The 230,686-nt window shown below is 48.3% G+C and carries 207 protein-coding genes, 4 tRNA genes, 1 pseudogene and 1 riboswitch (2 of these 213 cut by a window edge); of the genes and pseudogenes, 153 read left to right on the top strand and 59 right to left on the bottom strand.

The window, feature by feature from the left end:
* On the bottom strand, positions 1-330 hold the 5' end (the start) of the coding sequence (locus I2I11_RS00765; RefSeq protein ID WP_230679817.1) for a lipase family protein. The gene continues 789 nt to the left of window position 1, outside the view; the window shows 330 of its 1,119 coding nt (coding positions 1-330); its start codon is at positions 328-330; its stop codon lies off the left edge, out of view.
* A 319-nt stretch (positions 331-649) separates the two neighbouring features.
* Between I2I11_RS00765 and I2I11_RS00770 the strand changes: the two genes are divergently transcribed.
* A complete protein-coding gene (locus tag I2I11_RS00770) occupies positions 650-1,915 on the top strand; it encodes a DEAD/DEAH box helicase (RefSeq protein WP_196265759.1) in 1,266 nt (421 codons plus the stop codon).
* A gap of 563 nt (positions 1,916-2,478) precedes the next feature.
* On the opposite strand, the gene I2I11_RS00775 is transcribed toward I2I11_RS00770, so the two are convergent.
* On the bottom strand, positions 2,479-2,949 hold the full coding sequence (locus I2I11_RS00775; RefSeq protein WP_196265760.1) for a hypothetical protein: 471 nt from the start codon (positions 2,947-2,949) through the stop codon (positions 2,479-2,481).
* Between the two features lie 151 nt (positions 2,950-3,100).
* On the bottom strand, positions 3,101-3,469 hold the full coding sequence (locus tag I2I11_RS00780; protein ID WP_196265761.1) for a thiol-disulfide oxidoreductase DCC family protein: 369 nt from the start codon (positions 3,467-3,469) through the stop codon (positions 3,101-3,103).
* A gap of 218 nt (positions 3,470-3,687) precedes the next feature.
* Here I2I11_RS00780 and I2I11_RS00785 point away from each other — a divergent pair, with 218 nt between their 5' ends.
* Positions 3,688-4,041, top strand: a complete 354-nt coding sequence (locus I2I11_RS00785) for a DUF2752 domain-containing protein (RefSeq protein WP_230679818.1) — start codon at positions 3,688-3,690, stop codon at positions 4,039-4,041.
* Positions 4,034-4,387 (top strand): TM2 domain-containing protein, encoded by a 354-nt coding sequence (locus I2I11_RS00790; RefSeq protein WP_196265762.1) that lies wholly within the window; start codon positions 4,034-4,036, stop codon positions 4,385-4,387. The genes I2I11_RS00785 and I2I11_RS00790 overlap by 8 nt, the downstream gene beginning before the upstream one ends.
* 241 nt (positions 4,388-4,628) lie before the next feature.
* Here the strand turns inward: I2I11_RS00790 and I2I11_RS00795 are convergent, their stop codons facing one another.
* The gene (locus I2I11_RS00795) at positions 4,629-6,581 is read right to left on the bottom strand and encodes a M1 family metallopeptidase (protein WP_196265763.1); all 1,953 of its coding nucleotides are present in this window, start codon (positions 6,579-6,581) and stop codon (positions 4,629-4,631) included.
* 416 nt (positions 6,582-6,997) lie between these two features.
* Here I2I11_RS00795 and I2I11_RS00800 point away from each other — a divergent pair, with 416 nt between their 5' ends.
* From I2I11_RS00800 to I2I11_RS00855, 12 genes are all read left to right on the top strand, one after another.
* Positions 6,998-10,126, top strand: coding sequence for a SusC/RagA family TonB-linked outer membrane protein (locus tag I2I11_RS00800; RefSeq protein ID WP_196265764.1), 3,129 nt, complete (start codon positions 6,998-7,000; stop codon positions 10,124-10,126).
* Between the two features lie 30 nt (positions 10,127-10,156).
* Complete coding sequence (locus tag I2I11_RS00805; RefSeq protein WP_196265765.1) at positions 10,157-11,725, top strand: SusD/RagB family nutrient-binding outer membrane lipoprotein; 1,569 nt, start codon at positions 10,157-10,159, stop codon at positions 11,723-11,725.
* A gap of 22 nt (positions 11,726-11,747) precedes the next feature.
* A complete protein-coding gene (locus I2I11_RS00810; protein WP_196265766.1) occupies positions 11,748-12,617 on the top strand; it encodes a DUF1735 domain-containing protein in 870 nt (289 codons plus the stop codon).
* 361 nt (positions 12,618-12,978) lie between these two features.
* Positions 12,979-15,984: a SusC/RagA family TonB-linked outer membrane protein gene (locus tag I2I11_RS00815; RefSeq protein ID WP_196265767.1), complete on the top strand. Its 3,006-nt coding sequence runs from the start codon at positions 12,979-12,981 to the stop codon at positions 15,982-15,984.
* 46 nt (positions 15,985-16,030) lie between these two features.
* A complete protein-coding gene (locus I2I11_RS00820) occupies positions 16,031-17,416 on the top strand; it encodes a RagB/SusD family nutrient uptake outer membrane protein (protein ID WP_196265768.1) in 1,386 nt (461 codons plus the stop codon).
* Positions 17,417-18,147: 731 nt separating this feature from the next.
* On the top strand, positions 18,148-18,381 hold the full coding sequence (locus I2I11_RS00825) for a carboxypeptidase-like regulatory domain-containing protein (protein ID WP_196265769.1): 234 nt from the start codon (positions 18,148-18,150) through the stop codon (positions 18,379-18,381).
* A gap of 20 nt (positions 18,382-18,401) precedes the next feature.
* Positions 18,402-19,892: a hypothetical protein gene (locus I2I11_RS00830; RefSeq protein ID WP_196265770.1), complete on the top strand. Its 1,491-nt coding sequence runs from the start codon at positions 18,402-18,404 to the stop codon at positions 19,890-19,892.
* A gap of 144 nt (positions 19,893-20,036) precedes the next feature.
* Entirely contained in the window at positions 20,037-20,234 is a 198-nt protein-coding gene (locus I2I11_RS00835; RefSeq protein ID WP_196265771.1) for a hypothetical protein, read from the top strand.
* Positions 20,198-20,587 carry a hypothetical protein gene (locus tag I2I11_RS00840; RefSeq protein WP_196265772.1) on the top strand — a complete coding sequence of 130 codons (390 nt, stop codon included), beginning with the start codon at positions 20,198-20,200 and terminating at the stop codon, positions 20,585-20,587. Before I2I11_RS00835 ends, I2I11_RS00840 begins: the two co-directional genes overlap by 37 nt.
* A gap of 19 nt (positions 20,588-20,606) precedes the next feature.
* Entirely contained in the window at positions 20,607-22,049 is a 1,443-nt protein-coding gene (locus I2I11_RS00845; RefSeq protein WP_196265773.1) for a RagB/SusD family nutrient uptake outer membrane protein, read from the top strand.
* 95 nt (positions 22,050-22,144) lie between these two features.
* Positions 22,145-23,824 (top strand): amidase, encoded by a 1,680-nt coding sequence (locus tag I2I11_RS00850; protein ID WP_196265774.1) that lies wholly within the window; start codon positions 22,145-22,147, stop codon positions 23,822-23,824.
* 136 nt (positions 23,825-23,960) lie between these two features.
* On the top strand, positions 23,961-26,357 hold the full coding sequence (locus I2I11_RS00855) for a prolyl oligopeptidase family serine peptidase (protein ID WP_196265775.1): 2,397 nt from the start codon (positions 23,961-23,963) through the stop codon (positions 26,355-26,357).
* 78 nt (positions 26,358-26,435) lie between these two features.
* Here I2I11_RS00855 and I2I11_RS00860 read toward each other — a convergent pair whose 3' ends face one another.
* Positions 26,436-27,239, bottom strand: a complete 804-nt coding sequence (locus I2I11_RS00860; protein WP_196265776.1) for a phosphatase PAP2 family protein — start codon at positions 27,237-27,239, stop codon at positions 26,436-26,438.
* A gap of 274 nt (positions 27,240-27,513) precedes the next feature.
* Here I2I11_RS00860 and metK point away from each other — a divergent pair, with 274 nt between their 5' ends.
* A complete protein-coding gene (gene metK, locus I2I11_RS00865; protein ID WP_196265777.1) occupies positions 27,514-28,818 on the top strand; it encodes a methionine adenosyltransferase in 1,305 nt (434 codons plus the stop codon).
* Between the two features lie 145 nt (positions 28,819-28,963).
* Here the strand turns inward: metK and I2I11_RS00870 are convergent, their stop codons facing one another.
* The 6 genes from I2I11_RS00870 to I2I11_RS00895 form a co-directional block, all read right to left on the bottom strand.
* The gene (locus tag I2I11_RS00870) at positions 28,964-29,203 is read right to left on the bottom strand and encodes a type II toxin-antitoxin system RelE/ParE family toxin (RefSeq protein WP_196265778.1); all 240 of its coding nucleotides are present in this window, start codon (positions 29,201-29,203) and stop codon (positions 28,964-28,966) included.
* Positions 29,191-29,373 carry a hypothetical protein gene (locus I2I11_RS00875; RefSeq protein WP_196265779.1) on the bottom strand — a complete coding sequence of 61 codons (183 nt, stop codon included), beginning with the start codon at positions 29,371-29,373 and terminating at the stop codon, positions 29,191-29,193. Before I2I11_RS00875 ends, I2I11_RS00870 begins: the two co-directional genes overlap by 13 nt.
* Before the next feature lie 213 nt (positions 29,374-29,586).
* Positions 29,587-29,886, bottom strand: coding sequence for a ribosome hibernation-promoting factor, HPF/YfiA family (gene hpf / locus I2I11_RS00880; protein WP_196265780.1), 300 nt, complete (start codon positions 29,884-29,886; stop codon positions 29,587-29,589).
* A gap of 24 nt (positions 29,887-29,910) precedes the next feature.
* A complete protein-coding gene (locus tag I2I11_RS00885; protein WP_196265781.1) occupies positions 29,911-30,789 on the bottom strand; it encodes a tyrosine-type recombinase/integrase in 879 nt (292 codons plus the stop codon).
* Positions 30,790-30,859: 70 nt separating this feature from the next.
* Positions 30,860-31,054, bottom strand: coding sequence for a 30S ribosomal protein S21 (gene rpsU, locus I2I11_RS00890; RefSeq protein ID WP_196265782.1), 195 nt, complete (start codon positions 31,052-31,054; stop codon positions 30,860-30,862).
* Positions 31,055-31,296: 242 nt separating this feature from the next.
* Entirely contained in the window at positions 31,297-32,436 is a 1,140-nt protein-coding gene (locus tag I2I11_RS00895; RefSeq protein ID WP_196265783.1) for an acyl-CoA dehydrogenase family protein, read from the bottom strand.
* 249 nt (positions 32,437-32,685) lie between these two features.
* Here I2I11_RS00895 and I2I11_RS00900 point away from each other — a divergent pair, with 249 nt between their 5' ends.
* From I2I11_RS00900 to I2I11_RS00930, 7 genes are all read left to right on the top strand, one after another.
* Positions 32,686-33,432, top strand: coding sequence for a tyrosine-protein phosphatase (locus tag I2I11_RS00900; protein WP_196265784.1), 747 nt, complete (start codon positions 32,686-32,688; stop codon positions 33,430-33,432).
* Positions 33,433-33,460: 28 nt separating this feature from the next.
* The gene (locus I2I11_RS00905; RefSeq protein ID WP_196265785.1) at positions 33,461-34,462 is read left to right on the top strand and encodes an NAD-dependent epimerase/dehydratase family protein; all 1,002 of its coding nucleotides are present in this window, start codon (positions 33,461-33,463) and stop codon (positions 34,460-34,462) included.
* 65 nt (positions 34,463-34,527) lie between these two features.
* The gene (locus tag I2I11_RS00910; RefSeq protein ID WP_196265786.1) at positions 34,528-35,925 is read left to right on the top strand and encodes a tetratricopeptide repeat protein; all 1,398 of its coding nucleotides are present in this window, start codon (positions 34,528-34,530) and stop codon (positions 35,923-35,925) included.
* Positions 35,926-35,930: 5 nt separating this feature from the next.
* Positions 35,931-36,716 carry a phosphosulfolactate synthase gene (locus tag I2I11_RS00915; protein WP_196265787.1) on the top strand — a complete coding sequence of 262 codons (786 nt, stop codon included), beginning with the start codon at positions 35,931-35,933 and terminating at the stop codon, positions 36,714-36,716.
* Between the two features lie 314 nt (positions 36,717-37,030).
* Positions 37,031-37,771 (top strand): shikimate dehydrogenase family protein, encoded by a 741-nt coding sequence (locus I2I11_RS00920; protein ID WP_196265788.1) that lies wholly within the window; start codon positions 37,031-37,033, stop codon positions 37,769-37,771.
* A 421-nt stretch (positions 37,772-38,192) separates the two neighbouring features.
* The gene (locus tag I2I11_RS00925; protein WP_196265789.1) at positions 38,193-38,771 is read left to right on the top strand and encodes an RNA polymerase sigma factor; all 579 of its coding nucleotides are present in this window, start codon (positions 38,193-38,195) and stop codon (positions 38,769-38,771) included.
* Complete coding sequence (locus tag I2I11_RS00930; RefSeq protein ID WP_196265790.1) at positions 38,755-40,464, top strand: outer membrane beta-barrel protein; 1,710 nt, start codon at positions 38,755-38,757, stop codon at positions 40,462-40,464. Before I2I11_RS00925 ends, I2I11_RS00930 begins: the two co-directional genes overlap by 17 nt.
* Positions 40,465-40,776: 312 nt before the next feature.
* On the opposite strand, the gene I2I11_RS00935 is transcribed toward I2I11_RS00930, so the two are convergent.
* Complete coding sequence (locus I2I11_RS00935) at positions 40,777-41,076, bottom strand: hypothetical protein (RefSeq protein ID WP_196265791.1); 300 nt, start codon at positions 41,074-41,076, stop codon at positions 40,777-40,779.
* A 9-nt stretch (positions 41,077-41,085) separates the two neighbouring features.
* Between I2I11_RS00935 and I2I11_RS00940 the strand changes: the two genes are divergently transcribed.
* The 4 genes from I2I11_RS00940 to I2I11_RS00955 all read left to right on the top strand — a co-directional run bounded on the left by I2I11_RS00940 (position 41,086) and on the right by I2I11_RS00955 (position 45,723).
* Positions 41,086-41,460 carry a hypothetical protein gene (locus I2I11_RS00940; protein WP_196265792.1) on the top strand — a complete coding sequence of 125 codons (375 nt, stop codon included), beginning with the start codon at positions 41,086-41,088 and terminating at the stop codon, positions 41,458-41,460.
* Positions 41,461-41,675: 215 nt separating this feature from the next.
* Positions 41,676-43,703: an excinuclease ABC subunit UvrB gene (uvrB, locus tag I2I11_RS00945; RefSeq protein ID WP_196265793.1), complete on the top strand. Its 2,028-nt coding sequence runs from the start codon at positions 41,676-41,678 to the stop codon at positions 43,701-43,703.
* Between the two features lie 300 nt (positions 43,704-44,003).
* Complete coding sequence (locus tag I2I11_RS00950; RefSeq protein WP_196265794.1) at positions 44,004-44,537, top strand: GNAT family N-acetyltransferase; 534 nt, start codon at positions 44,004-44,006, stop codon at positions 44,535-44,537.
* 214 nt (positions 44,538-44,751) lie between these two features.
* Positions 44,752-45,723 (top strand): hypothetical protein, encoded by a 972-nt coding sequence (locus tag I2I11_RS00955; protein WP_196265795.1) that lies wholly within the window; start codon positions 44,752-44,754, stop codon positions 45,721-45,723.
* A gap of 92 nt (positions 45,724-45,815) precedes the next feature.
* Here I2I11_RS00955 and I2I11_RS00960 read toward each other — a convergent pair whose 3' ends face one another.
* Positions 45,816-48,020: a B12-binding domain-containing radical SAM protein gene (locus I2I11_RS00960; RefSeq protein WP_196265796.1), complete on the bottom strand. Its 2,205-nt coding sequence runs from the start codon at positions 48,018-48,020 to the stop codon at positions 45,816-45,818.
* A 335-nt stretch (positions 48,021-48,355) separates the two neighbouring features.
* On the opposite strand from I2I11_RS00960, the gene I2I11_RS00965 reads away from it, so the two are divergent.
* On the top strand, positions 48,356-48,871 hold the full coding sequence (locus I2I11_RS00965) for a hypothetical protein (protein ID WP_196265797.1): 516 nt from the start codon (positions 48,356-48,358) through the stop codon (positions 48,869-48,871).
* Positions 48,872-48,961: 90 nt separating this feature from the next.
* On the opposite strand, the gene I2I11_RS00970 is transcribed toward I2I11_RS00965, so the two are convergent.
* Positions 48,962-49,192, bottom strand: coding sequence for a DUF2798 domain-containing protein (locus I2I11_RS00970; protein WP_230679819.1), 231 nt, complete (start codon positions 49,190-49,192; stop codon positions 48,962-48,964).
* Between the two features lie 50 nt (positions 49,193-49,242).
* Positions 49,243-49,413: a hypothetical protein gene (locus tag I2I11_RS00975; RefSeq protein WP_196265798.1), complete on the bottom strand. Its 171-nt coding sequence runs from the start codon at positions 49,411-49,413 to the stop codon at positions 49,243-49,245.
* A gap of 142 nt (positions 49,414-49,555) precedes the next feature.
* On the opposite strand from I2I11_RS00975, the gene I2I11_RS00980 reads away from it, so the two are divergent.
* A complete protein-coding gene (locus I2I11_RS00980) occupies positions 49,556-49,837 on the top strand; it encodes a hypothetical protein (RefSeq protein WP_196265799.1) in 282 nt (93 codons plus the stop codon).
* Between the two features lie 127 nt (positions 49,838-49,964).
* Here the strand turns inward: I2I11_RS00980 and I2I11_RS00985 are convergent, their stop codons facing one another.
* The gene (locus I2I11_RS00985) at positions 49,965-52,136 is read right to left on the bottom strand and encodes a TonB-dependent receptor plug domain-containing protein (RefSeq protein WP_196265800.1); all 2,172 of its coding nucleotides are present in this window, start codon (positions 52,134-52,136) and stop codon (positions 49,965-49,967) included.
* A gap of 112 nt (positions 52,137-52,248) precedes the next feature.
* A riboswitch (cobalamin riboswitch) is annotated at positions 52,249-52,452 on the bottom strand.
* A 99-nt stretch (positions 52,453-52,551) separates the two neighbouring features.
* Here I2I11_RS00985 and I2I11_RS00990 point away from each other — a divergent pair.
* Positions 52,552-53,154 (top strand): DNA-3-methyladenine glycosylase, encoded by a 603-nt coding sequence (locus tag I2I11_RS00990; protein WP_196265801.1) that lies wholly within the window; start codon positions 52,552-52,554, stop codon positions 53,152-53,154.
* 58 nt (positions 53,155-53,212) lie between these two features.
* Here I2I11_RS00990 and I2I11_RS00995 read toward each other — a convergent pair whose 3' ends face one another.
* The 7 genes from I2I11_RS00995 to I2I11_RS01025 all read right to left on the bottom strand — a co-directional run bounded on the left by I2I11_RS00995 (position 53,213) and on the right by I2I11_RS01025 (position 59,079).
* Positions 53,213-53,557 carry a DUF5615 family PIN-like protein gene (locus I2I11_RS00995; protein ID WP_196265802.1) on the bottom strand — a complete coding sequence of 115 codons (345 nt, stop codon included), beginning with the start codon at positions 53,555-53,557 and terminating at the stop codon, positions 53,213-53,215.
* Positions 53,554-53,775, bottom strand: coding sequence for a DUF433 domain-containing protein (locus I2I11_RS01000; protein WP_196265803.1), 222 nt, complete (start codon positions 53,773-53,775; stop codon positions 53,554-53,556). The genes I2I11_RS00995 and I2I11_RS01000 overlap by 4 nt, the downstream gene beginning before the upstream one ends.
* Positions 53,776-53,954: 179 nt before the next feature.
* Entirely contained in the window at positions 53,955-54,332 is a 378-nt protein-coding gene (locus tag I2I11_RS01005; RefSeq protein ID WP_196265804.1) for an ASCH domain-containing protein, read from the bottom strand.
* Positions 54,329-55,870 (bottom strand): PIN domain-containing protein, encoded by a 1,542-nt coding sequence (locus tag I2I11_RS01010; RefSeq protein WP_196265805.1) that lies wholly within the window; start codon positions 55,868-55,870, stop codon positions 54,329-54,331. Before I2I11_RS01010 ends, I2I11_RS01005 begins: the two co-directional genes overlap by 4 nt.
* Before the next feature lie 254 nt (positions 55,871-56,124).
* A complete protein-coding gene (locus I2I11_RS01015; RefSeq protein WP_196265806.1) occupies positions 56,125-57,255 on the bottom strand; it encodes an alpha/beta hydrolase-fold protein in 1,131 nt (376 codons plus the stop codon).
* 201 nt (positions 57,256-57,456) lie between these two features.
* Positions 57,457-57,636, bottom strand: coding sequence for a hypothetical protein (locus I2I11_RS01020; RefSeq protein WP_196265807.1), 180 nt, complete (start codon positions 57,634-57,636; stop codon positions 57,457-57,459).
* Positions 57,637-57,891: 255 nt separating this feature from the next.
* Positions 57,892-59,079, bottom strand: a complete 1,188-nt coding sequence (locus tag I2I11_RS01025) for a THUMP-like domain-containing protein (protein ID WP_196265808.1) — start codon at positions 59,077-59,079, stop codon at positions 57,892-57,894.
* Between the two features lie 272 nt (positions 59,080-59,351).
* Here I2I11_RS01025 and ahcY point away from each other — a divergent pair, with 272 nt between their 5' ends.
* On the top strand, positions 59,352-60,659 hold the full coding sequence (gene ahcY, locus I2I11_RS01030; protein ID WP_196265809.1) for an adenosylhomocysteinase: 1,308 nt from the start codon (positions 59,352-59,354) through the stop codon (positions 60,657-60,659).
* Between the two features lie 240 nt (positions 60,660-60,899).
* On the opposite strand, the gene I2I11_RS01035 is transcribed toward ahcY, so the two are convergent.
* Complete coding sequence (locus tag I2I11_RS01035) at positions 60,900-61,640, bottom strand: LytR/AlgR family response regulator transcription factor (protein ID WP_196265810.1); 741 nt, start codon at positions 61,638-61,640, stop codon at positions 60,900-60,902.
* Between the two features lie 28 nt (positions 61,641-61,668).
* Entirely contained in the window at positions 61,669-64,623 is a 2,955-nt protein-coding gene (locus tag I2I11_RS01040) for a ligand-binding sensor domain-containing protein (protein ID WP_196265811.1), read from the bottom strand.
* A 486-nt stretch (positions 64,624-65,109) separates the two neighbouring features.
* Between I2I11_RS01040 and I2I11_RS01045 the strand changes: the two genes are divergently transcribed.
* From I2I11_RS01045 to nadD, 6 genes are all read left to right on the top strand, one after another.
* A complete protein-coding gene (locus I2I11_RS01045) occupies positions 65,110-65,871 on the top strand; it encodes a glycosyltransferase family 2 protein (protein WP_196265812.1) in 762 nt (253 codons plus the stop codon).
* Positions 65,872-65,876: 5 nt separating this feature from the next.
* Positions 65,877-66,905 (top strand): glycosyltransferase family 9 protein, encoded by a 1,029-nt coding sequence (locus tag I2I11_RS01050; RefSeq protein WP_196265813.1) that lies wholly within the window; start codon positions 65,877-65,879, stop codon positions 66,903-66,905.
* 149 nt (positions 66,906-67,054) lie between these two features.
* Positions 67,055-67,648, top strand: coding sequence for a sigma-70 family RNA polymerase sigma factor (locus tag I2I11_RS01055; RefSeq protein ID WP_196265814.1), 594 nt, complete (start codon positions 67,055-67,057; stop codon positions 67,646-67,648).
* A gap of 22 nt (positions 67,649-67,670) precedes the next feature.
* Entirely contained in the window at positions 67,671-67,958 is a 288-nt protein-coding gene (locus I2I11_RS01060; RefSeq protein ID WP_196265815.1) for a zf-HC2 domain-containing protein, read from the top strand.
* Between the two features lie 6 nt (positions 67,959-67,964).
* A complete protein-coding gene (gene gmk, locus I2I11_RS01065) occupies positions 67,965-68,549 on the top strand; it encodes a guanylate kinase (RefSeq protein WP_196265816.1) in 585 nt (194 codons plus the stop codon).
* The gene (nadD, locus tag I2I11_RS01070) at positions 68,546-69,118 is read left to right on the top strand and encodes a nicotinate (nicotinamide) nucleotide adenylyltransferase (protein WP_196265817.1); all 573 of its coding nucleotides are present in this window, start codon (positions 68,546-68,548) and stop codon (positions 69,116-69,118) included. Before gmk ends, nadD begins: the two co-directional genes overlap by 4 nt.
* A gap of 194 nt (positions 69,119-69,312) precedes the next feature.
* On the opposite strand, the gene I2I11_RS01075 is transcribed toward nadD, so the two are convergent.
* Complete coding sequence (locus I2I11_RS01075; RefSeq protein WP_196265818.1) at positions 69,313-70,377, bottom strand: glycosyltransferase family 2 protein; 1,065 nt, start codon at positions 70,375-70,377, stop codon at positions 69,313-69,315.
* Between the two features lie 409 nt (positions 70,378-70,786).
* On the opposite strand from I2I11_RS01075, the gene I2I11_RS01080 reads away from it, so the two are divergent.
* Both I2I11_RS01080 and I2I11_RS01085 read left to right on the top strand, forming a co-directional pair.
* The gene (locus I2I11_RS01080; protein ID WP_196265819.1) at positions 70,787-71,923 is read left to right on the top strand and encodes a glycoside hydrolase family 26 protein; all 1,137 of its coding nucleotides are present in this window, start codon (positions 70,787-70,789) and stop codon (positions 71,921-71,923) included.
* A 146-nt stretch (positions 71,924-72,069) separates the two neighbouring features.
* A complete protein-coding gene (locus tag I2I11_RS01085) occupies positions 72,070-72,969 on the top strand; it encodes a 3-keto-disaccharide hydrolase (protein WP_196265820.1) in 900 nt (299 codons plus the stop codon).
* A gap of 412 nt (positions 72,970-73,381) precedes the next feature.
* Here I2I11_RS01085 and frr read toward each other — a convergent pair whose 3' ends face one another.
* The 3 genes from frr to I2I11_RS01100 all read right to left on the bottom strand — a co-directional run bounded on the left by frr (position 73,382) and on the right by I2I11_RS01100 (position 75,492).
* The gene (gene frr / locus I2I11_RS01090; RefSeq protein WP_196265821.1) at positions 73,382-73,945 is read right to left on the bottom strand and encodes a ribosome recycling factor; all 564 of its coding nucleotides are present in this window, start codon (positions 73,943-73,945) and stop codon (positions 73,382-73,384) included.
* A gap of 184 nt (positions 73,946-74,129) precedes the next feature.
* A complete protein-coding gene (gene pyrH / locus I2I11_RS01095) occupies positions 74,130-74,915 on the bottom strand; it encodes a UMP kinase (RefSeq protein ID WP_370582896.1) in 786 nt (261 codons plus the stop codon).
* 79 nt (positions 74,916-74,994) lie between these two features.
* A complete protein-coding gene (locus I2I11_RS01100; protein WP_196265822.1) occupies positions 74,995-75,492 on the bottom strand; it encodes an acyl-CoA carboxylase biotin carboxyl carrier protein subunit in 498 nt (165 codons plus the stop codon).
* A gap of 87 nt (positions 75,493-75,579) precedes the next feature.
* Between I2I11_RS01100 and I2I11_RS01105 the strand changes: the two genes are divergently transcribed.
* From I2I11_RS01105 to hscA, 52 genes are all read left to right on the top strand, one after another.
* Positions 75,580-78,123 (top strand): M1 family metallopeptidase, encoded by a 2,544-nt coding sequence (locus I2I11_RS01105; RefSeq protein WP_196265823.1) that lies wholly within the window; start codon positions 75,580-75,582, stop codon positions 78,121-78,123.
* Between the two features lie 163 nt (positions 78,124-78,286).
* Positions 78,287-78,369, top strand: a tRNA-Tyr gene (locus I2I11_RS01110).
* A 79-nt stretch (positions 78,370-78,448) separates the two neighbouring features.
* Positions 78,449-78,521 (top strand) — tRNA-Gly (locus I2I11_RS01115).
* Positions 78,522-78,634: 113 nt separating this feature from the next.
* Positions 78,635-78,706 (top strand) — tRNA-Thr (locus I2I11_RS01120).
* A 70-nt stretch (positions 78,707-78,776) separates the two neighbouring features.
* Positions 78,777-79,964 carry an elongation factor Tu gene (gene tuf, locus I2I11_RS01125; RefSeq protein WP_196265824.1) on the top strand — a complete coding sequence of 396 codons (1,188 nt, stop codon included), beginning with the start codon at positions 78,777-78,779 and terminating at the stop codon, positions 79,962-79,964.
* A gap of 109 nt (positions 79,965-80,073) precedes the next feature.
* A tRNA-Trp gene (locus I2I11_RS01130) sits at positions 80,074-80,146 on the top strand.
* Between the two features lie 29 nt (positions 80,147-80,175).
* Positions 80,176-80,367 carry a preprotein translocase subunit SecE gene (gene secE / locus I2I11_RS01135; RefSeq protein WP_196265825.1) on the top strand — a complete coding sequence of 64 codons (192 nt, stop codon included), beginning with the start codon at positions 80,176-80,178 and terminating at the stop codon, positions 80,365-80,367.
* A 9-nt stretch (positions 80,368-80,376) separates the two neighbouring features.
* Positions 80,377-80,934, top strand: a complete 558-nt coding sequence (gene nusG, locus I2I11_RS01140; protein ID WP_196265826.1) for a transcription termination/antitermination protein NusG — start codon at positions 80,377-80,379, stop codon at positions 80,932-80,934.
* A 12-nt stretch (positions 80,935-80,946) separates the two neighbouring features.
* Entirely contained in the window at positions 80,947-81,390 is a 444-nt protein-coding gene (rplK, locus tag I2I11_RS01145; protein WP_196265827.1) for a 50S ribosomal protein L11, read from the top strand.
* A 12-nt stretch (positions 81,391-81,402) separates the two neighbouring features.
* Positions 81,403-82,095 carry a 50S ribosomal protein L1 gene (gene rplA, locus I2I11_RS01150; protein ID WP_196265828.1) on the top strand — a complete coding sequence of 231 codons (693 nt, stop codon included), beginning with the start codon at positions 81,403-81,405 and terminating at the stop codon, positions 82,093-82,095.
* A gap of 4 nt (positions 82,096-82,099) precedes the next feature.
* Positions 82,100-82,624: a 50S ribosomal protein L10 gene (gene rplJ, locus I2I11_RS01155; protein WP_196265829.1), complete on the top strand. Its 525-nt coding sequence runs from the start codon at positions 82,100-82,102 to the stop codon at positions 82,622-82,624.
* Positions 82,625-82,666: 42 nt separating this feature from the next.
* Entirely contained in the window at positions 82,667-83,047 is a 381-nt protein-coding gene (gene rplL, locus I2I11_RS01160; RefSeq protein ID WP_196265830.1) for a 50S ribosomal protein L7/L12, read from the top strand.
* 153 nt (positions 83,048-83,200) lie between these two features.
* The gene (gene rpoB / locus I2I11_RS01165) at positions 83,201-87,079 is read left to right on the top strand and encodes a DNA-directed RNA polymerase subunit beta (RefSeq protein ID WP_370582897.1); all 3,879 of its coding nucleotides are present in this window, start codon (positions 83,201-83,203) and stop codon (positions 87,077-87,079) included.
* Between the two features lie 106 nt (positions 87,080-87,185).
* The gene (gene rpoC / locus I2I11_RS01170; RefSeq protein WP_196265832.1) at positions 87,186-91,502 is read left to right on the top strand and encodes a DNA-directed RNA polymerase subunit beta'; all 4,317 of its coding nucleotides are present in this window, start codon (positions 87,186-87,188) and stop codon (positions 91,500-91,502) included.
* 12 nt (positions 91,503-91,514) lie between these two features.
* Entirely contained in the window at positions 91,515-91,832 is a 318-nt protein-coding gene (locus I2I11_RS01175; protein WP_196265833.1) for a DUF3467 domain-containing protein, read from the top strand.
* 104 nt (positions 91,833-91,936) lie between these two features.
* The gene (gene rpsL, locus I2I11_RS01180) at positions 91,937-92,359 is read left to right on the top strand and encodes a 30S ribosomal protein S12 (protein ID WP_196265834.1); all 423 of its coding nucleotides are present in this window, start codon (positions 91,937-91,939) and stop codon (positions 92,357-92,359) included.
* A gap of 18 nt (positions 92,360-92,377) precedes the next feature.
* Positions 92,378-92,845, top strand: a complete 468-nt coding sequence (gene rpsG, locus I2I11_RS01185; protein ID WP_196265835.1) for a 30S ribosomal protein S7 — start codon at positions 92,378-92,380, stop codon at positions 92,843-92,845.
* Between the two features lie 2 nt (positions 92,846-92,847).
* Positions 92,848-94,950 (top strand): elongation factor G, encoded by a 2,103-nt coding sequence (gene fusA, locus I2I11_RS01190; RefSeq protein WP_196265836.1) that lies wholly within the window; start codon positions 92,848-92,850, stop codon positions 94,948-94,950.
* A 9-nt stretch (positions 94,951-94,959) separates the two neighbouring features.
* A complete protein-coding gene (rpsJ, locus tag I2I11_RS01195) occupies positions 94,960-95,265 on the top strand; it encodes a 30S ribosomal protein S10 (protein ID WP_007654312.1) in 306 nt (101 codons plus the stop codon).
* Positions 95,266-95,449: 184 nt separating this feature from the next.
* A complete protein-coding gene (gene rplC / locus I2I11_RS01200; protein ID WP_196265837.1) occupies positions 95,450-96,067 on the top strand; it encodes a 50S ribosomal protein L3 in 618 nt (205 codons plus the stop codon).
* Position 96,068: 1 nt separating this feature from the next.
* Positions 96,069-96,698 (top strand): 50S ribosomal protein L4, encoded by a 630-nt coding sequence (rplD, locus tag I2I11_RS01205; RefSeq protein ID WP_196265838.1) that lies wholly within the window; start codon positions 96,069-96,071, stop codon positions 96,696-96,698.
* Positions 96,698-96,985, top strand: coding sequence for a 50S ribosomal protein L23 (gene rplW, locus I2I11_RS01210; RefSeq protein ID WP_196265839.1), 288 nt, complete (start codon positions 96,698-96,700; stop codon positions 96,983-96,985). Before rplD ends, rplW begins: the two co-directional genes overlap by 1 nt.
* 9 nt (positions 96,986-96,994) lie before the next feature.
* Entirely contained in the window at positions 96,995-97,822 is an 828-nt protein-coding gene (rplB, locus tag I2I11_RS01215) for a 50S ribosomal protein L2 (RefSeq protein ID WP_196265840.1), read from the top strand.
* Entirely contained in the window at positions 97,823-98,101 is a 279-nt protein-coding gene (gene rpsS, locus I2I11_RS01220; protein WP_196265841.1) for a 30S ribosomal protein S19, read from the top strand.
* Positions 98,102-98,104: 3 nt separating this feature from the next.
* Entirely contained in the window at positions 98,105-98,497 is a 393-nt protein-coding gene (gene rplV, locus I2I11_RS01225) for a 50S ribosomal protein L22 (protein ID WP_196265842.1), read from the top strand.
* 5 nt (positions 98,498-98,502) lie between these two features.
* Positions 98,503-99,276, top strand: coding sequence for a 30S ribosomal protein S3 (rpsC, locus tag I2I11_RS01230; RefSeq protein ID WP_196265843.1), 774 nt, complete (start codon positions 98,503-98,505; stop codon positions 99,274-99,276).
* Between the two features lie 30 nt (positions 99,277-99,306).
* Entirely contained in the window at positions 99,307-99,729 is a 423-nt protein-coding gene (rplP, locus tag I2I11_RS01235) for a 50S ribosomal protein L16 (RefSeq protein ID WP_196265844.1), read from the top strand.
* Positions 99,730-99,731: 2 nt separating this feature from the next.
* Positions 99,732-99,932 (top strand): 50S ribosomal protein L29, encoded by a 201-nt coding sequence (rpmC, locus tag I2I11_RS01240; protein ID WP_196265845.1) that lies wholly within the window; start codon positions 99,732-99,734, stop codon positions 99,930-99,932.
* 13 nt (positions 99,933-99,945) lie between these two features.
* Positions 99,946-100,209 carry a 30S ribosomal protein S17 gene (gene rpsQ / locus I2I11_RS01245; RefSeq protein ID WP_196265846.1) on the top strand — a complete coding sequence of 88 codons (264 nt, stop codon included), beginning with the start codon at positions 99,946-99,948 and terminating at the stop codon, positions 100,207-100,209.
* A gap of 1 nt (position 100,210) precedes the next feature.
* On the top strand, positions 100,211-100,579 hold the full coding sequence (rplN, locus tag I2I11_RS01250) for a 50S ribosomal protein L14 (RefSeq protein WP_196265847.1): 369 nt from the start codon (positions 100,211-100,213) through the stop codon (positions 100,577-100,579).
* Positions 100,580-100,597: 18 nt separating this feature from the next.
* Positions 100,598-100,921 (top strand): 50S ribosomal protein L24, encoded by a 324-nt coding sequence (gene rplX, locus I2I11_RS01255; RefSeq protein ID WP_196265848.1) that lies wholly within the window; start codon positions 100,598-100,600, stop codon positions 100,919-100,921.
* A 1-nt stretch (position 100,922) separates the two neighbouring features.
* Positions 100,923-101,480 carry a 50S ribosomal protein L5 gene (rplE, locus tag I2I11_RS01260; protein ID WP_196265849.1) on the top strand — a complete coding sequence of 186 codons (558 nt, stop codon included), beginning with the start codon at positions 100,923-100,925 and terminating at the stop codon, positions 101,478-101,480.
* A gap of 1 nt (position 101,481) precedes the next feature.
* Positions 101,482-101,751: a 30S ribosomal protein S14 gene (gene rpsN / locus I2I11_RS01265; RefSeq protein WP_196265850.1), complete on the top strand. Its 270-nt coding sequence runs from the start codon at positions 101,482-101,484 to the stop codon at positions 101,749-101,751.
* 91 nt (positions 101,752-101,842) lie between these two features.
* Entirely contained in the window at positions 101,843-102,244 is a 402-nt protein-coding gene (gene rpsH / locus I2I11_RS01270; RefSeq protein WP_196265851.1) for a 30S ribosomal protein S8, read from the top strand.
* A gap of 14 nt (positions 102,245-102,258) precedes the next feature.
* Positions 102,259-102,813 (top strand): 50S ribosomal protein L6, encoded by a 555-nt coding sequence (rplF, locus tag I2I11_RS01275; RefSeq protein WP_196265852.1) that lies wholly within the window; start codon positions 102,259-102,261, stop codon positions 102,811-102,813.
* 8 nt (positions 102,814-102,821) lie between these two features.
* Positions 102,822-103,172, top strand: coding sequence for a 50S ribosomal protein L18 (gene rplR, locus I2I11_RS01280; protein WP_196265853.1), 351 nt, complete (start codon positions 102,822-102,824; stop codon positions 103,170-103,172).
* Positions 103,173-103,177: 5 nt separating this feature from the next.
* Entirely contained in the window at positions 103,178-103,696 is a 519-nt protein-coding gene (gene rpsE / locus I2I11_RS01285; protein WP_196265854.1) for a 30S ribosomal protein S5, read from the top strand.
* Positions 103,697-103,701: 5 nt separating this feature from the next.
* A complete protein-coding gene (gene rpmD, locus I2I11_RS01290; protein ID WP_196265855.1) occupies positions 103,702-103,881 on the top strand; it encodes a 50S ribosomal protein L30 in 180 nt (59 codons plus the stop codon).
* Between the two features lies 1 nt (position 103,882).
* Positions 103,883-104,329, top strand: coding sequence for a 50S ribosomal protein L15 (gene rplO, locus I2I11_RS01295; RefSeq protein WP_196265856.1), 447 nt, complete (start codon positions 103,883-103,885; stop codon positions 104,327-104,329).
* A 5-nt stretch (positions 104,330-104,334) separates the two neighbouring features.
* A complete protein-coding gene (gene secY, locus I2I11_RS01300; RefSeq protein WP_196265857.1) occupies positions 104,335-105,654 on the top strand; it encodes a preprotein translocase subunit SecY in 1,320 nt (439 codons plus the stop codon).
* Positions 105,655-106,428, top strand: coding sequence for a type I methionyl aminopeptidase (gene map, locus I2I11_RS01305; protein ID WP_196265858.1), 774 nt, complete (start codon positions 105,655-105,657; stop codon positions 106,426-106,428).
* Positions 106,429-106,647 carry a translation initiation factor IF-1 gene (gene infA / locus I2I11_RS01310; RefSeq protein WP_115565614.1) on the top strand — a complete coding sequence of 73 codons (219 nt, stop codon included), beginning with the start codon at positions 106,429-106,431 and terminating at the stop codon, positions 106,645-106,647.
* Between the two features lie 5 nt (positions 106,648-106,652).
* Positions 106,653-106,769 (top strand): 50S ribosomal protein L36, encoded by a 117-nt coding sequence (gene rpmJ / locus I2I11_RS01315; RefSeq protein WP_007654264.1) that lies wholly within the window; start codon positions 106,653-106,655, stop codon positions 106,767-106,769.
* Positions 106,770-106,778: 9 nt separating this feature from the next.
* Entirely contained in the window at positions 106,779-107,156 is a 378-nt protein-coding gene (rpsM, locus tag I2I11_RS01320; protein ID WP_196265859.1) for a 30S ribosomal protein S13, read from the top strand.
* A gap of 9 nt (positions 107,157-107,165) precedes the next feature.
* Positions 107,166-107,558, top strand: a complete 393-nt coding sequence (gene rpsK, locus I2I11_RS01325; protein ID WP_196265860.1) for a 30S ribosomal protein S11 — start codon at positions 107,166-107,168, stop codon at positions 107,556-107,558.
* A 25-nt stretch (positions 107,559-107,583) separates the two neighbouring features.
* Positions 107,584-108,189, top strand: coding sequence for a 30S ribosomal protein S4 (gene rpsD / locus I2I11_RS01330; protein WP_196265861.1), 606 nt, complete (start codon positions 107,584-107,586; stop codon positions 108,187-108,189).
* 37 nt (positions 108,190-108,226) lie between these two features.
* The gene (locus tag I2I11_RS01335) at positions 108,227-109,216 is read left to right on the top strand and encodes a DNA-directed RNA polymerase subunit alpha (protein ID WP_196265862.1); all 990 of its coding nucleotides are present in this window, start codon (positions 108,227-108,229) and stop codon (positions 109,214-109,216) included.
* Between the two features lie 71 nt (positions 109,217-109,287).
* Positions 109,288-109,848, top strand: a complete 561-nt coding sequence (rplQ, locus tag I2I11_RS01340; RefSeq protein WP_196265863.1) for a 50S ribosomal protein L17 — start codon at positions 109,288-109,290, stop codon at positions 109,846-109,848.
* A gap of 306 nt (positions 109,849-110,154) precedes the next feature.
* Positions 110,155-111,261: a glutamine-hydrolyzing carbamoyl-phosphate synthase small subunit gene (gene carA, locus I2I11_RS01345; protein WP_196265864.1), complete on the top strand. Its 1,107-nt coding sequence runs from the start codon at positions 110,155-110,157 to the stop codon at positions 111,259-111,261.
* Positions 111,262-111,280: 19 nt separating this feature from the next.
* A complete protein-coding gene (gene eno / locus I2I11_RS01350) occupies positions 111,281-112,558 on the top strand; it encodes a phosphopyruvate hydratase (protein ID WP_196265865.1) in 1,278 nt (425 codons plus the stop codon).
* A 90-nt stretch (positions 112,559-112,648) separates the two neighbouring features.
* A complete protein-coding gene (locus I2I11_RS01355; RefSeq protein WP_196265866.1) occupies positions 112,649-112,948 on the top strand; it encodes an FtsB family cell division protein in 300 nt (99 codons plus the stop codon).
* A 288-nt stretch (positions 112,949-113,236) separates the two neighbouring features.
* Positions 113,237-115,102, top strand: coding sequence for a Fe-S protein assembly chaperone HscA (hscA, locus tag I2I11_RS01360; protein WP_196265867.1), 1,866 nt, complete (start codon positions 113,237-113,239; stop codon positions 115,100-115,102).
* A 248-nt stretch (positions 115,103-115,350) separates the two neighbouring features.
* Here the strand turns inward: hscA and I2I11_RS01365 are convergent, their stop codons facing one another.
* From I2I11_RS01365 to I2I11_RS01385, 5 genes are all read right to left on the bottom strand, one after another.
* A complete protein-coding gene (locus tag I2I11_RS01365) occupies positions 115,351-116,421 on the bottom strand; it encodes an Ldh family oxidoreductase (RefSeq protein WP_196265868.1) in 1,071 nt (356 codons plus the stop codon).
* 106 nt (positions 116,422-116,527) lie between these two features.
* On the bottom strand, positions 116,528-117,313 hold the full coding sequence (locus I2I11_RS01370) for a DUF5602 domain-containing protein (RefSeq protein WP_196265869.1): 786 nt from the start codon (positions 117,311-117,313) through the stop codon (positions 116,528-116,530).
* A 373-nt stretch (positions 117,314-117,686) separates the two neighbouring features.
* Positions 117,687-118,631, bottom strand: coding sequence for a Ppx/GppA phosphatase family protein (locus I2I11_RS01375; RefSeq protein ID WP_196265870.1), 945 nt, complete (start codon positions 118,629-118,631; stop codon positions 117,687-117,689).
* Positions 118,632-118,914: 283 nt separating this feature from the next.
* Positions 118,915-119,730, bottom strand: coding sequence for a DUF1206 domain-containing protein (locus I2I11_RS01380; RefSeq protein ID WP_196265871.1), 816 nt, complete (start codon positions 119,728-119,730; stop codon positions 118,915-118,917).
* 102 nt (positions 119,731-119,832) lie between these two features.
* Positions 119,833-120,726, bottom strand: coding sequence for a class I SAM-dependent methyltransferase (locus tag I2I11_RS01385; RefSeq protein ID WP_196265872.1), 894 nt, complete (start codon positions 120,724-120,726; stop codon positions 119,833-119,835).
* Between the two features lie 105 nt (positions 120,727-120,831).
* Between I2I11_RS01385 and dapF the strand changes: the two genes are divergently transcribed.
* The 26 genes from dapF (at position 120,832) to I2I11_RS01515 (ending at position 156,133) form a co-directional block, all read left to right on the top strand.
* Positions 120,832-121,632 carry a diaminopimelate epimerase gene (gene dapF / locus I2I11_RS01390; protein WP_196265873.1) on the top strand — a complete coding sequence of 267 codons (801 nt, stop codon included), beginning with the start codon at positions 120,832-120,834 and terminating at the stop codon, positions 121,630-121,632.
* Between the two features lie 72 nt (positions 121,633-121,704).
* Positions 121,705-122,220, top strand: a complete 516-nt coding sequence (locus tag I2I11_RS01395) for a GNAT family N-acetyltransferase (protein ID WP_196265874.1) — start codon at positions 121,705-121,707, stop codon at positions 122,218-122,220.
* A 268-nt stretch (positions 122,221-122,488) separates the two neighbouring features.
* A complete protein-coding gene (gene secA / locus I2I11_RS01400) occupies positions 122,489-125,863 on the top strand; it encodes a preprotein translocase subunit SecA (RefSeq protein ID WP_196265875.1) in 3,375 nt (1,124 codons plus the stop codon).
* Between the two features lie 123 nt (positions 125,864-125,986).
* Positions 125,987-126,652, top strand: a complete 666-nt coding sequence (gene deoC / locus I2I11_RS01405) for a deoxyribose-phosphate aldolase (protein WP_196265876.1) — start codon at positions 125,987-125,989, stop codon at positions 126,650-126,652.
* Positions 126,642-127,163, top strand: a complete 522-nt coding sequence (locus I2I11_RS01410; protein ID WP_196265877.1) for a sporulation protein — start codon at positions 126,642-126,644, stop codon at positions 127,161-127,163. The genes deoC and I2I11_RS01410 overlap by 11 nt, the downstream gene beginning before the upstream one ends.
* 400 nt (positions 127,164-127,563) lie before the next feature.
* A complete protein-coding gene (locus tag I2I11_RS01415) occupies positions 127,564-127,788 on the top strand; it encodes a hypothetical protein (protein WP_196265878.1) in 225 nt (74 codons plus the stop codon).
* Positions 127,781-128,071: a type II toxin-antitoxin system RelE/ParE family toxin gene (locus I2I11_RS21495; RefSeq protein WP_196265879.1), complete on the top strand. Its 291-nt coding sequence runs from the start codon at positions 127,781-127,783 to the stop codon at positions 128,069-128,071. The genes I2I11_RS01415 and I2I11_RS21495 overlap by 8 nt, the downstream gene beginning before the upstream one ends.
* A 344-nt stretch (positions 128,072-128,415) precedes the next feature.
* The gene (locus I2I11_RS01425) at positions 128,416-129,039 is read left to right on the top strand and encodes a hypothetical protein (protein ID WP_196265880.1); all 624 of its coding nucleotides are present in this window, start codon (positions 128,416-128,418) and stop codon (positions 129,037-129,039) included.
* Positions 129,040-129,106: 67 nt separating this feature from the next.
* Positions 129,107-129,355, top strand: a complete 249-nt coding sequence (locus I2I11_RS01430; protein WP_230679882.1) for a winged helix-turn-helix domain-containing protein — start codon at positions 129,107-129,109, stop codon at positions 129,353-129,355.
* 77 nt (positions 129,356-129,432) lie between these two features.
* Positions 129,433-129,771, top strand: a complete 339-nt coding sequence (locus I2I11_RS01435) for a potassium transporter KefB (protein ID WP_196265882.1) — start codon at positions 129,433-129,435, stop codon at positions 129,769-129,771.
* Between the two features lie 56 nt (positions 129,772-129,827).
* Positions 129,828-131,069, top strand: coding sequence for a hypothetical protein (locus I2I11_RS01440; RefSeq protein WP_196265883.1), 1,242 nt, complete (start codon positions 129,828-129,830; stop codon positions 131,067-131,069).
* 99 nt (positions 131,070-131,168) lie between these two features.
* Positions 131,169-131,435: a hypothetical protein gene (locus I2I11_RS01445; RefSeq protein ID WP_196265884.1), complete on the top strand. Its 267-nt coding sequence runs from the start codon at positions 131,169-131,171 to the stop codon at positions 131,433-131,435.
* A gap of 441 nt (positions 131,436-131,876) precedes the next feature.
* Positions 131,877-133,202, top strand: a complete 1,326-nt coding sequence (gene creD, locus I2I11_RS01450) for a cell envelope integrity protein CreD (RefSeq protein WP_196265885.1) — start codon at positions 131,877-131,879, stop codon at positions 133,200-133,202.
* A 278-nt stretch (positions 133,203-133,480) separates the two neighbouring features.
* A complete protein-coding gene (locus I2I11_RS01455) occupies positions 133,481-133,915 on the top strand; it encodes an RrF2 family transcriptional regulator (protein WP_196265886.1) in 435 nt (144 codons plus the stop codon).
* Positions 133,916-134,021: 106 nt separating this feature from the next.
* Entirely contained in the window at positions 134,022-135,359 is a 1,338-nt protein-coding gene (locus tag I2I11_RS01460) for a sugar porter family MFS transporter (RefSeq protein WP_196265887.1), read from the top strand.
* Positions 135,360-135,371: 12 nt separating this feature from the next.
* The gene (locus tag I2I11_RS01465; protein ID WP_196265888.1) at positions 135,372-136,259 is read left to right on the top strand and encodes a carbohydrate kinase family protein; all 888 of its coding nucleotides are present in this window, start codon (positions 135,372-135,374) and stop codon (positions 136,257-136,259) included.
* 230 nt (positions 136,260-136,489) lie between these two features.
* Complete coding sequence (locus I2I11_RS01470) at positions 136,490-138,145, top strand: glycoside hydrolase family 32 protein (protein ID WP_196265889.1); 1,656 nt, start codon at positions 136,490-136,492, stop codon at positions 138,143-138,145.
* A 168-nt stretch (positions 138,146-138,313) separates the two neighbouring features.
* Complete coding sequence (locus tag I2I11_RS01475; RefSeq protein ID WP_196265890.1) at positions 138,314-140,740, top strand: glycoside hydrolase family 95 protein; 2,427 nt, start codon at positions 138,314-138,316, stop codon at positions 140,738-140,740.
* A gap of 616 nt (positions 140,741-141,356) precedes the next feature.
* The gene (locus I2I11_RS01480) at positions 141,357-142,634 is read left to right on the top strand and encodes an exo-beta-N-acetylmuramidase NamZ family protein (protein WP_196265891.1); all 1,278 of its coding nucleotides are present in this window, start codon (positions 141,357-141,359) and stop codon (positions 142,632-142,634) included.
* Between the two features lie 48 nt (positions 142,635-142,682).
* Positions 142,683-145,937, top strand: coding sequence for a SusC/RagA family TonB-linked outer membrane protein (locus I2I11_RS01485; protein WP_196265892.1), 3,255 nt, complete (start codon positions 142,683-142,685; stop codon positions 145,935-145,937).
* A gap of 19 nt (positions 145,938-145,956) precedes the next feature.
* Positions 145,957-147,660, top strand: coding sequence for a RagB/SusD family nutrient uptake outer membrane protein (locus I2I11_RS01490; RefSeq protein WP_196265893.1), 1,704 nt, complete (start codon positions 145,957-145,959; stop codon positions 147,658-147,660).
* 80 nt (positions 147,661-147,740) lie between these two features.
* On the top strand, positions 147,741-149,285 hold the full coding sequence (locus tag I2I11_RS01495; RefSeq protein ID WP_196265894.1) for a glycoside hydrolase family 10-like protein: 1,545 nt from the start codon (positions 147,741-147,743) through the stop codon (positions 149,283-149,285).
* A 52-nt stretch (positions 149,286-149,337) separates the two neighbouring features.
* Positions 149,338-151,179 (top strand): glycoside hydrolase family 9 protein, encoded by a 1,842-nt coding sequence (locus tag I2I11_RS01500; protein ID WP_230679820.1) that lies wholly within the window; start codon positions 149,338-149,340, stop codon positions 151,177-151,179.
* Between the two features lie 400 nt (positions 151,180-151,579).
* Positions 151,580-153,451: an outer membrane protein assembly factor BamB family protein gene (locus I2I11_RS01505; RefSeq protein WP_230679821.1), complete on the top strand. Its 1,872-nt coding sequence runs from the start codon at positions 151,580-151,582 to the stop codon at positions 153,449-153,451.
* A gap of 41 nt (positions 153,452-153,492) precedes the next feature.
* Positions 153,493-154,338 (top strand): N-acetylmuramic acid 6-phosphate etherase, encoded by an 846-nt coding sequence (gene murQ / locus I2I11_RS01510; RefSeq protein WP_196265895.1) that lies wholly within the window; start codon positions 153,493-153,495, stop codon positions 154,336-154,338.
* 280 nt (positions 154,339-154,618) lie between these two features.
* Positions 154,619-156,133, top strand: a complete 1,515-nt coding sequence (locus tag I2I11_RS01515) for a sodium:solute symporter (protein WP_196265896.1) — start codon at positions 154,619-154,621, stop codon at positions 156,131-156,133.
* Positions 156,134-156,387: 254 nt separating this feature from the next.
* On the opposite strand, the gene I2I11_RS01520 is transcribed toward I2I11_RS01515, so the two are convergent.
* Complete coding sequence (locus I2I11_RS01520) at positions 156,388-157,131, bottom strand: DeoR/GlpR family DNA-binding transcription regulator (protein WP_196265897.1); 744 nt, start codon at positions 157,129-157,131, stop codon at positions 156,388-156,390.
* A 193-nt stretch (positions 157,132-157,324) separates the two neighbouring features.
* Positions 157,325-158,512, bottom strand: a complete 1,188-nt coding sequence (locus I2I11_RS01525; RefSeq protein ID WP_196265898.1) for a dipeptidase — start codon at positions 158,510-158,512, stop codon at positions 157,325-157,327.
* A gap of 69 nt (positions 158,513-158,581) precedes the next feature.
* Here I2I11_RS01525 and I2I11_RS21390 point away from each other — a divergent pair, with 69 nt between their 5' ends.
* Entirely contained in the window at positions 158,582-158,704 is a 123-nt protein-coding gene (locus tag I2I11_RS21390) for a hypothetical protein (protein ID WP_255531331.1), read from the top strand.
* 98 nt (positions 158,705-158,802) lie between these two features.
* Complete coding sequence (locus I2I11_RS01530) at positions 158,803-160,047, top strand: serine hydrolase (protein ID WP_196265899.1); 1,245 nt, start codon at positions 158,803-158,805, stop codon at positions 160,045-160,047.
* Positions 160,048-160,305: 258 nt separating this feature from the next.
* Here the strand turns inward: I2I11_RS01530 and I2I11_RS01535 are convergent, their stop codons facing one another.
* Positions 160,306-161,733 (bottom strand): SusD/RagB family nutrient-binding outer membrane lipoprotein, encoded by a 1,428-nt coding sequence (locus I2I11_RS01535; RefSeq protein WP_196265900.1) that lies wholly within the window; start codon positions 161,731-161,733, stop codon positions 160,306-160,308.
* Positions 161,734-161,745: 12 nt separating this feature from the next.
* Complete coding sequence (locus tag I2I11_RS01540) at positions 161,746-164,865, bottom strand: SusC/RagA family TonB-linked outer membrane protein (protein WP_230679823.1); 3,120 nt, start codon at positions 164,863-164,865, stop codon at positions 161,746-161,748.
* A 287-nt stretch (positions 164,866-165,152) separates the two neighbouring features.
* Between I2I11_RS01540 and I2I11_RS01545 the strand changes: the two genes are divergently transcribed.
* A complete protein-coding gene (locus I2I11_RS01545) occupies positions 165,153-167,279 on the top strand; it encodes a S9 family peptidase (protein ID WP_230679824.1) in 2,127 nt (708 codons plus the stop codon).
* Between the two features lie 308 nt (positions 167,280-167,587).
* On the opposite strand, the gene I2I11_RS01550 is transcribed toward I2I11_RS01545, so the two are convergent.
* The gene (locus I2I11_RS01550; RefSeq protein ID WP_370582900.1) at positions 167,588-170,638 is read right to left on the bottom strand and encodes a serine hydrolase domain-containing protein; all 3,051 of its coding nucleotides are present in this window, start codon (positions 170,636-170,638) and stop codon (positions 167,588-167,590) included.
* A gap of 244 nt (positions 170,639-170,882) precedes the next feature.
* On the opposite strand from I2I11_RS01550, the gene I2I11_RS01555 reads away from it, so the two are divergent.
* The 7 genes from I2I11_RS01555 to I2I11_RS01585 all read left to right on the top strand — a co-directional run bounded on the left by I2I11_RS01555 (position 170,883) and on the right by I2I11_RS01585 (position 180,094).
* A complete protein-coding gene (locus I2I11_RS01555; protein WP_196265901.1) occupies positions 170,883-171,872 on the top strand; it encodes an N-acetylmuramoyl-L-alanine amidase in 990 nt (329 codons plus the stop codon).
* 406 nt (positions 171,873-172,278) lie between these two features.
* Entirely contained in the window at positions 172,279-173,625 is a 1,347-nt protein-coding gene (locus I2I11_RS01560) for a D-alanyl-D-alanine carboxypeptidase (protein WP_196265902.1), read from the top strand.
* Positions 173,626-173,782: 157 nt separating this feature from the next.
* The gene (locus I2I11_RS01565) at positions 173,783-174,796 is read left to right on the top strand and encodes a dipeptide epimerase (RefSeq protein WP_196265903.1); all 1,014 of its coding nucleotides are present in this window, start codon (positions 173,783-173,785) and stop codon (positions 174,794-174,796) included.
* Complete coding sequence (locus I2I11_RS01570; RefSeq protein WP_196265904.1) at positions 174,796-175,896, top strand: aminotransferase class I/II-fold pyridoxal phosphate-dependent enzyme; 1,101 nt, start codon at positions 174,796-174,798, stop codon at positions 175,894-175,896. The genes I2I11_RS01565 and I2I11_RS01570 overlap by 1 nt, the downstream gene beginning before the upstream one ends.
* Positions 175,897-176,211: 315 nt before the next feature.
* Positions 176,212-177,474 carry a DUF819 family protein gene (locus I2I11_RS01575; RefSeq protein WP_196265905.1) on the top strand — a complete coding sequence of 421 codons (1,263 nt, stop codon included), beginning with the start codon at positions 176,212-176,214 and terminating at the stop codon, positions 177,472-177,474.
* A 175-nt stretch (positions 177,475-177,649) separates the two neighbouring features.
* Complete coding sequence (locus I2I11_RS01580; RefSeq protein WP_196265906.1) at positions 177,650-178,831, top strand: C40 family peptidase; 1,182 nt, start codon at positions 177,650-177,652, stop codon at positions 178,829-178,831.
* 312 nt (positions 178,832-179,143) lie between these two features.
* Positions 179,144-180,094: a mechanosensitive ion channel family protein gene (locus I2I11_RS01585; protein ID WP_196265907.1), complete on the top strand. Its 951-nt coding sequence runs from the start codon at positions 179,144-179,146 to the stop codon at positions 180,092-180,094.
* Between the two features lie 43 nt (positions 180,095-180,137).
* Here the strand turns inward: I2I11_RS01585 and I2I11_RS01590 are convergent, their stop codons facing one another.
* Positions 180,138-180,623, bottom strand: a complete 486-nt coding sequence (locus tag I2I11_RS01590; protein ID WP_196265908.1) for a hypothetical protein — start codon at positions 180,621-180,623, stop codon at positions 180,138-180,140.
* 153 nt (positions 180,624-180,776) lie between these two features.
* Between I2I11_RS01590 and I2I11_RS01595 the strand changes: the two genes are divergently transcribed.
* Positions 180,777-181,274 carry a DUF4112 domain-containing protein gene (locus I2I11_RS01595; RefSeq protein ID WP_196265909.1) on the top strand — a complete coding sequence of 166 codons (498 nt, stop codon included), beginning with the start codon at positions 180,777-180,779 and terminating at the stop codon, positions 181,272-181,274.
* On the opposite strand, the gene uvsE is transcribed toward I2I11_RS01595, so the two are convergent.
* The 4 genes from uvsE to I2I11_RS01615 form a co-directional block, all read right to left on the bottom strand.
* Positions 181,263-182,162, bottom strand: coding sequence for a UV DNA damage repair endonuclease UvsE (uvsE, locus tag I2I11_RS01600; RefSeq protein WP_196265910.1), 900 nt, complete (start codon positions 182,160-182,162; stop codon positions 181,263-181,265). The two genes, I2I11_RS01595 and uvsE, sit on opposite strands and share 12 nt — an antisense overlap.
* Before the next feature lie 58 nt (positions 182,163-182,220).
* Complete coding sequence (locus I2I11_RS01605; protein WP_196265911.1) at positions 182,221-182,856, bottom strand: carboxypeptidase-like regulatory domain-containing protein; 636 nt, start codon at positions 182,854-182,856, stop codon at positions 182,221-182,223.
* A gap of 245 nt (positions 182,857-183,101) precedes the next feature.
* Entirely contained in the window at positions 183,102-183,737 is a 636-nt protein-coding gene (locus I2I11_RS01610; RefSeq protein ID WP_196265912.1) for a hypothetical protein, read from the bottom strand.
* A 365-nt stretch (positions 183,738-184,102) separates the two neighbouring features.
* Positions 184,103-185,347, bottom strand: a complete 1,245-nt coding sequence (locus I2I11_RS01615; protein WP_196265913.1) for a metallophosphoesterase — start codon at positions 185,345-185,347, stop codon at positions 184,103-184,105.
* 156 nt (positions 185,348-185,503) lie between these two features.
* Here I2I11_RS01615 and radC point away from each other — a divergent pair, with 156 nt between their 5' ends.
* Positions 185,504-186,229, top strand: a complete 726-nt coding sequence (gene radC / locus I2I11_RS01620) for a RadC family protein (protein ID WP_370582901.1) — start codon at positions 185,504-185,506, stop codon at positions 186,227-186,229.
* Positions 186,230-186,547: 318 nt separating this feature from the next.
* On the opposite strand, the gene I2I11_RS01625 is transcribed toward radC, so the two are convergent.
* The 6 genes from I2I11_RS01625 to I2I11_RS01650 all read right to left on the bottom strand — a co-directional run bounded on the left by I2I11_RS01625 (position 186,548) and on the right by I2I11_RS01650 (position 192,330).
* Positions 186,548-186,748 carry a YwbE family protein gene (locus I2I11_RS01625; protein WP_196265914.1) on the bottom strand — a complete coding sequence of 67 codons (201 nt, stop codon included), beginning with the start codon at positions 186,746-186,748 and terminating at the stop codon, positions 186,548-186,550.
* A 166-nt stretch (positions 186,749-186,914) separates the two neighbouring features.
* Complete coding sequence (locus I2I11_RS01630; RefSeq protein WP_196265915.1) at positions 186,915-187,427, bottom strand: hypothetical protein; 513 nt, start codon at positions 187,425-187,427, stop codon at positions 186,915-186,917.
* Positions 187,428-187,432: 5 nt separating this feature from the next.
* Positions 187,433-187,666, bottom strand: coding sequence for a hypothetical protein (locus tag I2I11_RS01635; protein WP_196265916.1), 234 nt, complete (start codon positions 187,664-187,666; stop codon positions 187,433-187,435).
* Positions 187,667-187,839: 173 nt separating this feature from the next.
* Complete coding sequence (locus tag I2I11_RS01640; protein ID WP_196265917.1) at positions 187,840-189,687, bottom strand: pyruvate kinase; 1,848 nt, start codon at positions 189,685-189,687, stop codon at positions 187,840-187,842.
* Between the two features lie 243 nt (positions 189,688-189,930).
* On the bottom strand, positions 189,931-190,476 hold the full coding sequence (locus I2I11_RS01645; protein WP_196265918.1) for a DUF1697 domain-containing protein: 546 nt from the start codon (positions 190,474-190,476) through the stop codon (positions 189,931-189,933).
* A 417-nt stretch (positions 190,477-190,893) separates the two neighbouring features.
* The gene (locus I2I11_RS01650) at positions 190,894-192,330 is read right to left on the bottom strand and encodes an ApeA N-terminal domain 1-containing protein (RefSeq protein ID WP_196265919.1); all 1,437 of its coding nucleotides are present in this window, start codon (positions 192,328-192,330) and stop codon (positions 190,894-190,896) included.
* Positions 192,331-192,543: 213 nt separating this feature from the next.
* Here I2I11_RS01650 and I2I11_RS01655 point away from each other — a divergent pair, with 213 nt between their 5' ends.
* From I2I11_RS01655 to I2I11_RS01685, 7 genes are all read left to right on the top strand, one after another.
* Positions 192,544-193,176 carry a DUF1684 domain-containing protein gene (locus tag I2I11_RS01655; protein WP_196265920.1) on the top strand — a complete coding sequence of 211 codons (633 nt, stop codon included), beginning with the start codon at positions 192,544-192,546 and terminating at the stop codon, positions 193,174-193,176.
* A 195-nt stretch (positions 193,177-193,371) separates the two neighbouring features.
* Complete coding sequence (pheT, locus tag I2I11_RS01660) at positions 193,372-195,783, top strand: phenylalanine--tRNA ligase subunit beta (protein ID WP_196265921.1); 2,412 nt, start codon at positions 193,372-193,374, stop codon at positions 195,781-195,783.
* A 4-nt stretch (positions 195,784-195,787) separates the two neighbouring features.
* Positions 195,788-196,084: a hypothetical protein gene (locus tag I2I11_RS01665; RefSeq protein WP_196265922.1), complete on the top strand. Its 297-nt coding sequence runs from the start codon at positions 195,788-195,790 to the stop codon at positions 196,082-196,084.
* A 74-nt stretch (positions 196,085-196,158) separates the two neighbouring features.
* Positions 196,159-196,446, top strand: a complete 288-nt coding sequence (locus I2I11_RS01670) for a cell division protein ZapA (RefSeq protein ID WP_196265923.1) — start codon at positions 196,159-196,161, stop codon at positions 196,444-196,446.
* 117 nt (positions 196,447-196,563) lie between these two features.
* Entirely contained in the window at positions 196,564-198,195 is a 1,632-nt protein-coding gene (gene rny, locus I2I11_RS01675) for a ribonuclease Y (RefSeq protein ID WP_196265924.1), read from the top strand.
* A gap of 305 nt (positions 198,196-198,500) precedes the next feature.
* A complete protein-coding gene (gene proB, locus I2I11_RS01680) occupies positions 198,501-199,604 on the top strand; it encodes a glutamate 5-kinase (protein WP_196265925.1) in 1,104 nt (367 codons plus the stop codon).
* A complete protein-coding gene (locus I2I11_RS01685) occupies positions 199,591-200,841 on the top strand; it encodes a glutamate-5-semialdehyde dehydrogenase (protein ID WP_196265926.1) in 1,251 nt (416 codons plus the stop codon). The genes proB and I2I11_RS01685 overlap by 14 nt, the downstream gene beginning before the upstream one ends.
* A 171-nt stretch (positions 200,842-201,012) precedes the next feature.
* On the opposite strand, the gene I2I11_RS01690 is transcribed toward I2I11_RS01685, so the two are convergent.
* Entirely contained in the window at positions 201,013-201,486 is a 474-nt protein-coding gene (locus I2I11_RS01690) for a Dps family protein (RefSeq protein ID WP_196265927.1), read from the bottom strand.
* 200 nt (positions 201,487-201,686) lie between these two features.
* Here I2I11_RS01690 and I2I11_RS01695 point away from each other — a divergent pair, with 200 nt between their 5' ends.
* Positions 201,687-202,631, top strand: coding sequence for a hydrogen peroxide-inducible genes activator (locus tag I2I11_RS01695; protein ID WP_196265928.1), 945 nt, complete (start codon positions 201,687-201,689; stop codon positions 202,629-202,631).
* A gap of 240 nt (positions 202,632-202,871) precedes the next feature.
* Here the strand turns inward: I2I11_RS01695 and sucD are convergent, their stop codons facing one another.
* Positions 202,872-203,762: a succinate--CoA ligase subunit alpha gene (sucD, locus tag I2I11_RS01700; RefSeq protein ID WP_196265929.1), complete on the bottom strand. Its 891-nt coding sequence runs from the start codon at positions 203,760-203,762 to the stop codon at positions 202,872-202,874.
* A 533-nt stretch (positions 203,763-204,295) separates the two neighbouring features.
* On the opposite strand from sucD, the pseudogene I2I11_RS01705 reads away from it, so the two are divergent.
* Positions 204,296-205,276, top strand: a pseudogene (locus I2I11_RS01705) (PLP-dependent cysteine synthase family protein); the annotation flags it as partial.
* A gap of 407 nt (positions 205,277-205,683) precedes the next feature.
* Positions 205,684-206,121 carry a response regulator gene (locus I2I11_RS01710; RefSeq protein WP_196265931.1) on the top strand — a complete coding sequence of 146 codons (438 nt, stop codon included), beginning with the start codon at positions 205,684-205,686 and terminating at the stop codon, positions 206,119-206,121.
* Positions 206,122-206,175: 54 nt separating this feature from the next.
* Here the strand turns inward: I2I11_RS01710 and ade are convergent, their stop codons facing one another.
* Entirely contained in the window at positions 206,176-207,813 is a 1,638-nt protein-coding gene (ade, locus tag I2I11_RS01715; RefSeq protein WP_196265932.1) for an adenine deaminase, read from the bottom strand.
* Between the two features lie 127 nt (positions 207,814-207,940).
* On the opposite strand from ade, the gene I2I11_RS01720 reads away from it, so the two are divergent.
* From I2I11_RS01720 to I2I11_RS01740, 5 genes are all read left to right on the top strand, one after another.
* The gene (locus I2I11_RS01720; RefSeq protein WP_196265933.1) at positions 207,941-208,096 is read left to right on the top strand and encodes a hypothetical protein; all 156 of its coding nucleotides are present in this window, start codon (positions 207,941-207,943) and stop codon (positions 208,094-208,096) included.
* 21 nt (positions 208,097-208,117) lie between these two features.
* Positions 208,118-208,828 carry a (d)CMP kinase gene (cmk, locus tag I2I11_RS01725; protein ID WP_196266447.1) on the top strand — a complete coding sequence of 237 codons (711 nt, stop codon included), beginning with the start codon at positions 208,118-208,120 and terminating at the stop codon, positions 208,826-208,828.
* 3 nt (positions 208,829-208,831) lie between these two features.
* Complete coding sequence (locus tag I2I11_RS01730) at positions 208,832-209,731, top strand: 4-hydroxy-3-methylbut-2-enyl diphosphate reductase (protein WP_196265934.1); 900 nt, start codon at positions 208,832-208,834, stop codon at positions 209,729-209,731.
* A 72-nt stretch (positions 209,732-209,803) separates the two neighbouring features.
* Complete coding sequence (locus I2I11_RS01735) at positions 209,804-210,346, top strand: DUF502 domain-containing protein (RefSeq protein WP_196265935.1); 543 nt, start codon at positions 209,804-209,806, stop codon at positions 210,344-210,346.
* Positions 210,347-210,412: 66 nt separating this feature from the next.
* Positions 210,413-211,225: an alpha/beta fold hydrolase gene (locus tag I2I11_RS01740; RefSeq protein WP_196265936.1), complete on the top strand. Its 813-nt coding sequence runs from the start codon at positions 210,413-210,415 to the stop codon at positions 211,223-211,225.
* Positions 211,226-211,284: 59 nt separating this feature from the next.
* Here I2I11_RS01740 and I2I11_RS01745 read toward each other — a convergent pair whose 3' ends face one another.
* Positions 211,285-211,497 (bottom strand): hypothetical protein, encoded by a 213-nt coding sequence (locus I2I11_RS01745; RefSeq protein WP_196265937.1) that lies wholly within the window; start codon positions 211,495-211,497, stop codon positions 211,285-211,287.
* Between the two features lie 604 nt (positions 211,498-212,101).
* Between I2I11_RS01745 and I2I11_RS01750 the strand changes: the two genes are divergently transcribed.
* The 9 genes from I2I11_RS01750 to I2I11_RS01790 all read left to right on the top strand — a co-directional run bounded on the left by I2I11_RS01750 (position 212,102) and on the right by I2I11_RS01790 (position 226,142).
* Positions 212,102-215,323: a SusC/RagA family TonB-linked outer membrane protein gene (locus I2I11_RS01750; RefSeq protein ID WP_196265938.1), complete on the top strand. Its 3,222-nt coding sequence runs from the start codon at positions 212,102-212,104 to the stop codon at positions 215,321-215,323.
* A gap of 123 nt (positions 215,324-215,446) precedes the next feature.
* Positions 215,447-216,886, top strand: a complete 1,440-nt coding sequence (locus I2I11_RS01755; protein WP_196265939.1) for a RagB/SusD family nutrient uptake outer membrane protein — start codon at positions 215,447-215,449, stop codon at positions 216,884-216,886.
* A gap of 105 nt (positions 216,887-216,991) precedes the next feature.
* Entirely contained in the window at positions 216,992-218,428 is a 1,437-nt protein-coding gene (locus tag I2I11_RS01760; protein ID WP_196265940.1) for a M28 family metallopeptidase, read from the top strand.
* A 289-nt stretch (positions 218,429-218,717) separates the two neighbouring features.
* Positions 218,718-219,932 (top strand): PQQ-dependent sugar dehydrogenase, encoded by a 1,215-nt coding sequence (locus I2I11_RS01765; protein ID WP_230679826.1) that lies wholly within the window; start codon positions 218,718-218,720, stop codon positions 219,930-219,932.
* Between the two features lie 113 nt (positions 219,933-220,045).
* The gene (locus I2I11_RS01770) at positions 220,046-220,528 is read left to right on the top strand and encodes an ATP-dependent zinc protease family protein (RefSeq protein WP_196265941.1); all 483 of its coding nucleotides are present in this window, start codon (positions 220,046-220,048) and stop codon (positions 220,526-220,528) included.
* A 108-nt stretch (positions 220,529-220,636) separates the two neighbouring features.
* Positions 220,637-221,539, top strand: coding sequence for a 30S ribosomal protein S6--L-glutamate ligase (gene rimK, locus I2I11_RS01775; RefSeq protein WP_196265942.1), 903 nt, complete (start codon positions 220,637-220,639; stop codon positions 221,537-221,539).
* 1 nt (position 221,540) lies between these two features.
* Entirely contained in the window at positions 221,541-222,482 is a 942-nt protein-coding gene (locus I2I11_RS01780) for a succinylglutamate desuccinylase/aspartoacylase family protein (RefSeq protein ID WP_196265943.1), read from the top strand.
* 301 nt (positions 222,483-222,783) lie between these two features.
* A complete protein-coding gene (locus tag I2I11_RS01785; RefSeq protein ID WP_196265944.1) occupies positions 222,784-225,153 on the top strand; it encodes a TonB-dependent receptor in 2,370 nt (789 codons plus the stop codon).
* Positions 225,154-225,155: 2 nt separating this feature from the next.
* The gene (locus tag I2I11_RS01790) at positions 225,156-226,142 is read left to right on the top strand and encodes a DUF4249 domain-containing protein (RefSeq protein WP_196265945.1); all 987 of its coding nucleotides are present in this window, start codon (positions 225,156-225,158) and stop codon (positions 226,140-226,142) included.
* A 137-nt stretch (positions 226,143-226,279) separates the two neighbouring features.
* Here the strand turns inward: I2I11_RS01790 and I2I11_RS01795 are convergent, their stop codons facing one another.
* The 5 genes from I2I11_RS01795 to I2I11_RS01815 form a co-directional block, all read right to left on the bottom strand.
* Positions 226,280-226,774: a hypothetical protein gene (locus tag I2I11_RS01795; protein WP_196265946.1), complete on the bottom strand. Its 495-nt coding sequence runs from the start codon at positions 226,772-226,774 to the stop codon at positions 226,280-226,282.
* Positions 226,775-226,999: 225 nt separating this feature from the next.
* A complete protein-coding gene (locus I2I11_RS01800; protein ID WP_196265947.1) occupies positions 227,000-227,785 on the bottom strand; it encodes an SAM-dependent methyltransferase in 786 nt (261 codons plus the stop codon).
* A 269-nt stretch (positions 227,786-228,054) separates the two neighbouring features.
* Entirely contained in the window at positions 228,055-228,726 is a 672-nt protein-coding gene (locus I2I11_RS01805) for an oxidoreductase (RefSeq protein WP_196265948.1), read from the bottom strand.
* A 179-nt stretch (positions 228,727-228,905) separates the two neighbouring features.
* Entirely contained in the window at positions 228,906-229,748 is an 843-nt protein-coding gene (locus I2I11_RS01810; RefSeq protein ID WP_196265949.1) for a CvfB family protein, read from the bottom strand.
* 210 nt (positions 229,749-229,958) lie between these two features.
* Positions 229,959-230,686 carry the final stretch of a BamA/TamA family outer membrane protein gene (locus I2I11_RS01815; protein ID WP_196265950.1) on the bottom strand. Its footprint extends 1,177 nt past the window's final position, so 728 of the gene's 1,905 nt are visible here — the last part of the coding sequence; its start codon lies off the right edge, out of view; it ends in the stop codon at positions 229,959-229,961.

Below are 230,686 nucleotides of genomic sequence, written 5' to 3' on the forward strand. Positions count from 1 at the left end.
GGAAGAAGCAAACAGCTCGAACCCGGAAAGATCGGTGAAATTGGTAGGCGCCTCTTGCTGGTTAAAAATGGTGCCGTGCTGGGCGCTGAGCACAGGCGCCGGTTCGCTGATTCCCTGGGGCACGCAAACCAGGCCCGAGGCTTTTATTTCCCTGTCCTGGTAGGTGGTATAATAGACGATTTTATAAACATCTACGCCATACTTTATTTCGTTGCTGTAGGCGCCAAAGCCTTCTGAAGCAGCAATCGAGCGCAGCATGCTTTGCGGTACGCTGGCAACAAGCTCCGACGACACCAAGTGTTCTTTGTCCTGCGCTATCTCTACTCCCATAGGCGCTACAGCTTCTGGCTGGCAGCCGAATCCGGAAAGAAGGATACTAAGAAAAAGGCAAATGGTTAACATTTGTTTTATCACGATGGGGTGTTGTGTTATTTTGCATTTTAACAATAGGAGTGGCCGAGAAGTGCCATGCTGCCCGGAAAAATAAATTAGGGACAAAACACGTTTCTTATGTTGTTGCAGCCGCCCCTCTTGGGTAAACTTTAGTGTTCTGAAGCGGCGGCGCAACTGTCCCATAAATCCTGTACCTTTGCATCCTGCCGCTGGCTTACGTATAGTATAACAGCAGTTAAGTATAAACGCCATCGCCATGAAGTTCGACGATTACCGCATCTCTGACGAGATCAAGAGAAGCCTCAGCAAGCTTAATTTCATAAAGCCCACCGACATTCAGTTTAAGGCCATTCCGCCCATTATGAAAGGGGAGGATGTGCTGGCCATTGCCCAGACTGGCACCGGAAAAACAGCTGCTTTCGCTATTCCGGTGCTCGACAAGCTGCAGTTCGGCAAAAACCGGCGGCGCGAGGACGGCATCAAGTGCGTGGTGATGGTGCCCACACGCGAACTGGCGCTGCAGATTACGGGGGTATTCGAGCAGATTGGCCGTGGCACCCGCGTAAAAACGTTTTGCGTGTCCGGAGGTGTGGAGCAGGGGCCGCAGATAGCGCAACTGGAAGCCGGCATAGATATACTGGTAGCTACGCCCGGCCGCCTCTTTGACCTGGTAAGCCAAGGCTATATCCGGCTGGAGCGCGTGGAAATCCTGGTGCTCGACGAGGCCGACCACATGCTGGATCTGGGCTTTATACACGATATCCGGCAACTGATTACGCGCCTGCCGCGCCAGCGCCAGACACTGTTCTTCTCGGCCACCATCAACGAAACTATCAAAGAACTGGCCTATTCGCTGGTAAACAAGCCGGTGCGCATCCAGATTTCGCCGAAAGACCCCGTGGCCAAAAATGTAGATCACTCGGTGATGTATGTGGGCATGGACGACAAGCGCTACTTCCTGGAGCGCGTGGTTAAAGAGAACCCCGATAAAAAGATACTGGTATTTGTGCGCACCAAAGTACGCGCCGAGCGGGTGCAGAAGGCCATGGAGCGCGTGGGTATCGAGAGCATTACCATACACGGCGACAAAGACCAGAAGGATCGCAACGAGGCCATGAAAAAGTTCAGGAGTGGTGCCGTAAAGCTGATGATTGCCACCGACGTAAGCGCCCGCGGCATAGACATACCGGGTGTGGACTACGTGGTGAACTATGACCTGCCCGAGCAGCCTGAGAACTACGTGCACCGTGTGGGCCGCACCGGCCGGGGCAAAGAGCATGGCATTGCTGTATCTTTCTGCAGCCCCGAAGAGCAACCGATACTGGATGAAATACAAGAGTACCTCACCAAAGACATTAAGGTGCTGGCTGTTGACAAAGACGACTACGAAGCCACCATCGACTTCTCGCCCGAAGCCAACCACGACTGGCGCGCCCTGCTAAAAGAAGCCGAAGAAACCGAGGCGAAAGACAAAATTGACAGGAACAAACGCGCTAAGAAGAAAGCGAAGAAAAAGAAGTAGCGGTTTATACTTGATGGCACAAGTATAAACCGCTGCTAATGATAGGCGAAGTATGAATTCGCTTGAATGCAGAAGAATGCAACTTATGCAAGTTCTCGCAATAAACATGCTTTCGGGTTGCAGATTCCTAAAGAGCAGGATACATAGAAATCCGGCAAAACACCTCCTTAACAGTGCAAGTGTTTAGCAATGTGCTACCTGTGCTATCACATAGAATGCAACCTAATAACATAGCTGGCGCAAGTGTTAGACGAAGTGGCACTTGTGCCTTTCCATGCCGGCAAGTCTTCAGACTTGTGTGAACCATTTTTTGAATTCTGGCGAATCTATCCTTTGGATGTTAACCCAAAGCAAGCTTATACTTGCCTTACCCGCAGTCATACTTCCGCAAGTCTGGAGACTTGCTATCACGTATAAGCACAAGTGGCGCTGCGCTGAACACTTGCGCTAGCTCAATAACTACAAACTAAGCACAACGAAGAAAATCACGTTCATTACGATTAATCATATAAATCGAAGATTTATACAAAGGGTGTTGCAAGTATAAATGCGATACCTATACTTCACTCCTTTATTTTCTCCAGCATACTTTCCATCCAGAAAATCAGGAACAAAGCTACCAGGTTAAGGCCGATGAATTTCTGGCCGGTGTCGGTGCCGAAATCAAACTGGAAAGAAGAGAGGGCCACGCGAAACTTGAAAGTCCAGGAGCCAACCATATCGAAGCCGAAGCCGATGCGCAGGCCCGACACGTACTGAAAGCCATAGCTCCCGAAAGTAAAGTATACCACCTGCAGTATTTGGTTTACGATGGAGAATGAGAGGCCGCGGCGGGCATTCCGGAACAGCAGGCGGCCGCAGAGTATGGAGAAGATGTACAGCCCTGCCGCAAAAATAGAAGCACGTAAAATGGGTTGCGTGATAGATATTCCGCCGCTGAAGAGTATCCACAGCATAAGCGTTATACCCAGCAGGCCGCCCATTATCTGGTAAATGGCCAGTGCTTTTAGTTGCTTCTTTGTTTTGTTATCCACTGCTTGTATTGTCGGGCTTGAGGAAGAAATGAGGATTCCTCGTTTATAATCTTGGAGGGGCAAAGGTAGGTAAATTAATAAAGTTTGATGAAATACATCGCGCCAGGAGCAGACGCAGTAAGTATCAGGCGGGAGGTTACGAATTTACACGTCATACATCCCTGAAAAACAACTTGGTCAGTTTATAAAACAGATTGCGGTTGTTGGCTATCAGGCGGTAACCCAGTTCAAACACTTTACCGGCCAGAGGCACACGGTGATAAATTTGATTCCAGGTGCCGGTACCGCCAATACGCAGTAACTCAAACACGGCTGCTGCCGCTTTCAGTCGCCGCCCATCTGCCGTAATCAGCCAGACGGAGCGCTGAAACTGTGCCTTGCTTATTCCCTCGAAATTATCCGGTACTTCCTGGTAAGGCACGTAATTTACCTTGCCGGCTGTTTTCCGCTTCCATCTGTTAACCCAGTATTTGCAGAAGCTGCAGTCGCCATCAAAAATCAAAATCGGAGGATTGGCCATGGTAGCAGAAGTATAGGTTTGTTAAAGGTAAATACCGCTGATAGCTGGTTTTGTTTTGCCGGTTTATCCTTCAGGCAATATGCTGCAGGCTGCTAAGCCCCAGCGCCCGCAGCACAGGCAGAAGAAAGCGTTGCGGGAGTAATTTTTGATTGTAAGAATTTTATCATATCTTAATCGTAATTATCTCATTATGCCAGGTATAGCTTTACGTTAAGGCCATGACGATGCGGTTAAAACAGCAGTTGCTGCAGTTTATGAAGCGGAACATTTACCTGACGGAGGCCGTGCTGTGGGTAGCCGGAATAGTGGCGCTGGCGCTGATGCAGCCGGAGGGAGATCATCTCTTCAGCCTGTGTCCGCTTAGTTGGATGGGGTTTGACTTTTGCCCTGGTTGCGGATTAGGGCATGCTGTGAGTTTTTTGCTGCACGGGCAGTGGCAGGCTTCGTGGCAGGCGCACCCGCTGGGCTTGCCGGCGCTGGTGCTGTTGCTGCGCCGAAGTATAAACCTGGTGCGCTGGCACTTTGCTTTTCATCTGAAACCAACTTCAAAACAAACCTATACCCATGGCTAACATTTTATACCTGATGCCCGACCTGGAGCCCGACGAAATGGCCTTTGTGCAATCGTTGGTGCAAGACATGCCCGATGCGGAGGCCCAGCAATTTGCCAACATTTACCGCGCCCGCCGCAAAGAACCACAGTTGGTGCTCGTCACGGCAGCCATCGGCCTGGTGGGTTTTGCCGGTATTCACCGGTTTCTGCTGGGGCAGATTGGCATGGGCGTGTTATACTTCTTCACGGGCGGCCTTTGCTTTATCGGCACCATCGTCGACCTGATAAACCACAAGCGCCTGGCCTACGAGTACAATGTAAAAGAGGCACAACAAGTTGTAGTGATGATGCACGGCTATAGATGACAATAAGTATAAATGACCTCGGTCCTGGCAGCGTGCGCAGCTCCTGCGATTGTCTGGACTAGGATTTACAGGATTTCAGGATGAACAAGATGTATAAAGTATAAATTTTGGAAACAAGGCCAGAATTGTTTTTAAGCAAAGCCTGTTAATCCAAAATCCTTTAATCCTGAGAATCATAGTGCTGACAATAATGCTGCTAGCTAACAAGACACTTGCAGGAGCTGCGCACGCTGCGAGGTCTTTAATCGAGCTTTATAAAACTGCTGCGGTAGTGTTGGGTGCTATTGTAGAGGTGTACTACATAAAGCCCGGCCGGCAATTCTGTTACTTTTATACTGAGCGTTGTTGCCTGCTGCGGCAGCCGGGTTTGCTTTACCAGGCGGCCGGCAGTATCGTAAATGTTGGCGGTGGCCGGGGTAAAATCCAGCTGCGCGATGTTCAGCATGTCGGAGGTGGGGTTTGGATAAAGTATAGCTGGCTCCTGTTGCGGTACTTCCAAAATCGGATTCTGCTGATTTTGCAGCACCTTCAGCAATAACCAGTGATTTGGATCTACTTCAATGCTGGTTACTTGCGCTTCCAGGCGTATCAGGTAAGTTTCGTCAGGTTGGTTTTGCGCCACGCGGATGGTGGTGTCGCCGGCGATGGTATGAATGAGGTATTCCACATCAGTTTTAAAGAAAGGCGTTGTACTGCTGCCGGTTTGCTTTGCCGAGAGCAGCACAGAGTTGCCTTGCTGGTTCCACTCCACGGACAGCAGCGGATGCCCGTAGCCCGCATACCACTGGTTAAAAAAGTAGCCCAAATCCATGCCTGTTGTTTCCTCGAACACGCGCTGCAAATCCGGCGTTGTGGCGGTGCCGCCGCCAAACTGCTGCTGATACGTGCGGAGCGCCTGAAAGAACAGCGCATCGTTGTTGATGGTAAAGCGCAGCATGTGTATCACGGAAGCTGCTTTTTTATAGGTGAGTCCATAATAGAAAATACGGCTGACATTGGTGGTGTCGGACACCTGCACCGAACTGTTTATGCCTCCAAAAGCATACACATGTGCATTTTCCATCCAGTTAACTGCCTGATCGGGCCTGAATTTTTGCAGCGACAGGTATTCTCCATAAGAAGCAAAGCCTTCGTTCAGCCAGATGTCCTCCCAGGAGCCGCAGGTTACGTTGTCGCCAAACCACTGGTGTGCCAGTTCGTGTGCCGTGAGGGTAAACTCGAAGGTGCTTTGCGTCGTCATGGTCTGGTGCTCCATGCCGCCGCCGATGGGCGCCATGCTGTGGCCATACTTTTCGGCATCGAAGGGGTACAGCGTAAACAACTCGGAATAATACTCGATAAAAGGCCCCGTCATGTCCATTTCCTCCTTAAACTTATCTATGGCGCCTCCCTTGTATACATAGTTAACAATGGGAATGGGCGCTGTCGCACCTGCCGGATTGGCATAGGTAACATACTCATCGTAATCAGAAACCGCCACAGAGATAAGGTAATAAGCAATCGGGTAGCGCGATTTCCATTCGTAGCGCTTTTTGCCGTCCGGCAAATCCACGGTACGCGCCAGCAGGCCATTAGAGCCAACCCTGTTCTCAGCACTGGTTGTTACAAACACATGTACTGAGTCCGCTTTATCGGTAAGCACCTGTTTGGAGGGCCACCACTCGTAAGCCGCATAGGGTTCGCTCAGGCTCCAGGTTACCTGGTTGCCCCAGGTAGGTTCGGTGTCGCTGCTGAACCCGTTGCCGATAGCAGCACTGGCTCCGTTGGGCGCAGTGCCTTTGTAAGTAATTGCCACAGAAATTTTATTGCCATCAGGTATAGCCGGCGCAAGCGCAACAGCCACTTCGCTACCCTTACGGGTAAAAGGCTGCTGGCTTTGGCCATTTACGCTTACATCTTCAATGGTAAAGTTGGGGTGCAGTTCAAACGCAAAAGCGCTGAGGCCACCAGCCTTTGCTGTGGCATTGATTGTTACGGTGCCGGCAATATGGGTGCTGTTGCGCTCCAGTGCCAGATCCAGTTTATAGAAAGTAACATCGTACTGGTTCATCAGGCGCTGGTGCTCCGGCGACACCACGGCCGTGCGACGGGCAGCGCTGAGGCGGCTCAGCGCGCAGGAGTTTATACTTTGGGCATGTGCAGCAACAGTGTGCAGGCTGCAGAGCAGTAACAGGCAATAGTATAAATTTTTCATAGATGTATAAAGTAAGGCATTATGCCGGCAGCCCACACACAAGATACCGGTTTTTACAGTTTAAGTATAAGGTTGGGTCAGGTAAAAAAAGCTGTGTAAGTACAGGGAAGTATGAACGGGTATGATATTGCATACCAGATAAGGTTTTTAGAACAGCACAGATATAATTATTTTAAAATGTGGTTCCTCCTTGCAGAATATCAGGTGCATGCAGTTGGTGCTGTGGTACTTTGAACTATAGCTGCTATATCGTGCAGGGGTATCATTTGGGGCTTTTTGTTGCACTATAGGATTATACTATAGTAATATGAAAAGTATCTAACTAAATATATTTTTATTTAAATGTTATTGGTGCCGATAATCTAATTATATTTGGACAGACAACAATTAACAACTAACCAAAACAAGTATTTAGTATGAAAAGAAGTCTACTAATTTGTTTTGCCTTGATGTTTGCCCTGCTGCAACAGGCGCTGGCACAAAGCAAAACAGTGTCGGGTACAGTAACCGACCAAGCCACCGGACAGGGATTGCCGGGTGTTTCCGTTATTGTGAAAGGTACCACTGTGGGTACGGCTACAGGCGGCAATGGATCTTATACCGTTAATGTGCCGGAGAGTGCCTCCACACTGGTGTTCAAGTACATCGGCTATGCTACAAAAGAAGTTCCTGTCGGAAACCAGAGTGTCGTAAATGTTGCACTGGGTGTAGATGCAGAGCAACTCGGCGAAGTAGTAATTGTAGGTGCGGGTGGTATCGAGCGCCAGGCGAAAGAGCAGGGCTATACTACCACCACCATCGCTACCGAGGAATTGACGCAGGGTAAAACACCAAACATTGCTTCAGGACTTACCGGCAAAGTAGCCGGCTTGCAGATTAATGCAGTAAGCAGCGGCGTGAACCCCAACGTGCGTGTTACGCTGAGAGGTAACCGCTCTTTAACAGGTAACAACGAAGCCCTGATAGTGCTGGATAACGTAATTGTTCCGAACACAGTATTGGGTAACCTGAACCCGGAGGATGTTGAAACCATTACCGTGCTGAACGGTGGTAATGCCGCCGCCCTTTATGGTTCTGACGCATCTAATGGGGCCGTGCTGATTACGACCAAAAAAGGTATAAAAGGCGTAACCAGGATCAACCTGTCGCACACCACTACTTTTGAGGAAATCAGCTTCTTCCCTGATTTACAGAACCAGTTTGGTTCCGGTTCTTCTACCGGCGAACAGGTGTACATTCCTTTCGAAAACCAGCAGTATGGCCCTGCTTTCGACGGCTCTATGGTTGAAATTGGCAAGCCGCTGGCCGACGGTTCTATCCAGACGGTGCCTTACACTGCCAGAGACGACAAGTATGATTTCTGGGAAACAGGTTTAAGCAACCAGACAGACTTCTCTATTTCATCAGGCAGCGATAAATCCACGTTTTATGCATCCGGCCAGCGCCTGGATGTGAGCGGTACCACACCGGAAGATAAGTACAACCGTACGTCTGTGCGTATCAACGGCACGCATGAGTTAAGTGATAAATTTAATTTTTCGTTTAATACAAATTACACGCAAAACTTCTATGATATCACCAACCAGACAGCCAGCATTTATGATGCCCTGCTGCAAACGCCGGCGCATATTCCGCTTTTAGATTACAAAGACTGGCGAAACAACCCTTTCGCAAACCCGAATGGTTATTACAATGAGTATTATGATAACCCGTATTTCCTGATTGATAACAACCGCCAGGAAACGCGCAATAATTATATCATAGGTAATTTTGAACTGAAGTTTGCGCCGGTCGAGTGGCTGGAGTTTACAGGCCGGGCGGGTGTAACAAGCAGAAACACTACTGAAAAAACAACAGCAGGCAAGTTTACGCTGACTGACTATACAAAAGAAATTTCGTCCAGTAAAACGGATATTGCCGGTGGCGTTGGCGACTACAGCCTGGCTACCACACAGCTTAACTCCGACTTCCTGGCACAGATTAGAAAGGATTTCAACGATTTCTCTTTGAATCTGATTTTGGGAACCAGCATCCGGAACAACTATAGCAAGTTTATCTCTATTTCAGGAAACGGTCTGGTAAACCCCGGTTTATACAACATCAGCAACCGCGTTGGCGAGCCAGGTGCTTCTGAAGCAAGTTATCAGGCACGCCAGGTAGGTGTATATGCCGATATGACCATCGGGTTCAGGGACTATCTGTTCCTGCACGCAACAGGCCGAAACGACTGGGTTTCTATTCTGGCACCGGAGAACAGATCTTTCTTCTACCCGGCTATAGATATTGCTTTTACCGCCACAGACGCCATCCCTGCATTGCAGAACAGCAGTGTTATCTCGCTCTTAAAAATCAGGGGCGGTGTGTCTAAAGTAGGACAGGTAAACCTGGGTTCCAGAACCAACTTTGGGGCTTATTCGCTCGAGCCCACGTTCCTGCCAACAGGTGGTTTTCCTTATGGCAGCTTAACCGGCTATTCGTTGAGCAATTTACTCGTGTCTGCTGACCTGAAGCCTGAAATTACCACTGGCTATGAATTTGGTTTTGATGCGGTGTTCTTGAACGATGTTATCTCAACTAAATTTACTTATTACAAGACAAATACCACTGACCAGACGGTTACGACAGGTGTATCAAAAGCAACAGGTTTCTCGGCTTACCTCGTAAACTCCGGCGAAACCGAAAACCAGGGTGTAGAAACAGCCTTGCACATAAGCCCGATAAGCACCGAAACATGGAGTGTTACAATAGGCGGAAACTATACTTACCAGGATGGCAAGGTTCTTTCTATCTCTTCAGACCTGGATCGCCTTCAGTTATCTTTCGGCGGTGATGCGCAGGTATATGCCGTAGCAGGCGAGGCCTTCCCGGTATTACTCGGCACAGATTACGTGCGTGATGATCAGGGAAGGATTATTGTAGACAGGATTTCCGGCTACCCTACACAAAATCCTGAATTGCAGATTCTGGGCTCTACTGAACCCAAGCACCGTTTAGGTCTGGACATGGAAGTGCGTTACAAGAATTTCCGCCTTACTTCTTTGTTTGAGTACAGAGGAGACTATGTAAGATATCATGATGGTGGTGGCTCGTTCGATTTTTCCGGATCTTCTGCCAGAAGCGCGCAATATAACCGCGACCGTTTTGTGATACCTAATTCATCTTACCTCGATCCGGAAACAGGCGAATATGTGGCAAACACAAACATTACTGTTGCAGATGGCGGCGCCGGTTTCTTCGCCAACGGCGACAGGAACCTGAACGTAGCCAGCAACTTTGTAACCAGCGGCGAATACTGGAGATGGCGCGAGGCTTCGCTGGAGTATGAGTTGCCACAGGCATGGCTGGCAAGCACCGTTAAGTTTGTAAAAGCAGCTTCTGTCAGCATCCAGGCCCGTAACCTTAAACTGTGGCTGCCTGATTCTAACCAGTACTCTGATCCGGACTACAGCTTTGCAGGAAGCGAAAGTAATGCCATCGGTATAACAACGCTGAGCCAGACACCGCCAACACGTTATTATGGCGCTACGGTTTCAGTATCATTCTAATTAGTAAACAATCATTGTTAAAATATAATCATGAAGAGAATATTAAGAACGCTTATACTAAGCACTCTGGCTCTTTCTGTGTTTTCGTGTGAACAGTTCCTGGACATTAATGAAAACCCGAATCAGGCTACAACATCTTCGCCCCAGCAGGTGCTGCCCAATGCCCTCACCAACACTGCTCAAACTGTAGTTGTTTATAATGATTACGGCTCCTGGCATGTAGGCTATATCGTAAACGCCGGCGGCTTCGGCGGCTGGGGTTCTACCCTGACCTATAACTATACCTCAGGGGACTATGCTAGCCTGTGGGATAACTCCTTTGATAACCTGAATGATTACAAGTATATAGAGACCAGCTCGCAGAGCGACCCTACGCTGGCCTTTTATAATGCAATCGCTAAGATTATGATAGCTTACAACTATCAGATGCTGGTTGATACCTACGGCGATGTGCCTTATACTACTGCCCTGCAGGGCAGTAGCATGATTACGCCTACTTATGACAAAGCAGAGGACATTTACAAGGATCTGATTGACAACAAACTGGATTCTGCGCTTGTTATCATCAACACCGCCCTGACTGCTGAGCCACGTGTAGCAAATGCTATTACAGCAGGAGACGTGATGTTTGACGGCAAAATGAGCCAGTGGGTACAATTTGCAAATACCCTGAAACTCAGAATGCTGCTTCGCATATCAGGTGTTCCTTCCTTAAGCGCTTATGCGAGCGAGAAATTTGCCAATTTTGATGTCAGCGGCGGTTTTTTAACAGAGGATGCTCTGGTAAACCCCGGCTATACCGAAAGTGCAGGAAAGCAGAACCCCTACTGGGATCGTTACAAAACAACGGCTGCCGGAACCGCAAGCGGAGCAGGCCGGTCACGTATACCAAGCAACTATACTTATAGCTTTTACGATGGTGGCAAAGTGCTGGACGAAGCCAGAGGCGATGTGACGTACCGTAATTTTCCTCAGACGCCAACCAACGATTTAGGAGACGAAAGCGCTGATGTGCCTACGGCGCCATCAGGAAACAATGCATGGTTTGTAGGCGGCGGAATCGGTTTGTTTAAAGGTCCGGGCATGGGGCAGCCAATAATACTGGCATCCGAAAGTGATTTTCTGCAGGCCGAGGCATACTTAAAAGGCTACCTGGTAGGCGATGCGCAGACAGCTTACCACAATGGGATAGAGAATTCGTTCAGATACCTTTACAAGAACGTTACCAACAGCGTAGAGCCCGGGTATGATCCGGTAAATGATGCGATTGCTTATACCGACACTGTGAATGTGGAAAATCCGCTGGTTAATTTCGAATTAGCAGCATCACAGGAGCAAAAGCTGGAGGCGATTATTACACAGAAGTATATCGCGCTGAACTTTATTCATGGTTTTGAGGCCTGGAACGAATACCGCAGAACAGGTTATCCGAGCGTATCAGCCGGTTCAACTTTTGCTTCCATCAGATCATCTTCGCCACTACCCGATAAGCTGCCTTTACGAATATTGTATCCGGCTTCGGAGCAGCAGGTAAACCCGGCCAACGTACCGCAGGGCATCGATGTATTCGGCACAAGGTTATTCTACGATGTTGACTAGTTCACGATTTAAATTTCTTAAGATGAAAAAGATAAAAAATATACTGATGTTAGCCCTGGCTGTATCCGGGCTATCGTCGTGCCTTGACGAAGATCCTATCTTCAACCCTGATGATTCTCCTAATATTATAGAGATCAAGAGTGCGGGCGGCGCAATACAATCACCGGTAGATGCTGTTTATCCGCTATATGTTAATTCTTTCGACATTGTGCCGGAAGCGGAGTTCCCATTGATTATCAGCTACTCCGGTGCAGGTACAGCTCCCCAGGACATTACTGTAAACCTGGAAGTAGATCCGGAAGCTATGGCGGAGTATAATGCCTGGTTTAATGAAGATGAGGACCCGCTGGATGAAGAAGAAGATCATGATGCTTATAAATTGTTGTCCGAGTCCATTTACGAGTTCCCGACAACAACCGTAACTATACCTGCCGGCAAGCGCGAAGCTGTAATTATGGTAAAAGTTAAGCCAGATATGCTGGATTTCGATAACAGCTATGCCATACCTGTTTCGATAACGGAGTCGAGTGCCGGCATAATCAGCGGTAACAACAGCACAGCAATTATTGCAATTGGCGCCAAGAATGAATACGACGGTACTTACACCAATACCTATACTTCCACTTTAGGTAACGGCACCAATACCGTAGATCTCGTTACCACAGGCCAGTATTCGGTTAAGATGCTGCCCGGCCTGATTGGGGTTTACAGCAATGCGTTCTCTATAACAGTAGACCCGGCAACTAACCTGGCAACTGTAAGTATGACATCGCTTCTGCCGATAGCAACAGATCCGTCCAGCCACTGGGATCCGGCTACCAAAACCTTCTACCTCAAGTGGACTTCCAATGCAGGCGCAAGGCAATTTGAGCAGACGCTTAAGATGAAGTAATAATCAGAATTATCAGTACAAATAAAAAGGAGCTGCTTCTAATGAAGCAGCTCCTTTTTATTTTGTTTATCATACAATGTAAATGTGATTGCTATTATACTTTATACCTATATAATGATAATATATCACAATTGAATAGCAGGTCGTTTAAGAAGACGGCTGTTGCTCGATAACCATATAACACAAGATATTCTGGCTACCGATTGGGCCGGAGCCTTAAATTATTGTCTTCCAGCATAGTATTTTACGCAAAGTTGGGGTGCACCCGGCAAAATTATTTTGGGCATGCAATATTCTGAGTATATTTGGAGAAAAAATAACACTAATTATAACCAACAATCAACCAAAACGAGTATTTAGTATGAAAAGAAGTCTACTAATCTGTTTTGCCTTGATGTTTGCCTTGTTACAACAAGCGCTGGCACAAAGCAAAACAGTGTCGGGTATAGTAACCGACCAGGCCACCGGGCAGGGATTGCCGGGTGTTTCCGTTATCGTGAAAGGTACCACTGTGGGAGCGGCAACCAGTGCAGATGGATCCTATGCCGTGAATGTACCGGCTAACGCCAATACTTTGGTATTCAGGTACATTGGATATGAGACAAAAGAAGTTCCTGTTGGCGGACAGAGTGTAATCAATGTTACGCTGGCGATTGATAACGAGCAGTTAAGCGAAGTTGTAATTACCGGTTACGGTTCTACGGTTGAAAAGGAACTGACAGGTTCTGTAGCCTCCGTTGGCGCAGAAGAACTGGAAGACAGACCGGTGGCTTCAGTTGACCAGTTGTTGCAAGGCCAGGTAGCTGGTTTGCAGTCAGTTGGTGCTTCAGGCCAGCCTGGTGCCAGCCAGGAGATCCGTATCAGAGGTATTGGTTCTATCAACGCCGGCTCTAATCCGCTTTATGTAGTAGATGGTGTTATCATTAACACAGGCGATGTTTCGAGATTAACAACTACATCAAACCAGCTGGCAGGTATAAACCCGAACGATATCGAAAGTATATCAGTTCTGAAAGATGCTGCTTCTACTTCTATTTATGGTTCAAGAGGTGCTAATGGTGTAATCCTGATTACAACGAAGAAGGGTAGAGCGGGTAAAACCAAATTCAACTTCTCTACCGAGCAAGGCTACACTGAGGTTGCCAAAGTGCCGGATGCCGGTGAGTTTTTAACTGCTGAGCAGTGGCTGGAACTTACAGGAGAAGGCCTTGCAAATGCGGGCGCAGATCAGGCAACGGTGGATGAGTACTTAGGCCTTTTCGGCCAGGGTAACGGCATCGATACAGACTGGAGAGATCTGGTAACCAGAAGAGGTACACAGCAGACGTATAACCTTTCAGCGTCTGGCGGTAACGAAAAAACAAGGTTCTATGCTTCGGCCGGCCTGTTTGATCAGGAAGCGCCCGTTATCGGATCAGAATTGCGCAGAATTTCCGGTTCCCTGAACCTGAACCATACTGTAAATGATAAAATCGACTTCTTCACGACTTTAACAGCCTCTAACATAGGGCAGAATACGCCTTCTAACGGTGGCGCCTTTGCTAACCCGGTGGGTGCTATCGGCTTCCTGTTGCCAACACAAAGTCCTTACAATGCGGATGGCTCCTATAACATCAGCCAGGAGGGCATTCTGGATTTTGGCGGTAACTATAACCCCTTATACCTGGTAGAAAACGATAAAAGAGACTTGTCAAATACTAAAATACTGGGCTCTGCTGGCGCTGGCTGGAACATTATAAAAGGCCTGCGTTTCTCTACCCAGGTAGGTGTTGACTATATCAACCTGGAAGAAAGAATGTACTGGAACCCTTTCCATGGTGATGGTACAAACTACGGTGGTTATGGTTTCGACTACTATACCCGTATTTTTAACTGGACTGCTACAAACCTGTTGAACTATCGTTTTACAGTGCCGGGCGTAGAAAAACTTACTGCCGATGTAACTGTTGGTTATGAAGCGCAGGAATCCAACGAGTACAGAATTACCAGCAGTGCTACGAACTTTCCGCCAACAACAGCTTTGACAGGAACTGTAGTAGCGGCAAGCCCTTCAGAGGCAAGCGCATCAGGTAACGACTATTCTTTCTCGTCTGTTCTGTCAAGAGCTAATATCACCTATGCTGATAAGTATGTGTTGAGTGGCAGCTTCCGTCGTGATGGTTCTTCCCGATTCGGCTCAGAAAACAGGTATGGTAACTTCTGGTCAATCGGTGCCTCATGGAACGTTGACGAAGAAGCATTTATGCAGGCTGTAGAGGCTGTGTCTACCCTGAAGCTGCGCACTTCTTACGGTGTAAATGGTAACGGTGATATTGCGAACTATGCCTGGAGACCATTGTACGGCTATGGTATTAACTACAACCAGCAGCCTGGTGGCGCTTTTACTGAAATCGGTAACACAGCCTTAACCTGGGAGCAAAACAAGCCCTTTAACGTTGGTATTGACTTAGGCTTCTTATCAGATCGGATAACACTGACAGCTGATTACTATGTAAGAACTACAAGTGATCTCCTGTTTGAGCGGCCAATCTCCAGAACAACAGGTTTTATTGAAATACTGGAAAATGTGGGCGAGATGAAAAACAGAGGACTTGAACTCGCAATTACCGGCTATCCGATAGATGGCGCATTTAAGTGGAGAACAAGCTTCAATTTCGCGACCAATGAGAATGAGATTACAGAATTGCCGGAAGGAGAGGATATTATTGATGGCTCTTTCATCTTAAGAGAAGGCCTGGACTATAGAACTTTCTATGTGCGTCAGTGGGCTGGTGTAGATGAGCAGACAGGCGACCCTCTGTGGTGGAAAGATGCTGATAAAACAGAAACAACATCAGTATATAGCCAGGCTGCACGTGTTCCATACGAGAGCGCATCCCCTAAATTCTTTGGAGGCTTTAACAACACCTTCTCTTACAAGGGCTTTACTTTAGATGCCCTAATCGTGTATAACTTTGGCAACTATGTAAGAGATTCATGGGAATATTATATGATGGATGGTGGTTATCCGTTATCTAATAAATATGCTAAAGAGCTGGACAGATGGCAGCAACCAGGCGACGTCACTGATGTGCCCCGTTATGAGTATCAGCTGGTAAACAACTCCAGTAGCTTCTCAACCAGGTTCCTGTACAAAGGAGATTTTATACGCCTCAGAAACCTTCAGTTAGGCTATGACCTGCCAAGCTCTCTGTTAGACAGGATAAAACTGACCGGCGTTAATGTTTATGTTCGTGGCACAAACCTGTTGACAAAAGTGTATGACGAAGATCTTCCCATAGATCCGGAAGCAGGTGTTAATGGCCTCCAGAATGCGAACATTCCTATTAACAAAGCAGTCACTTTTGGATTGAACGTCAGCTTTTAATCTTTAAATGTTAATTAAATTCTTTATGAACAAGAAACTAATATATATGTCTTTGCTCTCGGCAACTATGTTGTTGGGCTCATGCAAAGATGAATTTCTGGAAAAGGAGCCTTATGCTTCTGTTCCGATTGGCAGTGCCATCACTACTGAGGCAGAATTGCAGGCCGCGATGAATGGCGTTTATGCATCAATGCGCACTTATGAAACCTGGGGCAGAAATATTCCGCTGCTCGGAGACTTACTGGCTGATAATACTTACATATCAGCTGATAATGCCGGCCGTTATCTGAACCAGAATGCTTTCTCCCTTACGGCTTCAAGTACCGAACCTACGGAGATGTGGACCAACCTGTATGAAACCATCCTCAGGGCAAACACCGTGATCAACGCAGAACTCCCTGATGCTGATGCGGAAGTTGTTAACCAGGTGAAAGGTGAGGCTTATGCCGTAAGAGGGCTTGCTTATCATGAGTTGGTGAAGTTCTTTGCCAAGCCGTATACTGCAGATCCAACTGCTCCCGGTGTGCCTATTGTAACTGAATTTGACCAGGATGCAGAACCAGCCCGTAGCACTGTGGCAGAAGTCTACAATCAGATTATGTCTGATTATACAAAGGCATATGAGATGATGGGTGCCGATGCGCAGGATGCCTCTTACATGAGCAAATATGCAGCAAGAGCCTTGCAGGCGCGTGCTTACCTGTTTATGGGAGATTACGAGAAGGCCAAAGAAGCGGCGTTGGATGTAATAAATAATGGCGGTTACAAGCTTGTTGCGGCAGCAGATTATGTGGATTACTGGCATAACCCGGTACCAGTTAGCAATAAAGTAGAAACCATATTCGAAATTTCGCTGGATGCTATCGACAACAACTTCTCTAATGCGCTTGCTAATATGTATGATCAGGAGGGTTATGGTGATATTGTAGCCACTCCGGAGTTGGTGAACCTGTATGGCGAGGGCGATGTTCGCCGCGACGTGATTATAGAAGGTGAAAAAGCCAATGAGCACGTATACATTGTTAACAAGTATACCAACAGAGCGAACCCTGCCGATAAGGATGATATCAAGGTTGTCCGTTATTCTGAAGTGCTGTTAACGCTTGCTGAAGCATACGCCAGAACAGGCCAGGATGCGGAAGCGTTAGCTGTACTGAACGAACTGATGGCAGCCAGAGGTGTTGATGCTTATACTTCATCAGGTGATCAGCTTATACAGGATATTATCACAGAAAGACGCAAAGAGCTTGCTTTTGAAGGCCATCGCTACTGGACGTTGATGCGTTTGGGATTACCGATAGAGCGTACTGTGCATCATCCTGCGTCAGCCAGGTTGATACCGGCCGGTGACCCAAGACTCATCCAGCCAATTCCGCAAGCCGAGATAGATGCAAATCCGAATGTTACACAAAATGAGGGTTATGGAGGGTAAGTAAATTTAACTTCATCCTAATAAAAAAGACTCCCAGATCGTGCAAACGGCCTGGGAGCTTTTTATTAGGTGGAGCCGTATATTCGGTAGGGAGGCATGATATTGCAACGGGCAAAGCGCATCAGTCCAGAACCCGTTTCAGAGCCGTATAAACAATTGGCCGGAGCTACCCATCGGGAGCAAAGACCAGTATAACTGCATGGAACCGGAGCACGTGGATTATATAAGAATGCTGTGATAAGATAGTTGTTATAACATTAGGTAAAAGTATCAAATTATTTATGGATAAATATAACTTTCATTATTTGGCAGGTACACTATTGCTGTCTTCTTTATAACATTTGCTGTTGAAGTAGTGCAACTTTAGAGAGCTTCTGTCTCGGATATATGCGTGTTGCTTCAGGCAATACACTTCATCCAAAGCTCCGGAACATGCTGGTGTAGTTTAGGTATGCAGATTGTATGAGATACAATGGCTATATGACTATAGTTGCTTAATTAAATAATAGATACATTTTTCTTTTAATATATCTCGGGCCTGCAGGCCTGGGATATATTTTTAGCTTCCTTTTTAAAATGTGGATATACTATATTATGCATGAGGTAGATGCATAAGGTATAATGATAGGGAAGGTTTTATTGTAGTAAATTCTGGAATTGCTGGTATTTGTAATATTCTAATTATATTTGGGCAAACAACAATTAACAACTAACCAAAACAAGTATTTAGTATGAAAAGAAGTCTACTAATTTGTTTTGCCTTGATGTTTGCCTTGTTACAACAGGCACTGGCACAAAGCAAAACAGTGTCGGGTACAGTAACCGACCAGGCCACCGGGCAGGGATTGCCGGGTGTTTCCGTTATAGTGAAGGGTACGACTGTGGGAACAGCCACCGGTGCTAACGGGTCTTATACTGTGAATGTGCCGGAGAGTGCGAAAAATGCTAAACAGGTTCTATGTTAAACTTAAATTAATTGACACTTATGAAAAAGATTTACCAATTAATGATCTGTTTGCTCTTAATGTATGGAGCGACGAGTTGTAAGGAAGAGGAGGTGCTTGCGCCGGATCAAGGGAAAAATCCATTGAAGGCCTCATCCGTTTATAATGTATCGTATCCTCTTGACTGGGAGAACGTGAAGTACATGCCTGTGGCTCCTGGCCAGAAAGAGCCAGAAGCACCATGGGAAACTGGTGCTAGCACTGGCATTGATTTCGACATGCTCTACGACTACAAGAGAGCGGATGGTTGGGAACTGCTTTACAATATATTTAATAACCAGCGCACCGAAACGAATGGGTACTTTATCCTCTACAACAAATACAGGGGGATTATACGGCTCTACTACTTTACGGGACAGTATCCGAAAGAAAGCAAGCATATGGTACATAATCTCAGTCTGGCTGGCTCTGGTACAACTAGTTCACCTTTGCTTGACTTTGCAGACCAGGAGGTAGTAGACTTCAACATGCGGTCTCGTATAGCGTCTACTGTTGAAAAGGACTTATACAGGGCTAACACTTGGTACGCCTTTGAGTATGAACTTGCCTATGATTCAAAGATCCCTGCATACAACAAATCGTCCTATAGCATTATATGGGATATGAAAGCCTTGAACATTCAGGATTTCAAAGCTAATGGATCTGGCACAATCACCGGAAACATGCCAACTTTCTCTGCGCCGGGTATTAACTTAACTCTCTCTCCAAATTACACTAACAAGTCAAATACCGGCATACAAATTACCAGCACAAATCAAGTAAACGACACGCCAACAGGATCATCATCTTGGCTGACAACTGCTATCAAGGCTGGGTTGAGCAAAGCCATTACCAGTGGAGTGTCTGGAATTGCGACAAATATTCTAAGTGGGATATTCACGAAGAAGAAAGATAACTCAGGCAACTCAATGGCACTTAAGCTCAAGTCTACCACATCGCTGACGGGTACTATTGAATCTAACTTTGGTCTGCCACGTCTCACTTTGCCTGTGCCAGGTTATGGAGATCCTGATTATGCGTATGGATATAACAAGGTTCCAGGCATATTCTATATTTCATCGCGGCCTACTGTGCAACAGAAGGTTATTCATTATGCAAAACAGACTGAGTTTGGCGGTGGTTATGACCTTGATGGTAGTTACTATACAAACACTTACAATAGTCCAAGTAACTTTCAGTTAGTTTTCAATCCGGAGGTACTTAAAATCGCATCCATTCAAAACATCAAATACGAAATGGTATTATTGAATGATGGTGAAATAACCTCCGGAAGGATAGAAACGATAGGAGACAAGCAGTATGCTGTTGGTGCGGTTGCAGGATATAAAACGAGTGCGGAACCTTCAACAGAAGGGTTTGTAGGCTTGAGAGTGTCCTTTAAAGTGGTGCCTAATGATGGAACTCCTGCAGTGTTGATTGTGAAGACATTCAAATGTAACATCGTTACAACTAACCAGTTTATAACTTACTAATAGTTTTGCCTACGTTTAGAAGTCATCTTGAACAAAACAGCCGCTCTAACTTAGGGCGGCTGTTTTGTGCGTTTGGCAGCTTACTTTTAGCTACTACAGAATCAATCACCCATATATAACGAGATACTATTTAGAAAGAGAGCCATGGCCTTGCTGGCTTATATGATACTTGGCGCTGGCACACTGCTGGCGCAGGACAAGAAGGTGGTGCTCAGCGTGGAGAAGATCATGCGCGACCCTGTCTGTATTGGCACTTCTCTTATGGCAACAAAGTCCTTATCGATGGCTTGCGATTTACAGAGAACATGGCCAGCGCTTATAATAAGAGTACGGACCTATTAGATTATTGGACTCCTGAAAACCGCGATGCGTTTGCGCCGGCATTAAGTAGCCCCACTGCGCCTAACTTTCCTCAGCTTTCTACCCTGCAGTTGCAGAATGGTTCCTACCTGAGATTGAAGACTGTGTCGTTAGGGTATAACATTCCAAGTACCGTACTCAGCAAAACAAATGTTTTCACCTCTGCACGCGTGTATGTGCTGGCACAGAACTTGTTAACCTTCAAGGACAAAGATTTCAGAGGACCGGATCCGGAAGTTTCTGCAGATGCAGGAAACAATCAGGTTGTTGGAGAGTCATTCTTTGCTTTGCCTCAGCCGAAAACAATTACTGCTGGTGTTAACCTTACTTTCTAAAGCACTAAAATTAAAAAGAATGAATAAGAAATATATTATTGCAGCCTTGGGCTTGTCTTTATCGGTGGGGCTATTCTCCTGCGAGAAACAGCTCGACGAGTTAAAGCCGGAGCAGGACCTGACCGGAGAAGCTGCTTTCGCAACAGAAGCTACCACCATGAGTACCCTGTATGGTGTTTACAGTACCTTGCAGAACTACGAGATTTATGGCGGCTTAACGCAGGTTATAGGCGATTTTCAGGCAGATAATGTGGAATTTGTAGGCTCCTTTCCTACACTCCAGGAAATTGCTAATTACAATGTAGTAGGCTCTAACAGTAGTATACAAACCTTATGGCAGGTGTATTACCGGGCCATTTTAAGAGCCAACAAAGTTATAGCTAAAACGCCTGCAGTTACAGATCCGGGCTTTACAGAAGAAGAAAAAGTGCAGGTTGTTGCAGAAGCAAAATTCCTGAGAGCGCTGTTATACCTCAATTTGTCTAATTTGTTTTCACAGCCTTATCAGGTATCTGATGGCACAAACCTTTCTGTACCCCTGGTTCTGGAGTCTTTTGAAGGGGAGATAGATTTCCCGGAAAGAGCTACACTGAATGAGGTGCATGCGCAGATAGAGCAGGATCTGATGGAAGCAATTCCGAACCTTAATACGGCTGCTGAGTTTGGAGATCCGTCGGAAATGCGTGGCAGGGCTACTGTAGGAGCCGCTCAGGCTTTACTGGCAAGATTATACCTGTACAGAGAGAACTGGGCACAGGCCGAAGAATACGCCAGAAAGGTTTTAGAGGCGCCGTCGTATGAGCTGGCCGGTGATTATGGTTTTTACAACGCCAATTCATCGGAAGATGTGTTTACAATCCAGAACTCTGCTATAGATAATGGCCGCACAGGAAGCGGGGGCCTCGCATCCTACTACCGTCCGGCATCAGATGGCGGAAGAGGAGATGCTCCTTTTTCTGACGATCTGATAGCTGCCTATCAGGAGGAACCCGGCGACCTGCGCTTTACTTCGCTAAGCTCCGAAGGAGTTGCTGCTGATGCGGAAACCCACCTGTTCACTTTAAAATATCCTGATGCAGCCAATAACTCAGATAATTCGCCTGTTATACGGGTAACAGAAGTTGTATTGACTTTAGCAGAAGCTATAGCTCAGCAGGAAGGTGTAACACAGGAAGCAATTGACCTGATGAACCAGTTGCGGGCAAGAGCAGGATTGCCTTTATGGACCACAGCTACGTTTAGCTCTAAAGAAGCGTTCATTGATGCTATTCTGAATGAGCGCAGAAAGGAACTTGCGTTTGAAGGCTTCCGCAGAATGGATTTGCTCCGCTATGAGAAACCATTAAGAACCAGTGGAGAAGGTGCTGATAAAGCTGTTTTTGGAGGTAATTATACTATATTGCCTATTCCGCAGCGTGAGTTGGATATTAACCCGTCTCTTGAGCCGAATCCGGGATATTAAGTTAATTGAATTCTAAAATTAAAAGGGAGGCTAATGCCTCCCTTTTTTTATCAACAAATCCGGTATATTGTATGATGTTCTAATTATAGAAGGAAATGAATAAAAAACTTAATACAGCTATGCTATGCAGCATCTGCTTCATCTCAGGTGCTTTCATCACTAAAATAGCCGATGATAAAATAACGGTGAACATACTGCAAAGCGCACAGCAATTGATGGGCCTCCATTTTACAGACGCTCAACTTGATTCGGCCACTACAGAGCTGGAAAGTTTGCGGGAGAATTACGAAGCCATACGCGAGGTGCCGCTGCCGAACAGTGTAGCGCCCGCACTGGTGTTCAACCCTATTCCGGTGGGTTATACTTTCGAGCAGCAGCGTGTGCCCTTTGAAGTGGCGCGGCCGGAGAAGGTAAAGCTTCCGAAGAACAGAAACGAACTGGCGTTCTATACCATTCCGCAACTGGCAGAACTTATCCGTACCAGGCAAATCTCCTCCGAAGAGCTCACTAAATTCTTTCTGGCCCGCTTAAAGAAGTATGGCCCCACGCTGGAATGCGTAACCACGCTCACAGAAGAACTAGCACTGAAACAGGCGCGGCAGGCAGATCAGGAAATAAAGGCCGGCAAGTATAAAGGCCTGCTTCATGGCATACCGTTCGGCGTGAAAGATCTGCTTTCGACACGCACCTATAAAACCACATGGGGTGCCATGCCCTACAAAAACCAGCTGCTTGATGAAGATGCTACTGTTGTGAAGCGCCTGGAAGATGCCGGGGCAGTGCTGGTAGCCAAAACTACCTTGGGTGCCCTGGCCATGGGGGATGTATGGTACGGCGGCAAAACCAGAACCCCTTGGGATATTACCAAAGGCTCCAGCGGCTCTTCCGCCGGTTCGGCCTCTGCAGTGGCAGCAGGTCTGCTGCCTTTTGCCATCGGCACCGAAACGCTCGGTTCTATCGTGTCACCTTCCACAGCGTGTGGCACTACCGGTTTGCGGCCAACGTTTGGCCGCGTGAGCCGCCACGGAGCCATGGCGCTCAGCTGGTCGATGGACAAGATTGGACCGATAACGCGTGCTGCCGAAGACTGTGCCATCGTGTTTAACGCCATCTATGGCCCGGATGGCCTGGACCCGTCTGTGTACGACGCGCCGTTTAACTATAACACAAGTATAAATCCGAAGAAATTACGAGTTGGATATCTAAAGAAAGACTTTGAGCAGAAGTATGGCTTCAAGGAAAACGATCAGGCCACGCTGGAAACGCTGCGCAAAGCAGGTATAGAACTGGTGCCGATAGCGCTTCCGGATCTGCCCGCGGGAGATTTGACATTTACCATCTCGGTAGAAGGGGCAGCTGCTTTTGACGAACTAACCCGTAGTGGGCGCGACAGCCTGATGGTGCAGCAGCAAAAAGGTGCCTGGCCGAACCAGTTCAGGGCGGCGCGGTTTGTGCCGGCTGTAGAATACCTGCAGGCGCAGCGGGTGCGTACTTTACTGGTGCAGCAGATGCAGGAGAAGCTGAAAGATATTGATGTATACATCAGCCCTTCTTTCGCCAGCAATAACTTAGTGGTCACCAACCTGATGGGACATCCGTGCGTGGTGGTGCCGAACGGCTTCCGCGAAAACGGCCTGCCCACGACCATCACCTTTATGGGCAAGCTATTCGGTGAAGCGCAGTTGCTGGCCTTTGCCAAATTCTACCAGGGACTGACTCCTTTCGAAGATCAGCACCCGAAGCTGGCCTTTGCCAACACAAAAGCAGGTAAGTAGGAGGTTAACCTGGCTCTGTCCGGCAGTAGCACTTGTGGTTTATAATCACTGCCTTTCCAGATCCCATGTTAGTATTAGGCGGAAAATTCAGGGATTTTTAAATTAACTTTACTCATCAACCAAACACAAAATCAATATGCTCTTAAAGAAGCGAGCCATGGCTCTGGTAGCCTGGCTGTTGCTATGCGGCGGCGCATTGCAGGCACAAGATGGTAAAATGGTGCTTAGCGTGGAAAAAATCATGCGCGACCCTGTCTGGATGGGAACCTCTCCAAGTAATGTTTTCTGGTCTGAGGATGGCCGCAAAGTATACTTTGATTGGAACCCCGAAGGAAACAAACACGATTCGCTTTACAGCGCTTCCGAAGATGGCACAAACATCAAAAAGGTAAGTCCGCAGGAGCGGCGCAGCCTGCCATCTCCGTACGGCAACTATAACCGCGCCGAAACAAAGAAGGTTTACGAGCAAAATGGCGACGTTTTTCTATATGATATTAAATCCGGAAAGGCACGGCAGGTAACGGGTACCGTAGAGCGGGAGAGCAACCCCAGCTTTAGCCACGACGAACAAAAAGTGGTTTACCTGAAAGACAACAACCTGTATGCCTGGAACATCAGCAGCGGACAAACACAGCAGTTAACTGACTTCAGGAAAGGCAACAAACCAACCAATGCAGAGAGCAAAGATCCGCAGCGTGTCTGGCTGCGTGAGCAGCAATTGGCCCTGCTGCAGGTGGTGCGGGAACGTGAGGAAGCCGAGGCAGCGCAGGAAAAGCAGCAGAAGCGTGATGCTCCCGACCGGCCAAAGGAAATATATATCGGCGACAAGGTCGTGGGCAGTGTTATACTTAGTCCGGACGAACGTTTTGTTACCTACCAACTGATTAGCCGCCCTAAAAATGCGAAAGTTGCGGATGTGCCAAACTATGTAACCACCTCCGGCTATACAGAGGACATCAGCACCCGCACCAAGGTAGGCGATGCGCAAAACAAGTATGAGTTCTTTGTGTATGATGCCCAGCGTGATACTGCTTATGCTGTGTCGATGAAGGGGATAGAAGGGATTTACGAGCAGCCGGCTTACCTAAAAGGAAAAGAGGCTAAGAAAGATACTGCCGAAAGCAAAACCCAAAAGCAGGAGATGCGGGAAGTGGCTATTTATGGCCCGTACTGGTCTGATAATGGGAAGAATGCCGTAGTCGTAGCGCGCTCAGAGGACAACAAAGACCGCTGGATTATGACGCTGGAGCCGGCAACGGGAAAGCTGACCGTGATAGACCGCCAGCACGACGATGCCTGGATCAGCGGCCCGGGTGTAGACTATGGTCCCGGCGATATCGGCTGGCTACCGGATAATGAGCATATCTGGTTTGAATCGGAGGAGAGCGGCTATGCCCATCTTTATACTGAGAATATCCACACCGGGAAAAAGAAAGCCCTGACCAGCGGCAAGTATGAAGTATCGGATGTGCGCCTGTCAGATAATAAAAAGAACTTCTACTTTACGGCAAACAAAGTACACCCGGGCGAGCATCATTTCTACCGTCTGCCGGTGCAGGGCGGCGAGCCCGTGCAACTCACTACCATGCCAGGTGCATCAGAAGTAACAATGTCGCCGGACGAGAAAACGCTGGCTATCCTGTACTCCTACACCAACAAGCCCTGGGAGCTGTTTGTGATGGACAATAAAAAGGGTGCTAAGCCAAAGCAGGTTACCCACTCCACTACGGCAGAGTTCGAGTCTTATGACTGGCGCGATCCGGAGGTTATCTCCTTCAAAGCACGTGATGGGGCCGATGTATACGCAAGGGTTTATCGTCCGGCCAAACCGCAGAAAAATGGACCGGCCGTGCTGTTTGTGCATGGCGCAGGCTACCTGCAGAACGCACACAAGTGGTGGAGCAGCTACTTCCGTGAATACATGTTCAACAACTTCCTGGCTGATCAGGGATATACCGTGATGGACATCGATTACAGGGGCAGCGCAGGGTATGGCCGCGATGTGCGTACCGGTATTTACCGTTTTATGGGCGGAAAAGACCTGGATGATAACGTAGACGGCGCCAAATACCTGGCAGAGAAGTATGACGTAGATCCAAAGCGGATTGGCTTGTATGGCGGCTCTTATGGAGGTTTTATCACCTTAATGGGCATGTTTACGCAGCCTGATGTATTTGCCGCCGGAGCCGCATTGCGCTCCGTAACGGACTGGGCGCATTACAACCATGGTTATACTTCCAACATCCTCAACACGCCTTATACCGACAGCCTGGCTTATGCCAAAAGCTCGCCCATCTATTATGCCGACGGCCTGAAAGGCGCTTTGCTGATGTGCCACGGCATGGTAGACACTAATGTGCATTTCCAGGATATTGTGCGCCTGACGCAACGGCTGATTGAACTCGGGAAAGAGAACTGGGAGCTGGCCGTATACCCTGTCGAAAGCCACGGCTTCGTGGAACCCTCCAGCTGGACAGACGAGTATAAACGGGTTTACAAGCTGTTCGAGGAGAACCTGAAGCCGGAGAAATAAGCAGCAGTGGAATGAACAAACAGAAAGCGCTGGAACGGTAAATTCCTGCGCTTTCTGTTTGTTAGATGTGGAGACAATCTAAAATGTATACGTCAGCACGGCGCCGTTGTACTCCGGCGAAGATACAGGTATCAGGCTGATGTCAGTTTCGTTTGATTTTTTGTGCAGTTGCGGTACCAGAATTCCTGAAGCGGCGCCAACAGCATAGCCGATCAGGTTATCGCTTAAGAAGTGTTTGCCGGCCCGGAGGCGCAGGTATCCTACTGTGGCAGGTACCGCAGCAGCGGCGGCCCATACATAGGGCCGGGCTCTGGAATCGGGATTAAAGTCATTGAAAATCTTAGCTGCAAAGAAAGAGGCGCTAGCGGCGGCGGCAGTGTGGCCCGCAAAAAAGGCGCTCCGTGCATTAGCCGTTGTCTTGTCAGATATTGCAACATCGGGGCTGTAAGCCAAAGGGCGTGTGCGCGGATAGTTTCCGTTGGCCATGGTAAAAAGAGCGCCCGTCACCGCCATGGTCTCCACATAAAGTACGAATACCTGCCCCGCCTTGCTGCGTACGTTGTCGTTGAGCAACAGTAAGACAGGCGCTGCAAAAGACCCATAAAAAGGAAAGTCGCTGGTATTCTTTGCAGACAATGAATGCCAGCCGGCCGAAAAGCGATCAAAACTGTTTACATCACTTTTTTGAAGGGCCATAGCTTCTGCAGCAGTTAGCCCTTCTTTATCCTGCATCAGGGTTAAACCATAGTAACTAAGACCCATACCTGCCACAATTACAGGTCCATCCACTTTCAGGCTTGTGTTATAAGGGGAGTCACTCTGGCAAATTGCCGGCCTGGCAAAGAGCGTAAGTATAGCAAGGATGGCTAAAATTTGTTTCATACAGGTATTATAATGGGGTTGATTAATGTAATAAGGTTAAGTACCTTAATGAGGTTAATTAACGTTTTTGAAACGCTACAGCCGATAAAAAGTTTTACATGCCGGCAGTTGTGTATAAGGGGCTGGGGCAAGGCGGGGCTTTGGTATGATGGCTGGGCCGCGCCACTTTGCAATACTTAGATTTACATTATTTTAAGTGTGGCAGAATTGTCTTAGCTTTGCACGCGCTGCTGAAAGGTAGCAGGTTTATACTTTGTACCTAAACCCATAATAAATGCCTTATTTATTTACTTCTGAGTCTGTTTCAGAAGGACATCCTGATAAAGTAGCGGATCAGATATCTGACGCACTGCTCGATGCTTTTTTAGAGCAGGACCCGCAATCGAAAGTGGCTTGCGAAACGCTGGTAACTACCGGCCTGGTAGTACTGAGTGGCGAGGTGAAGACCAAGGCCTATGTAGATGTACAGAAAGTAGCGCGTGAGGTGATCAAGCGCATCGGCTATACCAAATCAGAATACATGTTTGATGGGGATGCCTGTGGCGTTATCTCTGCCATACACGACCAATCAAGCGACATAAACCAGGGTGTAGAGCGTGCCAATCCGGAAGATCAGGGTGCCGGCGACCAGGGAATGATGTTTGGTTACGCTACCAACGAAACAGATAATTATATGCCGCTGGCGCTGAGCATCTCACATCTGCTGCTGCAAGAGTTATCTGCAATTCGCAAAGAAGGCAGGGAAATGACTTACCTGCGCCCCGATGCTAAATCGCAGGTGACCATCCGGTACAGCGACAACCACGTGCCGGAGAAAATAGATACCATTGTTATTTCTACACAGCACGACGAGTTTGTGCTGCCGGAAAATGACAGTACAGAAGCCAAGAATACAGCTGAAGTGCAAATGCTGCAGCAGATAGAGGAGGATGTAGCCAATATACTTATTCCGCGTGTGCTGAACTTATTGCCGGAACGTACGCAAAAGCTGTTTAACGGTGATATCATACACCACATCAATCCAACCGGTAAATTCGTAATCGGCGGTCCGCATGGAGATACCGGTCTCACCGGCCGTAAAATCATCGTGGATACGTATGGCGGCAAAGGTGCGCATGGCGGCGGTGCTTTCTCCGGTAAAGACTCTTCTAAAGTAGACCGATCCGCGGCATATGCCACACGCCATATTGCCAAAAACCTGGTAGCTGCCGGCGTAGCAGATCAGGTGCTGGTGCAGGTGGCTTATGCCATTGGCGTAGCCAAGCCGGTAGGCCTGTATGTAACTACCTATGGCTCTACCAAAGTGAAGGATGCGCAGGGGAACACCATGAGCGACGGCGAAATTGCTGAGAAAGTAAGCAAGCTGTTCGACCTGCGGCCTTATGCCATTATCCAGCGCTTTGGCCTGCAAAACCCTATTTTCTCCGAAACAGCCGCTTATGGCCACATGGGCAGAACACCAGGTATAAAAAAGGTGGAAGTAGGCAGGAACGGACAGAAAGAAGAAAAGGAATTTGAGACTTTCACATGGGAGAAGCTCGACTATGTGGATAAAATAAAACAGGAGTTTGGTCTGTAATTCTGGATAAGAATATAAAACAAAACAGCCTGCTATAGTTAGCAGGCTGTTTTGTTTTATAGAAAATAAGCGTTGGAGCCAGTAATATCATTCAAAAATGGATTACTCAGTCAGGGGCCGGAGCCCATTATAAACAGCTAAAATATCAATTTGGTTGCTTGCTACGATACATAATCCTGTAATTTCTAAAAATTAATTCTCTGATTTCCGGCCTTTCTATTTCTGGAACAACTCTGCCTACTTGAGGGTATTTTTCTAAAATTTGCGCTTTATCAAAAAACTTGTCAGTTACTCTGTCAGCAAACTGTTTGGATTGACGGTTAAAGTATTCTCTTATTTCATATATGTTTTCAATTGCGTGGCGAGTCCAGGTTATTTTGACCATTGCTTTAGCATTTCTCTCGCTTCCTGAGTAGAGTAAATTTCGCCCCGATTAGATTGTTCCAGTCCTGTTTCTATTTTCTGCAACAGCATCAATTTATCCATCAACTCGTCGATCGAAAATTTATCAGGCATATCTTTTAGACTGTTAATTACCTTTTCTTTTGTTATCATATCTCCATCTCTTTAAAAACTACAAGTTTCGGATACTTAGCATAAAATCTCTGTTTTTAAGCTTAAAGGGGCGTCGCTGCTATACAGCGACGCCCTATATAAAAGAAAGCATTTGGGACTGAATATCGCTAAAGACAACACGTGTGATTTCTTAAAACAGGTAAAATTAATAATTTGTGATTCGGGAATCATACCTGCAATAGCCCGTTTGCCTTAATGTGCGGTTTGCTTCTGTTTAAACCGTTTCAGTTGGCGGCGCATGGCATCTACGGCAGCATCTGCAGCAGCTTCAAAAGAAGGAGCATCTTCCTGTGAAAAAAGCGTGGTGCCCGGCACAAATAACCGAATCTCCACTGTTTTATTATCTATACCGTCTTTGTTATTATTCTTCAGGAATACCTCCCCGTTTACGACCCTATCATAGAACGTCTCCAGTTTATTCACCTTCTGCTGAACAAAGTTATTCAGCTGCTCATCTGCCTCGAAGTTGATGGAATACATTTGTAACTTCATAGTCTTAACATTTAATGGTTTAACTTATGCTTTGGGATGTGCTTTCTCGAAAACCGATTTCAGCTTTTCGATAGAATTATGCGTGTATACCTGCGTTGCCGCCAGGCTGGCATGCCCCAGTAAATCCTTAATGGCGTTCAGGTTCGCTCCTTTGTTGAGCAGGTGTGTGGCAAACGAATGCCGCAGCACATGTGGGCTGTTATGTTGGGAGGTAGTAACCAAGCTGATATACTTTTTTACAACACGGTAAACGAACTTAGGATATAACGGGCGTGCCTTATTGGTAACGAGCAGTTTTCCGGAATTGTTATCGCCAAATTCGCTTTTCTTGCGCGCCAGGTAAGCTGCTATACTATGCAGCAGGGAGTCGTTAACAGGTATGATACGCTCTTTGTTACCCTTGCCCAGTACACGTACTGTTTTTGCATGTTGGTCTATATCAGCATGTTCTATGTTGAGGAGTTCGGCCAGGCGGATGCCGGTGCCATACAGGAACTCCAGTATAAGCCGGTCGCGCTGGCCTTCAAAATTATCTTCAAAAGAGAAGCTGTCCAGGAAAGTATTGAATGGCTCTTCGGGCACAAAGGCGGGTAGTTTTTTGGAAGCCTTTGGCGCTTTGATGCGCAGCATCGGGTTAAACGGCACGCGCTGTTGTGCCAGCAGGAACCTATAATAGGAGCGGAGGCAGGCTATTTTCCGGTTGATGGACCGCGGCTTGATGTTCTGTTGCACCAGCGTTAGCAGCCAGGAACGGATAATGGTATGGTCGGCCTCTGCCGCATCCGTAATCTGGTATACCTCCGACAAGTACTGGGCGAACTGCCCTAAATCGGTGTGGTATGAGGTAAGGGTATGCGGGCTGTACCGCTTTTCGTACTGAAGGTACTTAAAAAATAAATCCATACATTAGTATACCTGAAGATTGGAACAGGTATACTAATGTATGGAAAAATAAGATATGTTGGAAGAAAGACTAGTAGTTATCCTGCGCGTACATTTTCTGCTTGTAGGCAGCGCGCTCTTTCTGCTTTCTTTTAGACACTGATGGTTTCTCGAAAAAAGTTCTGGAGCGTAGCTCTTTCAGTACACCCGTTCTCTCGAACTTCTTCTTAAATCTTTTTAATGCGCGGTCTACAGACTCGTTATCTTTTACGTTTACAATGATCATATTATCTCTCGCTTCTCTTTGGATTTAGGGTTGCAAATTTACACAAGGTTTTACTTATAAATCAATAGTTTGGCCGATTATTTATTCCAAACAGGCTGCTTTTTATTTGCAGCAGCATAAAATATGTAGCAAAATGAACCAGGATGATGTGCTTATACTTGGTAAATCGATGAATTTAATACTTCATCTTCAAATTTATACATCCCCAAATTTTTAAACCTACTTATACTTGCGGCTGCGGACTATTTAAGTATAGCTCTGGATATAACAAGTTTCTGTATCTCACTTGTTCCCTCGCCGATGGTGCACAGCTTGGCATCGCGGTAATACTTTTCGGCGGGATAGTCTTTGGTATAGCCATAACCGCCAAAAATCTGCACGCCTTCGGTGGCGGTGCGCACTGCCACCTCAGAGGCATAATACTTGGCCATGGCCGACTCTTTGTTCACGTCTAGTCCGCGGTTTTTCATATCGGCGGCTTGGTAAGTCAGTAGCGCGGCAGCCTCAATCTCTGTGGACATATCGGCCAGCTTAAAGGCAATGCCCTGGAAATCGGAAATCGGTTTGTTGAACTGGTGCCGCTCCTGCGAGTATGCCAGTGCCGCGGCAAATGCGCCCTGTGCGATGCCCAGCGACAGCGCAGCAATAGAAATGCGGCCGCCATCCAGCACTTTCATGGCCTGTATAAAGCCTTCGCCCACATTGCCTATCATCTGGCTGCTGTGCACGCGGCAATCCTCAAAGATAAGCTCTGTTGTTTCAGAGGCGCGCATGCCTAATTTGTCTTCCTTGCGGCCTGCACTAAAGCCCGGTGTGCCTTTTTCGATGATAAAAGCGCTCATGCCATGCGAATCGCCCACTTCACCAGTACGCACAATCACCACGGCCACATTGCCCGATTTGCCATGCGTGATAAAGTTCTTGGCGCCGTTAATTACCCAATAGTCGCCGTCCTGTACCGCCACAGTGCGCATGTTGCCGGCATCGGAGCCTGTGTTCGGCTCAGTCAGGCCCCAGGCGCCAAGCCACTCGGCCGTAGCCAGTTTGGGCAGATATTTTTGTTTCTGCTCCTCGCTGCCGAACTGCAGAATATGGCCGGTGCACAGCGAGTTGTGGGCCGCCACCGACAAACCAATCGAGCCGTCTATCTTAGAAATTTCCGCAATGGCCGTGACATACTCCAGGTAACCAAAACCGGAACCGCCGTACTGGGTTGGCACCAGCACGCCCATCAGTCCCAGCTCGCCTAATTTCTTGAAAACCTCCACCGGAAACTCCTGGCTATCATCCCACGCACGCATGTAGGGCTTGATGTGCCTGGCCCCGAAATCGCGAATCATATCGGCAATCATGCGCTGGTTTTCAGTTTGTTTAAATTCCATGTATAATATAGTTGTAGTAATTATAGTTGCGTATATAACGGCACCGCCAAACGGATGTTTACAAAGCTATGTAATTGCGGTAATACGGCCAATCGGCAGATAAAAATAGCCAGCCGGGCCGGCAGCAGGCATTAGCTTCAGTACCATGTCAGGTACGTATTTTGACGGCGCGTATTAATTCTGTTATTTTGAGTTTAGTTTGCCTCCGCTTGTCCGTGGCAGCAACTAAAAGAGGTTGAGAACCAGGAAATGATAAAGTTTTTGCAGGACTTGTTTGGTGGTAATACGGTGCAGGAAGAATCTTTCAGCGCCATTGGGGTAGATATGCACTCCCACGTCCTGCCTGGCCTTGATGACGGGGCCGACAACGTAGATCGTTCCCTGGAACTGGTGCAGGCGCTGCAGGCCATGGGCTACCGCAAACTGATCATGACCCCGCACATTATGAGCGATTTCTACAGAAATACGCCTGAAGGCATACGGGAGCGGCTGCAGTTGCTGCGGGGCGCGGTAAAAGACGCCGGCATAGACATGGAACTTGATTGCGCCGCAGAGTATTACCTGGACGAGGGGCTGACGGAGAAACTGGCAAAGGGAGAAGAACTGCTTACCTTTGGCGACAATTACCTGCTGTTCGAAACGTCGTTTCTGAACGAACCGCTGAACCTGCGGGATGCCATCTTCCAGATGTGCGGACAGGGATACAAGCCGGTGCTGGCACACCCCGAGCGTTATACTTACTTTTATGGCAAGTTTGCCGAACTGGCAGCGCTACGCGATTTGGGAGTGCTGTTTCAGCCTAACCTCAATTCGCTGACAGGCTATTACTCGCCGGGCGCTAAAGATATGGCTGAGCAACTGATAGATGCCGGCCTGGTTGATTTTCTGGGTTCTGACACGCACAGCCTCCGGCACACGGATTCTCTCAGGAAAGTGCTTTCCAGCAGATATCTCACCAGGGCACTGGCACTGCCTATTCGCAACAGCCAGTTATAACAATCTCTCCACACAAACAGCGCTATACATGGTTTTTGTTACAGGCGGCAGCGGGCTTATCGGCAGCTTCTTAATTGCATCGCTTCTGGAGCAGGGCTATGCTGTAAAGGCCAGCTACCGGGGGCAGGTACCGGCCATACCTGGTGCAGATAAAGTGCAGTGGCTGGAGGGAGATATACTGGACTCGGATTTCCTGCGCCAGGCCTTGCAGGATGTACGGTATGTATTTCATTGTGCCGGACTGGTATCGTATGCGCCGCAGGATGAGATGTTGCTGCGGCAGGTGAATATAGAAGGCACTGCCAATGTGGTGGATGCCTGTCTGGAGCAGCAGCAAAGTATAAAGCTGTGTCACGTGAGCTCCATTGCGGCAATAGGGAAGCCCAAAAACACTACTATACTTACCGAGGGCAGTAAATGGGACGTTGCCGCAGAGCACCCCGCCTATGCCAGTTCCAAATACCTGGGGGAACTGGAAGTATGGCGCGCCGTGGCAGAAGGGTTGAAAGCCGTTATCGTGAATCCGTCGGTGGTGCTGGGGCCGGCCGACTGGCACCGCAGCAGCACACAGCTGTTTAAGTATGTATACAACCAGAACAGGTTTTATACTAACGGAAGCGCTAATTTTGTAGATGTGCGCGATGTGGTGGAGGCCATGTTGCAGTTAACTTTTTCGGATATTTCCGGAGAAAGGTTTATCTTAAACGCAGGGGTAATGACGTATAAAGATTTCTTTGCAGAAGCTGCCGCCTGCATGGGCCGGAAAGCGCCTTCCCTGCGCGTGCCGCCGCCTTTGGCGGAGGTGGTGTGGCGCCTGGAACATGTCCGGGCATGGTTTACGGGGGGGCGGCCGCTGATTACAAAAGACACAGCGCGAGCGTCCGGCAAAAGCTACCTGTATAGCAACGAAAAAGTACAGAAAGCCATCAGCATCGCCTTTCGGCCGCTCTCACAAACCATCGCCTGGAGCTGCAGCCGGTTGCTGAAATCTGTACCGGCAAACAAGGCATTTCAGGGCCGCACAAACTAAACTATTTGCCGCATAATAATGTAATATGACAAAAGCTGTAACAAGCAGCTGGTTGGACATTGGAGATGAAAGAAAACTTTGAAGACCACAGCGAAGAGCTGGAATTAATACAACGTTTCGAGCAGATGCTCGGCAACAGGGAAACCGTTTTTTTTGACCTGACAGATTTTGAATTTATTATAGATCATTACACGGCTAACTTTGAGTATACCAAAGCGCTGGCCGCCTGCGATTCTGCCATCGCACAATACCCTTTTTCTACGGAGCTGCAGATAGACAAGGCGCAGCTGCTGGCGATGTCCGGCAGTTTTGAGGAAGCCATGTCTATGATAGACAAAGTGGCGGAGGTAGAACCGGCCAACCCCGACGTGCAGCTCACGCGCGGCATCATCTATACCCAGCGCGGCGACTACCGCGATGCCATCGATCATTTTAAAAAAGCGATGGCTTACGATGAGGAGCGGGATGATATCTACTTCAACATTGGCCTGACGTACCAGAGTTGGGGGAAATTTAACTCCGCCATCAAATACTATAAAAAGTGCATCAGCCTGAACGTGGAAAACGAGGCAGCCATGCAGGAAATCGTGTACTGTATGGAGCTTACCGGCACGCTGCAGGAGCACCTGCCTTTTTTCCAGGAGTTTGTAGATACTGACCCGTACTCATACGTGGCGTGGTTTAACCTGGGCAATGTGCTGAATAAAATTGGCTCTTACGACAAAGCCATTGCTGCCTACGAGTATGCCACGCTCATCAAGCCTGATTTTATCACTGCCTACAACAACATGGCCAACGCTTATGTGTTCCTGGGCGAGTATACCAAAGCCATCGAGAGTTTTAATGCCATGCTGGAGCACGGCGAACCTTCGGCAGAAGTATACTGCAACATCGGCGAGTGCTACGAAAAGCTGATGCAATGGGATCTGGCCCGCCGGTATTACCAGAAATCCGTGGATTTGGACCCGGAGATGGATGAGGCCTGGTTTGGCATTGGCGTGATACTGGATGCGCAGAATAAATGGTATGAGGCGGTTCACTTCTTCAAAAAAGCTGTGGAACTCTACGACGACAGCCCCGAATACTGGGTTGCCCTGGCTGCGGCGGAGTACCAGGTTGGCCATGTGGTATCGGCGCTAGAGAGTTACGAGCGTGCCGCTGAAATCCAGCCTAACGACAAAAATATCTATCTTAACTGGTCTGTAATTCTGTTCGAACAGGGCAATTTTGAAGATGCGACCGATATTATTCTCAACGCCATAGAACTGCAGCCAGACGAAGCCGAGCTATACTACAGGGCTTGTGCTTACATGCTTTCCGCAGGAAAATACCGCGAAGCTTACAATTATTTGGAAAATGCGTTAATTTTGAACTTCGAAAAGCACAGGCTGCTGTTTGAGTTCTTTCCGGAACTGGAGTCGCAGCGCGCATTATCTAGGTTAATTGATCAGTACCGCAAATAAAAAACATGAACTACACCCTGAATAACCTGCCGGAGCGTGATACAAAGCCACGCGACCGCGGTTTTACCATGGCCATGGACAAAGGCCTGAGCATACGCGAGGTAGAGGATTTTATAGATGTTGCCGGAGAGTATGTAGATATTGTAAAGCTGGGCTGGGCTACTTCTTTTGTGACGCCTAACCTGAAGAAGAAGCTGGATGTATACCGGTCGGCCGGCATTCCCACTTACTTTGGGGGTACTTTGTTCGAGGCTTTTATTGTGCGGAACCAGTTTGATGATTATCGCCGTGTGTTGGATCAGTACGAGATGACGTTTGCCGAAGTGTCGGATGGCTCTATTGAGCTGGACCACGGTAAAAAATGCGAATACATCCAGACGCTTTCCGAGCAGGTAACGGTGCTGTCGGAGGTAGGTTCCAAGGATGCCGAGAAAATCATTCCGCCATACATGTGGATCAAGCTGATGCAGGACGAACTGGAAGCCGGCGCCTGGAAAGTAATCGGCGAAGCACGCGAAGGCGGCAATGTGGGTTTGTTCCGATCGACCGGCGAAGTGCGCAGCGGCCTGGTAGAAGAAATCCTGACCAAAATTCCGTTCGAGAAAATCATCTGGGAGGCGCCGATTAAAGCGCAGCAGGTATGGTTCATCAAACTGCTCGGGGCAAACGTAAACCTGGGCAACATTGCGCCAAGTGAGATGATCCCGCTGGAAACGATTCGCCTGGGCCTGCGCGGCGATACCTTCTGGCATTTCCTGAACGTGGAAACTCCTGCAAAGAAGGATTGCTGAAGTATAAAAGCAAAAGCTTATATTGCCCGTAGGCCAATGCCGGACGGGCAATTTTTATTAGCTGCCGTTGCAACAGCCAGCCGTAAATAATAAGGCAAAAGAAAGCAGGACAGAGGTTGAGGACTTCAGGTATAAATGAATTATTTTATACTTGTAAGTAAATAGGTATAAACAAGTATAACCTAGCGCAAGCATCCGCTTGTGTCAGGCAGGAGCATTTATTCGTACTTATAGGTTACCGGCCATACATTATACTTCCTTTTGTACGATTATTACCACATCGATATATTTATAAACCAGCACATTAACCTATTATGCGCAAGTTCGGACTTATCGGCAAAAAGCTGGGGCACTCTTTTTCGAAGCGGTATTTTACAGAGAAGTTTGCCCGCGAAGGTATAAACGATGCGCAATACGAATTGTATGAACTGGCTGCGGCAACTGAACTGAAAACGCTGCTGGCCAGTGAACCGGAATTGCTGGGGCTGAACGTAACGGTGCCTTACAAAGAGCAGGTGCTACCGCTGCTGGACGCGGTGGATGAAGCCGCCGCCCGCATTGGCGCCGTGAACACCATTAAAATAGCGCAGGGCACTACCAAAGGCTTTAATACCGATTATGTCGGTTTTAAGAGTACGCTGCAGGAACTTTACCCGGAGACGGAACATGGGCAGGCACTGGTGCTGGGTACCGGCGGCGCTGCCAAAGCCGTTTGGGCTGCACTCGACGATTTAAGTATAAAGTATACTTCTGTTTCGCGGCAGCCGGCCACAAATGCCCTGACATATGCGGATCTGACGCCAGAACTGCTTCAGAAGTATAATTTACTCATCAATACTACTCCTTTAGGGATGCACCCGCACCCGGATTCCTGTCCGCTGCTTCCCTATGACAGCCTGACCAAAGGACATTATGCTTACGACCTGGTGTATAACCCCGAGCAGACGCTTTTCCTGCAAAAATGTGCCGCTGCCGGCGCTAAAACCATGAACGGCCTGGACATGCTGTACCGCCAGGCAGCAGCAGCCTGGCAAATCTGGACGGCGGAAGCTTAAAGGAGCAAAACACACACTGCTTACTTCAGGTTTATAGTATAAATTATTCCTCCGGCCTTATGTTGCAATGCAACGTTTTGCGTCTAAGCAATGCAATAACGGCACTGGCTTCTATTAGCTACAAGCTATCGGGCAACACAAATGATACATTTCAAACACTTCATCATTAAAATATAAGCGCTGATTATCAGGTATAAATTAATCAAAGCTTTGTGTCTGATGTTGCCGGTGATCGGGATATTCCACATAATACCCGTGTGTTTTTCGCTGCAACATTTTCTTATATTTACATAACGGAAACGAACCAATGTAGCACCACTGCAGGTCTTTGGATGGTGTGTTCCGAAAATAATTACAGGCACTTGCAACCATTTGGTTTTATCAGGAATCATATGGGTGTGTAAGGCATAAACAGGCACATTTGAAGCTCTTTACAAACCCCAGGTCGGACGAGGATAAGCTCATAGAAGGATGCATCGCGGGCAAGCGCGACATGCAGCGGCGCCTCTATGACCTGTATGCAAAAAAGATGATGGCCGTTTGCCTGCGCTACGCCCCTACTACCTTCGAAGCGGAAGACATCATGCAGGATGCTTTTATAAAAGTATACGCCAACCTGCAGAATTTTAAAAAAGACTGCCCACTGGAGTTCTGGGTACGGAAAATTATGGTGAATACCGCCCTGAAGCACCTGCGCAGCAAGCAGTTGCTCACCGTATCGCATGAGGCGGAAGAAGTTGCTAGCGTCTCTTCCGACAGCTTCAGCCTGTCAGGCTATAGTATGGAAGAGTTGCTGGGTATGATCCAGAGCCTTGCGCCCCGCTACCGCATGGTGTTTAACCTGTACGCCATCGAAGGATATAACCACAAGGAAATCGGTGAGATGCTGGATATCTCCGAAGGAACATCAAAATCACAATATTCACGGGCGCGCGCTATACTTCAGGGTATAATTACGCGCCAGGAAGAAAATTATAAGAAACATGTCATCAGCAGCTAACGATAAGCGAGAACAACTCGAGGAAGAGTTCCGGCGCCGGATGCACGACGCTGAGGCTACCCCGTCTGCAGACCTGTGGGCGCGCATAGATCATACGCTTACTATGCAGGAAAACAGTGTATACAAAAGCCGCATGGTGCTGTACCGGCAACTGGCAGCGGCTTGTTTTGTGCTGTTTGTGCTGGCAGGTGCGCTCTTTATGTACCAGTTCAGCAAAGATACAAACCAGGGTTCGCTGGCTACAACGGGGCAGTTGCCAACTGCAGCAGCGCCGGAAACGACGAAAGCAGCACCCGAAGCACTGGCTGCTGCGGCTACCAAAATACCGGCAGCGCAGGTGCCGGGAGAGGCGATGCCGCAAGCTGCCGCAGCCGGAAGTACCAGGAAAAATAATGCCACTGCACCTGTACTTGCTTCAGTGCCGTCTGTGAGCGCGGCAGGCGTCGGGGCCCGAACTGCAAATGCTTCTCAGCCCGCGGACAAGGCTTATACTTATATGGCGGGTTTGCCGGAAAATGCAGCACAGTCAGGAAGTATAACTGCCGGCATCGCGCGCAGCCTCACAGACAGCAAACTCAGGCTAAGCGCCGGGGAAGCTGGCAGGCATAGGACTGCTTTTGCATCGCTGCAGCCTTTTTACCAGACCGCCCGCCAATCCATTGCCGCAACGCCCTTCCTCCAGGGCAGCCATCATACTTCGCGGGCCCCGCTGGGGGCGCAGCAGCTACTGCGTAACCCTGTGGCCGGGCTCGTAGCGGCAAACGTGATACAGGAGCCGGGTACAACGTCTTCCACAGAAGGCGCGGCTTATAAGCAGCAACAGGAACTGGCGCTGGTGCTGAACGGCAAAAAAGAAAGCGAAAGCAGCAGCGATAGCCGCTGGACAGTAGGGATGGCTTACGCGCCAAGTTATTTTGAACAAAACATCGGAATGCCCGACCCAATGGCAGGAACGGCAAGTATGTTTAGCCTGGCAGCGGGAGCTCCTGCCATCAGTACGTTTGATGCTCAGCAAAAGGAAAAAAAACAGGAGGAGTATGCCGACAACACAGATCCCGGCTTCTCTTTTTCGTTTGATGCCAGACTTGGCTTTAAGCTCGCGAAAAGGCTGAAGTTGCTGACCGGCGTGGGTTATGCACAGAATACGGCACGTACCAAATCCAACTACATCATCAGGCCGCTTCTAGGTGAGCCGCAGCGCAGTGAGCGGGTGGTGCTGGAGCCGGCTACAGCTTTTCTGCCCACATTCAGCAATGGCTTCAGCCCGGATTCTATGAGCATTGCCAGCACAGATGTTTATAATGTGCAATACCGTTACCGCCATCTCACGCTACCCGTTGGTCTGCAGTATGAAGGCCGCCTGTCGAAGGACTGGTACTGGTATGCGGGCAGCGGTGTGGCGGCCAATTTTCTGATTCAGAGCACCATTATGGCTTCCAACGATGAGGTAAGCGACGTAAACTTCAACAGCGGCGACGATTCTCCTTTCCGGAAAGTGCAGCTATCGGGCAATGTATCGATGGGTGTGGGCAAGCGGCTTTCCAATGCTGTTTCGGTGTCGGTAGGGCCGGAGTTCAGGGGCTACTTTAATACCTTACTGGCCGAGCCGGACAATGCCCTGGCGCCACAAGGCAAACCTTATACCATTGGCCTGAACATGGCTTTAAACTACGATTTAGGCAGCAGCCGGTAAGCCCCGGAATAAAGCACAAGCAGTACGGTATAAAACGCGCAACTTCTAACCGCGATGCACGCCGGTTTTAAGCTTGCTAAGTACAAAAGCCGCAATCAGGATACAATTATTTCTTTTGCCATCCTGGAAGGATCCTGGTGGCGAATGACAGCAGCAGGTAATCAATGCTTCCCTGGTTTGCCCACAACATCTTTTCAGAATAATAAAGTGTATGTCTTAATTTGTCTACCTGCTTCTACCCCAAGCCTTTTACTTGTCTTATCAGGAGAAGAGAACAGGATATCCGGTTGCGAATAACGAGGCTTTATACCTTCATCTGAATCTGTTTATACCTGAAATTCTGCCGGATTTTTTAGAAATTTTAAGCATCGCCTGCAACCATTGCCCCTGAAAAGGAATCATCAAAGTATAGAAGGAGCCAGCGTTTTTACGACCAATCACGCTTATACTATGAAAACAATGCTGAGTGTGCTGGCAACTATAGCCAGCGCCGATCTGATAGGTTGGTTTGCTATGTTGGCCCTTCTCTTTTTTACCGTATTTTTTTCCGGATGAAATAAGAACAAATTGACCATATACAATCCTGATTCCGCTGCCTGTACCTTTAGCCAAAATAAAACTATGAAAAGCATTTTTTACATCACGCTGCTATACCTGTGCCTTTCGGTGCTGATAGTAAGTTGTGCTGAAAAGGCGCCGGAGCCCACCTGTCTGCAGGCAGAGGTGGTGGGCCCGGACCCCTGCCAGACCGGCTGGTATGTGCTGCAGGTGCTGGAGGAAAATGATCAGGCCATGCATACCGGAGACTTTGTGGGCCAACTGCAATCGGGCTATGTAACCACCGATAACCTGCCCGAAGCATACCGGCAGCCCGGAAAGCGGCTGGAGGTATCGCTGGAACTGAACGGGGAATACAGTCCGCTGTGCGCCGCCGTGCACATGATGTACCCTGCTGTGCGCATTAAGCGTGTGTGCGGCAGCAAAGGCAGTAATTAAGTTATTATACCTTATTGGTTTAGTGTTTAGTTAAATGTTGTTTTTTGATTAGGGAACACAAGTTCTCCTAAAGCCTGCCGGTTTCCGGCAGGCTTTTTCATGCAGGTTTCGCCGTTCCCGCACAAGCAGCAGCACAACTATAATAAGCATAAAAGGTAAACTTACTGCCTGTTTCAGATGTTATAGTTTACCTTTACTAATCTGTAAAAGAGACGATGGATTATCAGCTGACTTCAGAATTTCAACCAACCGGCGACCAGCCGAAAGCCATAGAACAACTAACCAAGGGCATCCGTAACGGGGAGCCGGTGCAGGTACTTTTAGGAGCCACCGGCACGGGCAAAACCTTTACCATGGCCAACGTTATCAAAAATACCGGCAAGCCTACGCTGGTGCTGTGCCATAACAAAACGCTGGCCGCGCAGCTTTACGGTGAGTTTAAGCAGTTCTTCCCTAACAATGCCGTAGAATACTTCATCTCCTACTACGACTACTACCAGCCCGAAGCTTATATCGCTTCCTCGGACGTATTCATCGAGAAGGACCTGGCTATTAACGAGGAGATTGAAAAGCTGCGGCTGCATACTACCTCAGCCCTGCTCTCGGGCCGCCGCGATGTGATTGTGGTGGCATCAGTGTCGTGTATTTATGGTATAGGCAACCCCGAAGAGTTCGGCAAAAATGTGCTGCACCTGGCGCCGGGCCAGAAGTTTAGCCGCAACAACCTGCTTTATACTTTTGTGCAGATTCTGTACAGCCGCACCGAAGCCGAATTCACACGTGGAACATTCCGTGTGAAAGGCGACACCGTAGACATTTACCCGGCTTATGCAGACTTTGCGTACCGTTTATACTTCTTCGGCGAGGAGTTGGAGGCGATTCACCGCATCGATCCGGCTTCGGGCAAAAAGCTTTCAGAAGAGAACGCTATTACGCTATATCCGGCCAACCTGTTCGTAACAGGCAAAGACACGCTGCACCAGGCCATCAACGAGATCCAGTTCGACATGGTGGCGCAGCACGAGTATTTCCTGAAAGAGGACAGGCCCGCCGAAGCGAAGCGCATCAAGGAACGCACCGAATTTGACCTGGAAATGATCCGCGAGCTGGGCTATTGCTCCGGCATCGAGAACTACTCCCGCTACTTCGACCGCCGTGCGCCGGGCGCGCGTCCGTTCTGCCTGCTCGATTATTTTCCGGATGATTTCCTGATGATGGTGGATGAGAGCCACGCTACCCTGCCGCAGGTGCGCGCCATGTGGGGCGGCGACCGCTCCCGCAAAGTAGCGCTGGTAGAGTATGGCTTCCGGCTGCCCGCCGCGATGGACAACCGCCCGCTCACCTTCAACGAATTTGAAAGTATGATGCACCAGGTGGTATTCGTAAGCGCTACGCCCGGCGACTATGAGATACAGAAATCCGAAGGTATTATTGTAGAGCAAATTATCCGTCCGACAGGTCTGCTCGATCCGGAAATTGAAATCAGGCCAAGTTCCAACCAGGTAGATGATCTGCTGGAGGAAATTGACGAACGCGTAAAATCAGGCGCACGGGTACTGGTAACCACGCTCACCAAGCGCATGTCGGAAGAACTGACCAAGTATATGGAGCGCCTCCACATCAAAGTAAAATATTTACATTCCGAAGTGAAAACGCTGGACCGCGTGGAGATTTTACGGGAACTGCGCCTCGGGGAGATTGATGTGCTGGTAGGCGTAAACCTGCTGCGCGAAGGTCTGGACTTGCCGGAAGTAAGCCTGGTGGCGATACTGGATGCCGACAAAGAAGGTTTCCTGCGCGATCAGCGCTCACTGATTCAGACGATGGGCCGCGCCGCCCGTAACGAACGGGGAAAGGTAATTATGTATGCCGACCGCATTACGGGTTCCATGCAGCGCGCCATCGATGAAACCAACCGCCGCCGCGCCACGCAGATGGCCTATAACGAGGAGCACGGCATCACGCCGCGTACGATATTGAAGTCAAGCGAAGAAGTGTTTGAGCAAACCGCTGTAGCCGATGCTAAAAAGAAAGAAGTAAAAATGTATGCCGGTGCGGGAGAAGTTTCGCTGGCAGCCGAGCCGATCATCCAGCTTATGAAGCGCGATGAACTGGAGAAACTCATCAAAAAAACCGAAAAGCAAATGGAGGCTGCCGCCAAAGACCTCGACTTCCTGCAGGCCGCCAAGTATCGGGATGAACTCTCGGAGCTGCGCCAGCTGCTGAAATCGAAGCGTGATTAAGTTTAAAACAGAAGCGCCTGAAGTATAAACTTGCAGGCGCTTTTTTTATAAGAGCATAGCAGCCAAAGCTATCTTTTATGAATAATTCGAAACGCCGGACCTGAATGTATGACACAGCACGGACGCACCTCCTGTTTTAAACGATTATCCGTAATCTGAATCTGCGGATAAGCAGAATGGAGAAGAAACGGCCTTATACCTGCTAAACATCGTTTTATACTTCAGGCTGAAATGTTCAAAATCTATGGGCTTACTTTGTCTGCTTATTAGAAAACGTTTCGGCCGGCTTTATTTATAGTTATGACAATACCCGAAAATAATAATTTCCACTTCAGAAAGGGAACGCTGGCGGATGCGGAGCTTTTGGCTGACCTTGGCTGGCGCACCTTCGAAGAGACTTTTGCCGCCTTTAACAGGCCTGAGGATATGGCAGCCTTTAAACCAACCATGTATACGCCGGAACTGCAAACCGAAGAGTTGTGTGACAGTGATACTGAATTCGTGATTGCGGAGGTGCAGGAGCAGGCCGTGGCATACGTAAAGCTAAATACAGCGGAAGCTCCTGAAGCTATTACAGGCCGGAACCCGCTACAGATAAGCCGGCTATACCTGCTTCAGAAGTGGACGGGGCGGGGCCTGGGTGATAAGCTGATGCAGCTTTGCCTGGAAAAAGCGCGCAGAAACGGGCACGATGTGGTATGGCTGACCGTGTGGGAGCACAACGAACGGGCAAAGCGCTTCTACCGCAAGTATGGCTTTAAAGAAGCAGGCGAACTGACTTTTATACTTGGCAGCGATGTGCAGCGGGACCTGTACATGCAGCGGGAAGTATAAAGTTTGCTTTTGTTTTGAATGTATAGCTGGAAGCTTCGCAGTGCACGGGTTGAATTGATATATTTTCATATATTAGTTGTAAGATAAATCGCAAGTTGCTTGGTAAGTATAGAGCAACAGGAAAATAGTCAAAGGAGAGACTAAAACACCTACGCACATAGTGCATACAAGCGTATGTTTGCGTATATTCTCAAGTTAGCAAAAATTTATTTTGATGAATTGGAAAAAAGGATTGTTGAGAACTGGACTACCTCTTGAATATGTAACGTCTGGTATTCTTAATAATAAAGGACATGAAATATTCGGTGATTATCCATATATAAGACCAAATGAAAACAAGGAACTGAAAGAATTCTCAGTAGATATTAGGACACATAAGTGCCTTGCATCAAATGAGCGATTATTTACATTGTCAATGCTGATAGAATGTAAGTATAGACAGCCAGGAACATCTTGGATTTTCTCCCCATACCCAAGTTCAATTGTGCCAATTGGCTTAGTACAATCTAGTGAAGACTTGGTACCTGTTAGACTTAATGGTAGTTCTGTATATGAATTTGAAGAAAGCATTGGTTATTGTATAAGTGGAGTAGAATTAGACAGCAATGGTAATGGTAAAACTGATGGAGCAAAACATGGAGCTTTTCAATTAAGATTTGCAATGCCTGTATTACTAAAAAGTTCTTTTGAGCACGTCTTAAAATACGATTGGTATGAAGGTAGAACTATAGAATTATTGTGCCCAATTTTAGTTACAACATCAGAAATTAGAGTTATCAAACCAAACTTGGCTTTAAGTGACTTTGATATTGCTAAAGAATTAGATGATGTTACTGAGCTTCGAGAAGCGGTAATCCTTAATGAAGGTACAGGCCCACAATTGAAAGAGTTTGCAGATTCACTAGCAGATGAGTTTGTCAAGAATCATCCTGAACTTCAAAATAGATTATCAGAGTTGGATACTGTTTTAGTTGGTGAAGAGTGGGAAAAAAGGTATTCACCAGATATTGATACAATTAAGCGTATTTTTTCTTCTAGTGCAGAACGCGTTCTTATTGTTAACTATGAATATTTAGATATTATCATAGAAAGATTGGAATCAGCAATCATGAAAGATATTGAAAATGAAGAAGTGTACGGGAAAATCATAAAATTTAAAGATGGCTTACAAATAATAAAAAATTAAAATCATGAATAAATAAGACCCTTGCTAACACAGCACAAGCATTATGTTCGGCTGACGCCTCACCCGTTTGTACTAACCGTTACCATCCCTCCCTACAACAGCAACAGCCCCTTCTCTCTTAACTCAAACCATACCGGCGAAGCCAGGAACTCTGAAAAATTCAGGTGTGCCTCTGCCGGGAAGCTTTCTTCCAGTTGCTTCAGCGTAAGCGTTTCTCCGCTCTCCGGCATTAGTTTCGGAAGCACCTCCAGCAGCCATTGGCCAATGGTGGCTGTGGTTTTTACCTGGAAGTCCTCGGCTTTCTCGAAGAATGTGAGTTGGCAGCGCTCCAGTGTTTCGCCTTTCCGGGCATACATCGTAAACTCAATTTCCGGTATGGTTCCCAGCCACAGCACGCGGGCGTTGGGGCGGGTACTGTCGGGGCGGTGCGGTTGTTCGATGGCGCTGCCGATAAGGTTGGATTTGAGCGTAGTGCGCGGCACCTTAAAATCGAACCAGAACGAAAGCAGCTCCTCCAGTCCCACGCCGTGCATGTAGTTATAGATGGCTTTGGCCAGTCCCTCGCCAAACAGACTATGGTCGGCGCCCTGCGGGTCGTCGTGCCAGAGGTCGTTGTTGGCAAAATCGCCTTCGCCCGGCCCTACTTTCACAACGCCATACTTTTCCGGGTTCTTGCCGATGGGGCTGTGGGCCGTCATGCTGAAGCGATGCCAGTAGCCGGACTGGATGACATTATTTAAAAACAGCTGCCGCACCACTTCCAGCGAGTCTATCGTTTCCTGGGCGGTTTCGGTCGGGAAGCCATACATGAGGTAAGCGTGTACCATAATGCCGGCCTGCGTAAAGCTGTCGGTAACGCGGACTACCTGGGCAATGGTTACGCCTTTTTCCATCAGCGCCAGCAGCCTGTCCGAGGCCACCTCCAAACCACCCGACACAGCAATACAACCTGAAGCAGCCAGCAGGCGGCACAAATCAGGCGTAAAAGTTTTTTCGAAGCGGATGTTGCCCCACCACGATATCTTCACGCCGCGGCGGATAAGCTCAATAGCCATGTCGCGGAGCGGTGCAGGCGGAGCAGCCTCATCCACAAAGTGAAAGCCCGTCTGGCCGGTCTGGGCAATCAGCTGCTCAATGCGGTCTACCAGCAGGGTCGCCGGAGCCACCTCGTAGCGGTTGATGTAATCGAGGGTGATGTCGCAGAAAGAGCAGCGTTTCCAGTAGCAGCCGTGCGCCACGGTTAGTTTGTTCCAGCGGCCATCGCTCCAGAGGCGGTGCATCGGGTTAATCACGTCAATCACCGATAAATAATCAGCCAGGGGCAAATCACTGTAATCGGGTGTGCCTGCTTCCGTATGCGGAATATCTGCATCAGTGCTGCCGTTGATGAATTCTACTTTGCCATTGGCAAGCATAAAAGTGCGTTGCAACTGGTTTTGTGGTCGCTGGCCCTGCAGGTAATCGAGCAGTTTCAACCACGGGCCTTCGCCATCGTCCAGCGTTACAAAGTCGATATACCTGAAAAGGCGCGGCTCGCGCAGGCTGCGCAGTTCCGTGTTGGGGTAGCCGCCGCCCATCGCGATTTTTATACCTGGGTAGTGTTGTTTGATGTATTGCGCCAGCCGCAGCCCGCCGTACAAATTACCCGGAAACGGTATTGACAAGCCCACTATACCTGGTTGCACCGCTTGCAGGCGTTCTTCCAGCAGTTCCAATAGCATATCGTCTACCAGGTTGGGCGCTTGCTGCAGGGCTTCCTCCAGCGGGTCAAATGAGGTAGCGGAAAGCGCCAGTTTTTCGGCGTAGCGGCTGAAAGCGAAGTAGGGGCAGATGGTTTCCTTTATTAGGTCGCCGAGGTCTTCTAAGTATAAAGTAGCCAGATAACGCGCCCTGTCGGAGATGCCCATACTGCCGAAAGCCCAGTCCACGTCCTCCACCTGGTCGAAGCGCGAAGCCTCCGGCAGAAAACGGCTATAGCTGATCTGCTGGGCCAGCGTTAAGTCTTTGTTTTGCAGAAAGCGGATAACGGGCTCAATCGTGCTCAGGTATTCGCGCTTAAGCCGCAGCATTCGCAGGCTGTTGTCCGACAGCTCATAATTACCCAGCTCAATGGCATCAAAAATCCGGGTAAGCCCTGCTTTGGAGAACATCCGTAACACCAGGTCAATGCCGAAATCAACCTGCGTAACTACAAAGCCGCGCCCGGCCAGGAAGCCTTTCAGGTAAGCGGTGGCCGGATAAGGTGTATTAAGCTGCGTAAGCGGCGGGGTGATTAACAGGATGGTCGGCTTCTTCAAAGTATAAACAGCTTTAATAAAGACACAAAAATATGGATTTTGGCGCTCTGTTCACAGAGATATCCTTCTTCAACAACAGCATTTACTTACTGGTTCAGCGGTTATACTTAATGCTAATCAAGCATTTGTAACTCTATATATAACGTAAAAAAAATATTTATTGTGAATTAGTTTATATGTATTAAGTTTCCTTTATATTTGCAGTGTATAAAAGAATATATCTATGTTTATGTTCTAACGCTCTGGTAGCATAAAGAACATCTTTTAAAGGCGCTGATAAACTTTTACCATTTTATTCTTTACCATTTATTATGAGTACCCGGCAAAACCTTCAGATGATAGTTACAGTAGCCCTGCTAGTGATGGCGGCCGCTTGCTCTCTGTTCAGAACAGACATCAGGGTTCCGCAGTCATTATCGCTGCGGATGGACCGCCCCGAGAATGCCCCGCTGCAGTTTGCCGTGCTGAAAGATATGGACACTGCCGCCGAGGAGGTAACCAAACATGCTGATGCAATGGAGTCCTTTCATATCAACAGCATTACGTATCGGGTAGAGGACTTTTCTGGTGGCAACGAGCCGGTAATTGCCGGTAACCTGGAATTTGCGCTCTCAGGCACAACGGAATTTCAGACGCTGGCTACTTTTGAGCATCTTGATTTGCGAACCATGGCCGGCAGCGGAGCTGAAGTTGTGCTTCCGGTTTCTGATAAGGCGGCTGTAGCAAAACTTGCGGCACTGATGCAGCATGGCCGCACCATTACCTTTCGCCTGACTGCCAGCACAACAAACAACCCGATAGCGGCTACGCTGGTGCTGAACTTTGATACTGAGATGGCAGTAGAGATCTAAGCAGATCTTAAATCCAGGTATACTTTAAAATGCTTTATGAGATTGCTTCCGGTGTTGCCGGGAGCAATTTTTGTTTAGGGGAATGGGCGTTTACTTCCCGGCAATTCTGTTTACGCCATACGAAACGCCAGGTATGATGACCAGCACGGTAAGGCTTATCAGCGTGAAAAACACGAGGAAGGCTCTGAACCAGGCCACCAGAAATCCATCGAAGAAGCCAAAAGTATAGAGCACCAGCGCAGATGCCAGCAACAGGCTGATAATGGCAATAAGCAGGAGCCTGCGCTTTAATGAGCGTGCTGAAAGCGGTTTCTTCATCATAAGGCAAATAGTTCAGGCAAAGGTACGGCAACTATAGCCGGATTCGGAAATCAGGAGTGGCCTTTTTCTGCTTCTTCCGCTTCGCGGGAAGCATCGGCTGGCTCGGTGTCATCCTGCGGCTCCGGCGGTGGCGCTTGTTTGTCCTGCTGCACTTTCTGCACATCCGAAGAATCATCTTTGGTTGTTTCAGGGAGGGGCTCTTTGTGTTTGTTCTGTGTCATAGCTATAAAAGTGTGGATAGTATATGTACGCGCGCTATAAGCAACTGTTTTTAACAATAGCAGGGCAGGGCCGTACATGTAAGGGTAGCTGGCAGCAGGTATAACCGGCTCAAAGTATGTTTAACCAGAAAGAAAACAAACGATGAATACAAGAAAGATAAAGCACAGCATTATGGTGCTGGCGCTAAGCATTATGTCGGGGGCTGCATTAGTAGCTTGTAACGAGGGCACGGAGCCAGGCGACACAAATGTAGAGCGTGGCGAAATAAAAGATGCCGGCGAAATGGTGGGAGGCGATGACGTTACCCGTTACAGCGATACGACTGATTTGGAAGAGAAATATTACAACGACAGCGACACAGCTGCATTGGGAGACGGAGCCTACGATGGAAAAGGCAATGGCAAGGAGCGTGATGACTTTTAATTTAAACCAGGTAACCGCATCTTAATGATAGCAGGTGCAACTTTAAAAGACTATTCATATAAAATCGCCCGGTTATAAATAACTGGGTGATTTTATATGAATAGCTGATTTTTGTTTAACTATTTATTTAATAGCTGTACCTCAGGCTAAGATACAAGCCACGGCCTCTTGCCCGGAAACCATTAATTTCCTGGTACGATTTATTCAGCGCATTTTCGAGGCGGAGTGCTGCCGAGAGGGCAGGCGTGAACTGCATGCGGGCTGTAAAACCTAGCAAAGTATAGTCGGCAAGGCCTTCGGTGCCCAGCGAACCGTACGGGCCGCGACCAGCGTCGTAGTAAATGTCCAGCCGGGAACCTGTGTAGCGCACATCAGTTTGCAAAGCCAGTTTTTCCCAGGGTGAATATACCAGGTGGAGGTTGGCTGTATTCGGGCGGCGCGTTAAGCCCTGTACCGCTACCTCTTTGTTGATAAAAGCGCCGCTATTGTACAGTTGCACCTGATTTCCTTTTGTTTGTGCTGTCTCCACATCCGATTGCTTTACCTTCAGTTGGCCGTTCACCAGGTTAAAATTACCCGAAACCTCCAGCTTTGTACTCAGTTGCGAGGCAAACTCTATCTCCAGCCCCCGGCTTATCTGCCGCGACAAATTCAGGTAAGTAGCGCCCTGGTAATCTGCAAACGTAAGCGCATCAATGGCTTTGCCAGGCGTCCAGAGGTAAACATATTCGATGGTGTTGTTGACCTGCGTATAAAAGTAAGCCAGTCCTAACTGAAACCGACCCAGCGTTTGCTTCAGACCGATTTCAAGAGAAGCTGATGTTTCGGGTCCGAGCGCGGCATTGCCAGTTGTGATGCCGGAAGCGGCATTTTCGTCGGGAGCATATAGCTGGTAAAGAGAGGGCGCGTTGAAGCCGGTGGCATAAACGGCATAGAGGAGGGTGTTTTCTCTTAATTTATAGGTGGGGTTAACCTCTACGGTGGTATAGTTGCCAAACCTGCTGTGCCGGTTAAAGCGGCCGCCCAGCGCCAGCGAAAATTTGCCCAAACGCTCATCCAGCAGAGCGCCGTTCAAATCAACATGCGCGAAAATGTTGGTGGTTGTTGTACCCAAATCCAGCGAATCTAAATCAGATTGCGATTCATAGACGCCATACATGCTTTCAGAATAGTAGTAGTTTTGGGCACTCATGGTTTCGCGGTAGCGGCCCACTCCTGCAACCGCCTGCAGGTGCGGGAAAGAGAAGTTCGCCTGCAACTCGTTGGTTGCCGTGCTGCCGCGGCTGCTGCCGGAGCTGTAAGTATGGTTGCTGCTACCCGCAGCATCAACTGCCGAAGAATCATTTTCGGTCTGCCGGAACATTCTCGAATAGCCGCCCACATACTTTAGTTGAACTGCAGGATGAAGCCTGTAAGAGGCGCCATAAGTAAACAGGTGCCGCTCAAAATCCACCACGGCATTATCGTCGTCCACATAAGCGCTCTGGTCGAAATCGGCGCTGGTGCTGGTGTTTTTGTAAGAGGCGTATGCCTCCAGCCTGTCGGTTTGGTAGCCTATTTTCCCGGCCAGGTCTAAACGCTTGTAATCGTCCTGGTCGCGCTTGTTGTAGGTGTCCGGGCTGGTAATGGTATCGACGGTGGCATCAATGCCGTTTACGTCCTGGTTCTGTACTTCTGCGTTGGCGTAAAAGCCGTTCCTGAAAGTATAATTAAGGCCCAGTTTCTGGCCCAGTAGCCCCGTTCCCTTACCAAACCTGCCGAAGTCCAGCGCCGCATCCGGGTGCAGGCCGGGTTCTTGTTTTCCTTTGGTGATGATGTTTACCACCCCGCCAATGGCCGATGAACCGTAAAGCGTGCTGTGGCTGCCGCGTACAATTTCTATCCTGTCAATACTAGCCAGCGACAACTCCGACAAGTCCAGGGCATTGTTTACGCCCGAAGGATCGGTAATACGGATGCCGTCCACAAGTATGGCCGTCTGGTTGCTGTTGGCGCCGCGCAGGAATATACTTTGTGTCATGCCCGGGTTTTGGCCGGCGCCCACCAGGTAAATGCCTGCCTGCTGCGCCAGCAAATCGCCCACACTATGGTAAGCGGTATTTTTCAGGTCGGCGGCCGTAAGCACCGTTACGCTACGGCCCACATCTGCGGCATTTTTTTCTGACCGGGTGGCCGTAACCAGCACTTCGTTTAACCTTTTGCCCTGCAGCGAATCTGTCTGCTGTGCCTGTGCTGTAAAAGCAGTAAACAGCAAACCGGTTGCCAGCCCGGAGAAGCCCGCAAAATTTCTTTTTTTCATTTTGATTTACCTTCTGATGTTTGAAAAACGTAATGCGAAGGGGGAAACGAACAGGTATAAAGGCACTGATCAGGAACCTCATACAGCCTTGCTTTTTACCCGAAAGCACTAACTTTTGATAAAACAGATGGCAGGTCTCCTGGCTTTCTTCTATCTGCCCGGCCTTCCCATTCTGCAAACAGAACAGTGGCTAAGGAGTGGGCAAATGTTTAACGAAGATTACAGTTGCGGGAACAGCCCAGGTATTACACCTGATTCCCTTTTAAGGCACTTACCACGGCCGTAGTAAGCGCCACCAATCTGATGGCAAAGATAGGGTATTAATTACGAATTATGAATTCCGAATTACGAGTTGTAAGAAAATGAAAGCCGAGGCACCGTAACAACCATACACAAAACACGACAAACGATAAACTTGAAACTGCCGAAATCCTTTTATACCCGCCCCGATGTTGTACAAATTGCGCAGGAGTTGCTGGGCAAGTACATTTATACTTGCGTAGACGGTATGCTGACCGGCGGCATGATTGTGGAGACCGAAGCATATTCGGGGCAAAACGATCGCGCCTGTCACGCCCACCTCGACCGCCGCACCCAGCGCACGGAAATCATGTACCACGAGGGCGGCGTGGCTTATGTATACCTGGTGTATGGCATTTATTACCTGTTCAACATCATCACTAACCAAAAGGACAAAGCCGATGCCGTGCTGGTGCGGGCCATTGCGCCGGAAACAGGCGTGGCGGAAATGCTGTTGCGCCGCAACATGGTAAGTATAAAACCCAACCTGACAGCCGGGCCCGGCGTGCTGAGTATAGCCCTGGGCATCAACAAAAAACTATACGGCGCCGACCTGAGCGGCAATGTAGTATGGTTGGAGGATAAAGGGACAAGTATAGCGCCGGAAAGTATAGCCGCCGGTCCCCGCATCGGGGTAGATTATGCCGGCGAAGACGCCCTGCTGCCCTGGCGGTTCTGGATAAAAGGGAATAAATGGGTGAGTAGGAGGGGGAAGTAAAGGCGATGTTTTGTTAGCAAGTTTGTCAGTCAAACGGCTTACTTATTATTATGGGTTATTATGGGGCATCTTTTATTATTTCTAATATTTCCTTTTCCCCGGATAGTAAGAAATTTTGAATCAGGGAAATATTCTTCTTGAGAAGATCTGAAATTGATGTTGTTGTTAAATTTCCTGTTTTCAACCAGATTATTTTGGGAGGAATGCCTCTTACGACATTTAAATCAACATAATCTGAATCAAACGTTACTATTGCATAATTATTCCGTTTAGCGTACTCAAAGATGGTGACATCTGAGGCATCTTCTAATCCAACATGCCGAACTTGCTTAGAGTCAGGAAAAACATCACTCAATTGTTTAACGATTTTTGGAGAGATATTTTGATCAAATAACAGTTTCAAGACGCAATCTTTAATTTATGCTCTTTATCTGCAGCGAAAGCTAAGCACGCACTGATCATTTCCTCTGACAATTCTTCAAAATCTTCCATAATTTCTTGCTTGCTCATACCATTAGAGAGCCAATTCAGGACATCATAAACGGTTATCCGTGTTCCTTTTATGCACGGTTTACCAAACCTTTTATCAGGTCTGATCTCAATATATTCTTCGTAGTTCATAATCAAATATAAGTGAGTTTAGTTAATTTTTTGTTGCTAAACGCTATGTAACGATAGGTGACAGCTTTAAGAAGTAAGGGTATTTAAAAAACTTTAGACACATTTACTTTCCGCTGTTCAGTAAATGTTCAGCCTTTATTTTAAAGTTGATGTTGTGTGCTGTGCTTCATGTCACACCCTTATGGCTGTAAGTAATAAGCGAATGATTGAGGTGGAAACAAATTATAGTGTGTTCGTAAGCATTTAGGGTGTTTATATTTTTTTGTATTTTTAATTTGAATAGCAAAGCCTTCTTCTCTATTAGCAAAATACTGATAAAAGTAATCCTCAGAAATACCCGAATATTGTTGTGTTAAGCTCCAAAGAGTGTCGATGTCCTTATTAATAATCTTTTCTATTTCAAACTCTCCTATAACTTGCTTTATAGGAGATGAGGCATAAACGATTATCGTCGTTACTTTATCATTTTTAAAAATAACCTTGCGGAACTCAAATTTCTTTGTCCCATCGAAGATTTTATTAGCAAATTCCGGCTTTATCGACAATACAACTTTCATCTCTTATTCTTGTATTCCTTGTTAAAGGCAAATCTAATTAAATCATTAAACTGTTGGTTCGTTAATTTAGCGAAGCCTTTTGGTAAGCTTCTATTATCTGCAAATATTTTTAAGTTAATAAGATCATTAAGGGTAGGTTTGGGTGTTGGAAAAGAATGTGCATACAAAAGATTAATCACAAAAGGTTTGTAATTGGGAAATTTGCCCCACCATTTATTTTTTAAATCAGCTTTAGAAATCATAGTTCGACGGTTACAAGCATTAAAAAAGTCGTCGAAACTCTTAAAGTTATTTTTTATACTTTCCACAATACAGATTGATGTTATTGTGCTTGTGAAAGTTTTCTTGGTTCCTTCGTCACCAATCCTATAAATTAAAACAATGTCTCCTGACTTCAAATTTCTGTCTGGCGAATGTGAAATATAGGCTTTACTTATTCTGTTTCTATGAGGTTCATTTTCTATATACTTTGTTTTGTCTTCTCTTGTATTTATACTATCTGGAAATAGTTCTGTATGATATTGTGGCTCAATTCTGATAATATACTTATCCGTTTCTCTGGAAAAAAAAGGGAATGTCAGCTTAGGGCTTTCTATGTTTACTGACAAGCTTTTACTAAACGGCCTTACATACACAAGCTCATCTCCATTTTGTGAAGTCTTAATTCCATGCTTAACAAAGCCCCATTCTTCAAGCATCTCTATCAATTGTTCTTGTTCCGATCTTTTGTTGAATATAGTTACATAAATTTCTTCAACTTTAAAAAGTAAGGCATTGTCAAAAATTGTTTTTAAAAATCGTTCACCGATTTTATAGCCATTTCCTGTAACTTTTAATGTTCCAATTTTCAGTCTTTTCTTTGGTTTAAAAATTGGTGTTATATCAGAATAACTTTCTTCACCAACTCTCTCAACTTTAATGTATAGAAAGGCTGTTATATTATTATCACTGTAGCATACATAACAAGGTTTTTCAGACTTACTATTAAACCACTTATCGAAATCACTATAATCACTCCTGAAGCTATCAAAAAATGGGTCTTTTAAATTTACTTCAGCAAAGTCTACTTTTTTAATTGCTAAAACTTTGTAGCTTACTAAACCAGGATTTTCAGCAGTTGCTTTTTCTAAAAAGGATTGAATTTTAAATACTCTGTCCTCAATTCCAAGAAGCTTTGCTTTCGTATGCATTTTCTTGTCTTCAGAAATGAGTATGTCAACTCTGTCTTCAAAAACTTCATTCAGAATCTGCGTGTCATTAATATCATTATGGGAAGTATCGATCTGCTTACTGACCTGTCTTATTTTGTCACCTAAAGGAGCTTGATGTTTTAGGGTATTATAGCTCTCAATTTTAATGTTCATCAACTTTGTTGAATTGGGGTCTTTATATGTATTCAGCTCCTGTACCGTCAATGGGTGTATGTACTTATCATATCGCAACTTATCAAGCCAATTAAATAATTGCCCAATATCTAATCTGCTCAGCCTATGTGCTTCTCTATGGATTATAATATTTGTATCAAGCAGTACTTTCATTTAAGAATTGTCGAAGTTTAAGGAGTCGAACAGCATAGCTACTGGATAGCAGGAGTAATTCCTGCTATTTATACTATACATAGAGGCGGTTCCTACAACGTTTGCCAAAACTTTCAGCTATTTTTGAGAATTTTTGCATAGTATATTGCTAATGCAATGTAGCAATATATTTATTCAATGTACAGTGTTAACGGTATAAAGAGGAATACTTCCTGAAGAGTTGCATAGTGCGTCAAGTTTATACTTAAGAAGTATCACCGCATCGGGAACAACAGCTTTAAAGCAACTGGCATACGTTTGGCCCAGGCGGTTTCGGAGTGTCGGGCCTGGGGCGCTTTTTGCCAGTAAAAGTCTTTGCCTTCCTGGTAACCTTTTGCTTTGAGGGCAGCCAGCATCTGGTCTACACCGGGCTGTAGTTTGTTTTCCAGCGCAATGCCCCCGTTGTCGATGTAAAAGAACAGGGGTTTCTTTTTGCCCTGATAAGCCAGCACATTGTCTACATAATCAATGTCCTCAATCTTAAAGGCGGGCGACATACAAATGGCTTTCGAAAACACATCCGGGTGCTCCCAGGCCAGCATAAAGGCGACAATGCCACCGGCAGAAGAGCCGCCGGTTGCTGTGTATTTGCGGCCGGATTTGGTGCGGTACGTCTGGTCGATAAGCGGTTTTACGGTATTCACTACAAAATTCATGTAGGCGTTGGCCTGCTTGCCGGGAGTATATTCGTCGCTTCGGTCGGGGGTGTTGTAAATGCCCACTACAATTACAGGTTCAATGGCCCCGGCTTTTATCAGGCTGTCGGCCGTCTCGTCGATGCGCCATTCATTACCAAAAGAGCTGGTAGCCGGGTCGAAAATGTTTTGGCCGTCGTGCATGTACAGCACCGGGTAGCGCTTGTTTTTGGCTGTATCATAATCCGGTGGCAGCCACACCACCAAATCGCGCGACGGAATACCTTTGCCTTTCAGGTTGCGGTGGTACTTTACCGTGCCCGTTATGCCGCCCGCTACAGGAGGCTTTTCGCCTATCTTCCAGTTATTTACTTCATCCTGTATCACGGTGTCGTTCGCTATGTTGATGGTGAAGTTTTGCAGCGGCTGGCCTGCAGCGTCAGTTCCTTCCTGCGCCCAGGAGCCGAGCGTATACTTGTATTCGATGCTGTTCTGCGGCAACTGCAACTGCTTTTGCCAGGTATGATTGCCGGTATGTTTCATTTCCACGCCCGCCGGGTTCCAGTTGCCCAGTTGCGGCGCACTGCCCGTAATATATACTTTGCTGGTGTCGGGTAAGTTTGGCGACTGAAGTATAAACGTAACCGACTGGCCCAAGGCACTGAAACTGTAAGGTATAAGCAGCAGAAAGAGGAGGAAGTGTCGCTTCATTGATAGCTGGTTTGTCAAATAAAAGCGAAGATACAGGAAAGCAGCCACTGTTAAACATTTGGCCCGCCGCTACCTGCCTGTTTATACTTCCAGGGCTTGTTACATCATCAGAAAAGCCACCCACAGCAGCCTGACAGTAGCCTGTAAACCTAAAACAGCCATAGCAGGTTATACTATGGCTGTTTTGAGTTCAGAGGTGCTTTACTTCTCTTTTTTCTTAGTCTCTCGGTCTTCCTCGTTATCGGTGCGGCCCTGGGGCGTCTTGTCTGCAGGCATCTTATTGCTTACCACATCTTTTTCGAGGCTGTTGGAGATATCTGACTTGTCGCTCTTGCTTTTATCTGTCAGTTCTGATTTCTTATTTTCTTGGTCTTTGTTCATCGTTTTATACTTTAAAGAGTTCTACGGTCAGCTGTCAGAACATCTCCGTTCCATGCAGCTTTACCTAAACAGGCAGTACCACACTACCTGTTGTTTATCATACGGCTGCCGTTGTGGCTTGTTAAATTATCCGTATTTAAACTTGCTCTTATAGTCTACGGTGTTCTGACCGGCTTGTTAACTATTGTTTCGGCAGCAGTTTGTAAGTAAAAGGCCTTGTGCTTAGAGCAAGTATGGGGCGGCAATCCGAGCTGCCTAAGCTATCTTCCGGCAGAAAAGCACGACAGGTTTCTGGTGCCTGTCGGTGGTAAAGAACAGGTACGTGTCGCCGCCTTCCCTGATGCCTGTTTTGCGGCGTATACCGGCCACAGATTCCGGGAAATTGCGCACCGTGATGTTGGCCTGCTTACCGGGTAGCTGGCGCAGCAGCTCTTTCTTGCTGTAACGGCTGAGGCCCGTGCAGCGGAAAGCGCGGCCCGGAAAGTTAGGGAGAAGCGTTGCTGAAGTATATAGGTGACTGTTGGGATGCAGTTTGCTCAGATGTAAGTATTGGCCCAGGTAGCGGTAAGCGCCGGCTTTCAGGATGGCAGCATTGGGCTCGTAAATATATTCCTGCGGATCAGTGTAGCTGACCTGTGCGGCCTCCTCTGCGGCCTTCGTAAACGTAAGTTGCTGCGGCGCGCCGTTTGGCAGCAGGTTTACGGCTGTGCGTTCTGCCTGTGCGGGCAGCGCTTCCGGCTGCAGCAGGTATAATACTTCTTTCACTTCATTCTGCACCGCTACTACCCATAGTTTGGTTACCTGCCCAAGTTGTGCCAGCGCCAGATCAATGTCCAGCATCGGGGAGGTTTTGAGCAGTACGGCATTGGCTTTGGCAAACAGCAGCGGCAGCAGGCTAAGCACATCCGGCTCGCAGTCCTGCAGCAGGTGCAGCTTTTCGTTGCCGCCCCCACGCCGCGCCGGGTCTACGTATAAAACGTCCGCTTTGCCTTTAAAACCTTCCAGAAAAGCTTCTGCTGTCGTATTTATACTTTGGATGTTGCGGGCCTGCAGCAAATCGAAGTTATACCTGGCTACCTCCTGCAACTCCGGGTTCTGCTCTACGTGTACCACCTGCTTAAAGCGTTTGGCAAAGTATAAACTGTCTACGCCAAAGCCGCCTGTCAAATCCACCAGCAACTCACCCTGCACCAGCGATGCTTTAAAGGCGGCCGTTGTTTCTGAAGAGCTTTGCTCCACCGAAATTGTAGCCGGAAAAACTACGTCCGGGTTAGCAGCCCAGGCCGGGAGCTTGGCCGCTGCTTTTTGCCGGGCCTGTAGTTGCTGCACCAGTTCCAGCATGGGCAGGTGCGGGTAGCGCTGGGCCTGCAGCATCAGTTGGGCCGCGTCATCCTGCCGGTGCTCCTGCATAAATTGTTTTTCCTGTTCGGAGAAAATGCGCATTAAATGATTTTATGATGAAGTATAAAGCACAAATATAATACAACAAAATACGGCTTACTTGTGCTTTCTGCATTTGCCGTTATAATATAAGACCTGGCAGTGCGCGCAGCTCCTGCGAGTGTCTGAAGAGCCGGTAAACAGATACTTGTGGGAGCTGCACACACTGCAAGGTCTGTGCTATGATAAGAACACACGCGTAACGGCGTAGTATATCATTGAATTCTTGCAACAATTTTCGTACTTTTGTGTTCTCATTTGAAAATATTTGAAGCATGATAGATACATATCTGAAGTATAAAGTAAAGGATATTTCGCTGGCGGAATGGGGCCGCAAAGAGATAAAACTGGCTGAAGCCGAAATGCCGGGCCTGATGGCTATCCGCGAGGAGTTTGGCCCGGACAAACCACTGGCAGGCGCACGCATTGCCGGTTGCCTGCACATGACCATCCAGACGGCTGTGCTCATCGAAACGCTGGTAGAACTGGGCGCAGAAGTTACCTGGTCTTCGTGCAACATTTTCTCTACCCAGGATCACGCTGCCGCTGCTATTGCCGCTGCCGGCATCTCGGTGTATGCCTGGAAGGGGATGACTGCCGAGGAGTTTGACTGGTGCATCGAACAGACCCTATTCTTTGGCGAAGATCGCAAACCGCTGAATATGATTCTGGATGACGGCGGCGACCTGACCAACATGGTGCTGGATAAATACCCGGAACTGGCTGCAGGTATTAAAGGTCTTTCTGAAGAAACTACTACCGGCGTGCATCGCCTGTACGAACGCATGAAGAACGGTACCTTGCCGATGCCAGCCATTAACGTAAACGACTCGGTAACCAAATCCAAGTTTGATAACAAGTATGGCTGCAAAGAGTCGCTGGTAGATGCGATTCGCCGTGCCACCGACGTAATGATGGCCGGTAAAGTAGCGGTTGTAGCCGGTTATGGCGACGTGGGCAAAGGTTCTGCCGCTTCGCTTCGTGGCGCCGGAGCCCGCGTAATCGTAACCGAAATTGACCCGATTTGTGCCCTGCAGGCCGCAATGGATGGCTTTGCCGTAAAACGTATGGCAGATGCAGTTAAAGAGGCGGATATTGTGGTTACTGCCACTGGCAACAAAGACATTATCAAGGAAGAACATTTCCGCGCGCTGAAAGACAAAGCTATTGTATGTAACATCGGCCACTTTGATAACGAGATAGACATGGCCTGGCTGAACGGAAACTACGGCCATACCAAAGACGTTATCAAGCCGCAGGTAGATTTGTATAATATTGAGGGCAAAGACATCATCGTGCTGGCCGAAGGCCGTTTGGTGAACCTGGGCTGTGCCACCGGACACCCTTCTTTTGTGATGTCGAACTCCTTCTCGAACCAGACACTGGCACAGCTTGAGCTCTGGACAAACGCAGATGCCTACGGAAACGAAGTTTATACTTTGCCCAAGCACCTAGATGAGAAAGTCGCCCGCCTGCACTTAAGCAAGATTGGCGTTGAACTGGATGTATTGCGCCCGGATCAGGCACGCTACATTGGCGTGGAAGTAGAAGGCCCGTACAAGCCGGAATACTACAGGTACTAATTGTTAAGCCACAGATAGCAATAAAAGACACAAGACTTTTATTGCTGTAAGTATAAAAATGAAGGCCGGTACTGCACAGTACCGGCCTTCGCTTTTAAGTATAAGTTCTGGCTGAATAGTGCTGGACAATGTTTCTGCAGGTATGGCTATGTTGTAAGTGCGAACAGTATCAGGGCTTGCCGTAAGTATTGTTGTGCTGCTTAGAAACACGCACTCATGTCGTGTTACGTGTCAAGCGATCTATATAATATTAAACCGCGACATGAGCGTTTTTTTATAAGATTTGCCGATAGGAATATCGCCTTTGGCAAATACAACGGCGTTTTCTTCCAGCGCCTCTATCATATCGAGGTTGGCGATGTAGGAACGGTGCACACGCACAAAGTTCTGTGGCGGCAGTTTCTGCTCCATATCCTTTAACGTAGAACTGACAAGATACTTCTGGTCAGCCGTTACAATGAAAGAGTAATTATCGTAGGCTTCTACCCATAAAATATTGCTGTATTGTACTTTTATAATGCGGTGTTTTACTTTAACAAAGATATAATCGGTCGCGACCTCCTGTTCTTTTGCATTTTGCTGCGTACCATCTATGCCTTTCCCATTCTGATTATCATGTTTGTATAAAGCTATCTCGATGGCTGAACGCAAACCCTTTTCATCAAACGGCTTCACCAGAAAACCATCAGGCTCTGTTTTCTTTGCTCTGTCCAGTGTGGCTTTGTCGGCGTAGGCTGTCAGGTAAATAAATGGGAGATTAAACTCCTGGCGGATACGGGCGCCTATTTCTACGCCATCGGCCTTGCCTCGAAGGTTAATGTCAAGCAGTACCAGATCTGGCTGGGTTTCCCGGATTATGTTAAGGGTTTCTTCACCGGAGTCAATTGCGCATATTTCATATCCTAATTCTTCCAGGCTTGCTGCAATATCCTCGGCAATGATCACCTCATCTTCCGATATAAGAATCTTTGGTTTCGTCATAACATTAACTCATACGAGAATTTTAAATTTAGGATGGTAAAACAAAATATAGTATTGTTTTTGTGCCATTCTCGTTGGAGAACGTTATTTCGCCGTTCAGCTTTTTGCTTAGCGATGCAACAAGCTGTAAGCCAAATGATTGCTTCTGCCTGAGCGCGAATCCTTCAGGCAATCCCCGGCCGTTATCGCTCACAGTTAAAGTATAATGCCCGTTATTGTTATGTTTTAATTGGATGTGCAGCAGTCCTTTTTGCCCTACAGGGAAAGCATATTTTAAGGTATTAGATATAAGTTCGTTTATAATCAGGCCCAGCGTAATGGCTGCATCAATGTCTAACTTTATGGGCGGCACTTCCAGGCGCAATCCCACTTGCTGTTCATCTTTGCCATACGAAGCATACAGGCTGTCGCAGATGCTCCTGAAATAGTCCTCCAGGTCAATCTGGCCCAGGTCGTCGTGGCGATAAAGGCGCTCATGCAACAGCGACATGGAGCGGACGCGGCCCCGGATAGCGCGCATCACCTCCTGTGCCAGTGGGTCTTCAACGTGCCGCGCCTGCAGGTTAAGCATGCTGATAACTATCTGCAGGTTGTTTTTTACGCGGTGGTGTATCTCCTGCAGCAATGTCTCCTTCTCCCGGTTTTTCCGTTCCAGCAAACCTGTGCGGTGCTGCACTTTCATTTCCAGGAGGCTGTTCATCTTCACCAAGTTTTTTTCGCGCAGGTGCATCACAGTCAGTATGGTTGCCGCCGCCAGCAGCAGCAGTACCCCGATAAACCACTCGCGCCGCCAGATAGGCGGTATAATAGCAAAAGTATAGCGCAGCGGCTCCTGTGTCCAGTAGCCGTTGTTGTTGCAGGCCAACAACTCAAAGGTATAGGTGCCCGGCGCCAGGTTGGCATAGGTGGCGTACGACTGCCTGGTTACCGGCGACCATTGCTCATCATATCCGGTAAGCCTGTATTTGTACCGTATTTTATCCGGAGCCGATAAGCTGATGGCGTAGTAATCAAAGGTAAGATGGTTCTGGTTGTAGGGCAGGCGCAGGTGCTTCGGCAGCTTGGTGGCAGCATCCAGCTTAAAGCCGAGCCGGTTCCAGTTTGTCGGTTTCAGAAACAGAAGTATATTGTTTAGCCTTACCTGCGGGTATACTTTTTTATGGCGATCCAGGTCAGGGATATACCGGGTCAGGCCTTTAACCGTACCAAACCAGAGCGTACCATCCGGTGTTTGCGTAATGGTATTGTACCCGACTTCTATGCCGCTGAAGCCCTCCTGACTGGTAAAGGCGCGATAGCTGAGCTGGCTGTTCCGGCGCAGCGGCGCCAGGCGTATTTTCAGCAGGCTGCGGCTGGTGCCCGCCCACAGGTTGTCGCGCGCATCTGCATACAGGCTCCGGATGCCTTCGTTGGGCAGACCGGCAGCAGCGTTCAGCAGCAGGGAACCACCTTTTGGCCGCAGCATAACGATGCCATAGTTGAAAACGCCAAAGTATAAGTTGCCCGCTTTGTCTTCGGCAATCGTCGTGACCTCTTCCATGTGATAAGATTTCAGTTCCGGCGGATGCTGCAGCCGGCCGTTTTGCAGCCGGTATACGCCAGACTCAGTGCCAAACCACATATTGCCTTTGCTGTCGGGCAGGATGCAGTAGATGCGCATGGGGGATTCTTTTGTGCCGGCGCCAACCTGCGTAAGCGTATCGTTTGCCAGTACGGCAGCCCCATTGGCGGTAGCGAACCACAGGTTTCCGGCTGCGTCGGGCACGCATTGGTAAACGGTGTCGGATGGAAGCCCGTCGGCTACAGTATAATGCCGGACCGTGTCCGGCATAAGGTGCCAGATGCCGTTGCTGGTGCAGATCCAGATGCTGTCCTGCTGCTGTACCAGAAGGTTGTGCAGGGTGGTGCCATCAGGCCAGACCTTTTTTTGGAGCGGTTCCGGTTCGCTGCCATGCACATAAGCCGCCAGCCCGTCGTCGGTGCCGAACCAGACGCGCCCCTGTGCATCGTGTGTCAGGGCTGTAATGCGGGGCTCTGTTATACTTTCGAAATCAAAATAATGTACAAACCAGGGCGCTTTATACTGTTGCAGCCCGTAGCCATCTGTGCCGACCCAGACGTCGCCCTCCACATCAGCGGCCAGTGTATTAACGTGGTTGGTGCGAAGCCCGTTCGACCGGGTGATGTGCGTCAGGCTGTCGCCGCTGATTTTCAGCAAGCCGTTGTTTTCAAATCCGGCCCACAGGTCGCCGTAAGCATCTTCGGTTAGACTGCTGACGGCGGGGAGCGAGACAGTGGAAGGCAGCCGCTGCGCGGACAGTTTACCATCCAGGATAGAAGCAATTCCCAGGCTGGTGCCCACCCACACCTGGCCATGATGTAAGGCCAGGCTGGTGACGCTGTTGCTCGGAAGCGGGCTGTTATAAACAGTGAAATGGCGTGGCTGCCCCCCGATGTGGTACAGGCCATCGGTTTTGCTGCCTGCCCATACATCGCCGGCGGGCGTAACAAGCAGCGAGGTATAAGCCTGGTCGGGGAGGCCGAAATACTTCATAAACCTGCTGCCTGCAGAATAGAATAATCCCTGCGCCGAAGCCACCCATACGCGTCCCAGGGTATCTTCAGCTATGCTGTGGATGTCGGTGCCGGACAACCCCCGGTCGCTTCTGATAGACCGGAAACGATCATTTTCCAGCACATTAAGTCCATGATCAGAAGTGCCTGCCCAGATGCGTCCCCGGCTGTCCTGGAACAGGCAGGAGATATTGTTACTGCTGAGGCCCTGTTGCCTGGTATAAGTATAAAAGTTGGTGCCATCAAAACGGCTGACGCCCCCGCGGGTAGCAATCCAGAGCTGCTTCTTGTTGTCCTGCAGCACATCTCTGACCTGCGACTGCGGCAAACCATCCTCCAGCGTCCAGTTGCGGAAGTTGTATTGCTGGGCCTGAAGCAGAACCGGCCACAGGATCAGTAAGATCAGCAAACAGTGCCGCTTAAAGGTATGGCAGGCGTAATAACAAATATGCATAGTTGCGTAAGGTAGAGCTTTTACTTATTCATACGTATATTTGGATTCTACTTTTTTGAATTATTGCTTCCACACCCTATATGCCGGGTGGTTTAGATTACCGGCAGCAAAGTAGCCGGATAAAAGAAGTATAAAAGGCTTAAAGTATAAAATCATCAGGAATTAAAAATATGAACTTTAGCTGTGTGTTGGCACCTGCAGGTAAAATCAGCGGAAGTATAGCAGGCTGGCAAGAAGGCCAACAATAGCTGGCGTTTACTTAATTCCATGTAAACGCCAGATAATTTGTAGTATAAAGATCATCAAAAGTGAAGAATTTATACCTATCCCAGGCTTAGATTTATACTTCGGGCTGGCTACCAAGATAAGGCGCCGGGTATAATTAAGCAGAAAAAAGCGATATTTGCGCCTGAATGCTTTTTCAGGCGCAAGCAGCAAGCAATGAAAGTAAACCTATCCGTTGTTATTATCACTTTTAACGAAGAAGCCAATATTGCCCGGTGCCTGGATTCAGTAGAAGGCATAGCAGATGAGGTGGTGGTGGTGGACTCTTTTTCTACAGATCGCACAAAAGAAATCTGCCTGGCGAAGGGAGCCAGGTTCGTGGAACATGCGTTTGCGGGACATATTGAGCAGAAAAATTACGCGCTGACGCAGGCAACTTTTGATTTTGTGCTTTCGATGGATGCTGATGAAGCGCTCTCCGATCAGCTGAAAGCATCGGTGCTGGCAGTCAAGCATAACTGGCGTGCTGATGTTTATCAGATGAACCGGCTCACCAGCTACTGCGGCAAGTGGATAAAACATACCGGCTGGTATCCGGATAGAAAGCTGCGGTTATTTGATAAAAGGAAGGTAGTTTGGGGCGGTGAGAATCCCCATGATAAAATTATTCCCGGGCAAGGTGCCAGTATCGCTTATATTTCAGGCGATTTGCTGCACTACTCTTATACCAGCATCAGGCAGCACCTCAACCAGATAAATCTTTTTACCGATATTGCCCTGAAGGAGATGCAGCAGCAGGGAAGACGGGTGTCCATACCCGGGTTGATTGTAAAGCCGCCCTTTAGGTTTATAAGAATGTACTTGCTGCAACTTGGCTTTCTGGATGGCTTCGAGGGCTTTTGCATCGCTACGTTATCGGCGTATTCAGTGTTTGCAAAGTATGCGAAGCTTTATATGTATAACAAGTATAAAGCCTGAGCACCATGAAAACAATCTTAATAAGCAGAACGGACGCGATAGGAGATGTGGTGCTGACCTTGCCCATGTGCGGCTGGCTCAAAAAGAAACTGCCCGGTTGTAAAATTATTTTCCTGGGCTCATCTTACACGCAGCCTGTGGTGGCTGCCTGCGAGCATGTGGATGCGTTTCTGAATATAGATACCCTGCTGTCGCTGCCGGAGGCGGAGCAACTAAGCATGTTGCAGGAGCAGGCAATTGATGCCGTAGTGCATGTGTATCCTAATAAAGCATTTGCCCGGCTGGCCCAAAAAGCCGGTATACCTGTGCGGGTGGGCACCCGGAACAGGGCATTTCACTGGCTCACGTGTAACAGGCTCGTCAAGCTGTCGCGCAAAAATTCGCCTTTGCACGAAAGTCAGCTCAATATGCTTCTTTTGTCGGGAATAGGAATAAACGATTTTCCGCCGCTTTCAGAGATGCACTGCTATACGGGCCTCACCAAAATAGCACCTTTGCCTGCGTGGTTAAAGGAAGAACTCTGCAAAGAAGAGAAGCGGCGCAACATCATCCTGCATCCTAAATCGAAGGGCAGCGCACGCGAATGGGGCCTCGGCAACTTTGCTGAACTGGCCGTAATGCTGCACCAGACCGGCCACAAAGTATACATTACCGGTTCTCCGGCCGAGCATGAAATATTAAAAGTATGGCTGCAGGAGCAGGTGCCGTTTGCAACAGACTTAACCGGCCGCCTGTCTCTGACAGAGTTTATCAGCCTGGCAAAGGCTGCCGACGGGCTGGTGGCCTGCAGCACGGGCACCCTGCACATTGCCGCAGCAGTAGGCACGCATGCCCTGGGTATTTACCCGCCCGTCCGGCCGGTGCATCCCGGGCGGTGGGGGCCTGTAGGCAATAAAGCAGAGTTTCTGGTAAACGCAGAGGGCTGCGCTGCCTGCGCCGATCCGCAGAAATGCAGCTGTATGGCGCAAATATCAGCGGATCAGGTATGCCGGCGGGTGCTTGCCTGGTTTGGGACTGCAGCGCCGGCTTACTAAAATTCATTTATAGGCGATTAGTAACTTTTTTACAGTATTTTTGTATGTGTACCTATATAGCAGCAAATAAATCAAAGGCGAGCGGATGGTAAGCGGGTGTAGTTGCCTCTAATATTCTGCTGCTAACCTGGAGAACAAACAACAAGCACATGAGCGATCAAACAGGGAAACAAATGAGTAAGGAGGAAAAGGACGCACGGTTCGAGGCCGAACTGTTGCCCGTGCTGGACCCTCTGTACAACTTTGCCTACAGGCTCACCTTAGACGAAGACGATGCCAATGACCTGGTGCAGGAAACCTATTTAAAGGCCTATCGCTTCTTCGACTACTTTGAGCAAGGAACTAATGCAAAAGCATGGCTGTTCCGAATCCTGAAGAACTCGTTCATTAACGAATTCCGGAAAAAGAGCAAGCAGCCGGCCAAAGTAGACTACAGCGAGGTAGAGGGATACTACAATTCCGAGGATGTGGAGGGGGAGAGCGGCGTAGCCACAACCACTGATATGCGCACCGAAAGTGTGCAGGATCTGATAGGCGATGAAGTAGCCAGCGCGCTGAATGCTTTGCCTGTCGATTTCCGGACGGTGATTATACTTTGCGACCTGGAAGGTTTTACCTACGAGGAGATGGCCAAAATACTGGACATCCCGATTGGCACTGTCCGCTCAAGACTGCACCGCGCCCGGAATTCTTTGAAAGAGAAATTAGAGAAATATGCCAGAACGATGGGCTATAACGGATAAAGAACTTTACGTTTGAGTTAAGATGGAAACAAAATTTACAGAAGCTTATGAGCAGCCTGCCTCAGATACCAGGCACGAAACCGACTGCGATAAAGTAGCCAAGTTGCTCGATGCCGTCGTAGACGGTGAAGCCACGGCAGAAGAACAAACCTTTTTTACCGGGCACCTCGAGGACTGTGTTCCCTGCTTCGAAAGCCATCAAAAACAAAAACTCCTCAAAGGCCTTGTCAGCGGCAACCTGAAGCGTATACTGGTGCCGGAGCGCCTGGCGCTCGCCATTAAAACCAAGATACAGGCCACAACGGTATAACCCCTGATGCAAGGCAAAATCATCATCTTCTCGGCGCCATCCGGTGCCGGTAAAACCACTATTGTAAAGCACCTGCTCCGCACCAACCCCGACCTGCGCTTTTCTATCTCGGCCTGCACACGCGACAAACGTGGGCGCACCGAAGAAAACGGCAAAGATTACTATTTCATCACTCCGGAAGATTTTAAGAAAAGAATAGCGAACGATGAGTTTGTGGAGTGGGAGGAAGTATACGAAGGTGCCTTTTACGGCACGCTTAAGTCGGAGATTGAGCGCATCTGGCAAAGCGGCAAGCACGTGATACTGGATGTGGATGTAAAAGGCGGCTTAAGTATAAAACACTTTTACAAAGCGCGTGCCCTGGCCGTGTTTGTAAAGCCGCCGTCTATAGATGAACTGGCCAAGCGCCTGACAGCCCGCAACACCGATTCGGCTTCGAGCATCTCCAGCCGTGTGTTTAAAGCCAAATTTGAACTGGGCTTTGAAGATCAGTTTGATGAAGTGATTGTGAATGACGACCTGGAAAGGGCCTGCGCCGAAGCTGAGAAACTGGTAAACGCTTTCCTTAATTCAGAACCTGCTATTGTATGAAAGTAGGGCTGCTGTTTGGCTCTTTTAACCCCATCCACACCGGGCACCTGATACTGGCCAACTTTATGGCGACCAACACCGACCTAGACACGGTATGGCTGGTTGTGTCGCCGCAAAATCCTTTCAAGCTCAGCAACACGCTGCTGCACGAGTTCGATAGGCTGCAAATGGTCTCCCTCGCTATTGCCGATAACCCGAACCTGGGTGTTTCGAACATCGAGTTCAGCATGCCCAAACCCAGCTATACTATCGATACGCTTACGTACCTGCAGGAAAAATATCCCAGCTATAAGTTTGTGCTGATTATGGGGGAAGACAACCTGCCGCTATTTCCGAAGTGGAAAAATGCCGACAGGATACTGCAATACCACCAGGTATACGTTTACCCGCGATCCGGCTCCGTAACCGTCGATCTGCCGGAAATGCCGGAGGTAACCTTCGTAAAAGCGCCTATACTTGATATTTCGGCTACTTTTATCCGCCAGTGCGTGAAAGAAGAGAAAAGCATCAAATACCTGGTACCCGACCCGGTAGCCGATTACATCAAAGTACACAAACTATACATCTAAACTTGTCGCTAAGCTTCGAAGCTATTTTTTTGATTTAGCTGACTGGGAAAGCTTTGATTTTGCCTGGCTTATATAGCTTCGCCATGCTGAGCGCGTTAGGAATCTTTTTGTTCCCCTTCGAAGGGAAGCACCCAAACAGCATCAGGATATATACTTACCTGGTTTTCCAATCAATGAAGTCAGTTTAACCTGCCTCAGTCAAAGGCCGGAGGCAGGCTGATTTGCTGGCTGTGTTTCAGCGAGTAGGTCAGCGGCGCACCTTTCAGAATAAAAAAAGCAAGCTTCGCGTAAACAGCGCCTTTGTAAAACTTCTTTATGTTCTTGAAGAAGTATAATAGTTTAAACAAAGTATAAGCCGCGTAATTGTGGTGCTTGCGGTGATAATAAAGCAGTGAGATATAGTTCTCGCGGAGAATGGCATAGTTGCGGCTGGTACTTTTGCCCATGTGGTGGATAAAACGCGCTTCGGGCTGCAGGTAGCAGGTATAGCCTTTTTGCTGCAGCCGCTTTGCCAGATCCTCTTCTTCGCAGTAAAGAAAGTAATTGGTATCAAAACCACCTATCTCAGCAAGTTTCCTGAAATCCACGAACATGGCAGCACCTGTTACCAGCGGCACCCGCAACGGTTCGCTATACTTTACTTTGCGCTTCGGATAAGCGCCTGCCGAAAGCCACCTGGCCCCCGACGAACCCAGCAGTTTAAGGCTGATTGCCGGAAAATAGCCAAACGAATGATGGAAGGACATGTCGCTGTTGTGCATCTGGCCACAGCAGAGCCCGGCATCCGGGTGTTCCTGCATAAAAGTATAAAGTATACTTAAGTTATCGTTCAGCAATACACAGTCGTTGTTCAGGAAAAAACTATAGGCGGCATTTGCGAATTGCAGGCCATACATGTTGCCGCCCGAAAAGCCCAGGTTTACAATGCTCCGGTGGATGCTCAGGTGTGGATAGCCTTCTGTTTGGCGCAGCAGCGTTTCATAATCTGCAGCAACAGAGTTGTTGTCCACCACTATAATTTCGTAGCTAAGGGTGGGCGCCGTATTCTCTAGAATCGAGTTGATGCAATCTACTGTATAAGCAGACGAATTGAAGTTGATGATGATAACGGCTACTTGTTTCATGCTGTGTGCCACGGAAGCTATACTGTAAATATGCTGAGGCTCCTGCCAACGGGAAAGAGAGCCGTTTATACTTGTATTATTTATACTTGCCGGTTGCAGCGCCATACTTAACTGCGAGGGGCCGGCTGCAGCCAAAATTAACCTTAATTTGCGCATTTATCCTGACCGGCCGCATAAAACCTGCTATAATGCAAAACGTGCGGGCTTCCTGCCGCTCTGCGTTTCTGCTCCCGTAAATGCCCGGCACGCTCCTGAAGTATAGCTATCAGGTAAACGCTCCTCTCAATCAAAACACAGTAATACATTAACTTACTCCACGGTAGAGGGATGGAATCATTTAGCAGACAGCCACCGCACAGCATTGCAATTTCAGAGAAGCGTTGCTACCTTGTTGGTGGCTTTTAACTATAAAATGGGCAGACTAAGCGCCATACTTCAGACTTTACTTTTTTGAAATACGGCCGCTGCTATCAACTATAAAAGCAGCATCAAAGTCATCGGTCTGCTTTGCTTATACTTGTGCACTTAACTAACTAGGCCTCTGATGAAAAATCTTTACATGCTGCTTTTGCTTTGCTCTCTGCTTCTGGCCGGCTGTGTTAACCTGAAGCCCATTGATGCAGCGGCTACCCGCGAAACAAAAGCGATGTACAAAAATCTTGGTGAACTCTCAAAGAACCACACCCTTTTCGGCCACCAGCATGCCACAGAGTATGGCCATGGCTGGTCAGGCGACAAAGGCCGGTCGGATGTGAAGTCGGTTACAGGATCGCATCCGGCCGTAATCGGCGTGGATTTCAGTGGATTTACAGGACAGTCGCCGGAGGCCATTCGCAAAGCTAAAGAGCATGTCAGGCAAACCATCATCGATACCTATAACCGGGGCGGCGTAACCACGGCAGCCTGGCATTTCTCAAATCCGGTATCCGGCGGTGGCTTCTATTGGGTTGATACAGTGTCGGTGCCGGCGGTAAGTTATATTATTCCCGGCGGGCAAGCCCACGAGGAGTACAAAGAAATACTGGATGGTATAGGTGAATGGGCGCATACCCTGAAGGGAGCAGACGGAACACTGGCGCCGGTTATTTTCCGGCCCTTTCACGAGTTTGATGGTGGCTGGTTCTGGTGGGGCAAACCGCATGCTTCCCGCGAAGAGTTTATTTCGTTGTGGCGTTTTACGGTTTCCTACCTGCGCGACAGCCTGGATGTCCATAACTTTATCTATGCCTTTTCGCCGGATAACAGGTTTACGACAGAAGCACAATATCTGGAGCGGTACCCCGGCGACGAATGGGTGGACATGGTGGGCATGGACAACTACGGCGACATGGGCCGCGACCGTTATGCTATTGATACAGCGGCATTAAAACTGGAGATTATATCAGATTATGCCCGGAAAACCGGGAAATTAGCCGCTTTTACGGAAACGGGTTTAGAGTCTATCCCTGATACCACCTGGTGGACAAACACACTGCTGAAAACCATGAAAAGGGATGATTTGCAGCTGGCCTATGTGCTGGTGTGGCGAAACGATACCTGCAGCCCTACTCACTTCTATGCCCCTTTTCCCGGCCAGGTCAGCGTACCGGATTTTATAAGGTTCTACAACGATCCTTATACTTTGTTCGAAAAGGATCTGGATAACATTTATAGGAGAAAGAAATTCCTGGGCATTTTTTAGAAAGGCTGTTTTCGCCGTCAGGTAACCTCATCGGCCCATTCAGGACTTTCGCATAGTTGTTTAAATTCTCCTCCCAGGAGGGTTTAGGGGTGGGTTTAAGTATATAAAACACTATTTTGCGAAAGACCTACATTGTTAAATCAAAAATGAAAAAGATAACTGATAAGATAAAGGGCCTGGCAGCCTGCGTATTGGTGCTGGGCGCCATGGTAAGTATGAGCTCTTTTCATCTCAAAAAAGAATGGGTGTCTTTGCTAGACAAGGACCTTTCGCAGTGGGAGATGTACCTGAGTTACCGGCACAAGGACGGCTATAAAGGTGAACTGCCACGGGATGCGGATGGAAAAATATCAGCGCCTATCGGTTATAACAGGAATGAGAACAATGTTTTCTCGGTTGTTGAAGAAGATGGGGAGCCGGTGCTGAAAATAAGCGGCGAAATTTACGGGTGTGTCTTCACCAAACAGGCGTATGAAAACTACCATTTAAAACTGAAAGTGAAGTGGGGCGACAAAAAGTGGGAGCCCAGAACGGACAAGCTGAAGGACTCCGGCGTGTTGTACCATTCTGTTGGCGAGAATGGGGTAGATTACTGGCGGTCCTGGATGCTTTCGCAGGAATTCCAGATCATGGAGGGGCATATGGGAGACTACTGGCCCCAGGCTTCCTCTGCCATAGACGTGCGCGCTTACATACCGGAAGGAGACATGAACACGGTAGCCAGTGCCAGGCAGCCTTTTCTGCCGCTGGGCGCCGGCTCTGCTATTGGTAGCTTCTGCCTGCGCAGCGAGGAACGCGAAAGCCCGCAAGGCGAATGGACCGAGATAGAGCTGATTTGCTTTAAAGACAAGAGCCTGCATATTGTAAACGGCCAGGTGGTGATGGTGCTTCAGAACTCACGCTACCTGAAAGACGGCCAGCCTGTTCCCCTCACCAAAGGCAAAATACAGCTGCAAAGCGAAGCCGCAGAAGTATACTACAAAGACATCAAAATAAAGCATCTGGAGGAACTGCCTGCAAAGTATGCTTCCTATTTTAAGAGTTAAGAGCTTTGAAATCCTACTGGCAAAAAGCTTCTCTGGGGGATAGGTGAAATCTTTTTAACTCCCGTTGGTGCGAGCTGCAAATGTGAATTGGTAATGGAGAATGCAGCTTCTTTCGCGTCAATGTAATCATTTGCTCCCTTTGTACATTAAAATGGCATTAATAAGGATGTCTTGAGTTACACATTTTGTCATCCTGAAGGGATCTTGTAAATTACTTGCAGCTGACCCACAAGATCCTTTCAGGATGACAAACAATAATGCCTTACCATGCTTTAGGTAAAAGGGAATAATTAGCTATAAGCAAAGGTTTAAGCAAGTATAAAAAGGAAGCCCTTCTGAGAAATCAGAAGGGCTTCCTTTTTAGCTAAAATTTAACGTCTTATGTCTAACGTCTGAAATCAAGCGGCTATACTTAGACTGTCATAATCTCGGCTTCTTTCTTGCTAAGCAGCTCGTCTATTTTCACGATATGGGCGTCTGTCAGCTTCTGTACTTTGGCTTCGGCATCGCGCACGGCATCTTCGGCGGTGCCTTCCTTCTGCAGCTTTCGCAACGAGTCGTTTACATCTTTGCGGATGTTGCGGATGCTGATTTTACCGGCTTCGGTTTCGTTTTTCACCTGCTTCACCAACTCGCGGCGGCGTTCCTCGGTCAGGGCCGGAATGTTGAGGCGAATGGCATCAGCCTCCTGCTGCGGATTCAGGTTTAGATCGCTGTTTTTGATGGCTTTGTTGATTTCGCCCAGCATGTTTTTTTCCCAAGGCTTAATGAGCAGCGTGCGTGCATCCGGTGTCATCACGTTAGCCACCTGCGAAATGGGGGTAGGTGTTCCATAATAATCTACACGTAAATCTTCTACCATGGCAGGCGATGCTTTGCCCGCACGGATTTTGGTTAACTCGCTGCCCGTGTGCTGCACTGCTTTCTGCATCGACTCTTCTGCTTCGCTCAGGTAAAACTGAATTTCTTCCGTCATATCAATTGTAGCTTAATAAGGTTCTGATAAAAACTATACTATAAGTGTAAGTAACCGGACAAACGAGACATACCTGCTAACCATTTCATCACAAAGTATGGAACATCCACCGTGATGCAATAAAAAAGTCTTATGCCTGATGTCCTGATACTTGTATCTTGTTACTTACGTTGCTGCAAAAATACTAAAACTTGCCGGATTTCTGTCTGGCCTCTGTTTCCTGCAGCTTATCCATCTTTTCTTCCATGGCATCGGCAATCTCATCCATCGATACCAGTGAGCCGACCTGCTCGCCATCTATCAGGCGCTTCAGGTTACCCGGCTTGTTCATGTTAAACACCACAATCGGCAGGTTATTTTCTTTGCAAAGCGTAAAAGCCGTCATGTCCATTACGTTCAGGCCTTTCTCAAATACATCTTTGAAAGATATGTTTGAGTAAAATTCGGCATCCGGGTTCTTCTCCGGATCAGCAGAGTAAATCCCATCCACACGAGTGCCTTTCAGTACCACGTCAGCCTCTATCTCGATGGCACGCAGCGAGGCAGCAGAGTCGGTGGTAAAGTATGGGCTGCCAATGCCGGCCCCGAAGATCACCACACGGTTCTTTTCGAGGTGGCGCACAGCGCGGCGGCGGATGTAGGGCTCGCATACCTGCTGTATGTTAATGCCTGACAGCAAGCGTGTATACACGCCCAGTTTCTCCAGTGCGCTCTGCAGCGCCATGCTGTTGATAACCGTTGCCAGCATGCCCATGTAATCACCCTGCACGCGGTCCAGGCCTACCTGTTCGGCCTGCACACCTCTGAAGATGTTGCCGCCGCCAATTACAACAGCAACCTGCACGCCCATGTGGGCAACCTCTTTAATTTCTTCGGCATACTTCAGTAGCCTGTTGGAGTCAATGCCATACTGCTGATCTCCCATTAGTGCCTCGCCGCTGAGCTTCAGCAAAATTCGTCTATACTTCACGGTATTTATGGTATTGGTTATGGTTTGTTTCTACATAACAAAGCGGCTGCCATGGCAGCCGCTTTGTTTATTTATAGCATTAAAAAAGAATCAGCACCTGGTTCTTCTCCACGTTTTGCCGCTCCTGCACTTTCACTTCTTTCACCACGCCATCACCCGGTGATTTAAGGATATTCTCCATCTTCATAGCCTCCAGAATCATGAGGGGATCTCCTTTTTTTACTTCCTGCCCCGGCTGCACTTTTATAGCAAGTATAAGCCCCGGCATGGGCGCTTTTACGTCGTTTACCTTCTGCGCGTTGGCGTCGCTCATCCCCAGTTTATCCAGCAGCAAATCAAAACGGTCTTTTACACTTATCGTTTGGGTGATGCCGTTTATTTTAAACGTAAAAGTTTTGGCCTGGTAATCTGCCGAAACCACCTCTGCCGTATACGATTTGCTGTCTTTTATAATATGGTAAGTTCCCGGCCCAATAGGGGAGATGTCCCAGCTAAACGGAGCGCCATCCAGAAGTATATTGTCTTTCTGTATATCAACCTGCCGTGTTTTGCCGTTAGCGGTTTTTACCTGGAGCATCTTTTGTTTGTGTGGTTTTAAGACCTTAAAGTTAAAGGTTTTCTCAGAGTATTTTTAGAACTTGCCTTCAAAATTAAAACAATCCCCATGAATCATAGGTTTTTAAGTGCGGTTGGCCTGATGGCAGCCATGGCTTTTACCACGGGCTGCGGAACAAGTAAAACCGTTGCTGATACAAATACGGCTCCCGTAGCAACAGCAGTTAAAGAGGCTGCCCCTGCCGACAGCGTGCCTGCCTGGGCGCCTAAAAAGTATACTTTTAACCCGAGCCGCACCTTAGAGAACGACCTGCTGCACACGACCTTGCGCGTTAGCTTCGACTGGCAGAAACAATACCTGAACGGCACCGCCGAAATTACGGCCAAGCCATACTTTTACCCGCAGAACACGCTGGTGCTCGATGCCAAAGGTATGGACATCCATAGTGTTAGCCTGATGAAAGGTTACGATGGCACACCGCTCAAGTATGACTACGACAGACAAAAGCTCACCATCCATCTTGATAAGACATATACCCGCGACGAGCAATATGTGGTGGAGATAAACTATACAGCCAAGCCTAATGAGCTTCCGGCGGGCGGCAGTGCAGCCATCACCGAAAACAAAGGCTTATACTTTATCAACCCGCTGGGGCAGGAGCCCGGCAAACCGCAGGAGATCTGGACACAGGGCGAGACAGAAGCCAACTCTGCCTGGTTCCCGACCACCGACTCGCCGAATGAGCGCATGACACAGGATATTTACATTACTGTTGACCCGAAGTATACAACTTTGTCGAACGGCGCCTTCATGTACTCGCGGCAGAACGCCGACGGCACCAAAACAGATTACTGGAAACAGGAACTGCCCGCAGCGCCATACTTGACCATGATGGCGATTGGTGAGTTTGCCGTAGTAAAAGACAAATGGCGCGACAGGGAAGTGAACTATTATGTGGAGCCGGCTTACAAAGGCACTGCCAAAGATATTTTCGGGCACACGCCTGAGATGATGGAGTTTTTCTCTACAAAGTTGGGTGTGGCTTATCCCTGGGCTAAGTATGCGCAGGTTGTGGTGCGCGATTTTGTATCGGGGGCAATGGAGAATACGTCTGCTACCGTGCTGATGGAAGATCTGCAACTGAACAAGCGCGAGCTGCTGGACAAGAACTGGGATGGCATCATCGCGCACGAGCTGTTTCACCAGTGGTTTGGTGATTATGTAACAACGGAATCCTGGTCTAACCTGCCGCTTAACGAGTCGTTTGCCAACTATTCGGAATACTTGTGGGCAGAGCATAAATTCGGGCCTGATGAGGCGGCCTACCTGCAGATGGACGAGTTGGGCCAGTACCTGGATGAAGCCGAGACAAAACGCGAGCCGCTCATCCGTTACTACTACAAAGACCGCGAAGACATGTTTGATGCGCACTCCTACGCCAAGGGAGGCCGCGTGCTGCACATGCTCCGCAAACTGGTAGGCGACGATGCCTGGTGGGCCTCCCTGAATTTATACCTGACGCGCAACAAGTTTACTGCTGTGGAGGTTGCCGAGCTGCGCATGGCTTTTGAAGATGTAACAGGCAAAGACCTGATGTGGTTTTTCAACCAGTGGTTTATGAAGCCTGGTCACCCGGAACTGAAAGTGGAACATACTTATCAGAACGGGCAACTCACGCTACATGTAGTGCAGCAACAGGACACGACTTATATGCCTGTGTACCGCCTGCCGCTTCAGGTTGCGGTTTGGGCCAATGGCAAGCGCGCAGATTATCCGATCGTTATCGACAAAGCAGACCAAACTTTCACCTTCCAGGTGCCGGCGCAACCGCAACTGGTGCTGTTTGATGCTGAGAACCAATTGTTAGGTACCGTGGACGATGATAAAACGGAGCAGGAACTGGTGTACCAGTTTTACAATGCAAACAGCTTTGCAGCCAAAGCTGCAGCCATAGCAGGCCTGAAGGATAAATTGGCAAACCCGGAGGTAATGAAAATGATGCAGGCAGCGCTGAAAGACGATTTCTGGCGTGTGCGAAGTATGGCCGTTAACACGCTCAGCAGCCTGAAAGAAGGCCAGGCTGCCGTAGTAGAAAATGAAATCAAGCAGCTGGCACAACACGATGAAAGAGGCGCTGTGCGTGCCGACGCCATACTTACCCTGGCAGGCTGGGGTGCAGGCAAGTATAAAACCATTTACGAGCAGGCGCTGAAAGACAGCTCTTATCAGGCAGCAGCGGCGGGTATTCTGGCTTATGCCGGCACGGGCGCACCCGATGTCAAAGCTAAACTGGCCAGGTTTGATCAGGAAAAAAACGAAGAAATTGTGTTAGCGCTGGCCACTTACTACGCCGTGCAGGGCGGCCCGGAGAAGTATGACTGGTTTATGAAACAGGTGAAGCAGGCGAAAGGAGGCACGCTGTATTACCTGTTGCAAAGCTTTGGGGCTTACCTGGCCAGCAACAGCCAGTCCAATACCCCGGAAGCCATTGCGCTGCTCGCCGACTTGGCCCAAAACAATAATTTATACTATGTAAGAGGTTCAGCCTATCAGGCACTTATGGTGATGTCGGAGCGGCCGGAAGTGCAGCAGGTATTGCAGAAAATCAGGCAGCAGGAGAAGGACGAGCGCCTGCTGGAGATGTATAACTGAGTGCCTGAAGGCAGATTGCCGTAATTATTTTAACTTTTTTTCAGAGAATATTTGACAGGAAAGAAAAAGCGGTTAATTTTGCATCTCCTTAAACCGAAGAACGCTTCTGAAGCGGAAACTTTGAGAGGAAACGTTCTGCTGATTTGACGTAGAATCAGCTTTTGGGGAGATTCCAGAGTGGCCAAATGGAACGGACTGTAACTCCGTTAGCGTAAGCTTTCGCAGGTTCGAATCCTGCTCTCCCCACGGTTGAATATTGAATGATTGAATAATATTCTTGTTTTTCTATTCACTCATTCAGAATTCAGTTATTCAAAATTAATAAGCGGGAGTAGCTCAGTTGGTAGAGCGATAGCCTTCCAAGCTATAGGCCGCGAGTTCGACCCTCGTCTCCCGCTCAATTTTAAGAAGAGATTGATTTTAACTTGCGATTTTTTAAGGAAAGGAACTTCATTTCGATGGAATTCCTTTTTATTGTAAGCTAAGATTTAGGCGCTTCGGAAATATTTAAGCCGACGTAGCTCAGGGGTAGAGTGCTTCCTTGGTAAGGAAGAGGTCGTGGGTTCAATTCCCATCGTTGGCTCAAAGTCCGTTACGTGTTTAAAAAGCGCAACATACACTTAAACGTTTTAACCTTAATTTAATATCATACAATGGCTAAAGAAACATTTGACCGTAGCAAACCGCACGTAAACATCGGTACAATCGGTCACGTTGACCACGGCAAAACAACTTTGACTGCTGCCATTACCCAGGTATTGGCTGGCAAAGGTCTGGCTCAGATGAGAGATTTCTCTTCTATCGATAACGCACCAGAGGAAAAAGAAAGAGGTATTACTATCAATACGTCTCACGTAGAATATGCTACTGAGAACCGCCACTATGCACACGTTGACTGCCCGGGTCACGCTGACTATGTGAAGAACATGGTTACTGGTGCTGCCCAGATGGACGGTGCTATCCTGGTAGTAGCTGCTACTGACGGCCCGATGCCGCAAACGCGTGAGCATATCCTGCTTGCCCGTCAGGTAGGTGTTCCGCAGCTGGTGGTATTTATGAACAAAGTAGACATGGTGGATGATCCCGAGCTGTTAGAGCTGGTGGAGATGGAAATTCGTGAACTGCTTTCTTTCTATGATTTCGATGGCGATAACATTCCTGTAATTCAGGGTTCTGCTCTCGGCGGTCTGAACGGCGATGCAAAATGGGTGAAGTCTATCGAAGATTTGATGGAAGCTGTTGATAACTGGATTCCGCTTCCTGAGCGTCTGGTGGACCTTCCTTTCCTGATGCCTGTTGAAGACGTGTTCTCTATCACTGGTCGTGGTACTGTTGCTACCGGCCGTATCGAGCGTGGTGTAATCAACTCTGGCGAGCCGGTAGAAATTCTGGGTATGGGTGCTGAAAACTTGAAATCAGTTGTTACTGGTGTTGAGATGTTCCGCAAGATACTCGACAGAGGCGAAGCTGGTGACAACGTTGGTCTGCTGCTGCGTGGTATAGAGAAATCTGATATCCGTCGTGGTATGGTTATCTGTAAGCCAGGTTCCGTGAAGCCGCACACAGAGTTCAAAGCTGAAGTTTACGTACTGTCCAAAGAAGAAGGTGGCCGTCACACGCCATTCTTTAACAAGTATCGTCCGCAGTTCTACCTGCGTACAACAGACGTTACAGGCGAAATTATGCTGCCGGAAGGTGTAGAAATGGTTATGCCAGGCGACAACATCACTATCACGGTGAAGTTAATCAACAAGGTAGCCATGGAGAAAGGTCTGCGTTTCGCTATCCGTGAGGGTGGCAGAACAGTAGGTGCCGGCCAGGTAACTGAAATCCTTGACTAATGACCTTAAACAAACCCGCTCCTGGAAGATTTTCGGGAACGGGTTTGTTATAATAAAAAGTATTACATAAATTTGCACTCCATTTGAGAAAAATGGCGTGCATTTTTTTACGGGTGTAGCTCAATTGGTAGAGTAGTGGTCTCCAAAACCATTGGCTGGGAGTTCGAGTCTCTCCACCCGTGCATTTTTAAACTATCTGGTAAAGCGAAGTATGAGCAAGGTAAGCAGCTATATAAACGAGACGGTAGAGGAGATGAAGACAAAGGTCTCCTGGCCAAGTTATTCTGAACTGCAGAACAGTTCTGTGCTGGTATTGATTGGCTCTGTAATTTTTGCTCTGGTAGTTGGTGTAATGGATTTTGCATTCGATACAACGCTGACATGGTTTTACAACCAGTTTTAATAGAAAGCTATGGCTGATTTAAAATGGTATGTAGTGCGCGCAGTTAGTGGACAGGAAAAGAAAGCAAAAGCTTATCTCGAAAACGAGGTAATACGGCAGAACCTGGAAGAATACGTGCCGCAGGTATTAATACCGGCGGAGAAAGTATACGAGATGCGGGCCGGCAAAAAGCGAATCAGGGAGCGTAATTTCTTTCCCGGCTATGTGCTTGTGCACGCAGATCTTTCGCATGGCGAAGCAGAACACATTATTATCAGTACACCGGGTGTTATTGGCTTTTTAGGCTCAAACGAAGGAGCCAATATTAAAAAGCCGGTACCCTTGCGCCAGTCGGAGGTAAACAGAATACTGGGAACCGTAGATGAGGCCGAAGAACAGGTAGAAGTGCTGGATACGCCGTTTATAGTAGGCGAACTGGTGAAAGTAATGGATGGTCCTTTCAGCGGATTTTCCGGAACAGTAGAAGAAGTGTTTGAGGAGCGTAAGAAGCTGAACGTGATGGTTAAAATATTTGGCCGGAACACCCCAGTGGAGCTCAATTACATGCAAGTGGAAAAAGAATCGTAGTAAAAACAAATAATGGCAAAGGAAATAAAAGGTTATCTGAAGCTTCAGATAAAGGGAGGTGCCGCGAATCCATCGCCACCGGTAGGACCTGCACTTGGTTCTAAAGGCCTCAACATCATGGAGTTCTGTAAGCAGTTTAATGCCAGAACTCAGGATAAGGCCGGGCAAGTGTTACCAGTATTGATTACAATGTACGCAGATAAGTCCTTCGACTTTGTGGTGAAAACACCGCCTGCTCCGGTATTGTTAATGGATGCTGCTAAAATTAAGGGAGGTTCTAAAGAGCCAAACCGTAACAAAGTAGGTTCAGTTACATGGGATCAGATTAGGGAGATCGCAGAAACTAAAATGCCTGATTTAAATGCTTTCAAAATAGAATCAGCTATGAAGCAAGTAGCCGGTACAGCCAGAAGCATGGGCATTACAGTATCTGGTAACGCTCCGTGGAACGACTAATAAGCGAAGGAAATGGCGAAGAATTCAAAGAAAAGAAAAGAGGCTTTAAGTAAAGCCGATCTTTCTAAAGAGTATGCTTTAACAGATGCTGCCGGCGTAGTAAAAGATATCACTTATACTAAGTTTGATGCTTCTGTAGACATTGATGTGCGCCTGGGTGTTGACCCGCGCAAAGCAGACCAGATGGTACGCGGTATTGTTACACTGCCGCACGGCACGGGTAAGGATATCAAAGTGCTTGCGCTTGTTACACCTGACAAAGAGCAGGAAGCACGCGATGCCGGTGCCGATTATGTAGGTCTGGACGATTATATTCAGAAAATTGAAAAAGGCTGGACAGATGTGGATGTGATTATCACCATGCCTGCTGTAATGGCCAAAGTAGGTCGTCTGGGTAGAATCCTGGGACCACGTAACCTGATGCCAAACCCTAAATCCGGTACTGTTACGCAGGATGTTGCCAAAGCGGTGAAAGAGGTTAAAGCCGGTAAAATCGACTTTAAAGTAGATAAATTTGGTATCATCCACACCAGCGTAGGTAAAGTATCTTTTTCAGCAGAACAGCTGGCCGCCAATGCAGCCGAGGTTATTCATACACTCAATCGCCTGAAGCCGGCTTCTGCAAAGGGTACCTATATCAGGAGCATCACGTTGTCCAGCACCATGAGCCCCGCTGTAACCGTTGACAAGAACTTAGCTATCTAGAGATATGACCAGGGAAGAAAAAGAAATAATTGTACGGGACCTGAGCGAGAAGTTAGCTAATACTAACTACTTCTATATCACCGATGCTTCGACCATGACTGTTGCGGGCATCAATGCATTCAGAAGATTAGCATTCGACAGAGGTATAGAATACAAGGTTTACAAGAACACATTGATCAAAAAGGCGCTTGAAACGCTTAGCGCTGATACAACAGAACTGCAGGGTGTTCTGAAGGGCGCTTCCGGTATTCTGTTCTCTACCGAGTCGGGCAATGCCCCAGCCAAGCTTTTAAAGGATTTCAGAAAAACGGGCCGCACCCTTCCACTTCTGAAAGGCGCATTTATCGACAGTGGCATTTACGTAGGCGAAGAACAGCTTGAGAACTTAACCAAAATCAAGTCCAAGCAAGAGCTTATCGGCGATGTTATCGGATTGCTGCAGTCTCCTGCCAAAAATGTTGTTTCTGCCCTACAGAGCAGCGGTGGTAAGCTGGCTGGTATCCTGAAGACCTTATCAGAAAAAGAATAATTTAAAAACGTAATCAATAAGTAACTTTTAATTGAAATAAAAATGGCAGATTTGAAAGCATTCGCTGAGCAGTTAGTAAACTTAACTGTTAAAGAGGTTAATGAGCTAGCTACTATTCTTAAGGATGAGTATGGCATCGAGCCAGCTGCTGCAGCGCCTGTAATGGTTGCTGGTGGCGGTGGTGCTGAAGGAGGAGCTGCTGCAGAAGAACAAACTTCTTTTGACGTAATCCTTAAGGCAGCTGGTGCCTCTAAGTTAGCAGTTGTGAAGCTAGTAAAAGAATTGACTGGTCTTGGCCTGAAAGAGGCAAAAGAACTGGTAGACGGTGCTCCTAAAGCAATCAAAGAAGGTGTTGCAAAGGACGAAGCAGATTCATTGAAGAAATCTCTGGAAGAAGCTGGCGCAGAAGTGGAGGTTAAATAATCTCACTTACCCACATACCGCAAACAGGTAGACCTGGCAGATTCGTCAGGTCTTTTCCTGTTTGTACATAGATTCAAATTTATTTGAATTCTTTCTTGCCCGCAGTTGTTTTGGACTCTGTGTGCTTATAAATGATTATAAACGTAAAATTCCATGGCTTTGGCTAAGAATAAGACGAAAGAGCGAATCAATTTTGCCTCTATAAATCATGTTATCGACTACCCTGACTTTCTTGATGTTCAGCTACAGTCGTTTCAGGATTTCTTTCAGCTGGAAACCCCTGCCGAAAATAGAGCTCAGGAGGGATTGTTCAAGGTGTTTGCCGAGAACTTCCCTATTTCCGATTCCCGAGAAAACTTCGTATTGGAGTTTATCGATTATCATGTTGACCCTCCAAAGTATTCTGTTGATGAGAGCATCGACAGGGGATTAACCTACTCTGTGCCGTTAAAGGCAAAACTCCGCCTGATCTGTAACGACGAAGACAATGAAGACTTCGAAACGATTGAGCAGGAGGTGTTTCTGGGTAACATCCCATACATGACAGAAAAAGGTTCTTTTGTCATTAATGGAGCTGAGCGCGTTATCGTGTCTCAGCTGCACCGATCACCGGGTGTTTTCTTTGCGCAAAGTAAGCACACAAATGGAACAAAACTATATTCTGCCAGAATTATTCCATTTAAAGGTTCCTGGGTTGAATTTGCTACAGACGTAAACAACGTCATGTATGCCTATATCGACCGTAAGAAGAAGTTTCCGGTTACAACCTTGCTGCGTGCTATAGGTTATGGTACCGACAAAGATATACTTGATCTGTTCGGCCTTTCAGAAGAGATTCCGGCAGATAAAGCAAATCTGAAGAATGCTATCGGCAGACGGTTGGCGGCACGTGTTCTGAAAACATGGACAGAAGATTTCGTGGATGAAGATACCGGTGAGGTGGTTTCCATCGACCGGAATGAAGTGCTGCTGGAGCGCGACTCCGAGATTGAAGCAGATGATGTGGATGTTATCATAAACTCAGGTGTGAAGTCTATTATTCTGCACCGTGAGAATGTAAACATCGCCGATTATGCGATTATCTACAATACGCTGCAGAAAGATAACTCTAACTCTGAGCAGGAAGCAGTAGAGCAAATTTACCGACAACTGCGCAATACAGAAGCGCCGGACGTAGAAACAGCCCGCGATATCATTCAGAAGCTGTTCTTCTCAGACAAACGGTATGATCTGGGTGAAGTTGGTCGTTACAGAATCAACAAAAAGCTGGGCCTCGACACGAACTGGGATGCCAAAGTGCTGACAAATGAGGACATCGTGCTGATCGTAAAATACCTGATCGGCCTGATAAACTCTAAAGCCGTGGTGGATGATATTGACCACCTGAGCAACAGACGCGTGAGAACAGTAGGCGAGCAGTTGTATGCGCAATTTGGTGTTGGACTGGCGCGTATGGCCCGTACCATCAAGGAGCGTATGAACGTGCGCGATAACGAAGATTTCAAGCCGGTTGACCTGATCAATGCGCGCACACTGTCTTCTGTTATCAACTCTTTCTTTGGTACCAACCAGCTGTCGCAGTTCATGGACCAGACAAACCCGCTGGCTGAAGTAACGCACAAACGTCGCGTTTCTGCCCTGGGGCCTGGTGGTCTGTCCAGAGAGCGTGCCGGTTTTGAGGTGCGTGACGTGCATTACACGCACTACGGCCGCCTGTGTACCATTGAAACACCGGAAGGTCCGAACATCGGCCTGATATCTTCGCTGTGCGTGCACGCGCGCGTTAATCACATGGGCTTCATCGAAACACCATACCGCAAGGTTGTGGATGGAAAAGTGGAGATGGACGGTCAGGTGGAATATTTAACCGCCGAAGAAGAAGACACCCACCACATCGCACAGGCAAATGCCCTGCTGGATGAAAAAGGTAATTTCCTGAACGAAAGAGTAAAAGGCCGCTTTGAGGGTGACTTCCCGGTAGAAGAGCCTAATACTTATACTTATATGGACGTTGCGCCGAACCAGATTGTATCGGTGGCTGCCTCGATGATTCCTTTCCTGGAGCACGATGATGCCAACCGTGCCCTGATGGGTTCGAACATGCAACGCCAGGCTGTGCCATTACTTAAGGCGCAGGCGCCGATTGTGGGTACAGGCCTGGAAAGAAGAGCTGCCATAGACTCCAGAGCGCTCGTTATAGCTGAAGGAGATGGTATGATCGACTTTGTGGATGCAAGTAAGATTGTGGTGAAGTATGACCTGACAGATGACGAGAAATTGGTTTCGTTTGATGCCGAGTATGTTACCTACAAGCTTATCAAGTTCAGAAGGACAAACCAGGATACCTGTATCAACCTGACGCCGCTTGTGAAAACAGGTGAGCGCGTAACAAAAGGACAGCCGCTGTGCGAAGGATATGCTACAAACGAAGGAGAACTGGCCCTGGGCAGAAACCTGCAGGTAGCGTTCATGCCATGGCAAGGATACAACTTTGAAGATGCGATTGTTATTTCCGAAAAGGTAGTACGCGACGATGTGTTCACGTCTATCCACATCGAAGAGTTTGAACTGGAAGTGCGGGAGACGAAACGTGGAGAGGAAGAATTAACTTCTGAAATTCCGAACGTAAGCGAAGAAGCAGTTCGCAACCTCGATGAGAATGGTATTATCCGCATTGGCGCCGAGGTAACGGAGGGCGACATTCTGATTGGTAAGATTACGCCGAAAGGAGAGACGGATCCAACACCAGAGGAGAAGCTGTTGCGTGCCATTTTCGGGGACAAAGCCGGTGATGTGAAAGATGCATCGCTTAAGGCGCCGCCCTCACTGAATGGTGTGGTGATCGAGACAAAGCTGTTCTCCCGCCCTAAGAAAGACAAGAACCTTAGAGCCAAGTCTAAGAAAGAAGTCGAAGAACTGAAAGCCAGGTATAGCAAAGATCTGACCGTTATAAAAAATATAATGGCAGACAAGCTGGTGGCATTGCTGGAAGGCAAGACCTCACAAGGTATCAAACATAAGTTCGGTGACGAAATTCTGACAAAAGGCTCAAAGTTCTCGAGAAAGAATATTGTTGAGGCCCTTTTCCCGGAAAAGAACCCCTACAAGGACGAGAGCAACTATGCAGTGCCGGAAGAGGTCAACATGTTTAAAGACCTGATTCTGGAGAACTGGACCAGCGACGAGAAGACCAACAGCATGCTGCTGGAACTGGTGAAGAACTACAACAAGCGCCGCAACATCGTATCAGCACACTTTAAGCGTGAACGCTTTACGCTTGAAGTCGGTGACGAATTACCGGCAGGTATCGTGCAACTGGCCAAAGTATACATTGCCAAAAAGCGTAAGCTGAAAGTTGGTGACAAGATGGCCGGACGTCACGGTAACAAAGGTGTGGTAGCCAGAATCGTTCGTGAGGAGGATATGCCATTCCTGGAAGACGGAACGCCGATGGACATTGTGCTGAATCCGCTTGGTGTGCCTTCGAGGATGAACATCGGTCAGATCTACGAAACAGTGCTTGGATGGGCAGGTCTTAAATTGGGCAGAACATATGCGACGCCGATTTTTGACGGTGCTACCGAAGAGCAGGTTTCTGCTGAACTGGCTGAGGCAGGCTTGCCGGTATATGGCCGTTCATACCTGTACGATGGCCTGAGTGGCGAACGTTTTGACCAGCCGGTTACAGTAGGCGTAATCTACATGCTGAAACTGGGTCACCTGGTGGATGATAAGATGCACGCGCGTTCTATCGGGCCATACTCGCTTATCACACAGCAGCCTTTGGGTGGTAAAGCCCAGTTTGGTGGCCAGCGCTTTGGTGAGATGGAGGTGTGGGCGTTGGAGGCCTTCGGTGCTTCGAACGTGCTGCAGGAAATACTGACAGTAAAATCAGACGACGTGATTGGCCGTGCAAAAGCTTACGAGGCAATTGTAAAAGGCGATGTGTTGCCAAAACCAAATATACCGGAATCATTCAACTTATTGATTCATGAGTTAAGAGGTTTGGCGCTGGAAATCACGCTGGAATAAGCAGGTATAAATCAGGCGTTAGAGCAGGAAGCTTTAGCGCCTGACTTATACTTTAAACTGATTGCGCTGTAAAACATATTCATTGTATTGACATTATTATAATAATATGGCATTTGCAAAAAATAAAAAACTATCTCAGGACTTTTCTAAAGTAACAATAAGCTTAGCTTCTCCGGAGTCAATTCTGGAGCGTTCCAACGGAGAGGTCGTAAAACCTGAGACCATAAATTATAGAACTTACAAGCCTGAGATGGGCGGCCTTTTCTGCGAAAGAATATTCGGGCCCGTAAAGGATTGGGAATGCCACTGCGGAAAGTATAAGAGAATCAGGTATAAAGGTATTATCTGCGACCGTTGCGGGGTAGAGGTAACCGAGAAAAAAGTGCGCCGCGAGCGCATGGGCCACATCGAACTGGTTGTTCCGGTGGCGCATATCTGGTACTTTAAGTCACTTCCGAATAAAATAGGTTATCTGCTCGGCCTGCCAACTAAAAAGCTGGATCAGATTATCTATTATGAAAGATATGTCGTGATTCAACCAGGTATACTGGCAGAAGATGGTGTGAACACACTGGACTTCCTGACAGAAGACGAATACCTGGATATGATCGATAAGCTGCCGCGCGAAAACCAGATGCTGGATAACAATGATCCAAACAAGTTTATCGCGAAGATGGGCGCAGAGTCGTTGCAAATGCTGTTGGAGCGCATCAACCTGGATGATTTATCCTATGAGTTGCGCCATGCTGCCGCACACGAAACCTCTCAGCAGCGTAAGGCCGATGCCTTAAAGCGCCTGCGTGTGGTAGAAGCATTCCGCGATGCTGCCACCCGTATTGAGAACAGGCCAGAGTGGATGATCATCCGCATGGTGCCTGTAATACCGCCGGAGCTTCGTCCGCTGGTGCCGTTGGATGGTGGCCGTTTCGCTACATCCGACTTAAACGACCTGTACCGACGCGTGATCATCCGTAACAACCGTTTGAAGCGCCTGATAGAGATCAAAGCACCGGAAGTTATACTTCGTAACGAGAAGCGTATGTTGCAGGAAGCGGTGGATTCGCTGTTCGACAACTCACGCAAAGTGAACGCTGTTCGTGCAGAAGGAAACCGTGCGCTGAAGTCGCTCTCTGACATGCTGAAAGGCAAGCAGGGGCGTTTCCGCCAAAACCTGCTCGGTAAGCGTGTAGACTACTCCGGCCGTTCGGTAATTGTGGTTGGCCCTGAACTGAAACTGCATGAGTGCGGACTGCCGAAGAACATGGCCGCCGAGCTCTTCAAGCCGTTCATCATCCGCAAGCTGATCGAAAGAGGCATCGTGAAAACGGTGAAGTCCGCGAAGAAAATAGTGGACCGCAAGGACCCTGTGGTGTGGGATATCCTGGAGAACGTGCTGAAAGGCCATCCAGTACTCCTGAACCGTGCTCCTACGCTCCACAGGTTAGGTATACAGGCTTTCCAGCCAAAACTGATCGAAGGAAAAGCGATTCAGCTGCACCCATTGGTATGTACAGCTTTCAACGCTGACTTTGACGGTGACCAGATGGCGGTACATGTTCCACTGGGGCCTGCTGCTGTACTGGAAGCGTCTATGCTGATGCTGGCATCGCACAACATCCTGAACCCTGCAAACGGAGCGCCGATTGCTGTGCCTTCTCAGGACATGGTACTTGGTTTATACTATGTATCTAAAGGAAAGCGCAGCACTGAAAACGAGAAAATAGCCGGCGAAGGCATGAGCTTTTACTCGCCGGAGGAAGTTGTCATTGCCATCAACGAAGGCATTCTGTCGAAGCATGCTTACATCAAAGTAAGAACAAACGTTAAAAACGAGAAAGGCGAAATCGAGAATAAATTGATTGAAACGGTAGCCGGCCGCGTTATTTTTAACCAGTTTGTTCCTGCTGAGGTAGGTTATATTGATGAATTGCTGACGAAGAAAAAACTGCAGCAAATTATCTCCCGTGTATTCAAAGAAACAGGTATGGCGCGTACCGCCCACTTCCTGGATGATATCAAAACGCTTGGGTTCCAGTCTGCCTACAAAGGTGGTCTGTCCATGGGTCTGGGAGATATCTCTATACCTGCTGAAAAAGACATATTGGTTGCGCAGGCCAAAAAAGATGTAGATGCTGTTTGGCAAAACTACTCTATGGGTCTGATTACAGATAACGAGCGCTACAACCAGGTGATTGATATCTGGACGCGTATCAACAACCAGATTACGGAAACGCTGATGCGCCGCCTGGAGAATGACGATCAGGGCTTTAACTCCATCTTTATGATGATGCACTCCGGCGCCCGTGGTTCCAGAGAGCAGATTCGCCAGTTGGGAGGTATGCGCGGTCTGATGGCCAAGCCACAGAAATCGCTACAAGGCTCAGTAGGTGAAATCATCGAGAACCCAATTCTTTCTAACTTTAAGGAGGGACTGGATGTAATCGAGTATTTCATCTCTACACACGGCGCACGTAAAGGTCTGGCCGATACAGCGCTTAAAACAGCGGATGCCGGTTACCTGACACGCCGTTTGGTTGACGTATCGCAGGACGTGATTGTGAACGAGGAAGACTGCGGTACATTGCGTGGTCTGGAGGTAAGCGCCCTGAAAGATAATGAGGATATTGTGGAAACACTCTCAGAGCGTATCCTCGGTCGTGTAACGGTGCATGATGTATATAACCCGATTAGCAATGAGCTGATAGTTGAAGCTGGTCAGGAAGTAACAGAAGAAGTTGCCCGTGCCATAGAGAACACAGCTATCGAAGCCGTAGAAATACGCTCCGTACTCACCTGTGAGTCTAAGCGTGGTATTTGTGCCAAATGCTATGGCCGTAACCTGGCGACAGGCTTTATGGTGCAGAAAGGCGAGGCTGTTGGTGTAATTGCCGCACAATCCATAGGTGAACCAGGTACACAGCTGACACTTCGTACTTTCCACGTCGGTGGTACTGCCTCAAACATCGCGGTAGATGCGACGATCTTTGCCAAGTTCAATGGACAGGTAGAGTTCGAAGATGTCAGAACATTAGAAACAATAAACAACGAAGGGGAGCCGGTAAGGGTAGTAATGGGTCGTTCAGGCGAGGTTAAACTCGTTGATCCTGCTTCCGGCAAGCTGCTTATCAGCAACCACGTGCCTTATGGCTCTTTCCTGACTGTAGAAGAAGGCCAGGCAGTGGAAAAAGGTCAGCCTTTATGTAGCTGGGATCCTTATAATGCAGTTATCCTATCTGAGTTTGATGGGGAGATTGCGTATGAGTCCATTATCGAGGGTGTTACTTACCGCGAGGAATCGGATGAGCAGACTGGCTATCGTGAGAAGGTAATTGTAGACACAAAGGACAAAACGCAGAACCCTGCTATCATCGTGAATCCGAAGAATGGAGAACCAAAAGGCTATAACATTCCGGTAGGAGCACACTTAACAGTAGAGGACGGCGATAAAATCAAAGCCGGTCAGATTCTGGTGAAAATCCCGCGTGCCATTGGTAAAACCCGTGATATTACAGGAGGTCTGCCACGTGTTACCGAACTGTTTGAAGCACGTAACCCGTCTAACCCGGCCGTCGTGTCAGAGATTGACGGCGTGGTAACGTATGGCAACGTGAAACGAGGTAACCGTGAAATCTTTATCGAGTCGAAAGACGGCGTGAAGAAGAAGTATATGGTGCCGCTTTCAAAGCACATTCTGGTGCAGGACAATGACTTTATCCGTGCCGGTATGCCGCTTTCGGATGGTGCTATTACGCCAAGCGATATCCTGAATATTCAGGGTCCCGGTGCCGTGCAGGAATACCTGGTAAATGAGATCCAGGAAGTATACCGTCTGCAGGGTGTGAAGATCAACGACAAGCACATCGAAACAGTAGTACGCCAGATGATGCAGAAAGTAGTGGTCGTGGACCCGGGTGATACCAGCTTCCTGGAGCACCAGGTAGTAGATAAAATTGCTTTCATGGAAGAGAACGACAGAATCATCGACATGAAAGTAGTGGAAGATTCAGGAGAGTCTGTAAACCTGAAGCCGGGACAAATTGTAACGGCCCGCAGACTGCGTGATGAGAACTCCAGCCTGAAACGTCGTGATATGCGTCTGGTAACTGTGCGCGATGCACAGCCATCTGTGTCACGTCCGACGCTGCAGGGTATCACACAGGCGTCGTTGGGTACGCAGAGCTTTATTTCTGCGGCATCGTTCCAAGAAACTACTAAGGTATTGAGCGAGGCTGCTATTAAAGGTAAAGCGGATGAGTTGCTTGGCCTTAAAGAAAACGTGATTGTAGGGCACCTGATTCCGGCTGGTACAGGTCTGAGAGAATATCAGAACCTGATTGTGGGAAGCCAGGAAGAGTATGATTCGTTAATGGAGTCTAAGAAGACCTCCGGCACACGTGCCAAACAGCAGGAATTAGCAAAGTAAAAGAACAGAGGTATGGCAGAGGACATGCAGAAGCAGAATCAAATAAACATAGAGTTGTCGGAGGAGATAGCTGAGGGCCAGTATGCGAATCTAGCCATGATAGCGCACTCCAGCAGCGAATTTGTAATTGATTTTATTCGCTTGATGCCAGGTCTTCCCAAAGCAAAAGTTAAATCAAGAGTTGTTATCACGCCAGAGCATGCCAAACGATTATTGGCTGCTCTGGCCGATAACATCACTAAATTTGAAGAAAACTTTGGTGAAATAAAGCAGGCGCAGGAAGCCCCGTCTTTCCCGATGAACTTCGGCGGCACGATGGGAGAAGCCTAAGATGCTAATAATTAATGCATTAAATTTTTGACATTGCTATTTCAATTTTATACCTTTGCAGACCAAATTTTAAAGTGGAAAAATCTATAATTAACATATTGTAAATGCCTACTATACAGCAATTAGTAAGAAAGGGCAGAGAGAAACTGACATCAAAGTCAAAGTCTCCTGCACTAGATTCATGCCCACAGCGCCGTGGCGTATGTACGCGGGTATATACTACTACGCCTAAGAAACCAAACTCGGCCATGCGTAAAGTGGCAAGGGTTAGGCTCACAAACGGTAAAGAAGTAAACGCCTATATTCCGGGTGAAGGCCACAACCTGCAGGAGCACTCTATTGTGCTGATAAGAGGTGGCAGGGTAAAAGATCTGCCAGGCGTGCGTTACCACATTGTGCGCGGTGCTTTGGATACTGCCGGTGTAAGTGGCCGTCTTCAGTCGCGCTCCAAGTATGGCGCCAAACGACCTAAGCCGGGACAGGCTGCAGCAGCTGCTAAAGGTGGTGCAAAAGGTAAAAAGAAATAAATATAGCGTTTTAATACAATGAGAAAAGCAAAGCCGAAAAGTAGGATTCTCCTCCCAGATCCAAAATATAAAGAGACCCTGGTAACACGTTTCGTTAACTACATGATGGAAGACGGAAAGAAAAGTATTGCCTACGGGATCTTCTATGACGCTGTAGAGCTGATAGAGCAAAGAACAAAAGAAAACGGACTTGAAACCTGGAAGAAGGCATTGAACAACATCATGCCGAGCGTTGAGGTGAAAAGCCGTAGAGTAGGAGGAGCTACCTTCCAGGTGCCGACTGAGGTTAGACCAGACCGCAGAGTATCTCTGGGTATTAAGTGGATGATTTCTTACGCTCGTAAAAGAGGTGAGAAAACAATGAAAGACAGGTTAGCAGGCGAAATTATCGCTGCTGCTAAAGGTGAAGGTGCTGCCGTTAAAAAGAAAGACGATACGCACAGAATGGCAGAGGCTAACAAAGCATTTTCACATTTTAGATTCTAGTAATGTCAAGAGATTTAAGATATACGAGGAATATTGGTATAGCTGCACACATTGATGCCGGTAAAACCACTACGACAGAGCGTATACTATACTATGCAGGTGTAAGCCATAAAATTGGAGAGGTGCATGACGGCGCCGCCACAATGGACTGGATGGAGCAGGAGCAGGAAAGAGGCATCACGATTACGTCGGCTGCCACTACTGTAAAATGGCCATACAGAGGCGATGAATACCATATAAACATTATCGATACACCAGGGCACGTGGACTTTACCGTAGAGGTAAACCGTTCGTTGCGCGTACTGGATGGCCTGGTGTTTTTGTTCAGCGCAGTTGATGGCGTAGAGCCTCAGTCTGAAACAAACTGGCGCCTGGCTGATAACTATAAAGTAGCACGTATCGGCTTTGTGAACAAGATGGACCGTTCCGGCGCTGACTTCCTGGCTGTTTGTAAGCAGGTGAAGGATATGCTGGGCAGCAATGCTGTAGCGCTTCAGTTGCCTATCGGTGCAGAGGATAACTTTAAAGGTGTTGTGGATCTGGTTAACTTCCGCGGTATTGTCTGGAACGAAGAGGATAAAGGTATGACCTTTACTGAAGTTCCTATTCCGGATGATATGATGGAAGAAGCAGAGGAGTACAGAGAGAAGTTGCTGGAAGCTGTTGCAGATTACGATGAGAAGTTGATGGAGAAATACTTCGAAGATCCGGACTCTATCACGGAAGACGAGATTCTGGCTGCCCTTCGTGCCGCTACCATCGATATGGCTATTGTACCTATGCTTTGTGGTTCTTCTTTCAAGAACAAAGGGGTGCAGACCATGCTGGATTATGTAATGGCCCTTTGTCCTTCTCCAATGGATAAAGAAAGTATCAAGGGAATTAACCCTGATACAGGCGAAGAGATTGTTCGTAAGCCAAGCGAAAGCGAACCATTTGCCGGATTGGCCTTTAAAATCGCTACGGACCCTTATGTAGGACGCCTTTGTTTTGTGCGTGCTTACTCAGGAGTGCTGGAGTCAGGTTCGTATGTATACAACACGCGTTCCAACAACAAAGAGCGTATTTCGCGTATCTTCCAGATGCACGCCAACAAGCAGAACCAGATCGAGCGCTTAGGAGCAGGTGATATTGGTGCTGTGGTAGGCTTTAAAGACATCAAAACAGGAGATACGCTTTGCGACCAGAATGCAAAAATTGTCCTGGAATCTATGGACTTTCCGGAGCCCGTTATCGGCTATGCCATTGAGCCTAAAACACAGGCTGACTCAGATAAGATGGGTATGGCTATTGCCAAACTGATAGAAGAAGATCCGACGCTTCAGGTAAATACTGATGAGGAAACAGGTCAGACTATCTTAAGAGGTATGGGCGAACTTCACCTGGAGATCATCATCGACAGGATGAAGCGCGAGTTTAAAGTTGAACTGAACCAGGGCGCACCACAGGTTGCTTACAAAGAAACCATTACTAAATCTGTAGAGCACAGAGAAGTGTTCAAGAAGCAGTCTGGTGGACGCGGTAAGTTTGCTGATATTGTGTTTACAATGGGGCCGCGTGAGGATGGCGTGCAAGGTCTGGAATTTGAGAATGCAATTGTAGGTGGTATCATCCCGAAAGAATTCATTCCATCTGTTCAGAAGGGTTTCGAAGAAGCTATGAAGAACGGTATACTTGCCGGATTCCCGATAGATTCCATGAAAGTGCGCCTGTTCCATGGTTCATTCCATGATGTGGACTCTGATGCGCTGTCTTTTGAACTGGCTGCTCGCCAGGGCTTTAAGGAAGCAGGAAAGCAGTGTGCACCTAAGCTGCTGGAGCCGATTATGGCTGTTGACGTAGTAACACCAGATGAGTATACCGGACCTGTAACAGGCGACCTGAACAGAAGAAGGGGTCTGATGAAAGGTATGGATACCAAGGGTACTGCTACAGTGGTAAAGGCTGATGTTCCGCTTTCGGAGTTGTTTGGTTATGTAACTGACCTTCGTACCATTACTTCAGGCCGAGCTACTGCTTCATTAACTTTCTCCCATTACGAGCAAGTGCCACAAAACTTAGCAGATGCCATTGTCGCAAAAATTAAAGGAACAGCAGCTAAATAATAGTATAAGATGAATCAGAAAATCAGAATTAAACTAAAGTCTTACGACCATAACCTGGTAGATAAGTCTTCTGAGAAGATTGTGAAAGCTGTAAAGGCTACCGGCGCTATCGTAAGTGGTCCAATTCCGCTTCCAACAGAAAAAGATAAATTTACAGTGCTGCGTTCACCACACGTTAACAAAAAGTCTCGTGAGCAGTTTCAGCTTTGTACATACAAGAGACTGGTAGATATTTATTCTACCAGTTCTAAAACAGTAGATGCCCTGATGAAGCTTGAACTGCCAAGTGGCGTTGACGTGGAAATCAAAGTTTGATAAATGCAGATTCAAATAAAAAAGAGGAGGTTGGAAACAATCCTCCTCTTTTTTATTTACAACCTTGATAATAAATAATTTAGAGAAAGGTTGCGATAAAAAGTTAAATTTCATTAACTTTGCACTCCCTTAGCAAAACTGAGGGGTGAAATATTATTGTATCCATCTATTAATAAAAAGTTGAATGCCTGGAATTATCGGTAAAAAAATCGGAATGACAAGCCTCTTCACAGCAGATGGTAAATACACACCCGTTACGCTTATCCAAGCTGGCCCATGTGTAGTTACTCAGGTGAAGACAGTTGAAACGGACGGCTATGCAGCCGTACAGCTTGGCTATGGCGAAAAGAAATTGAAAAGAACGACCAAAGCGGAAGCAGGTCATTTTCAGAAAGCCAGTACATCTCCAAAAAAGAAAGTTGCGGAGTTTGATGTGGAAGGAGTTTCTTTCAACCTGGGAGACACAGTAGACGCTTCTCTTTTTGTGGAAGGCGAGTTTATTGATGTCGTTGGTACATCAAAAGGTAAAGGTTTCCAGGGCGTAGTAAAGCGTCACAACTTTGCTGGTGTGGGCGGCCAGACACACGGCCAGCACAACCGGGCAAGACACCCTGGTTCTATTGGTGCGGCATCATGGCCATCACGCGTGTTTAAAGGTATGCGCATGGCAGGCAGAATGGGTGGTAACAGAGTAAAAATCCAGAACCTGATTGTGCTGCGTGTTATCGCAGAAAAAAACCTTTTAGTAGTTAGTGGCTCGGTACCAGGCGCTAAAAATTCTTACGTGTTAATTGAGAAATAAAATGGAGCTTTCTGTATTTAATATAAAAGGCGAAGATACAGGCAGAAAGGTTACACTTTCTGATGCAGTCTTTGGCATTGAGCCAAACGAACATGCCATGTATCTTGACGTGAAGCAATATCTGGCTAATCAGAGACAGGGTACGCACAAGTCAAAAGAAAGAAACGAAGTAGCAGGTTCTACCAAGAAAATCAAAAAGCAGAAAGGTACAGGCGGCGCCCGTGCAGGCAGCTTAAAATCTCCTGTGTTTGTAGGTGGCGGCCGTATATTCGGACCGAAGCCAAGAAACTATAGCTTTAAGCTCAATAAGAAGCTAAAGGTAGTAGCACGTCTTTCAGCACTTTCTTTATTAGCCCGTGATAACAGAGTTGCCCTGTTGGAGTCATTCTCTTTAGAAGCACCTAAGACAAAAGACTTTAAAGGTATTCTGAGCAACCTGCAGTCAACAGGCAAGACCCTGATGGTGCTTCCGGCTGTAGACAAGAATATCGTGCTTTCCGGCAGGAACCTTCCAAAGCTGAAAATTAAAACAGCAATGGATGTTAACACCTATGATCTGCTTAACACACAGAAACTGCTGCTGGTGGAAGAGTCAGTTAATGTTTTAGAGAACCTCTTTAGCGCAAAATAATGAATATACTTAAAAAACCACTGGTAACAGAGAAGTATGCTGCCATGAACGAGGTTGGAAAGTATACTTTCGAGGTGGATAGAAAAGCCAACAAAGTAGAAATCAGAAAGGCAGTAGAAAAAATGTATGGTGTTACCGTTCAGAAAGTAGCCACCATGCGCACAAGCGGCAAAGTAAAGACAAAATACACCAAGTCCGGTGCTGTGTCTGGCCGGACAACTCCTGTCAAAAAAGCAATCATAACCCTGAAAGAGGGCGATGTAATAGACTTTTATAGCGGCATATAATTAAATAAGATGGCTTTAAAAAAGTTAAGACCAATAACACCAGGTCAAAGATTCAGAATAGCACCGGCTTTCGACGAGCTTACGGCATCTACTCCTGAGAAATCTTTGTTGGCACCTATCAAAAAATCTGGTGGACGTAACAATTCAGGAAAAATGACTATCCGCTATGTTGGCGGTGGTCATAAGAAGAAGTACAGATTAATTGACTTCAAGCGCACCAAGTATGGTGTTCCTGCTACAGTAAAAACAATTGAGTATGACCCAAACAGAACGGCTCGTATTGCACTCTTGTTTTATGTAGATGGCGAAAAGAGCTACATCATTGCGCCGGCAGGCTTGCAGGTTGGCACAGTTGTAAATTCAGGTCCTGGTATAGCACCGGAAGTTGGAAACTGCCTGCCTTTATCTGAAATTCCTCTGGGTACTATTATTCACAATATCGAGTTGCAGCCTGGTAATGGTGCCGTATTAGCACGCAGTGCCGGTTCTTATGCACAGCTTGTTGCACGTGAAGGCCGTTATGCAACAATCAAATTGCCTTCCGGCGAACTTCGCATGGTGCTTGTGAATTGCTACGCTACAGTAGGCACTGTTTCTAACGGAGACCACATGAATGTGAACCTTGGTAAGGCAGGCCGTAACAGATGGCTGGGCAGAAGACCAAGAGTTCGAGGTGTTGCCATGAACCCTGTCGATCACCCTATGGGCGGTGGTGAAGGTAAATCTTCAGGCGGTCATCCACGTTCACGCAAAGGTTTATATGCTAAAGGTATGAAGACCAGGAACAAGAACAAGTATTCTGAACAGCTGATAGTTAATAGAGGAAAGAAGAAATAAATGGCTAGATCATTAAAAAAGGGGCCTTATATTGACTATAGGCTCGAGAAGAAAGTAGATGCGATGAACGAGTCTGGTAAAAAGACTGTTATCAAAACTTGGTCACGCAGATCAATGATTTCCCCGGATTTTGTGGGACATACATTTGCGGTGCATAACGGGAATAAGTTTATACCTGTGTATGTAACGGAGAACATGGTAGGGCATAAGCTTGGCGAATTCGCTCCTACCAGAAACTTCAGAGGTCATATTGCTAAAAAAGATAAAGGCAAGCGTTAAGACATGGAAGCAATAGCAAAACTAAATAACGTGCCTACTTCTCCTCGCAAGATGAGATTAGTGGCAGGTTTGATACGCGGCAAGAGCGTATCAAGAGCACTCGGTTTACTTAAATTCGAGGCTAACTCCGGCGCTCCTAAACTTGAGAAGCTTCTTTTATCGGCTTTGGCAAACTGGCAGCAGGCAAATGAGGAAGACAGGGTAGAAGATGCAAATCTTTTCATAAAGGAAATATTTGTAAATGAAGGCAAAATGCTGAAGCGCCTGCGTCCGGCTCCACAGGGTCGCGGCCACCGCATCAGAAAGCGTTCCAATCATGTTACCCTCATCATTGATAGCATGACAGAAGAGCAGCTAGAGCAGCAATCAAAAAAATCTAAAAAAGCCAACAAGTAAGAGATATGGGACAGAAAGTTAATCCAATCGGGTTTAGACTCGGCATTGTAAAGGGTTGGGATTCTAACTGGTATGGCGGTAAAGATTTCGCTGAGAAGCTGATTGAAGACGAAAAGATCAGAAAGTATATACTGGCACGAATTCCTAAAGGCGGTATTTCTAAAATCATCATTGAAAGAACCCTCAAGCGCATCACCATTACCATCAACACAGCACGACCAGGCGTAGTGATCGGTAAGGGCGGTGCAGAAGTTGACAAGATCAAGGAAGAGCTGAAGAAGCTTACGAACAAAGACGTTCAGATTAACATCTTCGAGATCAAGCGTCCTGAATTAGATGCCAAGCTGGTAGGTGAGTCTATCGCGCAACAGCTGCAGGCACGTATTTCTTTCCGTCGTGCTATGAAGCAGGCTATCGCTTCTGCCCTGCGTGTTGGTGCTGAAGGTATCAAGGTACAGGTATCAGGCCGTCTTGGCGGTGCTGAAATGGCCAGAACAGAGCACTACAAGGAAGGCAGAACGCCGCTGCACACGCTTCGTGCCGACATTGACTATGCATTGTCTGAAGCACAGACCGTGTATGGCAAACTTGGTATCAAGGTATGGATCTTCAGAGGCGAGATATACGGCAAGAAAGATCTTTCGCCTAATGCCGGACTGGAGAGCAAAGGACCTGGTTCATCTGCTGGTGGTGGTGATCGTCGCCGTGAAGGCGGTAATAACCGCAAGAAGGCGGATGGTGCCGGTGCACCAAAACGCAATACCAAGCGTCGCGCATAAGAAATTGTTAACATGATTAAGTTTTAGAAAATGTTACAGCCGAAAAGGACAAAATATAGAAAAATGCAAAAAGGCCGCGTGACTGGTCTGGCTCATAGAGGCAGCACCATATCGTTCGGGTCATTTGCAATAAAATCGCTGGAAGCGACATGGATTACGAGCCGCCAGATTGAAGCAGCCCGTATTGCCATGACAAGAGCCATGAAAAGGGAAGGACAAGTATGGATTCGTATTTTCCCTGACAAGCCTATCACGAAGAAGCCTGCAGAGGTGCGTATGGGTAAAGGTAAAGGTTCTCCGGAGTATTGGGTAGCCGTAGTGAAGCCTGGTACTATCATGTTTGAATCTGATGGTGTGTCGCTGGAAGTGGCCAAAGAATCTTTGCGACTTGCTGCACAAAAGCTTCCGGTAAAAACAAAGTTTGTAGTACGTAGAGATTACGTTGAGAAATAATCATGAAAAATTCAGAAATAAAAGCTTTGTCTGGCGAAGAACTGACAGAGCGGCTTAACTCGGAGCGCTTGAATATGCAGAACCTGCGTTTTGCGCATGCCATATCGCCGTTGGAGAACCCGATGAAGGTTCGTGAGACCAAGCGCCTTATTGCCCGTCTGAAAACTGAGGCTCGTCGTCGTGAAATTGAAGCTAACTCTTAATACTTATTGAATCATGAACGAGAACGAGAGAAACCTAAGAAAAGAAAGAAGTGGTAAGGTTGTTAGCAACAAGATGGACAAATCTATCACTGTGCTTATAGAAAGCAGAATGAAGCATCCTATGTATGGGAAATTTGTAAGCAAGTCCACTAAATTCATGGCACACGACGAAAAAAACGAATGCAACATCGGAGACTATGTGCGCATTCAGGAAACACGTCCGTTGAGCAAGAATAAAAACTGGCGTTTAGTTGAAATTATAGAAAGGGCTAAATAAAATGATACAGCAGGAATCAAGACTATCGGTAGCAGATAATAGCGGTGCAAAAGAAGTACTTTGTATCCGCGTGTTAGGCGGCACCGGAAAAAAATACGCCTCAATAGGAGATCGTATTGTAGTGACTGTTAAGTCAGCTCTTTCTTCAGGTAACATCAAGAAAGGAACTGTTTCGAAAGCCGTTATAGTGAGAACAAAGAAGGAAATCAGAAGAAAGGATGGTTCATACATCCGTTTTGATGACAATGCCGCTGTTCTGCTGAACGCCAACAATGAGCCGCGTGGAACGCGTATCTTCGGACCAGTTGCCCGTGAACTTCGTGAAAAGCAGTTCATGAAAATCGTTTCGTTAGCGCCTGAAGTTCTATAACCCCTAATTCAGATCAAGATGAATAAGAAAAAACTTCATGTAAAAACAGGCGATACTGTTAAAGTAATCGCCGGAGACGACCGTGGTAAGACAGGCCGCATCACCGCTGTGAATCTGGAAAAGCAACGGGTGACTATTGAAGGATTAAACCTGGTAACCAAGCACAACAAACCAAGTGCTAAAAACCCACAGGGTGGTATTGCTAAAGTAGAAGCTCCTGTACATGCCAGCAATGTGGCACTGGTTGATCCAAAAACCGGTGAAACAGTTAAGGCTGCCCGCAGAAAAAACAGCGAAGGTAAATCAGAGCGTTATTCTAAAAAGACAGGAGAGGTAATCTAAAATGGCTACTGCAAGATTTAAAGATAAGTATCAGAAAGAGGTAATCCCTGCCCTGAAAGAAAAGTTTCAGTACAAGAACATCATGCAGGTGCCTAAGATCACAAAGATCTCTATCAACAAAGGTATTGGCGCTGCTGTAGCGGATAAGAAACTTGTTGACATCGGTGTGGATGAACTGACAACCATTACAGGCCAGAAAGCCGTTGCAACAATTGCAAAGAAGTCTGTATCAAACTTCAAACTTCGTGAGGGCATGCCCATTGGCGCTCGTGTTACTCTGAGAGGCCAGAAGATGTATGAGTTCTTGGACCGCCTATTGACAATTGCACTACCACGTGTACGTGACTTCAGAGGTGTAAGTGACAAAGGCTTTGATGGACGTGGTAACTATACTTTGGGCGTTAAAGAACAGATTATCTTCCCTGAAATCACCATTGATAAGGTGAAGGCAATCACAGGTATGGATATCACCATCGTGACGACAGCTAATACAGACGAAGAGAGCTATGAGTTGTTAAAAGCATTTGGTATGCCTTTCACTAACAATAAGAACCAATAAAATGGCGAAAGAATCAGTAAAAGCTAGAGAGCTTAAGAGACAAAAGACTGTAGCAAAATATGCTTCTAAAAGAGCAGAATTAAAAGCCAAAGGCGATTATGAAGGGTTAGACAAACTGCCCCGCAATGCATCACCGGTTAGGCTTCATAACCGCTGTCAGCTTTCCGGAAGACCAAGAGGGTACATGCGTAAGTTTGGTATCTCTCGCGTAGTTTTCAGAGAACTGGCTTCAGTAGGTAAAATTCCGGGAGTAACGAAATCGAGCTGGTAATTTTTTCTTAAGTAATTAAGAAAGGAAAAAAGATATTCGTATCTTTGCCGCTCGCTTCGAGAAAGCAACTCATTATTTTAAGTGATTCGTAATGAACTCAGATCCAATAGCAGATTATTTAACGAGGGTGCGTAATGCTATCAAAGCTAACCACAGAGTAGTTGAAATACCATCTAGCAAAATAAAAAAAGATATTACCAAGGTATTGTACGATAAAGGGTATATTCAAAGCTATAAGTTTGATGACTCTGCTTCGGTACAAGGCGCTATCAAGATTGCGCTCAAGTATAACCCGAGCACCAAGCAACCTGCTATTGTGAAACTGGAAAGAGTGAGCAAGCCAGGGCTGCGCAAGTATGTTGGTACAGATAATTTACCAAGAGTTATTAACGGCCTGGGTGTCGCTATCCTGTCTACCTCTAAAGGTGTAATGACAGAAAAAGAGGCAAGAGGGCTCAACATTGGTGGCGAAGTTTTGTGTTACGTTTACTAATAGGAGGATAGACAATGTCACGTATAGGAAAATTGCCCATCACCCTGCCTAATAATATACAGGTTACTGTTGGTGATAATAACATTGTAACTGTAAAAGGCCCTAAAGGTACGTTATCAACTCCTGTCGACAGGGATATCATCGTGAAGCAGGAGGATAACCAGCTGATTGTTGAGCGCCCGACGGAGCAGAAGCGACACAAAGCCATGCACGGACTTTACAGATCTCTTATCAATAACATGGTTATTGGTGTAACAGATGGCTATAAGGAGAGGTTGGAACTGGTAGGTGTTGGTTACAAAGCCACAGTACAAGGCCAGATACTGGAGCTTGCTTTAGGTTACTCCCACAATATATTTATGGCGCTTCCTGATGAGATTTCGGCTACAGCTGTAACAGAAAAAGGTAAAGCTCCAATCATAACGCTGGAGAGCAACGACAAACAGCTTATTGGTCAGGTTGCCGCAAAAATCAGATCACTGCGCAAAGTAGAACCTTACAAAGGTAAAGGTATTCGATTTGTTGGTGAAGTTGTAAGAAGAAAAGCTGGTAAAACAGCGTCTAAATAATCATCATCATGTCTGTTAACACTAAGATTAAGAGAAGAACCAGAATTAGAAAAAGCATCCGTAACAAGATTTCCGGCACTGCTGAGAGACCACGGCTGTCTGTGTTTAGAAGCAACCGCTTTATCTACGCACAACTGATCGACGATGCTACTGGTGTGACACTAGCGGCTGCCTCTTCAGCTAAACTTGATGATGCCAAAGCCAATGTAGAGACATCTGGAAGGGTTGGAAAAGAGATAGCTGAAAAAGCCATTGCTCAAGGCATTACGCAGGTTGTTTTTGATCGTTCCGGTTATTTGTACCACGGCAAAGTTAAATCATTGGCAGAAGGCGCCCGTGAGGCAGGCCTTAAATTCTAAAGATTATGTTGAAGAACAATGTTCGTAGCGTAAAAGCTAGCGAGATAGAACTCAAGGAAAGAGTTGTAGCCATAAACCGTGTGGCCAAAGTAGTTAAAGGTGGTAGAAGGTTTAGCTTTGCGGCTATTGTGGTGGTTGGTGATGGAAACGGTGTAGTGGGTTATGGTTTGGGTAAAGCCAACGAAGTAACTGATGCTATTGCCAAAGGTATAGATGATGCGAAGAAGAACCTGGTTAAGGTTCCTGTTTATCATAGCACTGTTCCGCATGCTATGGAAGGTAAATATTCCGGTGGTTTTGTACTGGTAAAACCTGCAGCGCCTGGTACAGGTGTAATTGCCGGTGGTGCTATGCGTGCCGTACTGGAGAGTGCCGGTATCAAAGATGTACTTTGCAAGTCTAAAGGTTCTTCTAACCCGCATAACGTGGTTAAAGCTACTTTCGATGCACTTGCTAAGATGCGTGATCCTTTGGCTGTGGCGCAGCAACGCGGTGTAAATCTTAACAAAGTATTTAACGGTTAATTGATATGGCGCAGATTATAATTAAACAAATTAAAAGCATTATTGATAAGCCAAAGACGCAGAAGCTTACTATTAAAGCCTTGGGCCTTGGCAAGATCAATAAGTCAGTAACTGTTGAAAATACTCCTCAGATTGCTGGTATGGTAAAAAAGGTTCAACATCTTATAGAAGTAAATAATATCTAACATGTATCTAAACTCATTAAAACCAGCTGAGGGTTCTGTAAAGAACAGAAAGAGAATAGGTAGAGGTACTGGTTCAGGTAGAGGTGGTACTTCTACCAGAGGACATAAAGGTGCTAAATCCCGTTCAGGATATTCACAGAAGTCTGGCTTCGAAGGTGGTCAGATGCCCCTTCAGAGACGTGTTCCAAAATACGGCTTCAAGAATATCAACAGGGTTGAATATAAAGCTATTAACCTGGATACTTTAGAATCCTTAATCGCTTCTTCTGAGGCAACCGTGCTTGATTTTAACTTTTTCAAGGAGCATGGTCTGGTATCTAAGAACGATAAAATTAAAGTTTTAGGCAGAGGCGAGTTAAACAAAGCTGTAGAAGTACATGCACATGCCTTTTCCGGCACTGCTGCTACATCTATTGAAAAAGCAGGCGGTAAAACAGTTGCTATTTAATTAATATGAAGAAGTTTATAACAACTATTAAGAACATTTTTGCTATTGAAGATTTACGTGTTCGGATTCTGAATACGCTTCTTTTTGTAGCTATTTTTCGTTTAGGTTCTTATGTTGTTCTTCCAGGCATTGATCCAAGTCAGCTGATTGCTAAAACAGGCGGTCTGTTTGGCTTGCTCGATACCTTCCTGGGCGGGGCATTCAGCAATGCATCTATTTTTGCATTGGGGATAATGCCTTATATATCTGCTTCTATTGTATTGCAACTTTTGACCATTGCCGTCCCATACTTTCAGAAGATGCAGAAAGAGGGTGAATCCGGCAGAAAAAAAATTAACCAGATTACCCGCGTGCTTACCATTATCATTACCCTGGCCCAGTCTATAGGCTTTGTGGCAACAATTAATGCGGAAGCTATCGTAATTAATACCACGCTCTTCACCATCACTTCTATGATAGTCCTTACATCAGGTACTATCTTCTGTATGTGGTTAGGTGAAAAAATAACCGATAAGGGCATTGGTAATGGTATTTCCATGCTGATCATGATTGGTATTGTGTCAAGGTTTCCGGGTGCAATTATACAGGAAATGGCTTCAAGGCAGCTAAATGGCGCTTTGGTGTTCATCTTCGAAATGGTTGTGCTTTTCTTCGTGGTTATGTCAGTTGTAATGCTTACGCAGGCTGTGAGAAGAATACCGGTGCAGTATGCCAAGCAGGTGGGAGGCAGCTCTTTATACAGCGGGCAACGACAGTTCATCCCGCTTAAAGTTAATGCTGCGGGTGTAATGCCTATTATCTTTGCGCAGTCGCTGATGTTTTTGCCATCAATGATAGCGTCTATCTGGGCAAAGGATAATGAAACTGCCAATTATATAGGAACCACTTTTTCGGATTTTACCTCCTGGCAGTATAACCTTACTTTTGGTTTGATGATTCTGATTTTTACTTATTTCTATACAGCAATAAGTGTAAATCCGAATCAGATTGCTGATGATTTGAAAAGAAGCGGTGGCTTTGTGCCGGGTGTAAAACCAGGGCGGGCAACTTCTGAATACCTGGATGCGATATTAACACGCATTACCTTACCAGGGGCGATATACCTTGCATTGGTAGCTATATTCCCCTCCATTGCCTTGCTATTTGGTGTTAACCGGGCGTTCTCACAATTTTTCGGAGGTACATCCCTGATTATTATGGTGGGTGTAGTGCTGGACACCTTGCAGCAGGTAGAAAGCTATTTATTAATGAGACATTATGATGGCATGATGAAGACAGGTAAGCTGAGAGGCCGGACTGAAACCATAGCCACTGTATCACAATAAATGATTTTTTATAAAACTGAAGAAGAAATTGAGCTAATTCGCCAGAGTGCTGCCATACTTGGTAAAGCACATGGCGAAATTGCCCGTCTTATAAAAGCAGGTGTTACCACAGCTGCCCTGGATAAAAGAGCAGAGGAATTTATCCGTGATAATGGTGGCGAGCCTTCGTTCAAGGGTTATAATGGTTTTCCCTTTAGCCTATGCATATCTGTTAACGCTACAGTTGTGCATGGCTTCCCGAGTAACTATACTTTGAACGATGGGGATATTATCTCTGTTGATGGAGGAGTATACTATAAAGGCTTTCACAGCGACAGTGCTTATACCCATGCAGTAGGTGAGGTTAGCCCGGAAGTGCAGAAGTTGCTTACTGTAACAAAAGAGTCGCTTTATGAAGGCATTGCCAAAGCTACTGCAAATAACAGGATGGGCGATATCAGTTATGCCGTACAGCATCATGCCGAGAAGAATGGCTTTAGTGTTGTGCGTGAGCTGGTGGGGCATGGAGTAGGCAAGAGCCTGCATGAGGCCCCTGAAGTTCCCAACTATGGCAAGCGGGGAGCTGGCATAAAGTTACAAAACGGTTTGGTGCTTGCTATTGAACCTATGATTAATTTAGGTAAGAAAGGCATCGTACAGGAAGATGATGGCTGGACTATCCGGACACGGGATAACAAGCCATCGGCTCATTTTGAGCATACGGTTGTTGTGCGGAAAGATAAGGCAGAAATATTAACAACTTTTGAACATATAGAACAAGCTAAACAACAATAAATGGCGAAACAGTCATCTATCGAACAAGACGGAACAATAATTGAAGCCCTTTCGAATGCCATGTTCCGTGTGGAGCTTGAAAATGGTCATCAGGTGGTAGCACACATTTCTGGTAAAATGAGGATGCATTACATCAAGATTCTTCCCGGAGACAGAGTGAAGCTCGAAATGTCGCCTTATGACCTGACCAAAGGCAGAATTGTTTATCGATATAAATAAATACAATGAAAGTCAAAGCATCAGTTAAAAAGAGAAGTGCTGAATGTAAAGTTATTCGCCGCAAGGGGAAGCTTTATGTTATCAACAAAAAGAATCCAAGATATAAACAAAGACAAGGATAATTTAAAAGTATGGCTAGAATAGCAGGAGTAGATATTCCGGATAATAAAAGAGGCGAAATCGCTTTAACGTACATTTATGGTATCGGGCGCAATGTGTCTGTTGCCATTTTGAACAAAGCCGGAGTGGATCTTGACAAGAAGGTGAAAGACTGGACGGAAGACGAAGCCAGTGAGATCAGAAATATTATTGCATCTGACTATAAGACAGAAGGTGTTCTCAGATCAGAAGTACAGTTGCATATCAAGCGTCTGCTGGACATTGGTTGCTACCGTGGTTTGAGACATCGTAAAGGCTTGCCTGTTCGCGGACAACGCACCAAGAACAACTCCCGAACCAGGAAGGGTAAGCGCAAAACTGTTGCTAACAAGAAGAAGGCTACTAAATAATATTTGATCATGGCTCAGAAAAGAAAAGATAAGGCTAAAAAGCGTGTCGTAGTTGTTGAAGCAACTGGTCAGGTGCATATCAAAGCCTCTTTCAACAATATCATTATCTCAATAACCAACAATACAGGTCAGGTAATATCTTGGGCTTCTGCTGGTAAAATGGGTTTTAAAGGTTCTAAAAAGAACACTCCTTACGCTGCTCAGATGGCCGCTTCGGATTGTGCCAAGGTTGCTCATGACCTAGGAATGCGCAAAGCTGAAGTTTTTGTAAAAGGCCCTGGCGCAGGTAGAGAGTCCGCTATCCGTACTGTGCAAAATTCCGGAATCGAGGTAACAACTATCAAAGATGTTACGCCGCTTCCTCACAACGGATGTCGTCCTCCTAAACGCAGAAGAGTTTAATTTATCTTATTACACTGATTAAATTATGGCAAGATATACTGGTCCAAAAAGTAAAATCTCCAGACGCTTTAACGAAGAGATTTTCGGCCCAAGCAAAGCATTAAAAAAGAAAAGCTATCCTCCCGGGATGCACGGTCGTGGCCGCCGGAAAAAACAGTCTGAATATTCTATTCAGCTTACTGAAAAACAAAAGGCTAAGTTCATCTATGGTGTTTTAGAGAGGCAGTTCGCTAACCTTTTTCAAAAAGCACACAGAAAAGGTGGTATTACAGGCGAAGTGCTGCTGGCTCTGCTCGAGTCCAGGCTTGATAACACTGTTTACAGATTAGGTATTGCTCCAACAAGAAGATCTGCCCGCCAGTTGGTGCTGCACAAGCACATTCTGGTAAATGGTGAACTTGTAAACATTCCGTCTTACAGCCTGAAGCCAGGTGATGTAGTGGGTGTAAGGGAAAAGTCTAAATCTCTGGAGGCGATTACCACCAGCTTATCTGTGCGTAATGCACGCCAGTATAGCTGGTTAGAGTGGGATGCTACCGAAATGGCTGGCAAGTTTGTAGCTGCACCGCAGCGCGATCAGATTCCTGAGAAAATCCAGGAGCAGCTAATCGTCGAGCTTTACTCTAAGTAAGCAGCTTAATCAATTTTTAACCTTTAACACTGCAAGTATGTCAATATTAGCATTTCAAATGCCAGAGAAAGTCGTCATGGAAAAAGCCGACGACTTTCATGGGCTATTTGAATTCAAGCCGCTTGAAAAAGGTTACGGTGTAACCATCGGTAATGCGCTGCGCAGAATCCTGCTGTCCTCATTGGAAGGATATGCGATTACGAGCGTTCGTATCCCTGGTGTACTGCACGAGTTTTCGTCTGTTGAAGGCGTGGTTGAGGATATTTCTGATATTATCCTTAACCTCAAAATGGTTCGTTTTAAGAAAACGAGCGAAGTAATTGATGATAAGATTACAGTAACCATTTCCGGTAAAGATACTTTTACTGCCGGCGATATAAATAACTTTACAACTAGCTTTGAGGTACTGAACCCGGAGCTGGTAATTTGTCACCTCGACAAAAATATTACTCTGGAAGTGGAACTTGTGCTTCAGAAAGGACGTGGTTATGTTCCTGCTGATGAGAACAAACCCGCGGATCAGGTTTTTGGACTTATCGCCATTGACGCTATTTTTACGCCAATCAAAAACGTAAAATTTAGTGTGGAGAATACCCGTGTAGAGCAGAAAACAGACTATGAAAGACTGTTGCTCGACATTCAGACCGACGGTTCCATACATCCGGAGGAAGCACTGAAAGGTGCTGCCAATATCCTGATTCAACACTTTATGCTTTTCTCAGACAATACCATGACGTTTGAGACGGCGAAGCCCGAAGAAGAAGAGGCAGTGGATGAGGAATTGCTGCACATGCGTAAGGTATTGAAAACATCGCTGGGCGACATGGATCTCTCTGTGAGAGCGTTCAACTGCTTAAAGGCTGCCGATATCAAAACGCTTGGCGACCTGGTGCAGCTGGACATCTCGGACATGATGAAGTTCAGAAACTTTGGTAAAAAGTCATTGACTGAGCTGGAAAATCTGGTTCAGGAGAAGGGTTTGACATTTGGTATGGACCTTTCTAAGTATAAATTAGAAGAAGATTAATTCATTCTACGGCATAATTCCCGATCCCTGCAAAGGTTGATTGACGGTATGCACGTGCACAATTCAAAATAATGAGACACGGTAAAAAAGTAAATCACTTAGGAAGAACCGCTTCACACCGAAAGGCAATGTTGTCTAATCTGGCAGCATCCCTTATCCTGCACAAGCGCGTTTCTACTACAGTAGCTAAAGCAAAGGCCCTGCGCAAGTATGTGGAGCCACTGCTGACCAAATCAAAGAACGATACAACACATTCCAGAAGAACCTGTTTTGCTTACCTGCAGGACAAAGAATCTGTGAAAGAGCTTTTTGATGAAGTATCTGCTAAAATAGCAAACAGGCCTGGTGGCTATACACGCATCCTGAAAACAGGTTACAGACTTGGTGATAACGCAGAGATGTGTGTTATCGAGCTGGTAGACTATAACGAGGACATGCTGGCTACTACCGGAACCGCAACTACAGGCGCGAAGAGAACCCGTCGTCGTTCTTCTGGTAAGAAAGCGGCTGCAGATGAAACAACGCCTGCTGCTGTAGCACCAGCTGCTGCGCCGGAAGCTACTGCAACTCCTGAAGCTCCTGCAGCGCCGGAAGCAAAAGAAACCACTGACGAGACGAAAGATGCTGAATAAGCAATGTCCGTAAATATTTTAAAGGGGGCCGGCGTAAGTCGTGTCCCTTTTTTATTTTTGTTGTTTTTGATAACCTTGCCAATTATTAACCATTTTGCCGGCTAAAGTTACCTGCATGTGCATCTTCGTTGTGCAATTTATACTTTGCCGGATAAAGGTAAAAAGAGCTTGCGATCAGGAATAGCCAGGATGAGTATAAAACAAGTATAAATAAATTAGCATAAGTGCGTAAGCATACAGCAGGAATGTTGTGAAATTTGCCTGATTAATAATCAAACTATAAATTGAAACTTTCCCGATAGTACCATGAAAAAACATACATCAACAGAGGCAATTCTTTTATTGGAGGACGGAACCGTATTCAGGGGCAAGAGCCTTGGGGAAATTGGGATAACTGGTGGTGAGCTTTGTTTTAATACAGGCATGACCGGTTATCAGGAAATTTTTACTGATCCGTCCTATTACGGTCAGATAGTAATTACAACTGTTTCGCATGTCGGTAACTATGGTGTGCAGCACAAGGAAGTAGAGTCTGAACAGGTGCAGATAAAAGGTTTGATCTGTAAAGAGTTCTCGCAGCATTTTTCCAGAAATACAGCAGAAGGATCACTACAGGGATATTTTGAAGCAGCCGGTATTGTGGGCATTTGCGAGGTGGATACACGCGCGTTGGTGCGTCACATTCGTGATAAAGGCGCAATGAATGCTGTTATTTCCTCAGAAACAACAGACCTGGAGGAACTGCGTAAAAAACTGGCAGAAGTGCCAAGTATGGTTGGTCTCGAACTATCTTCGCAGGTGAGTACCGCTATTACATACGAGCTAAAGCCTGATGAAGTGAAGTTCAGAGTGGCTGTGCTGGATTTGGGCATCAAAAAGAACATTATAAACAATCTTGTCAGCCGTGGGTGTGAAGTAAAAATATTTCCTTACAACACGCCTTATGAGGTAATGGAAGAATGGAACCCGGATGGATATTTTGTCTCGAACGGGCCCGGCGATCCTGCTGCCAGCACGGATGCCGTGCGTAGCGTGCAGCAAATGCTGGAAAAGAACAAACCCATGTTTGGTATTTGCCTGGGGCACCAGGTGCTGGCCGAAGCTAACGGCATCGCCACTTATAAAATGCACAACGGCCACCGCGGGTTGAATCACCCGGTGAAAAATTTGATTACGGGGCGCTGTGAAGTAACTTCACAAAACCACGGGTTTGTGGTGGATGGTGATCAGCTGCTGAATCACCCGCAGGTAGAGGTAACACACATCAACCTGAACGATAATACAATTGAAGGTATACGGATGAAAGGCAAACCTGCTTTTTCGGTGCAGTATCACCCTGAGTCGTCGCCGGGGCCGCACGATTCCGGCTATCTTTTCGATGATTTTATTACGCTGTTAGAACAAAATAAGTAAAACTATAGATTAATTAATTATGAGCCTGATTACAGATATTAAAGCCCGTCAGATCTTCGATTCAAGAGGTAACCCTACCGTTGAGGTGGATGTAGTAACCGAAACCGGCATTCTGGGCCGTGCAGCAGTGCCATCCGGCGCCTCCACAGGTGCACACGAGGCTGTAGAACTCCGCGACAACGACAAAAGCAAGTACATGGGCAAGGGTGTGCTGCAGGCGGTGAAAAATGTAAACGAGAAAATTGCCGAAGAGCTGGTTGGCTTCCCTGTATATGAGCAGAACCTGATTGATAAAATCATGATTGAGCTGGACGGCTCGGAAAACAAAGGCAACTTAGGCGCAAATGCCATACTTGGCGTATCGCTGGCAGTAGCCAGGGCTGCGGCGCAGGAACTCAATATGCCGCTTTACCGCTATGTGGGCGGTGTGAGCGCCAACACGCTTCCGGTTCCGATGATGAATATCCTGAACGGCGGCAGCCACGCAGACAATTCTATCGACTTCCAGGAGTTTATGGTAATGCCGGTGGGTGCGTCTTCTTTTGCAGAAGCCTTGCGGATGGGTACGGAGGTATTCCATCACCTCAAAAATGTGCTGAAGAAGAAAGGGCTATCGACCAACGTAGGCGATGAAGGTGGCTTTGCACCAAACATTGCTTCTAACGAAGAGGCGATACAGGTGGTGTTGCAGGCTATAGAAACGGCCGGCTACAAACCAGGCGACGATTTCATGATTGCCATGGATGCGGCCAGCTCAGAATTTTATGATGCTGCGACAGGCCATTATCACTTTAAGAAATCCACAGGCGATAAACTGACATCTTCTGAAATGGTTAGCTTCTGGGCCGACTGGGTAAGCAAATATCCTATCATTTCTATTGAAGATGGTATGGCCGAAGATGATTGGGATGGCTGGAAGCAGCAAACCACCGCAATCGGCGACAAAGTGCAGTTGGTTGGCGACGATCTGTTTGTAACCAACGTAAACCGCTTGCAAAGAGGAGTAGACGAAGGTATAGCCAATGCCATACTTATCAAAGTAAATCAGATTGGTACCCTTACGGAGACTATCAGTGCTATTAACCTTGGCCGCCGCCATGGTTACAAGAGCATCATGAGTCACCGATCCGGCGAAACCGAAGATAACACTATCGCTGATTTGGCAGTGGCGCTTAATACTGGTCAGATAAAAACAGGCTCAGCTTCGCGTTCAGACCGTATGGCCAAGTATAACCAGCTACTGCGCATCGAAGAGGAACTGGGTGAAGTAGCTTATTTCCCAGGCAAGAAGTTCTGATAATTTCCTGTTTAAAAATAATTATGGCTAAGGCTGTGGGTTATATCACTCACAGCCTTATTTTTGTATAAGTACCTAAAGCCTATTGCCATGTTGAAGCACATACCTAAAATATTCCGGAATTTCTATTTTATCACCACGGTTCTGTTTCTGGTATGGATGCTCTTTTTCGACTCCAACGACTTTGTTACGCAGTACCAGATGAGCAAAAAGCTGGCGGATCTGGAAGAAGACAAGCAACACTACCTCGAGAAAATGGAGGAAGTGCAGAAAGATCGGAAAGAGCTGCTGGGCAACCCGGCGCTGCTCGAGAAATTTGCCCGCGAAAAGTACATGATGAAACGCCCGAATGAGGACGTGTTTATCATTGTGCCCAAAGAAGAAGAATAAAGCGTTACAGATTAAGAATTCAGAGTTAAAGGTATAATTCTCTGGCGCAGGCGCCCGCTTGTGCCCGGACAGCTACAAGGCAGAAGAAAGCGCCTGCGCCAAAATTTGAGAAGACAAATTCAGAACAACAAAGTATAAGAACGGTAACGGAGCAAAGAGCAGATCTAACTGCTCTTTTTTGTTTCATGTTGCCTCCTTCATACGCAAACCACAACACTGCCTAAATATTTGTAAATTGCACCACGTGCTGTTACCAAATGGCAGCAGCCTCACGTAATAACAGATACTATGGCAAAAGTAGCAATAAACCTTTCTACCGGAGCTCTTCAGCAAGAAGAGGTAATTGTAGGTATAGATTTGGGCACCACCAATAGTCTGGTCGCTTATATCCATCCTGAAGATAAAAAGCCCATCGCAATCAACGACCAGGGCCAGGGCACCATTGTGCCGTCAGTAGTGCATTTCACTGATACTGGCGAAACAGTTGTTGGCACTGCGGCAAAGGATTATCTTATCACAGATCCGGCTAATACAATATATTCTGTGAAGCGCCTGCTGGGCAAATCTTACCAGGATCTGGGCGCGCATAAAGACTATTTCGGTTATAAAGTAATTGATGATGACAGCGAAGGGCTGGTGAAAGTACGGGTAAAAAACACCTTTTACTCACCCATTGAGTTATCGGCGGAAATACTGAAGGAATTGCGCGCGCGCGCGGAGCATGCCTTGAAAACACCGGTGAACCGCGCGGTAATTACAGTGCCGGCATACTTTAACGATTCTCAGCGCCAGGCCACACGCGACGCAGGCAAACTGGCCGGGTTGGAGGTACTGCGTATTGTGAACGAACCAACTGCGGCAGCTTTGGCATACGGCATCGGCATCGATCCGAATGAGGAAAAAACCGTAGCTGTGTATGACCTGGGTGGCGGTACGTTTGATATTTCTATTTTAAGTATACACCAGGGCATTTTCGAGGTGCTTTCTACTCATGGCGACACCTACCTGGGCGGCGATGATTTTGACCGCGCCATTATCAACCACTGGATTCAGGAGAACCAACTGATTGCCGATACCGTGAACCTGGATAAGAACCTGTCGCAGGAGTTGCGCCTGAAAGCTGAGGAAGCAAAAAAGGTATTGAGCTCGCAGCAGGTATACACCAGCAGCATAGAAGGTAAAATGGAATGCCACCTGGAACGCCATACTTTTGAAGCGCTGATAGCGCCCATTGTAACCCGAACGATTGAAAGCTGCCGACAGGCAATGAGCGATGCTAAACTACAGCCGGAGCAGGTTGATGCTGTAATTATGGTGGGCGGCTCTACGCGTGTGCCGATGGTGTACGAGGCCGTGTCAGAATTTTTTGGCAGGCCTGCAAACAATACCCTGAACCCGGATGAAGTGGTAGCGCTGGGCGCAGCTATACAGGCCGATATCCTGGCCGGTAACCGCAAGGACATCCTGCTGCTGGACGTAACACCGCTCACGCTGGGCATTGAAACCATGGGCGGACTGATGGACCCGATTATCCCGCGCAACTCCAAAATACCAACCAAAGCCGGGCGCCAGTATACTACTTCCATAGACGGGCAGGTGAACATGAAAATATCTGTTTACCAGGGCGAGCGCGACGTAGTGCACGAAAACCGTAAACTGGCTGAATTTGACCTGAAAGGCATACCTGCCATGCCGGCTGGCTTTCCGAAGGTAGATGTTAACTTTATACTTAACGCTGATGGTATCCTGAAAGTAGAGGCGATTGAGCTGCGTTCGGGCACACACCAGGAAGTAGAAGTGAAGCCGCAGTATGGGCTGACAGATGCGCAGGTAGAGCAGATGCTGCTGGACTCTATTACTCACGCCCGCGAAGATGTTAATGCCCGGATGATAATTGAGGCGCGCACCACCGCTGATCAGATGCTGTATCAGGTAGAACGGTTTCTGGAGAAGAATGGTGAGTATTTAACAGAAGAAGAAATACAGCTGACCCGACAAAATGTACAGCAATTGAAAGACGTGCTGGCTTCCGGCGGAGACAAAGACGCTATTTTAACTGCAGTAGATGTACTGGAAGAACAGACAAGCCCCTTTGCAGAACGCGTGATGCAGATTTCCATCAAAAAAGCCATGTCCGGTAAAAAGATAGAATAGCAAGTATAAAGCAGCAAAATAAAGAGCGCCGGCAGATTATCTGCCGGCGCTCTTTATTTTAAGTATAGATGATGATGTAAAGTATAATTTATACATGAAGCACAAGACATAAGTATATTAAGTACCCGGATAAAATTAAGTTGCACTATCCATAAGAGCATTATACACCGTAAATCATCGGGTACCTTCAAATTAAACAAAACATGAAAAGTCTTATGTCTTGATACCTGATACTTCTGTCCTTTTATTTACTGTAGCTTAATTCCAAACTTTTTGCCCAGTGCCTCCAGATCCCGCTCTATAGGCTCTATCAACGGGATGCCATTTTTCAGGCGTTTGTCCGTCATCTCCCGCTCCGGATCGCCTGGTATCAGGACAGCTTTCTGGCCTTTTTTCACCCTGGCGTTGCGGAAGGTTTCAATCCACTTGTCCATATGCTCCTTAAACTCATCGGCAGGCCGGAAGGCATCTACGCGCATCGCCCCTAAAAAGTGCCCGATACCTTCGCCTACAGGATTTTCGGCCAGCGGCAAAAAGCTTACAAACGGCGGTACCCACGGGCCATAGTTGGCACCTGACAATACGGCCGAAAAAATATCTACAATGGCGGCCAGGGCATAGCCTTTGTGGCTGCCATGCATTTTATCGCTGCCCAGCGGGAGCAGCGCACCGCCGCTCTTTAGCTCATGCGCGTTGGTAGAACGATCGCCGTCGGCCGTCTGTATCCAGCCAACAGGCGCTTTTTTATTTTTCCGTTGCAGCATTTCCAGTTTGCCGTTCGCAGCAGATGCTGTGGCAAAGTCAGCAACAAAAGGCGGCTGTTTCATGGTTGGAATGGCTACGGCAATAGGGTTGGTGCCCAGCATACGGTCTATGGAATGTGTGGGCGCTACCAAAGGCGAGGCATTGGTCATGGCAAGGCCAATCATATCGGAGGAGAGGGCTTCCATAGCGTGGTAGCCGGCAATGCCAAAGTGGTTCGAGTTTTTAACGGATACCCAACCCGTGCCTACCTGGTTTGCTTTGTCTATAGCGATGTCCATGGCGCGCGGGGCGATTACGAGTCCCAGGCCGCTGTCGCCATCTACGGTGGCGGTGCTGGGCGTTTCGTGTACGATGCGCAACTGGGGATTTACGTTAATGCGACCAGCTTCCCAGAGGCGCACATAGCCGCTCAGGCGGGCCACACCATGCGAATCTACGCCGCGCAAATCCGCCTCCAACAGCACTTCAGCGGCCAGTTTGGCATCTTTGGGCGGGCAGCCCATGTGCAGAAAAACCTCCTGTGTAAAATCAAAGAGTTGTGAGTAGGCATGCATAAACAATCAGCTTCGGTGGAGGCGGCAAATTAATAAATTCTCAAACCAAAGCCTCAGATAAAATGCAGGCATCTGGCCAAAGCAGCTGCTTCCTGCCGTAGCCGCCCTACTTTAGTTGCATGTCATTCAGCGAAATCACGTACATTTCTGATTCCGGATCGTAGCGGATGCTGTAAGTAGCAGGGTAGTATAAGCCCTTTTGCTGAAAGTCAGCCGGCGGCTTGATAGGGAATGTGTCGTTAGGGCGCGACAGCAGGTATTCCATCGTAAACATGGGCTCCAGGAAAGCTATCTCACCATTGTAAGAACCATAAATAAAGGTTTGGGTGAACTGCTGCCCGTTCAGTTCCGGCGAAAATTTGTCGAACCAGTGCTTGCCCATCATAGGCACATTCACCTGTGCATCAATATAATCGGCGGGCAAATACTTTGCATCCGGACTAATCTGCATTTTGGGATCCGACACCTCATCGCCGATTTGCTGTTGCTCGGCCGGCGTAATCATGTAAAAATGCGCATCCAGGTGTGGCACCTGATAGAATGCCGGTGGGTGCCCCATGGGGTTCCAGTCTACGCCGATGTGGTTAAAAGGGGTTTTGGCCTTGGCTTCAGCAGGCAGGTCTATCTCGTAGTAAACCATACCCATCATCGGATCATCCAGGGCAGGCTCCGGGAGGCCGTTCAGTGCCTCTTTCGTTAGTTGCACGCCTATAGCGGTCGGGTTACCGGCTGCATCCAGTGTTACCCAGGAACTGGCAATGCCGTTGCCCACAGGTATGCTTTGCCCATAGATGGTTTTTTCAGCCGCAGGGCTTGTGTCGTTGTCACTGTCACAACCAAAAACAAGTATGGCCAGAAACACGGTGAATAGGGGGTAGAGGGTCTTTCTCAAATTATAAAATGTTAAAAATATCAATCTTATTCCGGCAGCTTTATAACTGTATATAAGTATAAGTAGCCACGCAAAAGATAACAGATAAATCAGTAAGAGGTCTAAAGTACAAATAAGTTGTTCGTAACTAATTTATCCGGAACTTGTGCAGAGTGCAAAGCAGAAGCTCTTGGCTTAGTTTTCACAAAAGTATAAATAAGATATTCATAATTAAGCTGTTGAGAAAGATTATATTTTACAGAGGTCTTTATTCCTGCTTAAAGAGGAATAATTGTTTTATAAGTCCTAAACAGCCAGAGAACTGCTTAAAGTTTAAAATTGCACAGGAAAGTTTAATTAGTGTTAGCTGCTTTGTAACACAATGCCGACGCAGCTAGTTGTTGAGCTCTTGCAATGCCTTTTGCAGTACGCCTTCTTTCAGTGCATACAAGGATACACGGATCTCCTGCAGGTGGTATTGCTGCAGTATAAAATCCACGGCTATACTTGCAGGCACAATCATATCTACACGCATTTCCAGCATGCCCGGTATGGCCAGGCGCTGCGCGTGGTTTTTGCTTAAGAGTTCGTGATGAATCCGATAATAATCGTTGAGGCTGATACTGGAAGCTACAGGCAGCTTTTGCTGGCGCGACGTATCGCCTTTACTTTGGGCATCTATGTCGCAGAACGTGTCGAAAGTGCCGGATGATCCTACCAGCGCAATGGGTTTATACTTGCTTACCGCTTCGGACAAAGGCTGCAGTTTCTCTTTTAAGTATGATTTTTCGGCTTCTATACTTTGCTGCGGAATGGGATCCTGCTGAAAGAACCGATCTACCAGGCGCTGCGCGCCAATCTCAAAGCTGTGTTTCCAGAAAATTTCCTGCTGGTTGCAAAGTATAAACTCCACACTGCCGCCGCCAATGTCCATTATCAGGGAGGTTTGCGCATCCAGCACACCCGCAGACCGCACCCCATAATAGATGTACTCTGCTTCGCGATCGCCGGAAATGATTTCTACTTCGATATCCGTTTGCTTGAAAATGTCTTTCACAAAGTCGCCGCCGTTCGCTGCATTGCGCACCATACTTGTCGCCATCGCCCGCACTGTTTCGGCGCCATACGCATCTATGGTTTTACGGAAATCGCGCAACGTTTTAAGCCCCCGCTCATAAGCCTCCGGCGCAATGTTGCCCCTGCTGATACCGCCCTGCCCCAGCAGCACCGGCAGCCTGGTTTTGTATAATTCGTGCAGTTGTCCTTGTGCATCCACCTCCGTTATCAGCAGGTGAAAGGTATTGGTGCCCATATCAATAAGGGCGAGGCGCTGGTTCATACTTTAATGTATTAATTCGTAAATGTACTGCGTGAATTTGATTGGTTGATGATAGCTCAGAAAAGTACTGCCTGAATATAATTTCTCCAGCAAAGATATTAAGTATGAAAATATAATTGTGATGTACAATGTATGATGAACAAAGAATAATAGCAAGTATAGATAAAACGGTTGTCAGAACAGCCCTGATATAATCCCGGAGCGGCTCTGTTTTATAATTACAGCAGTACTTGGGTTCGCTTAAAAGTTATTATACATTGTATACCATAATCATCAACGTTACTCAACCCTTATCGGGGTCATAATAAGCACCGAGGGCGAACATAAAGAGGCCGTAGCAGATGGTGCCGGCCGCTACCAGAATAAAGTATAAATGCCCGATGTGGTCCCCTATAAAATCAAAGGCTTTGTCAGTGTTCACCACATACTGTGCATTTTCCAATATCCCTGCTTTGAGCAGGAAAAAGCCAATGATCCCTAAAATAATCCCCCGTGCGGTATACCCCAACCAGGCAAGCGCCCGGATCAGCTGCTTTTCAACAGCACGGAGGCGGCCGATGTTGATCCTTTCCTTGTACCCGTTTGTAATGCCGTAGAGTAACTGCACCACAGCGGTCACGGCAACAACGGCTCCGGTACAGATGATGGCCCAATCGCCCCAGCTTTTTTGCAGGATCAGGTGCACCAGCCTGCGTTGCTCTTCGGGCTGGCCGTTTTCCGGTATGTGGCTTTTGCCGAGCAAGCTCATAATGGCAGTGTATGCAATGAGCATATCGGCGACGGTGCTCAGGGCTATGCCTGTTCGCGTGGCAATGCCTTTCGGGCTCGTTCCATACCCGTAAGGGTCTTTGATGGTTTCGTATATGCGCCAGGCAATGTAGCTGATCGTCCCTAGCAGGATAACCCAGATAAGGATCTTGCCGAGCACAAAGTCGTTGAGAAAAGCCAGCAGGCTACTTTCACCTGCGCCCCCATGCTTGATCTTTAAGAAAGACAGAATGGCGATAACGCCAACGGCGACATAGATAATTCCTGTCGAGAAGCACCCGTAAATGGGGAGGAGGGCAATCCAATGCTTTTTCTTTTCCCTGTCTGGCATCTGTTTATTAAAGCTTACAAAACGTTACCGTATTGGAATAAAAGGCCGGGGTAACGACTATGCAGGATACGAGAGCCGGCAGGAAGCGGGTGCGGCAAACAGTTATTTTTTGACTGACGTAAACCGGAAAAACGTGCCCAAGGGCAGCCTGCGTTCACCTTTGTCGTGCAGGTATAGCTCGCCCAACTCTTCATGTTGCACCTGCTCACCGAAAGTGCCGCGCATCAGGTTATCCAGGATCATGGCAGAGAAGCCGATGGAGTATAGATTGATGAGCAGGAAGTAATCGGTTTTGTCCAGCAGGTCGCGGCAAAGTTTTATCATCTCGTTCAGTTCTTCCTCTAGCTGCCATTTTTCGCCATTCGGACCGCGGCCGTAGGAGGGCGGGTCCAGGATGATACCGTTGTAGGTGTTGCCGCGCTTTACTTCGCGGCGCACAAATTTCATGGCGTCTTCTACCACCCAGCGCACATTGTCCAGGTTGCTGGCTTCCATGTTATCGCGGGCCCAGAAGTTTACTTGTTTGATGGAGTCGAGGTGCGTTACGTCGGCGCCGGCAGCTTTGGCCGCCAGCGTGGCGCCGCCGGTATAGGCAAACAGGTTTAGCACTTTCGGCTGGCTGGCCTGCAGCTGGCGCGTGGTATCATAAATATACTTCCAGTTACTGTCCTGCTCCGGAAAAATGCCCACGTGCTTAAACGACGACAAACCAAGGCGGAAACGCAGTTTCAGGTCCTTATACTTGTAATCAATGTACCATTGTTCTGGCATACCTTTCTTCAGTTTCCACTGGCCTTTTTCCTGACTGCCTTTGTCGCGGGTAAAAGTAGCCTGCGCCAGGCGCTGCCATTCCTGTTCCGGCAGGTGCTTGTCCCAGATAGCCTGCGGCTCAGGGCGTGCCACGTAGTAAGCGCCAAAGCGCTCCAGCTTCTCAAAATTTCCCGAATCCACCAGCTCATAATCTGCCCAGTTTTCTGTTGTAAGAAAGGAATACATATCTTTGTCGTTTAGTTATGGCTATGAGCCGGTTGGTGCAAAATTAACATTTATCCGCCGAACCTGAAAAGGGCACAAAGCCGCTAATTTAATTGTTACAGATACATGGCATTAACTTTTTATAAATACCAGGGCACCGGAAACGATTTTGTGATGGTGGACAACCGCAAACATACTTTCCCGGTTGCAGATGAAGCTTTTGTGAAACACCTTTGCGACCGCCGCAGGGGTATAGGAGCCGACGGGCTGATACTGTTGCAGGACCATCCGGACTATGATTTCGAGATGGTATACTATAACGCCGACGGCCGGCTGGGTTCTATGTGCGGCAATGGCGCACGCTGCACGGTGCGCTTTGCCCGGCATATAGGCGTGATAGAAGACGTAGCCTGCTTTCTGGCGGCCGACGGCGAGCACCAGGCCAGCGTAGAGCGTGAGCTGATACAACTGAAGATGAACGATGTGCACGGGGTAGAACGAATCGGGGATGATTATTTCCTGAACACCGGCTCCCCGCATTATGTACGTTTTGTGGATGATGTAGAGGCGCTGGACGTGGTAAAAGAAGGCCGCGCCATCCGCTATAACAATCGTTTCAGGGAAGCAGGCACTAACGTGAATTTTGTACAGCGCCTCTCTGCGGACGAGATTTTTGTGCGTACTTACGAGCGCGGCGTAGAAGACGAAACGCTGTCGTGCGGTACAGGCGTAACAGCCTGTGCGCTGGTTGCCGGCCTGGTAGGCATGCAGAGCCCTGTGAAAGTGAAAACACTGGGAGGCGAACTGGAAGTGGCATTCAGGCGCGACAACGACGTCTTTAAATACATTTACCTGATTGGGCCGGCAAAACAGGTGTATACCGGTGTACTGCCGCTCGATGCAGTAAGTATAAACCAGAAGGCATAAAGCGAACAGCCTGCTGCAGCGTGTACCCGTAACGGTAGCAGGCGAACCATAAAGTTATACATCCAGTCCAGCGTGTTTCTGAAATCCGACCATACTTACCTGCGTGCCCTCGAACCTGCGGATCTGGATTTCCTGTATCCTCTCGAAAACGATACCTCCGTCTGGCATGTGGGCAACACCGTTGCGCCGTATTCCAGAGCCGTGCTGGCGCAATACCTCGAAAACGCGGCACTCGATATTTATACGGTCAGGCAACTGCGCCTCGTTATCTGCAACAACAGCCACGAAGCAGTAGGCGCTGTCGATTTGTATGATTTTGATCCGCTGCACCGCCGGGCAGGTATAGGTATTGTGGTAGTGGCATCGCAGCGGCGCAATGGCCATGCGGCGGAGGCGCTGCAGTTACTTTTGCCATACTGCCGCCATACCCTGCACCTGCACCAGGTCTATTGCTCGGTTAAGGCTACCAATACGGCCAGTATAAACCTGTTCCGGAAAAGCGGGTTCACAGAAATCGGGGTGCGGAAAAGCTGGCTGCTGACGCCGGATGGCTGGAATGATGCTGTTGAGATGCAATTGCTTTTCTGACTGCGGATGCTGAACTTCTGGCGTGGTTCCGTAGTTTTAATTGATGGAGGTGCCTGCCACAATGCCACAACCTACCTGTTCTGGCATAGCGGCCTAAGTATGAAAAGTATAGATAATAGATAAGCTATACTCGGCCGGTAATTTTGACAGGCAAATCTGATCCCCGTTTTTATGGTATTGTTTTAGTGGGAGCATTCATTATCTCAGAAAAACGCCTTAATTTTGACGGGATTGCTAACCAGGGATTTCATTTAAGAACAACATACAGATGTTTGATTTTTTCGGTAAAACTGTTGCCAAAGTATTCGGTACAAAATCCGACAGGGATATAAAGGAAGTAATGCCTTATGTCGCTAAAATAAACGAAGAATATGCCAAACTTGCCGGCCTGTCAGGTGACGAACTCCGCCAGAGAACGGCTGAGGTGAAGCGCGTGATAGACGAGCGCCTGAAGCCGATAGATGAGCAGATAGCGGGCCTGCACAAGCGTATTGCCGATGAGCCGGAGCTGGATATCGTACAGAAGGAAAATATATTCTCCGAGATTGACGAGCTGGAGAAGCAGCGCAACAAAGACTTGGAGGTAGTGCTGATGGAAGTGCTGCCGGCGGCTTTTGCCATTGTGAAGGAAACTGCCCGCCGCTGGAAAGAGGATGGTCAGATGGAGGTGACGGCTACCGAACAGGATAGGGCCTTTGCCGCGACAAAAGCAAACGTGCAGATAGAGGGCGACAAAGCTATCTGGCTGAACAAGTGGGTAGCTGCCGGAACTGAAATTACCTGGGACATGCTGCATTACGATGTGCAGCTGATTGGCGGCGTGGTGCTGCACCAGGGCAAAATTGCGGAGATGGCGACAGGTGAAGGTAAAACGCTGGTAGCTACGTTGCCGGCCTTCCTGAATGCGCTGGCCAAACGTGGCGTGCACGTCGTAACCGTAAACGATTACCTGGCCAAGCGTGACTCTGAGTGGGTGGGCCCCTTATTTGAATTCCATGGCCTCACCATCGATTGTATCGATAAGCACCAGCCAAATTCCGAGGCGCGCCGCAAGGCTTACCGCGCCGACATCACCTACGGTACCAACAACGAATTCGGCTTCGATTACCTGCGCGACAACATGTCCAGAGACCCGCAGGACCTGGTACAGCGCCAGCACCATTATGCCATGGTCGATGAAGTGGACTCTGTGCTGATTGATGATGCCCGTACACCGCTGATTATTTCGGGCCCCGTGCCACGCGGCGATGAGCACGAGTTTTACCAGCTGAAGCCACGCATTGCCATGCTGGTAGATGCACAGCGTAAAGTAGTAAATAACTTCCTTACAGAGGCCAAGCGCCTGATCAAAGAAGGCGACACCAAAGAAGGCGGCATTTCTCTGTTCCGCGCTTACCGTGGCCTGCCCAAGAGCAAGCCTTTGATTAAGTATCTGAGTGAGCAGGGAAACCGCGCCATACTTCAGAAAACAGAAAACTACTTCCTGCAGGATAACTCCCGCATGATGCCGGAAGCCGATGAGCCACTATACTTTACCATCGACGAAAAGCACAACCAGATTGAGCTGACCGAAAAAGGCATCGACCTGATTACGGGCCAGGGCGAAGATCCGAATTTCTACATCATGCCGGATATCGGCACCGAGATCGCCAATATCGAGAACGATAAATCCATTTCGCACGAAGAGCAGGTACACGCCAAAGAACGCCTGATCAGTGATTTCCAGGAGAAATCGAAGCGCATTCATACCATCAACCAGTTGCTCAAGGCTTATACTTTGTTCGAGAAGGACACCGAGTATATCGTAACGCCGGACAGCAAAGTGAAGATCGTGGATGAGCAGACGGGCCGTGTAATGGAAGGCCGCCGCTACTCTGATGGTTTGCACCAGGCCATCGAGGCGAAAGAAAACGTGAAGGTAGAGGATGCCACCCAGACCTATGCCACGGTTACACTGCAGAATTATTTCCGCATGTACCACAAGCTGGCCGGTATGACGGGTACGGCCGAAACAGAGGCAGGCGAGTTCTGGGAAATTTATAAACTGGATGTGGTGGTGATTCCGACCAACCGCCCGATTCAGCGTAACGACGAGCACGACAAAGTCTTCAAGACTGTTCGGGAGAAGTATAACGCCGTAGTTGACGAGATTGTGGAACTCACTGAAATAGGCCGTCCGGTGCTGGTGGGTACAACCTCCGTTGAGATTTCGGAACTCCTGAGCCGCATGCTTACCCTGCGCAAGATAAAGCACCAGGTACTCAACGCCAAAATGCACCAGAAGGAGGCTGAAATTGTGGCCGAAGCGGGTAAGTCCAGCACGGTAACCATCGCCACCAACATGGCGGGTCGTGGTACCGACATTAAACTGACGCCGGAATCGAAAGCAGCAGGTGGTTTGGCCATTGTGGGTACTGAGCGCCACGAGTCACGCCGCGTAGACCGCCAGTTGCGTGGCCGTGCCGGCCGCCAGGGAGATCCGGGCTCTTCGCAGTTCTTTGTGTCATTAGAGGATAACCTGATGCGCCTGTTCGGTTCCGACCGTATTGCCCGCCTGATGGACCGTATGGGTCTGGAAGAAGGCGAGGTAATTCAGCACTCTATGATTACCAACTCTATTGAGCGTGCGCAGAAGAAGGTGGAAGAAAATAACTTCGGCCAGCGCAAGCGCCTGCTGGAGTACGATGACGTGATGAACGCGCAACGCGAGGTGGTGTACAAGCGCCGCCGCAACGCGCTGTATGGTGAGCGCCTGGAGCTGGATATCTGGAATATGATCTATGATATCAGCGAGGATGTGGTGGTGAGTTACAAGAACATTAACGACTACGAGAACTTCCAACTGCACCTGATACGTGTATTTGGTTTTGAGCCGACCATTACAGAAGATGAGTTCAGGGCCGGCCAGGCAAACCAGCTGGCACAGCGCCTGTACAACGAAGCGCTGAACTTCTACCTCAACAGAAACAAGGAGACTGCTGCACAAGCTTACCCCATTATCTCGGATATCCACCAGAACCGCGGGCCGATGATAGAGAACGTGGCCGTGCCGTTTACGGATGGTAAGCGCCAGATTGCTGCGGTAGCCAACCTGACCAAGACTTACGAGTCCAAAGGGATGGAGCTTATCCGTGCTATGGAGAAAATTATCACGCTCGGTACCATCGACCAGGCCTGGACAGAACACCTGCGCCAGATGGACGACCTGAAGCAGAGCGTGCAGAACGCGGTATACGAGCAGAAAGATCCGCTCCTGATTTATAAGTTTGAGTCATTTGAGCTGTTTAAGCGCATGATTGGCAAGGTGAACGAAGAAACCATCAACTTCCTGTTCCATGCCTTCATTCCGATTCAGGCGCCGGAGCAGGTACAGACGCCGCGTGCGCCGCAACCGGCTCCCAAACCGCCCGTGCTGAAGGAGCGCAAAGCAGCCGTACACTCTTCCCTGGAAGATGAGACCGGCCATACTGCAGCAACTGCTGCGGAGCCTGAGCGTATCATGCCCGCCCATTCGCAGAAGGTAGCTGGTCGCAATGATCGGGTAAGCGTACAGTACCTGGATGGCCGCCTGGTGAAAGACGTGAAATTTAAGACTGTAGAAGAAGACCTGCACAACAACCGTTGTGTGCTGGTTGAAGTATAACTCCAGAGGAGCAGCTTATGCCCCATAAGGCGAATGGCTGCTCTTTTCCATACTTCAAAAGCATAGCGTTGTTCAACATAAGCCGGTTTTAAAGTCTTATGCCAGACACCTGCGTCTAAAATTATGACCGGAAACGAGTTAGCTGCTTATATTGATCACACACTGCTGCGCCCGGAGGCTACCGATGCGCAAATAAGGCAGCTTTGCGACGAAGCCCGCAACTATGGCTTTGCCGCTGTTTGCGTACCCCCGTGTTACGTGCAACTGGCCAAAGACCAGTTGGGGCCGGGAGCACTTGTGAAAATTGCCACAGTGGCAGGCTTTCCGTTGGGCTATCAGCATGCAAAAATAAAGCTCATGGAAACAGATCAGGCCCTTGCCGACGGTGCCGCCGAAATAGATGTAGTGATGAATATCTCTGCTTTTAAGTCAGGAAGGTATAAACAGGTACAGGACGAGCTAAGCGATGTCGCCAGCCTTTGTCATCTGAAAAATGCAGCGCTGAAAGTGATTATAGAAACAGCCCTGTTAGCTGCGGATGAAATCGAGAAAGCCTGTGAGCTATGCGTTGCGGCAGATGCGGATTATGTCAAAACTTCGACAGGCTTTGCCGCTTCAGGCGCTTCTGCCGCAGATGTGAAACTGATGCGCCGCGTGCTGCCGGGCCATATCAAAATAAAAGCAGCCGGAGGCATAAAAACATTTGCCGATGCGGAAGCGTTAATTAAGGCCGGGGCCGATAGGTTGGGCTGCTCGGCCGGCATCCAGATAGTTACCCATGAACAATAATTTAACAAGTATTTTCCTGTCGCTGCTATTGTTGTTTACGGTCGCCTGTGCTTCATCGGCAGGTAGGGCAGGCAGCGAAACAAATATAGGAAAGGGCAACGATGCCAAAGCAAAGGTAAAAGAAGACCTGAGCCAATATCGCCCGAGGTATACTGTAGCAGAAGCCGGCGAGGCAGCCAAAGCAACGCCCACACACCACGTAAACGATCAGGTGGCGGTGCTGATGGACACGGTAGCGAATGTAAACAAAAATATAAGGTATGCGCAGGGGTATCGTATACTTGCCTATACAGGATCTGAGCGCCAGGCTGTGATGAACCTGCGCAAAAACATTATCGGGCGCGTACCGGATGAGAAAGACTACCTGACGTACCAGCAACCCAATTTCCGGTTAAAGATTGGGGACTTTTTCAGTCGTGTGGAGGCGCAACAGGTCCTGAACCAGATTCAGGACTTGGTTCCAAATGCACAGATTGTACCCGACCAAATCACCATCAACAAACATTATTAGAGCTGCGCGGGCAGTTTAAAGTATAAAAACGTTGCGTCTTTATCAGGCGCAACGTTTTTTATTTTGATGCTATATTAAGTGATTGATGTTACCATACTGGCTGATTGTGTAACATCAGCGAATAATGTGAAATTAATAAAATGTATGAGTGGTTAAGTTAATTCTGTACCCATACTTAGGTCAATTTAGCTCGCCCTCCGCCGGAAGCACCACGCTGAACATAAGGGTGTACAGTAGCGCAAAACCATGGGCAGTATTGTCACCTTAGAAGTACAGCACATCACAACTCACTATAAAAACTACCAGACAGACCTACTCTACAGGGTAGCATCTTAAAGTACTGGGCTGCGCTAAAGGAGCAGCGCTAAACAAAAGAGAAGAAAAATAGTACATTTGAATCATGAGGACACTTATATTCAACTTCCACAACGAACAGGAAGAGAAAGTGCTGTTGGCCTTTCTGGACAGCCTGAAATATGATTACCAACGGGTGGATGAACAGGAATCTTTCCAGCTTTCCGATGAGGAGGTAAAAGGCCTGCTACAGACTAAGCGTGATTTTATGGAAGGCAGAGTCTCGGCCCGCTCTTGGAAGGACATTAAGCGAGACCTGAGATGTGTTTAGTATTCATCTCCTGGAAAGGGCGGAGCAGGAAGTCACGGATGCCTACACTTGGTACGAGGCTCGGCAGCCAGGGCTTGGTGAGCGGTTTCTCGACATGGTAGATGACTACTTGGTCATGATTGGGTCTAATCCATACCAATATCCAAGCAGGTATAACAATGAACTACATGTTGCCCCCATGAAAATTTTTCCTTACCTGGTTGTATACTGGGTTGATGAGGGACAGGAAATTGTATTTGTAGCCTCCTTGTTCCATACCAGCCGAAAACCCGGGAAATTCTAAAATCGTCCGAAATAACAAGAATAGGCATAGCTTAAGCCTTTGCAATTAATAAAAATTACTGGAAACGGAAAGAGGCTCAGACGAACATAAATAGGAAAGAATAGCTGCTCCTTTATCTGTTCCAAATAAAACATATTTCAGGAAGAGTTTTTATCGGAGAAACAGCCTCTGTTTGCCGGAACCACAGGTGCTGTTTTTGGTGCTTGGGCGGAAGGAGAAGCGGTTGATGGTTTAGAATTTCCGCAAAGTAGCCATTAAGAGAAATATATTTTATAAAATATTTCATCCGCATTTTTTGGGAATACGTTAATGATTATTAACTTTGAATTGCAAAGTACTTTAAGATGAATCAGCAGCAAGAACAATTAGCAACACTGCACGAGATCCGCAACATTATGGATCGCTCATCGCGGTTTATTTCTCTCAGCGGACTTTCAGGTATTTCGGCGGGGCTTACGGCACTTGCCGGATCAGCCGTAGTAATATGGTACCTGGGTGAGCATAACATTGCCTGGCGTGGAAACTACGATGTTGTGCTTAGTCAGCACGCTATCCTGTTCTTGCTGGCAGTGGCACTGGTGGTGCTGGTGGTAGCGCTCGGGCTGGCATCTTTTTTTACCATCCGCAGGGCACGCAAAAACAACCAGCGTATCTGGGACGGTAAATCGCAGCGCTTGCTGGTAAACCTGGCTATACCTTTGGCAGCAGGCGGTATATTTTGTGCTGTGCTGCTTTACCACGCTATTTTATACTTAATTGCACCCGCTATGCTTGTTTTCTATGGCCTGGCTCTGATCAACGGCAGTAAGTATACGTTCAGCGACATCCGGTACCTGGGTATATGCGAACTGGTGCTGGGTTTATCTTCCAGCTTCTTTGTGAGTTACGGGCTGCTGTCGTGGACGATAGGGTTTGGTGTGCTGCACATCGTGTATGGCGCACTGGTATACTTTAAATACGAACGATAAACACCCTTTGAAAACGTTTCTTGATAATATAAACAAAGCCTTTGAGAGCAGGGCACGGCTTGGCATTATGTCGGTGCTGATGGTGGAAGACAGCGTGGATTTTGGCACCCTGAAAGAAACCCTGCAGCTAACTGACGGCAACCTGGCCAGCCACCTGCGTGCACTTGAAGAAGCAGAATACCTGCGCGTGGAAAAACAGTTTGTCGGGCGCAAACCTAATACAACTTACCATGCCACAGATGCCGGCCGTGAAGCCTTTAATAGCCACTTAGATGCTTTGGAGCAGCTAATTTTAAATAACCGGCAAAGCGACTAATTTTTTTATACCTATACTTTGTAATTCAAAGTACTTTATTAAATAAATATTTATCATCAACTTAAAACTAAATTACCATGACACAGAAAAACAATTTAAAAGTATTCCCCATTAAGTCAGCATCTTTAATAAAAAGAATGTTGCTGGGCGCTCTGATAGGCTTGATCCTCATCTCCATTTTTCTGCTGGGAGCAGGAGATCCAAATCCTGAATGGGGAAAACTATGGATGATTAGACCTCTGATTATCGTTCCGTTAGCCGGCGCCATGGGTGGTGCATTTAATTACTTCATCAATCAGCAGGATTTCCGGAACGGTTGGGCAAAGATACTGGCCATTATATTGAGCATAATCGTTTTCATAATCGGACTTTGGCTGGGTACTGTTTTGGGATTGGATGGCACATATTGGGATTAAAAGAACCTGACGGAACAGAGTAAAAAGTTTGACTAATAATTTTAAAGTATAATCCCATGCGTAACGAAATACTTTCGAACATTCACAACCCCGGGCAGCTTGAGAAGCTATATCGGGCAAACAAGGCAGGTTTTAAGCAGGAATTCAGCGACATTTACCCACAACTTAGTGGTAGTGCACTCGCTGATTTCTGGTACGAAAGGCTGAATTACGAATCTGATGCCATTTCCTGGGGTTCCAGGAATGAATTCTTATTTGTTATACTCGCCTCTCTGGTTGCGGGTCTTTTTGCCAAATTACCGGCCATCTTCACCATCAGCGAAGAGTTCTTTTATCCCCGCAACATTGGCTTTTTAGTATTCCCGTTTTTAACTGCCTATTTCGCCTGGAAAAATAGATTACCACTTAACAAAATAACTTTTATCAGCGGGGTTATACTTATTTGCCTGGTGTATATCAATTCATTGCCAAATAATGCTACAAGCGATACCCTGCTGTTGGCCTGTATACATTTGCCTTTGCTGCTGTGGGTTATACTGGGGGTATCGTTTGCAGGCGATGAACTCAGCAACTATAAAATGCGGCTCGACTTTTTACGTTTTAACGGGGATTTGGCCGTCATGTGTGCGCTGATAGGTATTGCGGGCGGAATAATGACTGGCATCACAATCGGACTCTTCTCTCTCATTGGTTTTCAGATTGAGCAGTTTTACGGTGAGTACATAGTGGCTTTCGGGTTACCCGCTGTACCTATTGTGGCTGCTTACCTTACCCAAACCAATCCGCAACTGGTAAACAAAGTATCGCCCGTTATTGCCAAAATATTCAGTCCGCTGGTTTTAGTAATGCTTGTTATTTATCTGGGCGCCATCATTTCTTCAGGAAAAGACCCCTATAACGACAGAGAATTCCTGTTACTGTTTAACCTGCTGCTGATTGGGGTGATGGCCTTGATATTCTTCTCCGTTGCCGAAAACGCTAAAGATAAGTCTGCGTCGGGCGTCTGGGTACTTCTGCTGTTATCTGTAGTTACGGTTGTAGTAAATGGCATTGCGCTGTCGGCTATTTCATTCCGGATATCGGAGTGGGGAATTACACCTAACAGAATAGCAGTGCTGGGTGGTAATGTTTTAATGTTGGTTCATCTGCTAATCGTAACAGTTATGTTGTATAAAGCTGTAACCAAGAAGGCAGCCATAACCGAAGTCGGCAGGTCAATTGTACTCTACATTCCTGTATACTTTATCTGGACAGTAGTAGTAGTTTTCGTCTTTCCGCTGGTTTTCGGTTTTAAATAAAAGCTGGACAGGTATGTAAAGGAGCAGAAAAAACAAGCATTCAGGGCTAAGAGGGTTTAACAGATGTTACATGATTATAAAAGATAAGGAGAAACAGTTATGGATAAGACATTAAATATTGGGAGTACATTTGCTTGGGCTTTTGCCGTAGTTCTTTTGGTAATTGGCGTATTAAATTTGTTTCTGGTGCATCCTGTACCAGGAATTATTCACCTTCTTCTTTCTTTCGTGTATGTGCCTCCAGCAAATGCCCTTCTGAAGAAAAGATTCGGTTTCACGATTCCAATCGCAGTAAAAATCATGTTAGGCATAGTCATAATCTGGTTCACCTTGGGTGTGAGTGACCTCGGGGATATGATTGATTAATCAGGTATAAAGATCTCTGCAATAGGCCTGATTTAACGCAGCAGGGGGTGAGTTTTGTTTTTGCACCTGCGCTGGCCGGCTATACCCAAGCCGGCCAGCAGTGCTCATACTTCACAACCATATAGTTCTATCATGTTTTTCCGTTTTGATGCTGCTGTACTTACAACTTCCCTTGTTGCAATAAGATAGCACATTGTTCAGCGCATCCGTGAACAAATCTGTGTTTATTCTGCCTGTTTGTTTTACGCAGAAATAAGGAAGTTAGAGGAGACTAAAGCCTTATGGGGCTGAGCTGTATAACGGGAATCCGGCAAATGACTTTATAGTATATTTTATATATTATTTATTAGCTTTGTTACACTTATTCTTTCAATGTAGATAGATACAGTATGTTTATGCATGCTAAACCTTGGTAAATAACAGTTTTGCGAACAACAGAAAATGCAGAAATTAAAAAATAACATCTATTTCAAGATTGGAACAATTATCATCATCGGTTTATTATTGTTGATACCGGCTTCTATGATAGAAAGTCTAATCTATGAAAGAGAGTCAACCCAAAAAGAAGCTATCCATGAAGTTAGTTCAAAATGGGGACAAGAACAGACCGTTTCAGGGCCATTTATTACAATTCCATACTTTAGATATGTAAAGGAATTCTCGAAGAAGGATTCTACTGAAAAAGTTGTTCAGGTTAAAGAATACATTCATATACTTCCAACAGAATTAAATATATCAGGAGATATATATCCGGAGCCAAGGTATAGAGGGATTTATGAAATTGTTGTTTACAATTCGAAAATAAACTTTTCAGGAAAGTTTACCAATGTCAATCTTTCAGAATTTGACATACCACTCAATAACATACAGTTTGATAAAGCTCATCTGACTTTAGGAATAAATGATTTGAGAGGAATTGAAGAACAAATAAGTTTAAAGTGGAACAACGATCAATTTTCATTTAACCCAGGCGTCATCACAAATGATATTGTTAATAGTGGCATAAATTCTTCAATTATTATCAATCCACTCGATAGTCTGGATTATAGTTTTTCTTTAAGCATCAATCTTAAAGGAAGCCAGCTTTTATACTTCACGCCTGTTGGCAAAGTTACGGATGTAACTATCTCATCGGCTTGGAAGAATCCAAGCTTTAACGGCGCATTTTTACCTGATTCGAGGGCGATTTCAGATACAGGATTTGTTGCAAACTGGAATGTTTTACACTTAAACAGAAATTACCCGCAAGCCTGGACAGGAAGCAAATATTCCATCAGTGAATCAGCTTTTGGTATAGCATTGTTACTACCGGTAGACAATTACCAGAAGACGTACAGATCTATTCGTTATGCTATTCTCTTCATTGGATTCACTTTTTTGGTCTTTTTCTTCATTGAGGTATTAAATAAAGTATTTATTCATCCGATACAGTATATATTAGTCGGAATAGCTTTAATCGTTTTCTATACTCTTTTATTAGCCATTTCGGAGCACCTGAAGTTCAATATTGCATTCATCATCTCTGCCCTGGCAACGCTTTTGCTGATAGCCGGCTATATAAAGGCAATATTGAAATCGAGTAAATTAACATACTTAATTAGCGGAATATTGCTCGTGCTGTATTCTTTTATATTTGTAATTATACAGCTTCAGGACTTTGCACTTCTAATTGGTAGTATAGGTATATTTATAATTCTGGGACTTGTGATGTACTATTCAAGAAAAATTGATTGGTATAATCTGAACTTAGAGGAAAATAAAGAATAGCATCCAAACTATAACGCGTGTATGAGCAAGTGGCAGTGGCATGCGGGTGGGTGCCTTCTCTGAAAGTGTAGGGTAGGGTTAATATTTCTATACCGTTACCTGCAGCAAGTCCCAGACCTCGTAGTTCCACCTGAATACTGAACTGACGCAGGAACCATAAACCATTTACCAGCATTTTAAGTTAAAATAAAAGGCAAAAAGAGTTATTTTGCCTTTTATTTTAACTTAAAATGCCTGCCGGGTTCCGGCTGTACATAAATTTAAACCATCGTTGCTGTATGCTTTCAAAAAAAGCAAAATACGCTTTAAAAGCCTTACTTTATCTTACAAAAAATCAAGGCAAAGGACTTATCGTTATTTCTGACATTGCCGAAGGGGAGCGGATTCCGCGTAAGTTTCTGGAAGCCATACTTGTCGATTTAAAAACGCAGGGCTTGGTGCAAAGTGTACGCGGCAAAAAAGGCGGCTATACTTTGGTAAAAGATCCAGCAGAAATTTCGGTCGGCAATATTATCCGGATGATAGACGGCCCGCTGGCCCCTATTCCCTGCGTAAGTCACCTCTACTATAGGCGCTGCGAAGAATGTGTAGATGAAACCACCTGCGAAATAAGGCACCTGATGCGGCGCGTACGCGACGCTACCGCTGAGATATTAGATACTACTTACCTCAGCCATTTTGAAAAAGTAGAAGCCCTGGGGTTTTGTGAGTAGCACACTTGGGTGATAGCCAACTCATGCGGTGAATTTATAAAAGATTAAAGCTTTCCGGAAGTCCTGCTTTGCTGTTTATTTTTATATTTGATGAAAACAAGCAGCTATGAACAATAGGGAGATTTTATTCTGGTCAATAACCGTAGCCCTGGGCGGGTTCCTGTTTGGCTTTGACACCGCTGTTATATCTGGAGCCGAAAAAGCGATTCAGCAGGAATGGCAGCTAAGCGTATTTGAGCACGGCTTAACAGTAGCCATTGCCCTGATTGGAACGGTGGTTGGTTCGCTCACCGGCGGCATTCCGTCAGACAAATTCGGACGCAAGAACACACTCTACGGTATAGCAGTTCTCTACTTGCTGTCCTCACTCGGTACGGCCCTGGCGCCTAACTGGATTACGTTTCTCATCTTCCGCTTTCTGGGAGGCATTGGTGTCGGCGTATCTTCTGTAACGGCTCCAATGTATATCTCAGAAATATCGCCTGCAAAATCAAGGGGCAGGCTGGTGGCGCTGTTCCAGTTCAACATTGTGTTCGGGATTTTAATTGCATACCTTTCTAATTACCTTTTTGCCGGAGTTGGCGAGCACGACTGGCGATGGATGCTGGGCGTGCAGGCATTCCCTTCGCTCATTTTCCTGATAGCCATTGTATTTGTGCCGGAAAGTCCCAGGTGGTTGCTGCTCAAGCGGCCCGCCAAGGAAGAGGAAGCCAGAAAAACCCTGCAAATTGCAAACCCCGATGCAAACGTAAATCAAATGGTAACTGATATTGTACTGTCCGGGCAGGAACGGGATGCCCATGGCAAAAAAGCATCTCTGTTCTCCGGGAAATACTCTTTACCTATAACACTGGCTGTTCTGTTTGCCTTCTTCAATCAAATGTCGGGCATAAACGCCATTATCTATTATGCGCCCCGTATCTTCGAAATGGTAGGCTTAGGCCAGGAGTCTGCCTTGTTATCTTCGGCAGGAATCGGCTTGGTAAATTTTGTATTCACGCTGCTCGCTATGAACTTGATTGACCGGTTCGGCCGCCGCACCCTGATGCTGATTGGTTCGATGGGCCTGATTGTAACACTGGGTCTGGTAGCCAGGTCTTTTTACCTGGAAGAGTTCAATGGTATAGAAGTGCCGATTTACCTGTTTGTGTACATTGCCTTCTTCGCCTTCTCACAAGGAGCCGTTATCTGGGTGTTTATCTCCGAAATCTTTCCAAACCAGGTGCGTGCTTCGGGGCAGGCGTTGGGCAGCTTCACGCACTGGATTATGGCCGCCATTATTGCTTTCAGCTTCCCGTATGTATCAGAAACCCTGGGTGGCGGTAACACCTTCCTGATTTTTACCTGCATGATGGTGCTGCAGTTGCTTTTTGTGTGGCGCCTGATGCCCGAAACCAAGGGAACTTCTCTTGAGAAGATTGAGAAAGAAGTAGTGTTCCACTAAGCTGATATCTATATGCATCATAAGATAATCTGTTTCGGAGAAACGCTGTGGGATGTGCTGCCGAGTGGTAAAATGCCGGGTGGCGCTCCCATGAATGTTGCCATTCATTTAACCTATAACGGCTTCTCACCCCTTGTTATCAGCCGGGTAGGCAACGACGATCCGGGAAGAGAACTGTTACGCTTTCTGCAAGAGAAAAATGTTTCTACCCGTTGGATTCAGACGGGAGAAAGCCATCCTACAGGCGTTGTAGAAGCTAATATCTCTGACAAAAACGAGGTAACCTACAAAATAATAGAGCCCGTTGCCTGGGATTATATACAGTTCGACGAGAAGGCAGCGGAGCTGGTAGCAATAAGCGATGTTTTTATATACGGCAGCCTGGCCACCAGAAACCTCACCTCGCGCGAAACGCTTTTGCAATACCTGAAGCTGGCAAAGTTTAAAGTAATGGATGTGAACTTACGGCCACCCTACTATAACCAGGAACGCATACAGGAATTGCTGCAATACGCCAATATCGCTAAAATGAACCACCAAGAGCTGGGGGAAATAGCAGGCTGGTTTGGCTGGGCAGGCAACGAGCAGGAGCAGATGCAGGCGCTGAAACAGCATTTTAAGCTGCAGTTACTGGTGGTTACCCGCGGCGAAAAGGGAGCGGCTGCTTTAACTGAGGCTGGCTACCAAGAGCACGAAGGCTACCAGGTGGAAGTGGAAGATACCATTGGGAGCGGTGATGCATTTCTGGCAACATTCCTGAAAAATTACCTGCAGCAGGAGCCTATCCAAAAAGCCTTAGCGCAGGCATGTATGATGGGAGCTTATGTGGCCACACAAAAAGGTGGCACACCCCAGATTGACTTGTCCAGGTTTGAGGACTCATCCTCAACCCATTTATAATATTAAGCTTTCTGAATGGTTATTCCATAGAAAGGATTTATGCATCATCTTGATGATGCTAACCAGCCATTAATGTGGTGAATCTAAGTATAAAGCAAACGCTAAACAGAGAAGTTATCAGCAAAGTATAAAAGGTATACTTTGCTGATGACTTCTTAGAAATCCGGAAGTGGCAATAGCATGTATGCGGTTATTACGGATGCTGCCTTTCACTTAGTTAATAAAGCAAGATGAAAAAGATATATGCCATTGCTGCACTTGGGCTACTGCTCTACAGTTGTAGCTCCAACCAGAATACGGGAGAAAATACAGACACAGCAGATGCAGTTACAGCCACTGCCTCCAGTTTCGATGAACCGCACCGCCCGCAGTTCCACTTTACGCCGCCCTCCGGCTGGATGAACGACCCGAATGGCATGGTATACTATAAGGGCGAATACCACCTGTTTTACCAGCACAATCCCGATAGCACCGTATGGGGACCCATGCACTGGGGCCATGCGGTGAGCAACGATATGGTTCATTGGAAGCACCTGCCGATTGCTTTGTATCCGGACAGCCTGGGCATGATCTTTTCGGGTAGCGCGGTGGTGGACATCAGCAACACTTCCGGCCTGGGTACCAAAGTGAATCCGGCCATGGTAGCTATTTTTACTTACCACAACGCCGAGCAGGAGCGGGTCGGCAAAAATGATTTCCAGACGCAGGGCATCGCCTTTAGCCTGGACAATGGCCGCAGCTGGACAAAGTATAAAAATAATCCCGTGCTGAAGAACCCGGGCATACGTGATTTCCGCGACCCGAAGGTAAGCTGGTACGAAGCAGGGCAGAAGTGGATCATGACGCTGGCCGTAAAGGATCATATCAGCTTTTATTCTTCTAAAAACCTGCTCGACTGGAAACTGGAAAGCGATTTTGGCGCTGATGTAGGGGCACATGGCGGCGTATGGGAATGCCCGGACCTGTTTAAGCTGAAAGTGAACGGTACAAATGAAGAAAAATGGGTGTTGCTGGTGAACATCAATCCCGGCGCGCCGAACGGTGGATCGGGTACCCAATATTTTATAGGCAGCTTTGATGGTAATAGGTTTGTAATGGATCCGCGGTTTGAAGCGGGTTTGAATGCTAAACCGGCCATCGCGACTGCCGTGAACGGGCAGGAAGGCATCTGGCTCGACTATGGCCGGGATGAGTATGCCGGCGTTACCTGGGCCAATGTGCCGGATAGCGATGGCCGCCGCCTGTTTATGGGCTGGATGAGTAACTGGAATTATGCCAATGTGGTGCCGACAGAAAAATGGCGAAGCGCCATGACAGTAGCGCGTACACTGGAACTGGAAAATACACCGGCAGGTTTGCGGGTGGTATCTCAGCCGGTACAGGAACTGCAAAATATCTACGGAGACAGTTATACCTTCAAAGAGCAGGCAGTATCAGACACGCTTACTTTGTCAGGAAATGTTCCGTTTACTTCATCTACGTTTGATTTACAGCTGGATTTAGAACGCCTGAGTCCGGACGGGCAATTTGCAGTAGAACTGTCGAATAATCAGAACCAGAAAGTGCTTATCGGCTACGATGCTGCGCGTGGTCAGTATTACATCGACAGAAGGAAGGCCAGTAGTAACAGTTTCTCAGACAACTTTGCCGGAATCCACTATGCCCCGCGACTGGCTACAGATGATTCCTTCCCGGTGCGCCTGTTAGTGGATGTGGCTTCTGTGGAGTTTTTTGCCGATGGCGGCAAAACAGTAATGACGGATATTTTCTTTCCGGATGAAGTATTCACTAAAATAAGGCTGATTGCTGACAAAGGACAGCTCAGGCTTACATCAGGTATAATCCACGATTTAAAATCTATTTATGCTTCAGCTGAACAAAAGTAGCACCGCTAGTCATACAGCCGGAGCACGGAAGTTGCCCATAGGCTTCCTCAAATCGTGGGTACATCGCTTATCAGGTTGCATGATGAATAAAATAGTATGTACTTTAGTATGCCAGAACTTAAGTGCCGGAGCCTGTCCGGCTATAAGGTGGCTTACTTATAAGTTATTATGATAAAATACTTCTTAACCGCAGTCGCTTTACTTTACAGTATACTTTCGTTGGCGCAGGCAGACACGGACATAAAGTTTGATGCACCGGCAACACATTTTACGCAGTCGCTGCCCCTGGGCAACGGGCGGTTGGGGGCAATGGTGTATGGCGGCACTAACCGGGAAAGACTAGTGCTTAACGAAATCTCCATGTGGTCGGGCGGCGTGCAGAATCCAAACCGCCCGGACGCTTATCAGTACCTGCCTGCCATCCAGCAACTCCTGAAAGAGGACAAGAACAAGGAAGCACAGGAATTGCTGCAGCAACACTTTACCAGCGCCGGCAAAGGACCTACGCCCAAGTTTGGTGCTTACCAGATTCTTGCGGATTTGTTTATCAACTGGGCCGACACCAGCCAGCCGGTTACTAACTACAAACGCACCCTGCACCTGGACAGCGCCCTGGCAGTAACCGAGTGGAAGCGCAGCAACACTGCATACAAAGAGGAAGTATGGGTAAGCGCACCGCAGCAGGTTATTGTCATTCGCTTGAGCACAGGCAAAGCCAAAGCCCTGAATTTTGGCATTTCGATGAACAGGAAGGAGCGGGCAACCTTTACTTCGTCGGGCAATGCCATTACCATGCAGGGACAACTGGATGGTGGCAGCGGCGATCCCGGAGTTAAGTTTGCCGCTTACGCAAAAGTGCTGGCGCCGGGCGGAAAAGTAACCGTGCAGGGCAATGGCCTGCAAGTAAAAGGCGGCTCGGAATGCCTGATTATACTTGGAGCTGCTACCGATCTGAACTGGCCGCACGTAGAAGAGCGGGGGCCTGCGCCTTTACCAGTGGCACAAAAGCAGGTGGCGGCAGCTGCGAAACTGGCGTGGCCGGTACTTTTAAAAAACCACGTCGCTGATTACGACGCTTACTTTAATCGCTGCCGGCTCTATTTTACTTCAAATACCAATAACGCTGTAGAGAACATGACCACGGCTCAGCGGCTGGTGCAGTATGCCGCCGGACAAAATGATGTGCAATTGCCTGCTTTATACTTCAACTTTGGCCGGTATTTGCTTATCTCAAGCTCGCGGCCCGGCAACTTGCCGGCTAACCTGCAAGGCCTGTGGGCAGAAGAATACCAAACGCCCTGGAACGGCGATTATCATCTCAATATCAACCTGCAGATGAATTACTGGCCTGCTGAAGTAACTAATCTGGCCAAATGCCACCTACCGCTGATACAATTTACCAAACAACTGGTGGAGCCGGGCAAGGCAACGGCCAAAGCTTACTATAATTCCGATGGATGGGTGGCCCACATGTTCAGCAATCCCTGGAAATTTACGGCTCCAGGCGAGGAGGCATCCTGGGGATCTACCCTGACCGGCGGCGCCTGGTTGTGTGAGCACCTGTGGCAACACTACATTTTTAATCCTGATAAAGAATATCTTGCTTCTATTTACCCGGTGCTGAAAGGCGCTGCCCGCTTTTATACCGATATCCTGATAGAAGATCCCAAAACAAAATGGCTCGTAACGGCGCCGTCTAATTCGCCGGAAAACACTTATATCACACCTGGCGGCTTTGCCGGCCAAACCACGATGGGGCCTGCCATAGACATGCAGATTGGACGGGAGCTGCTAGGCAACACCATTCAGGCCGCTGCTATACTTGGCGTGGATGCTACCTGGGCCGACTCTCTGAAGCAAATAAAAAGCCGCCTGGCTCCCAATCAAATCAGCCCATCCACCGGAGGTGTGCAGGAGTGGATACGGGACTACAAAGAAGCCGAACCGCAGCACCGCCATGTGTCGCAGCTGTACGGTTTATACCCTTATGACGAAATCAATGACCTGGATGTGCCCTTGCTGGCTCATGCCGCCCGCAAAACACTTTTGCTGCGTGGCGATGCCGGAACAGGCTGGTCCAGGGCCTGGAAAATAAATTTCTGGGCCAGGTTGGGAGACGGCGATCATGCCCTGAAAATGCTGAAGAGCCTGCTGGAGCCTGCCTTCACCATTGAGAACGGCAAGTATAAAATGGCAGGCGCAGGCACTTATCCCAACTTGTTTTGCGCCCACCCGCCTTTTCAGATCGACGGAAATTTTGGGGCCACTGCGGCTATTGCCGAAATGCTGCTGCAAAGTAATGGCGATCACCAGGTTATCAGGTTGCTGCCTGCCCTGCCTTCCGAAGCAGGCTGGCAGCAAGGCCACGTGAATGGTCTAAAAGCACGTAATGGCTTTGAAATCGACTTTGATTGGCAGGAAGGCCAACTCAGCAAAACGCAAATCACTTCAGAAGCAGGTAAAGACTGTTATGTGCAGCTGCCCGAAGGCTTAAACGTGTACAATGCGGCCGGTAAGAAAGTGAACACAAAGCCACTGGGCAACAACATCGTCGTATTCCCGACACAAAAGGGAAATAAGTATTTGCTGAAGTAAACAGGCTGCTATACTTAGTTTTGCCAGACTTCCCTGCTGCATTTCTGTGCTGCCTGGTTAGCAGGTTGGATGCGGATAGTAAACAACAGGCCTGTCATACTATACTACCTTTAATATAGTATGACAGGCCTGCAAAGCACATCAGCTTTTCCGTTGCCTCCTGGTATTGTAATCCCGCTGTATATAATCCTCCGACGGTGCTGCTTTGTGCCTGTTCTACATTTCCTAAAAGAATTTTTTATCTCTCTATCGGGAACATCTCAATCTTATAATGTAATAGTTTTATATTGCTATGCTGGTTTGTGCATCTTTCAAAAAATAATAAGCATAAACGTTAGGCTTTAAAAATAATTCTTCCTTATTTTAACCTGAAATTAAGTAAGTAAACACTTTTTGCCTTTTGCCTAGGTGCGTTTTCATGCATGTTATTGCTTTCATGATTGGTAAAATCCGGCATTTTAAGTAGCTGGGGAAGCTTTAAAGGCTGAGAATGCACCTAAGGTATAGGGCCAGGATTTGCGATACTTGGTCCGCAGCCGCTGTGCAGATAGTATGAAAGGACAGCATAAACCAGCAGGCCTTACGGGTAAAAACGGATGTATAAATATTTTTTGATATGAATAAGCATCATTTTAAGACAAAGGCTTTGTTAGGTGTCTGGCTACCGGTCGCGCTTTTTGCCTTAAGCCTGAGTGCCTGTAAGCAGTCACTACAGGCCAAAAGTGCCCTTGCAGAGGAGAGAAATGATACCATTCTTCCTGAAAGCAACTCTATCGTAGCCGGTGCCGACCAGACAGCGGAGTATCTGCCTTACCTGAAAGGGAAACGCGTGGGCATGGTAGTAAACCCGACATCCATTATCGGAAATACCCCCAGCGTAGACAGTCTGCAGGCGCTTGGCGTTAACATTGTAAAAATATTTGGTCCCGAGCATGGCTTCCGTGGCGATGCCAGCGCAGGGGTTAAAGTAGACGATAGCATAGATCCGAAAACCGGCATTAAGGTCATTTCGCTGTATGGCAAAAACAGCACTCCATCTAAAGAGAGCCTCGCCAATATTGACCTCATGATATTCGATATCCAGGACGTAGGCGCAAGGTTTTATACTTACATCGCTACCATGCACCGCGTCATGCAGGCCTGCGCCGACAATGGCAAAGAACTCCTGATCCTGGACAGGCCCAACCCGAACGGGTACCTGGTAGACGGCCCCATATTGGATATGAGCCTGAAATCGGGCATCGGCATGCACCCCATACCCATTGCCCACGGCATGACAGTAGGGGAATTTGCCCAAATGATTAATGGCGAAGGCTGGCTTGAGAATAACCGGAAGTGCCAGATCAAAATCATAAAGGTGAAGAACTATGCGCACGACATGCCCTATACTTTGCCCGTAAGCCCATCGCCTAACCTGAATACGCAGCAGTCTGTTTTGCTATACCCATCTCTGTGCCTGTTCGAGGGAACCGTTATCAGCCAGGGGCGGGGTACACACTTTCCGTTTACCGTATTAGGCAGCCCTGCGCTGAAAGGCAAGTATGATTTCTCCTTCACGCCTGTCAGTATCAAAGGAATGAGCGAAACCCCGCTGTACCAGGACCAGGCCTGTTATGGCTTAGACCTGCGCAGGTATGATACCGATAAATTGCGGCAGAGCGGACAGCTGAACTTAAGCTGGCTGATGGAAATGTACCAGGCCTATCCACACAAAGAAAAGTTCTTCGACTATACGCAAAGCAAACAGATGGGCAACTTTGATAAACTGGCCGGCACCACGCAGCTCAAAGAGCAGATAATTGCCGGTGTACCGGAAGAAGAGATTCGCAGGAGCTGGGAGCCCGGCTTGAGCCAGTTTAAAGTAATGCGCGGCAAGTACCTGCTTTACCCCTGATTTTTACATTCAACGCTAATATATCTTACATTCTATCAGTTAAACTTTATGAAAATATTATTACGGTTTACGATGTTGGCCCTGTGCTTGATGATAGCGCAGGCCGGTTTTGCCCAGAGCAAAACAATTACCGGAACGGTAACTTCTGCCGAGGATGGCACGGCGCTGCCAGGTGTAAGCATAGTCGTGAAGGGCACCACCAATGGGGTGTCTGCAGGTGCTGATGGTACTTATGCTATTCAGGCGGCGCCGGGCGATGTGCTGGTGTTCAGCTTTATCGGAATGATGCCCCAGGAGCAGACCGTGGGTGATGCCAATACCATTGACGTGGCGCTGGCACCTGACGCCAAAGCCCTCGAAGAAGTGGTGGTGGTAGGTTACGGAACGCAGAAAAGGGCAAATCTGACCGGCGCTGTAAGTACAGTTGACACCAAAGTACTGGACTCCAGACCTATCACGGATGTGGCGCGTGGCCTGCAGGGTACCACGCCGGGCTTAACGGTAACGACCTCCAGTGGCGCCATCGGGCAAAATCCTAACATCCGCCTGAGAGGTATGACGGGCACGTTGAGAAACCCGGGCGCACAGCCGCTGATATTGGTAGATAACGTGGAGATTCCAAGCCTTCAGATGGTTAACCCCGAAGACATTGAATCTATCTCGGTGCTGAAAGATGCCGCATCTTCTTCAATTTATGGTGCCAGAGGTGCCTGGGGCGTTATCCTGATTACCACTAAAACGGGAAAGAGAAGCTCGCCTGTTAAAGTATCTTACTCAAACAACTTTTCCTGGAGCACGCCGACAACAACCCCGGAAATAGCACCGGCCGCCGAAGGAGCGGAAATGGCCTTTAAAGCTTTGCAACGGAAGAATCCAAATACCAACGTGTTTGGGGTAGTAGGTATGTACATCGACCAGACGTCTATTGATAAGATGCGTGAATGGGAAGCACTATACGGCGGACAGGATTTGGGTAACGAGATGGTATTGGGACGTGATTTTGAGATCAGGGAAAACAAACTGTTCTTCTATCGCCCCTGGAGCCCCGGAAAAATGTATATGAGAGAATGGACGCCGCAGCAAAAACATGATGTTTCTGTATCCGGCGGCAGCGAGAAAACCAACTATTATCTTGGCCTGGGTTATCTGGGGCAGGAGGGTGTCCTGAAAGTGAATCCGGATAATTTTGACAGATACAGCCTCAACGTAGGGGTGAATACAACTGTAACGGATTGGTTTGATGTACGGGCTAAAGTGATGTATTCTAAAACGGAGTATACCCGGCCTTTCTACTTCTCCAGCGAAACCTATGATCCCTGGTATTATCTCTACAGGTGGCCTGCCGTGTATCCTTACGGTACTTATGAGGGCCACCCGTTCCGCAGTGCCATCACTGAAGTGCAGCAGGCCAAAATGAATCAGGAAGATAACGGGATGGCACGCATTAATGTGGGCGGTACCTTGCGGCCTTTTGAGGGGCTAACCATAGATGCGGATTATACTTATACCCGCAACGAAGGACATGAGCACCAGACAGGCGGCGTGTTATCAGCTTACAATTTCTGGGCTACCGGTGCCGATTTAAAGTATGAGCCGTATAGCAGCGCTTCTTACAACAGGGTTCAGTATAATTCTGAGTGGAGTAACAGAAGTGTAGGGAAAGTTTTTGCCACCTACGAGAAAGACCTGAACGACCACTCCTTTAAAGTAATTGCCGGCGGGGATGCGGAAGTGTACGACTACTGGTACCAGATGTCTCAGAAGCGCAACCTGATGGACCCGGACAGAGGCGAAATAGACCTGGCAACCGGAGACCAGTTTGTAGACGGTGCCCGTGACAAGTGGGCTAACCTGGGTGCTTTTGCCCGTTTAAATTACTCGTACAAAGATAAGTATTTGTTGGAACTGAACGGAAGATACGACGGATCTTCCCGCCTGTCGCCCAACCAGAAATGGGCCTTTTTCCCGTCCATGTCCGCCGGGTATGTTATCAGCGAGGAGCCTTTTATGGAGGCAACCAAACCTGTGCTGTCGTTCCTGAAGTTAAGAGGCTCCTGGGGATCTATCGGGAATCCTAACTCCCGCCTGGGTGATATCTATCGCCTGATGTCGTCCTATTCATCGGGCTGGCTGATTGGTGGCGTGAACGTGGTGACGGCTGCTACGCCGGGCGCTTTTCCGGCAGGCCTTACCTGGGAAACCATTAACACCATTGACTTCGGGCTTGATTCCAGGTTCCTGAACGATAAAGTCGGCGTAACTTTTGACTGGTATAGAAGAGCCACCAAAAACATGCACAGCGAAGGGCTTGTACTGCCTGGTACATTTGGTACAGGATTTCCTATACGCAACAGCGGTGAGTTGCAGAACACAGGCTGGGAACTGGCAGTTGATTTCAACCACACCTTCGGCAATGGCATCAACTTTAGCGTAACCGGAACACTCACGGATTTTGAAGAAAAGATTGTGGAGTATGCTGATAACAAAGGTTTACTCGAGAACCGCCCTGGCCGGGTGATTGGCGACATCTGGGGATTTGAGACAGATCGCTTCTTTACAAATGATGATTTTGTGCAGGATGCCGATGGCAATCTGGTGCTCGACAACGGAAAGTATGTACTGAAAGATGGCATTGCGGACCAATCATACTTCGAGAGTGGCTGGTTTTTCTATGGCCCGGGTGATATCAAGTATAAAGACCTGAACGGCGACGGCAAGATCGATCGTGGCGCCCAGACTGTGGCTGATCACGGTGACATGAAGGTGATCGGCAATTCTACGCCGCACTACCAGTATGGCTTACGCATGGCCGCCGACTGGAAAGGTGTTGACCTGAGCTTTTTTGTGCAGGGCGTAGGCAAGCGCGACATGTGGGCAAACGGGCCTCTCTTTATACCTGGATACAGAGCCGGCGAAGCATGGTATGCACATCAGCTCGATTACTGGACGCCGGAAAACCCGAATGCCTATTATCCACGGCCAACAGATGCGGAGGGAGCAGCAACGGCTAATAATGCGAAGAACTTTCTGCCACAGACAAAATACCTGCTGAACCTGGCATACATGCGCATGAAGAATGTGACAGTGGGCTATACACTGCCTGGCAGCATAAGCAACAAAGTGAAAATCGATAGGCTGCGCGTGTACTTCAGCGGCGAGAACCTGTTTGAGTTCGATAACCTGGATATTCCGATTGATCCTGAGGTAGATTATACCCAGGCCGGTCTGAATGATTCGAATACCTTTGGCCGGGTTTATCCTTATCGCAGAACGTTTTCCTGTGGACTGCAGGCAACTTTTTAATGTATAAATCAAGACAGAAATGAAAACTAAAATAATTGCAATCCTTTTCTTTTCGCTTGCTTTAAGTGCTTGCGAAAAAGATTTCCTGGATACACCTCCGATAGATAAACTGACAGATGAAACCTATTGGACAAGTGAAGAGAACGTAAGAACTTTTTCATATGGCTTTTATCCGGCGTACTTTACAGGTTACGGCTCCGGCTATGCCTGGGGAAATTACTTTTCAGGCCAGGCCTTAAACGACAACTTTGCTCCTTCTAACCCGGCACAGTTTACGCAGAACGTGCCAACTTCAGGTGGCGGCTGGTCCTTTGCCTGGGTGAGAAAAGCCAATATCTTTTTAGATCGGGTGCAGGATGTGCCGATGAGCGACGAAGCCAAAGCACACTGGACCGGTATCGGCCGTTTTTTCCGTGGCATGGAGTATTCGGACCTGGTAAGCACCTTCGGAGATGTGCCCTGGTATGATACGGAACTGACCGAAGCGGATATGGAACAGCTGTACAAACCCCGCGATCCCCGCACGTTGGTGATGGACAACGTATTGGCCGATTTTAAATATGCCGCCGAAAATGTGCGGGAACAGGATGGCGCCAAAGGGCTGACGGTAAACAGAGATGTCGTACTGGCATTTATGTCGCGCGTATTTTTGTTTGAAGGTACCTGGCAGAAATACCACGAAGGTAACATGGCCAAGGCAGCCGAGTACCTCGAGGCGTCTAAGTGGGCAGCCGAACAACTGATAAGCTCGGGTAAGTATTCGTTAGGCGATTACAGAGAAGTATTTAGTTCACTTAACCTGGCCGGCAACCCCGAAGTTATACTTTACAGAGAGTATGAGCCCGGCATACTTACACATGCCTTAAACAGCTACAACAACAAGGAGCCGCAGTCCGGCCCGTCCAAAGATGCTATTGAGGCTTATTTGGCTTCAGATGGCCTGCCTATTGCTGTTTCTCCGCTGTACCAGGGAGATCATGGGATAGAAAATGTGATGGCCAACCGCGATCCGCGTATCACCGAAACCTTTGTGTCAGATGAATTGCGACTGAACGGTATTGCCAGTAATTATTCCTCTTCCGGGTATGCTACGCATAAATTCCTGAACGAGGCGATTGCGAATACGCCTGAAGGAAGCTCTAACCTGAACCCGACTGATGCGCCCGTAATCCGTTATGGCGAAGTTCTGATGAATTATGCCGAGGCTGCTGCCGAGCTGGGCACAATAGGCGGCCCGGCCTTAACCAACGCAGATTTAGACAAATCGATTAATGTACTTCGTACCAGGCCCGGCATCAACATGCCGGCATTGCAGGTGGTTGGCGATCAGCCTGCGGTTGGTGGTGTGGTATACGATGATCCTGCACGGGATCAGGCTATCCTCCCTGTTATCTGGGAAATCCGCCGCGAACGCCGGGTAGAACTGATGATGGAAGGACTCAGGCTGGATGATCTCAGGAGGTGGAAAGAACTGGATAATACCGATGTTGAAGAAAATCCTGATATCAACCGCGGCGCCTGGATCAAAAAAGCTGACTATCCTGGTCTTAATGCCAGTGTAGAGCTAACGGATGGAACAGAGGGGTATATCATACCGGCTACCAAAGCAGAGTCGCTGAGGCGGTTTGTAGATCCTAAAGTTTACCTGGAACCACTGCCGCTGGATCAGATTCAGCTGTACAAAGACAATGGTGCCGAGCTGGTACAGAACCCAGGTTGGTAATACTTGATTTTTTAATAAAAAGCCCTCCACTGGCGAAAACCTGGAGGGCTTTTTTAATCCCGCTTACGCAGTTGCTGACGATGTATAAAAGTTATACTTTCCTTATTGCCCTTCTTTTTACCACAACCCTACTACAGGCACAACAGCAGGCACTTGCTCCGAAACGGGAGTTCAGGGGTGTCTGGGTAGCCACGGTGCAGAACATCGACTGGCCATCTAAACCGGTAGCCGGCGTCACGTCAGACCAGCAGAAGCAGGAATTGGTACAGCTGCTGGACGAACATCAGCAAACAGGTATAAACGCCATTATGCTACAAATTCGTCCCTCAGCCGATGCTTTTTATGCCAGAGGGCGGGAGGAATGGAGCATGTTCCTGACGGGCAAACAGGGCCAGGCCCCTAATCCGTTTTACGATCCGCTGGATTTTGCTATACTTGAAGCCCACAAGCGCGGTATGGAACTGCACGCCTGGTTTAACCCTTACCGTGCTACCAACGATCTGGATAATTCCCATACCAGTGCCACCCACATCACGCGCACGCATCCCGAATGGTTTTTTACCTATGGCGGTAAAAAGTACTTTAATCCCGGCCTGCCTGAAGTAAGGCAATACATCATACAGGTAATTATGGATGTGGTGCGTAACTATGACATCGACGGCGTGCACTTCGATGACTATTTTTATCCTTATCCTGGCAAAGAACCGCTGCCGGATTCTGCTACTTATCAACTATACGGGCAGGAATTTGCGGATATTGACGACTGGCGCCGGAACAATGTCGATACGCTTATTCATACTTTGTCGGACAGCATACACGCTGAAAAAAGCTATGTAAAGTTTGGCATCAGCCCTTTTGGTATCTGGCGCAACAAAGCGCAGGACCCCAGGGGCTCCGAAAGCAACGGCTTGTCGGGCTACAGCGCTCTGTTTGCCGATGCCCGTAAGTGGGCGCAGCAAGGCTGGGTGGATTATGTAAATCCGCAGGTATACTTTCCGTTTTATTATCCGGCTGCGCCTTATGAAAAGCTGGTTGACTGGTGGAGTACCAACGCTTACGGGAAGCATTTATACATAGGCCAGGCCGTATACCGCGCTATGGAAGACCGCGAAGGCTGGCGCGACAAGCAGCAATTGCCTAACCAGATGCGCTACCTGCGCCACAATCCCAGTGTACAGGGCAGCGTGTTTTTCAGCTCCAAATCGCTGACCGATAACCTGGCTGGTTTCCGCGATTCGCTACAATATAATTTCTACCAATATCCGGCCCTGCCACCCGTGATGACGTGGCTGGACAGTGTGCCACCACCTGCGCCGCAGAACCTGCGCGAGAAAAAGTTTTTGTTTTTCAACTCGAATAAGAAAACCAGGCTGGAATGGGACAGCCCAAAGGAAAGTGACAGCAGCCAGGTATATGGCTATGTGATCTATCGCTTTGCGGACAACGAACCACTTGCCCTGCACAACCCGGCCAACATCATAAAAATAAGCTTCGACCATACACTTACCTCTTTTACAGACGAGGGCATGGCGCCTGGCCATACCTACCGCTACGTGGTAACAACCATCGACAGGCTTAAAAACGAAAGCACAACGGCAAACGCGTTAATTAAAAAAATTAAATAAACTGGCATGCGCACCAGTTGCAGGGTTTATACTTTTTATGTAACTATACCTGATGCAGAAGATATATAAAAAAGGAATGATGGCGATAAGATTGCTTCTATTCATTGCCGGCATTCTTCTTTTACCCGGATGTGCGTCGCATACTTTAAATAAAGATGCGGCAGCCTGGATACGCATCAACCAACTGGGTTATACGCCTGCAGGCATTAAAGTGGCCGTGTGGGCAAGTAAAGATGATGGCCACCTCAGCAGTTTTGAGCTGGTGGATGCCGGAACCAGCAAAGCTGTTTTTAAAGGCAAAGCAGGGGAAGCCTTTGGCGCTTACGGACCGTTCCAGGAATCTTACAGGCTTAATTTCACGGGTTTTAACAAGCCGGGCAGCTACTATCTGCGGGCCGGAACAGTTACGTCGCCCGTTTTTAAAATAGCGCCGGATGTATACAAGGGCGCTGCCGACTTTGCCTTACGCTACATGCGGCAGCAGCGCAGCGGCTTCAACCCCTACTTAAAAGACTCCTGCCATACATCCGACGGCTATACCATGTATGGCCCGATGCCCGACAGCACGCTTATCGATGTGTCGGGGGGCTGGCACGATGCGTCTGACTATTTGCAGTACAGCACCACTTCTGCCAATGCCACCTATCATCTGCTGGCTGCTTACCGCGATTTTCCGGATGTGTTTACGGACGAGCACCTGGCCAACGGGCTGGCAGGAACCAACAGCGTAGCCGATGTACTGGACGAAGCACGATGGGGCCTCAGCTGGCTCCTGAAAATGCACCCGCGCGAAGACTGGCTGTTCAACCAGCTGGCCGATGATCGGGATCACCAGGGCATGCGCCTGCCTACGCTGGACAGTGTGGATTATGGCATGGGCAAAGGCGGGGCAAGGCCCGTATACTTCGCCACAGGCGAGCCGCAGGGTTTGGGCAAGTATAAAAACAGGGCGACAGGCGTGGCCTCTACGGCAGGTAAATTTGCCAGCGCTTTTGCCCTGGCTGCTCAGATGTATACTTCCACCAACGACTCTTTAGCCCGCCTGTTTACCCGTAAAGCCTTATCCGCTTATAAACTGGGTTTGGCAAAACCTGGTGTCAGCCAGACGGCCCCGAATGGAGCGCCCTACTTTTACGAGGAAGATAATTGGTTAGATGATATGGAACTGGGCGCCGCGGCGCTTTACCAGCTGAACGGTGACCAAAACTATTTTGAACAGGCTTACAAGTATGGCTTGCAGGAAAAAGTAACGCCCTGGATGGGCGCCGATACCGCCCGGCATTACCAGTGGTATCCCTTCCATAATTTCGGCCATTACGAACTGGCCAATAAAGCCGATGCAAAAACCAGATCACAATTAATCAGCTTTTACAAACAAGGTATAGCGCGCGTATTTGCTAAAGGAAAACAAAATGCTTTTTACCGCGGCATCCCTTTCATCTGGTGCTCCAACAACCTGACAACCTCCTTTGCCATTCAGTGCCATCTGTACCGGCAGCTCAGCAACGATGATACTTTTGCCGAACTGGAGCAGGCGAACTTCGATTGGCTATTTGGCTGCAACCCGTGGGGCACCAGCATGGTGTATGGCCTGCCCGCTACCGGCGATACACCTGTCGATCCGCACTCCGCTTTCACACACCTGTATACTTACCCGGTAGATGGCGGCCTGGTAGACGGGCCCGTGTACGGGAGCATCTTTAATAACCTGAAAGGGATTACCTTGTATCATCCTGATGAATATGCCCCTTTCCAGTCAGGCCTGGTAGTATACCATGACGATTACGGTGACTACAGCACCAACGAGCCAACGATGGATGGCACAGCCTCGCTGGTTTACCTGCTGGCAGCCAGGGAACATGATGCGTTGGAGGAGGTACAAACAAAAAAGTAGTAATTTCCGGTTGTTGTGGATGGCCCCTGAACTGCAGCCATACATAACATTTATGCATCGCTCTGGTATATGCTGCCGGCTTAAGAAGGGAAAGCGGCTTATGCATGAAATTAGTTTTGCGTTGGAACAGATAAAGCGGGGTTGATTACCAGGTAATACCGATACTGCTGCTTCAGACCTCTGCGTTTTTATGCGTGTTATACTTGAAATTGCAGTACATAAAAAATGCTTATTTAGAATTTATTTGTAGATTTAGCGTGCCGGAAGAAGAAATTTATACTTAGCGGTGGTAAGTATGCCGCATAAAACCGCATCCTGGCTTTTGCGGGCAAAGCATCGGCATAGATGCAGCGTAGGTGAGCGCCTGCAAGCGTTCTTATTCCGGGAAAAGATACCTCTGATGATAATGAGAATAACTTATACTTTATTATGGCTCCTGGTTGCTTTGCTTGCGCCTTTTGCAAGTATAGCGCAAACGTTTAGCTTTGCTTTTGTAACTGATACCCACATCGGCGGCAACACAGCCGCCGAAGATTTGCAACGTACCGTGCAGGATATTAATGCCAACGATTCGCTGCGTTTTGTGGTAATCACAGGTGATATCACTGAGTTTGGATCTGATGCAGAACTGGCACAGGCAAAGCAGATACTGGATGGGCTAAACAAGCCGTGGCATGTTATTGCCGGTAACCACGATGCCAACTGGTCGGAGAGCGGCAGCAATACTTTCCGGAAAGTGTTTGGCGCAGAGACATTTGCCTTTACTTACAACGGTTACCTGTTTGCCGGCACCAGCTCGGGCCCAAACATGCGCATGGGGCCGGGACAAGTGCCGCGTGAAAACATGGTATGGCTCGATTCGGTGCTGACCAATATGGAAGATCCGCAGATGCCTGTGATTTACCTGAACCATTATCCGCAGGATTCGGCGCAGAACAACTGGTACGAGGCCATCGATCTGGTAAAACAACGCAACGTGCAGTTAATAATGTGCGGGCACGGGCATGCCAACCATAAGTATGATTTTGAAGGAATACCGGGTATTATGAGCCGCTCTAACCTGCGGGCAAAAGACAGCCTGGGCGGCTACAACATTGTAACCATAGCCCACGATACCGCCAGCTTTGCCGTGCGCAGGCCGCAGGTACAAACGTTGCCTGTCTGGGCAAAAGTTGCGCTGGTCAATCATCATTTTGATCGGGATAAAACGACGTATGCCAGGCCGTCGTTTGCTGTGAACAAGAAGTATGACCAGGTAGAAGTGGTATGGACGTACCAGGACGACAGCGATGTAGGAGCAGGCACCGCAACGTATAAAAACCTTGTCATCGCCACCAATACAAAAGGCGAAGTTTACGCGCTGAACAGGAAAACCGGCCGGCGGGAGTGGCTGTTTAAAACGGGTGGCAAAATATATTCCACCCCGGCTGTAGCCAACGGCTACGTGGTAGTTGGCTCCTCCGACAACAGCATTTACGGCCTCAAAGCTTCCAGTGGAAAGCTAGCCTGGAAAACAACCACGCAGAAGCCGGTACTCGGCTCGCCCGTTATCCACGGCAAAGTAGCATACATCGGCGGTTCCGACGGGCATTTCAGGGCACTGGATCTGAAATCCGGCAAAGTGAAGTGGGACTTTGACCAGGTAAAAGGCTTTGTGGTAACCAGGCCGCTGATCTACCAGGATAAAGTATACTTCGGCAGCTGGGGGGATGATTTTTACGCGCTGGATACGCAAACAGGCAAGCTGGCCTGGAAGTGGAACAACGGTTCGGCTAACCGCATGTTTTCGCCGGCTGCCTGCTACCCGGTTGCTGTGGATGGCCATGTTTTTATTGTAGCGCCCGACCGCTATATGACTTCGCTGGATGCTGCAACAGGGCAGGTTATATGGCGTAAAAAAATGGACGACATACGCGTGCGCGAATCAATGGGCTTGTCAGCCGACGGAGCGCTGGTATACGTAAAAACAATGGATGGCGAGTTGTACGGCGTTTCCACTGCCGCCGACACAATGCAACTGGACTGGAAAGCAAAGCTGCAACTTCCTTACGAGTTGGCGCCGTCGGCTATTGTAGAAAGCAGGGGCGTGGTATACGTGCCCTCTCATTCAGGTATGGCCAGCGCCGTGGATAGAGAAAGTGGAGAAGTACTCTGGCAGCATAAGATATCGAACAGCCTGATGAACCCCGTGATGCCGTCCGGGAAAAACGAAGTAGTGGTCAGTACCATGGATGGCAGGATAGCATGTTTACGCTATCACCCCGAGAAGTAGCCGGCGACAGAAATAAAGGTGCCGTATAAATAGTTGGAAGAATGCTGGACAACAGCAAAAGAAATCACATAGAAATGGAAATAGTTACTGAAAGAGATTCAAATTATAACGATCTCGAGAAGATGTCTGTCAGGGAGATCCTGGAGAACATCAACAATGAAGATAAAACTGTTCCGCTTGCCGTGGAGAAAGTGATTCCGCAGATAGAGCAACTGGCAGAGATAACGGCGGAGAAGATGAAAGCAGGCGGCCGCCTGTTTTATATTGGCGCCGGTACCAGTGGCCGCCTGGGTGTGCTGGATGCTTCGGAATGCCCGCCTACTTTTGGCGTGCCTTTTGACAGGGTGGTGGGCCTGATAGCAGGAGGGGATGGCGCTATCCGCAAAGCCGTGGAATTTGCTGAAGACGACATGGAGCAGGCCTGGAAAGATTTGCAGGTGTATAACATAAGCGACCAGGATGTGGTAGTAGGCCTCGCTGCTTCGGGCACCACGCCCTACGTTATCGGCGGGCTGCGGATGGCCAACAAACATGGCATTGTGACGGGGTGCGTGGTCTGCAATGCCGGCAGTCTGGTAGCTGCCGAGGCAAAGTACCCGGTAGAAGTGGTGGTAGGACCTGAATTTCTGTCCGGCTCAACGCGCATGAAATCCGGCACCGCGCAGAAGCTCGTACTGAATATGCTCACAACCACGGTAATGATACAGCTGGGCAAGGTGAAAGGAAACAAAATGGTAGACATGCAGCTCAGCAACCACAAGCTCTATCACCGTGGTGTCCGGATTATTATGGCCGAGACAGGAAAGGATGAGCAAACGGCCACTGCACTTTTAGATAAGTATGGCAATGTGCGCAAAGCCATAGAAAGCGTGATGATATCGTCCTGATTAGGCTTGCATCAATAGATTATAGCTATCGCCGCTGTCTTATGCTAGAGCGAGCTTGCAGCTCGTTCTAAATTAGCTTTGAGACAAGGGTACTTAAAAATAAAAAGTACGAGCTGCAAGCTCGCACCAGCAAAAGCAGTGTGGGTTACTTTATAGCATCCTAACCTGGGTTCTACAGCCAGTAAATTACAACTTGTAAATCAATCTTAGAATGAAGTATGACTAAGCGCAGCGATGCCTCTATACTTTGTTTTAACTCATATTCTGATACATAAAGCGTATGCCACCCATTGTTCTTCTGTTATTTCTGGTAGGTTATTTTGCTGTGCTGATAGGTATTTCCCGCCTGACTTCGAGAGGGGCATCCGACAACTCCACCTTCTTTATCGCCAACCGGAATTCAAAGTGGTACTTCGTGGCTTTCGGCATGATTGGCACTGCCTTGTCGGGAGTTACGTTTATTTCAGTGCCGGGTGCCGTGAGCAACAACAGCTTCGGCTACTTCCAGTTTGTGCTCGGCAATGCGGTAGGTTTTGTGCTCATAGCCACGGTGCTGCTGCCCCTGTATTACCGCATGAACCTGATCTCGATTTATACTTACCTGGAGCGGCGCATGGGGTTCTGGAGTTACAAATCAGGGGCGATGATCTTTCTGGTTTCCCGCATTATCGGCTCTGCTTTCAGGCTATACCTGGTGGCCATTGTGCTGCAAAAGTTTATTTTTGATGCCTGGCAGGTGCCTTTTGGCGTTACAGTAGCCATCTGTCTTATACTTATCTGGTGCTATACTTACAAGGGCGGACTTAAAACCATCGTTATCACCGATACGCTCCAGACTGTTTTCCTGCTCTCGTCAGTGCTGCTGTCTATCTGGTTTATTGCTGATAGCCTGAATCTGGATCTGATGGGAACCTTTGAGGCAGTCAAAAACAGCTCCTATTCTAAAATATTTTTCTGGGAGGATTTCATCGGCAGCAAGAACCACTTTCTCAAGCAGTTTCTGGGCGGCATTTTTGTTACCATAGCCATGACGGGCCTTGATCAGGATTTGATGCAGAAAAACCTGAGCTGCAAAAACATTGGAGAAGCCCAGAAAAACATGCTCACTTTTACGGTTGTGTTTGTGTGCATCAACATCTTTTTCCTGAGTGTGGGCGCCCTGCTTTACCAGTATGCCGATGCTAACCAAATCAACGTGGCCGCCCTGCGCACACCCGATTACCTGTTCCCAGAGATTGCTTTAAACTACCTGAATGTTGTGCCGGCCGTGGTGTTTATGCTCGGGTTAACGGCCGCTACCTTCGCCACTACCGATTCGGCGCTGACCGCTTTGACAACTTCCTTTTGCATCGACTTCCTCAATTTCGAGAAGAAAGAAGATCAGAATGATCGCCGGCTGGTTCGTACCCGGCACATCGTGCACGTAGCTTTTTCGGTGGTGATGCTGCTGGTGATACTGGTTTTCCGGATAATTAACGACGACTCCGTGGTGAACGCAATTTTCAAAGCAGCCGGTTATACGTATGGGCCGCTGCTGGGCCTGTTTACTTTTGGTATGATAAGCAAACGCATTGTTACAGACAGGCTGGTGCCGTTTATCTGCCTGCTTTCCCCGGCCATTACCTATATCATAGACAGTTATTCGCTGACCTGGATTGGCTACATGATGGGCTTTGAACTGATCGTAGTGAATGGTTTGATTACGTTCCTCTGCCTGCTGATCACCAGTAAACCCAACAGAGGCGAAGTAACGCGCTGGAAGGCTACCGACAAGGTAATGTCGACCTCAAAATAACCGCTGTAACGCTGGCTTTTACCCCATCCCTAAAACTACGATTAGGACATAAGTCCATTTATGTTTCAAGTCTGTGACTTGGAGCTATTATGAGGCCAGTTTTTAACTGGCGTAAATTGTTTTCAAACCGGATTCATACTTACGCCAGTTAAAAGCCGGCTTCATTTCCACCACAAGTTGGAAACTTGCGGTATAAAATTTACTTTTCATTTTGTGTCCCTATTGTAGGTTTTTAGGGGAAGGGTGGCGAACGGTTAAAGTACAGTAACAGCTTTGGCATATTCCTTCAGCGCGGCGCTGCCGGGTTTCAGATCGGTAACGAGGTAATGGATGGCGTTCAGGTTGCAGACTTTCATGTTCTGGATCGAGTCAAGCTTTTCGGCAATGCTCATAACGGCTGTTTTCCTGGCAGATTTCAGCATGGCTTTTTTCACCTGCACTACTTCCCAATCCGAATCCGTCATGCCATCGGCCAGTGAAAGCCCGTTTGTTCCTAAAATGCACAGATCTACCCGAATCTCAGAAAGCTGGTTAATTACCTGTGCGCCATAGTTTATATGGGAACTCTTCGACAACTGGCCTCCTATAAGTATAACATCAACATTGGGGCGTTCGGCCAGTTCGAGCGCCACCAAAGGACTTACGGTAAAAAAAGTACATTTCAGGCTGTCGGGGAGCATACGTGCCACCTCTATCATCGTGGTGCCACCGCCTACCAGCACAAACATATCGTCGTGCAGCAACTGAATAACTTTCCGGGCTATTTCCTTTTTAGAGTCTTTGGCGTATACTTCGCTTTGCTGGAAAGGATAGTGGAACGACCGCGACAAAGCACCGCCGTGTACTTTCAGAATTTTGCCACTTTCGGCCAGTTCATGCAAATCCCTGCGGATGGTATCTTCCGATACATTAAGCTGTGTGCTCAGATCTGAGGAAAGCACTTTGTTGTGCAGGTTTATTTGCTTGATGATGAAAGCCTGCCGTTCTTCCTTTAGCATTATGTCAGGGTTAGAGATATCTTCAAATATAAGTATAGGTACAGAATAATTTAAACTATTTTATCGTCCTGAAAGCATCCTTCTCGCACTCACACCAGCCGGAGGCTATACTTTACGCACCCTCCAAATCATACTTCACGATTAACCCGGTAAATCAAAGTTTTAGACCTTTTCCAAAGTCTTACCTCTGGAATCAGGAGCCGGCATTTGCTTTAAATACCCGGATAAAGTTGCCGCCTAAAATCTTTTCGATGTCCGTTTTGCTGTAGCCCCTAGCCAGGAGTTCCTTCGTGATGAGCGGGAAGTCCGTTACATCATCCAGTTGCTGCGGTGTGGAGGAGATGCCGTCGAAGTCGGAGCCAAGCCCCACATGATCTACGCCAACCAGCCGCACAATATGATCCAGGTGATCGAGCAGCAGCGATAGCGGCGGACGCACCTGGGTAGCCTCCCGGGGATATTGCTTTGTCAGCCATGCCGTTCTGGCATCGGAAGACCAGTTAAGTTGTTTCAAGGAATCCAGTTCCGGCTTGTGCCTGGCCATAAACTGCGCCTGGCGCTTATCGAAACCACTGTCCAGGAAACCGGAGAAAAAGTTCAGATCGATTACGCCGCCGTTTTTACCTACGGCTTTTATTTGTGCGTCCGTCAGGTTCCTGAAATGCGGGTTTATGGCATGCACACAGCTATGCGACACCAGCACGGGTTTGGTAGTGGTTTGGATAGCATCCCAGAAGGTCTGCTCGCCCACATGGCTCAGGTCCACCATCATGCCCAGTTTATTCATCCGGCGCACCACTTGTTTACCAAAGTCATTTAGTCCTTTCTTCGCGTTGGGCACGGTGCCTTCTGCTTCGTCTTTGGCCGACGAGGCCCAGGAGGTAGAATTGTTCCAGGTAAGCGTCATGTAGCGCGTGCCAAGTGCATACAGGCTGTCGAGGTAAGCCAGGTTATCTTCTATCATGTGGCCGCCTTCCACCCCGATCATGGCCGCCAGCTTTTTTTGCTTCACTGCTGCCATCAATCCGGCGGGCGTGGTTACTACCTGCATCTTATCCGGGTTGCGGGCCGCAAGGGCATACAATGAGTCGATTTGTGCAAGCGCATATTTAAACTCACGGCCTTTGCCCAGGCTGCCCTCGCTCCAGACAGAGAAAACCTGCACATCCACGCCGCCTTCTTTAAACCGTGCCAGGTCAGAGTGCGTCTTGCCGGTCAGGTCGTCTGCTATGTCGAGGCCTTCCATCACGTTTATCAGCACATCATTGTGCGTGTCAACTACAATGGCTTCCTGGTGCAGTTTTTTGTAATCCTGCGCCCATACAAAGGTGCCATGGAGCAGGAGCGTAGCCAGCACGGGTAAGAGTTTCGCTGTTTTCATTCAGTTCTGTTTTGTTGAAGCCGGGTGCGCTGCTTCTTTGCAGCGCGGCGCAGGTATGATGCTATAAGTATGGATGAACGCGTACATGCCTGCTTACCGGCAGCACAGCAAGTATGGTCAGGAAAAGATAAGAAAAAGCTGGTTGAAACCCAAGTATACTTTGGTGGCGAACGGGAGTATGGCAGCGCATGAACAAACCCGAAAACCGGGAGATATTGCAGATATTGTAAAAGTGCTGTACCTTAAATGCCAGGCTACACCTCAAGCCTACAATTTTAATGCTTCATACTATGAATTTCCCTTTCCTGATGCTCACCTGCCTTATACTTGGCGCGACATACGCTTCTGCTTCGGCGCAGCAAAAAGACAGCCGCTGGCTCGAAGAACTGCTGCATGCGCAGGCTTCGCCGCTGCTGCAAAACATACTCAACAAGCCCGATACTTTTCAGTACCAGATTATTTATACCCGCATCAATCGCGATAAAAACAACCGGACGCATTTTAAAAACTATTACCTGAACGTAGATCGCAACAGGTATTTCAATCCCGCCTCTACCGTAAAATTGCCAACTGCGCTGCTGGCCCTCGAAAAGTTAAACAGCTTAACAGACAAAGGCATCGATAAGTATACGCCTATGCTCACCGACAGCGCTTTCAGTAAGCAAACAGCGGTATTGGCTGATTCTACTGCTGAAAACGGTTTGCCATCCATTGCACATTACATCAAAAAAGTATTTCTGGTAAGCGACAACGATGCCTACAACCGCCTGTATGAATTTGTAGGACAGCAAACACTCAATGAGAAGCTGTGGCAGAAAGGCTATAAAGATGTGCGCATCACGCGCCGCTTTACGCCCATGTCGGAAGAGGAAAACCGCCATACCAACCCCATCCGTTTTGTGCAGGACGGAAAAGTATTGTACACCCAGCCGGCAGCACGCAGCAATGTTACATTCGACTTCAGCAAAGCCGTTCATATCGGGAAGGCTTATTACAATTGGGAGGAGCAGCTGATTCAGGAGCCGATGGACTTCACCACGCACAACAACCTGCCACTGGACGATCTGCGGCAGATGCTGCAGTCAGTGCTGTTCCCGGAATCGGTGTCGGCACAGCAGCGCTTTGACCTGAGTCCGGAGGATTATGCTTTTCTGTATGAAAACATGCCCAAGCTGCCGTTCGAGAGTAATTTTCCGAAGTATGATACCACCGAGTTTTTCGACAGCTATACCAAATTCTTTATGTATAAAGCTGATAAGAGCAAGATACCGGAGTATATCCGCATCTATAACAAGCCCGGCTGGTCGTACGGTTTCCTGACGGATGCCGCTTACATTGCTGATCTGAAAAACGAGGTTGAGTTTATGCTTTCGGCCGTTATTTACGTGAACAGCGATGGCGTGCTGAACGATGACAAGTATGATTACGATACAATCGGTTATCCGTTCTTCAAAGAAATAGGGGAGATTATCTACAAGTATGAGCTCGGAAGAGAACGCAAGTATAAGCCGGATTTAAGCAAGTTTAAGCGGTAGTAAGTATGGGAAGTTTGGCTAAAGCAGTTGTAGCAGCATCCCAAAGACCTCGCAGTGTGCGCAGCTCCTGCGAGCGTCTGGAGAGTTAGAGAGTTAAAATGTTGATCTTATAGCATATGCGTCCGCTTGCGCTATAGATTCTGCTGCATAGCCCAGATACTTGCAGGAGCTGCGCACACTGCAAGGTCAGGATTGATTAAACCAAAAAGCCCCTGCAGCGCAAACTGCAGGGGCTTTTTGGTTTAATGTAATGATGTGTTACTCTACATCCCACCAAAGCCGGTCGGCCAGTGATGACACAGCAGGCACGTTAGCGCCGTTCTTGCTTGATTCTCCCTGCGGGTAAGCTACCCGGCGGATAAAGGTCGGCAGCGCGGCGCCTTCGGGCAAGGTGAAATTCGCATACTGGTAATCATAGCGTCTGGCATCGTTCCAGGCTTCGGGATTCAGGTAGGTGGCGATATACTTTTCTTTGAAAATCAAATCGAGCGTAAGGTTTTGCGCGCCAACCGCCACGGCCGGGTTCGACAGATAAGCATCGCGTTCAGCCGGCGCTACTTCCAGTTGCTCCATACTTGCCCTGATGCCCTCAAGGTAAGCTGCATAAGCGCGATCCAGGTTACCTGCCCGGAAAGCCGCCTCTGCCTCAATAAATTTAACCTCGGCATAAGAGATGATAACCAGTGGCGACAGGTCGCCGGTTAAAGGAGAGTTCTGAGAGATGTAAGACTCGTCTCTGACGGTGTTGTTGGCCGGGCCCACGTTGCCTGTGCCGTTCGGAGTGCCTTTGTAATCGCCATTAACGGTTTTATCTGTGATTTTGGCAATGCGCGGGTCAAATACGCCATACGTAGTGCCATCCAGGTGTTCTACTAATTGCGTGGAAAGCCATCCGCCGAGTACCAGTTGGGTGTTACTCAGCGCAATAGCGGCCCATGGATTTCGTGCTGCAAAAACGCTCATCTGTGCGTTGTCAGCATTGGAGGTATAAGCCTGATCAACGGCAGCCAGCACATCCTGCGGATTGTAGGCTGTTGTCTTGCTTATCTTGTTCAGAAATCTTGCTTTAAGCGCATAAGCTGTCTTTATCCAGTTTTCTACACTACCGCCATGTATCAGGTCGTTGTCCGGATCAAGCGTCAGTTTAGAGTCTGGTTTATTCAATTCTGCAATGGCCTCGTCCAGCAGTCTCACCGTTTCCTGGTACAGTTCTTCCTGCGTGTCGAATTTGGGCGTGAGTGTGCTGCCGTTAAAGGCTTCGGAGTAGGGTGCATCACCAAACATATCGGTTACAAGGCTCAGGTTATAGGCCATCAGCACATCGGCAACGCCCACATACTGGCTGGCACCTTCTTCCTGGGCCTTTTGCTTCATGTCATAAATATCGGCCATCGCCAGGTATAAATTATCCCAGATACTGGTGTAATCAGACACCTGGTACGTATCCGTGGCGCTGCCGGCAGACGGGTTGGCCAGGTACTGCACAAAGTAGGAGGTAACAGCCGCGACACGCTGGCTGTTGAGGGCCGTTTTCTGTGTAGTAGTGGACAGCAAAGCGTTTAACGGTGGGTTCGTAACCAGGTTGGGATTCTCATCCAGGTCAAAATAGTCCTTACAACTCTGTAAGCTCATCATGGCCCCCGTTATCAGGATAAGGGCAAGGGTATAGCTGCGTATCTTTTTCATACTTCGTTCAAATTAAAATCCAACATTCAGGGTGAACAAATAACTTCTGACAGCCGGGTAAGTAAAACCGGCAAACCCATCCACGTTGCTACCGCTCGGGGAAGAACTGTTTTCCGGATCGTAGCCCGAATACTTGGTGGAAAGCCACAGGTTGTTGCCGGTGAGCGATACAGAGGTGTTTTTGATAAAAATATCTTCAAACCATCTGCTTGGCAGGTTGTAGCTGAGCGTCAGGGAGCGCAGGCGCACCCAAGAGGCATCTTCCACAAAGTTCTCTGACACGCCGCGGTGAATGTTGCGGTAAAAGCCATCGCCGTAATCCACACCATCCGGGCCGATGCCCTGCCCTAAATAAACAGGCTTTGTGTTAGGTGTTCCGTCTGCCAGTACGCCGTCAAAAACAATAACTTCATCGCGGTTCTCGGTATATTCGGCAATACCGAATGCTGAGAAGAAATTACCCATCTGGTTATACTTCTCCTGTCCTACGCGGGCATCAATTAAGCCGGAGAGGCTGAAGTCCTTATACGTAAAGGTGTTGGTCAGGCCGCCAATCCAGTCCGGTTGCGAGTTGCCCAAAATCTTCTGATCAGAAGTAGCGGATCGGATGGGGAAGCCGTCTTCGCCAATCAGAAGCGGTCTGGATTCGTCGATATGCATTGGATCTTCCTCGTCTGATCCATAATAGCGTTTGTAGTAGGTGCCATAAATGTTACCAAAAGATTCGCCCGGTATCAGCTTCATGGTGACAGTGGAACCGAGATAGCCGAACTGCGAAGCGTACGGGATTTCGGTGAGGCCTTCGCGGATGGTCAGAATTTTGTTACGGTTAGCAGAGAAAACCAGGCTGGTGTTCCATGTGAAGTCCGTTGATCTGATCGGCGTGGCATTCAGCGCCAGTTCTATGCCTTTGTTGCGCATGGTGCCGGAGTTTACGGCAGCTCTTACAAAGCCTGTGGAGCTGGGAACATCGATGTTGATGATCTGGTCTTTGCTCAGGGAACGGTAATAGCTGATATCAAAACCGAGGCGGTTATCCAGGAATTGCATCTCAAGGCCGGCCTCAAAGGTATTGGTATATTCCGGAAGCAGGGCTCTGTTGCCCAGCAGGGCAGCTCTTGTAAAACCAGTATAGCCTGTAGGCAAGCCGGTATAAGGTGAATAGCCGAAAGAGGTAGAGTATGGCTCTGCATCTTTACCAATGCCGGCATACGAGATTCTGAACTTACCAAGGTTTACATAAGCCGGCAGTTGCAGGTGATCAGAGAACACATAGCTCAAACTGGCTGAAGGATAGAATAGGGAGTTGTTCGGGCTTATCAGGGTAGATGTGATATCGTTTCTGCCGGTTAAAGTCAGGAACAGGAAATCTTTATAATCGAGTGTCGCTTCTCCGAAAAAGCCCATCAGCCGGTACTCCTCTTCTCTTTGTCTGGAGTTTAAGATTTTGGCATTCTGCAGATTGAAGTAATCGAATATAGCCAGTTCACTGCCTTCCACACCAAAGCTCTTGGCGCGCCTGTCGTATAGTTCATGACCCAGGCGGAGCGTTCCGGAGAAGTCGCTTCCAAAATCAGAGCTTAACGTAACTACAAATGTGGAGTTGATGGTTCTGGACTTGGTGCTGTATTGGTTTACAAAGCCGAGTCCGTTATCTTCATACACCACTTCATCGGCAAATCCGCGGGGGCCAGGCGCTGTAGCGGTGCGGCCGTCGGTATAGGTGTCGAGGCCAATACGGTAGTTGAAGTTTAACCAGGTAGTAGGCGTATAACCAAAATTTAAGCTACCGATAAACCTGTTTACGTCGTCTTCCAGCAGGTTGGTGGCAGCGCCGTAAATAGGGTTGTTGTTTCCGTAGGTTTTCATGGTGCCGTCCGGTTTTATGTAATCTGTTACATCCCAGCGCGGAGACCAGTAGCTCAGGCTTTCGCTGTAGCGATCAGCATTATAGCGGTTGCCTCCTGAGTTGATGTAGTTAAAGTTGGCGCCGGTCGTAAATTTGTCGCTGAACTTTACCTCTGTATTCAGGCGGGCAGAAAAATTCTGGTAATCCGTAAAAGGTATAATGCCTTTATGATCCAGGTGAGAGATGGACGACAGGAACGTAATTGCCTCGTTTCCGCCGGAGAAAGACAGGGAGTTCCTGAACTGTGAGCCCGTTTCGTAAGCATCACGGAAGTGGTTATACAACTCTGCAGGGTGGGTGGGATCTAACTGCCGGGCCTCTGCTACGGTTGGTCCCCAGGATGGCCAGAAACTGGCTGGATCGTATTCGCCCTTATATCCCTGGGTATACTCATCCTGAATTTCAGGTACCTTGTTTACCTCTTCTATACCCGCTGTGCTGGTAAAATTAACCCGCAGGGCTCCTTTTTGTCCGCTCTTGGTCGTTATTACCACTACCCCGTTCACGCCCCTCAAACCATACAAAGCAGTAGCCGCGCCACCTTTCAGCACATTTATACTTTCAATGTCATTCGGGTTGATGTCAGCCAGCCTGTTGCTCATGCCTCTTAGTTCGGCTCCCTCGCCAAAGGTGGAAGTTGAGTTGTCTACCAGCACGCCGTCAATTACAAAAAGCGGCTGGTGTGAGCGGTTTACGTCAATAGAGTTAATGCCGCGTATGCGGATATCAGCACCCTGGCCTGGCGCGCCGCCGGTGCTGGAAATAACCGCGCCGGCCACCTTGCCCTGCAACGCGTTTAGCACGTTTGGTTGCTTGTTGCGCGTAATCTCCTGCGCCCCAACCGACTGCGCCGCATAGCCTAACGATTTCTTTTCGCGCGAAATACCCAAAGCCGTTACCACTACTTCCTGCAGTTGCTCGGTATCCGTGCTCAGGCTCACGTTAATCTCCGACTGGCTGCCTACTGTTACCTCCTTGGGCTGGTAGCCGAGGAACCTGAAAACCAGAACAGCGTTGTTGTCCGGCACCCGGATCTGGTAGTTGCCGCCGGCATCGGTGGAAGTGCCTGTGGTGGTGCCTTTTACGATTACACTCACACCGGGCAGGGCCATGCCCTCTTCTGCACCCGTTACTTTGCCGCTTACGAGGGTGCCCTGGGCAGAGGCACTTGTCGCCCAGCACACCAGCAGCAGGAAAATCAAGGTAAAGCTGTTTCTCATCATAAAGAGGTCTAGTTATTTTGAAACAATGTATAAAATTATACTTACTCAGCCCGCCCCGCCTGCAGGATGTTACCGGATGGCTGCTACAGGCCTGGCATTCCGGGCAACAGGCAGATACTGCAACAACATGCAGCCCGATAGCGGCTTAAGTGATGCTGTATGCATGAAGTTGAAAATTTTAATCTAATATAGGAACAAAAACGCAAATAGTGTTACCTTAAGCTTAATACATTTTATATTTTCAACTTTAGATTACACCAGAAAGCAAACATCGTTTAGACATGCTTATGAAAAAGAATATTACTTATATCCTGCTCGTATATTGCATGCTTACTTTCCGAACTATGCCGTCTCAAGCGCAGGGCTTCACGCTCGAAGCCGTTAAAAGTTACCCTTTCCCCAGCGGGCTCATTGCCGCTGCACACGGAGCTCGCATTGCCTGGGTTTTTGATGAACAGGGCCAACGCAACATTTATGTAGCTGAAGGACCTGCCTTTTTGCCGCGCAGGCTTACCAACTATACCCAGGACGACGGCCAGGAAATCTCCGGCCTGTCGCTTTCGCCGGATGGGCAGTGGGCAGTGTATGTGCGGGGCGGCGATCATGGTTCTATCTGGAATGAAAGCGATGCTGTAAATCCATCTTTTGCACCCCTCGTTTCACGCACACAGATATGGCGTATACCATTTGCCGGAGGTGAGCCCGTTGCCATAGCAGAAGGAGATAACCCGGTGCCTTCGCCCAACAGCAGAGATGTCGCGTTTATGAAAGGTGGACAGGTATGGCTGGCGCCGCTGGACGGTTCGGCACCCGCCAGAAATCTCTTCAGGGTACGTGGCGAAGTGCGTGCATTGGAGTGGTCGCCAGACGGATCGCGGCTTGCTTTTGTGGCCGATCGGGGGGAACATGCCTTTATCGGCGTTTTTACAGACGAAAAAACACCCATCACCTGGCTGGCGCCTTCGTTTCATAAAGATGTTTCGCCCCGCTGGTCGCCGGATGGCTCTGAAATTGTGTTTGTCCGGACGCAGGGAACAGGCGGCGCGCCAAAATCATACTTAGAGAATCATCATAAACCCTGGGCCATCTGGGTGGCAGATGCGGCAACCGGCAAAGCCACACAACTATGGAAAGCGCCGGCCACGCTGGCCGGCTCCGTGCCGAACACGCAGGGTGGGTTTAATTTACATTGGGCTGCCGGAGATCGTATTGTTTTTATGTCGCACCAGGATGGCTGGCCGCACCTTTACAGCATTCCTGCCGCAGGCGGCGCTCCTTTGCTGCTGACGCCGGGCGCGTTTATGGCCGAGCACATCCGCCTGAGCCCCGATAGAAAATGGCTCGTATTCAGCGCCAATACCGGCCCCGATAAGCTGGACATCGACCGCAGGCATGTGGCACGCGTACCCGTAGACAAAGCAAGTATGGAAGTGCTCACGCCCGGCAGCGGCATAGAAGCTTTTCCGGTACTGACCGGCGATGGAGCGACACTGGCCATGCTGAGCGCTACCGCGCAGCGGCCACTGCTGCCGGCCATCATGCCGTTTAAAATGCAGGCAAAGCTCCAGGTACTTGCCGCAGATCTGGTCCCTGCCGCCTTTCCGCAGAACAAGCTCGTTACACCCAAACAGGTCATCTACAAAGCACCAGATGGGCTGACCATACATGCGCAGTTATTTGAAACAAAGGGAGGCCCGGCCAAAAAGCCAGCTATTGTGTATGTACATGGCGGCCCGTCGCGCCAGATGCTGCTGGGCTGGAACTACTCCGATTATTATGCCAACGCTTATGCCATGAACCAGTATCTCGCCAGCCTTGGCTTTGTGGTACTGTCGGTAAATTACAGGCTCGGCATCGGGTATGGGTATGATTTTCATAATCCGGAGAAGGCAGGAATGGCTGGCGCTGCCGAATACCAGGATATAAAAGCAGCTGCCAAATGGCTGGCTGAACAGCCGCAGGTTGATGCAGCACGCATCGGCGTGTATGGCGGTTCGTATGGCGGCTATTTAACGGGCTTGGCTTTAGGCAGAGACTCTAAACTTTTTGCAGCCGGTGTAGACATTCATGGCATGAGCGACCGCACCGAGGGGCGCATCCGCAGCCTTGTTTCGCCGGATCGCTTTGAGCGCGCACCCGATGCCGATCAGGCAGCAAAGGTGATGTGGGCCTCTTCTCCGGCGTCTTCCGTAGCTACCTGGACCTCGCCTGTTTTGCTGATACACGGAGACGATGACCGTAATGTATCATTCAGCAACAGTATAGATCTGGTAAACCGCCTGGAAGATAAAGGCGTGCCCTACGAAACACTGGTGATTGTGGACGACACGCACCACTGGATGAAGTATAGCAACGCCATCACCGTGAACAAGGCTGTAGCTGATTTTTTTAAGCGTAAGCTGATGAAGAAGTAAGTATAATCTTCGGATGATTGTAGTGTGAACATGGCATACTCGTGGTTATACTTAAGGCAAGTCTTCAGACCTGGAGAAGAGTTTATTCTGCTTCAAGTTTACAACTTGGAGCTTTTCATGGGGCAAGCTTTCAGCTTGCGTTGATAACGTAAGAATAAAGCTACGCAAGCTGAAAGCTTGCCTCATTTCTACCACAAGCTGAAAGCTTGCGGTAGGAGTAGGATGAATGTAGGCTATATACAACAAAGGCCCGCTCCACATACATGGAGCGGGCCTTTGCTTTAAAGTATGCTTCTGATTGGCTTCAGTTATTGCTCCATAGATATGGCGCTTTTTCTTGCTTCTGCCTTTTTCATGGCATCGTATACCACTTCCAATACCTGGGTGCGGGTGTTCAGTTTGCTAAGCTTGTTGTTTTCGCGGGTCGGATTTACGCGATTAGACAGGAACACGTACACGAGGTTGTTTACCGGATCGATCCAGGTATAGGTGCCCGTAAATCCGGAGTGGCCGAAGCTCTCGGCAGGTGCACTTGGGGCGGAATTGCTGTTTTCGGCGCCGGGTTTGGCCGGACGGTCGAAGCCGAGCGCGCGGTAGTTACCTTGGTCGCAGAACTGGCATTTGCTGAATTCGCTTACTGTACTGTCTGCAATAATGCGCTTGCCGCCATAAATACCATCGTTCAGGTATAACTGCATCAGCTTGGCCAAATCGTTAGCATCGCCAAACAAACCGGCGTGGCCGCTGATGCCGCCCAGCATGGCTGCACCCTCATCGTGCACGGTGCCGTGCAGCAGTTGCATCCGGAAAAGCGTATCGACTTCGGTCGGCACAATGCGCGACAAAGGATAGTGCTTGTAAGGATTAAACGTGAGCGTGCTGGCGCCAATCGGCTTGTAAATGTTCTCTTTCAGGTACGTCTGGAAATCTACGCCGGTGATATTTTGCACTACCAGTGGAGCAAGTATAAAGGAGAGGTCGCTGTATACGTAGCCGGGCTTTTCGTTGAGCGGCGACTCCTTGATTTGCTTGTAGATTTTTTTAGCGTAGTTGCGGTTGATGTATAAATTATCGGCTACTTTATAAGGAAAGCTTGCAGAAGAGTCAGTCCTGTAAATATCTTTCTTGAACTTGCCGTTCTTCTTCTTGGTTTCCTGCCAGAAGGATATCCACGACTTAAGGCGCGCCTGGTGCGTCAGGATGTCGCGGTACTTCAGGTTCTCCTTGTTGGAGCCTTCCATCATCGGTAAATAATGGCCCAGTGTCTGGTCTACGTCAAAGCGGCCTTCGCCTTTCAGCTTCATAAAAGCAGCCAGCGAGGTGCTGATTTTGGTAACAGAAGCCATATCGTAGAGGTCGGTGTTCTGTACCGGCACTTGCTTGTCGTAAGTATGATAGCCAAACGACTTGTAGTAAATCACCTTGCCGTCTTTTGCCACCAGCACCTGCGCACCCGGCGTGGCTTTCTCCTGTATCGCCTCTGCTACCAGCGAATCAATACCTGCCAGATCCTGCGTTTTCAGTCCCACTTCTTCCGGCACGGTATAAGCAAACCGAAGGCCGCCCTGCGTTTGCAAACCATCACCGATAGCAAAGGCATTGTTTACTGTTACCGGCAGCTTCCCTTTCGCGCCGATACCGCCGAAAATCAGCTGAGCTGCCAGATCCTGTGTCAGGTAATTTTCCTGGTAAGCCGCTATTACGGCGTCAGCTTTTTCGATGCCTTCAAACTTGGCCAGGCTGTACACGTTTCCGAAATCGGCCACAATGGTCGGCTTGGAGCGGATAAGGTCTTTCAGAAACAGGTTCATTTCTGAGGTGATGCCGAAGGCGCCGCTGCCCGCTTTCAACTGCAGCTTGTGCACACCGGCAATTATCAGATTATAATCTTCCAGTTGCTCTTTCAGGCGCTGCAGATCGGCAATAGAGCTGCTGGGCGGCAGAAAAAATGTGTCGACTTTGGTATACCTGGCCAGTCCGCGCTGAAAGGCGGTTTCTTCCGTCGTGCCGATGGCCAGCGCTGCTATTTTCAGCGTGTCCAGCGTGCGGATAGGCAGTATGTTATTCTCGTTTCGCAGCAATGTTAGTGATGCTTCTACCAGCTGGCGGTTCAGGTACTCGGCATGCGGGTTGTTCAGGTCATCAATCAGGTGTTCTGTTTCGATGGGTTCCCATTCATCCAGGCCCATCCACTGCTTGGCAGCCAGCACCTTACGGCAGCGGGCATCTATCTCTTGCTGGGTGATTTCTTTGTTCTGAATGGCTTTTTTAACCTCCTGTATCGTGGTTTTTACGTCCATCGTATTCAGCAACACGTCGTTTCCGGCCAGCAGAGCCTTCACATCCACAACGCCCGGCGGATAAAATTTGGCTACGCCCTGCATGTTCAGCGCATCGGTAAACACAAGGCCTTTGAAACCAAGTTCACCCTTGAGCAAATCAGTAACAATGGGCTTGGAGAGTGTAGAGGCCAGATTTGGTGTATTGTCCAGCACCGGGATGTTCATGTGCGCCACCATCACGCTGCCCAGCCCATGCGCTATCAGCTCACGGAAAGGGTAGAGCTCCGTAGAATCGAGGCGGATGCGGGAGAAATCGATAAGCGGCAGGCCCAGGTGCGAGTCTACATTGGTGTCGCCGTGGCCCGGAAAGTGTTTGGCGCTTGCCAGCACATGATGGTCCTGCATGCCTTTCATATAGGCCAGCGATTTTTTGGTTACATTATACTTGTCTTCGCCGAAAGAGCGAAAGCCGATAACGGGGTTGTTGGCGTTGTTGTTAATGTCGATATCGGGTGCAAAGTTTATATTAATGCCCATGCGCTTGCACTGGCGGGCAATCTCGGCGCCCATTTCATAGATAAGCTGCTCGTCTTCGATGCCGCCCATCGTCATCTGGTACGGAAAGCGCACGGTGCTATCCAGGCGCATGCCCAGTCCCCATTCGCCATCAATGGAAATCATCAGCGGCACCTTACTTTCGCGCTGGTAGCGGTTGGTCATCTTTGCCTGCCGCACCGGTCCGCCCTGGAAAAAGATGAGGCCACCTACCTTATAGGTATTAATCAGGTTGCTGATAGAGTCGATGTGCGCCTGATCTTTATTGGAGTAAACCGGAATCATGATGAGCTGCGCGATTCGCTCGTCAGGCGTCAGGGTATTGAATACAGAGTCTACCCAGTGCGGATCAGCGTTCAGGAAGGGCGGATCGGTGGCCGGATTAAAAATCTGGGGCGGAGCAGCCTTCGTAGCAGACTTTTGCGCTTTGGCGCCGGTGCGCCTGGACTGGCCCTGCGACTGGCTTACGCAAAGTATCATCAGTAAAAGAAAGGCAAGCGGGAAGACGTATGATTTTTTCAAAACAACTAACATTTTAAGAATAGCAGATATACGGCAAGTTAAAATATTTCGGCTTACTTATCTTTTTATTTGCAGGGATTTTTTGAATTCCTGCAAATAAAGGCAATATTGGTAAGACGATAAGAAAGTATAGCGCTGATCCTGAAACAACATTAGTGCCTAAGTATACATGTTGCGAGCTGCTTTTATACTTTTCAGTGTTATAACTACTGTGCGTCCGCTTATTTCTACATAGCTTAACCATATGAAACATAATTTACGCTGGATTTTATTTCTGTTGCTGGCGAGCGGTTTAATTGCCTCCTGCGCCACCAATCCTTATGCTGTGACAAACCGATCTTACAAAAAGCAGGCAAAAGCTTATGCCCGCTCTTTAAGAACTGTTCCTGAAGTAAAGCCAGGGGATGAGGCATACCAGCAAGGAGATTACTGGGTGGGTACCACCAACTTTAGCATGCGCAAGCCAAACTATGTAGTCATCCACCATACCGCCCAGAACTCCACGGAACAAACCCTGAAGACCTTTACCACACCGGAAACGCAGGTAAGCGCACATTATGTAATCGGGCGCGACGGCAAAGTATACCACATGCTCAACGATTACCTGCGCGCCTGGCATGGCGGCGTAGGCAAATGGGGCAACAACACGGATTTGAATTCCTCATCTATCGGCATAGAGCTCGACAACAATGGTTTTGAGCCTTTCTCTGATGCCCAGATTAACAGCCTGCTGAATGTATTAGCCATGCTGAAGAAGAAGTATAGTATACCAACCGCCAATTTTATCGGCCATTCTGATATTGCGCCAATCCGCAAAGTAGATCCCAACCCAACCTTTCCGTGGAAGAAACTGGCCGAAAACGGCTATGGCCTGTGGTACGATGAAGCCATACTTGACAGCAGCTATACACAAAGCCCAGTCCTGGTTTCGGACAGTGCGATTGCCCTGAACATTGCCCTGCTTCCTGACAGCACACTTGCACTGGGTACATTTTTAACGCCCGACAGCCTCGTTGTGTTTGGAAACGTTATCGTGGACAGCGCAAGCGTGCAGGTAAGTATCCCGGATCCCATCAACCCCGAAGATGCCCTGCGTATCATCGGCTACGATACCCGGGATTTAAGCGCTGCCATCAGGGCCTTTAAACTGCACTTTATACAAACCGATCTCAGCGATACTTTAACCGCAAAAGATAAAAAAGTGCTGTTTAACCTGTATAAGAAGTATTTGTAATAGGTGAGGAAGATATAAGACACAAGATTCTTCAGCCAAGAGCAATCATGCCGGCAGTTTTCATATCAAGAAAATAATGATTAGGGCATACTTTTAATCTGTTTTCTATGAAATAGGAACCTTTGCCAGGTGCACTTTACGACACTCCACTGTTCGAGCGTTCAGCGAGTTTGGAGGGTCTTGATTCTTTTGCTTACGGGGGTAGGGGCCCTCTCTTTTTCTTATCAAGAAGAAAAGTAGGGCCCCGCCGGCGAGGCGAAAAGCTAAAAATGAAACTTAAACCTTTAAATTAGTAAAAGAGTCTCTTCAACGCAGCTATATCAATATGCTAAATAGATAGCTCTGAAAGTATAAATCTAAAGTTGTCTTTATACTTTCAGAGCAACATAAACATACAACATCATCCATGAGAACCTTCCGGTATTTGCTACTAAGTATGAATCTGCTGTTGCTGGCGGCGTGCAGCACCACAAAGCAGGCGCCTGTCGCCAGTACACCGGCTGCCGCGCCATACGGGCCAGCAGCTATCGAGCACGAGATTGAGGAATCAGAAAAGCGCATGCACGACTTTATTGGTTTTGCGCTCTATGATCCACAAATGAACCAGATGGTGGTGTCGCACAACGCCGATAAGTATTTTGTGCCGGCCTCTAACACCAAGCTGTTTACGTTTTATACCTGCCTCAACATGCTGGGCGATTCCATACCGGCGCTGAAGTATGCGGTGCACGGTGACTCGCTGCTGTTCTGGGGCACCGGCGACCCGATTTTTACGCACATGGACGTGAAGAACTCTGTGGTGTATGATTTCCTGAAAAGCCGGCCCGAAAAGTTATACTACTTCGATGCGCCTTTTGAAAGCACGCCTTTTGCTACCAACTGGGGCTGGGACGATTACAACTATTATTACCAGCCTGAGCGAAGTGTGTTTCCCATACATGGCAACATCGTGAAGTTTACCCGCAAAGACAGCCTGTCGGCTTATACCACCACGCCTGCGCTATTTAAAGCAATGGTGAAAACCGATACCGGCAGTAATGCTGCGGGCGATTCGTTTGTGCGTGCCTGGCGGACGAACGAATTTACTTTTTACCCGAAATATGCCAAAGCCGCTTTTTCGGTGGAGGTGCCTTTCATCACCTCCCCTGAAATAACCGTGAAGCTGCTGGCCGATACGCTGGATCGTCCGGTAGTATGGGTAAAGCGGCCTGTTCCGGATGAAGCGCAGACGTTTTATAGTTTACCCGCCGATACGGTGTACAAACGCATGCTGCAGGTAAGCGATAATCTGCTGGCCGAGCAACTGATGGCGCTTTGTTCGGGCACTATCTCCGATACGGTTTCGGTAGCACGCGGCATCAAATATTCGCTCAATCATTACCTCTCAGATTTGCCCGATAAGCCGGTTTGGGTAGATGGATCAGGTTTGTCGAGTATGAATATGTTTACACCGCGGGATATTATTGTGCTGCTGCAAAAGCTGCTGCAGGAGCGCCCAAGAGAGCAATTATTCCCGCTGCTGGCTGCCGGCGGCCAGCCGGGTACGTTCCGCAATATTTACAAAGCGGAGGTGCCGTATGTGTTTGGCAAATCGGGAACGCTGGCGCATGTGCACAACCAGAGCGGCTACATTATCACCAAAAGCGGCAAGCTGCTGCTCTTTAGCTTTATGAACAACAACTTTCCGGTGTCTTCTTCCGAGATCCGGAACGAAATGGTGCGCATCATGACGGAAGTACACGAAAAATATTAGAGATTGTGCTTTTGAATTTGCTGTCGCAAGCAAGTATAGCGGAGGCCTCGCAGCGTGCGTAGCTCCTGCGGAGCGTCTGAATCAGGACGAAGAACCTTAAACCCTGATTCAGATAAAGTTTAATCCGGGAAATCTCAACAGATAAATAATAACTATAATGAAACTAATCATCCGGTCTTTTGAGCTGCCGCTGCGGCATACGTTTACCATTTCCTACGATTCGCGCGACATGCAGGAAACGTTGGTGGTGGAGTTGCAGCAGGACGGGCACAAAGGGTATGGCGAAGCGACCAGCAATCCCTATTATGGATTCACGATTGAAAACATGACGGAGGCGCTGGAAAACATCCGCAATCTGATTGAAGCAACGGACTTAACCAGCCCTGAGGAATTCTGGGCCACGATGCAGCCGCACCTGGCAGACAATCCTTTTGCACTTTGCGCCCTCGATATGGCTGCCAACGACCTGTCCGGCAGGATAAAGGGGCAACCGCTGTACCAGTTATGGGGACTCAGCGCAGATAGAATGCCGCTTACCGACTATACCATTGGCATCGATACGATAGACAACATGGTGAGAAAGCTGAAGGAGCGACCATGGCCGATTTACAAGATAAAGCTCGGAACACCAGAGGATGTTGCCATTGTAAAAGAACTGCGCAAGCACACGATCGCCGTCTTCCGGGTAGATGCCAACGGTGCCTGGGGTGTGGAAGAAACAATCGAGAATGCCCGGCAGCTGAAGCCTTTGGGCGTGGAGTTTATAGAGCAACCTATGCGTGCCGACGATCTGGAGGGCATGAAGGAAGTATACCAGCACTCAGTGTTGCCGCTTATAGCCGATGAAAGCTGCATTACGGAAGCCGATGTAGCCAAATGCCACGGACATTTTCACGGCGTAAATATTAAGCTGGTAAAGTGCGGCGGACTTACGTCCGCCCGCCGCATGATTGCGGAAGCCAGAAAACTGGGCATGAAAGTGATGGTTGGCTGCATGACCGAATCAAGTATAGGCATCTCGGCTATTGCGCAACTGCTGCCGCTGCTGGATTATGTAGACATGGACGGTGCGTTGCTGCTGCGCCAGGATATTGCCAAAGGCGTTACCATCGATTATGGCAGAGTCAGCTACAGTGGTTTAAATGGAACCGGCGTTACACTGCTCGCCTGATGTATGGTCCCGATCATATCACCACTGACCAACTGCCTGGCCGCACGCTAAGTATAAATGGTGCGGAATACCTGTTTTGCAGCGGCACCTCTTACCTGGGTATTTCCTGCAACGAGGCTTTCCGGCAATGCCTGCTGGATGGTATGCAGCGCTATGGTACCAATTACTCCAGTTCCCGCAATTCAAATTTACAGTTACAGGTATTTGACGAAGTCGAGAATTACCTGGCAGCTTATACCGGGGCAGCGGCAGCGCTCACCATGTCGTCTGGTTACCTGGCGGGGCAGGTGGTGGTGCAGGCACTAAAAGATGAGGGACGGTTCCTGTATGCGCCCGGCACCCACCCGGCCATGTGGCGAAGTATGGCCGATGCGCCGGATGATGGTAGAACGCATGTAGAATGGGTAAACCAGTTGCTGCAGGAGGCGCCGCGTTTGCCTGATGAGCACCTTATACTTGTCTGCAATTCGCTGGACCCGCTGAAAGCAGAGAAGTATACGTTCGACTGGGTGGCTGCTTTGCCGGACAATAAGCAGATTACGCTCATTGTAGATGACTCGCATGGGTTTGGCGTAACGGGTGATAATGGGGCAGGGGTTTACAGGCAACTGCGGCAGTTGCAAAGTATAAGAAAGATGAGGCTGGTGGTGATAAGCTCCTTCGGCAAAGCATTCGGCATTCCGGCAGGCCTTATACTTGCCGACAGCCCGTTTATTGAACAGCTGAAGAGCAGTCCATACTTTGGGGGCGCCTCGCCGGCGGTGCCGGCTTATCTGTACGCTTTCCTGCACAGCAAAAGTATATTCGAGGAAGCGCGGCAGAAGCTGCTTGCCAATATCTTATACTTCCGGCAGCGGCTGGCTTGCCCGGAGCTGTTCAGCTCTTTTGAGGATTACCCGGTATTTTATACTTCCAGCGAAGCGCTTTGCCCATACCTGCTGCAGCACCGGGTCTTTATTTCCAGCTTCCGGTACCCGACACCGGCTGATGCGCCCATCACGCGCGTTATACTCAACGCGCTGCACACACCCGAAGATTTAAATCGCTTGGCAGCATTAATTAATCAGTTTAAAGAAAAGGACACAAGTATCAAGACATAAGATATTAGACTCATCTACATACGAAGGTAACTACCAGGTGCATTTTATGAAGCTTCACTGTTCGAGCATTGATTTGGAGGGTCCAAAGCCTTTTGTATTCCCCTCCTTTTTTCAAGGAGGGGTGCCGCAGGCGGGGTGGTTCATCTTTTTAGCGAGGGCTCCTGCCCGATCAGGAAGAAAAGTAAGGCCCAGCCGGCGAGGCGAAAAGCCAATAGATAGCTTCTAAATAAAGAACAAGGAATGGCAGATACTCTAAATTAATCTTTAGAATCATATTAAAAGCCTTACAATATCAAAGCAACATAACAACAACACATGGAGCAACAAGCCGCAGCACAAGTACCATACATTACCAACGATGCCGTTGTGCTGGGCATACTGGTCATCATTTTAGCGCTCATTTTTAAGACATCGGCAAGTGAACGGCCGTTTTTCAGAAAGTTTTATGCCGTAGTGCCTTCGCTGCTGCTTTGTTACCTTATTCCCAGCCTGCTGAACTCCTTTGGCATTATCTCCGGTGAATATTCGGGGCTGTACCAGATGGCTTCGCGATATCTGTTACCTGCCAGTTTGGTGCTGTTCACCATCAGCCTTGATCTGAAAGAAATCTGGAAACTGCGCCACAAAGCCGGCCTGATGTTTATTACCGGAAGTATAGGCATTATGCTGGGCGGCCCGGTGGCGATTCTGATCGTATCGTCTTTCGCACCCGACATAGTAGGCGGGCAGGGACCTGAGGCAGTGTGGCGGGGATTGTCTACTATTGCGGGGAGCTGGATTGGTGGCGGCGCCAACCAACTGGCCATGTACGAGGTTTTTCAGCCTGACCCTAACCTTTTTTCTGCCGTGATAGCGGTGGATGTGATTGTGGCTAACATCTGGATGGCGGTGCTGCTGTACGGCGCCGGCAAATCAGAGCGGATAGACCGGTATTTTAAAGCTGACAACACGGCGGTGAATGACCTGAAAAACAAAGTGGAAAAGTACCGCCTCAGCATCATGCGGATTCCGTCCTTAACCGATACCGTGCTGATTGTAGGCATCGGGCTGGGGGTAACGGGAGCGGCACACTTCTTCGCCGACCTGATTGCTCCCTGGATCAGTACCTACGCGCCATACCTGGAACAGTTCAGCCTGACATCCGCTTTTTTCTGGCTCGTGGTGCTGGCGACTGCTTTTGGCATTCTGCTGTCCTTTACCCAGGCGCGTCAGTTGGAAGGGGCGGGGGCTTCGCGCATTGGCAGCCTGTTTCTATATATCATGGTCGCCACCATTGGGATGCAGATGGATGTAACAGCTGTTTTCAGCAATCCGGGCCTGTTTCTGGTAGGCTTTATCTGGATATGTGTGCATATGCTGCTGCTGATCATCGTTGGCAGGCTCATCAAGGCGCCCTTTTTCTTTCTGGCGGTGGGCAGCCAGGCCAATGTGGGAGGGGCAGCATCTGCCCCCATTGTGGCAGCGGCGTTTCATCCGGCGCTGGCCCCGGTTGGCGTGCTGCTGGCCATCTTCGGGTATGCCATCGGCACATATGCTGCTTACATCAGTGCCCTTATGATGCAGGCGGTGGCGCCATAAAGAAGTATAATTTATGAAACGGACGCTGCGGAACCACAGGGAATCAACTAAAATCATCTGAATTGAACAATAAGCAGCTGTACAGCATTAATGAAGTATACATCGGGATTAGGGATTTGGCTGCTTACTTAGTCCCTTAGAACATAAACAAATGAGCACATTGACTTAGTACCTTATGCGACAAAACTTTTATATACTTCTGCTGGGTTTACTGATGGCTTGCACCAGCGGCAAACCTGTAACAGAATCATCCTCTGCGGGCACTACGCTGTCTTCTTATATTGAGGGCATCCGCAAGCAATTTGCACCTGATAAGCGTACGGCTTTGTTTCAGGTTGAGTCGCAAGGAAATGTGCTCTCCGGCGAAACAAATATGCCGGCAGCAAAGGCTGCTTTGCTCAATCAATTGCAGGCAGCGCATGTTGCTTATGTAGACAGCATCGGGGTGTTGCCGGCGCCTGACCTGCAAGGAAAACACCAGGCGATCATCACGATTTCGGTGGCTAACTTACGTACAAAGCCGGAACATTCGGCAGAACTGGCCTCGCAGGCTACGCTGGGCACGCCCGTGCAGGTGTGGAAGGAAAATGACGGCTGGTACCTGGTGCAGACCCCGGATAAATACCTGGCCTGGGTAGATGCCGGCGGTATTGCCCTGATGGATGATAACAACTTTTCGGGCTGGCAGAACAGCGAGAAAGTAATCTATACCCATCCGTATGGCTTTGCGTATGCGGGGCCTGATGCAGCAGGTACAACAGTTTCTGATTTGGTGTATGGCGATGTGCTGGCGCTGAAGAATCAGGCGGGTAGATTTTATGAAGTAGCGTTTCCGGACGGACGCACCGCGTATGTACCTGCCAGCGAAGCTACAACTTATAAAGTATGGACCGCCAGCCGCCAGCCGACCGAGAACAACCTGGTGCAGACAAGCAAACGCCTGATGGGCGTACCATACCTGTGGGGCGGCACCTCCTTTAAAGGCGTGGACTGCAGCGGCTTTACCAAAACAGTTTATTTTATGAACGGGCTGGTGCTGCCGCGCGACGCATCGCAGCAGGTACACGCCGGCGAACTGGTGGATACTTCCAACGGTTGGGAAAACATGCGCCCGGGTGATTTGCTTTTCTTTGGGGTGCCGGCAAAAGACGGTAAGCCCGAACGCGTAGTGCATGTAGGTATGTGGATTGGCGAAAACCAGGAGTTTATACATTCTTCCGGCCGTGTGCGCGTCAGCAGCATGAACCCCGATGCATCCAACTATGATGCGTATAATCGTAACCGTTTCCTGCGGGCTAAGCGCATTTCGCCGCAAGCTGCCCTGCTCGATTTACGTACCGCCGCTCTTTATCAGTAGCGCAGAAGCCTAAGAATTCCTGTCTTCAAAGTATAAACTTTAGGTATAAGTACACATGTGAAGCATCTTTGGTCCGGTGCTTTTCCTTACCACCATATAACAGTACGCCCGTAATCCTATGTTGATTTTATAACTGAAGAAGACAGTTATGGATTCTGCGTGTGTCTTTACCTCAAAACCCAATCAACTCCCCAGCGCCATGCAACAGCATGACTTGTAATCCGTTTCAGGTAGCAGGCCATTAAAATAGTAGCTACAGCCGGCACTTGCCAGTACCTGGCGCGAACGCCTGCCAACAACCAATCTACAGTCATGCAGAATTCTACTTCTTTTGATTTCAGTAATACCCTTGATGATCTGACCGCAGTAGTAAATACTTATTGGGGAAGGTTCCTGTTTCTGCTGCCAAACATTCTGGCCGCTGCGCTGATTTTCTTTATTGCCCTTTGGCTGGCATCTAAAGTAAAATCGTTGCTGGAGGTCCACCTGATAAGCAAAGCACACGACCGGATTACGGGGCAATATATTGCTACAGTTTGTAAGTGGGCTATTCTGGTAATAGGGGTACTGCTGGTGCTGCAGACGCTGGGCTTGGGTGGCATAGCGGCAGGGGTGCTGGCTAGTGCCAGCTTGTCGGCGGTGGTCATCGGGTTCGCTTTCAAGGATATCGCCGAGAACTTTCTGGCCGGTCTTATCCTGGCGTTTAACCGTCCTTTTGAGGTAAATGACAGCATCACCGTAAACGAGCACACAGGCAAAGTAATGGCCCTCGATCTGCGGACAACCCACATCAGAACATTCGACAGCCGTGATATTTTTATTCCGAACGGCAACATTCTGACTTCTGCGGTTACTAACCTGACCAAAAACGGCCTGATACGGATGGACTTTGTAGTAGGCATCGACTACAACGACAACATACAGGACGCTATTAACCTGATAGAAAAAACGGCAACGGGTGTAGAGGGCATCCTGCACAAAGATCCGCCTTATGCTACTGTAGATGAGCTGGCAACCAATACCGTCAATATCAAAGTTTTCTTTTGGGCTGAAACCGATGACTATAAAAAAGGAGTGGTGCTGCTGAAAGGAAAAATAATGCAGCAAGTGAAAGAGGCGCTTCTGCACAACGGTTTCGGGTTGCCGGCCAATATTCAGGAACTCAAACTTTACGATTACCAGAAAGATATTCCTGTGCGACTCTTAAAAGAGGAAAATTCGGATGCGGATGCCGCAGATGCTGATTCCAAAGAAAGCGCTTGATGGAAGTATAAATCCTGCAGAGCGGACTACTACGTTGTAAAAGCTATTGTCTTTTAGTGAACGAATGCCGCACCACCATTTTTGCGGCTGTTTTGGTGTCAGTTGAGTCCTGGTAAGCCTGGTTTTGATATACATTTTCCCATTCCATGGCCGAGCCCGAAATAGATTTGATAACTGTATTTGAGTAGCCGCTGCTACCTAAAGTAAAAGTAATACGCGGCGTGCCTTCAATCTCTGATAATTTGAAAGATGCGGTTTCCAGTGTTTTTATACTGCTGGTTGAGTCGTTTGTAAACAGGGTGGAGTCCAGGATGATGGCAAGGGTTTTATCCGTAAACCTGTATACCAGGCTGTCAGGCTGCGGCGAGCGTTCATAAACAAGCTTATCAGAGGCATCATAATATTCCTGCACCACGGCAGTATTTATCCAACTACCCTGTAGCTGGGCGGCAACGGCCGGATCAGCCGTTTCGATGGTCTGGCATCCTGCCAGCAAAAGCAGGAGCGGAAGGAGCAGTAGCTTTCGCATAAATTTGATATACTTTTTTGTGGTAAATACGGCCTGTAAGCCTGCCGCAAGTAAAGGTAAGCAATAGAGGCATCAGATTCTATTCGTTTATATGGCAGCAGGTCCACTTTTTTATACCTGCACCTACAGGTATTATTCCCGTATAAGCAGCTTATGGCATACGACAACACGCGCTACAACCGCACTCCTCAGTCTGAGAAACTAAAATGGGTAGACCACGTGTCGCACCTGATGGATAGCCAGTTCCGGGTGCCCGGCACCAGTTTCCGCTTTGGCCTGGACCCAATTCTGGGGCTGCTGCCCATTGCCGGCGATCTGGCTTCCTTTAGCGTATCGGCGATGCTGATTCTGACGATGGCACGGCATGGGGCGAGTGGCAAACTGGTGGCGCTGATGCTGCTCAATGTGGGCCTTGATACGCTTATCGGCAGCATTCCCATACTTGGCAGTCTTTTCGATTTTGCTTTTAAAGCCAACGACCGCAATGTGCGCCTGCTGCGCCGCCATTATGAAGAAGGCAAATACCAGGGCAGTGGCAAAGGCATAATTATAGGCGTTGTTGTCGGGCTTGTGGTGTTGCTTATACTTTTGGTGTGGGCGCTGTGGCAGATGGGCGAATGGCTGTTTCACCTGCTTGGCTCATACTTTTAGGCGGCCAAGCGCGCGGGCTACTTCCACGGCTTTCAGGGCGCTGGCTTCTTTGTTTTTTATCTCCAGCATAATGTCCATGTTCAGGCCTTCGGTTTCTACCAGAAAGTCGTGGAAAGCTTCTTCCTGTATACTTTGCACGTGCTTGCCCTTGCGCTCGCCCGGCGATTGTGCACTATAATCCATCATCAGGATACCGTCTTTTGCAGCATCCCAGGTGGCAGCGGCCATTGCTACGGCTTCATGCATGGGTTCGCCGTTGTTCACACATTCGTGGTGCAGGTTATCAAAAATGATGGGCACGCCGGTGAGTTCGTGTAGTTGCAGGCAATCCTGCAAAGTATAGGTGCGATCGTCGTTTTCTACACAGAGGCGGACTTTCACAGCTTCGGGCAGGCTGGTATGGTATACTTCGGCAAAGCGCTGCATGGCGGCAGGTTTATCGCCGTACGCGCCGCCGCCATGTATCTGCAGTTTAGCCGTTGTGTCGAGTTCCATCAAATCAAGTATACTTCCCTGGTATACCAGTTCGGCAATGGAGTTTTTTACCGTTTGCCCGTTGGGTGAGTTGAGCACCACAAACTGATCCGGATGCATGGAGATGCGCATGTTGTTGTTCCGGATGTAGCTGCCCAGTTCCCGGAAAGTACTTTTGAAGTGATCCTGCCAGTTATACCTGTTTATTTCGTGCGAGGCAAAAGGCACCAGATCGGAGGTAAGGCGGAAGAAGAGCAGGTTATGCTGCACGTTGTATTCGAGGATGCGTTGCAGGCAGGCCAGGTTCTGTTCCACGGTTTCCAGCAGGCGCTCTTCGCTGTAGGAGGCAAGCCGGAAGGTGCGGGACGAACTACAATCCAGGGTTTGGTTGATGCAGGGATATCCGATTTTCATAGCAGGTTTGGGTTTAGTATACCCATAACCTAATCAGCAGTACAATGTTTTGCTGGTTTTACTCGTAACCGGTGTTATTCTTGAAGAACTTATTATACTCCTCCTGCTCTTTTCGCCGGCGTTCTTCCTCTTGCTGCTTCAGCAACTCATTCAGCTTGCGTTTTTCTTTGCCTTCCTTCGACAGCATATCATACAGCAAGGTAGCCGGGCTGCCAATAGTAGCGGCGGGCGCTGCCGGCGGAGGCGGAGGCTCCAGGCCGGGAATATAACCGGGCTTTTTCACCTGGCTGGTTTCCTGGCGTTTCATGTTGCGCAGGGCGCGCTGTATCATTTCCGGCGAGGGGCGGCTTGTTATTTCTACTTCGCCCAGCAGCACGCTGTCTTCGTTCATCACAATGTTCACGCGCAACTCCGACACCGGCAAGGGCTTGGGCAGGTATAGTACCGGCTTAAAACCTAAAGCCCGGATAAGCAGCGTGTCTTCCTGTGCTACGTCTATTTTAAACTTACCGTCTTTGTCAGTCAGCACACCCATCTGGCTGTTTACCTTTACTACGGTAGCGCCGGGTATAGGCGTTGTGCGGTCTGATTGCAGCACCGTACCACTTACCCTTATAGTTTTCTGGGCTACGGCCGGCAGACAGCAGAGCAGTAGCAACAAGGTAAGCAGGCAGAACAGGGGCTGTTTAGGCATGTATAATTCGATGGAAGAGCGGCTGCGGCCCGGAACAATTTACACTAGTACGACAAAGTTCGCCAAAAAGTATGCCAACGTCAAATAATATAGCGTTTGATAGATGCGCAGGTGGCGTTAAGCCGGAAGCGCAGCCGTAAAAAGCAGAAGCCTGCAGCTACGGGTGCTGCAGGCTTTGGAAAGTATATTTAATTTAAAGAGATGTCCTGGCTTCAGGCGTACTGCCCGGTTCTGCTGCATGCTTTTTACTCTTTCATTCTACTGGTTGGATCGGTAAAGGCAACGTCTATTTCTTTCTGCATCTTATCATACTTGGCGCGGTTCTGCTCATACATTTTCCATTGCTCGGGGGTGAGGATGGTTTGCAACTGGCGGTTGGCTTCGTCGTTGATGCGCTGGCGGGCTGCCTCCATGTCTGCTGCCGGCATAGTAGTGTTATTGTTTGCCTGGGCATTTGCATCGGCGCGCAGGGTATCTACGGTGTTAGCTTCTATAGGGGCATCTCCTCTGCTGGCACTGCCGGTGCCCACATCCGAACCGCCGGAGCTGCTGCCGGCCGTATTGCCGTTGCGCAGGTCGCCGAGCTTTTTGCTGCGGTTATAGTATACATCACGCACACGTGATTTCGTGCCGTCATTCAGTTGCAGGTCGGCAGCTACCTGTGCAGTCATTTCGTCTGCGTTGCTCCTGTATTGCTCATCAATATCGGTATTTGTTTCGGAGCCGGGTATTGCGGCATAATCACGGATGTGCTCCGGGTCTACATCCTCGTTGTTGTTCGCATCTGCCACCTCCATAGAAGTACCTTTTTCATCGGTGTTGCAGGAAGTAGCAAAAAATATGGTGCAGACAGCAAATATAGAATAGCAAATCTTTTTCATAGTGTGACAGGCGTTAAGTTTGAATAGGTTAAACATCAGCAAATAGTATAAAAACCGATGTGGGGTGCTGTTGCTGTTTTACGGGCACTACAGGTTAATGTTTGTCGGGTAAATGCATTGGCAAAGGGCAGCCCAGCTGTAAAAGCACAGCAAAAGCAGCTGGCCAGGAGTTTAAAATCCTGCTTGGAATGGCATGATGTAAAGCATAGAAACAGGCTTCGTAAGCTATTAAAAGATGCGCTTTTCAGGTTTGTCTTCCACCAAATATAGAAATGCCTGTACAGTACATTACAGGAAAGCAAACACCGGGTATAGGCACTGCCCTGATGCTTAAAAGCTGCTATACTTGCTGGAAATGTATCCTGTCAGGCTCTCTTCAGTTCAAAAACCGTAATCTCAGGCAGAAAGCCTACGCGGCCCGGATATCCTAAAAAGCCCAGGCCGGTGTTTACATACAGGTACTGGTTCCCTTTTTTATACAAACCGGCCCACTGCCTGTACATGTACTGCACCGGGCTCCACTTCCAGCCGGGTATGTTGATGCCAAACTGCATGCCGTGGGTATGGCCTGACAAGGTGAGATCGATGTCCTGGTACTGCTGGTTCACTTCGCCATCCCAATGCGACGGATCATGGGAGAGGAGCACTTTAAAGGGAGCCTGGGCCGCGCCCGCGTAAGCTTTGTTGAGGCGGCCATACTTCGGGAAGCCGGCTTTGTTGCCCCAGTTCTCTACGCCAAGTATGGCAATGTGCTCGCCGTCTTTTTCAATAATGCGGTGCTCGTTCATCAGGATATCCCAACCCATTTTGCCGTGGCTGTCAATCAGGGTAAGTAAATTTTTGCGTTTCACCTCCGGGCCCGGCCAGGCTACATAGTCGCCGTAGTCGTGGTTGCCGAGCACTGAGAAAACGGCTGTTTTAGCTTTTATTCCGCCAAGTGTGTCGATGTGTTGCTGCACTTCCACGGCCATATTGTTCACCAGGTCGCCGGTAAAAAATACGATATCGGCATGCTGTTGGTTAATCAACTGCACGGCTTCCTTGAGCGGATCGGTAGAAGTAAAACTGCCTGTGTGCAAATCCGATATTTGCAGCATTTTATACCCATCGAAGGCTTGCGGCAGGTTGGGGAAGCGTAGCGTAATGTGTTTCACGCGGTACTCGTAAGCTCCTTTCACCATGCCCCAGATAAAAGCTGTCAGCGGAACAGCGGCAACCACCAGCCCCAACTGGCTCAGGAATTTGCTGCGCGACGGATCGAAAGCGGCCTCGTTGCCGGCGCTGTTGAGGGCTACCTTGCCCAGGCGCAGCACGTCGTCCAGCATCAGGAAAACGACCACCACCAACTTGGAAGCGAAGATAATGAAAAGTGTGCTCGCCAGGTAAGTCTGGAAGGCGCTTGGCGGCGCACCACGTGTAACGGAAATGAGGACGAAGGTGGCAGCCGTAACTACAAAAACCGCCCAGTAAATAACATACATAATGCGCTGCACTGCAGGCGGTAGCGTTTGCGAAACGATTCGGACGGACTGGAAAACATAGAGGTCTATCAGAAACAGGATCAGAACCACTATTCCTACGGATAGGAACTTAGAGAATAATCGTTGCATAAGTATAAATTCATAGCAGGCAAGGTTGCCTGTGCCTGTTTTAATATAGCTGGTTAAAGTATAATTATTTTTAAATTCAAGGAGGCTCCGGCTGAACTAATTTCTGCTGAATCGGCTTGAGGTAACATTCCACTACTTATCAAAATCTGTACCGCTGTGAAAGATGCTGCCATTGCTTCCGAACCTGTCCTTTACGAGGCCTCGCTTAACATCAAAACCTGGGCTGAAGAAGACCGTCCGCGCGAAAAGCTGCTGCTGAAAGGCAAAGCTGCTCTCAGCGATGCCGAACTGATTGCCATACTTATCGGCTCGGGCACTGCCAAACTTACCGCCGTAGATGTGGCCAAGCTTATACTTGCCGCCGTAGGCAACGACCTGAACGAACTGGCGCGGCTAACGGTCAAAGATTTGATGAAGCATAAAGGTATTGGCGAGGCCAAAGCCATCTCTATCGTAAGCGCGCTGGAACTGGGCCGCCGCCGCAAAGAAACTGCTGCCACCGCTAAAACGCGCATCACCTGCTCCACCGACATCTATAACTACATCAAGCCACAATTGTTGGACTTACCGCACGAAGAGTTCTGGATTATACTGCTGAACCGCGCCAATGTGGTCATGAAAAAGGAAAGCATTAGTTCCGGTGGCGTGGCCGGCACCGTAGCCGACCCGAAACTTATCTTTAAAAAGGCGCTGGAACAGCTGGCAAGTTCGATTATACTGGTGCACAACCACCCGAGCGGCAACATCAAACCCAGCGCCGCCGACATCTCGCTCACCCGGAAAATGAAAGAAGCGGGCCAGTTTCTGGATTTGCCCGTGCTCGATCACCTCATCTTTACCGACAACGACTACTACAGCTTCGCCGACGAAGGAATTCTTTAGGAGTTAGAAAGTTAAAGGGTTAAAGAGTTTGGGAGTTAAAAAGTTAGAGGTATGAGTGAAGAGAGGTTGAGGAACATTATAAAAGACCTCGCAGCGTGCGCAGCTCCTGCGAGCGTCTGGCCTGCTACGAAGCAATTGTCTGAATCAGGATTTTCAGGATTAAAGAATTTGCTGGATTATTATACTTTAGGTTGAAATCAACTGTAGCTGTTTTTAAAGTTTATACTTCCTGCATCCTATCCATTATCAATCTAAAGAGCTAGCTGTGTGTCAGACGCTCGCAGGAGCTGCGCACGCTGCGAGGTCTTTAACGCAAAATCAGTCTTCCGGCAGAATTTCCTGCACGCGGCCTACTTCGCCGGTTTCGAGCCGCACTTTGATGCCGTGCGGGTGCGCGGGCGAATTTGTCAGGATGTCTTGTACATAGCCTTCGATGAGGCGGCCAGTGCGCTGGTCTTCCTTCAGCACAATATTTACATGCAGCCCTGGTTTGATGTTAGCGCGTTTTTTCCCGTCCATAGTTAAGTTTTATACTTGCTTGACCGCTTTAGCGCCGATAGCTCTGTTTATAGCTACATCGGGCGGCAAATGCCGCAGCGGGTACATCGGTAAAGGTAGCAAGAACGCTTTATACTTCAGGCTGATAACTTATGCCGCTCGGAAATAGCATAGTATAGGTTAGCCATTAAGGTTGCGGCTGTTTTGTTACGATGTTAAGGTACAACGCATCCTCGTCAAAGCTGAAGCGGGCGGGTGCCGTAACGTCCTGCTTTTTAACTTCTACTTTCCGGATTTCCTCCAGGTTGGCCAATAGCAGTTCGGGGTTACCTACCAGTTTGTCGTTTATGGCTACCGGCAGGTTCTGCTGCTGTGCCGGCACTTTAAAAGCAGTATATACCTGCTCCATACGCGCCAGTTGCATGTTGTTTTTTAAGGCGATTAGCACGGCGCCGTCTTTTGCCTTGTCTCCAAACTTAGCTGTTGCTTCCGCCCCTTTGTACACGTTTATACTTTCAATCAGGTTCGGATCGAGGATTAAAGCGCCCATTGCTGTTTTCTCATCGCCGACCAGCACCAAAGGCTGTGGCAGACTTATACTTCCCTGCTTTGTTACTTGTGCGGGCATTAATTTCTGTTGCTGCGCCTGTGCCGTAAGGCAGATAAAAGACAGCAGCATTGCTGCAAGGTATGCTTTCATAGGTTTTATTTGTTTTTGTATTCTTTGGCTTGCGTGTGCAGCCACTCGTTCCGGTTTTCCATGTCTCTTATTTGCTTCATCTGCAGCAGGATGGCTGTAAGTATAAACAGGTGGCCCGCCAGAACAAGGTGCATGCCAAGATCATGGATTGAAAGGTGCAGGAGGCAAACTGCGGCGCCGGCTACAATCAAAAGTGCAGCCGCTACATAAAGCCACTTTACCGGGTTTTGTTGATTCATCAGCTAAAAATTTGATTAAACCAATTGCTATACCTAATTGTACCCTGCCTGTAAACCTGTTGGGCAGCGAAAAATAAATTTATAAAAATAATTCTATAAATCACAAATTATACTTGTGATTTTGAAAGGTATAGCGCAGGAACAACCGGAAACCTGTAAAAGCATTGCTGCGGTTATTCCGTTTGTTCCTGCATATCGGAAATGTGCAGGCTGCCCAGCATAGACGTTTTTTTGTGCTGATGCGCCTGCATACGGGTCAGGATGTCGTCCAGGAGCTGGATGGCCTGCACGATGTAAGGCCCCTTGTTCAGCATCACGCAGTCGGCGCGTTGTGCCATGGCAGCATCCGTTATCTCGGCCCGCGAAGGGCGGCCTTTCTTGGCCAGCGTCTCCAGCACCTGCGTAGCCCATACCACGGGCAGGTGTGCCGCCTCGCACAGCCACAAAATCTCTTCCTGCACCTCGGCCAGCCGCTGCCAGCCACATTCCACCGCCAGATCGCCGCGCGCAATCATAATGCCGGCGGGGTAGCTGCGCATAACCGCCAGCAGCAGGTGCGGCAGGTTCCGGAAGGCTTCCTGGGTTTCTATCTTCAGCATGATGGCTGCATTTGTCGCACCCAATTGCCGGAGTTCCTGTTGCAGCGCCTCCACCATCGCTGTATTGTTTACAAAAGACAACCCCACAATGTCGGCATGTTTGGCTACAAATCGCAGGTCTTCTTTGTCTTTTTCGGTGAGGCCATGCAGGTGAAGCTCCGTTTCGGGCAGGTTAATGCCGTTGTCGGCCCGCAGCTTGCTGCCTGCATCGCTGGCATACGTTATCTGTACCAATAGCTGATCAGGGCTCACCTGCAGTACTTTGCCTTCAATTTTACCATCGTTGAACAGGATTGGCTGGCCGGCTTTTACATGTGCAAACACTTCCGGCAGCGTACATGAGATGTGAGCAGGCTGCACCACATGGCCCTGTGCATCGAAACGGGCGGGCTCGCCGGGTATAGGAGCTTTGGTGAGCACCAGGAAATGATCTTTTCTGAGCAGGAGGGGTGGTGTTGCAGCAGGCAACTCACCGACAGCAGCCTTCCGCGATGCAACGGTATCGGTTTTTACTTTCAGCTGGGTACCCGTTGTGATATAAGAGGTTTTAAGCAGGTGCGCCATCACCCCGTTTGCCTCTTTGTGCACCACCGATAGTTGCCTGCGGCGGCCACGGGTATCGGTAAAGTATAAAGTATCACCCTGCTGTAGCTGCGCCAGCCAGTCGGCCTCCAGGGGCAGCGTGGCGTCTGCCTGCACGGGCGGCGTTATGCCCGCAGGCGCGAGCCATACTTTGGCCGGGGCGGTTACCTGCCCCAGCTCGTTTTGCACCGGGCGGATTACCAGCAGGGCTGGTCCTGGTTGCAGCGGGCCTGTACGCAACTTTGGCCCCATCAGATCCATCAGGATTTTGCAGGGGAGATTAAGTTCGCGGCTTGCCCGCTGCACATGCTGTACCATTTGTAGCCATACTTCGGGGTGGTCGTGGGCACAGTTAATGCGGGCGCAGTTCATGCCGGCTTTCATTAGGCGGCACACCAGTTCATAGTCATCGGCCAGGTCTGAAGAGAAAGTAACCATAATGCGGGTGCTGCGGCTGCCTGGGGCAGGGCCAAGGAGATCCTGCGTGTGGCTCGCCAGAAGCGCCTGGCTCTCTGAAAAAGAAACAGGCAAGGGTTTTCCGTTTGGTGCGCAGTCGGCTAAGTGGCACAACTGGTGGCGTACCGCTTCCAGGCTGGTCAGCACATGCGCCTCAGCCCTGCCCAGCGATGAAAGGCCCAGCTGTGCCAGGCTTTCCTGCAGTTCGCGGATGTCGTGCTGGCGCAAAGCCAGGTAATGCAGCAGGTTCCGGGCACTGTTTCTGAAATTTGGATGCGCTTTTTCGATAAGTGGCTCAAATTTCTGTTCCAGCTCCAAGGCCTGTTGGTGCAGCTGGTCCAACTGGGCAATCAGCGCTTTGTAATGTTCTTCGTTGTGCGGCATGGCAATTAACCGGTTTATACTTGTTTATCCTACAGCTATAGCTGCGGGAGCCGTGATGAGGGCGCTACAGGAAAGGTGTAGAATAGCGTCGGCATGGCAGGCTAATAGCTGCAATTTGCTGAAAGCATTAAAGTTAAGCAAAGGTTAGGCAGGTAAAAGATGCCTGTTGTAAAGAGAAACTAAGAATAGCTGTTCCTGTCTTCCTTTCTGCTGGTATTCTTCAAGCAAGCCAAAAGGATTCGTTCAATCTGCAGCCATGTTGGCTAACCTGGCTACCGTTTTCCAGTTGCGGGTTGTGGCGGCTACTTTCAGTTTGTTCTCGAAGAACTTGTTAGATAATTTGGTTTCTCCATACTTGTCGGGGCAGTGCAGGAATACTTCTCTGCCGATAATAACAAACTGATCGGGTGGAGAGTGGAAGCCTTTTATACTTTCCAGCTTTTCCTGTTCCGGAATTTCATTCAGGAAAGTAACATGCAGTTTCTCCTGGTCAATGCTCATATCTTTTAAAAAGGGATTTACAGCAAGTATGTTTTCCATTTCTGCAGCAGTCCGGATGATGACGGGCACGTGGAAGTTATACTTTTCAGCAATGGCGGCCTCAATTTTTCCGGCAAGCTCCTTTCCGTTACTGCCTTCTGGAGCGGTAAAAACAACATTGCCACTCTGGATGTAAGTGCTGACGTTTTCGAATCCCAGATTTTCGAACAGCGCTTTTAAATCAGCCATCAGTATTTTCTTCTGGCCACTTACATTGATGCCCCGCAGAATCGAAATAAAGGTTTCCATGTGTTTTTATAAATGACCAGATAAAATCAAATAGTTAAAATTAATATGTAATTACCTGAAAGGAACACATCAGATGATATCAAGAAGTCTGCTTCACCTTAATACTTCTTGAGTTTATCCTTTGAAAGAATAAACATCCCACAGTGTTTCTTTGAATTGACACATACAGGATTTTCAATACTTATTATGTCAACCACATAAAATGATTTATAATTTTCTTCTCCTTTATAGTTGATGTCATACTGCTGTTGGTTGCATGAGGTCAATGAAAGAATAGCAAACAGAAGAATCCATATGTTTCCCATTTTACGATTCCTCTCGATTTCATATATTACAATTTATGGCTAACGGTTCGTATAGGCAATGGGTGAAGCATAAGCTGAACATAATGCTTGTGTCTTGTTATAGGCAGGCTTTTTATTTTTTCTCTTCTCTCCAGTTAGTTAGGTGATTAAAAAGAATCCATTTAAGTTTATCTAAAGATAGAGCTAGCTTATCTTTGGGAAGACCAATTTCTTCTAAAAATGAGCAAACAAGTAAAATTTTTAACCTTTCTGAAAGATAAAATAACTCAGTACCTTTTAAAGCTTTTTTCTTACCATCATTAGAGTAGTGAGTGTAATAATTCCTAGAATTCTTAACATTAAGAACGAATTGCTCCTTAGCTCCTAAAATTTGATCTAGTATTTCATTAGAGTATTTCTCGGTAAGTTCTGTTAATCTAGCGTGAAGATTTAGATTATTGCCAAAGTTGAATTGGTCTTTTAGCCAACCATGATATTGGATAGGAGAAACTTTTAATATTTCTTCTTTCATGCTTTTATACTCAGGCTTTGGAATTCTTGTATGATTATGAATTCTTGCATGAAAAGTTTCCGCTGACTGAGCTAAATTTAAGAAGGTGTTCTCAGTAAAGCGATTGCCATTATAAAATTGCTCAAAAACTAAATTAAAAGCAGGTTCAAGTAATTCATATTTAGCAAACCAATTTTTTATGATTACTGGAAAATTTTCTTTAATTCTTTTATAGCTAAATATCATTTCAAAGTCTAGTTTCAACTTTTCATGCTCTTTGAAATTTGATATTGCGAAGTAAAGCTTTATGTCTTTTTTATATGTTTTCCCGTCTCCATAATCATTTTTATGCTTTTCTCCACTTAAAGTAATAGATATTGGAAACGTACTGCGGTATAATGCTAGGATAAGAAAATTCTGGAAACTGAGTATATATTTTAATAAGTCGCCAATAGATTTTTCAGTCTTAGTCTCAGCTTGAAACTGAACCCTTTGCGTTATGTTGACAGTTTTTTGGTAACGTGAAATCCCTGGATGGTTTGCTGTAAAATTGAACCTCCCGTTGGTTTCTTTGTCAATTTGAAACTTGATTGGTTCTGGTAGCTTATATTCTACATTAATTTTATAACGATTATTGTCACTGAAATCTGTTGGATGGTTTACGAAACCACTAATACCTATCCATTCATCAAGGTTAAATATCTCACTTGATATTTTGTTGAATATTAAATCATCTGGTGAGTTAACATGTAAGCCGATAAGAATATATCCTATTGAATATGAAACAGAAGGTTTACCTGACTCACCGCCTTTTACAAGAGTAGTACCACCTGATTTGGTCATGTAACAATCAGATAAGGTTATTTGCTTGCTGTCAGAAGATAAACCTAATATTACATCTTGGTCTTTAAAACCTGGGAAAAAACCTTCACCATATAAGCTACCATATAGTTCTAAATCTGCCCCTTCTGTTGGATGAAATTTTAATGTTCCATGAACTCTGTAGGTAGGACTTGATGGTAGGAACCACTCTCCTTTGATAGTAAAATCTTTTATCATGCTTTTTCCTTTTAAGCTTGCCTATAACTACCAACTAGCAGGAACTACTCCTGCTATACTCCTAAATCAGCTGGCTAAGAGGAATAGCCTTACACATATTGCAATATATAAATTAAAATGAATGCTTATACAGCTTAAACCGGCTGTAGCTTAATTTCTGTCTCTCTCCCAAAAATTTCCGAACTTTGCACAAACCTACGGCCTCAAAACCTCATGCAACGACCGCTTAAGCTAATTATATTTGCCGGCATCGCGCTGGTGCTTTTTTATTTTTTGAAGGATACCATCTTCAACGACGACAACTACATCAAACCGCTGCTGCAGGAGCGCGAGAACAAAGAGCTTTCGTTCCGGAGCCGCGAGAATTCTCCGTTTACGGAGGAAGGCCGCCTGGCTTTTAAGAAGCTAAATTACTACGAACCTAAGCTCGATTACCGCATCAGGGCGGAGGTAAAAGAACTGCCGCAGCAGGATACCGTGCAGATGAAGATGAACAACGGTACCGCCGAGTCATACCTGCGCTATGCAGAGGCCACTTTTGAACTGGAGGGGCAGCCGCAGCGCCTGATTCTGTTTAAGCGCCTGAGCGGCGAGAAGCAGGACGAACTGTTTGTGCCCTTTACCGACAAAACCAACGGCTTCGAGACTTATGGGGGCGGCCGCTACATGGATGTGCCTTATGAGGAGGGAGACGAAACGGTTATGCTGGATTTTAACCGCGCCTACAGCCCTTACTGCAACTATAACCCCGATTACGTGTGCCCGGTGCCGCCGCCCGATAATCGCCTGACCGTGGCTGTGCCGGCAGGGGAGAAAACATATGAGGAGGCGCAGAAGGCCGGGTAAGGAACTTTGGAAAAGGATTAGCAGGAAAAGGTCTTTAGGACAAAAGACAAAGGAATCAACTCACCTGCTCTCCCATATGTTCATAATTCGGAACTCGTAATCCGTAATTCGTAATTCCTATAACGGAATTATGTTTAATTTTGAAGACTTAGGCCGCTGTAGCGAAGCCATACTCTAAAAACAGATAAGAACAACATGCTGATTTCATTTGACTGGCTGAAACAACTCATAAACATAGATAAATCCGCAGAGGAGACAGGCGCATTGCTCACCGATGCAGGACTGGAAGTAGAGGGTATCCATACTTTTGAGGCGGTGCCCGGTGGCCTGGAGGGCATTGTATTGGGCGAGGTGCTAACCTGCCAACAACATCCCGACGCGGATCGCCTGCGCATCACCACTGTAGATATCGGCACAGACACGCCCAGCCAGATTGTGTGCGGTGCGCCCAACGTAGCGGCCGGGCAGCGCGTGGTAGTGGCTACTGTTAACAGCACCCTGTATCCTACAGGCGGCGAGCCTTTCAAAATCAAGAAGTCCAAGATCCGGGGAGCGGTGTCCGAAGGTATGATTTGTGCCGAGGACGAGATTGGCCTAGGTGCCTCGCATGCCGGCATTATGGTGCTGGACACAGATTTACCCAACGGAACGCCTGCCGCCCAGTTTTTTGGTTTAGGTTCTGATAAGGTTTTTGAAATTGGCCTGACGCCGAACCGCGCCGATGCGGCCTCGCACTTCGGCGTAGCCCGCGACCTGCAGGCGCTCACCGATGCCAAAGCGGTGCTGCCCTCTGTAGAGGAATTTGAAGTGAATAATACCTCCAGAAGTATAAGTGTGGAGGTGGAAAATACTGCTGCCTGTCCGCGCTATGCGGGCGTAACGGTAACGGGTATAAAAGTGGGGCCGTCGCCGGAATGGATGCAGCGGCGCCTGCGCGCCATCGGCCTCTCACCCATAAACAACGTGGTGGATGTGACCAATTACGTGCTGCACGAACTGGGCCAGCCGCTCCACGCCTTTGATGCAGACAAGATAAAAGGCGATAAGATTATAGTAAAGACAGTAGCCGAAGGTACTACTTTCAAAACACTGGATGGTGTGGAACGCAAACTGCAGGCAACCGATCTGATGATTTGCAACGCGGAGGAGCCAATGGCCATCGGCGGCGTGTTCGGCGGAGTAGAATCCGGTGTGTCAAACGAAACCACGAGCATCTTTATCGAAAGCGCCTATTTCTCGCCGGACTGGGTGCGCCGCACAGGTATGGCGCATGGCCTGAAAACCGATGCTTCTTTCCGCTTCGAGCGTGGTACCGATCCGAACATGGTGCTGACAGCCCTGAAGCGTGCGGCGCTGCTGGTGCAGGAAGTTGCCGGGGGCGAGGTGTCATCCGACATTATAGACGTATACCCGGACCCTGTTCAGAACCACGAAGTGGAACTAAGTATAGCGCGTGCCCACAAGTTGATTGGACAATACATCGGCGTGGAGCGCATCAAAACTATACTGACGGATTTGGGCATTCAGGTTACAGGCGAAAGCGATACGCATTTGTCTTTGTCGGTGCCGCCATTTAAGGTGGACGTAACGCGCGAGGCAGACGTGATAGAGGAGATCCTGCGCATCTATGGCTTCAATAACATTGCCGTGGGTGAGCACATGTCGTCTACGTTTCTGGCCAACTTCCCGCGCCCGAATCCGGAAGACATCACCGATACCATCATGGATTACATTGCCGACAACGGCTTTCATGAGATCATCACCAACTCTATTACCAATTCCGGTTATTATACTTCGGCAGGAGAAGCGGACGGGTTGGTACAGGTCGTGAACTACAACTCCGAGGATTTGGATGTGCTGCGCAAAAGTATGGTGTTCTCGGGATTGGAGGTGCTGCGCCGCAACATCAACCGCCGCCAGCGCGACCTGAAGCTGTTTGAACTAGGTAAAGTATACACGCAGCAGGAAGGCGCCTATGAAGAGAGCCGCAGGCTGGTGTTATACATGGCCGGCAACGTAGCCGCCGAAAGCTGGAAACAACCGGGTATGAAAGCTGCTTTCCATGATTTGGCCGGCGTGGTGCAGAACGTACTGCGCAAACTAAACGCAGCTGATTTTGAGGTGCAGCCACTGGAGCCGAACAGCTACCTGAAGCAGGGGATTGCCTATACCAAGAATGGCACCGTGCTTGCCGAACTTGGTCCGCTGGATGCTGCGGTGGCGCGCCGGATGGAGGTGAAGGAGCAGGTATGGTACGCCGAACTGAACTGGGATTACCTGCTGAAGAAGTATAAAGACAAGCTGGTGGCCGAAGAGCTGCCGAAATTCCCGGAGGTGCGCCGCGATTTGTCGCTGGTGCTGGATAAAAACATTACCTTCGACCAGGTTAAACAAATTGCTTTCCGTACCGAGCGCAAGCTGCTGCAGGGCGTAAACGTGTTTGATGTGTACGAGGGCGACAAGATTGATGCAGGTAAGAAAGCCTACGCGCTCAGCTTCACGTTGCTGGACAAACAGCAAACCCTGACCGATAAGGTGATCGACAGTACTATGAACCGCCTGATGCAGCAATTCGAAAAACAATTGGGAGCTTTTATACGCAAATAATGTTATGCCACAGGAAAAGCAACTACAACAACTCCAGCATATTGAAGATAAGCTGCGCCGGGTTTTAAACCGCTATGCCGATGTGCAACAGCGCCTTGCCCGGGCCCAGCAGGAGATACAGACCCTGGAAGAACAGGTCGCGGAAAAGGAGCAGCAAATAAAAAATTTTCAAAATCAGGAGAATATTGTTAAAATTGTAGACGCGATGGCAGGAAACCCTGCAAATTCGACAGAGTTAAAGCTCAAACTAAACGAATACATAAGAGAAATTGATAAGTGTATTGCTTACCTGCAGGACTAAAGCTGAAGTATGAGCGGCCGCGAGGGCCGGGAAACAGCAGAAGCCGGATGAACCTGACATAACCTACGCAACGGATGAGTGAATTAGCTATCAAGATTCGCATTGCGGAACGCGAGTATCCGATGCGGGTGAAGGAAGAGGAGGAAGAAAGGCTGCGGGTGGTTGGGAAACTGCTGAACGAGCGCCTGCGCTTCTTTAAAGACCAGTTTGGGATACAGGAAAAACAGGATTTGCTCGCCATGGTGGCCTTCGAGACTATGGTAGACAAGCTGAAGCTGGAGGATGAAAGGAATGATCATCAAACCAGTATAGACCAAAAGCTCAACCTACTCGACGAACTCTTATCGTCGGCCAGTAAATAAGCATTGGCGGCCTGCTGCGGCCATTCCATAGCTTATACTTCGTTTAGGCACATAAGCCACACTTTGTTATTTGCAGGCACTACCAGGCGTTTTTATAAACCATAAAAGCTACTAGTTATGCCCGATATTATTTACATTTTACTAACGGCCATTGTGGCGCTCGGAGTGGGCGTATACATTGGACGTATGCTGCTGCAGAAAGTATACAAGCAGCAGGAGGAAGTTGCCCGCCAGACTGCTAAAACGATTATTCGTGAGGCAGAGCTCAATGCCGAGAGCATCAAGAAAGATCGCATCCTGGAAGCCAAGGAGAAATACCTGAAGCTGAAATCTGAGTTTGAAGAAGAATCAAACAAGAAAAAGAACATCATCATCCAGAATGAGAACAAGGTAAAACAGCGTGAGCAGCTGGTAAACAAGCAGATGGAACAGGCGAAACGCCTCGAAGCCGAGCTTGCCAAAGAGAAAGAGCAGTTAACCACACAGCTCGACAAAGAAAGGGAGCAGCTGAACGCACAACTGGAAAAAGAAAAGGAGCACCTGCAGGCACAGGCCGAAAGTTACCGGAAGCGCAAAGAAGAAGTAGAACAGCAGCACCAGGAAATTGTAGGGCAATTGGAGCGCATTGCCGGCCTTACGGCTTCCGAAGCCCGTGAGCAACTGGTAGAAGCCCTGAAAAGCGAGGCCCAGACGCAAGCCTCTTCACACATCAAGGACATTGTGGCGCAGGCCAGGCTCACCGCTACCAAAGAAGCCAAGAAAATCGTTATCGAAACCATTCAGCGCACCGCTGCTGAGCACGCCATCGAAAACTGCGTGTCCGTTTTTAACATCGAGAGCGACGATATCAAAGGAAAAATTATTGGACGCGAAGGCCGCAACATTCGTGCGCTGGAAGCTGCTACCGGTGTGGAAATTATTGTGGATGATACGCCTGAGGCCATCATTATCTCCGGTTTCGACCCTGTTCGCCGCGAAATTGCCCGCTTGTCGCTGCACCGTCTTGTAGCTGACGGCCGTATTCACCCGGCCCGCATCGAGGAAGTAGTGGCCAAAACCCGCAAGAACATTGATGAGGAGATTGTAGAGATAGGGGAGCGTACGGCTATTGATTTAGGTATACATGGCTTGCACCCGGAGCTGATTAAAATGGTGGGCCGCATGCGTTTTCGCTCGTCTTACGGTCAGAACCTGTTGCAACACTCCCGTGAGGTGGCTAACCTTTGTGCTACCATGGCGGCCGAACTTGGCCTGAACGTGAAGCACGCCAAACGTGCCGGCCTGCTGCACGACATCGGCAAAGTGACCCCGGACGAGCCGGAGCTGCCGCACGCCATTATTGGTATGGAGCTGGCCAAGAAGTATAAAGAACATCCGGATGTAGTAAACGCGATTGGTGCTCACCACGATGAGGTGGAAATGACTGCCATGGTTTCGCCGCTGGTGCAGGCCTGCGATGCCATTTCCGGCTCCAGACCGGGCGCTCGCCGCGAAATAATGGAATCATACATCAAGCGTCTGAAAGAGCTGGAAGAAACCGCTATTTCGTTTGAAGGTGTGAACCAGTGCTACGCTATCCAGGCCGGCCGCGAGCTGCGTGTGATGGTAGATGCCGACAACGTAACAGATGAAAAAGCGGCCGAAATCTCGTACGATATCTCCCAGAAAATAGAGAAAGAGATGCAGTATCCGGGACAAATCAAGATTACGGTTATCCGCGAGATGCGCGCCATCAGCTACGCCAAATAAGTATAGCTGATTTAATAAATTAAGGGGAAGCCGCCTGCCACTTTTGTGGCAGGCGGCTTTGTTATATAATTGTACTTGCCTGCTGTACCTGTTTCATTACAATTGCTTCTCTAGCTGGTGCGAGCTTGCAGCTCGTACCTACTCTTTCGTGAATTTAAAGGTACGAGCTGCAAGCTCGCACCAGCATAGGCATCAGCACGATTAGTAAGGCACCAGCCAAGCAAAGAGCACAATTACTGCTTTGTTTGCTTCTCTTTTATAAAGTTTAGCTTTAAATTGGTTTTTAATTAACAAAGCAGCAGTGGATGGCCTTACTTTATAAGAGAATCATCATTAAAATAGGGTCTAACGTGCTCACCCTGGACAATGGCATGCCCGACTTGGCAAGAATGAGCCACCTGGTAGAGCAGATAGCCGAAATAAAGCGGCAGGGTAAGGAGGTGATTCTGGTGTCTTCGGGGGCAGTGGCTTCGGGGAGAAGTATGGTAAAAGTATCAGAAAAGTTTGATGCGGTGGCCAGCCGGCAGCTGCTGGCTTCGGTGGGGCAGGTGAAGCTGATAAACACCTATTCGGAACAGTTTGGCCGGTTTGGGCTGGTCTGTGCCCAGGTGCTGGTTACCAAAGAAGATTTCCGTGACCGGCTGCACTACCTGAACATGAAGAACTGCTTCCAAATCCTTTTGCAGCACGACATCATCCCGGTTATCAACGAAAATGACGTGATTTCGATAACGGAGCTCATGTTTACCGATAACGACGAACTCGCCGGACTGGTAGCCTCGATGCTCAATGCCGATGCCCTGATTATACTTTCTAACGTGGATGGCATTTACAACGGAAACCCAAAAGACGCCGGCTCAGAAGTAATCCGTGAGATAGACCACACGGCCACAGGCCTGTCCTCTTTTATTACCACGCAGCGGTCGCAGTTTGGCCGCGGTGGCATGCTTACCAAGAGCCACATGGCCCGGAAGGTGGCGCAACTGGGTATTGCCGTGCACATCGCCAACGGCAAAACCGACAACATACTTACCCGGCTGCTGCAGGAGGAGGTGGTGAACACTCGTTTTTTGCCCCATAAGGCTGCATCGGGCAGGAAAAAGTGGCTGGCCCACAACGAGAATAACGCCAAGGGAGTCGTCCGGATAAACCAGGGAGCCCGGGAAGCGCTCGTTTCCTCCAGGGCTACCAGCCTGCTTCCTGTAGGTGTTACAGGCATTAGCGGGGAATTCCTGAAAGGAGATGTAGTGAAGCTGCTGGATGAAAATGGCGGACTGCTGGGCCTGGGCATAGCGGAGTACGGCTCAGACAAAGCGCTGGAACGCATCGGGCAGAAAAACCAGAAACCGCTGGTGCATTATGATTACCTGTTTTTATACCCTGAACCATCTGATAATGGAGCTAAATAACATATTTGAGCGCACGCGCAAAGCCAGCAGAAGCCTGAGCATGCTGCCATCCAAAACAGTCGACGCTGTTTTGCGGGAGGTGGCTGCCGCAGCGGTGGCGCATACGGCTTTTCTGCTTTCCGAAAATGAGAAAGACCTGGACAGGATGCACCCTGACGATCCGAAATACGACCGGCTGAAGCTGACAAAGGCGCGCATAGAAGGGATTGCAGCAGATATCAGCAACGTGGCCGGCCTGATGTCTCCGCTAAACGAGGTGTTGCTGGAGCGGGAGCTTCCGAACGGGCTGCACCTCTCTAAGGTGCGCGTGCCGCTGGGCGTGGTTGGGGTAATTTACGAGGCCAGGCCCAATGTAACGTTTGATGTGTTTTCGCTGTGCCTGAAAACCGGAAATGCCTGTTTGCTGAAAGGGGGAAGCGATGCGGCTTTTTCGAATGAGGCCATCGTGTACGTAATCCACCAGGTGCTGGAAAAGCATGGCATCAGCAAAGACATTGTTGCGTTGCTCCCCCCTGACAGGGCTGCCACCGAAGCGCTGCTGGGCGCCGTTGGCTATGTAGATGTACTGATACCGCGCGGAAGCCAGCAGTTAATTGACTTTGTACGGCAGCATGCCAAAGTACCCGTTATCGAAACCGGCGCCGGCATTGTGCATACTTATTTCGATGAAACCGCTGACCTGGCAAAAGGAAAGGAGATTATACATAATGCCAAAACGCGGCGCGTAAGTGTGTGCAACGCCCTGGACTGCCTGCTTGTGCACCGAAGCCGCCTGCATGATCTGGCAGAACTGACCGCTCCGCTGGCTGCGGCCGGTGTCATCATTTTTGCAGACGAGCCTTCTTTTACGGTATTACAGCAAAGTTATCCGGCGGACTTGCTGAAACCTGCTTCGGAAGAAGATTTCGGGACAGAGTTCTTATCACTAAAAATGGCGCTGAAAACCGTAGACAACCTGGTGGAAGCACTCGATCATATTGCCAATTATAGTTCCGGGCACAGCGAAGCTATCATATCCGAAAGCGATGCACACATCAATCGCTTTTTACAAAGTGTGGATGCCGCAGCTGTGTATGCCAACGCCTCTACGGCTTTTACCGATGGCGCGCAGTTTGGACTGGGGGCGGAGATAGGCATCAGCACACAAAAACTCCACGCCCGTGGCCCAATGGGATTAGAGGAACTCACCAGCTATAAATGGCTCATAAAAGGGAACGGACAAATCAGGCCCGCATAGTTTCCGGAAAAACACATGCTAATTGCGCGGGTACATCCGGGGCAGAAAAAAGCAAGTATGGCAGACGGGCTATAAGTATAAAAGCGCACCCTCAGGTATGAGAGCGCGCTTTTATACTTTGGTTCCTTGTTATGATACTGTGTTTTGTACCGGCAAGTGCAGCAGGGTAAACTAGCTCAGGAAGGCATTGAGCATCCAGAGTGTTTTTTCGTTTTCGTTGATGTCCTCACTCAAAAGGTCCACTGTTCCCTCATCGCCTTTTTCGGCAGCAAGGCCCAGTAGCTCGCGCTCCAGGTTAATGAGTGTGGTAAGATTGTCGTGGGTGGCAGTTACAGTTTCTTTGTCGCCGCTGATGTTGGCCGCTTCTTTAATACTGGATACGCGCACATAATCAGAAAACGTGTGCAGCGGCTTCTGGCCAATCGTTAAAATGCGCTCTGCAATCTCATCTATTTTAGTCAGCGCGTTGTTGTACAACTCCTCATACTTGGCATGCAACTGAAAGAAATGCACACCTTTGATGTTCCAATGAAAGCCGCGCAGGTTCTGATAGTATAAATGATAATTGGCCAGCAGCTCATTCAGCTTTTCCGCGATTTCCTGACTGTCTTTTTTCTCTAATCCTATTTGCGTTAGTTTTCCCATGTCTTATTTGTAAATGTTTTTGTTTTTATAGCTACATAACAAAGTCACCGGCTTATGGTTTTATAAGCCAAATTGATTATATTTATAAGCTGATAAATTTAATTGATGATGCATCCTGGCAGAACAGTGCAGACATGCCTGAGTTAAAGACAATTTAAAGTCGATCGTCTAAAACCTACTATCTAAAACTTCTTTCATCCATGACTTTAGTACAGCTGGAATATTTACTTGCCGTGGATACTTACCGCCACTTTGCTACGGCGGCAGAACACTGCTTTGTAACGCAGCCAACGCTTAGTATGCAATTGCAAAAGCTGGAAGAGGAACTGGGCACGCAACTGCTCGACAGGAGCCGCGTGCCGGTGCGACCCACCGAAACCGGCAAAGAAATAATTGCGCAGGCCCGTATTGTGGTGACTGAAGCCAAAAAAATACACGAGATAGTGCAGGAGCAGAAAAAGGAACTGGCCGGAGAACTACGCATTGGTGTTATACCCACACTGGCCCCATACCTGATACCCTTGTTTATCACCAGCTTTATGGAAAAATATCCGCAGGTACGGGTGGTAGTGCAGGAATTGCTGACAGAACAGATTACAGAAAGATTAATCCACGATCAGCTGGATGCCGGCCTGCTGGTAACACCCCTTGAACATAAGTGCATCAAAGAGATTCCGCTGTTTTACGAAGCTTTTTATACTTACATCAACCCAAAACACCCGCTGGCCAGGTATAAAACCATCAGCCCGGCGCAACTGGACATGGACGAATTGTGGCTGCTGGACGAAGGTCACTGTTTCAGGAGCCAGGTGCTGCATATTTGCAATCAAAATGTAAAAAACACGGTGGCGCAGGGCAGCAGTCTCGACTATAAGAGCGGCTCACTGGAAACACTCAGGCGCATTGTGGAAACCCAGCACGGCCTCACACTGCTGCCGGAATTGCTGGTGCTGGAAATGCCCGAAGACAAGCGCCGGCTGGTGCACCCGTTTGAGGAACCCCAGCCGCTCCGCGAAGTAAGCCTGGCAGTGCACAGGAGTTTCCTGAAAAAGAAGCTGGTAGAAGCCCTGCAGCAGGAAATTATCGCCGCTGTACCCGAAAGTATAAAGCAACGCAGAAAGGAGCAAGTAATGGCCATACATTAGCCGAATCTGTTATTTTGGTCGTCTTATAGAAACTGCAGGCCAAATGCTGTATTCCTAAAATAAGATAAAAACCAGTACAGCTGTCTCAGGTTAGTGAAACTACTTATTATCAATAAAAAACAGGAAGGCTGCCCTGCAAGGGCAGCCTTCCTGTTTTATGGTCTTACTTCAGGTATAAACCTCAAGTATAAAGTACCAGGGAAAGTCTAAGGTCTAAAACCTAGCTACTAACGTCTATACTTACGCGTTAATGCCGGCTTCCTGCAGCGCTTTTACCATAGCATCACCAATTTCAGCTGGTGATTCTACTACATGGATGCCGCTCTCGCGCATAATTTTCATTTTAGCGGCTGCGGTGTCGTCAGCGCCACCCACAATAGCGCCTGCATGGCCCATGCGGCGGCCTGCCGGAGCTGTCTGGCCGGCAATGAAGCCAACTACCGGCTTCTGGTTACCTGTTTCACGGATGTATTTGGAAGCCACCGCCTCATAGTTGCCGCCAATTTCCCCGATCATCACAATGGCATCTGTTTCAGGGTCGTTCATCAGCATTTCTACGGCTTCTTTGGTTGGCGTGCCGATAATCGGGTCACCGCCGATGCCAATGGCTGTAGATATTCCTAAACCTGCTTTCACAATCTGGTCGGCGGCCTCGTAGGTAAGCGTTCCGGATTTAGATACAATGCCGATACGGCCGGATTTGAACACGAAGCCCGGCATAATGCCCACTTTCGCCTCGCCTGGCGTAATTACGCCGGGGCAGTTAGGGCCAATCAGGGTTACGTTTCTGTCTTTGATGTAGTGTTTGGCGGCCACCATGTCTTTTACAGGTATACCTTCCGTGATGCACACAATCACTTTAATGCCCGCCTGGGCAGCTTCCATGATAGCATCGGCAGCAAAGGCTGGCGGCACAAAAATGATTGACACATCAGCGCCCGTCTTAGTCACAGCTTCCTCTACGGTATTAAAAACAGGCAAATCCAGGTGGTAAGTGCCGCCTTTGCCCGGCGTTACGCCGCCCACTACGTCAGTACCATACTCGATCATCTGGTGTGCATGGAAAGAACCTTCCGAGCCTGTAAAGCCCTGCACTATCACTTTCGAATCTTTATTTACCAAAACACTCATGTGTATCTTTTTTAGTTTGTGAAATGACGCTATACCTGTTAAGGTAGTGCAAAAATAGGCTTTTTTGCGGCGCTTGCAAAAATTGTTATCCCTAATAAAGCCCTGAGCCGGAACTTGACTGTTTAGCTGTCAGCTAATTGTTGCCGGCATAAACAGGTATACCTGGCTTACGTACGAGGCAGCAAGCAAAACAGATATATGATCTTGACCTGGTTATAGTTATGCTTTTGTACCGGGAAAGGAAAAACAGAGTATAAACCTTATCAATTAACCTAAGTTGCGGTTCGTTTAGGCAACGCGAAGTTTAAAGGTGTTTTACCCATCCTGCCCCTCCGGGGAGGGGAATTCTGTAATAATAAGCTCAATTTCCTCTGGTTAAGGACCTCTTTCTGATAAATTGCAATATGGGCCAGTTGCGTCATTTCTTTAGAGAAAGCTATAGCTTAATAACTTAAGGCTATTCCGGTTAGCCGGCAACGAATAGCGGTAACCAAATTTTCGTACCTTTGCATCTGAATTCAAAAACAAAACAGATGAAGTATCTGAACCATATTACGGAGGCTGTTGGAAACACGCCCCTGGTAAAGCTGAATAGCGTAACGAAAGGTATAAAAGCTACTGTGCTCGCCAAAGTGGAATACCTGAATCCGGGAAACTCTGTGAAAGACCGCATGGCCGTTAAAATGATTGAGGATGCCGAAAAGGCCGGGATCCTGAAGCCGGGCGGCACCATCATCGAGGGTACATCAGGCAATACCGGCATGGGACTGGCGCTGATAGCTATTGCCAAAGGCTATAAGTGCATTTTTACGATGTCGGATAAGCAGAGCAAAGAGAAAATAGATATACTGAAAGCGGTTGGTGCCGAGGTAATAGTTTGCCCTACCAATGTGCCGCCGGAGCATCCGGATTCATACTACTCGGTGGCCCGCCGCCTGAACCAGGAAATCCCGAACTCGTTTTACCCGAACCAGTACGATAACCTGTCGAACACCGTAGCCCATTACGAAACCACAGGGCCCGAACTATGGGAGCAAACCGAGGGCAAAATCACGCACTTCGTAACAGGCGTGGGCACAGGCGGTACTGTTTCCGGCACGTCGCAGTTCCTGAAAGAGCAGAACCCCGCCATCGTAACGGTGGGTATCGATACGTATGGTTCGGTTTTCAAGAAGTATAAAGAAACCGGTATTTTTGATGAAAAGGAGATATATCCTTATGCTACCGAAGGTATAGGCGAGGATATCCTTCCCAAAAACGTAAACTTCGACCTGATTGACAGTTTTATAAAAGTATCTGATAAGGACGGCGCTGTGATGACAAGGCGGCTGGCCAAAGAAGAAGGCCTGTTTGTGGGCTGGTCGGGTGGCACGGCGGTATTTGGTGCGCTGGAGTATGCCCGCGGAAACAACCTGACAGCAGATGATATGCTGGTGGTGTTGCTCCCAGATCACGGCTCACGTTATCTGGCCAAAATATACAACGACGACTGGATGCGTGCCCAGGGCTATATCGGCTAAAAATATGCTTGATTTGATAAAGTGACAACTTGTTTATCGGTTTCCTGTTATAGAGCAAATACGGGAGATAAGCTGTCTGCTTGCTGAACAAATTAAGGCAACAGCATAAAGTAGAGAAGCCCGCATCTGCTACAGAGACGGGCTTCTCTACTTTATAGATCAGCCGGCCACAGATTAGGGATAAGCGCCTGATAGCCAGATTTGTGTAATAGAGGAAAGCTGCTTTGCCATGGAATACTTTAAACCTTGCGTGGTAAGTATGAATTGACTTAAACAGCCCGTTAAGGTATGAGCTACTTACGATTGTAATTAAAGATAATTTAATATTTTTGTATGTGGCGTATCAGCAGGGCAGCAGGTAAAGGCAGCGGATTTCTGAATATTTTTGCTTAAAGTATAGAATGAAAAAACTTAGCGGCATATTACTTATTGACGACGACGACACCACCAATTTTCTGAACCAGCGCCTGCTGGACAGGATGGAGGTGACAGACAACATCCGGACGTTTGTGAATGGCAAGCAGGCTTTTGATTACCTGTACAACGTAAGCAACAACAACTATGAGGAAGAAAGTAGGAGTTATTTCCAGCCGGAACTGATTTTCCTGGACATCAACATGCCGGTGATGGATGGCTTTGAAATGCTGAACCTGTACGAGCGCCTGGACCCGGAATTCCGGAAGGGCATTGTGATGGCGGTGCTCACCACCTCCACGCACCCCCAGGACACCGCCAATTCAGAGAAGTATAATGCCGAATACCTGACCAAACCCCTAACCGTTGAGAAAGTAAGTGCGCTGCTGGCAAAACACTTCTCAGAGGAGCAGAACAAAGTATAAACCTGCTTTTATACTTCGTATACATTTGCTAATCTATACCTGAATCATACTTAGCTATCGCCCGCCAATCGGTACAAATTCAAAACTATCGCCGTTAAACAAACCCTTGTCGCTGAGTTTGAGTGAGGGAATAACGAGCAGCGCCATAAACGAAAGCGTCATAAACGGCGAGGTCAGCGTGCTGCCCATCTCTTTGCTCATGCGGTCGATGGCTGCATAAGCTTCCGCCACTTTATACCCGTCTGCTGCCGACATAATGCCCGCTACCGGCAGCGGCAGCAGCTGCTCCCTGTCTCCGTCTACAGCTGCTACGCCTCCTTTGACACTGATAATCAGGTTTACGGCACGCGCTATACTTGCATCATCTACGCCTACAGCAATAATGTTATGCGAATCGTGGCCTACCGAAGAGGCAATGGCGCCGCGTTGTAAGCCAAAGTTTTTGATGAAAGCCACAGCCGGAATCGTATTTTCGTAACGGTTCACCACAGCAATTTTCAGTACATCCTGCGCCACATCAGGCACAATAAAACCATTATCCACTTTCGGCGTGGCCCAGCTTTCCTTGGTTATCAGTTGCCCGTCAAAAGCTTCTATCACCCGTATCTTTCGCGCGTCGCCGACCGGCACTTCAAACTGTGCAGCTACTTTAATATCCGTATCAAAATTGTTGATTTCCTCGCTTGGCGTAAACGGGATGTTGGATTTGCCGTGTTCCGCCACCAATTGCCCGTTGATGTAAGTGGCTTCCACATTAAAATCATCGAGGTTATCAACAAGTATAAAATCAGCCGGATCGCCTTCGCGCAGCAGCCCTACATCCAGTTTATAGTGCTCTACCGGGTTTATACTTGCGGCGCGCAGCACGTGGAACAAATCATTGCCTTTGGCCAGCGCCCGTTTCACCAGCAGGTTGATATGGCCTTCCACCAGGTTGTCAGGGTGTTTGTCGTCGGAGCAGAACATAATGTTTTGGTAATGTTCCGGCAGGAGCGGAATCAGCGCATCAAAGTTTTTGGCAGCACTTCCTTCGCGTATTAAAATCTTCATGCCGGCGGCCAGTTTATCCAGCGCTTCCTCGGCGGTAAAACATTCATGGTCGGTGGTGATGCCGGCGGAGGCGTATAACTTTGCATCTTCGCCCATCAGGCCGGGTGCGTGCCCGTCCACGGCTTTATTATACTTCCGCGCTAGCGCAATTTTCTCCATCACCACGGGGTCGCGGTTCAGCACGCCGGGCCAGTTCATCATCTCCGCCAGGTATTTTATCTCCTCGCGCCGGAATAATTTTTCGATGTCGGCAGCCGTTATTTCAGCACCGGCGGTTTCAAAAGGTGTGGCGGGCACACACGACGGCGCCCCGAAATAAAACTTAAATGGCACTTTCTTTCCGTTCTCCACCATGTACTCCACGCCCTTTATACCCAGCACATTGCCAATCTCATGGGGGTCCGATACGGTGGCTACAGTGCCGTGCGGCACTGCCAGGCGGGCAAACTCGCTGGGCACCAGCATCGAGCTTTCTACGTGCACGTGTGCATCAACAAAACCCGGTAAAATATACTTTTGGCTATCAACGGCTTCCCGAACTATTTTAGAAATACGGCCGTTTGACACATGAACGGTTCCTTCATAAATCTGCTCCTGGTGCAGGTTTATAATGCGTCCGCTAACGGAAAAGTCTGTTGGCATGGTGATGCGTTTAGTTAAAAGTTTAAAGTTAAGCGTTAAAAGCTGAGCGTTAGGAGTACATCTTAACTCTTCAGGCAAATGTAACTCTTAACGCAAATGGTCTTATATTTGCCTAAATTTATTTGTTTTGAGAAAGATAATTTCATACTTGGTTTTGGCAGGCATCCTGGCTACAGGCACGCTGGAAAGCTGTACCATGAAAACGCCGCAGCAGAAAAAGACTGCTCATCTCAAACGGAAAAGCAAAAACGGCAACCTGCCCTGCCCCTGCGACTCTAACTAATTTTATTATACTTTTTTGATGATAAAGAAAATAGTAATCGCTTTAGACGGCCATTCTTCCTGCGGCAAAAGCACCACTGCCAAAAAGGTGGCAGCAGCCCTTGGTTACGCCTATATTGATACGGGCGCCATGTACCGGGCGGTTACGTTATACATGCTCCGGCATCATGTGGCACTTACCAATCCCAAAGAAGTATGTGATGCGCTGGACAACATCGACATTTCCTTTCATTACAACCCCAAAACCAAACGCAACGAAACTTACCTGAACGGCCTGAACGTGGAGGACGAAATACGCAAGATGTATATTTCTAACCAGGTGAGTGAAGTGAGCGTAGTACCGGAAGTGCGCCACGCCATGGTAGCCCAGCAACAAAAGATGGGCCGCAAACGTGGTGTAGTAATGGACGGGCGCGACATTGGTACAGCGGTTTTTCCGGATGCGGAAGTGAAAGTTTTTATGACCGCTGACGTGGACACCCGCGCACGCCGCCGCCAGCAGGAACTATTGGAAAAAAACCAGCTCGTAAACCTGGATGAAATCAGGGAAAACCTGCAGAAACGCGACCATATCGATTCGACGCGGAAAGAAAGCCCCTTGCGCCGTGCCGAGGACGCAGCTTTGCTCGATACCTCGCACATGACCATAGATGAGCAGGTAGACTTTGTAATAGATAAAGTTACCTCCAAACTGCTGGAGGAGGCACATGCTGTTAAAAAAGTAGAAGCGTAAAAAATGGACATCACGATAGATAAAAATTCCGGCTATTGCTTTGGCGTAGAGTTCGCCATACAAATGGCGGAGGATGAAATGGAACACAGCGAGGAACTGTATTGCCTCGGCGACATTGTGCACAACGGCATGGAGGTGAAACGCCTCTACGAAAAAGGCCTCCGCATCATCGACCGCGACCAGCTGAAAGAGCTGCACGACTGCAAGGTGCTTATCCGGGCACACGGCGAGCCGCCGGAAACCTACAAAACAGCGCTCGAAAATAACCTCGAACTGATTGACGCCTCCTGCCCCGTAGTGCTGAAATTGCAGAATCGCGTAAAGCACGCCTTCGACAGCAACCGGAAAGACAACGGACAAATTGTGATTTACGGCCAGGTAGGGCACGCCGAAGTGATCGGTCTGGCCGGCCAGACCCGCGACGAAGCCATCATCGTCACCACAGAAGCCGACCTGGACAAAATTGATTTCAAACGCCCGGTAACGCTGTTCAGCCAGACCACCAAGAGCACCAAAGGCTTTTACCACATCAAAGAACTGATAGACGCGCGCATCCGCGAGGCCAGCCACAACAGCACTTTGCCCGAATTTAATGCCAACGACAGTATCTGCCGCCAGGTATCTAACCGTGAGCCGCAGCTGGCCAGATTCGCGACAGAGCATGATGCAATTATATTTGTGAGCGGTAAAAAAAGCTCCAACGGGAAAGCCCTGTACAGCGTATGCAAGCAGCACAACCCCAACAGCTACTTTATCGAAAGTGAAGTGGAGTTGGAGCAGGCATGGTTTGCCCAGACGGAAAGCGTAGGTATCTGTGGCGCCACTTCCACGCCCATGTGGCTGATGGAGCAGGTAGCCCGCAGCGTGGCAGCTTTTGACACAGTGGGCTTTGGAAAAGTATAGGATTTATACTATAAACCCTTTTTGCTACATTTGGGCTTTGTTTCGGCAAAGCCTTTTTTGTGATGAAAACTGATGAAACGATTTTTCCGCTATTTCCTTAACGGGCTTCTGATTATGGCCCCCATTATCCTGACTGTCTGGATAGTGGTGGGGGTTATCGACTGGCTTGACTCGCTGCTTGACCTGGGCATACCGGGACTGGGTATCCTGCTGCTGGTGCTGCTGCTGACGGCCGTGGGCTTTATCAGCTCGTCCTTTCTGGTGAAGCCCTTTATTGCGATAACGGAGCGCATGCTGATCCGGGTACCGATTGTGAGCATCATTTACTCCAGTATAAAAGATCTGTTCGATGCCTTTGTGGGCGATAACCAGAAATTCAACAAGCCGGTGCTGGTAAAAATGGCTGAAGATTCCGACAATTGCAAGCTGGGATTTGTAACGCAGGAGGCGCTCACAGGCATAAATATAGCGGATAAAGTGGCCGTATACTTTCCACACTCCTATAATTTTTCCGGCGAGCTTTTCATTATACCTGCGCGCAACGTAACCTATATTGATTTGCCAAGCAGCGAAGTAATGAAGTTCATTGTATCAGGCGGCGTTTCTAACCTGTAAGGGTGGTTTTCGTTGCTCGTTTATCGTGTTTCATTCGCAGCTCATAACTCGTAATTCCCTATACCCTTGCCCTACCTTATCCAGGATAAATCGAAGCTGCACTACCGCGTAATTGGCCGCGGAAGCCGCGTGATGCTGGCTTTCCATGGGTATGGGCAGAGCAGCGCTTATTACCTGGCCATGGAACGGGCGCTGGGCCATGATTATACCATCTACGCCTTCGACCTGTTTTTCCATGGCAACAGCTACCTGCACAAGTCCAACATGCCGCTGCAAAAAGATTTTCTGGAGAAGTTTATCCGCCATTTCCTGGACAAGTATAACATTGATAAGTTTTCGCTGATGGCCTTTAGCATGGGCGGCAAGTTTGCCCTCACGCTGGCTGAGCGTATGCCGGAGCAGATCGAAGCGCTTTTTCTGATTGCGCCGGATGGTATTAAAACCAGCTTCTGGTACAACATTGCCACTTATCCGGGCTGGCTGCAGCAGTTATTTAAGCACACCGTACTGAAACCGGCACCTTTCTTTAAGCTGATGCATGTGCTAAGCAAGTATAACCTGGTAGACAAGGGCCTGGCGCGCTTTGCCCATTACCAGATGGACAGCACGCCCAAGCGCCTGCGCATCTACCGCAGCTGGATTGGCTTCCGGGAACTAAGCTTTGATATACGGCATGTGGTGGTGCAATTGAACAAGTATAAAGTGCCCGTAACAATGTTCCTGGGCGAATTTGATCAGGTAATCTCCCCAAAACGTGTAAGCGTATTTGTGAGATCGCTGGACCGGGGAGAATTGGTTATACTTAAAGCAGGCCACACCCACCTGCTACAAAACGTAGCCGATTTGCTGCACCGCAAACGGATAGGAAGACAGCCATAGAGCCTGTTCCGGACAGAACCTCTAAGCCATGCAAGCGCCCGCTTGTGGTTTATAATAAGCTAAATAGCAGCCAATCTATAAATCAGGGATAAGTATAAAAACAGTACATCAGCCGCTGAATAAAAACAGCAGGTTAAAATTGCACCATCTGCTAGCCGTTTAAGTATAAGCAGCGCTTGTCCAAGCCCTGAATTACCGCTCTTTTGCCGCCAATCTTTGTCACCTGATGTGGCGTTGCGGGCACAGTAATTTGTTGTTAAATTTTCAATCAAGCTTTATACATACCCATATAGGATCGTGTTAAGCCGGAAAACAAAGTTTTAACATGGTTTGATTATAATCTGTTATTTTGAATATTTAATAATTTGATTACATGTTATATGCTGCTTTACTAAATATTGTACTCTATTGGTAATAATTTATTAATACGTATTAGTTTGTTTTCGGAATAATATTTATTATTGGCTGTTGGATTATTATAGAACCAGAAAGAAACGCGGGGAGCCATATACAAGGGAGTAAATAAAATTTACCCCTGTTCTCAAAGAATATCGATAAAGAAAACAAAATTATACACCCGGCACCAGGTGCTGCGGAAATAGATAAGAACTCATAAAGAGAGCGCGGCTGCTATACTTATTTGGTTCTTTATATTTACTTCTAACTGTTCTCTTCTGTAGCATACAGAAGCAATTTCAATTCTAAAATTTTATTCGGGGCAACTGTCAAAAGCAACATGCGATGGATAGATCGCCTGCAAATTTTAAGCTTCTGCAAAGAGGAGCCCGGTTATCTATTGCCTGTTGTAGATGATTTTTGGAAACAGGATTTTCATAAACTTTTAATAATCAATTGTTTAATTTAATTATCTGACAAATGAAGAAACTGTTACTATTAAGTTTTATTCTGGTGTTTACCTTGCTGCAGCAGGCTGTTGCACAGAATAGAACCGTGTCTGGTACGGTAACGGACCAGGCTACCGGACAGGGATTGCCCGGCGTATCCGTTATCGTGAAAGGAACAACGGTGGGAGTGGCCACATCGGCTGATGGAGCCTATTCGATTAATGTGCCGGCCAATGGTACTGCGTTGGAGTTCAGGTATATAGGTTACCAGACCGTTGAGCGCGCCATTGAAAATGCCAGTACTATTAACGTAGCCATGGCTGTGGATGATAAGCAGCTGGAAGAAGTGGTAGTGGTAGGCTATGGCACTAAGACTGTGAGAGAAAACACAGGCGCTATAAGTAGTGTTAGCGGCGAGAAAATCAGCAACGAGCCTTTACCTACTTTTACGCAGGCGCTGGCCGGGAAAACAGCCGGTGTGCAGATTAACATGAACGGAGGCACAATCGGAGATCCTACTTCTGTGCAAATCCGTGGTGTAAACTCCATCACCTCCTCGTCGCAGCCGCTGGTGGTAATCGACGGCGTGGCGCAGATTCCGAGCGACAACATGAATGGCCTGCGAAGTGGTGGCGGTACCAGGTTTGATCCGCTGGCCATGCTCAATCCGAATGATATTGCGTCTATCGAAGTGTTAAAAGATGCAGCTTCAGCTGTAATCTATGGCTCTCGTGCCTCCAACGGGGTTATACTTGTTACAACCAAACGGGGCAAGAAAGGAACCGTGCAGGTAATGCTGGATTCTAAAGTAGGCTGGAGTGAAGCATCCCAGTTGCCGCCTGTACTGATGGCTGATGATTACATGCTGATTCAGAATGAAAAAGCGGCAAACAGGTTCGGAATCGGAGCGCCTAATGCCGTGATTGCGGTACCCAGCGACATTGACGCCGACGGCAAGCCTGATAACACGGACTGGATGGGCCTTTTGTACCAAACCGGGTTTATGCACGACAATACCATTTCCTTTTCGGGTGGGGCAGAGGCTCTTTCTGTATATGGTTCTGCCCGCTTCTTAAGCCAGGAAGGTATCGTAAAGCCTAACAAAATAGAAATGGGCCAGGGTCGCCTGAACCTGGACTTTACGCCCAAAAAGTGGTTTAAAAGCGGCCTAAGCCTGTCATATACCAGATCCAAAAATACGGGTGTTCTGACCGACAACTATGTGCAGGGTGTGAATATCTCAGGCTGGGAGGCGCCGCCAAACGTTTCGCCTTACAACCCTGAAGGTCCCGGCGGCTATAACCTGACGGAAGGTACCGGCGGCGGCTACCTGGGCCTCGGCAACAACATCGCAGCTATCGGCGGAAGTAATATCATGTCCCGTTCCGGTTTCTTTAACATGGCGGCCATGGGCGACCTGACCAGGAATGACAATACAGCGGAAGATATACGTGCTAACATCTATGGCGAAATTACGCCTCTAGCCGGCTTAACTTATACTTCTAAGTTCGGCATTCAGTACATCCGGAACCTGGAAGACCAGTATACGCCTAACATTATCGGCTTCTGGGGTGTGCCCTATAACGGCCTCCTAACTTACCTGAATTCAGATTTTTCGCAGTGGGTATGGCAGAACTACGCCACCTATACCAAAGATTTTGGCAACGACCACAGCTTTACGGCTGTAGTTGGTGCAGAATACCAGTACAACAAAACACAATGGTACCAGGCAGGCGCCGTAAATTTTGCCGATCCGTTTTATGATGCCATCGTGAACGGGGCCTTCACCAATATCCAGCCAGGCCAGACCATCACGTACGACCAGACCCACGGCGGCCTGAACAGTTCGGGCCTGATGTCTTATTTCGGAAGAGCCAGTTATTCTTACCGGGACAGGTACATGGTAGAAGCGGCTGTAAGAACTGATGCCTATTCTGCTTTCGGAGAGAACAACCAATGGGGCTATTTCCCCAGCATTTCTGTAGGCTGGGAAGTAACCCAGGAAGATTTCCTGAACGACATCAACTGGCTGACTTACTTAAAACTGCGCGGCAGCTACGGCGAGGTAGGTAACTCCAGGATCAGGAACCCCTATGCCTCACAAACACTGTATGGCGGCTCCGCCTACGGCATATTGAGCGGATTCAACATCACCCAGGTAGGCAATCCGGATTTGAGATGGGAAACAGCTAAAAAGACCGACATCGGATTTGACGCCACAACAAGTATAGGCGGCAAAGAGGTGAGCTTTATAGTTGACTATTTCAGCAACAACATCGACAACATGATCCTGAGCGCGCCGGTTTTGGCAACCGTGGGCGTGCCAAACAGCGCCGTGTACACCAACATCGGCTCTATGCGTAACCGCGGATTTGAGTTCTCGTTCAACACAGTTCCTGTGCAAACCAAGAATTTCTCATGGGCTACTTCTTTCAACTATACCCATATCAACAATGAGGTGCTGTCGCTTGTGCCAAGCAATGGCAACGCCGACATCCAGCAGGGAAGCAGCGTAGCCAGCGTCGGAAAACCTTTGGGAACATTCAAACTGATACAATGGGCAGGTGTAAACCCGGACAATGGCAACCCAAGGTGGTTTGCAGCGGATGGCACTATCAAGGAGTATCATTTCGGCGCAACCGGCGCGGCGGCCTGGACTGATCCGGAAGGGAATGCTGTTTCGCCTATTTCTCCTTCCAGCGATGCTGTTTACTCAGACAGGGGCGGCCTGCCTACCTGGATGGGCGGATGGAACAACACCTTTACTTTTAAAGATTTTGATTTAGGCATTGATATTATTTATTCCGGCGGCAACTACATCTATAACCAGACCACGGCCAGTATGCTGAGCAACGCGGTGCAGAATAACTTTTCGGTTATACTGGATCGCTGGACAACGCCCGGCCAGGTAACAGATGTTCCGAGAGTATACCTGCAGGACAATCAGGCCAATACCGCATCAACAAGATTTCTGGAGAAGGCTGATTTTGCAAGAGTAAGAACCATAACCCTGGGCTATACTTTAAACAAAAGCCTGACAGACAAAATCGGTATTTCGCGCGCACGGGTGTATGTGCAGGCATTTAACCCCTTCCTGGTTACCGGTTACAGCGGCCTGGATCCGGATGTGAATACTGCTGCCAGAGCCAACACCAGTAACAGCAATTCTGCCAACAACATTCAGCTTGGTATCGATTCCAGGGCCACACCTCAGCCAAAAACTTATACCATTGGCCTGAATGTGTCCTTCTAAAAACAGCTTGTTAAGAAGAGAGATAAATTAAAACGACGTCCTGCTATTTAGCAGTGTCCTGAATGCCAGTGCTTCATTTTTAATTTATACTTCTTCAGATTTTTAAATTTACTTCATACTGCTATGCAACTAAAAAAAATATCGATAGGGTTAGTGATAGCCATTGTTGCTTTCACCTCCTGCACCAAAGACGATTTATTTGAGGACCCCCTTGATGCTGTATCCACGGCTACCGCTTTCAGCACGCCCGAAAGGATAGAGAAAGCTGCTGTCGGGATGTACAGCGCCTCCCAAAACCTGGACTGGGGTTCGGGCCGCAACCTGATTTATTCTGATGTACAGGGATTGGATGTTAACCCCAATCCTTTTTTCGGAAGCATTGGTTATTTTGAACAGATGCGGCCTACCGATGGCGTTATTACCAACGCGTGGACAGGCGCTTACAACACCATCTATACGGCTAATCTTTTCCTGAAGAACTTTGAACCGGTGCAGAGCCTGGTTACGCCCGAAAAAGCAGAACAGTACATTGGCGAGGCAGAATTTCTCCGGGCTTACAATTATTTTCTAATGGTAAATTTCTGGGGCCAGACTTACACCGATCCCATCAAAGGGCCTGAAACAAACCTGGGCGTTCCTTTGGTGCTCACAGCAGCCGACAACCCTTTCTCGTCTGAAACCCTGATTCCGAGAGCTACTGTTAAGGCGGTTTACGAGCAGGTAGAGAAGGATTTACTGGATGCTGAAGCGAAGCTGCCCGAGAGCTATTCCGATGCCAATGCTACCGTGTCGCGTGCTACCAAGGGAGCTGCCAGGGCGCTGCTGATGCGGGTATACTTGTATGAGGGTAACTGGGCCAAAGCCGAGGAGTATGCAAATCTGCTAATCAACTCGGGTATGTATGGCTTAAACGCAACACCTGAGGTTACTTTCAGGAATTATACCACAAACGAGAGCATTTACTCGACTGCTTTTTCAGGCTCAAACAACCCCGACAGAAACAATTCGCTGGCGGCGCATTACAGCCCGGCTGTACGAGGCGATCTTTCCATTACACCCGCATACCTGAGCCTGATGGACACGGCCGTTGACTTACGCTTCCAGAACCTGGTAACCAAAACAGTACAGGGCACCGGCGCTGCGGCAACGCCAACTTTCTGGACGCTCAAGTACACCAACTTTGCTGACTGGGTGCCGGTGCTGCGGTATGCCGAAGTGCTGCTGGTAAAAGCAGAAGCTTTGGCCAGGCAGGGAGATCCTACCGCTCCAGCAAACCCCGAAGCAGTGGATTTGCTGAACCAGGTGAGAACCAGATCGAATGCTGCATCCGTAAGCCCTGCTACCAACCAGGAGCTTATTGGTGCTATTCTAAGAGAAAGACGAATAGAACTGGCTTTTGAAGGACAGTCATACTTCGATTTACAGAGAACGCACCAGGATATTCCGGCACACTCCAGCATCGATAACCCGATACCTTATGGCAGCACTTACCGGGTATGGCCTATTCCGCAGCGTGACATCAACATTATGACCACAGGATTAGAACAAAATCCGGGATATTAATTTAACATCAGAGATACCTAAATAACAAGGGCAGGTAGTTGTTACGCGACTACCTGCCCCTTTTATTACAGATTAAAACTTAAATCAGAAATTAAATAAGTAAACATGAAGAAGTTATTACTTACAACTTTTGCTGTAGGCAGCCTTACAGGTGCTTTTGCACAATCAACAACCATTATACAGAAGGACCCGCAAATTGAAGCGATGGTAAAAGAAGTTTCAGCTGATTCGCTTCAGTCTTATATCCATACTTTGGTTTCTTTTGGCACACGCCATACTTTAAGCACACAAAAGGACACCAGGGCCGGTGTTGGTGCAGCAAAAAGCTGGGTGCTAAGCAAATTCAATCAGTTTGCAAAGCAATCAGGCGGGCGCCTGACAGCCGTTATCGACAGCACCATTTATCAGCCTGACGGCAAAAGAGTGGACAAGCCCATCAACCTGGGAAATGTGGTAGCGACGCTGAAAGGAACAGACCCGAACGACAACCGCATTTTTATCATCAGCGGACATATGGACAGCAGGCGAAGCGACGTAATGGATGGCAAAGGCATATCGCCGGGCGCAAATGACGATGGCAGCGGCACTGCGGCAGTGATAGAGTGTGCCCGGGTTATGAGTAAACATGCTTTTCCGGCTACCATAATCTTTGTTGCCGTAACCGGCGAAGAGCAAGGCTTGCTAGGCGCCAGGTATATGGCAGACAAAGCCAAAAAGGAGAACTGGAATATAGAGGCGGTTCTGAACAACGACATGGTAGGCAGCAACAACAGCAATGAAACCAACATCATCAACAACACGCAGGTAAGGGTATTTAGTGAGGGATTACCGGCTTACGAGATGGAGAAAAACGTAGCAGAGATACGCCAGTATGGTTTGGAAAATGAAGGCAAAGCAAGGCAGCTGGCCCGCTATATGAAAGAAGTAGGTGAACGCTATACTGATAACCTGGAGGTAGTAATGGTTTACCGCAACGATCGTTTCGGGCGTGGCGGCGATCATACCCCTTTTGTTGAGAATGGATATGCCGCCGTTCGGGTTACAGAAATGAATGAAAACTTTCAGCACCAGCATCAGGATCTGAGAACTGAAAATGGAATCAGGTATGGTGATTTGGAAGAATTTATGGACTTTGAATATTTAAGGAAAAACACTGTTCTGGATTTGGCTACCCTTGCCAACCTGGCTAAGTCTCCCTCCATGCCGCAGGAAGTAGTATTTGATTTCAAAGGACTGGGTAATTCTACTGCGCTGACCTGGAAAAAGCCGGCGGCAGGAAACGTGAAAGGTTATTATGTGATGATGCGGGAAACCACCAGCCCTGTCTGGCAAAAGAAGTTCTTTACAGCGGCTACTGAAATAAATTTACCTTACTCAAAAGACAATTATCTTTTTGCTGTGCAATCTGTGAGCAACGATGGAAATGAAAGCCTGCCCGTTATCCCGAAAGTAGTCAGAAGGCAGCCACAACAGGCACAGCCATCACAACAGCCGCAACAATCTAAAAGCACTAAAAAGCAATCCAGGAAATCAAAAAAGTAAAATAGGCTTATGGCAGAAACACATTGTTGCCCGGCTGGCAAGCCTGCTCCGGCAACAATGTGTTTTTGTAAGAGTATAAGTTCCTTACGGAAGGCAGTCATGCGCTGTAGTGGCGCAATAGCTATTGCCAAAGTATAGCACAATGCGAAAACATACTTTGCTTATTCATGCTGTCGCGAAAGCTATGGTGCATAGTTTATACTTAAAAAGTCTCGTATATTTCATGCTGATGCCTGTTATTTATACTTACTTACCCGTTCAACATCTTTAATTTTAGATCTGAAACACCATGAAAAAAACTTTTAACACTGTTTTATACTTTATTGCAGTGATGGCTGTCAGCTTTGGCTGCTCCTCCGAAAACTCATCCAACGAAAATGCCAACGCAGACGAGACGGCCAAAACAGGTCCGACCGAAACGCAGCAGGCCGATGCAGGTGAGAACGAACCGGCAAGCCCCACCGACGAAAACCTGGCAAAAATCAACCTGCCTGACGGCTTCCGTATCGATTATTATGCTGACAGCGTGAAAGGCGCCCGCTCTATGGCCATGAGCGCATCGGGCATTGTGTTTGTAGGCACGCAGGATGCCGGCAAGGTGTACGCGGTAGTGGACAAGAACAAAGACGGCAAAGCAGAAGAAGTAGTGGTGGTGGCATCTGATTTAAACACGCCGAACGGCGTGGCCATCAAAGACGGAGATTTATACGTGGCCGAAATCGATCGCATCCTGAAGTACCCTGATATTGAGAATACCTTCCGCAACAAGCCAAAGTATGAAGTGGTAAATGATGATTTCCCGAGCGACAAGCACCATGGCTGGAAATACATTGCCTTTGGCCCCGATGGCAAGCTATACGTGCCGGTGGGCGCGCCCTGCAACATCTGCGAGCCGGAAAAACCAATTTATGCCTCGATTACGCGCATGAACGCCGACGGCACCGGCCTGGAAGTATACGCCCATGGTGTCCGCAACAGTGTGGGCTTCGATTGGAGCCCCGAAACCGGCAATTTATACTTCACCGACAATGGCCGCGACCTGCTGGGCGATAACATTCCGCCGGACGAGCTGAACCGCGCCACCGAAAAAGGCCAGCACTTTGGCTATCCTTACTGCCACGCCGGCACCATCTCCGATCCTGAATTTGGCAAGAAGCACGACTGCAGCGAATTTGTGAAGCCCGCCAAAACACTGAGCCCGCACGGCGCTTCGCTGGGTATAAAGTTTTATACCGGCAATATGTTTCCAGCGGAATACAAGAACCAGATTTTTATTGCTGAACACGGCTCCTGGAACCGCTCTAAAAAGATGGGCTACCGCGTGATGCTGGCCCGCCAGGACGACAATGGCAATATCACCAGCTACGAGCCCTTTGCGGAAGGCTGGCTGCAGGGCCAGGAGGACTGGGGCCGTCCCGTGGCTGTGCTCGTAATGCCTGACGGAGCCCTGCTCGTGTCTGACGATAAAAACGATGCCATTTACCGCATCAGCTATAGCAAGTAATTACGGGTTACGAATTCAGAATTACGAATACCAGGAGAAGTATAAATTGTAAATAAACATGTGGCGTGTTTCTAATTCTGAATTCGTAATTCTGAATTTATCTTTAGTCTTTGATGAAAGAGGAGAAAACAGGAAAATCAAAACCAGAAAAGAAGATTGTCGGAAGGCGCGAACTTGTCTCGTTTCCGGAGCTGGATATTGATGAGATCGAAGCCAAGATAGACACGGGCGCGTATACATCGGCCATGCATTGCTCGGACATACATGAGGAAGTGCGGCCGGACGGCGCCAAAGTTATATGCCTCGAATTGCTGGACCCCTCGCATCCGCAGTATAACCATAAAAAGCTGCGCTTTGCCAGGTATGATTTGCGCGAGATTAAAAGCTCTTTCGGCGAGGTACAGGAGCGTTACGTTATCCGGACAAAAATCAGGTTTTTCGATGAAATTATTGAAGCTGATTTTTCACTCTCCGACCGCAGCGACATGAAGTACCCGGTGCTGATTGGGCGGCAGCTGCTCCGTGGCCGGTTTGTAGTGGACGTGTCCCGGAAAAATATTGCCCGGAAGTATAAAATCAAACAAAAGAATAAGTAGGTGAATAAATCAAAACAACGCGCTTCTTTTGAGTAAAGGCTTAAATATCAGTATCTCATCTTTTAATTTATACATCCTTAAATTTTAAAATCTACTTAAACACCCTATATGAAGATTGCTATACTCTCGCGCAACCCCAGGCTTTATTCTACCCGCCGGCTGGTGGAGGCCGCCGAGCAGCGGGGGCACCAGGCCATTGTGCTCGACCATTTGCGCTGTGACCTGGTAATAGAACAAGGTGATCCGCATATTTTATATAAAGGCGAGCGCCTCACGGATATCGATGCCATCATTCCGCGCATTGGCGCTTCCGTTACTTTCTACGGAACGGCGGTGGTGCGCCAGTTTGAGATGATGAAGGTGAAAAGCGCTGTAGACTCGCAGGCCATTGTGCGCTCGCGCGACAAGTTGCGCTCACTCCAGATCCTGGGCCGCGCCGGGCTTGGCTTGCCCAAAACCGCCTTTACCAACTACTCTAAAAACACCTCAGAACTGGTGAAGGAGGTAGGAGGCGCGCCGCTGGTAATTAAACTGCTGGAAGGCACACAGGGCCTCGGCGTGGTGCTGGCTGAAACCAAAAAAGCGGCAGAGTCGGTGATTGAGGCCTTTCATAACCTGAGAGCCCGTATTATTGTGCAGGAGTTTGTGGCCGAAGCCGGCGGCGCCGATATCCGCGCCTTTGTGGTAAACGGCGAAGTAGTAGGCGCCATGAAACGGCAGGGCAGAGAGGGTGAGTTCCGCTCTAATTTACATCGTGGCGGCAAAGCCATGCTCATCCGGCTGACGCGCCAGGAGAAAGCTGCCGCCCTGCTCGCCGCCAAATCGCTGGGCTTAGGTATAGCCGGGGTGGATATGCTACAGTCCAAGCGCGGGCCACTGATACTGGAAGTAAACTCCTCACCTGGCTTGGAGGGCATCGAAAAAGCAACACAAAAAGACATTGCCGGTAGAATTATAGAATATGTGGAAGGCATGACACAGAAGAAGCCGAAACAGCGCATAAAAGAATAGCATGCCCGAAACCCTCCTTATCAACGGCGAAAGTATAGACCGCGGCGAAAAGGTGCTCACCAAGCTGGTGATCAGCAAGCTGCCCAGCGGCACCGTGATAGAGATTCCTGTATATGTGTTCCGCTCCGTGCACGACGGCCCGGTGGTGTTACTGATGGCCGGCATGCATGGCGACGAGGTAAACGGCACCGAAATTATCCGGCGCATGCTTACTAAAAAGATGCTGTACCCGCTCAAGGGCACCATCATTGCTATTCCGATTCTCAACATCTACGGTTTTCTTAATTTTTCGCGTCAGATGCCGGACGGCAAGGATGTGAACCGCAGCTTTCCGGGCAACCGCGACGGCTCGCTGGCCAGCCGCGTGGCGCACTACTTTATGAAGGAAGTAATGCCTTATGTAGACTATGGCATTGACTTTCATACCGGCGGAGGCAGCCGCACCAACTACCCGCAGATCAGGTGTGTGCTGAGCGACTACCGGAACGAAGAGCTTGCCCGCGCCTTTGCCGCTCCTTTTATTATGAATGTTCCTTACCGCCAGGGATCGCTGCGCAAAGAGGCTGCCCGGCACAGTAAATCTATTCTGGTGTATGAAACCGGCGAGTCGCTGCGGTTCGACGAGAAAGGCATTACCATAGGTATAGCAGGCACCTGCCGCCTGCTGCATCATTTGGGCATGATAGACAGCTGTATGCCGGCATCCGAAGAGACCATTGTGTGCCAGAAAGATACATGGGTACGGGCCAAAAATGCGGGCCTGTGGCGCAGCTTTGTGCAGTTGGGCGGCTACATAAAAAAGGGCCAGAACATAGGAAGTATAACCGATCCCTACGGCGAAATGGAAGCGCGCCTGAACGCGTCTGCTACAGGCTATGTGGTGGGCCTGAACAACATGCCCGTCGTTAACCAGGGCGACGCGCTACTGCACATTGCGTTTTAGCTGGAGGCAGTGGGTGTTGCTTCAGGGCTGCCGCTAATGATGAAGTATAAGTAACTGCTGTTACGCAATTTTCATTTTGTCCTCCTGCAAAGGGAAACTTTCCTGCATTCGTTAGTTCTCAGGTTGTGCTGCCCGCGTGAGTAATTCCATAACATCCCGTATGCTACTGTAAATCGTCCCCTTTATCTGAGAAACGCCTGTATAACAATAGGCATAAGTATAAAAATATATTTCTTATTTAGGTTGCAGTAAAGCTTTAATTTTCTGTAGTTTATGCTCCTGATTGTTGATGCTATTCTGCATGAGCCGCTATAAAAAACAAGCTTATCTTTTTTTACAGGCAGCCCTTTGCCTGTTGCTGCTGTGTTGTACCTCCGCAGCCTTTGCCCAGCGCCATACCATAAGCGGCTATGTGCGCGATGCCCAAACCAGTGAGAATCTGATTGGGGCAGCCGTGTATGATGCTTTGTCGGGGCAGGGCACTACGACCAACAGCTATGGCTTTTATAGTCTCTCCCTCAACGCCGGAGATTCCGTGGCGCTCATGGCATCTTACATCGGATACGGGCGGCAGCGGCTTAGCCTGAAGCTCACGAAAGATGTGACTTACAACTATGCTTTATCGCCTAATACGAGCCTGGCAACCGTAGAAGTGATGGCCTCGAAGGAAGAGAAAATAGAAGAGTCAACACGGATGAGCACTATTTCGGTGCCCATTGAGCAGCTGAAAGCAGTGCCTGCGCTGATGGGCGAAGTGGACGTGATAAAAACGCTGCAACTGCTGCCGGGCGTGCAATCGGGCACCGAAGGCGCCAGCGGCCTGTACGTGCGCGGTGGCGGCCCCGACCAGAATCTGATTCTGCTGGATGGCGCACCGGTTTATAATGCCACGCATTTGTTCGGTTTCTTCTCCGTGTTTAATGCCGATGCACTCAACCATATCGAACTGGTGAAAGGCGGTTTTCCGGCGCGCTACGGTGGCAGGTTGTCGTCGGTGCTGGACATCAGCATGAAGGAGGGCAATATGCACGAGTTTCATGGCGAAGGCTCCATTGGCATCATCGCCTCCAAACTGACACTAGAAGGGCCTATAAAAAAGGACACAGCCTCTTTCATCATCTCGGCCCGGCGCACCTACCTGGATGTGCTGGCACGGCCCTTTATGAACAAGGAAGAAGGCGTGGTGGGTTATTTTTTTCAGGACTTTAACGCCAAATTCAACTATAGAATCACGTCCAAAGACCGCCTGTACCTGAGCGGCTATACCGGCCTGGACAAATTTCACACCCGCTTCGAGAACAACGATACGTACAACAACAGCAGCTACTACAGTAAAGAAACAGCCGGTTTGGGTTGGGGAAACAACATGCTGAGCCTGCGCTGGAACCGTATCCTCAACAACCGCCTCTTTCTGAATACCACCGCCACTTACAGCCGTTACCAGTTCGATATTGATGTACAGAACCAGGACAGGAGCGAGGAAAACGGGGAAGTAACCCGCGAGAGCAGTTCCCGCCTCATCTACCTGTCCAATATCCGCGATTATAGTATAAAAACAGATTTCGATTACCTGCCCAGCCCCAGCCATTATATTCGGTTTGGCAGCCAGGCAATACAGCACCAGTTCAGGCCCGGCGCCATACAACTCACCGACGAGATTGAAGGCGACGAGATAAATGACTTGAAACAAGGTTCCAAAACAGCAGCTGTAGAAGCATCGGTATACATCGAAGATGACGTACGGCTGTCGGATAAATTAAAGATGAACGTGGGTGGGCGCCTGAACAGCTTTTTTGTGGATGGGGAAACCTATACTTCGCTGGAGCCGCGGGTAACGGCGCGCTATCTGGTAAATGACAGGCTGGCCCTGAAGGCATCTTACGCCAAAACCAGCCAGTTTATACACCTGCTCACCAACAGCGGCATCGGGTTGCCTACCGATTTGTGGGTGCCTGCTACCAAACTGGTGCAGCCCCAGCGTGCCACGCAGTATGCCTTTGGGGCTGCCCAAACCCTGCTGGACGGCCAGTATGAGGTAAGTGTGGAGGGTTACTACAAAACCATGAAGGGCATCATCGAATATAAGGAAGGCTCTGATTTTACTACCACCATCAGCAACAACTGGGAAACCAAGGTAACAACGGGTAAAGGCTGGGCTTACGGCGCTGAGTTTTTCCTGCAGAAGAAGGTAGGCCGCACCAGTGGCTGGGTGGGCTATACTTTGTCGTGGGCCAACCGGCAGTTTGCAGAGCTTAACTATGGCCGCAAGTTTCCGTACCGCTACGACCGCCGCCACGACATTTCAGTCGTGCTTTTCCATCAATTGCCGCGTAACTGGAATTTTTCATCTACCTGGGTATATGGCACCGGTAATGCGGTTACGCTCACCGAATCGAGGTATATTGTAGGCGCATACGAAACCGTGGACAGCTATAGTTCCCGCAACAACTACCGCATGAGGGCCTATCATCGCCTGGACCTTGGCTTCAGCAAAATCAAAACAAAAAGCTGGGGCGAGGTGGTAAATACCTTCAGCCTGTATAACGCTTACAGTCGCCAAAATCCGTTTTACATGTACTTTGCAGGAGCCAAAGACGGGGAGAAAGCCTCTTTCCGGCAGGTGGCCCTGTTTCCCATTATTCCGTCCTTTTCCAAAAGCTTTAAGTTTTAGGTATGATGAAGTATAAAGTAAAGCTTTTCGCGCTGTTTGCCCTGCTGGCTGCCGGAATGTTCGGGTGCGAGATGGAGCAGGAAGTTGATCTGCCGGAACATGAACCCAAGCTCACGCTGCGGCTGGCGCTGGCTAACGTAGATACATTGGCAGAACACAGCATCCAGTACAAGTATAGCGCCCTTTTTATTGGCAGAAGCCAGAGTGTGCTTTATCCGGATGAGAGCCTGACGGGTATGGCCAATGCCACGGTGAAGTTATATGACGAAAGCGGTAACGTGGTGGAAGAGTATGCACATACAGGGTATACGCAAAGTGAGTACGGCTACAAGGTTGAAATGCAGGGCTATTATGCTTCCACTAAAAACTTCGTACCTGAACCCGGCAAGACCTATACCATACGAGCCTCTGCGCATACTTTTCAGGATATTGAAGCCACCACCATGCTGCCCGAAAAACCAGTTGTGACAGATCTGAGCTTTGACGGACAACCATCGCCGGCTGATTCTTATACGATTGAGGGGGATCTGAAACTGACCATAGCCGACGAGCCGGGCAAGAAGAATTACTACCGCCTGGTGGCAGTTCCGCTCGACAGCACTTATGCCCGTATTGCCGATTCCCCGGCCAGATCCATTGATGCGTATGACGGGGCAGATTTTGGGAACAACGAAAAGCCGCGCCTGGGCGATCTGTTCAGCGATGAACTTTATTCGTCGGGTAAGATTACGCTGCTCACCCGCATCGCCTTCCCGGGTATAGATTATGCCAGTTTCCAGACAGGCAAAAAGCGTTATGCCCGGTACCTGGAAGTGCAGGTGCAGCAACTCACCGAATCAGAATATTTATTTGCCAAAACCCTGGAGGCACAATGGCGCTCAGATGATAATCCTTTTGCAGAGAGCCAGAACGTGTACAGCAATGTGAACAGTGGTTACGGTGTGCTGGGTGGCGTAACGGTTACCAGGGTTGTTGTGGAGGCGCTGTAAGTATAAGCAAAGCTTAATAGGCAAATGACATTCTACTAAATACTTGCGCCAGTTGAATGTACTTGTATTAAACCAGATGATGCCTGCTGTAAAGTATAGCAGGCATCATCTGGTTTTCATTTATCAGCAATAGCAAATTAAAACACATACCTCACATGCAGGGCGGTATCCCAGAAGCCGCCGCCACGCGGCAGGTTAAGGTATGGCTTTATGTCGGCGCCGATGGTAAACGGAATGTCGCGGATGTAGTATTCAAGGCCCAATACGCCGTCTACGCCTACGCCATACACATTGTCATCACCATAATGTTTATTGCCGGGATCATAATAGTCGTGGCCGTTGTAAAAGCCTACATGGCCGCCAAGTCCGTAGTACCACAGCAAACCGCTGGTGTTAAAAGCCTGCGCGTGCTTCTCGTACAATACCGTAATAACGGTGCCTCTATACTTAAAGCTGGTGCTGACAATGCCCTCCAGCGCAACATCGTTTTGAATAAAATGCTTGATAGTGAGGCCAGAGGCCGCGCCTCCTCTTAAACCGATACCGGTCGTGTAGCCACGCTGGGCTTCGGCGCTGAAAGTCACGGCCAGAACGAGCGCCAATGCGAATGAAATGCGGAAAATAATTTTCATGAGAGATTAAAGGTGTAAAATTGTTGCGGATACAACACCAACTGTTGCTTTGGCGGCTGCAAAATTAAAAATCTAACGCATTAATAAGCCAAGTGTATATACAAAATTAACTTTATACTTTGGCAGGCACCGATGCACCCGGCGGCTCCGGCGGAAACAAACTGACGCCTGAAGTGCCAGGCTGCTGATATACTGTTGCTTAGGATCTTAATTCATAAAGCGGATTTACTTTTTACTGCTCTCCTTATAATCCTGCAGGTAAGCTGATTTGCCGGTGCGCCGCCCGATTATCCTGAAAAAAGAAATAAAATGCTCCTTATCCTGCGCCAGCGCTTTAGCAAAAGGATCTTTTTCCCCCTGTTGCTCAAAATCCTGCACATATTGCTGCCGTACCAGTTCGGCCTCCGCCAGTTTTTCTGCAACTTCTACCTGCACCAGGCCTGTTTTCTCCCATAGTTTGCGCCACCAGTTCACGGTATGTATAAAGTACCAGTAGTTCTGATAATCCTTTTGCAGGAATTCAGGCACCTGATCCAGCGATTCAATCTCGTTAGAGAAACAGACATCCACCACGGCAATGCGCCCGCCGGGTTTCAGAAAACGAGCGATATAAGGCAGGTATTTGTCATCGGTGCCAAAGTAAGTATAAGAATCAACCACCACAATTGCATCAAAATACTCTTCGGCAAAAGGCAGCGCACGCGCATCGGCCTCCAGGGGAACAACGCGATCCGAACAGCCTGCGTCCTGTATGCGCTGGTAGTTGTCGCTGGCCGGAATCGCCTCATCCACCGCCCACACGGTAACATCAAACTCTTTGGCCATAAAAATAGCACTGATGGCTTTGCCGCAGCCTAAATCCAGCACCCGCATACCGGGTTTCAGTTCCAGGTTTTTGGTAAGGCTTTCCAGGTTCAGGAGCACGTTTTCACCCATAGAATTGCGCCGCACCCACTCCGGATCGTAACGGGAGGCCTTGGGAAACACATGCTGTAGTTTGTTTTGTGACATAGTTCGGAAGTATATGTAAAAGGACACGAGTATCAAGTGGAACATCCCGGATACCGAGGGTATCGGCTATAAGGCTTTTTCTTGCCTATACTTGACAATCAAAATGTTTATACTTTGATGAGATGCTTTAATTATCTCGTTGTTTGTTCCCATTCCCTAAGCATGCATAAGGAATCAGGTATGATTGCGGATGACGCCTGCTTTGCGCTGGCAGCTATACCTGTAAAATTTTAATTTGTATGCCGGGTTCTGGCCAGGCAGGGCTGGGGCTATAGTTTAGCGCCCATTGTGGCAATCGCATCCGAAGGGTGGATGTGCACACCATGCTGGTTCAGGGTGGCAGCATACAGCATGGCTTTGGCCACGGTTTCGGCAGCAATGGGCTTATACTTTTTCAGCGGGCCCACCATCAGCTTACTCAATGGCTCCATTACTTTGGAGGCGATTTCTTCGCCGCTGCGCACTTCCTCCCGTTCGCCCAGCAGCAGCGAAGGCCGGAAAATATGCACAGTTTCCAGTTCCGGCAGCTGCACATCGCGTTCCATCTCGCCTTTTACCTTGTTATAGAAAATCATAGAACCGGCATCTGCGCCCATCGCCGACACCACCAGGAACTGCGCGGCGCCTTTGCCGGCAGTTACCTGCGCCAGTTGCACCACATACGTGTGGTCTACTTTGTAGAAAGCCTGTTTAGACCCTGCTTTTTTGATAGTAGTGCCCAGGCAGCAGTATACATCGTCGGCCACCATGTCGGTAGCGTATGATTTCAGGTCATCAAAGTCTGCGATCAGCTGCTCCAGCTTGGGATGGATAAGCGGCATTTCATGGCGGCCAACGGAGATAACCTGGCTGTACCGATCGCTCTGGAGGAGCTGACGCAGGCAATGCCCGCCTACCAGCCCGCTGGCGCCGGCAATAAGGGCAGTTCTTACTTTTTGCATAGGATTTCGACTTACGCAGACTTACGTTTTTAACCGCTATATAGTCTATAAAGTATAATAGTTTTGCCCGGAAATTTGTGGGGTGGCATCCCTAACCTCTCCGGAAACTTCGAAGCGATGGTGCAGGCCGCATGTGCAACTCCTGTATGCGCTCTCCGGATGCGCCAGGCACAACGGTTTTAGCGCTTCAGCCGGATGTTGTTGTCGGTGAGTTCGATTTTGCCTTCGCGGTACAGGCCGCCTATGGCGCGTTTAAAGGCTTTTTTGCTCATGCCCAGCAGTTTGTAAATATCTTCGGGCGTGCTGTTGTCCGAGAGCGGGAGCCAGCCGCTGCCCTGGCGCAGCAGGTTCAGAATGCGCTCGCCCGCCTCCATCGACTCGGTAACTATGGTGGTGCCGGGTTTGCGCAGGGTTACGTCAATTTTATTGTCGGGGCGGATGGCTTTGATGTAGCCGGTAAGCTTATCTCCGAGCTGCAAATCCTGGAACACCTCATTTTTATACAGCATGCCCATGTATTTGTTGTTGATGATAACCTTAATCCCGATATCTGTCAGGCCGGCTACCAGCAGTTGCACTTCCTCGTTCTCATCCAGGCTGATTCCGTCCTCGTTATGTAGGTATTTGCCCAGCTTGGAGGTAGCTACCACGCGGTCGGAGGTTTCGTCGAGGTAAATGTATACACAGTATTTGCGGCCTGCCTGCATTTTGTTTTTCTGGTTATGCAGCGGCACGAGCAAGTCCTTCTCCAGTCCCCAGTCCAGAAATGCACCGAACGGTGCAGTGTCGGTGCAGGTAAGGCAGGCAAACTCCCGGACAGTAGCATAGGGCATCAGGTTGGTAGCAATAACCCGGTCTTCGGAGTCGCGGTATACAAATACCCGTACAAAATCGCCAACTTTAGCGCCTTCCGGAATATACTTGTTCGGCAGCAGGATATCGCCGTCCTCCGAGGTAAGGTAAACGCCGAAATCTACTTCGCGTGCAATTTCCAGTTCGTTATAGTTGCCAAGATCTACCATGGTTGTTTTTATGCTGTGGTTTGGGGTGTACTGCAAATTTAACGAAAACTGCGGTCGGTTAAAAGGGCTATACGCTTGCGGAAAGGTATGGTATAAAAGTGTGGCAGGGAGACAGGCAAAGTATAGTTAGCGAACTGCCGCACCAGCCCCGCTCAGGGCTAGTATAACCTGAGCGGCCGCCGCAGCCCGGCAGGTATAAAGCGGCCGCTTTTACCGGAACTCGGCCACGCTTGGGTTTAAGAACCGGAAGTCTGTAAAATCATAGTATAAGCGGGTAGAGCCAAGTGTTTTGATGCTGCGCAGGTCTTCGTTGCCGGGCAGCCTTGGGTAATAACCTACCAGGAACTGTATCGTGCTGAAACCCAGGTACTCGTTGCGCAACCGGATGCCGATGCCGTATCCGCTATAGGGCGCTTCTCTGAACGGCGAGCTTTTGTTGCCCATCGAAAGCCAGGCCACGTCGGCAAAGGCGACGGCAGCCAGCCGGAACCCAAACAGCGAAAGGGGCGTGTAAAAGTTTGCCTCGTAGTTAAGCGAAACGCGGCGCGTGCCCCGCAGCAGGTCGGAGCGAAAACCGCGCAGGCCGTCTTCATTATTAATAGAGAGCAGTTCCTCGGCATGGCGGTTAATGCCAAAAGTAGCCCTGCCCTGTGCGTAGTGGCGCAGCTTCCAGTTGCCCCACTCATACAGCTTTGTAAAGTAAAGCGACTGCAACTCCAGTACGCCCTGCTCGCCCTGGCCATCGTGCAGAAATGTGCCATAGTTAACGCTGCCATACAGGTAACCGAAATCCTTGCTATACTTTGCCACAGAGGCAGACGCCCCGACGTAGCGCCGGTTGGTAAGGGCGCCTTTTTCGTAGCCCATGGTAAACGTCACCAAAGCCCCCGCCGGAATATCCTCCGTCCGGCCAAAACCAAACAAATAGCGGTCTTTAT

This window comes from Pontibacter rufus (assembly GCF_015694705.1).
GTDB lineage: Bacteria > Bacteroidota > Bacteroidia > Cytophagales > Hymenobacteraceae > Pontibacter > Pontibacter rufus.

Bases quoted from the DNA above. Each gene is read 5' to 3' on its own strand.
- I2I11_RS00795 (WP_196265763.1), bottom strand. From the start codon at position 6,581: ATGAAAAATTTATACTATTGCCTGTTACTGCTCTGCAGCCTGCACACT.
- rpsS (WP_196265841.1), top strand. From the start codon at position 97,823: ATGGCTAGATCATTAAAAAAGGGGCCTTATATTGACTATAGGCTCGAG.
- rplN (WP_196265847.1), top strand. From the start codon at position 100,211: ATGATACAGCAGGAATCAAGACTATCGGTAGCAGATAATAGCGGTGCA.
- I2I11_RS01105 (WP_196265823.1), top strand. From the start codon at position 75,580: ATGAATCATAGGTTTTTAAGTGCGGTTGGCCTGATGGCAGCCATGGCT.
- rplL (WP_196265830.1), top strand. From the start codon at position 82,667: ATGGCAGATTTGAAAGCATTCGCTGAGCAGTTAGTAAACTTAACTGTT.
- rplF (WP_196265852.1), top strand. From the start codon at position 102,259: ATGTCACGTATAGGAAAATTGCCCATCACCCTGCCTAATAATATACAG.
- I2I11_RS00900 (WP_196265784.1), top strand. From the start codon at position 32,686: ATGATAAAGTTTTTGCAGGACTTGTTTGGTGGTAATACGGTGCAGGAA.
- I2I11_RS00835 (WP_196265771.1), top strand. From the start codon at position 20,037: ATGGCCTTGCTGGCTTATATGATACTTGGCGCTGGCACACTGCTGGCG.
- rimK (WP_196265942.1), top strand. From the start codon at position 220,637: ATGAAGATTGCTATACTCTCGCGCAACCCCAGGCTTTATTCTACCCGC.
- rplP (WP_196265844.1), top strand. From the start codon at position 99,307: ATGTTACAGCCGAAAAGGACAAAATATAGAAAAATGCAAAAAGGCCGC.
- I2I11_RS00820 (WP_196265768.1), top strand. From the start codon at position 16,031: ATGTCTTTGCTCTCGGCAACTATGTTGTTGGGCTCATGCAAAGATGAA.
- rpoB (WP_370582897.1), top strand. From the start codon at position 83,201: ATGGCTTTGGCTAAGAATAAGACGAAAGAGCGAATCAATTTTGCCTCT.
- I2I11_RS01605 (WP_196265911.1), bottom strand. From the start codon at position 182,856: ATGCCTAAACAGCCCCTGTTCTGCCTGCTTACCTTGTTGCTACTGCTC.
- I2I11_RS00770 (WP_196265759.1), top strand. From the start codon at position 650: ATGAAGTTCGACGATTACCGCATCTCTGACGAGATCAAGAGAAGCCTC.
- I2I11_RS01515 (WP_196265896.1), top strand. From the start codon at position 154,619: ATGCCACCCATTGTTCTTCTGTTATTTCTGGTAGGTTATTTTGCTGTG.
- rpsE (WP_196265854.1), top strand. From the start codon at position 103,178: ATGTTGAAGAACAATGTTCGTAGCGTAAAAGCTAGCGAGATAGAACTC.
- I2I11_RS01585 (WP_196265907.1), top strand. From the start codon at position 179,144: ATGCAGAATTCTACTTCTTTTGATTTCAGTAATACCCTTGATGATCTG.
- murQ (WP_196265895.1), top strand. From the start codon at position 153,493: ATGCTGGACAACAGCAAAAGAAATCACATAGAAATGGAAATAGTTACT.
- I2I11_RS00885 (WP_196265781.1), bottom strand. From the start codon at position 30,789: ATGGATTTATTTTTTAAGTACCTTCAGTACGAAAAGCGGTACAGCCCG.
- I2I11_RS01790 (WP_196265945.1), top strand. From the start codon at position 225,156: ATGATGAAGTATAAAGTAAAGCTTTTCGCGCTGTTTGCCCTGCTGGCT.
- map (WP_196265858.1), top strand. From the start codon at position 105,655: ATGATTTTTTATAAAACTGAAGAAGAAATTGAGCTAATTCGCCAGAGT.
- rplQ (WP_196265863.1), top strand. From the start codon at position 109,288: ATGAGACACGGTAAAAAAGTAAATCACTTAGGAAGAACCGCTTCACAC.
- I2I11_RS01005 (WP_196265804.1), bottom strand. From the start codon at position 54,332: ATGAAAGTTGTATTGTCGATAAAGCCGGAATTTGCTAATAAAATCTTC.
- I2I11_RS01100 (WP_196265822.1), bottom strand. From the start codon at position 75,492: ATGCTCCAGGTAAAAACCGCTAACGGCAAAACACGGCAGGTTGATATA.
- proB (WP_196265925.1), top strand. From the start codon at position 198,501: ATGGCCTTACTTTATAAGAGAATCATCATTAAAATAGGGTCTAACGTG.
- I2I11_RS01795 (WP_196265946.1), bottom strand. From the start codon at position 226,774: ATGAAAATTATTTTCCGCATTTCATTCGCATTGGCGCTCGTTCTGGCC.
- I2I11_RS01045 (WP_196265812.1), top strand. From the start codon at position 65,110: ATGAAAGTAAACCTATCCGTTGTTATTATCACTTTTAACGAAGAAGCC.
- creD (WP_196265885.1), top strand. From the start codon at position 131,877: ATGCAGAAATTAAAAAATAACATCTATTTCAAGATTGGAACAATTATC.
- I2I11_RS01640 (WP_196265917.1), bottom strand. From the start codon at position 189,687: ATGCCGCACAACGAAGAACATTACAAAGCGCTGATTGCCCAGTTGGAC.
- rpsG (WP_196265835.1), top strand. From the start codon at position 92,378: ATGAGAAAAGCAAAGCCGAAAAGTAGGATTCTCCTCCCAGATCCAAAA.
- I2I11_RS01650 (WP_196265919.1), bottom strand. From the start codon at position 192,330: ATGATAAAAGATTTTACTATCAAAGGAGAGTGGTTCCTACCATCAAGT.
- sucD (WP_196265929.1), bottom strand. From the start codon at position 203,762: ATGAGTGTTTTGGTAAATAAAGATTCGAAAGTGATAGTGCAGGGCTTT.
- I2I11_RS01665 (WP_196265922.1), top strand. From the start codon at position 195,788: ATGCCACAGGAAAAGCAACTACAACAACTCCAGCATATTGAAGATAAG.
- infA (WP_115565614.1), top strand. From the start codon at position 106,429: ATGGCGAAACAGTCATCTATCGAACAAGACGGAACAATAATTGAAGCC.
- I2I11_RS01645 (WP_196265918.1), bottom strand. From the start codon at position 190,476: ATGGAAACCTTTATTTCGATTCTGCGGGGCATCAATGTAAGTGGCCAG.
- rpmC (WP_196265845.1), top strand. From the start codon at position 99,732: ATGAAAAATTCAGAAATAAAAGCTTTGTCTGGCGAAGAACTGACAGAG.
- I2I11_RS01460 (WP_196265887.1), top strand. From the start codon at position 134,022: ATGAACAATAGGGAGATTTTATTCTGGTCAATAACCGTAGCCCTGGGC.
- I2I11_RS00780 (WP_196265761.1), bottom strand. From the start codon at position 3,469: ATGGCCAATCCTCCGATTTTGATTTTTGATGGCGACTGCAGCTTCTGC.
- I2I11_RS01695 (WP_196265928.1), top strand. From the start codon at position 201,687: ATGACTTTAGTACAGCTGGAATATTTACTTGCCGTGGATACTTACCGC.
- I2I11_RS01380 (WP_196265871.1), bottom strand. From the start codon at position 119,730: ATGCCAGACAGGGAAAAGAAAAAGCATTGGATTGCCCTCCTCCCCATT.
- I2I11_RS00975 (WP_196265798.1), bottom strand. From the start codon at position 49,413: ATGACACAGAACAAACACAAAGAGCCCCTCCCTGAAACAACCAAAGAT.
- secE (WP_196265825.1), top strand. From the start codon at position 80,176: ATGAGCAAGGTAAGCAGCTATATAAACGAGACGGTAGAGGAGATGAAG.
- hpf (WP_196265780.1), bottom strand. From the start codon at position 29,886: ATGAAGTTACAAATGTATTCCATCAACTTCGAGGCAGATGAGCAGCTG.
- I2I11_RS01060 (WP_196265815.1), top strand. From the start codon at position 67,671: ATGGAAACAAAATTTACAGAAGCTTATGAGCAGCCTGCCTCAGATACC.
- I2I11_RS01750 (WP_196265938.1), top strand. From the start codon at position 212,102: ATGAAGAAACTGTTACTATTAAGTTTTATTCTGGTGTTTACCTTGCTG.
- I2I11_RS01015 (WP_196265806.1), bottom strand. From the start codon at position 57,255: ATGAAGCGACACTTCCTCCTCTTTCTGCTGCTTATACCTTACAGTTTC.
- I2I11_RS01800 (WP_196265947.1), bottom strand. From the start codon at position 227,785: ATGTCACAAAACAAACTACAGCATGTGTTTCCCAAGGCCTCCCGTTAC.
- I2I11_RS01570 (WP_196265904.1), top strand. From the start codon at position 174,796: ATGTATGGTCCCGATCATATCACCACTGACCAACTGCCTGGCCGCACG.
- gmk (WP_196265816.1), top strand. From the start codon at position 67,965: ATGCAAGGCAAAATCATCATCTTCTCGGCGCCATCCGGTGCCGGTAAA.
- I2I11_RS01630 (WP_196265915.1), bottom strand. From the start codon at position 187,427: ATGAAAGCATACCTTGCAGCAATGCTGCTGTCTTTTATCTGCCTTACG.
- I2I11_RS01000 (WP_196265803.1), bottom strand. From the start codon at position 53,775: ATGAACTACGAAGAATATATTGAGATCAGACCTGATAAAAGGTTTGGT.
- I2I11_RS01730 (WP_196265934.1), top strand. From the start codon at position 208,832: ATGGACATCACGATAGATAAAAATTCCGGCTATTGCTTTGGCGTAGAG.
- rplB (WP_196265840.1), top strand. From the start codon at position 96,995: ATGGCTTTAAAAAAGTTAAGACCAATAACACCAGGTCAAAGATTCAGA.
- rpsQ (WP_196265846.1), top strand. From the start codon at position 99,946: ATGAACGAGAACGAGAGAAACCTAAGAAAAGAAAGAAGTGGTAAGGTT.
- I2I11_RS01735 (WP_196265935.1), top strand. From the start codon at position 209,804: ATGAAACGATTTTTCCGCTATTTCCTTAACGGGCTTCTGATTATGGCC.
- dapF (WP_196265873.1), top strand. From the start codon at position 120,832: ATGGCATTAACTTTTTATAAATACCAGGGCACCGGAAACGATTTTGTG.
- I2I11_RS01175 (WP_196265833.1), top strand. From the start codon at position 91,515: ATGGCAGAGGACATGCAGAAGCAGAATCAAATAAACATAGAGTTGTCG.
- I2I11_RS01465 (WP_196265888.1), top strand. From the start codon at position 135,372: ATGCATCATAAGATAATCTGTTTCGGAGAAACGCTGTGGGATGTGCTG.
- I2I11_RS01495 (WP_196265894.1), top strand. From the start codon at position 147,741: ATGTATAAAAGTTATACTTTCCTTATTGCCCTTCTTTTTACCACAACC.
- I2I11_RS01455 (WP_196265886.1), top strand. From the start codon at position 133,481: ATGCTTTCAAAAAAAGCAAAATACGCTTTAAAAGCCTTACTTTATCTT.
- I2I11_RS01425 (WP_196265880.1), top strand. From the start codon at position 128,416: ATGAATCAGCAGCAAGAACAATTAGCAACACTGCACGAGATCCGCAAC.
- I2I11_RS01365 (WP_196265868.1), bottom strand. From the start codon at position 116,421: ATGCATGCCTACTCACAACTCTTTGATTTTACACAGGAGGTTTTTCTG.
- I2I11_RS01785 (WP_196265944.1), top strand. From the start codon at position 222,784: ATGAGCCGCTATAAAAAACAAGCTTATCTTTTTTTACAGGCAGCCCTT.
- I2I11_RS01445 (WP_196265884.1), top strand. From the start codon at position 131,169: ATGGATAAGACATTAAATATTGGGAGTACATTTGCTTGGGCTTTTGCC.
- I2I11_RS01690 (WP_196265927.1), bottom strand. From the start codon at position 201,486: ATGGGAAAACTAACGCAAATAGGATTAGAGAAAAAAGACAGTCAGGAA.
- rpsJ (WP_007654312.1), top strand. From the start codon at position 94,960: ATGAATCAGAAAATCAGAATTAAACTAAAGTCTTACGACCATAACCTG.
- rpsC (WP_196265843.1), top strand. From the start codon at position 98,503: ATGGGACAGAAAGTTAATCCAATCGGGTTTAGACTCGGCATTGTAAAG.
- I2I11_RS00825 (WP_196265769.1), top strand. From the start codon at position 18,148: ATGAAAAGAAGTCTACTAATTTGTTTTGCCTTGATGTTTGCCTTGTTA.
- I2I11_RS01470 (WP_196265889.1), top strand. From the start codon at position 136,490: ATGAAAAAGATATATGCCATTGCTGCACTTGGGCTACTGCTCTACAGT.
- I2I11_RS00785 (WP_230679818.1), top strand. From the start codon at position 3,688: ATGACGATGCGGTTAAAACAGCAGTTGCTGCAGTTTATGAAGCGGAAC.
- I2I11_RS01540 (WP_230679823.1), bottom strand. From the start codon at position 164,865: ATGATGAGAAACAGCTTTACCTTGATTTTCCTGCTGCTGGTGTGCTGG.
- I2I11_RS01035 (WP_196265810.1), bottom strand. From the start codon at position 61,640: ATGACGAAACCAAAGATTCTTATATCGGAAGATGAGGTGATCATTGCC.
- I2I11_RS01590 (WP_196265908.1), bottom strand. From the start codon at position 180,623: ATGCGAAAGCTACTGCTCCTTCCGCTCCTGCTTTTGCTGGCAGGATGC.
- I2I11_RS00850 (WP_196265774.1), top strand. From the start codon at position 22,145: ATGAATAAAAAACTTAATACAGCTATGCTATGCAGCATCTGCTTCATC.
- I2I11_RS21390 (WP_255531331.1), top strand. From the start codon at position 158,582: ATGGATGAACGCGTACATGCCTGCTTACCGGCAGCACAGCAAGTATGG.
- I2I11_RS01685 (WP_196265926.1), top strand. From the start codon at position 199,591: ATGGAGCTAAATAACATATTTGAGCGCACGCGCAAAGCCAGCAGAAGC.
- uvsE (WP_196265910.1), bottom strand. From the start codon at position 182,162: ATGAAAATCGGATATCCCTGCATCAACCAAACCCTGGATTGTAGTTCG.
- I2I11_RS00830 (WP_196265770.1), top strand. From the start codon at position 18,402: ATGAAAAAGATTTACCAATTAATGATCTGTTTGCTCTTAATGTATGGA.
- rplR (WP_196265853.1), top strand. From the start codon at position 102,822: ATGTCTGTTAACACTAAGATTAAGAGAAGAACCAGAATTAGAAAAAGC.
- I2I11_RS01435 (WP_196265882.1), top strand. From the start codon at position 129,433: ATGACACAGAAAAACAATTTAAAAGTATTCCCCATTAAGTCAGCATCT.
- fusA (WP_196265836.1), top strand. From the start codon at position 92,848: ATGTCAAGAGATTTAAGATATACGAGGAATATTGGTATAGCTGCACAC.
- I2I11_RS01760 (WP_196265940.1), top strand. From the start codon at position 216,992: ATGAAGAAGTTATTACTTACAACTTTTGCTGTAGGCAGCCTTACAGGT.
- carA (WP_196265864.1), top strand. From the start codon at position 110,155: ATGAAAAAACATACATCAACAGAGGCAATTCTTTTATTGGAGGACGGA.
- I2I11_RS01355 (WP_196265866.1), top strand. From the start codon at position 112,649: ATGTTGAAGCACATACCTAAAATATTCCGGAATTTCTATTTTATCACC.
- I2I11_RS00965 (WP_196265797.1), top strand. From the start codon at position 48,356: ATGATAGTTACAGTAGCCCTGCTAGTGATGGCGGCCGCTTGCTCTCTG.
- I2I11_RS01610 (WP_196265912.1), bottom strand. From the start codon at position 183,737: ATGAAAAAGATTTGCTATTCTATATTTGCTGTCTGCACCATATTTTTT.
- I2I11_RS01545 (WP_230679824.1), top strand. From the start codon at position 165,153: ATGAAAAAGAATATTACTTATATCCTGCTCGTATATTGCATGCTTACT.
- rplC (WP_196265837.1), top strand. From the start codon at position 95,450: ATGCCTGGAATTATCGGTAAAAAAATCGGAATGACAAGCCTCTTCACA.
- I2I11_RS00985 (WP_196265800.1), bottom strand. From the start codon at position 52,136: ATGAAAAAAAGAAATTTTGCGGGCTTCTCCGGGCTGGCAACCGGTTTG.
- I2I11_RS00970 (WP_230679819.1), bottom strand. From the start codon at position 49,192: ATGATGAAGAAACCGCTTTCAGCACGCTCATTAAAGCGCAGGCTCCTG.
- nadD (WP_196265817.1), top strand. From the start codon at position 68,546: ATGAAAGTAGGGCTGCTGTTTGGCTCTTTTAACCCCATCCACACCGGG.
- I2I11_RS00815 (WP_196265767.1), top strand. From the start codon at position 12,979: ATGAAAAGAAGTCTACTAATCTGTTTTGCCTTGATGTTTGCCTTGTTA.
- I2I11_RS01555 (WP_196265901.1), top strand. From the start codon at position 170,883: ATGAAACATAATTTACGCTGGATTTTATTTCTGTTGCTGGCGAGCGGT.
- rpsH (WP_196265851.1), top strand. From the start codon at position 101,843: ATGAACTCAGATCCAATAGCAGATTATTTAACGAGGGTGCGTAATGCT.
- I2I11_RS01410 (WP_196265877.1), top strand. From the start codon at position 126,642: ATGAACAATAATTTAACAAGTATTTTCCTGTCGCTGCTATTGTTGTTT.
- I2I11_RS01560 (WP_196265902.1), top strand. From the start codon at position 172,279: ATGAGAACCTTCCGGTATTTGCTACTAAGTATGAATCTGCTGTTGCTG.
- I2I11_RS01635 (WP_196265916.1), bottom strand. From the start codon at position 187,666: ATGAATCAACAAAACCCGGTAAAGTGGCTTTATGTAGCGGCTGCACTT.
- I2I11_RS00915 (WP_196265787.1), top strand. From the start codon at position 35,931: ATGAACTACACCCTGAATAACCTGCCGGAGCGTGATACAAAGCCACGC.
- I2I11_RS00940 (WP_196265792.1), top strand. From the start codon at position 41,086: ATGAAAAGCATTTTTTACATCACGCTGCTATACCTGTGCCTTTCGGTG.
- I2I11_RS00895 (WP_196265783.1), bottom strand. From the start codon at position 32,436: ATGGAATTTAAACAAACTGAAAACCAGCGCATGATTGCCGATATGATT.
- I2I11_RS01770 (WP_196265941.1), top strand. From the start codon at position 220,046: ATGAAAGAGGAGAAAACAGGAAAATCAAAACCAGAAAAGAAGATTGTC.
- ahcY (WP_196265809.1), top strand. From the start codon at position 59,352: ATGATAGATACATATCTGAAGTATAAAGTAAAGGATATTTCGCTGGCG.
- I2I11_RS01520 (WP_196265897.1), bottom strand. From the start codon at position 157,131: ATGCTAAAGGAAGAACGGCAGGCTTTCATCATCAAGCAAATAAACCTG.
- I2I11_RS00980 (WP_196265799.1), top strand. From the start codon at position 49,556: ATGAATACAAGAAAGATAAAGCACAGCATTATGGTGCTGGCGCTAAGC.
- rplA (WP_196265828.1), top strand. From the start codon at position 81,403: ATGGCGAAGAATTCAAAGAAAAGAAAAGAGGCTTTAAGTAAAGCCGAT.
- I2I11_RS01475 (WP_196265890.1), top strand. From the start codon at position 138,314: ATGATAAAATACTTCTTAACCGCAGTCGCTTTACTTTACAGTATACTT.
- ade (WP_196265932.1), bottom strand. From the start codon at position 207,813: ATGCCAACAGACTTTTCCGTTAGCGGACGCATTATAAACCTGCACCAG.
- pheT (WP_196265921.1), top strand. From the start codon at position 193,372: ATGCTGATTTCATTTGACTGGCTGAAACAACTCATAAACATAGATAAA.
- I2I11_RS01080 (WP_196265819.1), top strand. From the start codon at position 70,787: ATGAAAAATCTTTACATGCTGCTTTTGCTTTGCTCTCTGCTTCTGGCC.
- secY (WP_196265857.1), top strand. From the start codon at position 104,335: ATGAAGAAGTTTATAACAACTATTAAGAACATTTTTGCTATTGAAGAT.
- I2I11_RS00800 (WP_196265764.1), top strand. From the start codon at position 6,998: ATGAAAAGAAGTCTACTAATTTGTTTTGCCTTGATGTTTGCCCTGCTG.
- rplX (WP_196265848.1), top strand. From the start codon at position 100,598: ATGAATAAGAAAAAACTTCATGTAAAAACAGGCGATACTGTTAAAGTA.
- I2I11_RS01505 (WP_230679821.1), top strand. From the start codon at position 151,580: ATGATAATGAGAATAACTTATACTTTATTATGGCTCCTGGTTGCTTTG.
- I2I11_RS01490 (WP_196265893.1), top strand. From the start codon at position 145,957: ATGAAAACTAAAATAATTGCAATCCTTTTCTTTTCGCTTGCTTTAAGT.
- I2I11_RS01335 (WP_196265862.1), top strand. From the start codon at position 108,227: ATGTCAATATTAGCATTTCAAATGCCAGAGAAAGTCGTCATGGAAAAA.
- I2I11_RS01530 (WP_196265899.1), top strand. From the start codon at position 158,803: ATGAATTTCCCTTTCCTGATGCTCACCTGCCTTATACTTGGCGCGACA.
- I2I11_RS01375 (WP_196265870.1), bottom strand. From the start codon at position 118,631: ATGAACCAGCGCCTCGCCCTTATTGATATGGGCACCAATACCTTTCAC.
- I2I11_RS01710 (WP_196265931.1), top strand. From the start codon at position 205,684: ATGAAAAAACTTAGCGGCATATTACTTATTGACGACGACGACACCACC.
- I2I11_RS01615 (WP_196265913.1), bottom strand. From the start codon at position 185,347: ATGCAACGATTATTCTCTAAGTTCCTATCCGTAGGAATAGTGGTTCTG.
- I2I11_RS00875 (WP_196265779.1), bottom strand. From the start codon at position 29,373: ATGATAACAAAAGAAAAGGTAATTAACAGTCTAAAAGATATGCCTGAT.
- I2I11_RS00860 (WP_196265776.1), bottom strand. From the start codon at position 27,239: ATGAAACAAATTTTAGCCATCCTTGCTATACTTACGCTCTTTGCCAGG.
- I2I11_RS01780 (WP_196265943.1), top strand. From the start codon at position 221,541: ATGCCCGAAACCCTCCTTATCAACGGCGAAAGTATAGACCGCGGCGAA.
- hscA (WP_196265867.1), top strand. From the start codon at position 113,237: ATGGCAAAAGTAGCAATAAACCTTTCTACCGGAGCTCTTCAGCAAGAA.
- I2I11_RS00810 (WP_196265766.1), top strand. From the start codon at position 11,748: ATGAAAAAGATAAAAAATATACTGATGTTAGCCCTGGCTGTATCCGGG.
- I2I11_RS01535 (WP_196265900.1), bottom strand. From the start codon at position 161,733: ATGAAAAAGATACGCAGCTATACCCTTGCCCTTATCCTGATAACGGGG.
- frr (WP_196265821.1), bottom strand. From the start codon at position 73,945: ATGACGGAAGAAATTCAGTTTTACCTGAGCGAAGCAGAAGAGTCGATG.
- rplW (WP_196265839.1), top strand. From the start codon at position 96,698: ATGAATATACTTAAAAAACCACTGGTAACAGAGAAGTATGCTGCCATG.
- rplJ (WP_196265829.1), top strand. From the start codon at position 82,100: ATGACCAGGGAAGAAAAAGAAATAATTGTACGGGACCTGAGCGAGAAG.
- uvrB (WP_196265793.1), top strand. From the start codon at position 41,676: ATGGATTATCAGCTGACTTCAGAATTTCAACCAACCGGCGACCAGCCG.
- rny (WP_196265924.1), top strand. From the start codon at position 196,564: ATGCCCGATATTATTTACATTTTACTAACGGCCATTGTGGCGCTCGGA.
- I2I11_RS01085 (WP_196265820.1), top strand. From the start codon at position 72,070: ATGAAAAAGATAACTGATAAGATAAAGGGCCTGGCAGCCTGCGTATTG.
- I2I11_RS01415 (WP_196265878.1), top strand. From the start codon at position 127,564: ATGAGGACACTTATATTCAACTTCCACAACGAACAGGAAGAGAAAGTG.
- I2I11_RS00930 (WP_196265790.1), top strand. From the start codon at position 38,755: ATGTCATCAGCAGCTAACGATAAGCGAGAACAACTCGAGGAAGAGTTC.
- I2I11_RS01430 (WP_230679882.1), top strand. From the start codon at position 129,107: ATGTCGGTGCTGATGGTGGAAGACAGCGTGGATTTTGGCACCCTGAAA.
- I2I11_RS01055 (WP_196265814.1), top strand. From the start codon at position 67,055: ATGAGCGATCAAACAGGGAAACAAATGAGTAAGGAGGAAAAGGACGCA.
- rpsL (WP_196265834.1), top strand. From the start codon at position 91,937: ATGCCTACTATACAGCAATTAGTAAGAAAGGGCAGAGAGAAACTGACA.
- rpsD (WP_196265861.1), top strand. From the start codon at position 107,584: ATGGCAAGATATACTGGTCCAAAAAGTAAAATCTCCAGACGCTTTAAC.
- rplD (WP_196265838.1), top strand. From the start codon at position 96,069: ATGGAGCTTTCTGTATTTAATATAAAAGGCGAAGATACAGGCAGAAAG.
- I2I11_RS00870 (WP_196265778.1), bottom strand. From the start codon at position 29,203: ATGGTCAAAATAACCTGGACTCGCCACGCAATTGAAAACATATATGAA.
- I2I11_RS01565 (WP_196265903.1), top strand. From the start codon at position 173,783: ATGAAACTAATCATCCGGTCTTTTGAGCTGCCGCTGCGGCATACGTTT.
- I2I11_RS01020 (WP_196265807.1), bottom strand. From the start codon at position 57,636: ATGAACAAAGACCAAGAAAATAAGAAATCAGAACTGACAGATAAAAGC.
- I2I11_RS00920 (WP_196265788.1), top strand. From the start codon at position 37,031: ATGCGCAAGTTCGGACTTATCGGCAAAAAGCTGGGGCACTCTTTTTCG.
- I2I11_RS01050 (WP_196265813.1), top strand. From the start codon at position 65,877: ATGAAAACAATCTTAATAAGCAGAACGGACGCGATAGGAGATGTGGTG.
- I2I11_RS01805 (WP_196265948.1), bottom strand. From the start codon at position 228,726: ATGCAAAAAGTAAGAACTGCCCTTATTGCCGGCGCCAGCGGGCTGGTA.
- rpsK (WP_196265860.1), top strand. From the start codon at position 107,166: ATGGCTCAGAAAAGAAAAGATAAGGCTAAAAAGCGTGTCGTAGTTGTT.
- I2I11_RS01485 (WP_196265892.1), top strand. From the start codon at position 142,683: ATGAAAATATTATTACGGTTTACGATGTTGGCCCTGTGCTTGATGATA.
- I2I11_RS01010 (WP_196265805.1), bottom strand. From the start codon at position 55,870: ATGAAAGTACTGCTTGATACAAATATTATAATCCATAGAGAAGCACAT.
- I2I11_RS01595 (WP_196265909.1), top strand. From the start codon at position 180,777: ATGGCATACGACAACACGCGCTACAACCGCACTCCTCAGTCTGAGAAA.
- tuf (WP_196265824.1), top strand. From the start codon at position 78,777: ATGGCTAAAGAAACATTTGACCGTAGCAAACCGCACGTAAACATCGGT.
- I2I11_RS00805 (WP_196265765.1), top strand. From the start codon at position 10,157: ATGAAGAGAATATTAAGAACGCTTATACTAAGCACTCTGGCTCTTTCT.
- I2I11_RS01765 (WP_230679826.1), top strand. From the start codon at position 218,718: ATGAAAAAAACTTTTAACACTGTTTTATACTTTATTGCAGTGATGGCT.
- I2I11_RS01500 (WP_230679820.1), top strand. From the start codon at position 149,338: ATGCAGAAGATATATAAAAAAGGAATGATGGCGATAAGATTGCTTCTA.
- secA (WP_196265875.1), top strand. From the start codon at position 122,489: ATGTTTGATTTTTTCGGTAAAACTGTTGCCAAAGTATTCGGTACAAAA.
- rplK (WP_196265827.1), top strand. From the start codon at position 80,947: ATGGCAAAGGAAATAAAAGGTTATCTGAAGCTTCAGATAAAGGGAGGT.
- rplO (WP_196265856.1), top strand. From the start codon at position 103,883: ATGTATCTAAACTCATTAAAACCAGCTGAGGGTTCTGTAAAGAACAGA.
- rpsM (WP_196265859.1), top strand. From the start codon at position 106,779: ATGGCTAGAATAGCAGGAGTAGATATTCCGGATAATAAAAGAGGCGAA.
- I2I11_RS01440 (WP_196265883.1), top strand. From the start codon at position 129,828: ATGCGTAACGAAATACTTTCGAACATTCACAACCCCGGGCAGCTTGAG.
- I2I11_RS01625 (WP_196265914.1), bottom strand. From the start codon at position 186,748: ATGGACGGGAAAAAACGCGCTAACATCAAACCAGGGCTGCATGTAAAT.
- rpmD (WP_196265855.1), top strand. From the start codon at position 103,702: ATGGCGCAGATTATAATTAAACAAATTAAAAGCATTATTGATAAGCCA.
- I2I11_RS00950 (WP_196265794.1), top strand. From the start codon at position 44,004: ATGACAATACCCGAAAATAATAATTTCCACTTCAGAAAGGGAACGCTG.
- I2I11_RS01385 (WP_196265872.1), bottom strand. From the start codon at position 120,726: ATGTATTCCTTTCTTACAACAGAAAACTGGGCAGATTATGAGCTGGTG.
- rpsN (WP_196265850.1), top strand. From the start codon at position 101,482: ATGGCGAAAGAATCAGTAAAAGCTAGAGAGCTTAAGAGACAAAAGACT.
- I2I11_RS01755 (WP_196265939.1), top strand. From the start codon at position 215,447: ATGCAACTAAAAAAAATATCGATAGGGTTAGTGATAGCCATTGTTGCT.
- I2I11_RS00790 (WP_196265762.1), top strand. From the start codon at position 4,034: ATGGCTAACATTTTATACCTGATGCCCGACCTGGAGCCCGACGAAATG.
- I2I11_RS01655 (WP_196265920.1), top strand. From the start codon at position 192,544: ATGCAACGACCGCTTAAGCTAATTATATTTGCCGGCATCGCGCTGGTG.
- rpmJ (WP_007654264.1), top strand. From the start codon at position 106,653: ATGAAAGTCAAAGCATCAGTTAAAAAGAGAAGTGCTGAATGTAAAGTT.
- rplE (WP_196265849.1), top strand. From the start codon at position 100,923: ATGGCTACTGCAAGATTTAAAGATAAGTATCAGAAAGAGGTAATCCCT.
- rplV (WP_196265842.1), top strand. From the start codon at position 98,105: ATGGAAGCAATAGCAAAACTAAATAACGTGCCTACTTCTCCTCGCAAG.
- I2I11_RS00910 (WP_196265786.1), top strand. From the start codon at position 34,528: ATGAAAGAAAACTTTGAAGACCACAGCGAAGAGCTGGAATTAATACAA.
- I2I11_RS01670 (WP_196265923.1), top strand. From the start codon at position 196,159: ATGAGTGAATTAGCTATCAAGATTCGCATTGCGGAACGCGAGTATCCG.
- I2I11_RS00905 (WP_196265785.1), top strand. From the start codon at position 33,461: ATGGTTTTTGTTACAGGCGGCAGCGGGCTTATCGGCAGCTTCTTAATT.
- rpoC (WP_196265832.1), top strand. From the start codon at position 87,186: ATGGCATTTGCAAAAAATAAAAAACTATCTCAGGACTTTTCTAAAGTA.
- I2I11_RS00855 (WP_196265775.1), top strand. From the start codon at position 23,961: ATGCTCTTAAAGAAGCGAGCCATGGCTCTGGTAGCCTGGCTGTTGCTA.
- I2I11_RS00955 (WP_196265795.1), top strand. From the start codon at position 44,752: ATGAATTGGAAAAAAGGATTGTTGAGAACTGGACTACCTCTTGAATAT.
- I2I11_RS01525 (WP_196265898.1), bottom strand. From the start codon at position 158,512: ATGAAAACAGCGAAACTCTTACCCGTGCTGGCTACGCTCCTGCTCCAT.
- nusG (WP_196265826.1), top strand. From the start codon at position 80,377: ATGGCTGATTTAAAATGGTATGTAGTGCGCGCAGTTAGTGGACAGGAA.
- I2I11_RS01025 (WP_196265808.1), bottom strand. From the start codon at position 59,079: ATGCGCATTTTCTCCGAACAGGAAAAACAATTTATGCAGGAGCACCGG.
- deoC (WP_196265876.1), top strand. From the start codon at position 125,987: ATGACCGGAAACGAGTTAGCTGCTTATATTGATCACACACTGCTGCGC.
- eno (WP_196265865.1), top strand. From the start codon at position 111,281: ATGAGCCTGATTACAGATATTAAAGCCCGTCAGATCTTCGATTCAAGA.
- I2I11_RS01480 (WP_196265891.1), top strand. From the start codon at position 141,357: ATGAATAAGCATCATTTTAAGACAAAGGCTTTGTTAGGTGTCTGGCTA.
- rpsU (WP_196265782.1), bottom strand. From the start codon at position 31,054: ATGATCATTGTAAACGTAAAAGATAACGAGTCTGTAGACCGCGCATTA.
- I2I11_RS00845 (WP_196265773.1), top strand. From the start codon at position 20,607: ATGAATAAGAAATATATTATTGCAGCCTTGGGCTTGTCTTTATCGGTG.
- I2I11_RS01575 (WP_196265905.1), top strand. From the start codon at position 176,212: ATGGAGCAACAAGCCGCAGCACAAGTACCATACATTACCAACGATGCC.
- metK (WP_196265777.1), top strand. From the start codon at position 27,514: ATGCCTTATTTATTTACTTCTGAGTCTGTTTCAGAAGGACATCCTGAT.
- I2I11_RS01580 (WP_196265906.1), top strand. From the start codon at position 177,650: ATGCGACAAAACTTTTATATACTTCTGCTGGGTTTACTGATGGCTTGC.
- I2I11_RS00840 (WP_196265772.1), top strand. From the start codon at position 20,198: ATGGCCAGCGCTTATAATAAGAGTACGGACCTATTAGATTATTGGACT.
- I2I11_RS01810 (WP_196265949.1), bottom strand. From the start codon at position 229,748: ATGGTAGATCTTGGCAACTATAACGAACTGGAAATTGCACGCGAAGTA.